Source organism: Streptomyces sp. NPDC002176 (genome assembly GCF_044903645.1).
Classification (GTDB): domain Bacteria; phylum Actinomycetota; class Actinomycetes; order Streptomycetales; family Streptomycetaceae; genus Streptomyces.
On record NZ_JBJDQW010000005.1, the window covers coordinates 1 to 224804 of the forward strand.

General features: G+C 71.6%; 214 protein-coding genes, 2 tRNA genes, 1 pseudogene and 1 riboswitch (1 of these 218 running past the window's edge). Of the genes and pseudogenes, 86 read left to right on the top strand and 131 right to left on the bottom strand.

Annotated features, from left to right (window positions below; translation table 11 throughout):
- Positions 1 to 338: 338 nt before the first annotated feature.
- The 6 genes from proC to ACI2LY_RS22815 all read right to left on the bottom strand — a co-directional run bounded on the left by proC (position 339) and on the right by ACI2LY_RS22815 (position 4634).
- A complete protein-coding gene (proC, locus tag ACI2LY_RS22790; RefSeq protein WP_404708786.1) occupies positions 339 to 1151 on the bottom strand; it encodes a pyrroline-5-carboxylate reductase in 813 nt (270 codons plus the stop codon).
- A 63-nt stretch (positions 1152 to 1214) separates the two neighbouring features.
- A complete protein-coding gene (locus tag ACI2LY_RS22795; protein ID WP_404708787.1) occupies positions 1215 to 1988 on the bottom strand; it encodes an ABC transporter permease in 774 nt (257 codons plus the stop codon).
- The gene (locus ACI2LY_RS22800; RefSeq protein WP_404708788.1) at positions 1985 to 2773 is read right to left on the bottom strand and encodes an ABC transporter ATP-binding protein; all 789 of its coding nucleotides are present in this window, start codon (positions 2771 to 2773) and stop codon (positions 1985 to 1987) included. The genes ACI2LY_RS22795 and ACI2LY_RS22800 overlap by 4 nt, the downstream gene beginning before the upstream one ends.
- 115 nt (positions 2774 to 2888) lie before the next feature.
- Complete coding sequence (locus ACI2LY_RS22805) at positions 2889 to 3695, bottom strand: class I SAM-dependent methyltransferase (protein ID WP_404708789.1); 807 nt, start codon at positions 3693 to 3695, stop codon at positions 2889 to 2891.
- A gap of 81 nt (positions 3696 to 3776) precedes the next feature.
- On the bottom strand, positions 3777 to 4289 hold the full coding sequence (locus ACI2LY_RS22810; protein ID WP_404708790.1) for an EamA/RhaT family transporter: 513 nt from the start codon (positions 4287 to 4289) through the stop codon (positions 3777 to 3779).
- A gap of 45 nt (positions 4290 to 4334) precedes the next feature.
- Complete coding sequence (locus ACI2LY_RS22815; protein ID WP_404708791.1) at positions 4335 to 4634, bottom strand: SH3 domain-containing protein; 300 nt, start codon at positions 4632 to 4634, stop codon at positions 4335 to 4337.
- A gap of 205 nt (positions 4635 to 4839) precedes the next feature.
- Between ACI2LY_RS22815 and ACI2LY_RS22820 the strand changes: the two genes are divergently transcribed.
- Entirely contained in the window at positions 4840 to 6969 is a 2130-nt protein-coding gene (locus tag ACI2LY_RS22820; protein ID WP_404708792.1) for a PQQ-binding-like beta-propeller repeat protein, read from the top strand.
- 37 nt (positions 6970 to 7006) lie between these two features.
- On the opposite strand, the gene ilvD is transcribed toward ACI2LY_RS22820, so the two are convergent.
- From ilvD to ACI2LY_RS22840, 4 genes are all read right to left on the bottom strand, one after another.
- Positions 7007 to 8860: a dihydroxy-acid dehydratase gene (gene ilvD, locus ACI2LY_RS22825; protein WP_404708793.1), complete on the bottom strand. Its 1854-nt coding sequence runs from the start codon at positions 8858 to 8860 to the stop codon at positions 7007 to 7009.
- Between the two features lie 142 nt (positions 8861 to 9002).
- Positions 9003 to 9608: a TetR family transcriptional regulator gene (locus tag ACI2LY_RS22830; RefSeq protein WP_404708794.1), complete on the bottom strand. Its 606-nt coding sequence runs from the start codon at positions 9606 to 9608 to the stop codon at positions 9003 to 9005.
- The gene (locus ACI2LY_RS22835; protein ID WP_404708795.1) at positions 9605 to 10417 is read right to left on the bottom strand and encodes a sugar phosphate isomerase/epimerase family protein; all 813 of its coding nucleotides are present in this window, start codon (positions 10415 to 10417) and stop codon (positions 9605 to 9607) included. Before ACI2LY_RS22835 ends, ACI2LY_RS22830 begins: the two co-directional genes overlap by 4 nt.
- Before the next feature lie 92 nt (positions 10418 to 10509).
- Positions 10510 to 11442 (bottom strand): Ppx/GppA family phosphatase, encoded by a 933-nt coding sequence (locus ACI2LY_RS22840; RefSeq protein WP_404708796.1) that lies wholly within the window; start codon positions 11440 to 11442, stop codon positions 10510 to 10512.
- Between the two features lie 71 nt (positions 11443 to 11513).
- Here ACI2LY_RS22840 and ACI2LY_RS22845 point away from each other — a divergent pair, with 71 nt between their 5' ends.
- Positions 11514 to 12344: a hypothetical protein gene (locus tag ACI2LY_RS22845; RefSeq protein WP_393912979.1), complete on the top strand. Its 831-nt coding sequence runs from the start codon at positions 11514 to 11516 to the stop codon at positions 12342 to 12344.
- Here ACI2LY_RS22845 and ACI2LY_RS22850 read toward each other — a convergent pair.
- Positions 12341 to 14044: a hypothetical protein gene (locus ACI2LY_RS22850; RefSeq protein ID WP_404708797.1), complete on the bottom strand. Its 1704-nt coding sequence runs from the start codon at positions 14042 to 14044 to the stop codon at positions 12341 to 12343. The two genes, ACI2LY_RS22845 and ACI2LY_RS22850, sit on opposite strands and share 4 nt — an antisense overlap.
- Positions 14045 to 14285: 241 nt before the next feature.
- Between ACI2LY_RS22850 and radA the strand changes: the two genes are divergently transcribed.
- Both radA and disA read left to right on the top strand, forming a co-directional pair.
- Positions 14286 to 15695 carry a DNA repair protein RadA gene (radA, locus tag ACI2LY_RS22855; RefSeq protein WP_404708798.1) on the top strand — a complete coding sequence of 470 codons (1410 nt, stop codon included), beginning with the start codon at positions 14286 to 14288 and terminating at the stop codon, positions 15693 to 15695.
- An 80-nt stretch (positions 15696 to 15775) separates the two neighbouring features.
- Entirely contained in the window at positions 15776 to 16900 is a 1125-nt protein-coding gene (gene disA / locus ACI2LY_RS22860) for a DNA integrity scanning diadenylate cyclase DisA (protein ID WP_389004412.1), read from the top strand.
- 78 nt (positions 16901 to 16978) lie between these two features.
- On the opposite strand, the gene ACI2LY_RS22865 is transcribed toward disA, so the two are convergent.
- A complete protein-coding gene (locus ACI2LY_RS22865; protein WP_404708799.1) occupies positions 16979 to 17827 on the bottom strand; it encodes a hypothetical protein in 849 nt (282 codons plus the stop codon).
- Between the two features lie 181 nt (positions 17828 to 18008).
- Here ACI2LY_RS22865 and ACI2LY_RS22870 point away from each other — a divergent pair, with 181 nt between their 5' ends.
- From ACI2LY_RS22870 to cseC, 5 genes are all read left to right on the top strand, one after another.
- Positions 18009 to 18884, top strand: coding sequence for an A/G-specific adenine glycosylase (locus ACI2LY_RS22870; protein WP_389004408.1), 876 nt, complete (start codon positions 18009 to 18011; stop codon positions 18882 to 18884).
- A 270-nt stretch (positions 18885 to 19154) separates the two neighbouring features.
- A complete protein-coding gene (locus tag ACI2LY_RS22875; protein ID WP_393593793.1) occupies positions 19155 to 19694 on the top strand; it encodes a SigE family RNA polymerase sigma factor in 540 nt (179 codons plus the stop codon).
- A 35-nt stretch (positions 19695 to 19729) separates the two neighbouring features.
- Entirely contained in the window at positions 19730 to 20335 is a 606-nt protein-coding gene (locus ACI2LY_RS22880; RefSeq protein WP_404708800.1) for a hypothetical protein, read from the top strand.
- Positions 20336 to 20371: 36 nt separating this feature from the next.
- Positions 20372 to 21076 (top strand): two-component system response regulator CseB, encoded by a 705-nt coding sequence (cseB, locus tag ACI2LY_RS22885; RefSeq protein ID WP_404708801.1) that lies wholly within the window; start codon positions 20372 to 20374, stop codon positions 21074 to 21076.
- A gap of 3 nt (positions 21077 to 21079) precedes the next feature.
- Entirely contained in the window at positions 21080 to 22411 is a 1332-nt protein-coding gene (cseC, locus tag ACI2LY_RS22890) for a two-component system sensor histidine kinase CseC (protein WP_404708802.1), read from the top strand.
- A 50-nt stretch (positions 22412 to 22461) separates the two neighbouring features.
- Here cseC and ACI2LY_RS22895 read toward each other — a convergent pair whose 3' ends face one another.
- Positions 22462 to 24054 carry an MDR family MFS transporter gene (locus ACI2LY_RS22895; RefSeq protein ID WP_404708803.1) on the bottom strand — a complete coding sequence of 531 codons (1593 nt, stop codon included), beginning with the start codon at positions 24052 to 24054 and terminating at the stop codon, positions 22462 to 22464.
- Positions 24055 to 24176: 122 nt separating this feature from the next.
- On the opposite strand from ACI2LY_RS22895, the gene ACI2LY_RS22900 reads away from it, so the two are divergent.
- Positions 24177 to 24776, top strand: a complete 600-nt coding sequence (locus ACI2LY_RS22900) for a TetR/AcrR family transcriptional regulator (protein WP_404708804.1) — start codon at positions 24177 to 24179, stop codon at positions 24774 to 24776.
- 69 nt (positions 24777 to 24845) lie between these two features.
- Here ACI2LY_RS22900 and ACI2LY_RS22905 read toward each other — a convergent pair whose 3' ends face one another.
- A complete protein-coding gene (locus ACI2LY_RS22905) occupies positions 24846 to 25391 on the bottom strand; it encodes a M23 family metallopeptidase (RefSeq protein ID WP_389004395.1) in 546 nt (181 codons plus the stop codon).
- A 381-nt stretch (positions 25392 to 25772) separates the two neighbouring features.
- Between ACI2LY_RS22905 and ACI2LY_RS22910 the strand changes: the two genes are divergently transcribed.
- The 3 genes from ACI2LY_RS22910 to ACI2LY_RS22920 all read left to right on the top strand — a co-directional run bounded on the left by ACI2LY_RS22910 (position 25773) and on the right by ACI2LY_RS22920 (position 28462).
- Positions 25773 to 26360, top strand: coding sequence for an HAD family acid phosphatase (locus tag ACI2LY_RS22910; RefSeq protein WP_404708805.1), 588 nt, complete (start codon positions 25773 to 25775; stop codon positions 26358 to 26360).
- A 114-nt stretch (positions 26361 to 26474) separates the two neighbouring features.
- Positions 26475 to 27128 carry an ArsR/SmtB family transcription factor gene (locus ACI2LY_RS22915; RefSeq protein WP_404709173.1) on the top strand — a complete coding sequence of 218 codons (654 nt, stop codon included), beginning with the start codon at positions 26475 to 26477 and terminating at the stop codon, positions 27126 to 27128.
- Positions 27125 to 28462: an MFS transporter gene (locus ACI2LY_RS22920; RefSeq protein ID WP_404708806.1), complete on the top strand. Its 1338-nt coding sequence runs from the start codon at positions 27125 to 27127 to the stop codon at positions 28460 to 28462. Before ACI2LY_RS22915 ends, ACI2LY_RS22920 begins: the two co-directional genes overlap by 4 nt.
- Before the next feature lie 70 nt (positions 28463 to 28532).
- Here the strand turns inward: ACI2LY_RS22920 and ACI2LY_RS22925 are convergent, their stop codons facing one another.
- Positions 28533 to 31058, bottom strand: coding sequence for an ATP-dependent Clp protease ATP-binding subunit (locus ACI2LY_RS22925; protein ID WP_404708807.1), 2526 nt, complete (start codon positions 31056 to 31058; stop codon positions 28533 to 28535).
- Positions 31059 to 31488: 430 nt separating this feature from the next.
- Between ACI2LY_RS22925 and ACI2LY_RS22930 the strand changes: the two genes are divergently transcribed.
- The gene (locus ACI2LY_RS22930; protein ID WP_404708808.1) at positions 31489 to 32181 is read left to right on the top strand and encodes an SCO3374 family protein; all 693 of its coding nucleotides are present in this window, start codon (positions 31489 to 31491) and stop codon (positions 32179 to 32181) included.
- Here the strand turns inward: ACI2LY_RS22930 and ACI2LY_RS22935 are convergent.
- The 10 genes from ACI2LY_RS22935 to ACI2LY_RS22980 all read right to left on the bottom strand — a co-directional run bounded on the left by ACI2LY_RS22935 (position 32160) and on the right by ACI2LY_RS22980 (position 40308).
- On the bottom strand, positions 32160 to 32495 hold the full coding sequence (locus ACI2LY_RS22935) for an Lsr2 family protein (RefSeq protein ID WP_130338348.1): 336 nt from the start codon (positions 32493 to 32495) through the stop codon (positions 32160 to 32162). The two genes, ACI2LY_RS22930 and ACI2LY_RS22935, sit on opposite strands and share 22 nt — an antisense overlap.
- 203 nt (positions 32496 to 32698) lie before the next feature.
- A complete protein-coding gene (locus ACI2LY_RS22940) occupies positions 32699 to 33241 on the bottom strand; it encodes an amino-acid N-acetyltransferase (RefSeq protein WP_404708809.1) in 543 nt (180 codons plus the stop codon).
- A gap of 9 nt (positions 33242 to 33250) precedes the next feature.
- Positions 33251 to 33646 (bottom strand): BlaI/MecI/CopY family transcriptional regulator, encoded by a 396-nt coding sequence (locus ACI2LY_RS22945; protein WP_389004380.1) that lies wholly within the window; start codon positions 33644 to 33646, stop codon positions 33251 to 33253.
- Between the two features lie 67 nt (positions 33647 to 33713).
- Positions 33714 to 33890 carry a hypothetical protein gene (locus ACI2LY_RS22950; protein WP_389004378.1) on the bottom strand — a complete coding sequence of 59 codons (177 nt, stop codon included), beginning with the start codon at positions 33888 to 33890 and terminating at the stop codon, positions 33714 to 33716.
- Between the two features lie 78 nt (positions 33891 to 33968).
- Complete coding sequence (locus tag ACI2LY_RS22955) at positions 33969 to 34628, bottom strand: hypothetical protein (RefSeq protein ID WP_404709174.1); 660 nt, start codon at positions 34626 to 34628, stop codon at positions 33969 to 33971.
- A gap of 139 nt (positions 34629 to 34767) precedes the next feature.
- A complete protein-coding gene (locus ACI2LY_RS22960) occupies positions 34768 to 35565 on the bottom strand; it encodes a type III pantothenate kinase (protein ID WP_404708810.1) in 798 nt (265 codons plus the stop codon).
- 5 nt (positions 35566 to 35570) lie between these two features.
- Positions 35571 to 36551: a carboxylating nicotinate-nucleotide diphosphorylase gene (gene nadC / locus ACI2LY_RS22965; protein WP_404708811.1), complete on the bottom strand. Its 981-nt coding sequence runs from the start codon at positions 36549 to 36551 to the stop codon at positions 35571 to 35573.
- 48 nt (positions 36552 to 36599) lie between these two features.
- Complete coding sequence (locus ACI2LY_RS22970) at positions 36600 to 38321, bottom strand: L-aspartate oxidase (protein WP_404708812.1); 1722 nt, start codon at positions 38319 to 38321, stop codon at positions 36600 to 36602.
- Positions 38318 to 39319 (bottom strand): pantoate--beta-alanine ligase, encoded by a 1002-nt coding sequence (gene panC, locus ACI2LY_RS22975; protein WP_404708813.1) that lies wholly within the window; start codon positions 39317 to 39319, stop codon positions 38318 to 38320. The genes ACI2LY_RS22970 and panC overlap by 4 nt, the downstream gene beginning before the upstream one ends.
- On the bottom strand, positions 39316 to 40308 hold the full coding sequence (locus ACI2LY_RS22980; protein ID WP_404708814.1) for a Rossmann-like and DUF2520 domain-containing protein: 993 nt from the start codon (positions 40306 to 40308) through the stop codon (positions 39316 to 39318). The genes panC and ACI2LY_RS22980 overlap by 4 nt, the downstream gene beginning before the upstream one ends.
- Before the next feature lie 169 nt (positions 40309 to 40477).
- Between ACI2LY_RS22980 and ACI2LY_RS22985 the strand changes: the two genes are divergently transcribed.
- Both ACI2LY_RS22985 and ACI2LY_RS22990 read left to right on the top strand, forming a co-directional pair.
- Positions 40478 to 41632, top strand: a complete 1155-nt coding sequence (locus ACI2LY_RS22985; RefSeq protein ID WP_404708815.1) for a threonine aldolase family protein — start codon at positions 40478 to 40480, stop codon at positions 41630 to 41632.
- An 84-nt stretch (positions 41633 to 41716) separates the two neighbouring features.
- On the top strand, positions 41717 to 42820 hold the full coding sequence (locus tag ACI2LY_RS22990) for a DUF5937 family protein (protein WP_404708816.1): 1104 nt from the start codon (positions 41717 to 41719) through the stop codon (positions 42818 to 42820).
- Between the two features lie 3 nt (positions 42821 to 42823).
- Here ACI2LY_RS22990 and ACI2LY_RS22995 read toward each other — a convergent pair whose 3' ends face one another.
- Together ACI2LY_RS22995 and ACI2LY_RS23000 are read right to left on the bottom strand one after the other, a co-directional pair.
- Positions 42824 to 43495 (bottom strand): response regulator, encoded by a 672-nt coding sequence (locus ACI2LY_RS22995; RefSeq protein WP_389004362.1) that lies wholly within the window; start codon positions 43493 to 43495, stop codon positions 42824 to 42826.
- Between the two features lie 59 nt (positions 43496 to 43554).
- Positions 43555 to 44760 carry a sensor histidine kinase gene (locus ACI2LY_RS23000; protein ID WP_389004360.1) on the bottom strand — a complete coding sequence of 402 codons (1206 nt, stop codon included), beginning with the start codon at positions 44758 to 44760 and terminating at the stop codon, positions 43555 to 43557.
- Positions 44761 to 44902: 142 nt separating this feature from the next.
- Between ACI2LY_RS23000 and ACI2LY_RS23005 the strand changes: the two genes are divergently transcribed.
- On the top strand, positions 44903 to 45898 hold the full coding sequence (locus ACI2LY_RS23005; RefSeq protein ID WP_404708817.1) for an SAM-dependent methyltransferase: 996 nt from the start codon (positions 44903 to 44905) through the stop codon (positions 45896 to 45898).
- 7 nt (positions 45899 to 45905) lie between these two features.
- Here the strand turns inward: ACI2LY_RS23005 and ACI2LY_RS23010 are convergent, their stop codons facing one another.
- From ACI2LY_RS23010 to ACI2LY_RS23020, 3 genes are all read right to left on the bottom strand, one after another.
- The gene (locus ACI2LY_RS23010; protein WP_404708818.1) at positions 45906 to 47054 is read right to left on the bottom strand and encodes an NADH-quinone oxidoreductase subunit D; all 1149 of its coding nucleotides are present in this window, start codon (positions 47052 to 47054) and stop codon (positions 45906 to 45908) included.
- Between the two features lie 52 nt (positions 47055 to 47106).
- Complete coding sequence (locus ACI2LY_RS23015) at positions 47107 to 48456, bottom strand: hypothetical protein (protein ID WP_404708819.1); 1350 nt, start codon at positions 48454 to 48456, stop codon at positions 47107 to 47109.
- 95 nt (positions 48457 to 48551) lie between these two features.
- Positions 48552 to 49682: an alpha/beta hydrolase gene (locus ACI2LY_RS23020; RefSeq protein ID WP_404708820.1), complete on the bottom strand. Its 1131-nt coding sequence runs from the start codon at positions 49680 to 49682 to the stop codon at positions 48552 to 48554.
- Positions 49683 to 49903: 221 nt separating this feature from the next.
- Here ACI2LY_RS23020 and ACI2LY_RS23025 point away from each other — a divergent pair, with 221 nt between their 5' ends.
- The 6 genes from ACI2LY_RS23025 to ACI2LY_RS23050 all read left to right on the top strand — a co-directional run bounded on the left by ACI2LY_RS23025 (position 49904) and on the right by ACI2LY_RS23050 (position 55060).
- Complete coding sequence (locus ACI2LY_RS23025) at positions 49904 to 51718, top strand: phosphatidylglycerol lysyltransferase domain-containing protein (RefSeq protein WP_404708821.1); 1815 nt, start codon at positions 49904 to 49906, stop codon at positions 51716 to 51718.
- Between the two features lie 138 nt (positions 51719 to 51856).
- Entirely contained in the window at positions 51857 to 52750 is an 894-nt protein-coding gene (gene folP, locus ACI2LY_RS23030; protein WP_404708822.1) for a dihydropteroate synthase, read from the top strand.
- A complete protein-coding gene (locus ACI2LY_RS23035) occupies positions 52747 to 53286 on the top strand; it encodes a nuclear transport factor 2 family protein (RefSeq protein ID WP_393913007.1) in 540 nt (179 codons plus the stop codon). The genes folP and ACI2LY_RS23035 overlap by 4 nt, the downstream gene beginning before the upstream one ends.
- Before the next feature lie 260 nt (positions 53287 to 53546).
- Positions 53547 to 53906: a dihydroneopterin aldolase gene (folB, locus tag ACI2LY_RS23040; RefSeq protein WP_030811277.1), complete on the top strand. Its 360-nt coding sequence runs from the start codon at positions 53547 to 53549 to the stop codon at positions 53904 to 53906.
- Entirely contained in the window at positions 53903 to 54514 is a 612-nt protein-coding gene (folK, locus tag ACI2LY_RS23045; RefSeq protein WP_393593845.1) for a 2-amino-4-hydroxy-6-hydroxymethyldihydropteridine diphosphokinase, read from the top strand. The genes folB and folK overlap by 4 nt, the downstream gene beginning before the upstream one ends.
- Positions 54515 to 54571: 57 nt before the next feature.
- Positions 54572 to 55060: a DUF3180 domain-containing protein gene (locus ACI2LY_RS23050; RefSeq protein ID WP_389004342.1), complete on the top strand. Its 489-nt coding sequence runs from the start codon at positions 54572 to 54574 to the stop codon at positions 55058 to 55060.
- A 27-nt stretch (positions 55061 to 55087) separates the two neighbouring features.
- On the opposite strand, the gene folE is transcribed toward ACI2LY_RS23050, so the two are convergent.
- The 6 genes from folE to dacB all read right to left on the bottom strand — a co-directional run bounded on the left by folE (position 55088) and on the right by dacB (position 63060).
- Positions 55088 to 55693: a GTP cyclohydrolase I FolE gene (gene folE, locus ACI2LY_RS23055; protein WP_389004340.1), complete on the bottom strand. Its 606-nt coding sequence runs from the start codon at positions 55691 to 55693 to the stop codon at positions 55088 to 55090.
- A gap of 111 nt (positions 55694 to 55804) precedes the next feature.
- Complete coding sequence (gene ftsH / locus ACI2LY_RS23060) at positions 55805 to 57844, bottom strand: ATP-dependent zinc metalloprotease FtsH (protein ID WP_404708823.1); 2040 nt, start codon at positions 57842 to 57844, stop codon at positions 55805 to 55807.
- A gap of 194 nt (positions 57845 to 58038) precedes the next feature.
- A complete protein-coding gene (gene hpt, locus ACI2LY_RS23065; protein ID WP_030811294.1) occupies positions 58039 to 58599 on the bottom strand; it encodes a hypoxanthine phosphoribosyltransferase in 561 nt (186 codons plus the stop codon).
- 86 nt (positions 58600 to 58685) lie between these two features.
- Positions 58686 to 59783, bottom strand: coding sequence for a tRNA lysidine(34) synthetase TilS (tilS, locus tag ACI2LY_RS23070; RefSeq protein WP_389004336.1), 1098 nt, complete (start codon positions 59781 to 59783; stop codon positions 58686 to 58688).
- Between the two features lie 202 nt (positions 59784 to 59985).
- Positions 59986 to 61122, bottom strand: a complete 1137-nt coding sequence (locus ACI2LY_RS23075) for a zinc-dependent metalloprotease (protein WP_404708824.1) — start codon at positions 61120 to 61122, stop codon at positions 59986 to 59988.
- A 327-nt stretch (positions 61123 to 61449) separates the two neighbouring features.
- The gene (gene dacB / locus ACI2LY_RS23080; RefSeq protein ID WP_404708825.1) at positions 61450 to 63060 is read right to left on the bottom strand and encodes a D-alanyl-D-alanine carboxypeptidase/D-alanyl-D-alanine-endopeptidase; all 1611 of its coding nucleotides are present in this window, start codon (positions 63058 to 63060) and stop codon (positions 61450 to 61452) included.
- Between the two features lie 64 nt (positions 63061 to 63124).
- On the opposite strand from dacB, the gene ACI2LY_RS23085 reads away from it, so the two are divergent.
- Together ACI2LY_RS23085 and ACI2LY_RS23090 are read left to right on the top strand one after the other, a co-directional pair.
- Positions 63125 to 63616, top strand: a complete 492-nt coding sequence (locus tag ACI2LY_RS23085) for an inorganic diphosphatase (RefSeq protein ID WP_031182757.1) — start codon at positions 63125 to 63127, stop codon at positions 63614 to 63616.
- A 117-nt stretch (positions 63617 to 63733) separates the two neighbouring features.
- On the top strand, positions 63734 to 65395 hold the full coding sequence (locus tag ACI2LY_RS23090) for a threonine/serine exporter ThrE family protein (RefSeq protein WP_404708826.1): 1662 nt from the start codon (positions 63734 to 63736) through the stop codon (positions 65393 to 65395).
- Positions 65396 to 65416: 21 nt separating this feature from the next.
- On the opposite strand, the gene ACI2LY_RS23095 is transcribed toward ACI2LY_RS23090, so the two are convergent.
- Complete coding sequence (locus ACI2LY_RS23095) at positions 65417 to 66442, bottom strand: DedA family protein (protein ID WP_404708827.1); 1026 nt, start codon at positions 66440 to 66442, stop codon at positions 65417 to 65419.
- Between the two features lie 150 nt (positions 66443 to 66592).
- Here ACI2LY_RS23095 and ACI2LY_RS23100 point away from each other — a divergent pair, with 150 nt between their 5' ends.
- Complete coding sequence (locus ACI2LY_RS23100; protein ID WP_355190106.1) at positions 66593 to 66958, top strand: YbjQ family protein; 366 nt, start codon at positions 66593 to 66595, stop codon at positions 66956 to 66958.
- 18 nt (positions 66959 to 66976) lie between these two features.
- Here ACI2LY_RS23100 and ACI2LY_RS23105 read toward each other — a convergent pair whose 3' ends face one another.
- The gene (locus ACI2LY_RS23105; RefSeq protein WP_404708828.1) at positions 66977 to 67738 is read right to left on the bottom strand and encodes a MerR family transcriptional regulator; all 762 of its coding nucleotides are present in this window, start codon (positions 67736 to 67738) and stop codon (positions 66977 to 66979) included.
- A gap of 121 nt (positions 67739 to 67859) precedes the next feature.
- Between ACI2LY_RS23105 and ACI2LY_RS23110 the strand changes: the two genes are divergently transcribed.
- Complete coding sequence (locus ACI2LY_RS23110) at positions 67860 to 69146, top strand: ion channel protein (protein ID WP_404708829.1); 1287 nt, start codon at positions 67860 to 67862, stop codon at positions 69144 to 69146.
- Positions 69147 to 69171: 25 nt separating this feature from the next.
- Positions 69172 to 70575, top strand: a complete 1404-nt coding sequence (locus ACI2LY_RS23115; protein WP_404708830.1) for a glutamate decarboxylase — start codon at positions 69172 to 69174, stop codon at positions 70573 to 70575.
- 5 nt (positions 70576 to 70580) lie between these two features.
- Here ACI2LY_RS23115 and ACI2LY_RS23120 read toward each other — a convergent pair whose 3' ends face one another.
- The 3 genes from ACI2LY_RS23120 to ACI2LY_RS23130 form a co-directional block, all read right to left on the bottom strand.
- The gene (locus ACI2LY_RS23120; protein ID WP_389004318.1) at positions 70581 to 71132 is read right to left on the bottom strand and encodes a DinB family protein; all 552 of its coding nucleotides are present in this window, start codon (positions 71130 to 71132) and stop codon (positions 70581 to 70583) included.
- A gap of 137 nt (positions 71133 to 71269) precedes the next feature.
- Positions 71270 to 72730 carry an aldehyde dehydrogenase family protein gene (locus tag ACI2LY_RS23125; RefSeq protein ID WP_404708831.1) on the bottom strand — a complete coding sequence of 487 codons (1461 nt, stop codon included), beginning with the start codon at positions 72728 to 72730 and terminating at the stop codon, positions 71270 to 71272.
- Between the two features lie 114 nt (positions 72731 to 72844).
- Entirely contained in the window at positions 72845 to 73669 is an 825-nt protein-coding gene (locus ACI2LY_RS23130; RefSeq protein WP_404709175.1) for a helix-turn-helix domain-containing protein, read from the bottom strand.
- 354 nt (positions 73670 to 74023) lie between these two features.
- Between ACI2LY_RS23130 and ACI2LY_RS23135 the strand changes: the two genes are divergently transcribed.
- Complete coding sequence (locus tag ACI2LY_RS23135; protein WP_401450312.1) at positions 74024 to 74503, top strand: ATP-binding protein; 480 nt, start codon at positions 74024 to 74026, stop codon at positions 74501 to 74503.
- 70 nt (positions 74504 to 74573) lie between these two features.
- On the opposite strand, the gene ACI2LY_RS23140 is transcribed toward ACI2LY_RS23135, so the two are convergent.
- A complete protein-coding gene (locus tag ACI2LY_RS23140; RefSeq protein ID WP_203617983.1) occupies positions 74574 to 74792 on the bottom strand; it encodes a DUF397 domain-containing protein in 219 nt (72 codons plus the stop codon).
- Between the two features lie 557 nt (positions 74793 to 75349).
- Here ACI2LY_RS23140 and ACI2LY_RS23145 point away from each other — a divergent pair.
- Together ACI2LY_RS23145 and ACI2LY_RS23150 are read left to right on the top strand one after the other, a co-directional pair.
- Positions 75350 to 75820, top strand: coding sequence for a hypothetical protein (locus tag ACI2LY_RS23145; protein WP_404709176.1), 471 nt, complete (start codon positions 75350 to 75352; stop codon positions 75818 to 75820).
- A 129-nt stretch (positions 75821 to 75949) separates the two neighbouring features.
- Positions 75950 to 76477: a DUF4232 domain-containing protein gene (locus ACI2LY_RS23150; RefSeq protein WP_404708832.1), complete on the top strand. Its 528-nt coding sequence runs from the start codon at positions 75950 to 75952 to the stop codon at positions 76475 to 76477.
- Positions 76478 to 76584: 107 nt separating this feature from the next.
- Here ACI2LY_RS23150 and ACI2LY_RS23155 read toward each other — a convergent pair whose 3' ends face one another.
- Positions 76585 to 77694, bottom strand: a complete 1110-nt coding sequence (locus ACI2LY_RS23155) for a DUF2786 domain-containing protein (protein WP_404708833.1) — start codon at positions 77692 to 77694, stop codon at positions 76585 to 76587.
- A gap of 146 nt (positions 77695 to 77840) precedes the next feature.
- Here ACI2LY_RS23155 and ACI2LY_RS23160 point away from each other — a divergent pair, with 146 nt between their 5' ends.
- The 4 genes from ACI2LY_RS23160 (at position 77841) to ACI2LY_RS23175 (ending at position 82588) form a co-directional block, all read left to right on the top strand.
- A complete protein-coding gene (locus ACI2LY_RS23160) occupies positions 77841 to 78620 on the top strand; it encodes a Clp protease N-terminal domain-containing protein (RefSeq protein ID WP_404708834.1) in 780 nt (259 codons plus the stop codon).
- Positions 78621 to 78680: 60 nt separating this feature from the next.
- Positions 78681 to 80342 (top strand): bifunctional 3'-5' exonuclease/DNA polymerase, encoded by a 1662-nt coding sequence (locus ACI2LY_RS23165; protein ID WP_404708835.1) that lies wholly within the window; start codon positions 78681 to 78683, stop codon positions 80340 to 80342.
- A gap of 30 nt (positions 80343 to 80372) precedes the next feature.
- Positions 80373 to 80436: riboswitch (guanidine-III (ykkC-III) riboswitch) on the top strand.
- A 10-nt stretch (positions 80437 to 80446) separates the two neighbouring features.
- Complete coding sequence (locus ACI2LY_RS23170; RefSeq protein WP_404708836.1) at positions 80447 to 80761, top strand: DMT family transporter; 315 nt, start codon at positions 80447 to 80449, stop codon at positions 80759 to 80761.
- A gap of 150 nt (positions 80762 to 80911) precedes the next feature.
- Positions 80912 to 82588: a PA14 domain-containing protein gene (locus ACI2LY_RS23175; RefSeq protein ID WP_404708837.1), complete on the top strand. Its 1677-nt coding sequence runs from the start codon at positions 80912 to 80914 to the stop codon at positions 82586 to 82588.
- A 57-nt stretch (positions 82589 to 82645) separates the two neighbouring features.
- Here the strand turns inward: ACI2LY_RS23175 and ACI2LY_RS23180 are convergent, their stop codons facing one another.
- The 13 genes from ACI2LY_RS23180 to bldG form a co-directional block, all read right to left on the bottom strand.
- Positions 82646 to 82954, bottom strand: a complete 309-nt coding sequence (locus tag ACI2LY_RS23180) for an Imm50 family immunity protein (RefSeq protein WP_404708838.1) — start codon at positions 82952 to 82954, stop codon at positions 82646 to 82648.
- Positions 82944 to 83225 carry a hypothetical protein gene (locus tag ACI2LY_RS23185; RefSeq protein WP_404708839.1) on the bottom strand — a complete coding sequence of 94 codons (282 nt, stop codon included), beginning with the start codon at positions 83223 to 83225 and terminating at the stop codon, positions 82944 to 82946. Before ACI2LY_RS23185 ends, ACI2LY_RS23180 begins: the two co-directional genes overlap by 11 nt.
- Before the next feature lie 89 nt (positions 83226 to 83314).
- Positions 83315 to 83388: transfer RNA gene (locus tag ACI2LY_RS23190), tRNA-Thr, on the bottom strand.
- 102 nt (positions 83389 to 83490) lie between these two features.
- Positions 83491 to 85125 (bottom strand): alpha/beta hydrolase, encoded by a 1635-nt coding sequence (locus ACI2LY_RS23195; RefSeq protein ID WP_404708840.1) that lies wholly within the window; start codon positions 85123 to 85125, stop codon positions 83491 to 83493.
- 66 nt (positions 85126 to 85191) lie between these two features.
- Positions 85192 to 86397: a DNA polymerase III subunit delta' gene (locus tag ACI2LY_RS23200; RefSeq protein WP_404708841.1), complete on the bottom strand. Its 1206-nt coding sequence runs from the start codon at positions 86395 to 86397 to the stop codon at positions 85192 to 85194.
- Positions 86398 to 86536: 139 nt separating this feature from the next.
- Positions 86537 to 89656, bottom strand: a complete 3120-nt coding sequence (gene tmk, locus ACI2LY_RS23205) for a dTMP kinase (RefSeq protein ID WP_404708842.1) — start codon at positions 89654 to 89656, stop codon at positions 86537 to 86539.
- Between the two features lie 177 nt (positions 89657 to 89833).
- A complete protein-coding gene (gene topA / locus ACI2LY_RS23210) occupies positions 89834 to 92677 on the bottom strand; it encodes a type I DNA topoisomerase (RefSeq protein ID WP_404708843.1) in 2844 nt (947 codons plus the stop codon).
- 257 nt (positions 92678 to 92934) lie between these two features.
- Entirely contained in the window at positions 92935 to 93132 is a 198-nt protein-coding gene (locus tag ACI2LY_RS23215) for a hypothetical protein (RefSeq protein ID WP_404708844.1), read from the bottom strand.
- A 267-nt stretch (positions 93133 to 93399) separates the two neighbouring features.
- Positions 93400 to 94920, bottom strand: a complete 1521-nt coding sequence (locus ACI2LY_RS23220; RefSeq protein WP_404708845.1) for a methyltransferase — start codon at positions 94918 to 94920, stop codon at positions 93400 to 93402.
- An 85-nt stretch (positions 94921 to 95005) separates the two neighbouring features.
- Entirely contained in the window at positions 95006 to 95614 is a 609-nt protein-coding gene (locus tag ACI2LY_RS23225) for a small secreted protein (protein WP_404708846.1), read from the bottom strand.
- A 199-nt stretch (positions 95615 to 95813) separates the two neighbouring features.
- The gene (locus ACI2LY_RS23230) at positions 95814 to 98225 is read right to left on the bottom strand and encodes a sodium-translocating pyrophosphatase (protein WP_404708847.1); all 2412 of its coding nucleotides are present in this window, start codon (positions 98223 to 98225) and stop codon (positions 95814 to 95816) included.
- Between the two features lie 335 nt (positions 98226 to 98560).
- Positions 98561 to 98998 carry an ATP-binding protein gene (locus tag ACI2LY_RS23235; protein ID WP_389004283.1) on the bottom strand — a complete coding sequence of 146 codons (438 nt, stop codon included), beginning with the start codon at positions 98996 to 98998 and terminating at the stop codon, positions 98561 to 98563.
- A gap of 162 nt (positions 98999 to 99160) precedes the next feature.
- Complete coding sequence (gene bldG / locus ACI2LY_RS23240; protein WP_010986038.1) at positions 99161 to 99502, bottom strand: anti-sigma factor antagonist BldG; 342 nt, start codon at positions 99500 to 99502, stop codon at positions 99161 to 99163.
- Between the two features lie 82 nt (positions 99503 to 99584).
- Between bldG and ACI2LY_RS23245 the strand changes: the two genes are divergently transcribed.
- Positions 99585 to 102080, top strand: coding sequence for a DEAD/DEAH box helicase (locus ACI2LY_RS23245; RefSeq protein WP_404708848.1), 2496 nt, complete (start codon positions 99585 to 99587; stop codon positions 102078 to 102080).
- Between the two features lie 44 nt (positions 102081 to 102124).
- On the opposite strand, the gene ACI2LY_RS23250 is transcribed toward ACI2LY_RS23245, so the two are convergent.
- Genes ACI2LY_RS23250 through ssd form a run of 7 tightly spaced genes read right to left on the bottom strand, consistent with a single transcriptional unit; the run spans position 102125 to position 107048 of the window.
- Positions 102125 to 102487 carry an Rv3654c family TadE-like protein gene (locus ACI2LY_RS23250; RefSeq protein ID WP_404708849.1) on the bottom strand — a complete coding sequence of 121 codons (363 nt, stop codon included), beginning with the start codon at positions 102485 to 102487 and terminating at the stop codon, positions 102125 to 102127.
- Positions 102468 to 102857 carry a TadE family type IV pilus minor pilin gene (locus ACI2LY_RS23255; protein WP_404708850.1) on the bottom strand — a complete coding sequence of 130 codons (390 nt, stop codon included), beginning with the start codon at positions 102855 to 102857 and terminating at the stop codon, positions 102468 to 102470. The genes ACI2LY_RS23250 and ACI2LY_RS23255 overlap by 20 nt, the downstream gene beginning before the upstream one ends.
- Positions 102844 to 103044, bottom strand: coding sequence for a DUF4244 domain-containing protein (locus ACI2LY_RS23260; RefSeq protein WP_404708851.1), 201 nt, complete (start codon positions 103042 to 103044; stop codon positions 102844 to 102846). The genes ACI2LY_RS23255 and ACI2LY_RS23260 overlap by 14 nt, the downstream gene beginning before the upstream one ends.
- 57 nt (positions 103045 to 103101) lie before the next feature.
- Positions 103102 to 103884, bottom strand: a complete 783-nt coding sequence (locus tag ACI2LY_RS23265) for a type II secretion system F family protein (protein ID WP_404708852.1) — start codon at positions 103882 to 103884, stop codon at positions 103102 to 103104.
- Positions 103881 to 104756, bottom strand: coding sequence for a type II secretion system F family protein (locus tag ACI2LY_RS23270; protein WP_404708853.1), 876 nt, complete (start codon positions 104754 to 104756; stop codon positions 103881 to 103883). The genes ACI2LY_RS23265 and ACI2LY_RS23270 overlap by 4 nt, the downstream gene beginning before the upstream one ends.
- Complete coding sequence (locus tag ACI2LY_RS23275; protein ID WP_404708854.1) at positions 104749 to 105945, bottom strand: TadA family conjugal transfer-associated ATPase; 1197 nt, start codon at positions 105943 to 105945, stop codon at positions 104749 to 104751. Before ACI2LY_RS23275 ends, ACI2LY_RS23270 begins: the two co-directional genes overlap by 8 nt.
- Positions 105942 to 107048: a septum site-determining protein Ssd gene (gene ssd / locus ACI2LY_RS23280; protein WP_404708855.1), complete on the bottom strand. Its 1107-nt coding sequence runs from the start codon at positions 107046 to 107048 to the stop codon at positions 105942 to 105944. The genes ACI2LY_RS23275 and ssd overlap by 4 nt, the downstream gene beginning before the upstream one ends.
- A 578-nt stretch (positions 107049 to 107626) precedes the next feature.
- On the opposite strand from ssd, the gene ACI2LY_RS23285 reads away from it, so the two are divergent.
- The gene (locus tag ACI2LY_RS23285) at positions 107627 to 108457 is read left to right on the top strand and encodes an HAD family hydrolase (RefSeq protein WP_404708856.1); all 831 of its coding nucleotides are present in this window, start codon (positions 107627 to 107629) and stop codon (positions 108455 to 108457) included.
- A 381-nt stretch (positions 108458 to 108838) separates the two neighbouring features.
- Here ACI2LY_RS23285 and ACI2LY_RS23290 read toward each other — a convergent pair whose 3' ends face one another.
- On the bottom strand, positions 108839 to 109663 hold the full coding sequence (locus ACI2LY_RS23290; protein WP_404708857.1) for an oxidoreductase: 825 nt from the start codon (positions 109661 to 109663) through the stop codon (positions 108839 to 108841).
- Positions 109664 to 109792: 129 nt separating this feature from the next.
- Between ACI2LY_RS23290 and ACI2LY_RS23295 the strand changes: the two genes are divergently transcribed.
- A complete protein-coding gene (locus ACI2LY_RS23295) occupies positions 109793 to 110773 on the top strand; it encodes an ATP-binding protein (RefSeq protein ID WP_404708858.1) in 981 nt (326 codons plus the stop codon).
- A 3-nt stretch (positions 110774 to 110776) separates the two neighbouring features.
- Here the strand turns inward: ACI2LY_RS23295 and ACI2LY_RS23300 are convergent, their stop codons facing one another.
- Positions 110777 to 112042, bottom strand: a complete 1266-nt coding sequence (locus ACI2LY_RS23300; protein WP_404708859.1) for a hypothetical protein — start codon at positions 112040 to 112042, stop codon at positions 110777 to 110779.
- 348 nt (positions 112043 to 112390) lie between these two features.
- Here ACI2LY_RS23300 and ACI2LY_RS23305 point away from each other — a divergent pair, with 348 nt between their 5' ends.
- The 6 genes from ACI2LY_RS23305 to ACI2LY_RS23330 all read left to right on the top strand — a co-directional run bounded on the left by ACI2LY_RS23305 (position 112391) and on the right by ACI2LY_RS23330 (position 120225).
- Entirely contained in the window at positions 112391 to 114748 is a 2358-nt protein-coding gene (locus ACI2LY_RS23305; protein WP_404708860.1) for a bifunctional SulP family inorganic anion transporter/carbonic anhydrase, read from the top strand.
- 127 nt (positions 114749 to 114875) lie between these two features.
- On the top strand, positions 114876 to 116831 hold the full coding sequence (gene acs / locus ACI2LY_RS23310; RefSeq protein WP_404708861.1) for an acetate--CoA ligase: 1956 nt from the start codon (positions 114876 to 114878) through the stop codon (positions 116829 to 116831).
- Between the two features lie 163 nt (positions 116832 to 116994).
- Positions 116995 to 118437 carry a Na+/H+ antiporter NhaA gene (gene nhaA / locus ACI2LY_RS23315; protein ID WP_404708862.1) on the top strand — a complete coding sequence of 481 codons (1443 nt, stop codon included), beginning with the start codon at positions 116995 to 116997 and terminating at the stop codon, positions 118435 to 118437.
- A gap of 54 nt (positions 118438 to 118491) precedes the next feature.
- A complete protein-coding gene (locus ACI2LY_RS23320) occupies positions 118492 to 118971 on the top strand; it encodes a phage holin family protein (RefSeq protein WP_404708863.1) in 480 nt (159 codons plus the stop codon).
- The gene (locus tag ACI2LY_RS23325; RefSeq protein ID WP_404708864.1) at positions 118968 to 119903 is read left to right on the top strand and encodes an alpha/beta fold hydrolase; all 936 of its coding nucleotides are present in this window, start codon (positions 118968 to 118970) and stop codon (positions 119901 to 119903) included. Before ACI2LY_RS23320 ends, ACI2LY_RS23325 begins: the two co-directional genes overlap by 4 nt.
- A 139-nt stretch (positions 119904 to 120042) precedes the next feature.
- Entirely contained in the window at positions 120043 to 120225 is a 183-nt protein-coding gene (locus ACI2LY_RS23330) for a hypothetical protein (RefSeq protein WP_078858501.1), read from the top strand.
- Positions 120226 to 120250: 25 nt separating this feature from the next.
- Here ACI2LY_RS23330 and ACI2LY_RS23335 read toward each other — a convergent pair whose 3' ends face one another.
- Genes ACI2LY_RS23335 through nth form a run of 3 tightly spaced genes read right to left on the bottom strand, consistent with a single transcriptional unit; the run spans position 120251 to position 123090 of the window.
- Positions 120251 to 121450: a MarP family serine protease gene (locus ACI2LY_RS23335; protein ID WP_404708865.1), complete on the bottom strand. Its 1200-nt coding sequence runs from the start codon at positions 121448 to 121450 to the stop codon at positions 120251 to 120253.
- Between the two features lie 57 nt (positions 121451 to 121507).
- Positions 121508 to 122203, bottom strand: a complete 696-nt coding sequence (locus tag ACI2LY_RS23340) for an NUDIX hydrolase (protein WP_404708866.1) — start codon at positions 122201 to 122203, stop codon at positions 121508 to 121510.
- A 50-nt stretch (positions 122204 to 122253) separates the two neighbouring features.
- Positions 122254 to 123090 carry an endonuclease III gene (gene nth, locus ACI2LY_RS23345; RefSeq protein ID WP_404709177.1) on the bottom strand — a complete coding sequence of 279 codons (837 nt, stop codon included), beginning with the start codon at positions 123088 to 123090 and terminating at the stop codon, positions 122254 to 122256.
- Between the two features lie 320 nt (positions 123091 to 123410).
- Here nth and ACI2LY_RS23350 point away from each other — a divergent pair, with 320 nt between their 5' ends.
- Positions 123411 to 124085 (top strand): Crp/Fnr family transcriptional regulator, encoded by a 675-nt coding sequence (locus tag ACI2LY_RS23350; RefSeq protein ID WP_030811441.1) that lies wholly within the window; start codon positions 123411 to 123413, stop codon positions 124083 to 124085.
- Between the two features lie 53 nt (positions 124086 to 124138).
- Complete coding sequence (locus tag ACI2LY_RS23355; RefSeq protein ID WP_404708867.1) at positions 124139 to 124954, top strand: nucleotidyltransferase; 816 nt, start codon at positions 124139 to 124141, stop codon at positions 124952 to 124954.
- On the opposite strand, the gene ACI2LY_RS23360 is transcribed toward ACI2LY_RS23355, so the two are convergent.
- The 4 genes from ACI2LY_RS23360 to ACI2LY_RS23375 form a co-directional block, all read right to left on the bottom strand.
- Positions 124951 to 125781: an MBL fold metallo-hydrolase gene (locus ACI2LY_RS23360; protein WP_404708868.1), complete on the bottom strand. Its 831-nt coding sequence runs from the start codon at positions 125779 to 125781 to the stop codon at positions 124951 to 124953. The genes ACI2LY_RS23355 and ACI2LY_RS23360 overlap by 4 nt on opposite strands.
- Positions 125778 to 126668 carry an NUDIX hydrolase gene (locus tag ACI2LY_RS23365; protein WP_404708869.1) on the bottom strand — a complete coding sequence of 297 codons (891 nt, stop codon included), beginning with the start codon at positions 126666 to 126668 and terminating at the stop codon, positions 125778 to 125780. The genes ACI2LY_RS23360 and ACI2LY_RS23365 overlap by 4 nt, the downstream gene beginning before the upstream one ends.
- Before the next feature lie 62 nt (positions 126669 to 126730).
- Complete coding sequence (locus tag ACI2LY_RS23370) at positions 126731 to 127195, bottom strand: RidA family protein (RefSeq protein ID WP_389004238.1); 465 nt, start codon at positions 127193 to 127195, stop codon at positions 126731 to 126733.
- Positions 127192 to 127350, bottom strand: coding sequence for a DUF4177 domain-containing protein (locus tag ACI2LY_RS23375; protein WP_018547934.1), 159 nt, complete (start codon positions 127348 to 127350; stop codon positions 127192 to 127194). Before ACI2LY_RS23375 ends, ACI2LY_RS23370 begins: the two co-directional genes overlap by 4 nt.
- Positions 127351 to 127421: 71 nt before the next feature.
- Here ACI2LY_RS23375 and ACI2LY_RS23380 point away from each other — a divergent pair, with 71 nt between their 5' ends.
- Both ACI2LY_RS23380 and ACI2LY_RS23385 read left to right on the top strand, forming a co-directional pair.
- A complete protein-coding gene (locus ACI2LY_RS23380) occupies positions 127422 to 128399 on the top strand; it encodes an ArsA family ATPase (protein WP_404708870.1) in 978 nt (325 codons plus the stop codon).
- Positions 128396 to 129745, top strand: a complete 1350-nt coding sequence (locus tag ACI2LY_RS23385) for an ArsA family ATPase (RefSeq protein WP_404708871.1) — start codon at positions 128396 to 128398, stop codon at positions 129743 to 129745. Before ACI2LY_RS23380 ends, ACI2LY_RS23385 begins: the two co-directional genes overlap by 4 nt.
- A gap of 171 nt (positions 129746 to 129916) precedes the next feature.
- Here the strand turns inward: ACI2LY_RS23385 and wblA are convergent, their stop codons facing one another.
- Complete coding sequence (gene wblA / locus ACI2LY_RS23390) at positions 129917 to 130255, bottom strand: transcriptional regulator WblA (protein ID WP_030811461.1); 339 nt, start codon at positions 130253 to 130255, stop codon at positions 129917 to 129919.
- 547 nt (positions 130256 to 130802) lie between these two features.
- Between wblA and ACI2LY_RS23395 the strand changes: the two genes are divergently transcribed.
- Entirely contained in the window at positions 130803 to 133091 is a 2289-nt protein-coding gene (locus ACI2LY_RS23395; RefSeq protein WP_404708872.1) for a transglycosylase domain-containing protein, read from the top strand.
- A 67-nt stretch (positions 133092 to 133158) separates the two neighbouring features.
- Here the strand turns inward: ACI2LY_RS23395 and ACI2LY_RS23400 are convergent, their stop codons facing one another.
- Positions 133159 to 133626: a GatB/YqeY domain-containing protein gene (locus ACI2LY_RS23400; RefSeq protein WP_389004230.1), complete on the bottom strand. Its 468-nt coding sequence runs from the start codon at positions 133624 to 133626 to the stop codon at positions 133159 to 133161.
- Positions 133627 to 133748: 122 nt separating this feature from the next.
- On the opposite strand from ACI2LY_RS23400, the gene ACI2LY_RS23405 reads away from it, so the two are divergent.
- The 3 genes from ACI2LY_RS23405 to ACI2LY_RS23415 all read left to right on the top strand — a co-directional run bounded on the left by ACI2LY_RS23405 (position 133749) and on the right by ACI2LY_RS23415 (position 135630).
- Positions 133749 to 134675, top strand: coding sequence for a metallophosphoesterase (locus ACI2LY_RS23405; RefSeq protein WP_404708873.1), 927 nt, complete (start codon positions 133749 to 133751; stop codon positions 134673 to 134675).
- A gap of 55 nt (positions 134676 to 134730) precedes the next feature.
- Positions 134731 to 135492 carry a Pr6Pr family membrane protein gene (locus ACI2LY_RS23410; protein WP_404708874.1) on the top strand — a complete coding sequence of 254 codons (762 nt, stop codon included), beginning with the start codon at positions 134731 to 134733 and terminating at the stop codon, positions 135490 to 135492.
- Between the two features lie 64 nt (positions 135493 to 135556).
- Positions 135557 to 135630: transfer RNA gene (locus ACI2LY_RS23415), tRNA-Pro, on the top strand.
- Positions 135631 to 136540: 910 nt separating this feature from the next.
- Here the strand turns inward: ACI2LY_RS23415 and ACI2LY_RS23420 are convergent.
- Positions 136541 to 137197: an Eco29kI family restriction endonuclease gene (locus tag ACI2LY_RS23420; RefSeq protein WP_404708875.1), complete on the bottom strand. Its 657-nt coding sequence runs from the start codon at positions 137195 to 137197 to the stop codon at positions 136541 to 136543.
- A gap of 73 nt (positions 137198 to 137270) precedes the next feature.
- Positions 137271 to 138110: a GIY-YIG nuclease family protein gene (locus ACI2LY_RS23425; protein ID WP_404708876.1), complete on the bottom strand. Its 840-nt coding sequence runs from the start codon at positions 138108 to 138110 to the stop codon at positions 137271 to 137273.
- A gap of 118 nt (positions 138111 to 138228) precedes the next feature.
- On the opposite strand from ACI2LY_RS23425, the gene ACI2LY_RS23430 reads away from it, so the two are divergent.
- The 9 genes from ACI2LY_RS23430 (at position 138229) to ACI2LY_RS23470 (ending at position 149019) form a co-directional block, all read left to right on the top strand.
- Positions 138229 to 139581: a DNA cytosine methyltransferase gene (locus ACI2LY_RS23430; RefSeq protein ID WP_404708877.1), complete on the top strand. Its 1353-nt coding sequence runs from the start codon at positions 138229 to 138231 to the stop codon at positions 139579 to 139581.
- 4 nt (positions 139582 to 139585) lie between these two features.
- Complete coding sequence (locus ACI2LY_RS23435) at positions 139586 to 140383, top strand: very short patch repair endonuclease (RefSeq protein WP_404708878.1); 798 nt, start codon at positions 139586 to 139588, stop codon at positions 140381 to 140383.
- A 610-nt stretch (positions 140384 to 140993) separates the two neighbouring features.
- On the top strand, positions 140994 to 143348 hold the full coding sequence (locus ACI2LY_RS23440) for an ATP-binding protein (RefSeq protein ID WP_404708879.1): 2355 nt from the start codon (positions 140994 to 140996) through the stop codon (positions 143346 to 143348).
- Positions 143345 to 145009 carry a DEAD/DEAH box helicase family protein gene (locus ACI2LY_RS23445; protein WP_404708880.1) on the top strand — a complete coding sequence of 555 codons (1665 nt, stop codon included), beginning with the start codon at positions 143345 to 143347 and terminating at the stop codon, positions 145007 to 145009. The genes ACI2LY_RS23440 and ACI2LY_RS23445 overlap by 4 nt, the downstream gene beginning before the upstream one ends.
- A complete protein-coding gene (locus tag ACI2LY_RS23450) occupies positions 145006 to 145605 on the top strand; it encodes a hypothetical protein (protein ID WP_404708881.1) in 600 nt (199 codons plus the stop codon). Before ACI2LY_RS23445 ends, ACI2LY_RS23450 begins: the two co-directional genes overlap by 4 nt.
- A gap of 28 nt (positions 145606 to 145633) precedes the next feature.
- The gene (locus tag ACI2LY_RS23455; RefSeq protein WP_404708882.1) at positions 145634 to 146971 is read left to right on the top strand and encodes a sigma factor-like helix-turn-helix DNA-binding protein; all 1338 of its coding nucleotides are present in this window, start codon (positions 145634 to 145636) and stop codon (positions 146969 to 146971) included.
- Positions 146972 to 147188: 217 nt separating this feature from the next.
- Entirely contained in the window at positions 147189 to 147746 is a 558-nt protein-coding gene (locus ACI2LY_RS23460; protein ID WP_404708883.1) for a hypothetical protein, read from the top strand.
- Complete coding sequence (locus tag ACI2LY_RS23465) at positions 147743 to 148423, top strand: hypothetical protein (protein ID WP_404708884.1); 681 nt, start codon at positions 147743 to 147745, stop codon at positions 148421 to 148423. The genes ACI2LY_RS23460 and ACI2LY_RS23465 overlap by 4 nt, the downstream gene beginning before the upstream one ends.
- Positions 148424 to 148872: 449 nt before the next feature.
- Positions 148873 to 149019, top strand: coding sequence for a hypothetical protein (locus tag ACI2LY_RS23470; RefSeq protein WP_404708885.1), 147 nt, complete (start codon positions 148873 to 148875; stop codon positions 149017 to 149019).
- 33 nt (positions 149020 to 149052) lie between these two features.
- On the opposite strand, the gene ACI2LY_RS23475 is transcribed toward ACI2LY_RS23470, so the two are convergent.
- The 16 genes from ACI2LY_RS23475 to ACI2LY_RS23550 form a co-directional block, all read right to left on the bottom strand.
- A complete protein-coding gene (locus ACI2LY_RS23475; RefSeq protein ID WP_404708886.1) occupies positions 149053 to 150336 on the bottom strand; it encodes a hypothetical protein in 1284 nt (427 codons plus the stop codon).
- A gap of 235 nt (positions 150337 to 150571) precedes the next feature.
- Positions 150572 to 151750: a cytochrome P450 gene (locus tag ACI2LY_RS23480; protein ID WP_404708887.1), complete on the bottom strand. Its 1179-nt coding sequence runs from the start codon at positions 151748 to 151750 to the stop codon at positions 150572 to 150574.
- Positions 151747 to 152955, bottom strand: coding sequence for an MAB_1171c family putative transporter (locus ACI2LY_RS23485; protein WP_404708888.1), 1209 nt, complete (start codon positions 152953 to 152955; stop codon positions 151747 to 151749). The genes ACI2LY_RS23480 and ACI2LY_RS23485 overlap by 4 nt, the downstream gene beginning before the upstream one ends.
- Positions 152952 to 153479: a regulator component gene (locus ACI2LY_RS23490; protein ID WP_393913080.1), complete on the bottom strand. Its 528-nt coding sequence runs from the start codon at positions 153477 to 153479 to the stop codon at positions 152952 to 152954. Before ACI2LY_RS23490 ends, ACI2LY_RS23485 begins: the two co-directional genes overlap by 4 nt.
- A gap of 413 nt (positions 153480 to 153892) precedes the next feature.
- Positions 153893 to 154348 (bottom strand): Secondary metabolite protein, encoded by a 456-nt coding sequence (locus tag ACI2LY_RS23495; RefSeq protein ID WP_404708889.1) that lies wholly within the window; start codon positions 154346 to 154348, stop codon positions 153893 to 153895.
- Positions 154349 to 154924: 576 nt separating this feature from the next.
- Positions 154925 to 155272, bottom strand: coding sequence for a hypothetical protein (locus ACI2LY_RS23500; protein ID WP_404708890.1), 348 nt, complete (start codon positions 155270 to 155272; stop codon positions 154925 to 154927).
- Between the two features lie 8 nt (positions 155273 to 155280).
- Entirely contained in the window at positions 155281 to 155712 is a 432-nt protein-coding gene (locus ACI2LY_RS23505) for an Imm50 family immunity protein (protein WP_404708891.1), read from the bottom strand.
- The gene (locus ACI2LY_RS23510) at positions 155712 to 156365 is read right to left on the bottom strand and encodes a hypothetical protein (protein WP_404708892.1); all 654 of its coding nucleotides are present in this window, start codon (positions 156363 to 156365) and stop codon (positions 155712 to 155714) included. The genes ACI2LY_RS23505 and ACI2LY_RS23510 overlap by 1 nt, the downstream gene beginning before the upstream one ends.
- Positions 156362 to 156790: an SseB family protein gene (locus ACI2LY_RS23515; protein WP_404708893.1), complete on the bottom strand. Its 429-nt coding sequence runs from the start codon at positions 156788 to 156790 to the stop codon at positions 156362 to 156364. Before ACI2LY_RS23515 ends, ACI2LY_RS23510 begins: the two co-directional genes overlap by 4 nt.
- A gap of 67 nt (positions 156791 to 156857) precedes the next feature.
- Positions 156858 to 160073: an FG-GAP repeat domain-containing protein gene (locus tag ACI2LY_RS23520; RefSeq protein ID WP_404708894.1), complete on the bottom strand. Its 3216-nt coding sequence runs from the start codon at positions 160071 to 160073 to the stop codon at positions 156858 to 156860.
- A gap of 174 nt (positions 160074 to 160247) precedes the next feature.
- On the bottom strand, positions 160248 to 160622 hold the full coding sequence (gene crcB, locus ACI2LY_RS23525; protein WP_404708895.1) for a fluoride efflux transporter CrcB: 375 nt from the start codon (positions 160620 to 160622) through the stop codon (positions 160248 to 160250).
- On the bottom strand, positions 160619 to 161035 hold the full coding sequence (locus tag ACI2LY_RS23530) for a DUF190 domain-containing protein (protein WP_404708896.1): 417 nt from the start codon (positions 161033 to 161035) through the stop codon (positions 160619 to 160621). The genes crcB and ACI2LY_RS23530 overlap by 4 nt, the downstream gene beginning before the upstream one ends.
- Positions 161032 to 161517, bottom strand: coding sequence for a fluoride efflux transporter FluC (locus tag ACI2LY_RS23535; protein ID WP_404708897.1), 486 nt, complete (start codon positions 161515 to 161517; stop codon positions 161032 to 161034). Before ACI2LY_RS23535 ends, ACI2LY_RS23530 begins: the two co-directional genes overlap by 4 nt.
- Before the next feature lie 185 nt (positions 161518 to 161702).
- Entirely contained in the window at positions 161703 to 162458 is a 756-nt protein-coding gene (locus tag ACI2LY_RS23540) for a TIGR03943 family putative permease subunit (protein WP_404708898.1), read from the bottom strand.
- Positions 162455 to 163492 (bottom strand): permease, encoded by a 1038-nt coding sequence (locus tag ACI2LY_RS23545; protein WP_401450598.1) that lies wholly within the window; start codon positions 163490 to 163492, stop codon positions 162455 to 162457. The genes ACI2LY_RS23540 and ACI2LY_RS23545 overlap by 4 nt, the downstream gene beginning before the upstream one ends.
- A gap of 88 nt (positions 163493 to 163580) precedes the next feature.
- Entirely contained in the window at positions 163581 to 164054 is a 474-nt protein-coding gene (locus ACI2LY_RS23550) for a carboxymuconolactone decarboxylase family protein (protein WP_404708899.1), read from the bottom strand.
- Between the two features lie 268 nt (positions 164055 to 164322).
- Between ACI2LY_RS23550 and ACI2LY_RS23555 the strand changes: the two genes are divergently transcribed.
- Positions 164323 to 165246, top strand: a complete 924-nt coding sequence (locus ACI2LY_RS23555) for a hypothetical protein (protein ID WP_404708900.1) — start codon at positions 164323 to 164325, stop codon at positions 165244 to 165246.
- 52 nt (positions 165247 to 165298) lie between these two features.
- On the opposite strand, the gene ACI2LY_RS23560 is transcribed toward ACI2LY_RS23555, so the two are convergent.
- Complete coding sequence (locus ACI2LY_RS23560; protein WP_404708901.1) at positions 165299 to 166219, bottom strand: aldo/keto reductase; 921 nt, start codon at positions 166217 to 166219, stop codon at positions 165299 to 165301.
- Between the two features lie 69 nt (positions 166220 to 166288).
- On the opposite strand from ACI2LY_RS23560, the gene ACI2LY_RS23565 reads away from it, so the two are divergent.
- Complete coding sequence (locus ACI2LY_RS23565) at positions 166289 to 167320, top strand: winged helix-turn-helix domain-containing protein (protein WP_404708902.1); 1032 nt, start codon at positions 166289 to 166291, stop codon at positions 167318 to 167320.
- On the opposite strand, the gene ACI2LY_RS23570 is transcribed toward ACI2LY_RS23565, so the two are convergent.
- Complete coding sequence (locus ACI2LY_RS23570) at positions 167280 to 167972, bottom strand: TIGR03943 family putative permease subunit (RefSeq protein ID WP_404708903.1); 693 nt, start codon at positions 167970 to 167972, stop codon at positions 167280 to 167282. The two genes, ACI2LY_RS23565 and ACI2LY_RS23570, sit on opposite strands and share 41 nt — an antisense overlap.
- Complete coding sequence (locus ACI2LY_RS23575) at positions 167969 to 169207, bottom strand: permease (protein ID WP_404709178.1); 1239 nt, start codon at positions 169205 to 169207, stop codon at positions 167969 to 167971. The genes ACI2LY_RS23570 and ACI2LY_RS23575 overlap by 4 nt, the downstream gene beginning before the upstream one ends.
- A gap of 166 nt (positions 169208 to 169373) precedes the next feature.
- Here ACI2LY_RS23575 and ACI2LY_RS23580 point away from each other — a divergent pair, with 166 nt between their 5' ends.
- Positions 169374 to 171161, top strand: a complete 1788-nt coding sequence (locus tag ACI2LY_RS23580; protein WP_404709179.1) for an NAD-binding protein — start codon at positions 169374 to 169376, stop codon at positions 171159 to 171161.
- 43 nt (positions 171162 to 171204) lie between these two features.
- Here ACI2LY_RS23580 and ACI2LY_RS23585 read toward each other — a convergent pair whose 3' ends face one another.
- Positions 171205 to 173013, bottom strand: coding sequence for a prolyl oligopeptidase family serine peptidase (locus tag ACI2LY_RS23585; RefSeq protein WP_404708904.1), 1809 nt, complete (start codon positions 173011 to 173013; stop codon positions 171205 to 171207).
- A 27-nt stretch (positions 173014 to 173040) separates the two neighbouring features.
- Complete coding sequence (locus tag ACI2LY_RS23590) at positions 173041 to 174000, bottom strand: hypothetical protein (protein ID WP_404708905.1); 960 nt, start codon at positions 173998 to 174000, stop codon at positions 173041 to 173043.
- A 79-nt stretch (positions 174001 to 174079) separates the two neighbouring features.
- Here ACI2LY_RS23590 and ACI2LY_RS23595 point away from each other — a divergent pair, with 79 nt between their 5' ends.
- Positions 174080 to 174706: a TetR/AcrR family transcriptional regulator gene (locus ACI2LY_RS23595; protein WP_404708906.1), complete on the top strand. Its 627-nt coding sequence runs from the start codon at positions 174080 to 174082 to the stop codon at positions 174704 to 174706.
- A 51-nt stretch (positions 174707 to 174757) separates the two neighbouring features.
- Positions 174758 to 175561 (top strand): SURF1 family protein, encoded by an 804-nt coding sequence (locus tag ACI2LY_RS23600; RefSeq protein WP_404708907.1) that lies wholly within the window; start codon positions 174758 to 174760, stop codon positions 175559 to 175561.
- Between the two features lie 20 nt (positions 175562 to 175581).
- Here the strand turns inward: ACI2LY_RS23600 and ACI2LY_RS23605 are convergent, their stop codons facing one another.
- The 7 genes from ACI2LY_RS23605 to ACI2LY_RS23635 all read right to left on the bottom strand — a co-directional run bounded on the left by ACI2LY_RS23605 (position 175582) and on the right by ACI2LY_RS23635 (position 182074).
- On the bottom strand, positions 175582 to 176838 hold the full coding sequence (locus ACI2LY_RS23605; RefSeq protein ID WP_404708908.1) for a hypothetical protein: 1257 nt from the start codon (positions 176836 to 176838) through the stop codon (positions 175582 to 175584).
- A 68-nt stretch (positions 176839 to 176906) separates the two neighbouring features.
- A complete protein-coding gene (locus ACI2LY_RS23610) occupies positions 176907 to 177611 on the bottom strand; it encodes a SigE family RNA polymerase sigma factor (RefSeq protein WP_404708909.1) in 705 nt (234 codons plus the stop codon).
- 325 nt (positions 177612 to 177936) lie between these two features.
- On the bottom strand, positions 177937 to 178995 hold the full coding sequence (locus ACI2LY_RS23615; RefSeq protein WP_404708910.1) for an aspartate-semialdehyde dehydrogenase: 1059 nt from the start codon (positions 178993 to 178995) through the stop codon (positions 177937 to 177939).
- A complete protein-coding gene (locus ACI2LY_RS23620; RefSeq protein WP_361665151.1) occupies positions 178995 to 180272 on the bottom strand; it encodes an aspartate kinase in 1278 nt (425 codons plus the stop codon). Before ACI2LY_RS23620 ends, ACI2LY_RS23615 begins: the two co-directional genes overlap by 1 nt.
- A 156-nt stretch (positions 180273 to 180428) precedes the next feature.
- A complete protein-coding gene (locus tag ACI2LY_RS23625; RefSeq protein WP_404708911.1) occupies positions 180429 to 181088 on the bottom strand; it encodes a DUF5063 domain-containing protein in 660 nt (219 codons plus the stop codon).
- Positions 181081 to 181680 (bottom strand): recombination mediator RecR, encoded by a 600-nt coding sequence (recR, locus tag ACI2LY_RS23630; protein WP_389004105.1) that lies wholly within the window; start codon positions 181678 to 181680, stop codon positions 181081 to 181083. Before recR ends, ACI2LY_RS23625 begins: the two co-directional genes overlap by 8 nt.
- Positions 181681 to 181732: 52 nt before the next feature.
- A complete protein-coding gene (locus tag ACI2LY_RS23635; RefSeq protein WP_164187785.1) occupies positions 181733 to 182074 on the bottom strand; it encodes a YbaB/EbfC family nucleoid-associated protein in 342 nt (113 codons plus the stop codon).
- Positions 182075 to 182880: 806 nt separating this feature from the next.
- On the opposite strand from ACI2LY_RS23635, the gene ACI2LY_RS23640 reads away from it, so the two are divergent.
- Entirely contained in the window at positions 182881 to 183570 is a 690-nt protein-coding gene (locus ACI2LY_RS23640; protein WP_404708912.1) for an SLATT domain-containing protein, read from the top strand.
- Between the two features lie 466 nt (positions 183571 to 184036).
- Here ACI2LY_RS23640 and ACI2LY_RS23645 read toward each other — a convergent pair whose 3' ends face one another.
- Positions 184037 to 184480, bottom strand: a complete 444-nt coding sequence (locus tag ACI2LY_RS23645; protein WP_404708913.1) for a GNAT family N-acetyltransferase — start codon at positions 184478 to 184480, stop codon at positions 184037 to 184039.
- 51 nt (positions 184481 to 184531) lie between these two features.
- Positions 184532 to 184855, bottom strand: a complete 324-nt coding sequence (locus ACI2LY_RS23650) for a hypothetical protein (RefSeq protein WP_404708914.1) — start codon at positions 184853 to 184855, stop codon at positions 184532 to 184534.
- 720 nt (positions 184856 to 185575) lie between these two features.
- On the opposite strand from ACI2LY_RS23650, the gene ACI2LY_RS23655 reads away from it, so the two are divergent.
- Positions 185576 to 186973 carry an aspartate aminotransferase family protein gene (locus ACI2LY_RS23655; protein WP_404708915.1) on the top strand — a complete coding sequence of 466 codons (1398 nt, stop codon included), beginning with the start codon at positions 185576 to 185578 and terminating at the stop codon, positions 186971 to 186973.
- Here the strand turns inward: ACI2LY_RS23655 and ACI2LY_RS23660 are convergent.
- On the bottom strand, positions 186926 to 188479 hold the full coding sequence (locus ACI2LY_RS23660; protein WP_404709180.1) for an FAD-dependent monooxygenase: 1554 nt from the start codon (positions 188477 to 188479) through the stop codon (positions 186926 to 186928). The two genes, ACI2LY_RS23655 and ACI2LY_RS23660, sit on opposite strands and share 48 nt — an antisense overlap.
- Before the next feature lie 44 nt (positions 188480 to 188523).
- On the opposite strand from ACI2LY_RS23660, the gene ACI2LY_RS23665 reads away from it, so the two are divergent.
- Both ACI2LY_RS23665 and ACI2LY_RS23670 read left to right on the top strand, forming a co-directional pair.
- A complete protein-coding gene (locus tag ACI2LY_RS23665; protein WP_404708916.1) occupies positions 188524 to 189231 on the top strand; it encodes a TetR/AcrR family transcriptional regulator in 708 nt (235 codons plus the stop codon).
- A gap of 152 nt (positions 189232 to 189383) precedes the next feature.
- Positions 189384 to 190082 (top strand): GntR family transcriptional regulator, encoded by a 699-nt coding sequence (locus ACI2LY_RS23670; protein ID WP_404708917.1) that lies wholly within the window; start codon positions 189384 to 189386, stop codon positions 190080 to 190082.
- A 310-nt stretch (positions 190083 to 190392) separates the two neighbouring features.
- On the opposite strand, the gene ACI2LY_RS23675 is transcribed toward ACI2LY_RS23670, so the two are convergent.
- Complete coding sequence (locus tag ACI2LY_RS23675) at positions 190393 to 190836, bottom strand: hypothetical protein (RefSeq protein WP_404708918.1); 444 nt, start codon at positions 190834 to 190836, stop codon at positions 190393 to 190395.
- A gap of 329 nt (positions 190837 to 191165) precedes the next feature.
- Here ACI2LY_RS23675 and ACI2LY_RS23680 point away from each other — a divergent pair, with 329 nt between their 5' ends.
- Positions 191166 to 191357 carry a hypothetical protein gene (locus ACI2LY_RS23680; protein ID WP_404708919.1) on the top strand — a complete coding sequence of 64 codons (192 nt, stop codon included), beginning with the start codon at positions 191166 to 191168 and terminating at the stop codon, positions 191355 to 191357.
- Between the two features lie 9 nt (positions 191358 to 191366).
- Here the strand turns inward: ACI2LY_RS23680 and ACI2LY_RS23685 are convergent, their stop codons facing one another.
- Positions 191367 to 191771, bottom strand: coding sequence for a hypothetical protein (locus tag ACI2LY_RS23685; RefSeq protein ID WP_404709181.1), 405 nt, complete (start codon positions 191769 to 191771; stop codon positions 191367 to 191369).
- Positions 191772 to 191874: 103 nt separating this feature from the next.
- Between ACI2LY_RS23685 and ACI2LY_RS23690 the strand changes: the two are divergent.
- Positions 191875 to 191997, top strand: a pseudogene (locus tag ACI2LY_RS23690) (LysR family transcriptional regulator); the annotation flags it as partial.
- Positions 191998 to 192033: 36 nt separating this feature from the next.
- Here ACI2LY_RS23690 and ACI2LY_RS23695 read toward each other — a convergent pair.
- A complete protein-coding gene (locus ACI2LY_RS23695; RefSeq protein ID WP_404708920.1) occupies positions 192034 to 192657 on the bottom strand; it encodes a hypothetical protein in 624 nt (207 codons plus the stop codon).
- A gap of 193 nt (positions 192658 to 192850) precedes the next feature.
- On the opposite strand from ACI2LY_RS23695, the gene ACI2LY_RS23700 reads away from it, so the two are divergent.
- On the top strand, positions 192851 to 193036 hold the full coding sequence (locus ACI2LY_RS23700) for a hypothetical protein (protein WP_404708921.1): 186 nt from the start codon (positions 192851 to 192853) through the stop codon (positions 193034 to 193036).
- A 93-nt stretch (positions 193037 to 193129) separates the two neighbouring features.
- Here ACI2LY_RS23700 and ACI2LY_RS23705 read toward each other — a convergent pair whose 3' ends face one another.
- Entirely contained in the window at positions 193130 to 193621 is a 492-nt protein-coding gene (locus ACI2LY_RS23705; RefSeq protein ID WP_404708922.1) for a hypothetical protein, read from the bottom strand.
- Positions 193622 to 194318: 697 nt separating this feature from the next.
- Between ACI2LY_RS23705 and ACI2LY_RS23710 the strand changes: the two genes are divergently transcribed.
- Entirely contained in the window at positions 194319 to 195221 is a 903-nt protein-coding gene (locus ACI2LY_RS23710; protein WP_404708923.1) for a LysR family transcriptional regulator, read from the top strand.
- A 12-nt stretch (positions 195222 to 195233) separates the two neighbouring features.
- Here ACI2LY_RS23710 and ACI2LY_RS23715 read toward each other — a convergent pair whose 3' ends face one another.
- Positions 195234 to 196004, bottom strand: a complete 771-nt coding sequence (locus ACI2LY_RS23715; RefSeq protein WP_404708924.1) for an oxidoreductase — start codon at positions 196002 to 196004, stop codon at positions 195234 to 195236.
- A gap of 201 nt (positions 196005 to 196205) precedes the next feature.
- On the opposite strand from ACI2LY_RS23715, the gene ACI2LY_RS23720 reads away from it, so the two are divergent.
- Positions 196206 to 196856 carry a hypothetical protein gene (locus tag ACI2LY_RS23720; RefSeq protein WP_404708925.1) on the top strand — a complete coding sequence of 217 codons (651 nt, stop codon included), beginning with the start codon at positions 196206 to 196208 and terminating at the stop codon, positions 196854 to 196856.
- On the opposite strand, the gene ACI2LY_RS23725 is transcribed toward ACI2LY_RS23720, so the two are convergent.
- Complete coding sequence (locus tag ACI2LY_RS23725; protein WP_404708926.1) at positions 196849 to 197277, bottom strand: hypothetical protein; 429 nt, start codon at positions 197275 to 197277, stop codon at positions 196849 to 196851. The genes ACI2LY_RS23720 and ACI2LY_RS23725 overlap by 8 nt on opposite strands.
- 115 nt (positions 197278 to 197392) lie before the next feature.
- Between ACI2LY_RS23725 and ACI2LY_RS23730 the strand changes: the two genes are divergently transcribed.
- Both ACI2LY_RS23730 and ACI2LY_RS23735 read left to right on the top strand, forming a co-directional pair.
- A complete protein-coding gene (locus tag ACI2LY_RS23730) occupies positions 197393 to 198241 on the top strand; it encodes a Scr1 family TA system antitoxin-like transcriptional regulator (protein WP_404708927.1) in 849 nt (282 codons plus the stop codon).
- Entirely contained in the window at positions 198238 to 198480 is a 243-nt protein-coding gene (locus ACI2LY_RS23735) for a DUF397 domain-containing protein (protein WP_404708928.1), read from the top strand. The genes ACI2LY_RS23730 and ACI2LY_RS23735 overlap by 4 nt, the downstream gene beginning before the upstream one ends.
- Here the strand turns inward: ACI2LY_RS23735 and ACI2LY_RS23740 are convergent.
- Positions 198458 to 198649 (bottom strand): hypothetical protein, encoded by a 192-nt coding sequence (locus tag ACI2LY_RS23740; RefSeq protein ID WP_404708929.1) that lies wholly within the window; start codon positions 198647 to 198649, stop codon positions 198458 to 198460. The two genes, ACI2LY_RS23735 and ACI2LY_RS23740, sit on opposite strands and share 23 nt — an antisense overlap.
- Before the next feature lie 123 nt (positions 198650 to 198772).
- Between ACI2LY_RS23740 and ACI2LY_RS23745 the strand changes: the two genes are divergently transcribed.
- Entirely contained in the window at positions 198773 to 200629 is a 1857-nt protein-coding gene (locus ACI2LY_RS23745; RefSeq protein WP_404708930.1) for an OmpL47-type beta-barrel domain-containing protein, read from the top strand.
- Between the two features lie 70 nt (positions 200630 to 200699).
- Here the strand turns inward: ACI2LY_RS23745 and ACI2LY_RS23750 are convergent, their stop codons facing one another.
- Positions 200700 to 201983: an adenylosuccinate synthase gene (locus ACI2LY_RS23750; RefSeq protein WP_389004072.1), complete on the bottom strand. Its 1284-nt coding sequence runs from the start codon at positions 201981 to 201983 to the stop codon at positions 200700 to 200702.
- A gap of 196 nt (positions 201984 to 202179) precedes the next feature.
- Between ACI2LY_RS23750 and ACI2LY_RS23755 the strand changes: the two genes are divergently transcribed.
- Positions 202180 to 202968, top strand: a complete 789-nt coding sequence (locus ACI2LY_RS23755; protein WP_404708931.1) for a diacylglycerol kinase — start codon at positions 202180 to 202182, stop codon at positions 202966 to 202968.
- Here ACI2LY_RS23755 and ACI2LY_RS23760 read toward each other — a convergent pair.
- Positions 202965 to 203465 carry a GbsR/MarR family transcriptional regulator gene (locus ACI2LY_RS23760; protein WP_404708932.1) on the bottom strand — a complete coding sequence of 167 codons (501 nt, stop codon included), beginning with the start codon at positions 203463 to 203465 and terminating at the stop codon, positions 202965 to 202967. The genes ACI2LY_RS23755 and ACI2LY_RS23760 overlap by 4 nt on opposite strands.
- Positions 203466 to 203538: 73 nt before the next feature.
- Here ACI2LY_RS23760 and ACI2LY_RS23765 point away from each other — a divergent pair, with 73 nt between their 5' ends.
- From ACI2LY_RS23765 to ACI2LY_RS23780, 4 genes are all read left to right on the top strand, one after another.
- A complete protein-coding gene (locus ACI2LY_RS23765; RefSeq protein ID WP_404708933.1) occupies positions 203539 to 204432 on the top strand; it encodes an ATP-binding cassette domain-containing protein in 894 nt (297 codons plus the stop codon).
- A complete protein-coding gene (locus ACI2LY_RS23770; RefSeq protein WP_404708934.1) occupies positions 204432 to 205988 on the top strand; it encodes an ABC transporter permease in 1557 nt (518 codons plus the stop codon). The genes ACI2LY_RS23765 and ACI2LY_RS23770 overlap by 1 nt, the downstream gene beginning before the upstream one ends.
- 109 nt (positions 205989 to 206097) lie before the next feature.
- Positions 206098 to 206799: a DUF4097 family beta strand repeat-containing protein gene (locus ACI2LY_RS23775; protein ID WP_404708935.1), complete on the top strand. Its 702-nt coding sequence runs from the start codon at positions 206098 to 206100 to the stop codon at positions 206797 to 206799.
- Positions 206800 to 206876: 77 nt separating this feature from the next.
- Positions 206877 to 207392, top strand: coding sequence for a GNAT family N-acetyltransferase (locus tag ACI2LY_RS23780; protein ID WP_404708936.1), 516 nt, complete (start codon positions 206877 to 206879; stop codon positions 207390 to 207392).
- 43 nt (positions 207393 to 207435) lie between these two features.
- Here the strand turns inward: ACI2LY_RS23780 and ACI2LY_RS23785 are convergent, their stop codons facing one another.
- Positions 207436 to 208644 (bottom strand): cytochrome P450, encoded by a 1209-nt coding sequence (locus ACI2LY_RS23785; protein WP_404708937.1) that lies wholly within the window; start codon positions 208642 to 208644, stop codon positions 207436 to 207438.
- A 110-nt stretch (positions 208645 to 208754) separates the two neighbouring features.
- Here ACI2LY_RS23785 and ACI2LY_RS23790 point away from each other — a divergent pair, with 110 nt between their 5' ends.
- Positions 208755 to 208982 (top strand): hypothetical protein, encoded by a 228-nt coding sequence (locus ACI2LY_RS23790; protein ID WP_404708938.1) that lies wholly within the window; start codon positions 208755 to 208757, stop codon positions 208980 to 208982.
- On the opposite strand, the gene ACI2LY_RS23795 is transcribed toward ACI2LY_RS23790, so the two are convergent.
- The 3 genes from ACI2LY_RS23795 to ACI2LY_RS23805 form a co-directional block, all read right to left on the bottom strand.
- Positions 208979 to 209872 carry an alpha/beta hydrolase gene (locus ACI2LY_RS23795; protein WP_404708939.1) on the bottom strand — a complete coding sequence of 298 codons (894 nt, stop codon included), beginning with the start codon at positions 209870 to 209872 and terminating at the stop codon, positions 208979 to 208981. The genes ACI2LY_RS23790 and ACI2LY_RS23795 overlap by 4 nt on opposite strands.
- 184 nt (positions 209873 to 210056) lie before the next feature.
- Positions 210057 to 211250, bottom strand: a complete 1194-nt coding sequence (gene kynU / locus ACI2LY_RS23800) for a kynureninase (protein WP_404708940.1) — start codon at positions 211248 to 211250, stop codon at positions 210057 to 210059.
- On the bottom strand, positions 211243 to 212103 hold the full coding sequence (locus ACI2LY_RS23805; RefSeq protein ID WP_389004048.1) for a tryptophan 2,3-dioxygenase family protein: 861 nt from the start codon (positions 212101 to 212103) through the stop codon (positions 211243 to 211245). The genes kynU and ACI2LY_RS23805 overlap by 8 nt, the downstream gene beginning before the upstream one ends.
- A gap of 176 nt (positions 212104 to 212279) precedes the next feature.
- Here ACI2LY_RS23805 and ACI2LY_RS23810 point away from each other — a divergent pair, with 176 nt between their 5' ends.
- The gene (locus tag ACI2LY_RS23810; RefSeq protein ID WP_404708941.1) at positions 212280 to 212699 is read left to right on the top strand and encodes a DUF3151 domain-containing protein; all 420 of its coding nucleotides are present in this window, start codon (positions 212280 to 212282) and stop codon (positions 212697 to 212699) included.
- Here the strand turns inward: ACI2LY_RS23810 and ACI2LY_RS23815 are convergent.
- From ACI2LY_RS23815 to ACI2LY_RS23845, 7 genes are all read right to left on the bottom strand, one after another.
- A complete protein-coding gene (locus ACI2LY_RS23815; RefSeq protein ID WP_404708942.1) occupies positions 212689 to 214164 on the bottom strand; it encodes an MFS transporter in 1476 nt (491 codons plus the stop codon). The genes ACI2LY_RS23810 and ACI2LY_RS23815 overlap by 11 nt on opposite strands.
- Positions 214165 to 214250: 86 nt before the next feature.
- Positions 214251 to 215273 carry a class II fructose-bisphosphate aldolase gene (fbaA, locus tag ACI2LY_RS23820; RefSeq protein ID WP_389004043.1) on the bottom strand — a complete coding sequence of 341 codons (1023 nt, stop codon included), beginning with the start codon at positions 215271 to 215273 and terminating at the stop codon, positions 214251 to 214253.
- Positions 215274 to 215423: 150 nt separating this feature from the next.
- Positions 215424 to 215975, bottom strand: a complete 552-nt coding sequence (pyrE, locus tag ACI2LY_RS23825; RefSeq protein ID WP_393913138.1) for an orotate phosphoribosyltransferase — start codon at positions 215973 to 215975, stop codon at positions 215424 to 215426.
- 10 nt (positions 215976 to 215985) lie between these two features.
- Positions 215986 to 216774 carry an aldose 1-epimerase gene (locus tag ACI2LY_RS23830; protein ID WP_404708943.1) on the bottom strand — a complete coding sequence of 263 codons (789 nt, stop codon included), beginning with the start codon at positions 216772 to 216774 and terminating at the stop codon, positions 215986 to 215988.
- A 66-nt stretch (positions 216775 to 216840) separates the two neighbouring features.
- Positions 216841 to 217611, bottom strand: coding sequence for an SRPBCC domain-containing protein (locus ACI2LY_RS23835; RefSeq protein WP_404708944.1), 771 nt, complete (start codon positions 217609 to 217611; stop codon positions 216841 to 216843).
- 69 nt (positions 217612 to 217680) lie between these two features.
- Entirely contained in the window at positions 217681 to 219318 is a 1638-nt protein-coding gene (locus tag ACI2LY_RS23840) for a polyamine aminopropyltransferase (protein WP_404708945.1), read from the bottom strand.
- An 80-nt stretch (positions 219319 to 219398) separates the two neighbouring features.
- Positions 219399 to 219926, bottom strand: a complete 528-nt coding sequence (locus ACI2LY_RS23845) for a DUF2617 family protein (RefSeq protein WP_389004035.1) — start codon at positions 219924 to 219926, stop codon at positions 219399 to 219401.
- Positions 219927 to 220868: 942 nt separating this feature from the next.
- Between ACI2LY_RS23845 and ACI2LY_RS23850 the strand changes: the two genes are divergently transcribed.
- Positions 220869 to 222056, top strand: a complete 1188-nt coding sequence (locus ACI2LY_RS23850) for a pyridoxal phosphate-dependent aminotransferase (protein ID WP_404708946.1) — start codon at positions 220869 to 220871, stop codon at positions 222054 to 222056.
- Positions 222057 to 222132: 76 nt separating this feature from the next.
- Here ACI2LY_RS23850 and ACI2LY_RS23855 read toward each other — a convergent pair whose 3' ends face one another.
- From ACI2LY_RS23855 to clpB, 4 genes are all read right to left on the bottom strand, one after another.
- On the bottom strand, positions 222133 to 222663 hold the full coding sequence (locus ACI2LY_RS23855; RefSeq protein ID WP_389004029.1) for a YbjN domain-containing protein: 531 nt from the start codon (positions 222661 to 222663) through the stop codon (positions 222133 to 222135).
- 135 nt (positions 222664 to 222798) lie between these two features.
- Positions 222799 to 223389 (bottom strand): RloB family protein, encoded by a 591-nt coding sequence (locus ACI2LY_RS23860; protein WP_404708947.1) that lies wholly within the window; start codon positions 223387 to 223389, stop codon positions 222799 to 222801.
- Positions 223367 to 224671, bottom strand: a complete 1305-nt coding sequence (locus tag ACI2LY_RS23865; RefSeq protein ID WP_404708948.1) for an ATP/GTP-binding protein — start codon at positions 224669 to 224671, stop codon at positions 223367 to 223369. The genes ACI2LY_RS23860 and ACI2LY_RS23865 overlap by 23 nt, the downstream gene beginning before the upstream one ends.
- 132 nt (positions 224672 to 224803) lie before the next feature.
- Position 224804, bottom strand: a 1-nt sliver of a protein-coding gene (clpB, locus tag ACI2LY_RS23870; protein WP_404708949.1) for an ATP-dependent chaperone ClpB. It continues 2597 nt past the right edge of the window; a 1-nt sliver of its 2598-nt coding sequence is all that appears in the window; its start codon lies off the right edge, out of view; only part of the stop codon is in view: it crosses the right edge, with 1 base visible at position 224804.

Consider the following 224804-nt stretch of genomic DNA (forward strand, 5'->3'; position numbering starts at 1 on the left):
TCCCTTTCCGGCGGTTCCGACTCTATCAGATCCTTTCGGCGTCTGATTCCCAGTCAGAGGGGGTTGTCTTCCCGGCCCGCTGGGCCGTTCCGACGAGTGAGACTTTAGCGGATTCCCGGCCCCCGAGCTAATCGGGGGCCGCGTTCTTTCGAACACGGATTCCTCATTTCGCAAATGCGCACCAGAGCATGCGACAGCGGAGTGTCGATGAGTAGATGGTCTTGCGAGATGGCTGTCCGGGGACCGACCGGAGTCGGCGCTCACGTCGGACAACTCGGAGAACACTACGCAGCTGGCGAGGGGGTGTCAACCCCCTCCAGCGAAGATCTTGAGCGGGGTCAGTCCTTCTTGCCGGAGGCCAGCTCACGGCTGCGGTCGCGGGCCGCTTCCAGTGCCGCGATGAGGGCGGCCCGTACCCCGTGGTTCTCCAGCTCGCGGATGGCGTTGATGGTCGTACCGGCGGGCGAGGTGACGTTCTCGCGGAGCTTGACCGGGTGCTCGCCGCTGTCGCGGAGCATCGTGGCGGCGCCGATCGCGGACTGGACGATCAGCTCGTGGGCCTTGTCGCGGGGGAGGCCGAGCAGGATGCCCGCGTCCGTCATCGCCTCGACCAGGTAGAAGAAGTACGCCGGGCCCGATCCGGAGAGCGCGGTGCAGGCGTCCTGCTGGCCCTCGGGCACGCGGAGGGTCTGGCCCACGGCGCCGAAGATCTCCTCGGCGGTGGCGACGTGCTCCTCCGTCGCGTGGCTACCCGGCGAGATGACGGACATGGCCTCGTCGACCAGGGCCGGTGTGTTCGTCATGACGCGGACGACCGGGGTGCCCTCGGCGAGACGCTCCTCGAAGAACGAGGTGGGGATGCCCGCGGCGCCGCTGATGATCAGGCGGTCGGCGGGGACGTGCGGGGCGAGTTCGTCGAGCAGGGCGCCCATGTCCTGCGGCTTGACCGTGAGGATCAGGGTGTCCGCGGCCTTGGCGGCCTCGGTGTTGCTGACCGGAGTGACTCCGTGCCGGGCGCGGAGCTCCTCGGCGCGTTCCGGGCGGCGGGCGGTGACCATGAGGTCGGCGGGCGCCCAGCCGCCCCGGATCATTCCGCTGAGCAGGGCTTCGCCGATCTTGCCGGTGCCGAGGACTGCGACTTTCTGGCTCATGCGGTTCATCCTCGCACCGGCGATACGGCGGGTGGGGGGATTGTCCGGTGGGCGGACGCGGCTTCAGTCGGTGCGGCGGCGCAGGGTGGCCGCGCCGAGGGCGAGCACCAGGAGCGCGCATCCGGCGACGACCAGTACGTCCCTGACGAAGGCCGAGGTCAGGTCGGTGTGGTGGAGGACCTCGTTCATGCCGTCGACGGCGTAGGACATGGGCAGTACGTCGGAAACGGCCTCCAATAGCGGGTGCATGTCCGCGCGGGGCGTGAAGAGGCCGCACAGGAGGAACTGGGGGAAGATCACCGCCGGCATGAACTGGACCGCCTGGAACTCCGACGCGGCGAAGGCCGAGACGAAGAGGCCGAGAGCGGTGCCGAGCAGGGCGTCCAGGAGGGCGACCAGCAGGAGCAGCCAGGGTGAGCCGGTGACGTCCAGGCCGAGGAGCCAGACGGCGAGGCCGGTGGCGAGGGCGGACTGGACGACGGCCACGGTGCCGAAGGCGAGCGCGTATCCGGCGATGAGGTCGGCCTTGCCCAGGGGCATGGCGAGGAGGCGTTCGAGGGTGCCGGAGGTGCGTTCGCGCAGGGTGGCGATGGAGGTCACCAGGAACATCGTGATCAGCGGGAAGATGCCGAGCAGGGAGGCGCCGATGTCGTCGAAGGTGCGCGGGCTGGCGTCGAAGACGTAGCGCAGCAGGACGAGCATCAGGCAGGGGACGAGGAGCATCAGGGCGATGGTCCTCGGGTCGTGGCGGAGCTGGCGCAGGACGCGGGCCGCGGTGGCGGTGGTGCGGGCGGTGCTGAACGCGGCGGTGGGGGCGGCCGGGGTCGTCGTGCTCATCGGGTCGGCTCCTTGGTGCGGTCGTCCGCTTCGTCGACGAGGCGCAGGAAGGCGGCCTCCACGGTGTCGGTGGCGGTGCGGGTGCGCAGGTTCTCGGGGGTGTCGTCGGCGAGGACGCGTCCTTCGCGCATGAGGAGGAGGCGGTGGCAGCGCTCGGCCTCGTCCATGACGTGGGAGGAGACGAGGAGGGTGGTGCCGCGCTCGGCGAGGTCGTGGAAGAGGTTCCACAGGTCGCGGCGGAGGACGGGGTCGAGGCCGACGGTCGGTTCGTCCAGGACGAGCAGGTCGGGGGTGCCGAGGAGGGCGACGGCGAGGGAGACGCGGCTGCGCTGTCCGCCGGAGAGGTTGCCCGCGAGGGCGTCGGCGTGGGTGGTGAGGTCGACGTCGGCAATGGCGCGGGTGACGTGTTCGCGGCGGCGGTCGGCGGCGGCGCGGCCCGGGTCGAGGATCGCGGCGAAGTAGTCGAGGTTCTGCTCGACGGTGAGGTCGTCGTAGACCGAGGGGGCCTGGGTGACGTAGCCGATGCGGCTGCGCAGGGTGGGGTGACCGGCGGGGCTGCCGAGGACTTCGAGGGTGCCGGTGACCTTGGCCTGGGTGCCGGTGATGGAGCGGATCAGGGTGGATTTGCCGCAGCCGGAGGGGCCGAGCAGGCCGGTGACGCGGCCTCGGGGGACGGTGAAGCGGAGGTCGTTCAGGACGGTGCGGGTGCCGCGTACGACGGTGAGGCCGGCGGCGCGGACGGCGTCGGGTGCCGTCGGCTGGGGTGGCTCGGGCACATTATTCATCACGTGATGAATAATGTGCCCGAGCCGGAGTGCCGTCAAGGGGTGCCGTCAACGGGCCGTGTCAGGGTCGGGCCGTTTCGGCTCAGGGGCGGGTCAGGGTCGGCTCCGGGGCTGGTCAGGGGCGGGTCGGGGGTTCCGGGGTGGTGGCGACGAGCAGAACCACTTCGTACGTCTCCTCGACCAGGCCGTCGGGGAAGACCTTGATCAGGTGGGCTCGCTCGGCGTCGAAGAAGTCGGTCCGGGCGGGCTCGGGGGCGAGGAGGAAAGCGGAATGACTGCCGATGTTGGCCAGATGGGTGTCGAGCGGCACGCGGCGGCTCCAGCGCACCGAACGGCGGGTGAAGTGGAGCCGGTCGCTGGGATCAGCGGCGGCGGCGTGGTAGGCGGCCTCGCGCTTCTCGGTGTGCACGGGCAGGCCGAGGAAGCGGGCGATGCGCGCGGCGGCCGCGGCGATCCAGTCGACGTCCGTGGCCTCGGTGTTCCACCACAGCGCGAGCGCGCCGCCGGGCCGCAGCACGCGCAGCGCCTCCGGCACCGAGCGGGCCGGGTCGGTCCAGTGCCACGCCTGGGCGTAGGTGACGAGGTCGGCGTGGGCGTCGGCCACGGGAAGGGCGTCGCCGCTGCCCTGGACCAGCGCGAGGTGCGGGTTCCTGCGGCGGAACTCGGCGGCCATGCCCGCGCCGGGCTCGACGGCGAGCACCTCGGCGCCCCGCTCGTGCAGCAGCGCGCTGGCGATACCGGTGCCCGCACCCACGTCCACGGCCCGGGTACCGGCGAGTGGGCGCCCGGCGAGTTCCTCGATGGTGTCGAAGAGTGCGGGCGGATAGGAGGGGCGGTTCTCGGCGTACTGGGCCGCGGCCGCGTTGAAGGAGTGGGCGCGGGCGCTGGTGGTCGGCTCGGTGGGAGCCTCGGGTGCGGTCATGCCGACCATGCTGCGCGGCAGGGGGCAGTTGGGGACAGGGGTTTCGTGCCGGAGCCCTCGGTATCGCCGTCGCGGTCGGCCTCAGCGCTTCTTGCGAGCCGCCTTCGCGGGGTTGCCCGTGCGCCGGGAGTGGGTGCGCTCGTACTCCGCGCGGGCGGTGTCGTACTCGGTGCGGTGCAGCTTCTCGCCCGGCGCCTCCGTCAGGGAGCGGGCGGACCAGGCGAGCAGGGTGCCGACGAAGCCGATGGCGAGCAGGCCGCGCAGGCGGGCCTGGCGCTCGGGATCGGGGCGGCGGCCGAAGTTGTCCCAGGTGTTGCGGAAGGCGAGCGCGCTGCACACCGCGAACATCGCGATGACCAGGACGGTCACGTAGGAACCGGTACCGGCGATCTGGAGGCCCTGGTAGGCGAGGCGCAGGATCAGGCAGGAGATGGCGGCCGCGGCGAGGGCGCCGATGGCGACGGCCGCGCGGCGGGCCGCGTAGCCGCCGGTGCGGTCCACCCAGGACGTGCCGAAGAAGCGGAGGGGTTCGGGGCGGGGGCCGCCGCCCGTGGAGCCCGCCGGGATCGCGTTGGTGCCGGTCTCGTCGCTCACGCGTCGATTATGGCTCCGGCGGCCGACGGGCTCCGGGCCGGGGCGTCAGGCGCAGCGGACGGCGATGTAGCCGTCGCTGCCGGTGTGCACATAGGCGTCCGAGACGAACTCGTCGGCGCCGATGTTGTCCCAGATCTTCGAGGTGCCGTACGGGCCGGTCACGGTGGTGCCGGGCGTCTGGCAGTAGATGGTGACGCTGGAGCCCGCGGGCAGCACGCGGATGATGCCGTAGCCGGTGCCGGGGCCGCTGCGGACGTTCAGGGCGGCGCCTGGCGCAATCGGGAAGCGGGGCGCGGCGGCGGCCGTGGGCTCGGCCAAGGTCGTGAGCGCGTGGTCGTCGGACATGAGATACCTCCCCCGTGACACCCCGTGACCGCCACGGGGTGGTGACACCGCTCGTCGGGCATCGCGGACGGGTGCCGGACGGGCGGGCGGGCCACGGCTGCGCGTGACTCGCAGGCGGAGGTTAGCAAGCCGCCTCGGTGTCGTACGGGCAATCGAATAGGCTCCCCTGCGTCGCGCGCGCGGCCGAAGAGCACGGGGGTGGTCCATGGCGCCACGGCACAGCACCGGAGCCGGCGCGGAAGCGGAACTTCCGGAGTACGCGGGTCACTACCGGCTGGAGTCGCGGCTCGGTTCCGGCGGGATGGGTGTGGTGCATCTGGCCCGCAGCGCCTCCGGGATGCGGGTGGCGGTGAAGGTGGTGCACGCGGAGTTCGCGCGGGACCCCGAGTTCAGGGGGCGGTTCCGGCAGGAGGTGGCGGCCGCGCGGCGGGTGAGCGGTGCGTTCACCGCGCCGGTGGTGGACGCGGACCCGGAGGCGGACCGGCCGTGGATGGCGACGCTGTTCATCCCCGGTCCGACCTTGTCCCAGGAGGTGAAGCGGAACGGGCCGATGGAGCCCGCGCAGGTAAGGCGGCTGATGGCGGGGCTCGCCGAGGCGCTCAGGGACATCCACCGGGTCGGTGTGGTGCACCGGGATCTCAAGCCGGGGAACGTGCTGCTGGCCGACGACGGGCCGAAGGTGATCGACTTCGGGATCTCCCGGCCGAAGGACAGCGAACTGCGCACCGAGACAGGGAAGTTGATCGGCACTCCACCGTTCATGGCGCCGGAGCAGTTCCGGCGGCCCCGGGAGGTGGGTCCGGCGGCGGACGTGTTCGCGCTCGGGTCGGTGATCGTGCACGCGGCGACCGGGCGGGGGCCGTTCGACTCGGACAGCCCCTATGTCGTGGCGTACCAGGTGGTGCACGACGAGCCGGAGTTGGCCGGGGTGCCGGAGAGTCTCACGCCGCTGGTGCGGCGGTGTCTGGCCAAGGAGCCCGAGGACCGGCCGACGCCGGACGAGCTGATGCTGGCGCTGCGTTCGGTCGCGGCGTCGTACGACACGCAGGCGTTCATACCGGCGCAGCGGGAGGGCGTGGCGGACGGGGGTGCGGCGGACGGGGGCGAGGCTTCCGTGGCGGAGGGCCCGGTCGTCGTGGCGCCGGTGCGGCGTCGGTGGCGTGGACGGCGGGCGGTGCTGGCGGCGACGGCGTCGGTGCTGGCCGTGGGCGGGGTGGTGGCCGCGGTGCAGTGGGCCGGGTCCGGTCCGGGGCAGGATGCTCGACCGCAGGCGGCTCCGGCGGTGACGGCGGCCGGGTTCGGCGGGTGGCGGTCGAAGCCGGTGGCCGGGGTGGCCGGTGCTCCCCGGTGCGTGCTCGGCGCGGGCAGGCTGCTGTGCGCCGCGAACGGGGCGGTGTTCGCGCTGGACCCGGTGGAGGGTTCCGTGGTGTGGCGGCGGGCGTTCGCGGGGGCTCGGTGGAGCCAACCGCCCACGCTGGCAGGCGGGTTGCTGCGGCTGCGGGATCAGAGTGGTCGGTTGACGGCCCTCGATCCGGGCACGGGGCGGACGCGCGGGGAGCGGGAGCTGCCCGGGGACACCGGGACGCGGTACGCGGGGGACACGCTGCTGACGACGCGTGCGGACGGGGTGGTCACGGGTGCGGACAGCGACTCGGGGCGGGAGAGGTGGCGGTTGCCGTTGCCGGACCGGGTCCGGCCGCGCGTCGATGTCTTCGGGGCCGGGTCCGGGTACGCCGGGTACGCGACGGTGACGTCGGTGGACACGCGGAGTACGAGGGTCACGGCGTTCGATCCCGGTTCGGGGGCGGCGCGATGGAGCGAGCGGATGTCCGGGGTGCTCGAACCGGTGGGCGCGGAGGGCGGGTTCGTGTATTTCCTCGAGACCGATCCGGAGTACGGGTACACCACGGCGGTGGTGCGGTACGCGGTGAAGTCGGGCGGGACGCGCCGGGTTCCGCTGCCGAGTCCGGGTCCGGACGTACGGGCCACCGTGCGGGACGGCGTGGTGTATCTGTTCGCGGCCAATGGTGGTCTGGACGCGGTGGCCCCGGCCGCGGGCAAGCCGTTGTGGCACCTGGAGACGACGGTGAGCCAGGGCTCGGCCCCGGTGACGGACGGGCGGCGGGTGTACTTCACGGCCGCCGACGGCCGTCTGCTGGCGGTGGACGCCCGCCGGGGCACCCTCGCGGGCCAGACCCGCCCCCGGCTCGGCGCGCGGACGGACCGGCTGGCCACGGGCCTGCCCGCGCCGGTGCTCGCGCTGGGCCATGTGTACGCGGGGGCGCCGGACGGTTCGGTGTTCGCGGTGGACGCGGGTGATCCGGCGGCCTGGTGAGCGGTGCGCTCATCGGCCGCCGGAAGGCCCTGAGGCGTCAGCCCAGGAGGGTCACGTCGCGGACGGCGCCCTTGTCGGCGCTGGTGGCCATGGCCGCGTAGGCGCGCAGGGCGGTGGAGACCTTGCGGGTGCGGTTGGCGGGGGCGTAGACGCCGTTCAGTGCGTTGTCGCGGCGGGCGAGTTCGGCGTCGTCCACCAGGAGTTCGATGGTGCGGTTCGGGATGTCGATGCGGATGCGGTCGCCGTCCTGGACCAGGGCGATGGTGCCGCCGGAGGCTGCTTCCGGGGAGGCGTGGCCGATGGAGAGGCCGGAGGTGCCGCCGGAGAAGCGGCCGTCGGTGATCAGGGCGCAGGTCTTCCCGAGGCCGCGGCCCTTGAGGTACGAGGTCGGGTAGAGCATCTCCTGCATGCCGGGGCCGCCCTTGGGGCCCTCGTAGCGGATGACGACCACGTCGCCGTCCTTGACCTCCTGGGTCAGGATGCGCTGGACGGCCTCCTCCTGGGACTCGCAGACCACGGCCGGGCCCTCGAAGGTCCACACCGACTCGTCGACGCCCGCGGTCTTCACCACGCAGCCGTCGACGGCGAGGTTGCCCTTGAGGACGGCGAGGCCGCCGTCCTTGGAGTAGGCGTGCTCGGCGGAGCGGATGCAGCCGCCCTCGGCGTCGTCGTCGAGGGAGGCCCAGCGCTCGGACTGGGAGAAGGCTTCGGCGGAGCGGACGCAGCCGGGGGCCGCGTGCCACAGCTCGACGGCCTCGGCGGACGGGGAACCGCCGCGCACGTCCCAGGTCTTGAGCCAGTCGGCCAGGGACGGGCTGTGGACGGACGTCACGTCCTCGTTGAGGAGCCCGGCGCGGTGCAGTTCGCCGAGGAGGGCGGGGATGCCGCCGGCGCGGTGCACGTCCTCCATGTAGTAGGTACGGTCCTTCGCCACGTTGGGCGCGACCTTGGCCAGGCAGGGGACGCGGCGGGAGACGGCGTCGATCTCGGGCAGGCCGAACGGGACGCCCGCCTCCTGGGCGGCGGCCAACAGGTGCAGGATCGTGTTGGTGGAGCCGCCCATGGCGATGTCCAGCGCCATGGCGTTCTCGAAAGCCGCGAAGGAGGCGACGGAGCGGGGCAGGACGGTGTCGTCGTCCTGCTCGTAGTAGCGGCGGGTGATGTCCATGACCGTGCGGGCCGCGTTCTCGTACAGGGCGCGGCGGGCGGTGTGGGTGGCGAGGACGGAGCCGTTGCCGGGGAGGGAGAGGCCCATGGCCTCGGTCAGGCAGTTCATCGAGTTGGCGGTGAACATGCCGGAACAGCTGCCGCAGGTGGGGCAGGCGTTCTCCTCGATGCGGAGGATGTCCTCGTCGGAGATCTTGTCGTTGACGGCGTCGGAGATCGCGTCGACCAGGTCCAGCGTGCGCACGGTGCCGTCGACCAGGGTGGCGCGGCCGGACTCCATGGGCCCGCCGGAGACGAAGACGGTCGGGATGTTCAGGCGCAGCGCGGCCATCAGCATGCCCGGCGTGATCTTGTCGCAGTTGGAGATGCAGACCAGGGCGTCGGCGCAGTGGGCCTCGACCATGTACTCCACGGAGTCCGCGATCAGGTCGCGGGAGGGCAGGGAGTAGAGCATGCCGCCGTGGCCCATGGCGATGCCGTCGTCCACGGCGATGGTGTTGAACTCGCGCGGGATGCCGCCCGCCTCCCGGATCGCCTCGCTGACGATGCGGCCGACCGGCTGGAGGTGGGTGTGGCCGGGGACGAACTCGGTGAAGGAGTTGGCGACCGCGATGACGGGCTTGCGGCCGATGTCCGCGCCGGGTACACCCGAGGCGCGCATAAGGGCGCGGGCGCCCGCCATGTTGCGGCCGTGGGTGACTGTGCGGGACCTCAGCTCGGGCATCGTCGCTCGCTCCTTCTGAGAAGACGGGGTCAGACAGGCTTCTGACTGTTGCCGAGCGTACGCCGGTCATCCACGGGGCGGGACGAACTGTCCGGAATGCGGGACGACCGTCTTGCGGCGGCGCACCCGGGGAGCCGGAAATTCACTCCCCCGTGAGGTGTCCCTGCACCACCGGTGCCAGCCGGGCCACGATCCGCTCCAGGTCGGCCGAGGCCAGCGGCTCCACCTTGATCACGTAGCGCAGCATGGCGGTGCCGACCAGCTGCGCGGCGGCCAGCTCGACGCGCAGCTCGGCGTCCGGCACGTCGAGGCGCCCGGCGATGCGGCGCAGCAGCTGGGCGGCGATCAGACGGCGGAAGACGGCGGCGGCGGTGTCGTTGTTGACGGCGGAGCGGACGATGGCGAGCAGCGGGGTGCGGGTGGCGGGGTTCTCCCACACGCCCAGCACGAACCGGGTCAGCCGCTCCCCCACGGTGTCCAGCGGGCCCTCGGCGATCGCGTCCGGCGCGGCGAGGGCGGGTGCGAAGGCGACCGAGACGGCGGCCTCGAAGACCTGTTCCTTGGTGCCGAAGTAGTGGTGGACGAGGGCGGAGTCGACCCCGGCGGCCTTGGCGATGCCGCGTACGGAGGTCTTCTCGTAGCCGCGTTCGGAGAACTCCTCGCGGGCGGCGCCGAGGATGCGGTCGCGGGTGTCGGCGGACTCGGCGCGCGGGGGCCGTCCCCGGCGCCGGGGGGTGGGCTCGGTCACGGCCGGGGCACCCCGGCGCCCGCCGCGAGGTGGTGGCGGGTGAAGGCGAGGGCCTCGGCGAGGTCGGCCTCGCGTTCGGCGCTGGACATGGCCCGCCGGGTGTTGACCTCGATGACGACATGGCCGTCGAAGTCGCTGCGGGTGAGGCGGTCCAGCAGTTCGGCGCAGGGCTGGGTGCCGCGGCCGGGAACGAGGTGCTCGTCCTTGGCGGAGCCGCGGCCGTCGGCGAGGTGGACGTGGCCGAGCCGGTCGCCCATCCGGTCGATCATGCCGAGGGCGTCGGTGCGGGCGGTCGCGGTGTGGCTGAGGTCGATCGTGAAGTGCCGGTAGTCGTCCTTGGTGACGTCCCACTCGGGGGCGTAGGCGAGCATCTCGCGGTCGCGGTAGCGCCAGGGGTACATGTTCTCGACGGCGAACCGGACGTCGGTCTCGTCGGCCATGCGCCAGATGCCGTCGACGAACTCGCGGGCGTACTGCCGCTGCCAGCGAAAGGGCGGGTGGACGACGACGGTGGAGGCGCCCAGCTTCTCGGCGGCCGACTGGGCGCGGCGCAGCTTGGTCCAGGGGTCGGTGGACCAGACCCGCTGGGTGATCAGCAGGCAGGGCGCGTGCACGGCGAGGATGGGCACGCCGTGGTGGTCGGAGAGGCGGCGCAGGGCCTCGATGTCCTGGCTGACGGGGTCGGTCCACACCATGACCTCGACGCCGTCGTAGCCGAGGCGCGCGGCGATCTCGAAGGCCGTCGCCGTCGACTCCGGGTAGACCGAGGCCGTCGACAGGGCGACCTTTACGTCCCTTGGTTCAGCCACGGAGACACCTTACGGGGTGGGGTGCGGGGGACGAGGGGTGTCTCCGGGCCGGTGTGAGCTTCGCCATCGCAGGGGCCGTCGCAGGGGCGCCCTCACTCCGATCCCATGTGGTCCAGGCGCCGCAGGATGACGCCCTCGCGCAGCGCCCACGGGCAGATCTCCAGGCTCTCCACGCCGAACAGGTCCATCGCGCCCTCGGCGACCAGCGCCCCGGCGAGGATCTGCCCGGCCCGGCCCTCGGAGACGCCGGGGAGTTCGGCGCGCTGCGCCGCGGTCATCGCGGCGAGCCGGGGCACCCATGCCTCCAGCGATTCACGTTTCAGCTCGCGTTGCACGTAAAGACCGTCGGCGTCCCGCGCGGCGCCCGCGATCCGGGCCAGCTGTTTGAAGGTCTTGGAGGTGGCGACGACGTGGTCGGGCGCGCCGAAGCGGCTGAACTCGCCGACGGTGCGGGCGATCTCCGCGCGCGCGTGGCGGCGCAGCGCGCGTACCTCCTCGGCGTCCGGCGGGTCCTGGCGCAGCCAGCCCGCGGTGAGGCGGCCCGCGCCGAGCGGTAGGGAGGCGGCCGCGTCCGGTTCCTCGTCGATGCCGTAGGCGATCTCCAGCGAGCCGCCGCCGATGTCCAGGACGAGCAGCTTGCCCGCGGACCAGCCGAACCAGCGGCGGACGGCGAGGAAGGTGAGCCGGGCCTCCTCGGCGCCGCTGAGCACCTGGAGGCGGACGCCGGTCTCGTCGGCCACGCGCGCGAGGACGTCGTCGGCGTTGCGGGCCTCGCGCACGGCGGAGGTGGCGAACGGCAGCAGGTCCTCGACGCCCTTGTCCTCGGCGGCCTGGAGCGCGTCCCGTACGACGGCGACGAGGCTTTCGATGCCCTCGTCGCCGATCGCGCCGCTGCCGTCGAGGAGTTGGGCCAGCCGCAGGTCGGCCTTGTGGGAGTGGGCGGGCAGCGGGCGGGCGCCGGGGTGGGCGTCCACCACCAGCAGATGCACCGTGTTCGAGCCCACGTCGAGGACACCGAGTCTCATGGACGAAACGCTACTGCCAGAACCCCTGTCCGCGGTGCCCGGACGGCCCGGTCGCGACTTACCCTGGACGGGTGCCAAAGACGAAAAAGGCTAAGGCCGCCAAGCCTGACAAGCCGACCAAGTCGCGCAAAGCCGACAAGGCCCTCAAGGACGACGAGAAGGGCCTCGATTTCGCGCGCGCGTGGGTGGAGTTCCCCGACCCCGCCGACGACGAGCAGATCTTCCGCTGCGACCTGACCTGGCTGACCTCCCGCTGGACCTGCATCTTCGGCCAGGGCTGCCAGGGCATCCAGGCGGGGCGCGCGGCCGACGGCTGCTGCACGCTGGGCGCGCACTTCTCCGACGAGGACGACGAGAAGCGGGTCGCGGAGCACGTGGCCCGGCTCACCCCGGACATCTGGCAGCACCACGACGAGGGGCTGGAGGGCGGCTGGGTCTCCGAGGACGAGGAGGGCTCGCGGCAGACGCGTCCCTTCGAGGGCTCGTGCATCTTCCAGAACCGGCCCGGCTTCGAGGGCGGCGCGGGCTGCTCGCTGCACATCCTGGCGCTCAAGGAGGGCCGGGAGCCGCTGGAGACCAAGCCAGACGTGTGCTGGCAGCTGCCGATCCGGCGGACCTACGACTGGATCGACCGCCCGGACGACACGCGCGTGCTCCAGGTGTCCATCGGCGAGTACGACCGCCGCGGCTGGGGTCCGGGCGGGCACGACCTGCACTGGTGGTGCACCTCGGCCACCTCGGCGCACGGCGCGGGCGACCCGGTCTACGTCTCCTACCGGGCCGAGCTGACCGAGCTGATGGGCAAGGCGGGCTACGACCGCCTGGTCGAGCTATGCGAGCAGCGGCTGGCGTCCCAGCTGCCGCTGGTCGCCCCGCACCCGGCGGACCCGAGCCGGGACTAGCTGTCGGTAGGACTCGGGGTGTCCTCGTCGCCGGGCGGCGGGGACGACTCCGGCGGGTCGGACGAGGGCGGGTCGGACGGCTCGGACGGGTCGGGGTCCGGGCTCGGGGAGGCGCTGGACGGCGGCGGTGAGTGGCTGGGCGGTGTGGAAGAAGGCGACGCGGGCGGCGTCGTCGGGTCCGGGGCACTGGGCTGCGGGTGGGAGGGCTCGGGGACCGGTCCGTACCCGTCGATGGTGACGACGGAGCCCGCCGGGGCGATGGCCACGCGGGCCCGCCAGCGGCCCGAGGGCTCGCGCAGATGGTCGACGTACACCTTGACCGTCACCGTGTCGCCGGGGTCGAGGGTGCCTGCGGACCGGCTGAGGTAGAGCCAGGGCGCGGAGGTGGTGGCGGACCAGCGCACCGGGGCGTCGCCGGAGGCCCTGAGGGTGATCAGCGTGGTGTCGCCGTGGTGTGCGGCGGTGACCGCGAGCTGTGCGGCGCCCTTCTCCCCGGCGCCGCCCACGCTGACGACCTCCACCGAGACGTCCGGCTTGCCGTCCTCGGAGTGGCGGATGCCGGGCCGCACGTCGGCGTTGCCCGCGTTCTGGTAGCCGCCCGCCGGGTCGCCGCCGAGCGCGCCGGGGCCGTCCGCCTCGCGGGCGGTGGCGGGGCTGTCGTCCCCGCCGATCGCGGGCGCGCCCCGGTAGGCGGCCCACAGGGCGAGCACCGGGGCGGCGACGACGGTGGCGACGACGGTCGTGGTGACGGCACGCGCGCGGAGCTTGTCGCGGCGGGCCGCGCGGTCCTTGGGGTCCATCGGGAAGCCGCGCCGGTTGAACCGCGGCACGGCGGCGGACCGGGCGCGCGGCTGGTGCGCGAGCGCGGTGTGCAGGGCGGTGCGGGGCGCCGGGAGGACGGGCAGCTCGGCGGGGGTGACCGCGGCGCCGGGCCAGCGGCCGGGGACCGCGCGCTCGGCGGTACGGCGGCAGCGCGGGCAGTCGTCGACATGCCGGACCAGCTCGCGGCGCAGGGCCGCGCTCAGCATCAGCTGGCTGTCGCCGGTGAGGTGGGCCACGCTCGGGCAGCCCCCGGTCTCCACCACGGCGAGCGCGGCGCGGGTGCGTTCGACCTCGCAGGCGGCGGAGGCCAGCAGTTCGCGGGCGGCGGCGGGCTCCAGGCCGAGTACGGCGGCGACCTCGGGGGCGGCCAGCTTGTGCCGGACGGCCAGTTCCAGCGCCTCGCGCTGCTCGGGGGTGGTCCCGGCCGCCTCCGGCCAGGCCAGCAGGGCGAGTTCGCGGCGGCGCAGCTCCCGCACCTCGGCAGGCGGCGCGGATTCGGGCGCCGGGGTGCCGGGGGCGGAGCGGCCCGCGGCGTGGGTGGCCTGGCGGGTGCGGCGGGCCTGGGCGAGGCCGCGCAGACAGGCCCAGCGGGCCAGGGCGTACAGCCAGGCGCGGCGGTCGCCGGGGGTCTGCGGGTCGCGGCGGCCGCGCCGTTCGGCGATGACGAGGACCTCGCCCAGGGCGGCGGTGGCCGCGTCGTGGTCGCAGAGCACCGACAGGCAGTAGGTGAACAGGCCGTCCAGATACGCCTCGTGGCGCGTCGACGCCCGCTGGGCGATGTTCCGCGCCGCGGATCGGTCGCGCGCCTCCCGGTGCGCCCGTTGCGCCCGGTGTGCGCCGGTGGTGCGGGTCGTGGTGTCCGGAGTGCTGCTCATCACCCGTGCGACCGTAGGCGTCGGTGGAGTGCCCCTTCTTGCACCTTGAGCACTTTTAATCCGTACGGGTGAAACGATCCCTCATAAGGGGACACCGGCCTCCGGGAAGCGGGCGCGAACCCAGTGGACGGCATCCGGAACCGGCGCCTCCCCGTGCGCCCCGATACTCCGGCGTGCGCCCCCGAGCGCGCGCCGTCCGGGCGGTCCGGCGGGCGTTGTCAGTGGCGGGGGCTACGGTTTCCGCATGGCCACCCGTACCAAGTCCGCCAAGGAGCGTCCGTCCTACCGCTGCACCGAGTGCGGCTGGCAGGCGGCCAAGTGGCTCGGCCGCTGCCCCGAGTGCCAGGCGTGGGGCACGGTCGAGGAGTACGGCACGCCCGCGGTCCGTACGACCGCGCCGGGCCGCGTCACCAGCTCCGCCCTGCCCATCGGCCAGGTCGACGTCCGCCGGGCCACCGCCCGCGGCACCGGCGTCCCGGAGCTGGACCGGGTGCTCGGCGGCGGACTCGTACCCGGCGCCGTGGTGCTGCTCGCGGGCGAGCCGGGCGTCGGCAAGTCCACGCTGCTCCTCGACGTGGCGGCGAAGTCGGCGAGCGAGGAGCACCCCACGCTCTATGTGACCGGCGAGGAGTCGGCGAGCCAGGTCCGGCTGCGCGCCGACCGCATCGGCGCCCTCGACGAGCACCTCTATCTCGCCGCCGAGACCGATCTGGCCGCCGTCCTCGGCCACTTGGACGCGGTCAAGCCCTCCCTGCTGATCCTGGACTCGGTGCAGACGGTCGCCTCCCCCGAGATCGACGGCGCCCCCGGCGGCATGGCCCAGGTCCGCGAGGTGGCCGGTGCCCTGATCCGCGCCTCCAAGGAGCGCGGCATGGCCACCCTGCTGGTCGGCCATGTCACCAAGGACGGCGCCATCGCGGGCCCCCGCCTGCTGGAGCACCTGGTCGACGTCGTCCTGCACTTCGAGGGCGACCGGCACGCCCGGCTGCGCCTGGTCCGCGGCATGAAGAACCGGTACGGGGCGACGGACGAGGTCGGCTGCTTCGAGCTGCACGACGAGGGCATCACCGGCCTCGCCGACCCCAGCGGCCTCTTCCTCACCCGGCGCGCCGAGCCGGTGCCCGGCACCTGTCTGACCGTGACCCTGGAGGGGCGCCGCCCGCTGGTGGCCGAGGTGCAGGCGCTCACCGTGGACTCCCAGATCCCCTCGCCCCGCCGCACCACCTCGGGCCTGGAGACCTCCCGGGTCTCGATGATGCTGGCGGTGCTGGAGCAGCGCGGCCGGATCAGCGCGCTCGGCAAGCGGGACATCTACTCCGCGACCGTGGGCGGGGTGAAGCTGTCGGAGCCCGCGGCCGACCTGGCCATCGCGCTGGCGCTCGCCTCGGCGGCCAGCGACACCCCGCTGCCGAACAACCTGGTCGCCATCGGTGAGGTGGGTCTCGCGGGCGAGGTCAGACGCGTCACAGGCGTGCAGCGCAGGCTCGCGGAGGCGGCCCGGCTGGGCTTCACGCACGCGCTCGTACCGAGTGATCCGGGCAAGGTCCCGGCCGGGATGAAGGTCGTGGAGGTCGCCGACATGGGCGACGCGCTGCGGGTGCTGCCCCGCTCCCGTCGCCGAGAGGCCCCGCGGGAGACGGAGGACCGCCGGTAGACTTTGCGCAGGTCTCGCCCGTCCGTGCGAAACGCGTGCCGTGACGGAAGCGCGTCAGAACCTGCGACCGGAGGAGTGCAGTGGCAGCCAACGACCGGGCAGCAGCTCCCGGAAAGTCCGGTGGGAGTGCCGGTACCGATGGCCTGATGCGCGCCTCGCTGAGCGCCGTGGCTCCGGGCACACCCCTGCGCGACGGTCTGGAGCGGGTCCTGCGCGGCAACACCGGCGGCCTGATCCTGCTCGGCTGGGACAAGACGGTCGAGGCGATGTGCACCGGCGGTTTCGTGCTGGACGTGGAGTTCACCGCGACCCGGCTGCGCGAGCTGTGCAAGCTCGACGGCGGCATCGTGCTCTCCTCGGACCTCTCGAAGATCCTGCGCGCCGGTGTCCAGCTGGTCCCGGACCCCACGATCCCCACCGAGGAGACCGGCACCCGGCACCGCACCGCCGACCGCGTCTCCAAGCAGGTCGGCTTCCCCGTGGTCTCGGTGTCCCAGTCGATGCGGCTGATCGCGCTGTACGTCGACGGTCAGCGCCGGGTCCTGGAGGACTCGGCGGCGATCCTGTCCCGCGCGAACCAGGCGCTGGCCACGCTGGAGCGGTACAAGCTCCGCCTGGACGAGGTCGCGGGCACGCTGTCGGCGCTGGAGATCGAGGACCTGGTGACGGTCCGGGACGTCTCCGCGGTCGCGCAGCGCCTGGAGATGGTCCGGCGTATCGCCACCGAGATCGCGGAGTACGTGGTCGAGCTGGGCACGGACGGGCGGCTGCTGGCGCTTCAGCTGGAGGAGCTGATCGCGGGGGTCGAGCCCGATCGTGAGCTGGTCGTCCGGGATTACGTGCCCGAGCCGACGGCGAAGCGGTCGCGGACCGTGGAGGAGGCGTTGTTCGAGCTGGACGCGCTGAGCCATGCGGAGTTGCTCGAACTGGGCACGGTGGCGCGGGGGATGGGGTACACCGCGTCTCCCGAGTCGCTGGACTCGGCGGTTTCGCCCCGCGGGTTCCGGTTGCTGGCGAAGGTTCCTCGGCTGCCGGGGGCGATCATCGATCGGCTGGTGGAGCACTTCGGTGGGCTGCAGAAGTTGCTCGCTGCCAGTGTGGATGATCTGCAGGCTGTTGACGGGGTGGGGGAGGCTCGGGCTCGTAGTGTGCGGGAGGGGCTCTCGCGGCTTGCCGAGTCTTCCATTTTGGAGCGATACGTTTAGTTTTCGGGTGCGGGCCGGTTGTGGCTGGTCGCGCAGTTCCCCGCGCCCCTAAAGGCACACAGCTCGCCGCTGATCAGCTCAATCCGCCGACAGGACGAAGGACGTCTGGGTCTCCGTGAAGCCCGGGGCCTTTGCTTCCAGGAGGTAGGTGCCCGGCTTGGCCTTGCCCGCGGGTGGGGTGGCGCACTCGGGGGCGCTCGGGTGGCGGTCCCACTTCACCGGGTAGGTGATGCTCTCGTCGGCCGGGACCCGGAAGACCAGGCTCTTGGCGCCCTTGGGGCAGTCGTCCGAGGCCCAGTACGGGTCGTCGCCGTCGGCCGGGGTGATCGCCAGAACCGCGTGCTCGGGGCCGAGGTCGACCTTGCAGTCACCGGACGAGCCGTTGCGCACGACGAGTTCGAAGGTGGGGGTCTCGTCGGGCGAGTAGGAGTTGCGCTTGCTGCGCAGGCTCACCGTGACCTTGCCGGGGACGCAGACGGGGAGCGGGGAGGACGCGGCCAGCGCGTCACCCGCGCCGACACTGCCGCCACCCGCGCCCGAAGCCGAGCCCGAACCGCCCGTGCCCGAGCCGGAGTCACCGCCGGAACCGCCGTCGCCGGAGCCGTCCGAGCCGGAGCCGTCACCGGACCCGTCGCCCGAACCACCGTCTCCCGCACCGCCGTCGCCGGAGCCGCCACTGCCCGACTCGTCGCGCCCGCCGGGGTGTTGGCTGATCGCGGGGCCGGACGCGGAGGGGCCCGGTGTGATCGTGGACGCGGGATTCTTGCCGTCGGGACCGTTGGCGCCGTTCTTGCCGCCCCCGCCCCCCGACACGACGATCCAGGTGACCACGAGCGCCAACAGGGCGATCACGGACACGATGACGACCCTCCGTCGCCAGTAGATGGAGGAGGGAAGCGGCCCGACCGGATTGCGCAGAGATCCCACGCGGGAACTCTACGAGAGATCATGCCCACGACTCGCGTCCCCCGCCGCCCTCGCACCAACTTTTCCGGATCATCATCCCGGTAACTTCCCTCGCACACCGGCACCTTGTGCCCAGCGCGACGCTCCGTGCGCGGGCGGTGACCCCTCCGGTGCGCGCCAGGCGTGGCAGGATCGGAAGGCCATGACTGAGAAGCTTCACGCCCCAGTGATCGACTGGTTCGACGCCCACGCCCGCGACCTCCCCTGGCGCCGCCCGGAGGCGGGGCCATGGGGCGTGATGGTCAGTGAGTTCATGCTCCAGCAGACCCCGGTCAGCCGGGTGCTGCCCGTCTACGAACAGTGGCTCGCCCGCTGGCCGCGCCCGGCCGACCTGGCGAAGGAGCCGCCGGGCGAGGCGGTGCGCGCCTGGGGCCGACTCGGCTACCCGCGCCGCGCGCTGCGGCTGCACGGCGCCGCCGTCGCCATAACGGAGCGGCACGGCGGTGACGTACCCACCGACCACGCCCAGCTGCTGGCGCTGCCCGGCATCGGGGAGTACACGGCCGCCGCCGTGGCCTCCTTCGCCTACGGGCAGCGGCATCCGGTGCTGGACACCAATGTGCGCCGGGTCTTCGCGCGGGCGGTGACCGGGGTGCGCTATCCGCCGAACGCCACCACGGCCGCCGAGCGCAGGCTGGCCCGCGAGCTGCTGCCCGCCGAGGACGGCACGGCCGCGCGCTGGGCGGCGGCGTCCATGGAGCTGGGCGCGCTGGTGTGCACGGCGAAGAACGAGGAGTGCCACCGCTGCCCGATCGCCGCGCAGTGCGCCTGGCGGCTCGCGGGCAAGCCGGAGCACGAGGGTCCGCCCCGGCGCGGTCAGACGTACGCGGGCACCGACCGCCAGGTGCGCGGGAAGCTGCTCGCGGTGTTGCGGGACGCCCATGTGCCGGTGCCGCAGCAGGCGCTGGACCGGGTGTGGCACGAGCCGGTGCAGCGGGCCCGCGCGCTGGACGGGCTCGTCACGGACGGTCTGGTGGAGCCGCTGCCGGGCGGCCTGTACCGGCTGCCGCTGAGCTGACACACAGCGAGGTCACAGCGCACGGGCCGACCGTCACGGCCCGGTGCGGTCAACAAAGCATCCCGTACCAGGACATGGCGGGCGCATTCCGTACCCCGTACCCACCGCTGTTACACAACCGACGGACAGCCGAGGGCCGGCCGCTGGCTGCTTCGGACAGCTCCGTGACAACCGCTCCGTAACTTCGTCCCGTGCCCGGCGGACCACCGGGCCGGTGGAAGCGGGCCCCCGGCGTGAGCCGGGCTACGGGGAGACGGAAGGCGGTCGGACATGGCGCAGGGCGAGGTGCTCGAGTTCGAGGAGTACGTACGGACCCGGCAGGACGCGCTGCTGCGCAGTGCCCGTCGGCTGGTGCCGGACCCGGTGGACGCGCAGGACCTGCTCCAGACCGCGCTGGCCCGGACGTACGGGCGCTGGGAGGGCATCGCCGACAAGCGGCTGGCCGACGCCTATCTGCGCCGCGTCATGATCAACACCCGTACGGAGTGGTGGCGGGCGCGCAAGCTGGAGGAAGTGCCGACCGAGCAGCTCCCGGAGGGCCCGGTGTCGGACTCCACCGAGCAGTACGCCGACCGGGCCCTGCTGATGGACATCCTCAAGGTGCTCGCTCCCAAGCAGCGAAGTGTCGTGGTGCTGCGACACTGGGAGCAGATGTCCACGGAAGAGACGGCCGCGGCCCTCGGCATGTCCGCGGGCACGGTCAAGAGCACGCTGCACCGGGCGCTCGCCCGGCTCCGCGAGGAGCTGGAGTCCCGCGATCTGGAGGCACGCGCGCTGGAGCGTGAGGAGCGGGAGCGTTGCGCGGCCTGAACGGGGGGCCCAGACGTGTCCGAGGCACCGGAGCGGTGATCACGGCGGTGGCCGGGATCGCCGCCGTCGGCCTTTCCGCGACCGCCTGCGGCGCCGGTGGCACCGGTGCGCGGGACGAGGGCCCGGCGCACGCCTCCGCCGTGGCCGGAGCGGCGCCCGCCTCCCCCGCGCCCAGCCCGGCGGCCGGGTACCACCGCGTCGACGCGGTGAGCCTGCTGAAGCGGGACCCGGCGGTGTCGGCCGCCGTCAAGCACGAGCTGAAGCCGTGCGGCAGCGGCGACGACTACCCGGTGGACGTCTCCTACGGCGATCTGACCGACTCGGACCGCTCCGACGTCGTGGTCAACGTGCTGACCTGCGCCGACGCGGTGGGCATCGGCGCGTATGTGTACCGCGAGACGGACGGCTCGTACCGGAACGTGTTCAAGGCCGAGGAGTCGCCGGTCTACGCGGAGATCGACCAGGGCGCGCTGACCGTGACCAAGCAGGTGTACAGCAAGGGGGACCCCATCTCCAGCCCGTCCGGCGAGGACGTGATCCCGTACAAGTGGAAGGCGGGCCGGTTCACGCCCGGCAAGCCCGTGCACACGGACTACAGCGGAGCGGTGGGCCACGAGCCGTCCCCCGTGCCGGGCGACTGACGCGGCGCCGCGACCACGAGGACGGAGAGCACCCGGATGCCAGAGCACACGCACGTCCTGTTCGTCGAGGACGACGACGTCATCCGCGAGGCCACCCAGCTCGCCCTGGAGCGGGACGGCTTCGCGGTCACCGCCATGCCCGACGGACTGTCGGGGCTCGCGGCGTTCCGCGCCGACCGGCCGGACATCGCGCTGCTGGACGTGATGGTGCCGGGTCTGGACGGGGTCAGCCTGTGCCGTCGTATCCGGGACGAGTCGACGGTGCCGGTGATCATGCTGTCGGCGCGGGCGGACTCCATCGACGTGGTGCTGGGCCTGGAGGCGGGCGCCGACGACTATGTGACCAAGCCGTTCGACGGGGCGGTGCTGGTCGCCCGTATCCGGGCGGTGCTGCGCCGCTTCGGGCACGCCGGGCACCCGACCGGTGCCGGGGCGGACGGCCCGGCGGACACCGACGGGGTGCTGACCTTCGGCGAGCTGGAGGTGGACACCGACGGCATGGAGGTGCGGCGGGCCGGGGAGACGGTGGCGCTCACCCCGACCGAGATGCGGCTGCTGCTGGAGTTCTCCGGCGCGCCTGGCACCGTGCTCTCCCGCGACAAGCTGCTGGAGCGGGTCTGGGACTACGGCTGGGGCGGGGACACCCGCGTGGTCGACGTCCATGTGCAGCGGCTGCGGCAGAAGATCGGCCAGGACCGGATCGAGACGGTCCGCGGTTTCGGCTACAAGCTGCGGGGCTGAGTCATGCCAAGCGTTTTCGGGCGTCCGGTGCGGCGGGTGGCGGGCGTGGGCCTGCGCACCGGTCTGCGGTGGAAGCTGAGCGCGGCCATCGCGCTGGTCGCGGGTCTTGTGGCGCTCGCGCTGAGCCTGGTCGTGCACAACGCGGCCCGGGTCTCGATGCTGGACAACGCCCGTGACCTGGCCAACCAGCGGGTCCAGCTCGCCCAGCGCAACTACGAGCTGGCCGGGCGGCCCAACTTCCCCAGCATCAAGATCGACGACCCCACGATGCCGGCCGAGCTGCGGCACAAGGTGGAGGAGGGGCGCCGGGCCAGTTACGTCAGTGACACGGGCAGCGGTGAGCCGGACATCTGGGCCGCGGTGCCGGTCAAGAACGGCCATGTGCTGTCCCTCCACGGCGCCTTCCCGGACAAGTCCGCGGATGTGCTGGCCGACCTCGACCAGGCGCTGCTCATCGGCTCCATCGCGGTGGTGCTCGGCGGCAGCGCGCTCGGGGTGGTGATCGGCGGCCAGCTGTCCCGGCGGCTGCGCAAGGCCGCGGTGGCCGCGAACCGGCTGGCGACCGGCGAGACCGACGTACGGGTGCGGGAGGCCATCGGCGGAGTCGTACGGGACGAGGCCGACGACCTCGCCCGCGCGGTGGACGCGATGGCGGACGCGCTGCGCCAGCGGCTGGAGGCGGAGCGGCGGGTCACCGCGGACATCGCGCACGAGCTGCGCACCCCGGTGACGGGGCTGCTCACGGCCGCCGAGCTGCTGCCGCCCGGCCGCCCCACCGAGCTGGTCCTCGACCGGGCCAAGGCCATGCGCACGCTGGTCGAGGACGTGCTGGAGGTGGCCCGGCTGGACGGCGCCTCCGAGCGGGCCGAGCTGCAGGACATCATGCTGGGCGAGTTCGTGGCCCGGCGGGTGGCGGCGAAGGACCCGGACATCACGGTACGGGTGGTGCACGAGTCGGAGGTCACCACCGACCCGCGCAGGCTGGAGCGGGTGCTGCTGAACCTGCTGACCAACGCCGCCCGGCACGGCGAGCCGCCCATCGAGGTGACCGTCGAGGGCCGGGTGATCCGGATACGCGACCACGGCCCGGGCTTCCCCGAGGAACTCCTCGCGGAGGGCCCGCTGCGCTTCCGTACCGGCAGCGAGGACCGCGCGGGCCAGGGCCACGGCCTCGGTCTCACCATCGCCGCCGGACAGGCCCGCGTGCTCGGCGCCCGCCTCACCTTCCGCAACATCCGCCCGCTCGGCGAGGGCGCGGTGGCGGTCCTCTGGCTCCCGGAACACGCCCCCACGGCGACGGGCAGCTACACGGTGCCGCCGACCTTGCGGAGCTGAACGCGCGAAGGCCCCCCGACCGTCGGTCGGGGGGCCTCTTCCGTGCGGGGTCAGACCGCTTCGATCACCGGCGCCGGGATGGCGTCCGTGGGCTCGGTGGACGGCTTCTGGGGGCCGCCGCGCAGCGGGACCTCCTTGACGAAGACGGCCGCGACGAGGACCGCGACGGCGATGGCGGAGCCGAGCAGGAACGCGGAGTGCGTTCCCGCGGACACCGCGTGCTGGTACGCCTCCCGCGCCGCGACGGGCAGCTTGGCGAGGCTGGCCGCGTCGAGCTGGGCGGACTTCTCGGTGACGCCCTTGCCCAGCGCACCGGCCCGCTCGGTCATCACGTCCTGCACCCGGTTGTTGAACAGGGCGCCCATGACGGCCACACCGAACGACGAGCCGAGGGTGCGGAACAGGGTGGCGGAGGAGGACGCGACGCCCATGTCCTTCATCTCCACGCTGTTCTGCGCGACCAGCATGGTGACCTGCATCAGGCAGCCCATGCCCGCGCCGACCACGGCCATGTAGATCCCGGAGGTCAGCCGGGTGGTCTCGGTGTCCATCGTGGACATCAGGTACAGCCCGATGATCATCAGCACGCCGCCGACCACGGGGAAGACCTTGTAGCGGCCGCTGTTCGTGGTGACCCGGCCCGCGACCATCGAGGTCACCAGCATCGCGCCGAGCATCGGCAGGAGCAGCAGCCCGGAGTTGGTGGCGGAGGCGCCCTGCACGGCCTGCTGGTACAGCGGCAGGAAGAGCGTCGCGCCGAACATCACGAAGCCGGTGACGAAGCCGATGAGGGACATCAGGGTGAAGTTGCGGCTCTGGAAGATGTGCAGCGGCAGCACCGGCTCGGCGGCCTTGGTCTGCCAGAACACGAACCCGACCAGCGAGACCACGCCGAGGGCGGTCAGCTCCATGATCCGCGCGGAGGTCCAGGCGTACTCGGTGCCACCCCAGGTGGTGACCAGCACGATCGCGGTGATGCCGACGGTCAGCAGGACCACGCCGAGGTAGTCGATGCCCGCCTTGGACCGCTTCTTCGGCAGGTGCAGCACGGCCGAGACCAGCGCCAGCGCGACCGCGCCGAGCGGCAGGTTGATGTAGAAGGTCCAGCGCCAGCCCCAGTTGTCGGTGATGGTGCCACCGACCAGCGGGCCGCCGATCATCGCCAGCGCCATGACGCCGGCCATCATGCCCTGGTACTTGCCGCGCTCACGCGGCGGGATCAGGTCGCCGATGATCGCCATGACGCCGACCATCAGACCACCGGCGCCCAGGCCCTGGACGGCCCGGAACGCGATCAGCTCGCCCATCCCCTGGGCCATGCCGCTGAGCGCGGAGCCGATCAGGAAGATCACGATCGAGCCGAGGAAGGCGCCCTTGCGCCCGTACATGTCACCGATCTTGCCCCAGACCGGGGTCGAGGCCGCGGTGGCGAGGGTGTACCCCGTCACGACCCAGGACAGGTGCTCGAGCCCGCCCAGATCGCCCACGATGGTGGGCATCGCGGTGCCCACGATCATGTTGTCCAGCATCGCCAGCATCATGGCGATCATGAGCGCGAGCAGAACCACTCGTACGCTCTTCGGCTGCTTCTCCGGCTGCTCGGTCTCCGCCTGGCCCGCTGCGGCCTGCTGCGTGTCCGCCATCTCTCCCACTCCCCCTGGCGACTGCTACTTACTTGCCGCCCGGCTAGTTCACTATGCTGGAAGGTAGCCTGCCACTAGCCGGGCGTCAAGTAAGTTTCCGCGGGAGCAGGGGGAGTACGAGGATGGGCGACACCATGGACGGCACCAAGCAGCAGCGTCGCGGGAACACCCGCCAGCGCATCCAGGACGTCGCGCTCGAACTCTTCGCGGAACAGGGCTACGAGAAGACCTCGCTGCGCGAGATCGCCGAGCACCTCGACGTCACCAAGGCGGCTCTCTACTACCACTTCAAGACGAAGGAGGAGATCATCGTCAGCCTCTTCGAGGATCTGACGCAGCCGATCGAGGAGCTGATCGAGTGGGGCCGCAGCCAGCCGCACACCCTTCAGACCAAGCAGGAGATCGTACGGCGCTACAGCGCGGCGCTGGCCGGGGCGCAGCCGCTCTTCCGGTTCATGCAGGAGAACCAGGCGACGGTGCGGGAACTGCGCATCGGGGACACGTTCAAGGAACGGATGAAGGGCCTCCGGGAGATCATCATCGACCCCGATGCCGAGATGGTGGACCAGGTCCGCTCCATCAGCGCGCTCTTCACCCTGCACGCCGGGATGTTTCTGCTGGTGGACCTGGAAGGCGACCCCGAGAAGAAGCGCGAAGCGGTTCTCGAAGTCGCCGTGGATCTGGTGACGCAGGCGCACGAGGGCGCCCGCGGCAGGAAGTAGTCCGGACATCCGTGGTCCGGACTACCGTCGGTGGCCACCGAGGGCCGGGGGTGGGCGGTCGCCCGGGGCTCAGACGTGGACGCCGTGGGCCTTCAGGAAGACGACCGGGTTGACGGCCGAGCCGTAGTTCGGCGTCTTGCGGATCTCGAAGTGCAGGTGCGGGCCGGTGGAGTTACCGGTGCTGCCCGACTTGGCTATGTGCTGGCCGGTCTTGACGACCTGGCCGATCTTGACGTCCACACGGGACAGGTGGGCGTACTGCGAGTACAGACCGTTGCCGTGCTTGATGACGATGGCGTTGCCGTACGCGGGGCCGTCACCGGCGCCGTTCGGGCCGGCCTTGACGACGGTGCCGCCGTGGGCCGCGAGGACCTCGGTGCCGGTGGGCACCGCGAAGTCCTGACCGCTGTGCTTGTGGGCCCAGTGGCTGCCGCCCTGGTCGAAGCTGGCGGAGAGGGTGTACTTCTTCACCGGGTCGACCCAGGAGGTCGCGGAGGCGGAGGCGGCGCTGGCAACCCCGCCACCCAGCACGGCCGCGCCACCGACAGCGGCGGCCAGGACGGCCACGCGAGTGCGGAGCGCGGACGTACGGACAGACGTGGAACGCTTGAACATCGATACCTCGTGAACTCGGAGACAGAGAGCCACCCGGCGTACGGATGTTTCACCGTGTGCCGGGCGGGACTCCACATTGGTAACCCCTCACCCCATCCGGGTTCAAAGGGCCCATCTACGGCACGAGGTAGTAGAAGTATCTGAAATCGGTCATCTCTTGACAGACCAGGCACCCCGGAGCCACCAGGCGGTACGGCCTGCCGGTATCACTCTGGGTTTCGATGTTTACGTCCAGGTTTGACCTGGTTCGAGATGCCACTATCCCGGCTAGTACCGGACATTTCGCCTGTGCGGCATGTCACCGGCGGGGGAGATCGCGGGCCCCATAAATGTGACGCCCGCCTCTAGCAACCTACCGTCCGGTAACCCTACGGTTCCGGCATGACCAGACGCTTATGGGCGCGCCGGACCGCCGCCGTCGCCGTCTCCACCGCCGCACTCACCGCGCTCGCCGCCCCCGCCCAGGCCGCCCCCACGGCCGCCGCCGTCGACTACGCCACCTGGCAGCGGGACTGCGGGCGGGTGATGGACGAGGCACTCCCCTACCTCCAGAGCCGCGTCGCCTCGGGCGGGAAGCAGGCCATCGTCCTGGACGTGGACAACACCACCCTGGAGACGGACTTCGGCTTCCAGTACCCCCAGCCCGCCAACCGCCCCGTCCTGAGGGTCGCCCAGTACGCCCAGGACCACGGCGTGGCCCTCTTCTTCGTCACGGCCCGCCCGGGCATCCTGCACTGGCCCACGTCCTACAACCTGGAACACGACGGCTACCGCGTCACCGACCTGCGCGTACGCGGTCTCACCGATCTCTTCAAGGACGTCGCCGCCTACAAGACCGCCCAGCGCGCCGACATCGAACGCCGGGGCTACGACATCATCGCCAACATCGGCAACAGCACCTCCGACCTGACCGGCGGCCACGCGGAGAAGACCTTCAAACTCCCGGACTACGACGGGCAGTTGTCCTGAGCATCGGCCGGGCGCACCGGGGCGCCTGATCCCGGCAATCCGCCAAGACTTCTTTGCGAAGAACCCTTTGCGAAGGAGTCTTGGCGGTCTAGTCTCCGCAGGGTGACCGACGCGATGAAGCGGCCCGAGGGCCTGCCCACTGACGTGAACTCGGCCGTGCTGGACGCCAAGGGGCTGCGGGCCATGGCGCATCCGGTGCGGGTCCGGCTGGTAGGACTGCTGCGGAAGTACGGCCCCTCGACGGCCACCCGCCTCGCGGAGCGGCTCGGGGTGAACTCCGGGACGGCCAGCTATCACCTGCGCCAGCTCGGCGACGCCGGGTTCGTCGAGGAGGACGCGGAGCGCGGCAACGCCCGTGAACGCTGGTGGCGTTCGGTCCATCAGATGACCGAGCTGAACGACCGGGAACTGGCCGACCGTGAGCCCGAGGCCACGCTCGCCTACCTGCAGTCCGTCTCCGCCGCCTACACCCTGCGCGTCCAGCAGACGCTGAACGAGCTGCAGACGATGCCCCCTGTCTGGCGGGACAACTTCGACCTGAGCGACTGGGCGTTGCGCCTCACCCCCGAGGAAGCCGCCACGCTGCGCGAGGAGTTGAGGGCTGTCATCGCCCGCTACCGGCGAGACACGCCCGAGGCGGCGGCGAGTGCGCCGGAGGGAGCCGAGCGGGTCGGCCTCGTCACGCACCTCCTGCCCGAACTGGACTCGCCCGCAACACCGGACGACCGCGCCGATCCTGAGGTCGTGACAGCTACGGAGACGTCATGACCGAGGCGTCCCCGAGCACCGGCACCGGCCTCGGCAAGCGGTCCTTACGGCCGCTGGCCGGGGTGCTGACCGCCATGGCGGTCTCCCTGACCGGCACGCGGGTCTCCGCGGTGGCGCTGCCCTGGTTCATCCTGGTCACGACCGGCAGTGCCACCCGGACCGGGCTGGTCGCCTTCTGCGAGATGGCCCCCTACGTCGCGGTCAAGGCGTTCACCGGACCACTGGTGGACCAGGCGGGACCGCGCACCGTCTCCTGGACCACGGACCTCGTCAGCGCCGTCGCCGCCGCCGCCATCCCCCTCTTCCATGCCCTGCACCTGCTGTCCTTCCCGCTGCTGCTGGCACTGGTCGCGGTGATCGGCGCCGCCCGTGGACCCGGCGACCTGGCCAAGGAAGTCATGGTCCCGGAGGCGGCCGAGCGCGGCGGAGTGCCGCTGGAGCGGGCGGTCGGCCTGTCCGGGGTGATCGAGCGGCTCGCCGCCACGGTCGGCCCCGCCGTCGGCGGTTCGCTGGTGGCCCTGCTCGACCCCCTCACCTGCGTCGCGGTCAACGCGGGCTGCTTCGCCCTGGGCTCGCTGGTCATCGCGGTGGCGTTCCCCCGCCGGGTGGCACGGCCGGCCGAGGCCGCCGCGCGCCGGGCCGGAGAGTCCGGAGCGGGCTACTGGCAGCGCTTCGGCGAGGGCTTCACCTTTCTGCGCACGGAGCCGCTGCTGCTCACCGCCATCGTCATGGTGGCCGTCACCAACCTGCTCGACGCCGCGTTCAACACGGTCCTGAGGCCCGTCTGGGCCAGGGAATCGGGTCACGGACCGGCCGCGCTCGGTCTCACCGGCAGTGTGACCGGAGCGGCGGCGGTCGTCGGAAGCCTGATCGCCGCGGTCCTCGCTCACCGGCTGCGGCGCAGGGCGGTGGTCCTGATCGGCTTCCTGCTGGCGGGAGCGCCCAGGTTCCTGATCCTCGCCGTCGATGTCCGGCTCGGCGTGGTGCTGGCCGTCATGGCCGTCAGCGGCTTCGGCGCGGGCTTCCTCAACCCCGTACTGGGCGCGGTCCTGGTGGAACGGGTCCCCCGCCGGATGCTGGGCCGGGTCAACGCGCTCGGTGACTCGCTGGCCTGGGCGGGCATCCCGCTCGGTGGGCTGGTCGCCGGGGCGGCGGTGGCCTCCGCCGGACTCGTACCGGTCCTGCTCGCCTGCGGGACCGCTTACTTCCTCACCACGAATCTGGCGGGGCTACGGCCGGAGTGGCGCGAGATGGACCGCACGCGCGGCCGGAACATGCTCGAGAAAGACCTCGGGGAAAACGCTCCTCGAAAGAACTCGGACGTCGTGCCCTGAAAACCCGAAAAGGGGGCCGGTGCTCGAAAGCACCGGCCCCCTTTTCCGGACCTACGCGAACCCCGGAGGGCTACGCGTCCTTGCTCAGGTTAGGACCCGCTCCGCCCGCCGCCTGCTCGATCGGCGGGGCGTCCGGGAGGGCGGCCTTCTCTTCGCCTCGGAAGGTGAAGGTCTGGTTCTCGCCCTCGCCCTCGGTGTCCACGACCACGATGTGGCCGGGGCGCAGCTCGCCGAAGAGGATCTTCTCCGAGAGGGTGTCCTCGACCTCGCGCTGGATCGTGCGACGCAGCGGACGCGCGCCCAGCACCGGGTCGTAGCCCTTCTTGGAGAGCAGCTCCTTGGCGGACTGGGAGAGCTCGATGCCCATGTCCCGGTCCTTCAGGCGCTCGTCCACCTTGCCGATCATCAGGTCGACGATCCGGAGGATGTCGGCCTGGGTCAGCTGCGGGAAGACGACCACGTCGTCGACGCGGTTGAGGAACTCGGGGCGGAAGTGCTGCTTCAGCTCGTCCGACACCTTGTTCTTCATGCGCTCGTAGTTGGTCTTCGAGTCGCCGGAGGCGGCGAAGCCCAGGTTGAAGCCCTTGGAGATGTCCCGCGTGCCGAGGTTGGTCGTCATGATGATGACCGTGTTCTTGAAGTCCACGACCCGGCCCTGGGAGTCGGTCAGGCGACCGTCCTCCAGGATCTGCAGCAGCGAGTTGAAGATGTCCGGGTGGGCCTTCTCGACCTCGTCGAAGAGGACGACGGAGAACGGCTTGCGGCGCACCTTCTCGGTGAGCTGGCCACCCTCTTCGTAGCCCACGTAACCGGGGGGCGAACCGAAGAGCCGGGAGACCGTGTGCTTCTCGCTGAACTCCGACATGTCGAGGGAGATCAGCGCGTCCTCGTCACCGAAGAGGAACTCGGCGAGCGCCTTGGACAGCTCGGTCTTACCGACACCGGACGGACCGGCGAAGATGAACGAGCCACCGGGACGCTTCGGGTCCTTCAGACCGGCGCGGGTACGGCGGATCGCCTTGGACAGCGCCTTGACGGCGTCGACCTGGCCGATGACCCGCTTGTGCAGCTCCTCCTCCATGCGGAGCAGGCGGCTGGACTCCTCCTCGGTCAGCTTGAAGACCGGGATGCCCGTGGCGGTGGCGAGGACCTCGGCGATCAGCTCGCCGTCGACCTCGGCGACGACGTCCATGTCGCCGGCCTTCCACTCCTTCTCCCGCTTGGCCTTGGCGGCCAGGAGCTGCTTCTCCTTGTCGCGCAGGGAGGCGGCCTTCTCGAAGTCCTGCGAGTCGATCGCGGACTCCTTGTCCCGGCGGACACCGGCGATCTTCTCGTCGAACTCGCGGAGGTCCGGCGGCGCGGTCATCCGGCGGATGCGCATCCGGGAACCGGCCTCGTCGATCAGGTCGATCGCCTTGTCCGGCAGGAAGCGGTCCGAGATGTACCGGTCGGCCAGGGTGGCGGCCTGGACCAGCGCCTCGTCGGTGATGGAGACGCGGTGGTGCGCCTCGTACCGGTCGCGCAGGCCCTTGAGGATCTCGATCGTGTGCGGCAGCGACGGCTCCGCGACCTGGATGGGCTGGAAGCGGCGCTCGAGAGCCGCGTCCTTCTCCAGGTGCTTGCGGTACTCGTCCAGCGTGGTGGCACCGATGGTCTGGAGCTCACCGCGGGCCAGCATCGGCTTGAGGATGGAGGCGGCGTCGATCGCGCCCTCGGCGGCGCCCGCACCGACCAGCGTGTGCAGCTCGTCGATGAACAGGATGATGTCGCCGCGGGTGCGGATCTCCTTGAGGACCTTCTTCAGGCGCTCCTCGAAGTCACCGCGGTAGCGGGAGCCGGCGACCAGGGCACCGAGGTCCAGGGTGTAGAGGTGCTTGTCCTTGAGGGTCTCGGGCACCTCGCCCTTGACGATGGCCTGGGCGAGGCCCTCGACGACGGCGGTCTTGCCGACGCCGGGCTCACCGATCAGCACCGGGTTGTTCTTCGTACGGCGGGACAGCACCTGCATGACCCGCTCGATCTCCTTCTCGCGCCCGATGACCGGGTCGAGCTTGGTTTCACGAGCGGCCTGGGTGAGGTTCCGGCCGAACTGGTCCAGGACGAGGGAGGTCGAGGGGGTGCCCTCGGCCGGGCCGCCTGCGGTGGCCGTCTCCTTGCCCTGGTAGCCGGAGAGCAGCTGGATGACCTGCTGCCGCACCCGGTTGAGATCCGCTCCCAGCTTGACCAGGACCTGGGCGGCGACGCCCTCGCCCTCACGGATCAGGCCGAGCAGGATGTGCTCGGTGCCGATGTAGTTGTGGCCGAGCTGAAGGGCCTCGCGGAGCGAGAGCTCCAGGACCTTCTTGGCACGGGGGGTGAAGGGGATGTGGCCGGACGGGGCCTGCTGGCCCTGACCGATGATCTCCTCCACCTGCTGACGGACCGCCTCAAGCGAAATGCCGAGGCTCTCCAGGGCCTTAGCGGCGACACCTTCACCCTCGTGGATGAGACCCAGGAGGATGTGCTCGGTGCCGATGTAGTTGTGGTTGAGCATCCGGGCTTCTTCCTGAGCCAGGACGACAACCCGCCGCGCGCGGTCGGTGAACCTCTCGAACATCGTTAATCGCTCCTCAGAGCGGTCAGGCAGTGGGGGGAACTTCCCCTCCCTGTCCTTCCGCAGCTTAGTCCCGCAAGCGGGGACCGCTCATTCCAACTGCCGACACCGTCGATGGCCTCCTGACCCCGAACGCCGACATCTGCTCCAACTCGATGGTGCGAGACGATGTTCCCGCAGGCCAGGCAGTTACCCCACTCACCGTTCCGCCGATGGCGAACGTGAGACGGCCTTTCCTGCGTGTCGCCCCCTCCCACTAGGCATGTCTTACCCGCGGGGACCGGCGGTCCATGCCGCGCGCACCGGTTCCCTCCGCTATGGGCGAACAACCTCGCGACTCCCCGTGCGCCCATGCGCTCCCCCTCGCCGCACACAGCGCGACCGTCCGGACGCTCAGCGTAACTCCGGGAGGGCTTCGGCGGTTGCACCTGGCATGGCTGGCTCAATTCCCCCGGCGTCCACCCCGGTGTCATCCCCGGCGCCATCCCCGGCGCCATCTCCCGCGTCACCGGCGCTCCCCTTCCCGCGCCCGAGGCGTCCGTCCGGCCCGGCCCCCGAAGCGGCGGCCCGGCACTGGTACGAACGCGTGCTGGGCTGGGCGACGGCGCCCGGGGCGCCGCTGCGGCTGGTGACGGGGGTGCGTTTCGACGTGCTGGACGTCCCGGCCGAGGCGGGGGCGGCGGCGCTGCGGCATCTGGCGCCGGATTCCCCGGTGGCCCTCATGGGCGGCCGGATGCGGCTGCTGGTGGCCGCGGGCAGCGCGGAGGAGCTGCCGGGGCTGCTCGACTGGCTGGAGTGGGGGGCGCTGGCGCTGGATCTGCGCGCGCTGGGCGCCGGGGGCGTGACGGAGGCGCCGGAGCCGCCCGTGCGGGGGGTGGGCGCGGCGGTGCCGAGGCCGGACGCCGGGGCCTTGCAGGGGGCCGCCGTATGGCTGCGGCCCCCCGAGCCGGGGCGCGATGTGGAGGCTGCGCTGCCCGCGCTGCCGTCCTTCGAGGGCGTGGAAGGCGCCCCCGATCTGGTGCGGCTGGTGGACACCGTGGCAGCGCGGTGCCATCGGGTCCGGCTGCGGCGGGTGGGCGCCGAGCCGCCCGTGCGGGGGCGTGATCAGCCGTTGGCCTTCTCGTAAGCCTCGCGGATGGACGCGGGAACGCGGCCGCGGTCGTTCACGTCGTAGCCGTTCTCCTTGGCCCAGGCGCGGATGGCCGCGGTGTCCTGGTTGCCACCGGAAGCGGCGCGGGCCTTGCCGCGGCCACCGGAGGAACGGCCACCGGTACGACGGCCGCCCTTCACATACGCGTCGAGAAGGCCCCGCAGCTTGTCCGCATTGGCGGTCGTGAGGTCGATCTCGTACGTCTTGCCGTCCAACGCGAACGTCACGGTCTCGTCAGCCTCGCCGCCGTCGAGGTCGTCGACAAGAAGGACCTGAACCTTCTGTGCCACGGGATTTCCTTTCATCGAAAACGTGAGGACGGGGAGGTCCGCGGCGTACGCCGTTTAGCCGCCCCTGTTATATGCAGTGCAGCAGTACGCCGGAAAGCAAACCGCTTTTGCCGGAAAAACACAAACCCTCAGGGAGAGACCGCGTACCCTCTCCCGTCCGGAAACGTGCGCGTTTCGGACATAGGGAACCGGGGCATTGGCGATCACAGATGCAGAAGCATCCGGCTGTTGCCCAAGGTGTTGGGTTTCACTCGTTCGAGACCGAGGAACTCCGCGACACCCTCGTCATAGGAGCGCAAGAGCTCCGCGTACACATCGGGGTCAACGGGCGTCTCGCCGATCTCCACGAAGCCGTGCTTGGTGAAGAAGTCGACTTCGAAGGTCAGACAGAAAACGCGGCTAACACCGAGCAGGCGTGCGGTCTCCAGCAACTTCCCGAGCAGCCGGTGCCCCACCCCGGCGCCCTTGAGGGCGGGGTTCACCGCGAGGGTGCGGACTTCCGCGAGGTCTTCCCACATGACGTGCAAGGCGCCGCAGCCGACGACCTCGGCGTTGTCGGCGTTGTCGGCGCGTTCCGCGACCCAGAACTCCTGGATGTCCTCGTAAAGGGTGACCGTGGCTTTGTCGAGCAGGATGCGGTCACGCGAGTAGGCGTCGAGGAGTCGACGGAGAGCGGGAACATCGCTGGTCCGGGCACGCCGGACGGTGATGGCATTCGCGGAGACTTCGGGGCTCTTCGCTGACATGAGCGGACGCTATCGCCCGCCGGTGTCCTCCGCCGAGCCGGGGTTCTCACGCGTTTGCGGCCCTTGGACGATACGGATGGCGTCGCTGAGGGCCTGGCGCTGTTCCTCGCTCATCATCCCGAAGAAGGCGACGAGAGCGGCGGCCGGGTTGTCGCTCTGCGACCAGGCGTCGTTCATGAGCGCGGCCGCGTAGGCGGCTCTGGTGGAGACGGCCTCATATCGATAGGCGCGCCCTTCCGCCTCACGGCGGACCCAGCCCTTCTGATGGAGATTGTCCAAAACCGTCATGACGGTGGTGTACGCGATGGAGCGATCCTGCTGGATGTCTTCCAGGACTTCCCGGACGGTCACCGGGCGGTTCCACTTCCACACCCGTGACATGACGGCGTCTTCGAGATCTCCCAAGGGGCGAGGCACAAAACAAATATTAGTGGGAGATCCGGTCAAATCGGCGCCGACGTGCGGGGGTCGCTCAGACGTCGCCGGGGACGGCCGGGCGGGCGCTCTCGGCACGGGCGAGGGCGGCGTCGACGGCCGCGTCCTCCTTGCCCTTGGCCGCCCCGCCCTGGGTCTTCACGATCACCCTGACGACACCGATGAAGAAGGCGGCCATGACGAAGGGGGGCACCAGCGCGGAGACGTAGTCCATGGCTCCAGAGTAGCCACGCGGGGCGGCCGGGCCGGGACGGGGTGGGCGGTTCGGCCCATCCCGTCCCATAGGGCCAGGTCAGCCCGCGACGAGATGGTGGGCGTGTTCCTGACCGGCGGGCGGCGACTGCGGTTTGCGGCGCGGGAAGACCTCGCCGGGGGTGGGGACGGGGCGCTTGGGGGCGGCCGGTTCGGCGGGGCGCTCGCCGGGGCGCGGGGCCGGGGGCCGGGAGGGCTCCTCGGCGGGCTTCTGAGCGGCTTCCCCGGACTCGTCGGCCCCGGTGGGCCGGGGCACCTCCGCGCCGCCCGGGAGGGCCAGCAGACGGGCGCGGGAGGGCGGTGCGGCGGGGGCGGGGACGGTGGGCGCGCCCGTCGCGAAGCGGGCACGGACCCGCTGCTCGACGAGGTCCTGGCAGTGGGCCAGCAGCGCGGCCGCCAGCGGGTTGCCGCGCAGCGCGCGCAGGGCCGCGAGGTCGTCCGGGACGGGCCGGTGCCCGGCGCCGAGCGCCTCCTGGAGCAGGGCGAGGTAACCGGCCGCGGTGCCGGGCAGGGCGGCGCGGTAGCGGTCCAGGTCGGCCAGGAGGAAGGCGCGCAGGCGAGCCGCTTCGTCCAGTGCCTCGTCGACCGAGTCGGCGAGGCGGAAGCAGTCCTGCACGTCCTCGGCCGAGGCCGTGCCGGGGTGGAGGGCGAGGGCGAGGGCGCGGCGGAGCACACGCAGCTCCTCCGCGCCGAACGCCATGCCGCCGCGAGTTCCGTATGGCGTGGGCATGCGGCGACGCTACCGCTAATCGGACAAAAGTTACGGAATGGGGCGCCGTGTAACGCGTGTCGGACCCAGGGTTCCCCCGCCCGGCCCTGGGCCCCCACCCGTACGCCCGCTACCTGCGTGGCACGTTGCGCTCGTAGACCAGGCGCAGGCCGATCAGGGTCAGCCAGGGCTGGTGCTCGTCGATCACCGAGGACTCGCCCAGCACCATCGGCGCCAGACCGCCGGTGGCGATCACGGTGACGTCGTCGGGGTCGTCGGCCAGCTCGCGCGCCATCCGGCCGACCACCCCGTCGACCTGTCCGGCGAACCCGTAGACGATGCCGGACTGCATGGCCTCGACGGTGTTCTTGCCGATCACGTTCCGGGGGCGGGCCACCTCGATCTTGCGGAGCTGCGCGGCCTTGACGCCGAGCGCCTCCACCGAGATCTCGATGCCGGGCGCGATGACCCCGCCGACGTACTCCCCGCGCGCGGAGACGGCGTCGAAGGTGGTCGCGGTGCCGAAGTCGACGACGATCGCCGGGCCGCCGTACAGCTCGTTGGCGGCGACCGCGTTGATGATGCGGTCGGCGCCGACCTCCTTGGGGTTGTCGAACTGGACCGGCACCCCGGTCTTGACGCCGGGCTCGACCAGCACCGCGGGCACGTCGCCGTAGTAGCGGCGGGTGACCTCGCGCAGCTCGTGCAGCACCGAGGGCACCGTGGCGCAGATGGCGATGCCGTGGATGCCGTCGCCCAGTTCGTCGCCGAGCAGCGGGTGCTTGCCCATCAGGCCCTGGAGCAGCACCGCCAGCTCGTCGGCCGTGCGGCGCGGGTCGGTGGACACGCGCCAGTGCTCGACGATGTCCTCGCCGTCGAAGAGGCCGAGGACGGTGTGGGTGTTGCCGACGTCGATCGTGAGCAGCATCCGCCTCACTCCGCCGGGCGCAGGTCCAGGCCGATGTCGAGCACCGGCGAGGAGTGGGTGAGGGCGCCGACGGCCAGGAAGTCCACGCCGGTGTCGGCGTAGGCGCGGGCGTTCTCCAGGGTGAGCCGCCCGGACGCCTCCAGCTCGGCGCGGCCCGCGACGACGGCGACGGCCTCGGCGCACTCGCCGGGGGTGAAGTTGTCCAGCAGGATCAGGTCGGCGCCCGCGTCCACGGCCTCGCGCAGCTGGTGCAGGGTGTCGACCTCCACCTCGACCGGCAGGTCCGGGAAGGTCTCCCGTACGGCCTTGAACGCCTGGGCCACGCCACCGGCGGCGAGCACGTGGTTGTCCTTGACCAGGGCGGCGTCGGACAGCGACATGCGGTGGTTGACGCCGCCGCCGCAGCGCACCGCGTACTTCTCCAGGGAGCGCAGGCCGGGGGTGGTCTTGCGGGTGTCGCGCACGCGCGTGCGGCTGCCCTCCAGGATGTCGGCCCACGCGCGCGTGGCGGACGCGATGCCGGACATGCGGCCCAGGATGTTCAGCGCGCTGCGCTCGGCGGTGAGCAGGTCGCGGGTGCGGGTGGTGACCGACAGCAGGCGCTGTCCGGCCTCGATCAGGTCGCCGTCGTCGACGTGCCGCTCGACCTCGAACTCGTCCTCGCAGACCACGGAGAGCACGGCCTCGGCGATCCGGAGGCCCGCCACCACGCCTGCCTCGCGGGCGACGAAGTCGGCGGTGGCCACCGCGTCCTCGGGGATGGTCGCCACGGTGGTCACGTCGACGCCGCCGGCCAGGTCCTCCTGGACGGTGACGTTGGCGATGTCCTCGACCTCGACGGGGTCGAGCCCGGCCTCGGCCAGCAGCGCGGCCAGCGCGGGGTCGAGCCCGCACTCCAGCTGCTCTTCGCCCTCCTCGTCCGCGCCACAGGCGCAGCCGTCGCCGCAGCCGCCGGTCGGGGCGAGGGGAAGGTCGTCGGTGCTCACGTTCGTCACTGCTCCTGGGGACGCGGGTTCACCCGGTGGACAGAGGTGTCACCGGGTAGGGGGGAAGTCTGCGCTCTCGGTGGTGCGTACGGCCAGCGAACGGTCCGCGCGAAGGGTCACCACCAGGTGGCGGCGCCAGTGGGCGTCGTCGCGGTCGGCGTGGTCCTCGCGCCAGTGGCAGCCGCGGGTCTCCTCGCGCAGCGCCGCGGCGGCGACCAGGACGCGGGCCACGTCCAGGAGGTTGGTGGCCTCCCAGGTGTCGACGCCGGGCTCGGCGGTCTTGCCCTCGCCGTCCAGGGCGTCGCTGGCCCGGTCGTGCAGCTCCGCGAGGCGCCGGGCGGCGCGCTCCAGGGAGGCGGCCGAGCGCAGGACGCCCGCGCCCTCGGTCATGATCCGCTGCACGGCGAGCTTGTCCTCGGGGGCCAGCAGGGGGTGCGCGGGCGTGCCGGGGTGCGGGACGGGCGCGGGCACGGGCACGCGCGTGTGCGGGCCGTTCGCGGTGTGCCCGGCCTGCTCTGCCTGCTCTGCCGCGATGTCGGCGGCGAGGCGCTCGGCGTAGACGAGCCCTTCGAGCAGGGAGTTGGAGGCGAGCCGGTTGGCGCCGTGCACGCCGGTGCAGGCGACCTCGCCGCACGCGTACAGGCCGGGAACGGTCGTACGGCCGCGGTCGTCGGTGCGGACGCCGCCGGAGGCGTAGTGGGCGGCCGGGGCGACCGGGATGGGCTGGGTGACCGGGTCGATGCCGTGGGCGCGGCAGGCGGCGAGGATGGTCGGGAAGCGGTGCTCCCACATGTGGGCGCCGAAGTGCCGGGCGTCGAGATACATGTGTTCGGCGCCCATCTCCTGCATGCGCCGTGTGATGCCCTTGGCGACGATGTCGCGCGGGGCCAGCTCGGCCAGCTCGTGCTGCCCGAGCATGAAGCGGGTGCCGTCGTCGTCGACCAGGTGGGCGCCCTCGCCGCGTACCGCCTCCGAGACCAACGGCTGCTGGCCCTCGGCGTCGGGGCCGAGGAAGAGCACGGTCGGGTGGAACTGCACGAACTCCAGGTCGCTGACCTCGGCGCCCGCGCGCAGCGCCAGTGCCACGCCGTCGCCGGTGGAGACCGAGGGGTTGGTGGTCGCGGAGAACACCTGGCCCATGCCGCCGGTGGCGAGCACCACGGCGGGCGCGTGCACGGCGCCCACGCCGTCGTGCTGGCCCTCGCCCATGACGTGCAGGGTGACTCCGGCGGTGCGGCCCTCGGCGTCGGTGAGCAGGTCCAGGACGAGCGCGTTCTCGATGGTGCGCAGGCCCCGCGCGCGGACGGCGTCGACCAGCGCGCGGGAGATCTCCGCGCCGGTGGCGTCGCCGCCCGCGTGGGCGATGCGGCGCCGGTGGTGGCCGCCCTCGCGGGTGAGCTGGATGGAGCCCGCGTCGTCGGTGTCGAACCGGGCGCCGGTGTCGATCAGCCGCCGTACGGCGTCGGGGCCCTCGGAGACCAGGAGGCGTACGGCGTTCTCGTCGCACAGGCCCGCGCCCGCGACCAGGGTGTCGTCCCGGTGCTGCTCGGGGGTGTCGCCGTCGCCCAGGGCGGCCGCGATGCCGCCCTGCGCCCAGCGGGTGGAGCCGTCGTCGAGGCGGGCCTTGGTGACGACGACCGTCGTCAGCCCGGCCGCCTCGCAGCGCAGGGCGGCGGTCAGGCCGGCCACGCCGGAGCCGACGACCACCACGTCGGCCGGGATGGACCAGCCGGGGGCGGGCGCGTGCAGTCGTATGCCGGTGCTGGTCACAAGGCGGCTCCAGGGCTGCCGAAGGTGAGCGGGATGTTGTCGATCAGCCGGGTCGAGCCGACCCGCGCGGCGATGGCGAGGACCGCCTCGCCGGTGAAGTCGTCGGGGATCTCGGTGAAGTCGGCCGGGTCGACCAGGGCGAGGTAGTCCAGGTCGAGCGGCGGGTCGAAGCGGGCGGCCTCGTCCAGGGCCTGGCGGGCGGCCGCGCGGACGGCCGCCGGGCCGCCGGGCGCGGCCGTGGCCACGGCGTGCGCGTCGGCCGCCGCCCGCGACTCGCCTATGGCGCTCAGCGCCTCGGCGCGCGCGTGCGTGGACGGCACCTCCAGGGCCCGCGCGCGCAGCGCCTCCTGGGCCGCGTGCCGGTCCCGGCCCGCGAACAGGGCGCGGGACAGTGTGAGGGCGGTGGCGCGCTCCGCGGGGGCGAGGTAGCGGTTGCGGCTGGACAGGGCGAGACCGTCCTCCTCGCGGACGGTGGGCACGCCGACGATGTCCACGCCGAAGTTGAGGTCCCGCACCATGCGCCGGATGAGCGCGAGCTGCTGGGCGTCCTTCTGCCCGTACAGCGCCACGTCGGGCCGGGTGAGGTGGAGCAGCTTGGCGACGACGGTGAGCATGCCGTCGAAGTGGCCGGGGCGGGTGGCGCCCTCCAAGCGGCCGCCCATGGGGCCCGCGGTGATCCGCACCTGGGGCTCGCCGCCGGGGTAGACCTCGTCCACGGCCGGGGCGAACACCGCGTCGGCGCCCGCGCGTCCGGCCAGCGCGAGGTCGGCGTCCAGGGTGCGCGGGTAGCGGTCGAGGTCCTCGCCCGCGCCGAACTGGAGCGGGTTGACGAAGACGGTGACGACGACCTCGCCGTCCGGCCCGGCGATCTCGCGGGCGGCGCGGATCAGCGTGGCGTGGCCCTCGTGCAGGGCGCCCATGGTCATCACGACGGCACGGCGGCCGTGGCGCACGCGTGCGTGCAGCTCGTCGGCGGTGCTCAGCAGGGCGGTGCTCATCGGTCGTTCCCCTCGGGGCCGTTCTCTTCGTCGTCCCCGGGTCCGTCGGCGTCGGTGCCGGTGGCGGTCTCCTGGTCGGCGAGCACGCCGAGCAGGTCCTCGGCCAGCTCGGCCTTGAGCAGGCCGTGCGCGAGGGCGCGGTCGGCGGTCGCGCGGGCCATCGCCACGTACCCGGCGACGGTCTGCGGGGAGTGCGCGCGCAGCTCGGCGATGTGCGCGGCGACGGTGCCCGCGTCCCCGCGCGAGACGGGGCCGGTGAGGGCGGCGTCGCCGGAGCGCAGGGCGTTGTCCAGGGCGGCGCCGAGCAGCGGGCCGAGCATCCGGTCGGGCGCGCCGACCCCGGCCGTGCGCAGCAGCTCCATGGACTGGGCGACCAGGGTGATCAGGTGGTTGGAGCCGAGGGCGAGGGCCGCGTGGTAGAGCGGGCGGTTCTCCTCGCTGATCCACTCCGGCTCGCCGCCCATCTCGATGACCAGGGCCTCCGCCGCGAGCCGCAGCTCCTCGGGCGCGGTGACGCCGAAGGAGCAGCCCGCCAGGCGCTGGACATCCACGGGGCTGCCGGTGAAGGTCATCGCCGGGTGCAGCGCGAGCGGCAGCGCGCCCGCGCGCAGGGCGGGTTCGAGCACCGAGACGCCGTACCGGCCGGAGGTGTGCACGAGGAGCTGGCCGGGGCGGACGGCGCCGGTCTCGGCGAGGCCGGTGACCAGGCCCGGCAGGGCGTCGTCGGGGACGGTGAGCAGCACCAGGTCGGCGCGCCGGAGCACCTCGGCCGGGGGCACCAGCGGCACCCCGGGCAGCGTCTTCTCGGCGCGCCTGCGGGAGGCGTCGGAGACACCGGAGACGGCCACCGGGCGGTGCCCGGCGAGCTGCAGGGACGCGGCCAGGGCGGGGCCCACGCGTCCGGCGCCGACGACGCCGACGGTGAGCCGCGCGGGGCGGTCCTGGGTGCCTGTGCTGTCTGTGCCTTCAGGGGGGTGGACTGTACTCACGCGACCGTGGCCTTCCCGTTCCAGTCCGCTCTGGGTACCGGACGATTTCTCGTCATGTTAACGCTATCCGGCGCCACCGCCCCGGTTGTCCACAGGCTGTGGGCCGTCGCACCGGGCCCGCGCGGAAACCGGATGCCCGCGTGGAGCCGGGCGCGGCATGATCCCCCGCATGAGCGACACGACCGAGGACGGACAGCGGCGGCCTTCGATACGGGAGCGGCGCCGGGCCGCCGTCCGGGACGCGCCGCGCGTGCTCGCGCGCGGGGGCCGGCACGGCACCCTCCGCGAGCGCCTCACGGAGCTGACGGAGGCGGCGCCCGAGGTGTACGACCTGGACGAGCCGACCGACTTCTACGGCGACGGGGTGGTGGGCGCCCTGGAGGAGCGGGTCGCCTCACTGCTCGGCACCGAGGCAGCCGTGTTCTTCCCGACCGGCACGATGGCCCAGCAGGTCGCCTTGCGCTGCTGGGCCGCCCGGACCGGGAACCCGGCGGTGGCCCTGCACGCCCTGTCCCACCCCGAGCTGCACGAACGCCATGCGTTCAGCCAGGTCAGCGGGTTGCGCCCGGTCACCGTGAGCCATGACGCCCGCCCGGTGACGGCCGCCGACGTACACGGCCTGGACGAGCCCTTCGGCGCCCTCATGCTCGAACTCCCGCTGCGCGACGCCGGGTTCCTGCTGCCGTCCTGGGAGGAGCTGACCGGGACGGTCGAGGCCGCGCGGGACCGCGAGGCGGTGGTGCACTTCGACGGCGCCCGCCTCTGGGAGGCCACCGAGCACCTAGGCCGCCCCCTGGACGAGATCGCGGCCCTGGCTGACAGCGTCTACGTGTCGTTCTACAAGTCCCTCGGCGGCCTCGGCGGCGCCGCGCTGGCCTGCCCCGCGAGCCTCGCCGAGGAGGCGCGCGCCTGGCGGCACCGGTACGGCGGCATGGTCTTCCAGCAGTTCCCGACCGCGCTGTCCGCGCTCGTCGGCCTGGACCGGGAGCTGCCGAGGCTGCCCGCATACGTGCGGCACGCGCGCGTGGTCGCCGCCGCGCTGCGCGAGGGGTTCGCCGCGGCGGGGCTGCCCTGGGCGCGGGTGCACCCCGAGGTGCCGCACACCCACGACTTCCAGGTCTGGCTGCCGTTCGAGCCCGAGGTGCTGGCCGAGGCGGCCGTACGCCAGGCCGAGGAGACCGGCACGCTGCTGTTCGCGGACGCCTGGACCGCCCACGGCCCCGGCCTCGCCGTCACGGAGACCGGGGTACGCGCCGCGGGACTTGAGTGGACGGCGCGCGACGTACGGGACGCGGCCGTGGACTTCGCGGGACGGCTGGGCTGAGTCACAGCTCGAGGGGGCTCCCGCCAATTGACGACAGCCGTCAATCCGGGGGGCGTTGTCGGTGGTGGGGGGCACCATGGGCACATGAGCGTGACCATCGACATCAAGGGGCTCCCGGCGGAGCGCATCTCCGTGGTGCCCTCACCGCTGGCCGAGCTGGGGATGGCCCTGCACGCGCTCAGCGAGCCCGGCCACCACCCGGAGCTCCAGGGCTGGGTGACCGCCGTGTCCAGCCGCCTGGACCCGTGCCTGGCCGACCGGCTCTGCGAGGCGGACTTCCTGTGGCGTACGACGTTCTCGGACGTGTTCGCCCCGTTCGCCGGACTCCCCGGGCGGCGCGGGCTGCCGGGCGGGACGCTCGCCGAGGAACTCGACCTGCTCGACAAGCTGACGGACACCCAGTTCGTCGACGCGGCGCTGGAGTTCACCTGCCACGCGCAGTACACCCAGCAGAGCGCGGGCCCGCTGGGGGACCCGGAGCTGCGCCGCCGCGCCCTGGACCTGGCCGCCGCGCGGGGTCCCGTCCAGGAGCGGTTCGCGCGGCGGCTGCTGGCGGACCCGCCCGCGGTCCGCGCCTGGTTCCGGCAGCTGGTGCTCGACTGCGACGAGGCGTTCTTCGCCGACACCTGGGCCCGGCTTCAGCCCCAACTGGCCGCCGACGCCCGGCACAAGACCGAGCTGCTGCGCCGCAAGGGCCCCGCCGAGGCGCTCTCCTCGCTCTCCGGCGCGGTGTCGCTGGACGAGGAGGCCGCGCTCATCACCATCGACAAACTCCTGGTGGGCCGCGGCTCCACCGGCGACGGCGGCCTGGTCCTGGTACCGACCAGCCTCGGCTGGCCGCATGTGATGGTGCTCCACCGGTACGGCTGGCAGCCCGCGATCACCTACCCCGCCCAGGCCACCCGCCCCAAGGCGCCGACCGTCGAGCAGCTCACCCGCCGCATGGAGGCCCTCGCCCACCCCACGCGGCTGCGCCTGTGCCGCCATCTGGCCCGCGCCCCGCACAGCACCAGCGAACTCGCCGACGCGCACGGCATGTCGGCGCCGGAGATATCCCGGCACCTGGCCGTGCTGAAGAAGGCGGGCCTGATCACCAGCAGTCGGCACGGCCGGTACGTCCAGCACCAGCTGGACCTGGCCGCCGTGTCCCGGCTGGGCAGCGACTTCATCGAAGGGGTGCTGCGCTGAACCTCAGGGGTGGCCGCCCGCCCGGACGAGACCGGTCTCGTAGGCGAGGACGACCACCTGGACGCGGTCGCGCAGGCCCAGCTTGGTGAGGATGCGGCCCACATGGGTCTTCACCGTGGCCTCGGAGAGGACCAGCCGGGCGGCGATCTCGCCGTTGGACAGCCCCTGGGCGACCAGGATCATGACCTCGCGCTCGCGCTCGGTGAGCCGGGTCAGCTCCGCGTGCCGGGGCTCCTCGACGGCCGAGGGCAGCATCGGGGCGAACCGGTCGAGCAGGCGGCGCGTGGTGGAGGGGGCCACGACCGCGTCCCCGCTGTGCACCGCGCGGATCGCGGTGAGCAGCTCGCCGGGCGGCACGTCCTTGAGCATGAAGCCGGAGGCGCCCGCCTTCAGCCCGGAGAACGCGTACTCGTCCAGGTCGAACGTGGTCAGGATGAGCACCTTCGGCGGCTCGGGCTCGGAGCAGATGCGCCGGGTCGTCTCCACCCCGTCCAGCTTGGGCATGCGCACGTCCATCAGGACCACGTCGACCGGGGTGGTGCGCAGCACCTGGAGCGCCTCCACCCCGTCGCCCGCCTCCGCGACGACCTCCATGTCCGGCTGGGCGGCGAGCACCATCCGGAAACCGGTGCGCAGCAGCACCTGATCGTCGACGAGCATCACGCGGATCGCCATCGGGGTCCTGTCTTTCTGGGGGAAAGTTGTCTTTCTGGGGGGCGCGTTCGTGACAGGTGTCAGTGCGCCGGTTTCAGCGGCAGCAGCGCGCTGATGCGGAAGCCGCCGCCGGGACGCGGTCCGGCGTCCAGGGTGCCGCCGACCATGCCGATCCGCTCCCGCATGCCGATCAGGCCGTGTCCCTGGCCGTCCGCGCCGCCCTCCTCGTACAGCTCGTGCGGGGCGCCCTTGCCGTCGTCCTCGACCAGCAGGCCGAGCCCGTCGTCGAAGTACACCAGCCGCACGCTCGCGCCCGCCTCGGGCCCGCCGTGCTTGCGGGTGTTGGTGAGCGCCTCCTGCACGATCCGGTACGCGGTCAGCTCCACCCCGCTGGGCAGCGGGCGCGGGGTGCCCTCGACCTTGAAGTCCACCGGCAGCCCGGCGTCACGGCACTGCTCGATCAGGTCGTCGATCTGCTCCACGTCGGGCTGCGGGACGTACTCCCCGCTCTCCTGGTGCTCGCCGGTGCGCAGCACGCCCAGCAGGCGGCGCATCTCGGCCAGCGCCTGGCGGCCGGTGGAGGAGATCGTCTCCAGGGCCTGGCGGGCCTGGTCGGGGGCCGCGTCCAGGACGTAGGCGGCGCCGTCTGCCTGCACCACCATCACCGAGACGTTGTGCGCGACCACGTCGTGCAGTTCGCGGGCGATCCGGGCGCGTTCGGCGGCGACGGCGACCTTGGCCTGCGCCTCGCGCTCCTTCTCCAGCCGGGCAGCCCGCTCCTCCAGCTGGGCGAAGTAGGCGCGGCGGGTGCGCATCGAGTCGCCGAGCACCCAGGCCAGCGCGAAGGGCACCGTCTGGAACACCGCGAGCGCGAGCTGCCCGAGCCCGCTGACCTGCTCGTTCGGCCAGCGCAGCTGCGCCAGCGAGGCCGCGACCAGGCTGGTGGCGAGCGCCAGCCGGGAGGCCCACAGGGCGCCGTTCGCGGCGACCGTGTAGACGATCACCAGCATGGTGAAGTCGGCGACGAGCGGCTCGACGTCCAGGATGAGCTGCGCCAGCCCGGTGGCCAGCACCGCGACCAGCATCAGCTCCGGCAGGCGGCGGCGCAGGGCCAGGATCACGCACAGCACGGTGGAGATCGTCCAGGCCGCCGCGAAGGAGCCGTGGTGGTGCGGGGCGCCGTCCATGTTCACCACGCTCACGCCGGAGAGCCCGAGCAGGACGACGGCCCAGAAGCAGTCGACCCACGTCGGGTGGCGGCGGAGGAAGTCATAGAGACGCTGCACGTCATCAGCGTAGGGAAACCCGGTGCGCGCGGGGGTCAGCCGAGGGGGCGATCCGTGCCCGGCACACGTACGCCGCAAGGTGGATGCCCCGGTCCTCTGTACGCCTAGGCCGACCCGGTGCGCGTACGCCTAGGCTGACCCGGTGCGGGAGAGAGCAGAGCGCGGCTGGCGGGAAGCGACCGAGCGGGCGCTGTACGGGCCCGGCGGCTTCTACCGGCGGCCCGAGGGCCCCGCCGGGCACTTCCGCACCTCCGTGCACGCCTCGCCGCTGTTCGCCGCCGCCGTGGCCCGGCTGCTGTGCCGGGTGGACGGGGCGCTGGGGCGGCCCGAGGTGCTGGACTTCGTCGATCTGGGCGCGGGGCGCGGGGAGTTGGTCCAGGGGCTGCTGGCCGCGCTGCCCGCCGGGGTGGGGGCGCGCACGCGGGCGTACGCCGTGGAGCTCGCGGACCGGCCCGAGGGGCTTGACGAGCGGATCGAGTGGCGGACCGAGGTGCCCGAGGGGGTCACCGGGCTGCTGTTCGCCAACGAGTGGCTGGACAACGTGCCCGTGGACGTCGCCGAGACGGACCGCGCGGGCGTGCCCCGGCTGGTGCTGGTCGCGCCGGACGGCACCGAGCGGCTCGGGGAGCCGGTCACGGGCGCGGAGGCGGACTGGCTGGCCCAGTGGTGGCCGCTGGCCCCCGAGGAGGGGCTGCGGGCGGAGATCGGGCTGCCGCGGGACCGGGCCTGGGCGGCTGCCGTCGGCCGGGTCGAGCGGGGTCTCGCGGTGGCCGTGGACTACACGCACACCCTCGGCACCCGCCCGCCCTTCGGGACGCTCACCGGGTTCCGGGCGGGCCGGGAGACGGCCCCGGTGCCCGACGGGACGTGCGACATCACCGCGCATGTCGCCCTGGACGCCTGCGCGGCGGCCGGAAGCACCCGCGGCACCCCCCGCCTGCTCACCCAGCGCGAGGCCCTGCGCGCGCTGGACCTTACCGGCGCACGCCCCCCGCTCACGCTCGCCACCACGGACCCCGCCGCCTACGTACGCGCCCTCGCGGGCGCCGGAGCCGCCGCCGAACTCACCGCTCCGGGCGGCCTAGGCGACTTCGGCTGGCTCCTCCAGCCGGTCGGCCTGCCCGAGCCACCGTTGTGACCGGCGACTACTTGTCGATGTCGCCCACCACGAAGAACAGCGACCCCAGGATCGCCACCATGTCGGACACCAGCGTCCCCGGCAGCAGCTCGTTCAGCACCTGGATGTTGTTGTAGGACGCGGACCGCAGCTTCAGCCGGTACGGGGTCTTCTCGCCCTTGCTGACCAGGTAGTAGCCATTGATGCCGAGCGGGTTCTCGGTCCAGGCGTAGGTGTGTCCCTCGGGCGCCTTCAGCACCTTCGGCAGCCGCTGGTTGACCGGGCCGGGCGGCAGCTCCGCGAGCCGGTCCAGACAGGCGTCCGCGAGGTCGAGCGCGTTGTGGGTCTGCTCCAGCAGCACCTCGAAGCGGGCCAGGCAGTCGCCCTCGGTCCGGGTGACGACCTTCAGGGTGTCCTGGAGGTCCCCGTAGGCGAGGTACGGCTCGTCGCGGCGCAGGTCGAAGTCGACGCCGGAGGCGCGCGCGATGGGCCCGCTCACGCCGTACGCGTGCACGGCCTCCGGGCTGAGCGCCCCCACGCCCCGCGTGCGCCCCCGGAAGATCTCGTTGCCGAGGACCAGGTCGTCGAAGACGTCCATGCGGGAGCGGACGGCGGCCACCGCGTCCCGCGCGCGGCCGGTCCAGCCGTCGGTGAGGTCCTCCTTGAGGCCGCCGACCCGGTTGAACATGTAGTGCATGCGCCCGCCGGAGACCTCCTCCATCACGTTCTGGAGCACCTCGCGCTCCCGGAACGCGTAGAAGACCGGGGTGATCCCGCCCAGCTCCAGCGGGTAGGAGCCGAGGAACATCAGGTGGTTGAGCACTCGGTTCAGCTCGGCGAGCAGGGTGCGGGTCCACACCGCGCGCTCGGGGACCTCCATGCCGAGCATCCGCTCGACGGCGATGACCACGCCCAGTTCGTTGGAGAACGCCGACAGCCAGTCGTGGCGGTTGGCCAGCATGATGATCTGCCGGTAGTCACGGGCCTCGAACAGCTTCTCCGCGCCCCGGTGCATGTAGCCGATCACCGGCTCGGCGCGCTGGATGCGCTCGCCGTCGAGCACCAGCCGCAGCCGGAGCACGCCGTGGGTGGACGGGTGCTGGGGGCCGATGTTGAGCACCATGTCGGTGCTCTCGGCCGCGCCGCCGATCCCGACCGTGGTCTCCGTCGCAGTCATGCGTCCCAGTCTCCCCTACGCCCGTGGCGACCGGGGAAACCGGCGGCGTGGGTCAGTAGGCCGCGCTGCGCAGCCGCTCCACGTCGATGTGCTCGGTCTCGTCGTGCGCGGTGAGGTCGATGACCTGGCCGACGTCGTACACACCCGCGGGCTTGTAGCCGGACTCGGCGTCCGCCTTGTGCAGCGCGATGGCCTCCTGCCCGACCACGTCGGCCAGGTCCTCGTTGCGCACGTCCATCTCCTCCGACGGGTCCTTCTGCGTCCCGAAGAAGTCGAACCCGCCCTCGACCAGCGGGCGCCGGGCGGGCGCGGCCGGTACGACGGCGACGGCGGTCGGCACGGTGAAGTGCCCGGCGGGGCGCTGCCCGGCGGACTGGGCGGGCACGATCGCCGTCCCGGTGGTCTCCGGGTCCGGGGTGTGCGCCTGCGCCTCCTGCGGGGCCGTCTCGTCCGGGGTGGTGTGCGCCTCGGTCACTTCCCCTTCGGCGTCCACGGGTCCCAGGCCCTCGGCGTCCGCCTCGGGTCGCGCAGCGGGCTCAGTGGACCCGGCGGGCGCGGCGGAGTCGAGGGAGTCGCCGGGACGGATGGAGTCGGTGGAGTCGGTGGGACCGGTGGTGTCGTCGGCCTCGGGGCCCTCGCTGTCCGGGGCTCCTTTGGCAACGGCCTCCGCCTCGGTCTCCGCAGCGTCGGTCTCCGCAGCTTCGGTCTCTGCGGTCCCAGCCGCCTCGACCGTCCCGCTCGCGCCGGTCTCCGGCTCGTCGGCCTCCGGTTCCCCGGTCGCCCCCGCCAGCCGGGCCAGCGCGGTCGCGGCCTTCCGGAACAGCTCCGCCTGCCCGGCCGGGACGGCCGCCGCGGGCTCCGCCACCGGAGTCCCGACGATCTCCTCGGCGAGGGCCGTGTCCTCCGCGCTCGGCGCGGGCGGCAGCGCGGGGGTGCCGGATTCCGGGGCCGCCTCGATCTCCAGCAGCCGCCGCCCCTCCAGGGCGGTGGCGCGCTCGGTCTCCGCGGTGGCGTACCGGCGCAGCAGGGCGGCGTGTTCGTTGCGCAGCCCGGCCAGTTCGGCGCGCTTGGCCCGCAGCCGCCCCTCCAGCTTGGCGCGCAGCTCGCGCGACTCCTCCAGGTCGGTCTCCAGTTCGGCGACCCGTTCGTCGTACCGCCACTCGTCGCTGGCCCGCGCGCGCGTCAGCTCGGCGACCTGCTTGCCCGCCTGCGTGTCCCACTGGCGCATCACGGCCGCGCCGCCGACCGCGGTGAGCGCGGCGAGGGCGGCGAGGGCGCGCAGCACACCGAGGTCGGAGAACACCCAGGAGGTCAGCGCGCAGATGACGGCGACACCGGCGATCGCGGAGGGAGGCAACAGCCGGTGCAGAGGCGGGGAATGGCGGTGGCGTCCACGTGGCATGGCCAGAAACTTACCGCGCGTAGGCGCCTCATGGACCCCCGAGGCGCAAAAACCCGGCCATGCCAAGGGCTTCACGGGGTTTCAGCACCCCGCGCTCAACGGTCGCTGAGCTGCCCGCTGAGCCACTGGAGGGCGGGCGGGATCTCGCGCCGCCAGGTGTTGAAGTTGTGGCCGCCGCTGTCGAGGATGATGGAGGAGATCCTGGTCCGGCCGGTGGCGCGCACCTCCTTCACGAACTTGAGGGTGTCCCGGTAGTTCTGCTCGCCGACCCTGCTGCTGGTGACGAGCAGCGAGGTGTCGGGCGCCGGTTCGTGCGCGAGCAGCCAGTGCAGATCGGCGTGATCACGCAGGTTGCGGTCACCGTGGAAGAGGTCGCCCGTGGTGGGGTCGATGGGCGCGGTGTAGTACGCCGACAGCCCGGCGCCCGCCGCGTAGACGCCGGGGTGGCGCATGGCGAGCTTCAGGGCGCAGTAGCCGCCGGTGGAGTCGCCGATGATGCCCCAGCTTCCGGGGCGGGCTCCGGCCCGGTAGTGCGCGAGGACGGCCTCGGGGAGGTCCTTGGCGAAGAAGGTCTCCGTCTGCGGGCCCCGGGGGATGTCCACGCACTCGGTGTCGCGCGGGGGCGCCACGGTGGGCCGCATCATCACCAGGATCATCGGCTGCGCCCGCCCGTCCTTGGCCAGGCCCCGCGCGACGGCCGGGTACTTGAGCTTGGTGACGAGGGCCTGCGCGGTGCCGGGGTAGCCGGTCAGCACCACCGAGACGGGGAACGTACGGGTGCGGAACCGGGGCTGGAAGTACTCCGGCGGCAGATAGACGTAGGCCGGGGTGGCGATGCGGGAGACCCGGCCGACGATGTCGACCTTCTGGACCTGGCCCACCATCGAGGACCGCGAACCACCATCGCCCGGCGGGGACTTGATGTCGACCACCCGGAGCGGGCCGCCCGCGCCGGTGGTGACGGCCGACTGGTCGACGAGGACACCCTGTTCGGTCTCCCGGCCGAGCAGGTCGTCCCAGCCCGCGTAGAAACCGAAGGTCTGGTTGGCGGCCACCCCCAGGGAGCAGATGAGCGCCAACTGGGTGGCGAGCAGCAGGCCCACCCGGCCGCCCAGCGCACGCCAGCCGCGCCGGGCCAGCCGCGGCCACAGCCACAGCGTGACCCCGAACAGCACCACGGCGACCGCCACCGCCAGCACCAGAAGTGAGTTGCTCGTGAGACCCATGACTGTCCCTGCCTGCGCTTTCCGCCTCGGGCACCGTGTCGCGGCACGGATTTGCCCCAGGCTTTCCTTGACCTTTGACCCGACTTTCCGGAGCGGGAGGAACCTGTCTCCCCAAGACACCGTCCTAGAGGGCGCAATGTCACCGGATGCCCGATCGGCACCGGGTATCAAGGTCTCTCGCAGAACTACGGGATGCGATGTCTGTCAGGATAGATGGGGAATTGTCAGGCGGGGTTCCGCGGGCTTCGAACCGGGCGCGGCGCATACTGCGCGGCCCGCGTCCCGAGGCCGTCCCCACCCTGATGGGCCGGGCGTGCGCTCTCGTCGGCCTGCTCGACATCGGCGCGGGGGTGTTCCCGCGTTTCCGTCACAGCCGTATGCACGCCCTCGCCGAGGCCCTTCCCGGCTCCTTCGGGCCGTTCGCGGCCGCCCTCTCGCTCAGCGCGGGCGTGCTGCTGCTCCTGCTCGCACACGGGCTGAAACGTCGCAAGCGCCGCGCCTGGCGGGCCGCCGTCGCCCTGCTGCCCGCGGGCGCGGTCGCCGAGTTCGTGTACCGGCACTCGCTGCTGGGGGTGCTCATCTCGGTCGCGCTCCTGGTGCCGCTGCTGCGCCACCGCGCCGAGTTCGGCGCGCTGCCCGACCCGCGCAGCCGCTGGCGGGCCCTGGCCAACTTCGTCCTCATGAGCGCCGGTTCCCTCGTCCTCGGACTGGTCATCGTCAGCGTCCACCCCGAGCGGACCCTCGGCGACCCGAGCCTGGCCGATCGGCTGACCCATGTCGTCTACGGCCTGTTCGGCTTCGAGGGGCCCGTCGACTACCAGGGCAGCACCTCCTGGACGGTCGCCTTCTCGCTCGGCGCCCTCGGCTGGCTCACCGCCGTCACCACCAGCTACCTCGCGTTCCGGCCCGAACACCCCGCCGCCCGCCTCACCGAGGAGGACGAGGCGCGGCTGCGCGCCCTGCTGGACCGGCACGGCCGCCGCGACTCCCTCGGCCACTTCGCGCTGCGCCGGGACAAGGCCGTCGTCTTCTCCCCCAGCGGCAAGGCCGCCGTCACCTACCGCGTCGTCTCCGGCGTGATGCTCGCCAGCGGCGACCCCATCGGCGACGTGGAGGCATGGCCCGGCGCCATCGAGCGCTTCATGGACGAGGCCAAGGCCCACTCCTGGACCCCCGCCGTCATGGGCTGCTCGGAGACCGGCGGCGAGGTGTGGACCCGGGAGACCGGCCTGGACGCCCTGGAGCTGGGCGACGAGGCGGTGGTCGACGTGGCGGATTTCTCCCTCGCCGGACGCGCGATGCGCAATGTGCGCCAGATGGTCAAGCGCATCGAGCGGGCCGGCTACGAGACCCGCGTCCGGCGCGTCCGTGACCTCTCCGGCGCCGAGCTGGAGCGCGTCCAGCGGGCCGCCGAGGACTGGCGCGGCACCGACAACGAACGCGGCTTCTCCATGGCACTCGGCCGCATCGGCGACCCCGCCGACGGCGACTGCCTGATCGCCACCGCCCACAAGCAGGACGACACCCCGGGCCCCTACGGCGACCTGAAGGCGGTCCTGCACTTCGTGCCCTGGGGCGAGGACGGCGCCTCGCTCGACCTGATGCGCCGCGACCGGCTGGCCGACCCCGGCATGAACGAACTCCTCATCGTCGCCGCCCTCCAGGCCGCACCCAAGTTCGGCATCACCCGGGTCTCGCTCAACTTCGCCATGTTCCGCTCCGCCCTCGCGCGCGGCGAGAAGATCGGCGCCGGGCCGGTGCTGCGGGCCTGGCGGGGGCTGCTGGTGTTCCTCTCCCGCTGGTTCCAGATCGAGTCGCTGTACAAGTTCAACGCCAAGTTCCAGCCCCGCTGGGAACCCCGCTTCGTGGTCTACCGGAACTCCTCCGACCTGCCCCGCATCGGCTTCGCCGCCATGCAGGCGGAGGGCTTCGTCGACCTCGCGCTGCCCCTGCCGCGCTTCCTGCGGCGCCGCCGGAACGCCGCCGCCCGGCCCTGCGCGCACGGCTCCCACGAGCACGGCGTACGGGCGGCCTGACCCGGCCGGACCAATCCCGCGCAGCTCGCGCGGACCGGCCCGCAGGCCCCGGACCGCCTTGCCGAGGCGGTCCGGAAGGGGCCCTTCCGTCCGGACCCGGGCACATTCGGCGTGCCGCTCGGGGCCTACGCTGAACGTATGAAGAACCTCAGCGGGCGCGGCGAAGTGGCGGGTCTTCCGACGTGGGACCGCTGTGCGGTCATGGGCGTCGTCAACGTCACCCCCGACTCCTTCTCCGACGGCGGCCGCTGGTTCGACACCACGTCGGCCGTCAAGCACGGGCTCGACCTCGCGGCCGAGGGCGCCGATCTGGTCGACGTCGGCGGCGAGTCCACCCGGCCCGGCGCCTCCCGCGTCGACGAGGCCGAGGAACTGCGCCGCGTGGTCCCCGTCGTGCGCGGACTCGCGGCCGAGGGCGTCACCGTCTCCGTGGACACCATGCGCGCCCGCGTCGCCGAGGAGGCCCTCGCGGCGGGCGCCGTCCTGGTCAACGACGTCAGCGGCGGCCTCGCCGACCCCGGCATGCTGCCCGTGGTCGCCGCCACCGGCGCCCCCTTCGTGGTGATGCACTGGCGCGGCCTCCTGGAGGGCGGCAACGTCCGGGGCGTCTACGAGGACGTCGTCACCGAGGTCTGCGACGAGCTGCACGCGCGCGTGGAAGCCGTCCTCGCGGCGGGCGTCGCCCCGGACCGCGTCGTCATCGACCCCGGCCTCGGCTTCTCCAAGGAGGCGGAGCACGACCTCGCGCTCCTCGCCCACCTCGACCGGCTGCGCGCCCTCGGCCACCCGCTCCTGGTCGCCGCCTCCCGCAAACGCTTCCTCGGCCACGTCCTGGCCGGCCCCGAGGGCGCCGCCCCGCCCGCCCGCGAACGCGACGCCGCCACCGCCGCCGTCTCCGCCCTGGCCGCCCGGGCGGGCGCCTGGGCCGTCCGCGTCCACGAGGTCCGCGCCACGGCGGACGCGGTACGCGTGGCCCGCGCGATAGAGGGCGCCCGCACCGATACCCCGTCCCTCACGGGGGACGCCCGGTGAGCGCCGCGGACGTCGATGTCGAAGAGGTGTCGGCCGCGAACACCTCCTACTACGAGGCGATGGAGCGCGGCGACTTCGAGGAAGTGGCCGGGCTCTGGCTCGCCCCCGCCGACCTGGGCGTCGACGAGGAGTACCACGACCCCGCCGACACCGGGGTCGTCTCCTGCGTCCACCCCGGCTGGCCGGTGCTCACCGGGCGCGGCGAGGTGCTGAGGTCGTACGCGCTGATCATGGCGAACACCGACTACATCCAGTTCTTCCTCACTGACGTGCATGTTTCCGTCACCGGAAACACCGCGCTGGTGAGCTGCACCGAGAACATCCTCAGCGGCGGGCCCGCGCCCGAGGAGGGCGAGGAGCTGGGGCCGCTGGTCGGGCAGCTCGTCGTCGCCACCAATGTGTTCCGGCGCACCTCCGAGGGCTGGAAGCTGTGGTCCCACCACGCCTCCCCGGTCCTCGCCACGGCCGACGAGGACGAGGAGGACGACGAGGGCGGCGACCAGGGCGTCGGCCCCGACGACGGCACGCTCGCCTGACCCAGGGCCCCGGCCGAAAGAAGCCCGACGCCCCCGGGACGTGGTTGGAATCACCTTCGCCGGGGTAAGTGCGGCTACCAGTCGACGGCACGACCGGTTCCCCCTGGGCAAACACCCGGTGAACCCTCCCGGTACCGGTGCCGGGCCACACCCCCGTGGCCCGGCCGTGTCCGTGCGCGCAGGTAGATTCGTCCAGGGCCGGTGGGCCGCCCGAGTGCGGCAGCGACCGGCCGTTCCCGACGATTGCAGGAGTGATTCGCGTGGATCGTGTCGCGCTGCGGGGCCTGAAGGCCCGCGGGCACCACGGGGTGTTCCCCAAGGAACGCGAGGAGGGCCAGACCTTCATCGTGGATCTCGTCCTGGGCCTGGACACCCGCCCCGCCGCCGCGGACGACGACCTCACGAAGACCGTGCACTACGGCATCGTGGCCGAGGAGGCGGTGGCCGTGGTCGAGGGCGAGCCGGTCAACCTCATCGAGACCCTCGCCGAGCGGATCGCCCAGACCTGCCTGAAGCACGAGGGGGTCCAGGAGATCGAGGTGTGCGTCCACAAGCCGGACGCCCCGATCACCGTCCCCTTCGACGACGTGACCGTCACGATCCTCCGGAGCCGAGCATGACCCGCCCCTTCACCAAGGGTCACAGCGACCCGACCGTCCAGCCGGTACCCGCGTCCGTCGTCCAGCAGGTCGACGACGCCGACTCCACCCTGCACAACCCCCAGCGGGCCGTGCTCTCCCTCGGCTCCAACCTCGGCAACCGCCTGGAGACCCTCCAGGGCGCCGTGGACGCGCTGGAGGACACACCGGGCGTCCGCGTCAAGGCCGTCTCCCCGGTGTACGAGACCGCGCCGTGGGGCGTCGACCCCGGCAGCCAGCCCTCCTACCTCAACGCGGTCGTGGTCCTGAAGACCACCCTGCCCCCGTCCTCCCTGCTGGAGCGGGCGCACGCCGTAGAGGAGGCGTTCCACCGGGTCCGCGACGAGCAGTGGGGCCCGCGCACCCTGGACGTCGACATCGTCTCCTACGCCGACGTCACCTCCGAGGACCCCCGGCTCACCCTCCCCCACCCGCGCGCCCACCAGCGGGCCTTCGTCCTCGCCCCCTGGCACGACGTGGACCCCGCCGCCGAGCTGCCCGGCCAGGGCGCGGTGGCCCAGCTGCTGTCGGCCGTCACCCGCGAGGGGGTCGCGCCCCGCGCGGATCTGGAACTCCGACTGCCCGAGTAGTCGTTAAGGTCGACACGACCACGGCCCGCACGGGTCCGGGGGAGCTGAAGGGACACCGTGAAACAGCTGCGCATCAGGGTGCTGGCGGGCGTGTTCGTCGTCGCCGCAGTCCTGTCCTGGGCGGGCGCCCGCCTGTGGAACTCGTTCGGGACCCTGCCCGGCGTACCGGTGGCCGCGCCCATCGTGCTCGCCCTGATCGCCGTGGTCCTGTTCGCCACCGCGCTCTCGCTGCGCGGCCGCTTCAAGGCCCAGCGCGAGCGCCGCTCCGACGCCAAGGGCGTCGACCCGATGATGGCCGCCCGCGCGGTCGTCTTCGGCCACGCCAGCGCCCTGGTCGCCGCCCTGGTCAGCGGCGTCTACGGCGGCACGGGCGTCCTCCTGCTGGAGCTCCTCGACATCCCCGCCCGCCGCGACCAGGCCATCTACGCCGGTTTCGCGGTCCTGGCCGGCTTCGCCGTCATAGCGGCCGCCATCCTCCTCGAACGCGTCTGCCGCCTCCCCGAGGACGACGACACCCCACCCACCGGCACGGAACCGGCGGCCTAAGGGCCGCCGGGCCCCTGGGGGGTGCGGTCAGCGCGCCATGATGAGGCTCATCGCCTCGTTGCGGGTCGTCGCGTCCCGCAGCTGACCGCGCACCGCCGAGGTGATCGTCTTCGCGCCCGGCTTGCGGATGCCGCGCATGGACATGCACATGTGCTCGCACTCGATGACGACGATCACGCCGCGCGGCTCGAGTATCTCCATCAGCGAGTCCGCGATCTGCGTGGTCAGCCGCTCCTGCACCTGCGGGCGGCGCGCGTACACGTCCACCAGCCGGGCGAGCTTCGACAGTCCGGTGATCTTCCCCGTGACCGAGGGGATGTAACCCACGTGCGCCACGCCCCGGAACGGGACCAGATGATGTTCGCAGGTGCTATATACCTCGATGTCCTTCACCAGGACCATCTCGTCGTGACCGAGGTCGAACGTCGTCGTCAGCACGTCCTCCGCCCGCTGCCGGAGCCCCGCGAAGATCTCCCGGTAGGCCCGTGCCACCCGTGCCGGGGTTTCCAGGAGGCCCTCGCGGTCGGGGTCCTCGCCGACGGCTATGAGGAGCTCTCGGACGGCGTTCTCGGCGCGTTTCTCGTCGAACTCGCCGATGGTGCCGTCTCCGGCCAGCGTCACGGGGTCGGTCATGTGGTGCCTCGTTCCTGTGCGTCCAGCGCGCGGACATGGTGAAATGCCGCGCCCCCCAGGCTAGAACCCGGGGGGCGCGGCATGCATTCCGGCCAGGTGGCCGCGGGAGCGTCAGCTCTCGGGACGGTCCTCGGGGGTCTGCTCCGGGACCGGGCCGTGCTCGGTCGTCGTGGACTTGACCGTGCTGATCGCGGGCGTCACGCCGTTGGCCCCGTTGGTCAGTGCCAGCTCCTTGGGGGAGAGCACCGGCGGGCGGGTGGACGGCGTACGGCGCGAGGAGCCGGTCCAGGCCGGACGCGGCGGGCGCTTGTGGATCGACGAGAAGATCTCGGCGATCTCCTCCTTGCCCAGGGTCTCCTTCTCCAGGAGGGCCAGGACCAGGTTGTCGAGCACGTCACGGTTCTCGACCAGGATCTCCCACGCCTCGTTGTGCGCGGTCTCGATGAGCTTCTTGACCTCTTCGTCGACCAGCCCGGCGACCTCTTCCGAGTAGTCGCGCTGGTGGCCCATCTCACGGCCGAGGAAGGGCTCGCTGTTGTCGCCGCCGAACTTGATGGCGCCGAGCCGCTCGGTCATGCCGTACTGGGTGACCATCGCGCGGGCCACGCTGGTGGCCTTCTCGATGTCGTTGGCGGCGCCGGTGGTCGGGTCGTGGAAGACCAGTTCCTCGGCGGCGCGTCCGCCCAGCATGTAGGCGAGCTGGTCGAGCATCTCGTTGCGCGTGGTCGAGTACTTGTCCTCGTCCGGGAGCACCATCGTGTAGCCCAGGGCGCGGCCCCGCGACAGGATGGTGATCTTGTGGACGGGGTCGGAGTTCGGCGAGGCCGCCGCGACCAGGGCGTGTCCGCCCTCGTGGTACGCGGTGATCTTCTTCTCCTTGTCCGACATGATCCGGGTCCGCTTCTGCGGGCCCGCGACCACACGGTCGATCGCCTCGTCCAGCGCCTTGTTGTCGATCAGCTTCTGGTCACCGCGGGCGGTGAGCAGCGCGGCCTCGTTGAGCACGTTGGCCAGGTCGGCGCCGGTCATGCCGGGGGTCCGGCGGGCGACGGCGGCCAGGTCGACGTCGGGCGCGACCGGCTTGCCCTTCTGGTGGACCTTGAGGATCTCCAGGCGGCCCTGGAGGTCCGGCGGGTCGACCGCGATCTGCCGGTCGAAACGACCGGGACGCAGCAGGGCCGGGTCGAGGATGTCGGGCCGGTTCGTGGCGGCGATCAGGATGACGCCGCCCTTCACGTCGAAGCCGTCCATCTCGACCAGCAGCTGGTTCAGCGTCTGCTCGCGCTCGTCGTGACCGCCGCCGAGCCCGGCACCACGGTGCCGGCCGACCGCGTCGATCTCGTCGACGAAGACGATCGCCGGGGCGTTCGCCTTGGCCTGCTCGAACAGGTCACGGACCCGGGAGGCACCGACACCGACGAACATCTCGACGAAGTCGGAACCGGAGATCGAGTAGAAGGGCACCCCGGCCTCGCCCGCGACGGCGCGCGCCAGCAGGGTCTTGCCGGTACCCGGGCGGCCGTACAGCAGCACACCCTTGGGGATCTTGGCGCCGACGGCCTGGAACTTGGCCGGCTCCTGGAGGAACTCCTTGATCTCGTGGAGCTCCTCGACGGCCTCTTCGCAGCCCGCGACGTCGGAGAAGGTGGTCTTCGGCGTGTCCTTGGTGATGAGCTTCGCCTTGGACTTGCCGAAGTTCATGACCCGCGAACCACCGCCCTGCATCTGATTCATCAGGAACAGGAACACGACCACGATCAGGACGAAGGGCAGCAGCGAGAGCAGCACGCCGACGAACGGGCTCTGCTTCGCCGGAGAGACGGTGTATCCCTCGGTGATCTGCTTGTCCTGGAACTTGGTCTGCAGGGTCTGGGCGAGTGCCACACCCTGGTCGCCGATGTAGCTCGCCTGGATCTTCGAGCTGTCCTTGACCTTGACGCCGTCCTTGAGCGTGACCTTGATGGTCTGCTCGTCACCGGTGGTGAGCTTGGCCGACTTGATCTTGTTGTCGTTGATCGCCGCCACGACCTGGCCGGTGTCCACCGTCTTGTAGCCGCCGGAATTGCCGACGACCTGCATCAACACGACCACGGCAAGGACGGCCAGCACGATCCACATGACCGGCCCACGGAAGTATCGCTTCACGTCCATCCATACGGAGCGGTGACGCCCCGTCCCTCCTGCCACAGTGAGTTTGATAAGACAGTTCTTCTGACGGTACCCCAGCCTCGACGTCCGCAGCCGCACTCGGCGGTCCGGACGGACCACGGCCCGTCTTCCAATGCTCCAACGTCGCGGAGCCCGCCGGGGTTCCCGATCTTCCCCGGCGGTATGGCCCGCTCGGGTCAGCCGCCGTAGACGTGGGGCGCGAGCGTACCGACGAACGGGAGGTTGCGGTACTTCTCGGCGTAGTCGAGGCCGTAGCCGACGACGAACTCGTTCGGGATGTCGAAGCCGACCCACTCCACGTCGATGGAGACCTTGGCGGCGTCCGGCTTGCGCAGCAGCGTGCACACCTTCAGGGAGGCGGGTTCACGCGAGCCGAGGTTGTTGATCAGCCAGGACAGGGTCAGCCCGGAGTCGATGATGTCCTCGACGATCAGGACGTGCCGGCCCTTGATGTCGGTGTCGAGGTCCTTGAGGATGCGGACGACACCGGAGGACTGGGTGCCCGCGCCGTAGGAGGACACGGCCATCCAGTCCATCGTGACGGGGGTGGACAGCGCGCGCGCCAGGTCCGCCATCACCATGACGGCGCCCTTGAGGACACCGACGATCAGCAGGTCCTTGCCCGCGTACTCCGCGTCGATCTTCGCGGCCAGCTCGGCCAGCTTCGCGTCGATCTCTTCCTTGGTGATGAGCACCCGCTGGAGGTCGGCACCCATGTCTTTCGCGTCCACCCGCATCACTTTCGGTCGTCCCGCACTTATGGCCGCGCCGGCGGCCACCGGCAGGCCCGGCCCTTCGGAGTCGGGCTCCGGGGGTCGGGATTTCAGCCTTGCCGAATCACCAGTCTGCCACCCTGCCGCCGGGCGCCGACCTTGCCCGGCAGATTGATGGCTCCCTGGCCGCGCCAGGCGGTGATCAGGCGGTCCATCTCCTCGATGTGCCGGGCGAAGAGCGAACCGGCTGGGGCACCGGCCTCGATGGCGGCCCGGCGCAGCACGCGGCGGCGGACGGCGGGGGGCAGCGCGTAGAGCTTGGCGCACTCCAGCTCGCCCTCCGCGTCGCGTACGGAGGACTCGGCCTGGCCCGCCCAGGCGTCCAGGGCGTCGGCGTCGTCGCGGGAGAGCTGGGCGGTGCGGGCGAGCGCCTCCACGACGCCCTTGCCGAGCGCCTTCTCCAGCGCGGGCAGGCCCTCGTGGCGCAGCCGGGACCGGGTGTAGGCGGGGTCGGTGTTGTGCGGGTCGTCCCAGACGGGCAGGGACTGGACCAGGCATGCCTTGCGGGCGGTCTGCCGGTCCAGCTGGAGGAACGGGCGCCGGTAGCGGCCGTCGGCCCCCGAGACCGCGGCCATGCCGGACAGGGAGCGGATGCCGGAGCCGCGGGCGAGGCCGAGCAGGACGGTCTCGGCCTGGTCGTCGCGGGTGTGGCCGAGCAGGACGGCGGCGGCGCCGTGGCGTTCGGCGGCGGCGTCCAGGGCGGCGTACCGGGCGTCGCGGGCGGCCGCCTCGGGGCCGCCGTCGCGGCCCACGGTGACGGCGACGGACTCGACGGGGGCGAGGCCGAGTTCGCGCATCCTCAAGGCGACCTCGTCGGCGCGCAGGGCGGAGCCGGGCTGGAGGCCGTGGTCGACGGTGACGCCGCCCGCGCGCAGGCCGAGGCGGGGGGCCTCGAAGGCGAGGGCGGAGGCGAGCGCCATGGAGTCGGCGCCGCCGGAGCAGGCGACGAGCACGAGCGGGGCGGTGGCGGGGGCGGGGCCCCGGTGGCGCTGCGCGGTGCCCGGGCCGCCCGGGCCGGTGGTGCGGCGGGCGACGGCCACGGAGCCGTGGCCGGTGGTGCCGTGCTCGGCGGCCTGGCCGGTGGCGATGTCGTGGAGGACGCGGCGGACCGCCAGGCGTATCGCCGCGACCGCGGGATGGGGACCCATGTCCGGTTCCCTTCATGAAGTTTCGGGGGACGAGCCCGAAGTCCGGTCACTCAGAGTGCGTCGATGGTGACAGAAGCGGGCCCTTCCCCGAGCATTGCACGCCTACGCATGGCTGACGGTCCCTCGGACGGGTGATTGAGGGGGCGTTCGTCTGCCGTGCGCCGGATGTGTGACACGGTGTCCCGCTCGGTCAGGGCTCGGGTCAGGGCTCCGTCGTGCGGTGCACGCGCGCGACCCAGCCGGCCGGGTCGGAGATCTCGGCCTTGGTGGGCAGCGTGTTGGGCGAGGTCCACACCCGGTTGAAGCCGTCCATGCCGACCTCGCCGACGACCGCGCGGACGAAGCGCTCGCCGTCGCGGTACTGGCGCAGCTTGGCGTCGAGCCCGAGGAGCTTGCGCAGCGCGAGGTCGAGGCGGGAGGCGCCCTTGGCGCGGCGCTGCTGGAACTTCTCGCGGATCTCGGCGACGCTCGGCACGACCTCGGGGCCGACGCCGTCCATGACGAAGTCGGCGTGGCCCTCCAGCAGGGACATGACGGCGGTGAGGCGGCCGAGGATCTCCCGCTGGGCCGGGGTCTGCACCAGCTCCACCAGCGAGCGTCCGCCGTCCTCCTGCTCCCCCTCGGGGCGGCCCCCAGCGAGCGACTGGGCGGCGTCGCGGATGCGTTCGAGGAACGTCATCGGGTCGACGTCGGTCTCCGCGAGGAACGCCTGGATCTCGCCCTCCAGGTGGTCGCGGAGCCAGGGCACGGCGGTGAACTGGGTGCGGTGGGTCTCCTCGTGCAGGCACACCCAGAGTCGGAAGTCGTGGGGGTCGACGTCGAGTTCGCGCTCGACGTGGACGATGTTCGGCGCGACGAGCAGCAGCCTGCCGCCGCCGGGGGTGGTCCCTGACGGGAGGTCGGGGGCGGCCGGGGCGAAGGTCTCGTACTGGCCGAGGACGCGGGAGGACAGGAACGACAGCAGCATGCCGAGTTCGACGCCGGTCACCTTGCCGCCGACGGCGCCGAGGACGGCGTTGCCCGCTCCGGGGCCGCGCCGCTCCTGCATCTTGTCGAGCAGGGGCTTGAGCAGTTCGCGGAAGCCCGCGACGTTGGCCCGCACCCAGCCGGGCCGGTCGACGACCAGTACCGGGGTGTCGTGGACGTCCCCGGTGCCCATGCGGGTGAAGCTCCGGACGTGTTCCTCGGAGACCTTGGCGTGTCGGCGCAGTTCCGCGACGACCGCCCTGGCCTCGTCCCTGCTGATCTCCGGCCCCGGCCGCACGAGCCGCGTCGCGGTCGCCACCGCGAGGTTCCAGTCGACCATCCCCTGAGAAGCGGTGCCACCGAAGCTCGTCATGCGTCAACGGTACGTGAGCCCCCGCCCTCCGGGGAGTCCGTCGGGCGGGCCGGAGGAGACGCCTGCGGCGGCGGGCTTCCGGCGGACACGGACGCCGGTGTCCGCGGGACGAACCCGCGCCCGCACCGCGCGGCGTGCCCGACCGCCCCGGCCCGGCAGGCCGACAGGCACCGGCGGCGCCGCGGCCCGGGCGCCGGGGCGCCTGGTGTCCGCCGGGCTCCACGGCCCGCCGCCCCTGGCAGTTCCCGCGCGGACCCCCACTCCGTCGGCAGCACCCGGGCGCGGGTCGGGGTGCCGCCCGGCCGGGTCCCGTCGAACCGCCGGAGGCTAGCCGCAGCCGCAGCCGGCCAGGGTCGTGGCCGTGCGGTCCAGGGCCGACTGGGCCGACTGGGGGTCGGTGGTGCCGGAGGTGAGGATGGCGAAGGAGAGCAGGCGGCCGTCCTTGGTGACGACCGTCCCGGCCAGGGAGTTGACGCCGGTCAGGGTGCCGGTCTTGGCGCGGACGACCCCGGCGGCGCCGCCGTCGGCGTAGCGCTCGGCGAGGGTGCCGGTGAACCCGCCGACGGGCAGGCCGGTGAGGACCGGGCGCAGGCCGGGCCGGGCGGGGTCGGCGGCGGTGGCGAGCAGGGAGGTCAGGAGGTCGGCGGTGAGCCGGTCGTTCCGGTCCAAGCCGCTGCCGTCGTGGAAGGAGGCGCCGCGCATCGGCAGCCCGAGCTTGGTCAGCCGGGCGGCGACGGCCTTGGCGCCGCCCGCGAAGCTGCCGGGCTGCCCGGAGGCGAGGGCGGTCTGCCGGGCCAGTGCCTCGGCGATGTCGTTGTCGCTGTTGGTGAGCATCCGCTCGACCACGTCGGACAGCGGGGGCGAGGAGACGGTGGCGAGGGTCGTCGCGCGGGAGGTGGCCTTGGAGGGGCCGGGCGGGGTGGCGGTGACGCCCGCCTCCTTCAGCAGGCCCGCGAAGGTGCGGGCGGCCTCGGCGGCCGGGTCGGCCACGCGGGTCACCGGCCCGCTGCCGGAGCCGTCGGTGCGGCCCTCGTCGGCGGTGAGGGGGGTGACCTCGGCGAGGTTGTCGTTGACGCCGATCGGGTGCCGGGAAGGGCCGGAGTACAGGGTCGTGTCGTAGGACAGCGTGACCTTCTCGACGCCGCGCTTCTTCAGCGCGGCGGCGGTGCCGGTGGCCAGGGTGCGCAGGCTGGCCCAGCCGCCGCTCGCCTTGTGGGCGGTGAGGGTGGGGTCGCCGCCGCCGACCAGGACGAGTTCGCCGGTGTCGGGGTCGAGCGCGGTGCGGGTGGTGAGGCGGTGGTCGGGGCCGAGCGCGGACAGCGCGGCCACGGCGGTGGCGATCTTGGTGGTGGAGGCGGGGGTGAACGCCTGGCCCGGGTGGGCGCCGTACAGGCGGGTGCCGGTGGCCACGTCCACGACGGCCGCGGCCTGGCCGTCGCCGAGGGCGGGGTCGGCCAGCAGGGGGCCCAGGACGCCCGCGATGCCGCTCGGCGGGACCTTGCCGGACGTGGCGGGCTCCGCGGCCGCGCCGAGCGCGCGCAGCACGGGCGGAGCGCTGGGGACGGTGTCGGGACCGCCCGCCCGGACGCCGCCGCCGTCGTGATCTGTGCCACGTGCGAGCGTGAGGGCGACCGCGCGGTCCCGCTCCGCCGTACGCTGACCCGCGCCGTCGAAGGGACCGGCGACGGCCACGGCGCCGACGGCCAGCGCCACTCCGGCGGTGGCCGCCGAGGCGGTGAACCACCCGGTCCGAGAGGGCCTGGGGCCGGACCGGCCGGGTCCGGGAAGCGGGGCGGACGTCAACCGCGCGAGACGCGGTTTCACGACGGACGCCGCGTGCGCCAGACTCGGTCGTAGGGCGTCCGCGAGCCGCTTCACACGCGGTCTCGTGGACCGCAAAGGTCCCAGCTCCGGCACGACCACCAGCCCCTTTCGCATCCACACTCCTGCGTGAGGGACACTTAACCACCAGAACTGTGCGCTGATCATGGAGGAGTCACCGGTGGAGTTCGACGTCACGATCGAGATCCCGAAGGGTTCGCGGAACAAGTACGAGGTGGACCACGAGACCGGTCGGATCCGCCTGGACCGTCGCCTCTTCACCTCGACCGCCTACCCGACCGACTACGGATTCGTCGAGAACACGCTCGGCGAGGACGGCGACCCGCTGGACGCCCTCGTCATCCTGGACGAGCCGACCTTCCCGGGCTGCCTGATCAAGTGCCGCGCGATCGGCATGTTCCGGATGACGGACGAGGCGGGCGGCGACGACAAGCTGCTGTGCGTCCCGGCCACCGACCCCCGGGTGGAGCACCTGCGCGACATCCACCACGTGTCGGAGTTCGACCGCCTGGAGATCCAGCACTTCTTCGAGGTCTACAAGGACCTGGAGCCCGGCAAGTCGGTCGAGGGCGCCAACTGGGTGGGCCGCCAGGAGGCCGAGGCGGAGATCGAGCGCTCGTACAAGCGCCTGGAGGAGCAGGGCGGTCACTGACCTGCCCTTCCTCGGCGAGCGGGCCGTGTCACCCCGGTGGGGGTGGTGCGGCCCGCTCGTGGTTTCACGCGCATACTGAGGCGTAATCGGAAGGTGCCATTCAGGGAGCGGTGCGAGGTGTCGGAGGCGGAGGACCGCAAGCCCCGGTCGGACGAGGCGCGGGCCTCGTACGACCCGGAGATCACGTCCGAGTTCGCCATTCCGGAGGGACTCGCGGTCGCCAGGACGGGCGGCGAGTCGGAGACGACGTCCGAGTTCTCGCTGCCCAGGGGGCTGGAGGGGGCGGCGCAGGCGGAGGCCGAGCCGGAGGGCTCGGCGTTCAACATGCCGCACACGTACAGCGTCAAGGACGCCCCGGCCGCGTTCACCCCCGCGACGGGCGTCCCGATGATCACGCTGATCACGGACGCGCCCTGGCAGGACCGGATGCGCACGATGCTGCGCATGCCGGTGGCCGAGCGTCCGGCGCTGGAGCCGGTGGTGCGCTCCGAGGACGAGGGCCCCGCGGTCCCGCGTGTGCTCGACCTGACCCTGCGTATCGGCGAGTTGCTGCTCGCGGGCGGTGAGGGCGCGGAGGACGTGGAGGCCGCGATGTTCGCGGTGTGCCGGTCCTACGGGCTGGACCGCTGCGAGCCGACGGTGACCTTCACGCTGCTGTCGATCACCCATCAGCCCTCCCTGGTGGAGGACCCGGTGACGGCGTCCCGGACGGTCCGCAGGCGCGGCACCGACTACACCCGGCTGGCGGCCGTCTTCCGGCTGGTGGACGACCTCACGGACGCCGAGGCGCATGTCTCCCTGGAGGAGGCGTACGGCCGACTGGCGGAGATGCGCCGTAACCGGCACCCCTACCCCGGCTGGGCGCTGACCCTGGCGAGCGGGCTGCTGGCGGGTGCGGCCTCGGTGCTGGTCGGCGGTGACGTGATCGTGTTCATCGCGGCGGCGCTGGGCGCGATGCTGGGCGACCGGCTGGCGTGGCTGTGCGCGGGGCGCGGGCTGCCGGAGTTCTACCAGTTCACGGTGGCGGCGATGCCGCCCGCCGCGATCGGGGTGGCGTTCTCGCTGGCGCACGTCGACGTGAAGGCGTCCGCGGTGATCACCGGTGGACTGTTCGCGCTGCTGCCGGGAAGAGCCCTGGTGGCGGGCGTGCAGGACGGTCTGACGGGCTTCTACATCACCGCCGCGGCCCGGCTGCTGGAGGTCATGTACTTCTTCGTCGGCATCGTCATCGGCGTGCTGACGATCCTGTACTTCGGGGTGCAGATCGGCGGCCAGCTGAACCCGGACGCGCTGATGAACATCCAGTCCCGGCCGGTGCTGCAGATCCTGGCGTCCATGGTGCTGTCGCTGACCTTCGCGGTGCTGCTCCAGCAGGAGCGCTCCACCGTGCTGTGGGTGACGCTCAACGGCGGTGTCGCCTGGTCGGTGTACGGCGCGCTGCACTACACCGCGAACATCTCGCCGGTGGCGTCCACGGCGGTGGCGGCCGGTCTGGTGGGCCTGTTCGGGCAGTTGCTGTCGCGGTACCAGTTCGCGTCCGCGCTGCCCTTCACCACGGCCGCGATCGGCCCGCTGCTGCCCGGTTCGGCCACGTACTTCGGTCTGCTGTCCATCGCGCAGAGCGAGGTGGACAAGGGGCTGGTGTCGCTGGCCAAGGCCGTGTCGCTGGCCATGGCCATCGCCATCGGGGTGAACCTGGGTGCCGAGATCTCCCGGCTCACCCTGCGGATCGGCTCCGCGGGCAAGCGCCGGGCGGCCAAGCGGACCAGGGGCTTCTAAGGGGCCTCTAGGGGTCCCGCCCTACTGGGGGCGGTGGCCGCCCTGGTCGTACCCGTAGGGGTAGGGCTGCTGGGGGTGGGGCGGCTGCTGGTGCTGCTGCGGCTGCTGGGGGTGGCCGTAGCCGTCGTACTGCGGCTGCTGCTGGGGCTGCTGCCCGTAGTACGGGTCCTGCTGGGGCTGCTGGCCGTAGCCGCCCTGGCCCTGGCCGGGGTAGCCCTGGCCGCCCTGGGCCTGGTTGCCGTAGCCCTGCTGCCAGTGCTGCTGCTGGGGCTGGTGCGGGGCGGCCTGCTGCTCGTACGGGCGGCCGTACGGGTCCTCGTGGGGCTGGTCGGGCTCGATGCGGCGGAGCTGGGTGGTGGAGTCGTCCATGGCCGGGGCCTGCGGGTGCTCGTACCCGGACTGCTCGGGGGCCTCCCGCTGCGCGCGCTTGTTCTTGCCGCGGGCCCGCAGGAACTCGATGGCGATCGGGACCACCGAGATCAGGACGATGAGGATGAGCATCGCCTCGATGTTGTCCTTGACGACGCCGATGTTGCCGAGCCAGGAGCCGAGGAGCGTCACCCCGGCGCCCCACAGCACACCGCCGATGACGTTGAAGGTCAGGAACGAGCGGTACCGCATCCCGCTGACGCCCGCGATGATCGGCGTGAAGGTGCGCACGATGGGCACGAAGCGGGCCAGCACCAGCGACTTGGGGCCGTACTTCTCGAAGAACTCGTGCGCCTTGACGACGTTCTCCTGCTTGAACAGGCGCGAGTCGGGCCGGTTGAACAGGGACGGGCCGACCTTCTTGCCGAACATGTAGCCCGCCTGGTCGCCCAGGATCGCGGCGACGCAGATCAGCGCGATGGCGCCCCACAGCGGGAAGTCCAGCGTGCCGGAGGTGATCAGCAGACCGGCGGTGAACAGCAGCGAGTCGCCCGGCAGGAAGAAGCCGATGAGCAGGCCGGACTCGGCGAAGACGATGAGCAGCAGACCCCAGATGCTGTATGTCTGCAGCAGGTAGTTGGGGTCGAGCCAGCTCGGGCCGAGGGCGAGTGTCATCACGGGTCCGGGCTCCTGAGGGGGGAAGAGGGCGGCGACGGCGGCTGCGATGCGTGCGTGGCCGCCCAAAGCTATCAACGCTTCGTGGTCGGCCCAGGTTCCACCGGCCGTCCCAGAATGCACTGTGCGACGACCGGCGCAAAGCTGTGCGTCATGGGACTCGAAGACTACGGCGGCGGCCAGGGGCCCGAGCCGGACGTACTGGTGGTGACCGCGAACGACGTGCCCGGACGCCGGGTGGAGCGGGTGCTCGGCGAGGTCTTCGGCCTCACCGTGCGCTCGCGCCACCTCGGCAGCCAGATCGGCGCCGGACTGAAATCGATGATCGGCGGCGAGCTGAAGGGCCTGACCAAGACCCTGGTCCAGACCCGCAACCAGGCCATGGAGCGCCTGGTCGAGCAGGCCCGCGCCCGGGGCGCCAACGCGGTGCTGGCCTTCCGCTTCGACGTCACCGAGGCGGCCGACCTGGGCACCGAGGTGTGCGCCTACGGGACGGCGGTGGTCCTGGCCCGGGAGTGAGCCAGGACCGGTGCGTGTCTACGCCTCGTGCCGGTCGGCGTTGGCGGCGATGGCCTCGCGCAGATGCTCGGCGAGGCCGTCGCGCGTCGAGTCGTAGAACGCCTTGAAGCGCTCGTCGGCGACGTACATGTCACCCAGACAGCGGTGCATGGCGGGCGGGCAGTCGTAGAACCAGCGGCTGATGTGCAGCCGGTGCTCCTCGGCCAGGTCCAACGCGGCCTGGCCGGTGGGCGCCTCACCGGCGGCCATCAGGGCCGTGTAGCGGCCGGTCCAGTCGTCCACCTCGGCCTGGAGCCGCTTCCAGTCCTCCTTGGTGTAGCGGGCGGCGCGGCGCTGCGACTCGGCATAGGACGCGGTGCCGCCCCAGCGCTGCTCCGCCTCCTCGGCGTACTGCCCGGGGTCCTTGTCCCCGAAGACCTCGAAGCGTTCCTCGGGGGTGAGGTCGATGCCCATCCTGCGTGCCTCCATGGCGTGTTCGACGGCCTCGGCCATCTGCCGCAGCCTCTCGATCCGGGCGGTCAGCAGTTCGTGCTGTCGGCGCAGGTGCGCGCGCGGGTCCGCCGTCGGGTCGTCCAGCAGGACGGCCACCTCGTCCAGCGGAAGGCCCAGTTCCCGGAAGAAGAGGACCCGCTGGAGCCGGTCGAGGTCGGCGTCGGTGTAGCGCCGGTGACCCGCGTGGGTGCGCTCGCCGGGCACCAGCAGCCCGATCTCGTCCCAGTGGTGCAGCGTGCGCACCGTGATCCCGGCGAAACCCGCGACCTGCCCTACGGACCAGCCCACTTCCCGCTCCCTGTCGTCGCCGTGACCGCCCGGACACCACGCTGCCGCCTCACGCCACGTGAGGTGCAAGCCGGATTCCGTTCAGGATGTTGTGTCTGTTGTGTCCGCTTATGGTGATCGCGTGGCCCAGGACACCGCGCGGCAGCCGCCTCCGACCGCTCCCACGGCCCCGGCACGTGCGCTGCTGCCGCTGATCCTGCCCTCCGTGACGGTGGGGATCGCCGCCAGCCTCGTCTTCGTCGGGGTGAGCACGGCGGCCGAGAAGCTCCAGCACGTGCTGTGGGGGCCGCTGCCGGACGCGCTGGGGGTGGGCCGGTACTCGGTGCTGTGGATGTTCGTGATGCTCTTCGCCACCGGTGTCGCGGTCGGCCTGGTGGTGTGGAAGGTCCCCGGTCACGCCGGGCCCGACCCGGCCACCCTCGGCCTGGACGCGCCGGTGTTGCCGCCGGTGGTGCTGCCGGGGCTGGTGCTCGCGGTGGGGCTGATGCTGGCGGGCGGGCCGAGCCTCGGCCCGGAGAACCCGATCATCGCGGTCAACGTCGGCCTGGCCATGTGGCTCGGGCAGAAGCTGGTGCCCAGGGCGCCGGACTCGCTGTGGCCGGTGCTGGCGGAGGCGGCCACCATCGGGGCGCTGTTCGGCACGCCGGTAGCGGCGGCGCTGGTGATCTCCGAGGCGCTGGCCGGGCGCCCGCTGCGCGGACGGCTCTGGGACAACCTCTTCGCCCCGCTGACCGCCGCCGCGTGCGGTGCCATCACCACCACGCTGGTCGCCCGCCCCACCTTCGACCTGGGCCTGCCGCCCTTCGGCCATCCCAGCTGGGGCGACGTGGTGGCGGGGCTGGTGATCGCCTCGGCCTCCGCGCTGCTCGGCATGTGCGCGGTCTACGTCTTCCCCTACGTGCACGCCGCCTTCCGTCGGCTGCGGCACCCGATGCTGATGCTGCCCGCGGGCGGTCTGGTGCTGGGCGCGCTGGCGGCCGCGGGCGGGCATCTGACGCTGTTCAAGGGGCTCACCGAGGTCGGGGAGCTGGCGCGGGACCCCGACGGCTGGTCGGCGGGCCAGTTCGCGGTGATGGCGGTGGTGAAGCTGGCGGCGCTGGTGGTGGCGGCCTCCTGCGGATTCCGGGGCGGCCGGATCTTCCCGGCCGTGTTCATCGGGGCCGCGCTGGGCCTGTGCGCGCACGCGCTGGTCCCGGCCGCGCAGCCCGCAGTCGCGGTGGCCACCGGGGTGCTGGGCATGCTGCTGGCGATCACCCGGCAGGGCTGGGTCTCCCTGTTCACGGCCGCCGCCCTGGTCGCCTCGCCCGGCGTGCTCGCCCTGCTGTGCATCGCCTCGCTGCCCGCGTGGCTGCTGGTGACCGGGCGGCCGCAGATGCAGTTGCGCGCGGACGGTACCCCGCTCCGCTGAACTCTCCCTGATGGAGGCATGGTCCATGGCGCTGCACCGAGGTTCCAGGAAGCACACAGAACGTCACATATCCGTCAATCCGTTCTTCGGGGACGCCGACCCCGTCAGCGGGATGACCGAGGCCCCGCCCACCCACCGGATGCCGGAGCAGCCACTGGCCCCGGCGACGGCGTACCAGGTGGTGCACGACGAACTCATGCTGGACGGCAACGCCCGGCTGAACCTGGCCACCTTCGTCACCACCTGGATGGAGCCGCAGGCCGGGGTGCTGATGGCGGAGTGCCTGGACAAGAACATGATCGACAAGGACGAGTACCCGCGCACCGCCGAGCTGGAGCGGCGCTGCGTGGCGATCCTCGCCGACCTGTGGAACGCCCCCGACCCCTCGGCCGTGGTCGGCTGCTCCACCACCGGCTCCAGCGAGGCGTGCATGCTCGCCGGGATGGCGCTCAAGCGCCGCTGGTCCAAGCGGAACGCCGACCGGTATCCGGGGGCCCGCCCGAACCTGGTGATGGGCGTCAACGTCCAGGTCTGCTGGGACAAGTTCTGCGACTTCTGGGAGGTCGAGCCCCGGCTCGTCCCCATGGAGGGCGACCGCTTCCACCTCGATCCGCGCGCCGCGGCCGAGCTGTGCGACGAGAACACCATCGGGGTCGTCGGCATCCTCGGCTCCACCTTCGACGGCTCCTACGAGCCCATCGCCGAGCTGTGCGCCGAACTGGACGCCCTGGAGGCGCGTACCGGCCTCGACATCCCCGTCCACGTGGACGGCGCCTCGGGCGCGATGGTCGCCCCCTTCCTGGACGAGGACCTCGTCTGGGACTTCCGCCTCCCGCGCGTGGCCTCGATCAACACCTCCGGCCACAAGTACGGCCTGGTCTACCCGGGTGTCGGCTGGGCGCTGTGGCGGGACACCGAGGCGCTCCCCGAGGAGCTGGTGTTCCGGGTGAACTACCTGGGCGGCGACATGCCCACCTTCGCGCTGAACTTCTCCCGCCCCGGCGCCCAGGTCGCGGCCCAGTACTACACGTTCCTGCGCCTGGGCCGCGAGGGCTACCGCGCGGTGCAGCGCTCCACCCGGAACGTGGCGACCTACCTCGCGGACAAGGTCGAGGCGCTCGGCGACTTCCGCCTGCTGACCCGCGGCGACCAGCTCCCGGTGTTCGCCTTCACCACCGCCGACCACGTCACCGCGTACGACGTGTTCGACGTCTCCCGGCGGCTGCGCGAGTACGGCTGGCTGGTGCCCGCGTACACCTTCCCGCCGGACCGTCAGGATCTCTCCGTGCTGCGGGTGGTGTGCCGCAACGGGTTCTCCCACGACCTGGCCGACCTGTTCCTCGCCGACCTCACCCGGGCCCTGACCGGCCTGCGCCGCCAGCAGGCGCCGACCGGGGACAAGGAGGCGGCCACGGGGTTCCACCACTGAAGCGTCTAGGACGCGGACCGCTGCTGCTCCTCCAGCGCGACCAGCTCGAACGCCGTCTTCCCGTCCAGGGACTCGCGGATGATGTCGGCGTGTCCGGCGTGCCGGGCCGTCTCGCGGATCAGGTGCAGACAGAGCCAGCGCAGCGAGACCGCGCCGTCCGGCGGGAACCAGGGGGCCGAGGGCAGCGGGAAGGTGTCGTCCAGGCTGGGCGCGGAGCGGATCAGCTTCTCCGTCTCCGCGGCCAGCTCCGCCCAGTACGCGAGCTGCCCGGCGACCGTCTCGTCGTCGGTGAGCTGGAAGCACTCCTGCCAGTTCGACTCGTCCCGGTGCACCGCCGGGGGCTCCTGCCGGGCGCGGGCCTGCCACGCCTGCTCGACCTCGGCGACGTGCTTCAGCAGACCGCCCAGGGACAGTTCGCTCGCGCTCGGCCGGGTGCGCGCCTGCTCCTCCGTCACGCCCAGCAGGGCCCGGCGGATGCCGCCGCGCTGCTCTTCCAGAAAGGCCAGCAGTGCCCCGCGCTCGTCGCCCGGCGCCTCGGCTCCCACATGAGTGACCATGACCGTCCGCCTCTTCCTCGGGTCCCGCCGGGGCCGTCCGCCCCGACACCGACGAAGCTACGGGCCATCGAGGTCAGATCCTGTCCTCAATGGCCCGTGACGGCGGAGTTTCTCGCGGCGCGCTTTCTCGCGGCCGCTCAGAACGGGAAGCCGCTGCGCCCGTGCTGCACCGAGATCCACTTGGTGGTGGTGAAGGCTTCGACGGTCGTCTCGCCGTTCAGCCGGCCGAGGCCGGAGTGCTTCTCCCCGCCGAAGGGGACGATCGGCTCGTCGTGCACGGTGCCGTCGTTCACATGGAACATGCCGGTGTCGATCCGCTGCGCGAAGGCCACCCCGCGCTCGATGTCACCGGTGTGGACGGCGCCGCTGAGGCCGTACGGGGTGTCGTTGACGAGGCGGACCGCTTCCTCCTCGCCGTCGAACGGGACGAGGAAGACGACCGGCCCGAAGACCTCCTGCCGCAGCAGCTCCGACCCCTCCGGCACGTCGGTGAGCACGCTGGGCGCGACCAGGTTGCCCTCGACCGGGCCGCGCACCAGGGCCGTCGCCCCCTCCGCGAGCGCCTGCTCGACCACTGCGGAAAGGGCGTTCGCCTGCGTGGAGTTGATGACCGGACCGATGACCGTGGCCGGGTCGCGCGGGTCGCCGACCGGCAGTGAGCGGACCTTGGCGACGAACTTCTCGGTGAACTCCGCCGCGACGGAACGATCCACCAGCACCCGGTTGGCGGCCATGCAGACCTGCCCCTGATGCACGAACCGGCTGAAGACGGCCGCGTCGACCGCGTAGTCGAGGTCCGCGTCGTCCAGCACCACCAGGGCGCTGTTGCCGCCGAGTTCGAGCACCGCGCGCTTGAAGTGGGCCGCGCACACGGTGGCGACATGGCGGCCGGTGCCGTCGGAGCCGGTGAAGGAGATGACGCGGGGCACCGGGTGCTCGAGGAAGGCGTCCCCGATCTCGGCGATGTCGGTGACGACCACGTTGAGCAGCCCGCCGGGCAGGCCCGCGTCCTCGAAGAGCTTGGCGATCAGGGTGCCGCCCGCGATCGGGGTGTTCTGGTGCGGCTTGAGCACCACGCCGTTGCCGAGCGCGAGCGCGGGGGCGACCGACTTCAGCGACAGCAGGAAGGGGAAGTTGAAGGGGCTGATCACGCCCACCACGCCGACCGGGACCCGGTAGAGGCGGTTCTCCTTGCCGTCCAGCGGGGAGGGCAGGATGCGGCCCTCGGGGGCCAGCGCCAGATGGACCGACTCGCGCAGGAACTCCTTGGCGAGGTGGATCTCGAAGCCCGCCTTCACCCGGGTGCCGCCCAGCTCCGCGACGATCAGCTCGGCGATCTCCTCCTCGCGCTCCTGCAGCAGGGCGAGCGCCCGCTCGAAGACCGCGCGACGCGCGTAGGGGCTGATGCGCGCCCATTCCTTCTGGACGCGCTCGGCGGCCCGGTACGCCTGGTCGACCTCGTCGACGGAGGCCACGGTGATCGAGGCCAGCTTCTCGTCGTCGTACGGGTTGAAGTCGATGACGTCCCAGGAGCCGGTGCCCGGCCGCCATTCGCCGTCGATGTACTGCTGGGCGAGGTCGCTGAAAAAGGCCGCCATGTGATCCCTCAATCGTGAGCGTACGGCTGAGTCACGCCAGGTGCTGATCACAGGCCATCGTACTGGTGCGCTACGGAGAGCGAGGAGCGCGCGAGCCCTCAACTCCCTTGCGCGTTACACCCGTTCGGCGAGGGTCGCGATGAGTGCGCGGCTCTCCTCGGGGCCCGGACTGTCCTGCTGGAGCTCCTTGAGGGCGTGCTCGTACTGGGCGACGTCCTCGCGCTTGTCTAGGTAGAGCGCGCTGGTGAGCTGCTCCAGGTAGACCACGTCGGAGAGGTCCGACTCGGGGAAGCTGAGCAGGGTGAAGGCACCGCTCTCCCCAGAGTGTCCGCCGAAGGCGAAGGGCATGACCTGAAGCCGTACGTTGGGCCGCTCGGAGACCTCGATCAGGTGCCTGAGCTGCCCGCGCATGACCTCGCGGTCGCCGTACGGGCGGTGCAGGGCGGCCTCGTCGAGCACGATGTGGAACTCGGGCGCGTGGTCGCCGAGCAGATGCTTCTGCCGCTCCAGGCGCAGCGCCACCCGGCGCTCGACGTCCTCCGCACTGGCGCCGCGCATACCGCGCCGGACGACCGCGCGGGCGTAGTCCTCGGTCTGGAGCAGTCCGTGCACGAACTGCACCTCGTAGACCCTGATGAGGTGCGCGGCACCCTCCAGGCCCACATAGGTGGGGAACCAGCTCGGCAGCACGTCGGAGTAACTGTGCCACCAGCCCGCCACGTTGGCCTCCCGCGCGAGGGAGAGCAGCGCCTCGCGCTCCGCCTCGTCGTCGATGCCGTAGAGCGTCAACAGGTCCTCGACGTCCCTGGTCTTGAAGCTCACCCGGCCCAGTTCCATCCGGCTGATCTTCGATTCGGAGGCGCGGATCGAGTAACCCGCCGCCTCGCGCGTGATCCCCCGAGCCTCACGCAGCCGCCTGAGTTGCGAGCCGAGCAGCATCCGCCGCACCACCGATCCGGGCTCTCCCGCGCTCACGTTCGTCAGCCTCCCCAACCATCCGCAAGTGCCTGAGTCTGCCACTAAAACACTTCAAGCAGTACTCGTACGGTTACGGAAACGGAAAGAGCTGAACCGTTTCTGCCCGCCATAGGTCACGACCACTGGCGGTGATGAGCACCCCGATGGCGGAAAAAATGGCCAAGAAGCGGTACGCGCAGGGCGATTTCGGCCGCGTGCACGTGCATCTGCCCTTGCATCTGCTGTGCGCATCCGAAACCATGGTGCCGCGCCACCGCTGCCTCGCAACGACCGCGAATCCCGGGAGTGCCTCGCATGGGGACGAATGGATCGACCATGCTCAAGCCGTTACGGCAGGGCCTTCCGCCGCTGGACCCCACGGCCGTGTCCGAAGCCGCCTCCTGCGCCCTGCCCGCCCGTTACGAGGCGGTCCGCGAGGCCCGGCACTTCACCCGCTCCACCCTCGGCCACTGGGACGTCGGCGACCGCTTCGACGACGTCGCCCTCGTCGTCTCCGAACTCGTCACCAACGCCCTGCGCCACGCGCTGCCCGCCGAACTCCCGTCCGGCGCCCCGCGGTCGGCGCCCGTCCGGCTGCATCTGCTTCGCTGGACCGGCCGGTTGGTGTGCGCGGTGCGCGACCCGAGCGACGAGACGCCCGTGCCGCGCGAGACGGAGGACGACTTCTCCGCCGAGTCGGGCCGGGGGCTGCTGCTGGTGGAGTCCTTCGCGGACGGCTGGGGCTGGCACCCCGTCGAGGGCGAGGCGGGCGGCAAGCTGGTCTGGGCGCTGTTCCGGCTGGGCGGTACCGCCTGAACGGCCGGAACTCCGTTGCTGCTCACCGCTTTTGACATCGTTGCCGGGGCGGCTGCCGCCGGTGGCGGGGTCAGCCGGCGATGAGGTGGTCGAACTCGCCGTCCTTGATACCGAGGAGCATCGCCTCGATCTCCGCGCGGGTGTAGACGAGGGCGGGCCCGTCCGGGAAGCGCGAGTTGCGCACCGCGACCTCGCCGCCGGGCAGCCGCGCGAACTCCACGCAGGAACCCTGGGAGTTGCTGTGGCGGCTCTTCTGCCAGGCCACGCCGTCGAGCTGCGTGGCAGTCATGCCGTTGTACACGTCGTACCCCCCGTACACGCCGTCAACGTAGCGGTCCACAGGTCGCTCCCCGCTGTGCACTGTCTGATGTGGCCATGGATGCTCTGGTCGATGTCGCACTGATCGATGCCGCACTGATCGATGCCGCACTGATCGATGCCGCACTGGTCGACGTCATGCTGGTCGATCGACCCGGATCATAACCTTGTTCATGTGCAGATGAATGGGCAGATGCACGTGCACGGCGGGTGTTCCCGCGGTTACAGCTTTGACGTCCGCTTTACCCGAGCCTCGGGGCAGGTGATGTCGACGCGTCTGCCCAGAAGCGGCTTTCGGCATGCGCGAGCGGGGACCGCGCCCGCGCTTCCGCGCCAGGTCGTCCGGATCGGAACACCCACGCCCCGGGCGTAGACGCGCCCTTGGTGCCTGCCGTTCCCCGGTGTCCCGGAATCGGTGGGGTAACGGCTGGTAACTTGCTGCGGACCTCCGGCTCTGGGGGGCCTCGCGCTCGGTCGGCGGGGCGACCGGCTACTGGTTGGGAGCTTGACGTGACGACGGCTACGGCGATGGTGCGGGCCGCTGCGGCGGCGGGGCTGGTGGGCGCGCTCGCGCTGACCGCGACGGCGTGCGGCGGGGACGGCTCACCGGACGACTCCCCCACCACGAGCAGCGCGGCCCCGGCCCCGTCCGGCCCTGACGGCTCCGGTGGCGCCGACGCCTCCGACGGGCTCCAGGGCAGCTGGGTCACCACCGGCGGCGGCAAGATCGTCGCCCTGGTGATCACCGGGAAGCAGGCCGGGCTGTTCGTGACCGGCGGCACGGTGTGCAGCGGTACGGCGGCCGAGCAGGCGGGCAAGGGCGTGATCCGGCTGAACTGCCAGGGCGGCGACGACAGCCGGTCCGAGGGCACGGTCGACTCGGTCGACGCCAAGGCGCTGAAGGTGACCTGGAAGGGGAGCACCGGGTCGGAGTCGTACACCAGGGCCGAGGGCGGCAAGCTGCCCACCGGGCTGCCGACGAGTCTCCAGCCGTCATAGGGCCGTCGAGGGTTCGTCGGTTCCCCGGTTTCTCCGCCTGAAGTGGTGAATCGGCGGGGGTGCGTGCTCGGCCTCCGCGCGAAGGCGCCATGATGCGGGGAGACGTCACGACCTCGATGGGACCAGTACATGCGCCGTGTCATTCCGCTCACCCTCACCGCTCTCGCGGCCGCCCTCGCCCTGACCGCCTGTGGCGGCGGCGACGATGGCGGCGCGGACGGCGCCAAGAGCAAGGACGGATCGGGCTGCGCGACCGGCGCGGTCGCCCTGGAGGTCGGTTCCGCGAGCGTCGCGCCCGCCGCCGGGGACAGCGGCGAGGTGCCGGTCAGCATCACCAACCAGAGCGCCCCCTGCACCCTGGACCACTTCCCCGGCGTCACCCTGCACCAGGGCGACCGGTCGGTGAAGCTGGCGGTGAGCGAGGGCGCGCAGGCGCAGACCCTGAAGCTGGCCAAGGGCGCCTCGGCGACCTTCACCGTCTCCTACGTGCGCGGCACGGACGGCGACGCCAAGGCCCTCAAGGCGAGCACCATGGAGGTCACGCTGCCGGGCGGCGGGGACGCGAAGACCTTCCCGTGGAAGTTCGGCCCGGTCGCGGGCAAGGGCGCGGACGGCCTGGACGCGTCGGTGAGCGCGTTCCAGCAGGTGGGCGACTAGGGGTCCGCCCGGGGGGGCCTCGCAGCTGGAGGCCGGTTTCGGGGCGGCGCGCCGTCGTCCGCGAAGCGCTCGGAGCGAATCCGGCGTGCCCGTCGGCGGTGCCGTCCTCACGGCAGCCGTCGGCGGGACCTGACCTGGGCCTCGTCCGCCGCCTTCGCTCCCTCCGTCCACCCGGCCTCGTCGTTGATGCCGCGCAGCCGGGTGGTGGTCGTCCGCGGGAACATGCTGTCCAGGCGGTCGGTCACCGCCGTTTCGCGGGTGACCAGCACCGGCAGCAGATCCTGGCTGACCTGGCTCTCGGCGGCGGCCGCGAGCCGGTCGCCGACGCGGTGGGCGTAGGCGGCGAGGAACGACTGCCGGAAGGTCTTGGTCCGCTTGCGGCCCCCGGCCCGCTGCGCCGCCTCGGCCTTGGCCATCGCGTGCGTGGCCTGCACGAGCAGCGAGGTGTACAGCAGCTCGACCGCCTCCAGGTCCGCCTCGAAGCCGACGACCGTGGAGAAGGCGTACGGCTCGTTCCACACCGCGCGGCAGTGGTTGGCGCGGGAGACCGCGTCCAGCAGCACGGCCTTGGCCTGCTCGTACGGCGGCTCGACGCCTATCCGGCAGGCGCCGGGCGCGTCCGGCGCCGGGGCGGAGGCGGCGAGCAGCGCCTCGTCGACACTGTGCCGGGCCATCAGCTCCTGCGCCTTGGCGGTGAGCGCCTCGGCCTCCTCCGGATACCCGGTGCCCTCGGCCTTGGCGAGCAGGGCGCGGATACGGCCGAGCGTCCGGGAGGTGCCCGGTCCGGCGGGGCGGCGAGGTTCCTCCAGCGGCTCCAGCGTGGGCAGCCGCAGCAGCAGCCGGTACAGCTCCAGGACGGTGGTGGCGTACGAGAAGCGGTCGGTGGGGCGGGCGTCCGGCTGGTCGGCGACGGCGTCGAGCTGGGCGGTCCAACGGGGGCCGCGCGGCCGGTCCTTCGCCGCCTGGGCGCGGATCAGCGCGGCGGCGAGGCCGAGGTGGGCGTCCTCCAACTCCCGGCGCACCAACCGCACCACGTCGGCGGGCTGCCACCCGCGCTGCCAGGCGGCCGCCATGAACTCCTCGCCGCGCCGGGTGAGTTCGGCGTCGGCTCCGGTGTCGGCGGCGAGCAAGGACGCGCCGGTGTCGAGTCCCGAGTCGGTGTCGTCGTAAAGAGCGGCCGCGAAGGCGCGTTCGACGGTGCTGGCAGTGCTGGTCACGTGGTCGATCGTGCCATGTTCCGCCGACAGGCCGCCGAAGTTGTCCACAGGGTGTGGACAACAGCGCCTGGGTGCGGACCCGGGCCCCCGAAAAGGAGTGTCAACCATCGGTTGACAGTGCCAAGGTGTCAACCTACGGTTGTCACATGGCGACCAACCCGAAAGTCACGGCATCCGTACGCCTCGACGACCTCATCGAGGCCATCAAGAACGCCCACTCCCAGCCCCTCGAACAGCTCCAGGACGCGGTGATCGCCGCGGACCACCTGGGGGACGTGGCGGACCATCTGATCGGGCACTTCGTGGACCAGGCCCGTCGCTCGGGCGCGTCCTGGACCGACATCGGCAAGAGCATGGGCGTGACCCGGCAGGCGGCGCAGAAGCGGTTCGTCTCCAAGGAGTCGGCCGATCTCGACCCCAACCAGGGCTTCAGCCGCTACACCCCCCGCGCCCGCAACGTCGTCATGGCCGCGCACAACGCCGCGGTGACCGCCCGCAACGCGGAAGGCCGCCCCGAGCACCTGGTCATCGGCCTGCTGGTGGAGCCGGAGGGCCTCGCGGTGAAGGCGATGGAGGCGCAGGGCGTCGAGGCCGACGCCGTACACCGGGCCGCGACCGCCGCGCTCCCCCCGGCCACCGAATCCACCCCCGACCTGGTCCCCTACGGTCCCGAGGCCAAGAAGGCCCTGGAACTCACCTTCCGCGAGGCCCTCCGGCTCGGCCACAACTACATCGGCACCGAGCACATCCTGCTGGCCCTGCTGGAGCAGGAGAACGGCGAGGGCGTCCTCACCGGCCTCGGTGTCACCAAGGAGGGCACCGAGGAGTACGTGAACCGGGTGCTGGCACTGCTCCTGGAGCAGAAGCAGGCAGCGGACTCCGCCCAGCAGGCGGCCACCCACCCGGACGACGCGCAGGACAGCTGAGTCGCGCGGCGAAAGCACAGGTCAGACGCATTGTCAGACCCCCCTGCCACACTCACACGCATGACCGACCGGTGGGCGCTCGCACCGGCCGAGGACGGTGGCGTGGACGTCGCCCCCCTCGGCCGGGACGGGCTGCCCGCGGGTCCGGTCCGGCGCGAGAGCGATCTCGCCCAGGCGGTGCGGAGCCGCCCGGAGACTGGACGCTGGGTGTGGCGGTCGACCTCCGAGGTCTACCCGCGCCTGCTCGCCACGGGGGTGCGAGTGGAGCGGTGCTACGACATCGAGGACGCCGAGACCCTGCTCCTGGGCCACGAGGGGCGGTACGGCGAACCACGCTCGGCCGCCGCCGCCCTGGCCCGCCTCCGGGGCGGCCCCGTACCGCCCGACCCGCCGCAGCGCGCGGCCGAACCGGGCGCCCAGTCCTCGCTGTTCGAGCCGTCCGGCACCCGGATGCCACTGACCGGCCTCCTCGAGGTCTACGCCGAGCAGCAGCGAAGACACGAGCGGACCGCCCACCCCGACCGGATGCACCTGCTGACCAGCGCGGAGTCGGCGGGCATGCTGGTGGCCGCCGAGATGAACCGCGCGGGCCTGCCCTGGCGCGCAGACGTGCACCGCGCCCTGCTCACCGACCTCCTGGGCGAGCGGTACGCGGGCGGCGGCGAACCGCGCCGCCTGGCCGAGCTGGCCGACGAGGTGTCCACGGCCTTCGGCCACCGGGTCCGCCCGGACCTCCCGGCCGAGGTGATCAGGGCCTTCGCGCGGGCCGGGATCAAGGTCGGCTCCACCCGCCGCTGGGAGATCCAGTCCCTCGACCACCCGGCCGTGGCCCCGCTGCTGGAGTACAAGCGGCTGTACCGGATCTGGGTGGCGCACGGCTGGTCCTGGCTGCGGGACTGGGTGCGCGAGGGCCGGTTCCGTCCCGAGTTCCTCGCGGGCGGCACGGTCACCGGGCGCTGGGTCACCAACGGCGGGGGCGCGCTGCAGATACCCAAGGTGATCCGGCGCGCGGTCGTGGCCGACCCCGGCTGGCGGCTGGTGGTGGCCGACGCGGCGCAGATGGAGCCCCGGGTGCTGGCGGCGATCTCCCGCGACCCCGGCCTGATGGAGGTCGCGGCGCGCGAGAGCGACCTCTACCAGTCCGTGTCCGACCGCGCCTTCTCCGGCGACCGCGACCAGGCCAAGCTGGCCGTCCTCGGCGCGATCTACGGCCAGACCTCGGGCGACGGCCTGAAGAACCTGGCCGCGCTGCGCCGCCGCTACCCGAAGGCCGTGGCCTACGTGGACGAGGCGGCCCGTGCGGGCGAGGAGGGCCGCCTGGTCCGCACCTGGCTGGGCCGCACCTGCCCGCCGGTGGCCGGGGCGGACGTCGCGGAGGAGGCGGGCATCCCGCTCGGCGTGGAGGAGATGTCCGGCGGGGGAACGCCGGGCGACCGCGGCCGGGGCCGTTTCGCCCGTAACTTCGTCGTCCAGGGCAGCGCGGCCGACTGGACCCTGCTGCTCCTGGCGGCCCTGCGCCGCGCCTGCGCGGACCTCGCCGCCGAGCTGGTCTTCTTCCAGCACGACGAGGTCATCGTGCACTGCCCCGCCGAGGAGGCCGAGCAGGTCGCCGCGGCCATCCGGGAAGCCTCCGCCCTGGCGGCCCGCCTCACCTTCGGCGACACCCCGGTCCGCTTCCCGTTCAGCACGGCCGTGGTGGAGTGCTACGCCGACGCGAAATGAGCGGACGCGTCCCGTGTGCGACCATGGCTGACAGAGCTCGATCGCGGCTCCTGGACGAGTGCGCCGTACCCAGCCCACGACAAGACGGCGCGTGGGAGTTCTCCATGGGATGGATCGCGCTCGTACTGTCCGGAATGCTGGAAGCGGTGTGGGCGACAGCCCTCGGCAAGTCGGAAGGCTTCAGCCGCCCGCTCCCGTCCGTGATCTTCGTACTCGGCCTGCTGCTCAGCATGACGGGCCTGGCCTTCGCCCTCCGCACGGTCCCGGTCAGCACCGGGTACGCGGTCTGGGTCGGCATCGGCGCGGCCCTCACGGCGGCCTACGCGATGCTCTTCGACGGCGAACCGGCCAGCACGGTCAAGATCCTGCTGCTGCTCGGCATCATCGCGTGCGTGGCGGGGCTGAAGCTGGCGCACTGAGCCGGTGCCCCGCGCGGCCGGACGGCGACCGGAAAGCCATGGCTCGTCCAGGGCAACCCTGCCCCCGCCTCACCAGTCACACGAACATCACTTGTCCGTGTTTCCGCAGGTCCGGAAAGGGCCCCACTTCCTGTGATGACTCGTACCCGTATGGCAGCCACGACGCTGACGGCCGCGCTCGCCACGGCGGGCGGTCTGCTGACCGCCACCCCGGCTTCCGCCGTCACCTGTGCCTCGCCGTCCTGGACCGCGCAGTACTACGCGAACACCTCGTTTAAGGGCACGCCCAAGCTGACCGCCTGCGACTCGGCGATATCCGAGAACTACGGCTACGGCGACCCGGCCGGTGTCACCCTGCCGAAGGACAACTTCTCCGTCCGCTGGTCCGTGACCCGTGACTTCGGCTCCGGCGGCCCGTTCCGGCTCGCCGCGGCCACGCAGGACGGGATGCGCGTCTACGTCGACGGCGTGCGGCGGATCGACCTGTGGCGGAACGTTTCCTCGACCGCCCGCAAGACCGTCGACCTGACACTCCCCGCGGGCAGGCACACGCTCCGCGTGGACTACGTCGCGTGGACCGGCTACGCCTCCGCCGCCTTCACGTACACCCCGCGCACCGACGCCAGGACGGACACGGTCAAGCCCCTGGCTCCGACCGGGCTCACCGCCGTGTACGACCGCGGGACGGCGAAGGCCACGCTGCGCTGGACCCGGAACAAGGAGATGGACCTCGCCGGGTACCGCGTGTACCGGCGGCCGAGCGGCGCGAGCTGGGCCAAGGTCAGCGGCACCGCGCCGCTCACCTCGCCGTCCTTCGTGGACGCGCCGCCCGTGACCGGCCAGACCTTGTTCTACGAACTCCGCGCCGTCGACAAGGCCGGCCACGAGTCCACCGGCAGCGCGGACGTGTCCGCCACCACGGTGGACCGCACCGCTCCCGCGCCGCCGACCAACCTGACGGCCACGGACGGGCAGCGCGGCGTCGTCCTGACCTGGCAACCGGTCCCGGACGCGGCCAAGTACACCGTCTACCGCCGACAGCAGACCGAGCCGGGCTCCCCGGAGGCCCCGATGACCCAGGTCGCCACGGTGTCCTCGACCTCCTGGACCGACACGACCGCCGCCGAGCGCACGGGCTACACGTACTACGTCTCCGCCGTCGACGCGGCGGGCAACACCTCCACGACGCGCGCGACGGTCTCCACCACGCGCGACGACTACGCCCCCGCACCGGCCACCGCCGTGACGGCCGTGTTCGAGCCGCGTAATGGCATCGTGGTGCGGTGGGCCCGGTCGGCCAGCGACGACGTCGCACGCCACGACCTCTACCGCAACGGTTACCTCCTCCGGGCCGATGTGTGGGGAACCACCTACACCGACGTGACGGTCGATCACGGCTCCACGTACACCTACACGGTGGTCGCCGTGGACAAGGGCGGCAACCGCTCCCCCGCCTCCGCGCCCGCTTCCGCCACCACGGACGGCGATCTCGTCGCCCCGGCACCCGTCACCGGCCTGACAGCAACGCCCCGCGAGGACGGCGTCCTCCTGGAGTGGACGCCGAACACCGAGTCCGACCTGAAGCGGTACGAGGTCTTCAAGGCCGAGAAGTACGACGACGGCGACGGCGGCCACGTCTGGATCGGCCACCGCGTCGAATACCTCGACCCGGACACCACCTCGTTCCTCCACACCAGCGCGGCGGACGGCGAGGACGTCATGTATGCCGTGATCGCCGTCGACGACTGGGAGAACCAGCTCAGCCCGACCGACGAGACCATCCACTGGACCGAGGTCACCGAACTCGGCACCCCGAACGAGGACTGACGCCCGCGCCCGCGCAGCCGACGCCGGTAGCGGTCCGTCGGCTGCGTGGGATGCTGCTCAACTGCTCGACGACGCCAGAAAATCACGTGTTCTCGACAGCGTGACGTCGGCGGGCTCCCAAGCGTCCAGCTCTAGATCCTCCACAGCGAGGAACTGGAGCTGCCCCTGCACCGTGTCGACGTCCGCGGCCGCCCATTCCTCCGGCAGCGGCAAGGGCGGAGCGGGCAGGTCCAGCCGCAGCGTCACGGTGGGGCCGTGCCAGTCGAGGTGGACGGACCGGAGTCTGACGGAGCGCAGGTCCAGGGGGGCCGGGCCGTAGAGCGGGGCGAGAACCTCGTTGTATCGAGGGGATAGCTCAGCGGTCATTGTCATTCCAGAACGGTTCGCCCACCCGAACTCTGATCTGCCGCTTCTCTTCGTCGTGGAACGCCACTTCGACCGAGACTCTTGCTCCGACCTCAAGCAGGTCGAGCGCCGGTGGATCGGGGTTGTACGAGGCAATGTCCAGGAATCCGATCACTTCGGGAGAACCGTCCAGCTCGATGAACACTCCGAACGGCCGCCGAATGCGGACCACCCCGTGAGTCTTACTGCCGACCGGATGCCGGAGCTTTGCTTCTTCCCATTCGTCTTCCACAGCTACCTGTGCCTCACTCTGGGGTAGTGGTTCAGGTTGCACGAAACAAGAAACCCCAGGTCACGGATTCGTGACCTGGGGTTTGCCTGAGCCGCTTTCGGGATTCGAACCCGAGACCTACGCATTACGAGTGCGTTGCTCTGGCCATCTGAGCTAAAGCGGCGTGTTGGACGCACCGGGGTGCGGGCGGCAACGTCGGTAAGTCTACACAGGTGCGAGGGATGGTTCGTACCGGCCCCGGTGGGCGGGGCCGGTGCGAGGGGGGTCAGGTGCAGCGTTTGCCCTGGGCGGGCGGGGTGCCGCGGAGGAGGTAGGTGTTGATCGCGGAGTCGACGCAGGTGCTGCCGCGGCCGTAGGCGGTGTGGCCGTCGCCCTCGTAGGTGAGGAGGCGGCCGGAGGAGAGCTGGCGGGCGAGGGACTGGGCCCAGCGGTAGGGGGTCGCCGGGTCGCGGGTGGTGCCGACGACCACGATGGGCGCCGCGCCCTTCGCCTCGATACGGTGCGGCTCGCCCGTGGCCCTCACCGGCCAGTACGTGCAGTTCAGGGAGGCCCAGGCCAGGCTGGGGCCGAACACCGGGGACGCCTTCTCGAACTCCGGCACCGCCTTCTCCACCTGCTCCGGGCCGTCGAAGGCGGGCGGGAGGTCGAGGCAGTTCACGGCCGCGTTGGCCATCATCAGGTTGCTGTAGTGGCCGCGGGCGTCGCGTTCGTAGTAGCTGTCGGAGAGCGACAGCAGGCCCGCGCCGTCGTTCTCGTCCACCGCCGAGTTCAGCGCCTCGCGGAGCCGTTCCCAGGTGCTCTCGTCGTACATGGCCGCGATCACCCCGGTGGTCGCCAGCGACTCGGTCAGGAGGCGGCCGTCCGCGTCACCGGCCGGGATGGGGTGGGCGTCGAGCGCGCGGAAGAACTTCTCCAGGCGGTCGCCGACCTGCGTGGGCGTCGCGTCCTTGCCGTCCAGGGGGCAGTCGGCCTGCTTGACGCAGTCCGCCGAGAACGCCCGGAAGGCCGTCTCGAAGCCCGTCGTCTGGTCCAGGTTGAGCTGCCGGGCGTCCAGCGAGGGGTCCATCGCGCCGTCCAGCACCAGGCGGCCGGTGCGGCGCGGGAACAGCCCGGCGTACGTCGCGCCGAGGAACGTGCCGTACGAGGCGCCCACGTAGTTCAGCTTCTTGTCGCCCAGCAGTTCGCGCAGGACGTCCATGTCGCGGGCCGCCTCGACGGTGGAGACGTGCCGCAGCAGCCGCGCGGAGTGCTTCCCGCAGCCCTCGGCGAACTTCCGGTCGGCGGCGACCAGCGCGTCCTTCTCCTTGGCGTCGTCCGGGGTCATGTCCGTCTGGGAGAACGTGTCCATCTGGCGGCCGTCGAGGCACTCCACGGGCTCGCTGCGGGCCACCCCGCGCGGGTCCACGGCGACCATGTCGTAGCGGGCGCGGACCTCGGCGGGGTAGCCGAGCGCCGCGTAGCTCTGGAGGTAGCCGATCGCGGAGCCGCCCGGTCCGCCCGGGTTCACCAGCAGCGAGCCGAGCGGCTTGCCCTTGCCGGTGGCCTTCTTGCGGGAGACGGCCAGCTTGATGTCGCCGGACGCGGGCTTGTCGTAGTCGAGCGGCACCTTCATCGTCGCGCACTCGAAACCGGCGGCGCCGCACCCCCGCCAGCTCAGCTTCTGCGTGTAGTACGGCGACAGCGCCGCCGGGGTCGACATCGGCAGCGCGGCCAGCGCCGCCCTCACCGTGCCGTCCGCGCCCGTACCGCCCGCGCCGCAGCCGGAGACGAGCAGCGCGGACGCCGCGAGCAGGGCCGCCGCCGTCCGGGCCGTGGCGCGGGAGGCGGCCATCGGCCGGGACGGACGGCACGCCAGCGGCGGCCGGGCGGGCGGGGGCGACGGGGAGGGCCTGGTGTCCATCAGGCGAGCGTAACGCTGTGCGACGCTCCGTGTGCTCTGCGTCCAGGTTGTGGCGTCACCGGGCGCTCACCCCGCGCGCAGGGCCATCGTCATCGCCTCCACCGCCAGCAGCGGGGCCACATTGCGGTCGAGGGCGTCGCGGCAGGCGGCGATCGCCTCGATACGGCGCAGGGTGGACTCCGGGGAGCCCGCGCGGGCGACGCGCTGGAGGGAGTCCTCGGCGTCCTCGTTGGCGATGGCCAGCCGGGAGCCGAGCTGGAGGGCGAGGACATCGCGGTAGAAGCCGGTGAGGTCGCCCAGGGCCACGTCGAGGCTGTCGCGCTGGGTGCGGGTGCGGCGCCGCTTCTGCATGTCCTCCAGGTCCTTGATCACGCCCGCCGTGCCGCGCGGCAGCCGTCCGCCCTGGGCCGCGCCGAGCGCCGCCTTCAGCTCGTCGGTCTCCTTGCCGTCCATCTCCTCGGCCAGCTGCTTGGCGTCCTCGGCGGCGGCGTCCACCAGCTCCTGGGCGGCCTTGAGGCAGGCGCCGACCTCGTCCAGCCGCAGCGGCAGCTTCAGTACCGAGGCGCGGCGACGGCGGGCCTCGGGGTCGGTGGCCAGGCGCCGGGCCCGGTCGACGTGCCCCTGGGTGGCGCGGGCGGCGGCCGCGGCCACGTCGGGCTCGACACCGTCACGGCGCACCAGCATGTCGGCGACGGCCGCGACGGGCGGGGTACGCAGGTTCAGATGGCGGCAGCGGGAGCGGATCGTCGGCAGCACGTCCTCGATGGAGGGCGCGCAGAGCAGCCAGACCGTGCGCGGGGCGGGCTCCTCGACGGCCTTGAGGACGGCGTTGGCCGACTTCTCGTTCAGCCGCTCGGCGTCCTCGACCAGGATGATCTGCCAGCGGCCGTTCGCCGGGCTGGTGAACGACTTGCGGACCGTGTCCCGCATGTCCTTGACCAGGATCTCCGCGCCCACAGCCGCGACCGAGGAGACGTCCGCGTGGGTGCCGAGCAGCGCGGTGTGGCAGCCGTCGCAGAAGCCGCAGCCCGGGGTGCCGCCGAGGGCGCGGTCGGGGCTCACGCACTGCAGGGCGGCGGCGAAGGCGCGCGCCGCCTGGTTCCGGCCCGCGCCGGGCGGGCCGGTGAACAGCCAGGCGTGGGTCATCTTCGACGCCTCCGGCGGCGGCCCGCCCGCCGCGGCGGCCGTGACGAGCGCGTCGGCGTCCCGCGCGGCCGCCTCCAGCGCCGCGCCCACCTTCTCCTGCCCGACGAGGTCGTCCCAGACGCTCATGGGTCACGCCGCCCTTTCCGTCACTTCGTGTTCCGTCGTCCATTGTGCGGGGGACCACCGACAGCGCCCGCACGGCGAAGGGCGGCGCCCTCCGCCGCGCCGAAGCGCCCGGTGGACACCGCCCCCTGGTTCCGCCTGGTCAGCTACGCCGACCCCGGCCGCGTCGGCCGCGGTCCTCGCGCTCGTCGGACCGGCCGTCCTCGTCCTCGTCGTAGGACCCGAGGAGTTCGTCCGCGAGCGACGGCAGGTCGTCCAGCGGGGTCTCCTCGGCCCAGTCGGGGCGCGGGCGCCGGGGCTTGCCGTCGGCGCCGAGCTGCGGGATCTCGCGGGTGCGGTCCTCCGCGTCGTGGGCGTCGGCGGGCCGCTCGTCGCGGAAGTACCCGGCCGGAGCCCGGTCGGCGGGCGCGTCGTCGCGGACGGGCGGCAGCACGGCCGTCTCGTCGGCGCCCCGGTCGGAGAACTTCGGCAGCAGCGCCGTCTCGTCCGCCGCACCCTTGGGGGCGGGCGGCTGCGGCAGCTCAGCCGTCACCTCGGACTCGGAGCCGCCGTCGCGCACCGGGCGCAGCACGGCCGTGTCGTCGCTCGCGCGGGGCGCCGGGGCGTCCGGGACGGCGCGCTCGCGCTCGGACGGCTTGCGGGCCGCGGTGTCGGCCGCCGTCGCGGCCTCGGCCGCGCGCCTGCGGGCCTCCTCGGCGCGCAACAGGGCGTCCTCGGCCTTGCGCTGCTTCTCCAGGCGCAGGGCCTCGGCCTCGGCGCGCTGCCGGGCCTCCTCCTCGGCCTCCTTGCGGCGCCGCTCGTCCTCGGCCTTGCGGCGGGCCTCCTCCTCGGCGCGGGCCTTCTCCTCCGCGAGGAGACGCTGACGCTCCTCCTCGGCACGGCGGTGCGCCTCCTCGGCGCGACGGCGGGCCTCTTCCTCCTGCCGCTCGGCCTCGCGGCGCTGCGCCTCCTCCAGCTCGCGGCGCTTGCGCTCCTCCTCCTCGGCGCGCAGGCGGGCCAACTGCTCCTCGCGCTCGCGTGCCACCCGCTCTTCCTCGGCCTTGCGGGCGGCCTCCGCCTCGGCCTTGCGGCGGGCCTCCTCCTCGGCCTGCTTCCGCGCCTCCTCCTGGGCCTTGATCTCGGCCTCGGAGAGCGGCAGCACGGTGTCGAGCCGGTGCCGGATCACGGAGGTGACGCCCTCGGGCTCCTGGCCCGCGTCCACGACGAGATAGCGGCCGGGGTCGGCGGCGGCGAGGGTGAGGAAACCGGCCCGCACGCGCGCGTGGAACTCGGCGGGCTCGGACTCCAGCCGGTCCGGCGCCTCGGTGAACCGCTCCCGCGCGACCTCCGGCGGCACGTCCAGCAGGACGGTCAGATGCGGGACGAGTCCGCCGGTGGCCCAGCGGTTGATGCGGGCGATCTCGGTCGGCGACAGATCGCGGCCCGCGCCCTGGTAGGCGACGGAGGAGTCGATGTACCGGTCCGAGATGACGACCGCGCCGCGCTCCAGGGCGGGGCGTACGACGGTGTCGACGTGCTCCGCGCGGTCGGCGGCATACAGCAGCGCCTCCGCGCGGTGCGACAGGCCCGCCTCGGACACGTCCAGCAGGATCGAGCGGAGCCGCTTGCCCACGGGGGTGGCGCCCGGCTCGCGGGTCAGGACCACCTCGTGGCCCTTGGCGCGGATCCACTCGGCGAGGGCGTCGGCCTGGGTGGACTTGCCCGCGCCGTCACCGCCCTCCAGGGAGATGAAGAAACCGTTCGCCGCGGGGGCGGTCACCGGGTCGTCGCCGCCGAGCAGGGCGTCCTTGATGTCCTGGCGCAGCGGGATGCCGGAGCGGTCGTCGACCTTGGCGAGGACGAGCACGGCCACCGGCAGCAGCAGCGCGCCGACCAGCATCAGGGTGAAGGAGGCACCGCCGTGCGCGAAGACGAAGCGGCCGCTCTCCAGCCGGTGGCGGCCGATGAGCCCGGCGACGACCGGGGCGATCAGGGCGCCGAGCGCCATGAAGACCCGGACGACGGCGTGCAGGTGCTCGGTGATCCGGCCGCGGCGGGAGTCCTCGGTCTCCTGGTCGAGCAGGGCGTGCCCGGTGTTGGCGGAGATGCCCGCGCCGACACCGGCCAGGGTGAGGATCAGCAGGACGGTGGTGACGTCCGGGACGAGACCGGCGGCCAGCAGGGCGATGCCGGTGAGGGCGATGGCCAGGGCGAGCAGCCTGCGCCGGGACAGCGAGGGCAGCAGCGCGGGCGCGGTACGGATGCCGACGCCGACACCACCGGTCAGGCCCAGCACCAGCAGGCCGTAGAGCACCGGGCCGCCGCCCAGGTCGGAGGCGTGCAGCACGCACACCGCGACGGCGGCGGAGATGGCTCCGGCCACGGCGGCGCAGGCGATGACCAACAGCAGTACGGCGCCCGTGCGGCCCTTGTCGACACCGGTGCCGGTGCGCGGGCGGCGCAGGCCCTCCAGCGGGGACCGCGGGCGCGGGGTGCGGGTGCCGGGCAGCTTCAGGGCGGTCAGCACGGACACGGACGCGGCGAACAGACCGGCCGCGACGTATGCCGCGAGGGCGGCGTGGTGCTGGTCGAACCAGGCGATGCCGGTGCCCAGCAGGTTGTTGAACAGGGAGGCGGTGACCAGGACGGCGGCGGCCAGCGGGAGCGCCACGAAGCCGGTGCGCAGCGACAGGCGGCGCAGCGCGTCCAGGTGGTCGGGCAACGGCCGCACCGACGCGCCCTCGGGGGGCGGGGTGGGCAGCAGCGCGGGGGCCGCGCTCTCCCGGCACACCGTCCACAGCCGCTCGGCCACGCCGGTGACGAAGGCGGTGGCCAGCAGGACGGTCAGGGCGTCGCCCGGCAGCCAGTCGATCCACAGCGGCGCCACGATCAGCAGCGCGGCCCGCAGGCCGTCGGCGCCGACCATGGTCCAGCGCCGGTCGAGCGGGCCGTCCTGGGCGGTGAGCGTGGTCAGCGGGCCGAGCAGGACGGCGCCGAAGAGCACGGTGGCCAGCACCCGGGCACCGAAGACCGTCGCCACCGCGAACGCCGCGCCCCGGTACCCGCCACCGAAGGAGCCGTCGGCGACGGCGGCCTGGAGGACGAGCACCACCAGCACGAGCAGCGCGAGGGCGTCACCGACACCGCTCACGAGCTGCGCGCTCCAGAGGCGGCGCAGGTCGGGTCGGCGCAGCAGTGAACGGACGGCTCGCTCGCGGGAATCCGCGACGAGGGCGTCGTCCGGTGCTGGGTGGGGGGCCGTTGGCTGCTCGGCTCGCGTCATGCGTTCAGCCTATCCGCAGCCACCCACCCCCATGCCCCCCTCGTCCCTACCCCTTCCCTGACCCTCACTCCTTGATCCCTTAAGGGGCGCACGCCGGAGCGCGAACACCCCGGCACCGAGAGCGGTACCGGGGTGTTCGCGCACGCGGAAGCGAGCGGCGGAAGCGAGTGAGGAGGGTCAGTCCTCCGAGCCGGAGCCCGTCGCCTTGGCCGCCGTGGTCGTCTTCGCGGTCGTCTTCGCGGTCGTCTTCTTCGCCGTGGTCTTCTTCGCGGCCGTCGTCGTCTTCTTGGCCGCCGTCTTCTTGGCGGCGGTCTTCTTCGCCGGGGCCGCCTTCTTCGCGGTGGCCTTCTTCGCCGTCTTCTTGGCGGGCCCCTTCGCCCGCTTCTCGGCGAGCAGCTCGAAGCCGCGCTCCGGGGTGATCTCCTCCACACTGTCGCCGGAGCGCAGGGTGGCGTTGGTCTCCCCGTCGGTGACGTACGGACCGAAGCGGCCGTCCTTGACCACGACCGGCTTGGCGGAGACCGGGTCCTCGCCCAGCTCCTTCAGCGGGGGCTTGGCCGCGGCCCGGCCACGCTGCTTGGGCTGGGCGTAGATCGCCAGCGCCTCTTCCAGCGTGATCGTGAAGAGCTGCTCCTCCGCCGTGAGCGAGCGGGAGTCCGTGCCCTTCTTCAGGTACGGGCCGTAGCGGCCGTTCTGCGCGGTGATCTCCACGCCCTCGGCGTCGGTGCCGACCACGCGGGGCAGCGACATCAGCTTCAGGGCGTCCTCGAGCGTGACCGTGTCGAGCGCCATGGACTTGAAGAGCGAGGCCGTGCGCGGCTTGACCGCGTTCTTGCCGGTCTTGGGGGTGCCCTCGGGGAGCACCTCGGTGACGTAGGGGCCGTAGCGGCCGTCCTTGGCGATGATCTGGCGGCCGGTGACCGGGTCGGGGCCCAGCTCGAAGTCGCCGCTGGGCTTGGCCAGCAGTTCCTCGGCCAGCTCGACCGTCAGCTCGTCCGGCGCCAGGTCCTCGGGGACGTCGGCGCGCTGGTGCTGCTCGGTGTCCTTCTCGCCCCGCTCGATGTACGGGCCGTAGCGGCCGACGCGCAGCACGATGCCGTCGCCGACCGGGAAGGAGGAGACCTCGCGGGCGTCGATCGCGCCCAGGTCGGTGACCAGTTCCTTCAGACCGCCGAGGTGGTCGCCGTCGCCGTTGCCCGCGTCGGCCGCGGCACCGGAGTGCGAGCCCTCGCCGAAGTAGAAGCGCTTGAGCCACGGCACGGACTGGGCCTCGCCGCGCGCGATGCGGTCGAGGTCGTCCTCCATGCGGGCGGTGAAGTCGTAGTCGACGAGCCGGCCGAAGTGCTTCTCCAACAGGTTGACCACGGCGAAGGACAGGAAGGACGGCACCAGGGCCGTGCCCTTCTTGAAGACGTAGCCGCGGTCCAGGATCGTGCCGATGATCGACGCGTACGTCGACGGACGGCCGATCTCGCGCTCCTCCAGCTCCTTGACCAGCGACGCCTCGGTGTAGCGGGCCGGGGCCTTGGTTGCGTGGCCGTCGACCGTGATCTCGTCGGCGGCCAGCGGGTCGCCCTCGGAGACCTGGGGCAGCCGACGCTCGCGGTCGTCCAGCTCGGCGTTCGGGTCGTCGGCGCCCTCGACGTACGCCTTCAGGAAGCCGTGGAAGGTGATCGTCTTGCCGGAGGCGCTGAACTCGACGTCGCGGCCGTCGGCGGAGGTGCCGCCGATCTTGACGGTCACGCTGTTGCCGGTCGCGTCCTTCATCTGGGAGGCGACGGTCCGCTTCCAGATCAGCTCGTACAGCCGGAACTGGTCGCCGGTCAGGCCGGTCTCGGCGGGGGTGCGGAAGCGGTCGCCGGAGGGGCGGATCGCCTCGTGCGCCTCCTGCGCGTTCTTGACCTTGCCCGCGTAGGAGCGCGGCTGCGGCGGGAGGTAGTCGGCGCCGTACAGCTGCGTGACCTGGGCGCGGGCGGCGCCGATGGCCGTCTCGCTCAGGGTCGTGGAGTCCGTACGCATGTACGTGATGTAGCCGTTCTCGTACAGCTTCTGGGCGACCTGCATGGTCGCCTTCGCGCCGAAGCCGAGCTTGCGGCTGGCCTCCTGCTGGAGGGTCGTCGTACGGAACGGGGCGTACGGCGAGCGGCGGTACGGCTTGGACTCCACCGAGCGCACGGAGAACCGGGTGGTCTCCAGGGCGGCGGCGAGCGCGCGGGCGTTCGCCTCGTCGAGGTGGAGGGTGTTCGCGCTCTTGAGCTGGCCCAGCGAGTCGAAGTCGCGGCCCTGGGCGACACGCCGGCCGTCGACGGTCTGGAGGCGGGCGACCAGCACGGACGCGTCCGAGGAGTCGCCCGGGCGGCCGGTGGCGAAGGTGCCGGTCAGGTCCCAGTACTCGGCGGAGCGGAAGGCGATGCGCTCGCGCTCACGCTCGACGATGAGCCGGGTGGCGACGGACTGCACACGGCCCGCCGACAGCTTCGGCATGACCTTCTTCCACAGGACCGGCGAGACCTCGTAGCCGTAGAGGCGGTCGAGGATGCGGCGGGTCTCCTGGGCGTCGACCAGCTTCTTGTTCAGCTCGCGCGGGTTGGCGACGGCCTCGCGGATCGCGTCCTTGGTGATCTCGTGGAAGACCATCCGCTTGACGGGGATCTTCGGCTTGAGGACCTCCTGGAGGTGCCAGGCGATGGCCTCGCCCTCGCGGTCCTCATCGGTGGCGAGGAAGAGCTCGTCGGAGTCCTTCATCAGGTCCCGGAGCTTCTTTACCTGCGCCTTCTTGTCCGCGTTGATGACATAGATCGGCGCGAAGTCGTGTTCCACGTCCACACCGAGGCGGCGGACCTCACCGGTGTACTTCTCCGGCACCTCCGCGGCGCCGCTGGGAAGGTCCCGGATGTGCCCGACGCTCGCCTCGACTACGTATCCGGGGCCGAGGTAGCCCTTGATCGTCTTCGCCTTGGCAGGCGACTCGACGATGACGAGTCGGCGGCCGCCCTGTGCGGTCTCGCTGGTCGGGGACAACTTCGCTCTTCTCTCCGGTCGGCGCTGGGAATCCTCCCCAGGCGCTCGTCCCTGGGGTCGCGGCGTGGTGGCTGGTGTGACGCTGCGGAGTGTGACGGTACATCCCGCCCCCGTGTCAAACGGGAAAAGCCCACAACGGCCACTCGAACGGTAACCCGACTACCGCCATTCCTGCCGCCCGGAGTACCCGCCGAGCGCTCACCCCATGCCCGGAGCCCTCCGCTCCGGCCGCCGACGCGCCGACCCGGCCGACGCCCTCAGGGACGCGTCAGGCAGTACGCGGCCAGCCCCAGCGAGACGACGGCGGCGGCCCCCGCGATCACCGCCGATGCGACCCGGTTCACACCCACGGCGACCGGTTCGGCGCGGCGCACCCGCACCCCGGTCCACACCATCAGAGCCCCTCCGAACAGCGCGAACACCGCTCCCGCGAACACCGCCGGCACGCTTTCCATGATCCGTCCGCCCCTCCCGCGCCCGCGGCGCGGCCCGCTCCGATCCAGCGCGGGGAGGCTGCCACGCCAGGAGAACGGCGGGGCGACGACGGAATGAACGGACGGGGCCGGGCTCTGTCGGCGCGGGGGTGGCACACGTCGCTTTTCGGCCTTTTCGCCGTTCCGCCCCGTGCCCCCGGCATACGACGATGATCCGGCGCACGTCCACCGGCCCGGTTACGCCGGGTACGACAGTCGGATCAGCCGCCGTACCCCGCGCCCGGCGGCTCAGCCCACCGGTTCCAGGAAGCCCTGCTCCACCAGCAGCCGGATCTGCGCGGGCGTGCGGTCGCGCAGCACCACGGGGTCCTCGCCGACCAGCTGGGCGATGGCGTCCAGGATGACGCCCGCGCTGAGCGAGCCGTCGCACACGCCCGCGAAGCCCGCGCCGATGGTGTCCACCTTCGTCGCCCGGCGCATGCCCCGGTGCTGACGGAGCACCACATGCTCGGGGTCCTCGGCGCCGGGCAGGCCGACCTGCTCCTGGACGACCTCGTCGGCGAGCCTGAAGTGGCCCTCCAGCAGGGCCGCGTCGTCGTGCGCACGGAGGTGGTCGACGCGCGCGAAGTGGTCCCGGATGGTGTCGCCGAGGGGCTGCTCGACCGGGTGCGGCCACTCCTCCACGGTGACGGAGGGCTCGGCCGCGCCGGTGCGGCGCAGGGTGATCCAGCCGAAGCCGACCGCCTTCACCTTGCGCGCCTCGAACTCGTCCAGCCACGCGTCGTACCGCGACTGGTACTCCGCCCGGTCCTCGCGGTGGTCCCCGGCGTCCCTGAGCCACAGCTCGGCGTACTGCGTGACGTCCTGCACCTCGCGCTGCACGATCCACGCGTCGCACCCGCGCGGCACCCAGGAGCGCACCCGGTCCTGCCAGTCCTCCCCCTCCACGTGCTGCCAGTTGGCGAGGAACTGCGCGAACCCGCCCTCGTTCAGCTTCTCCCCCGCCTGCTGGACGAGCGAGCGGCACAGATCGTCGCCGCTCATCCCGCCGTCGCGGTAGGTGAGCCGGGCGCCGGGCGAGATGACGAAGGGCGGGTTGGACACCACCAGGTCGAACGTCTCGTCGTCCCGGACCGGTTCGAACAGCGAGCCCTCGCACAGGGTCGCGGCGGGTGCGCCGGAGAGGGCGAGGGTGAGCGCGGTGATGTGCAGGGCGCGCGGATTGAGGTCGGTGGCGGTGACCCTGGTCGCGTGCTGGGCGGCGTGCAGCGCCTGGATGCCGGAGCCGGTACCCAGGTCGAGCGCGGCGCCGACGGGGGTGCGCACGGTGATACCGGCGAGCGTGGTGGAGGCGCCGCCGACACCGAGGACCACGCCCTCGTCCCGGCTGCCGATGCCGCCCGCCCCGCCGACCGCGCAGCCGAGGTCGGACACGATGAACCAGTCCTCGCCGTCGGGCCCGCCGTAGGGGCGCACGTCGACGGTGGCGGCCAGCTCGTCGCCGCCCACGGTCGTGAGCCACCCGGCCTCCACCGCGTCCTCGACGGGCAGTACGTCCGTCAGGCGGGCGCGGGGCACCGGCTGCTGGAGCAGGAACAGCCGCACCAGGGCCTCCAGCGGCGTGTCGCCGCGGGTCGCGCGCAGGGCGGGCACGGTCTCGCTGCGGGCGAGCGCCGCGTACGCGGGCGCGCCGAGCAGCTCGAGCAGGCCGTCCGCGGTGAAGGAGGCCGACAGCAGGGCGTCGCGCAGGCGGGCGGCCGCCTCGGGCCGGTCGGTGGCGGGCAGGGGGGCGGAGCCGGAGTCAGTCACGCACCCATTGTGGCCCGCCGCGCCGTCCCGGGTCCGCCGCCGCCGACCGTCCGTACGGGCGGCGTCGGCCTCCGCGCGGGCGGCGTCAGCTCTTGGCGGCGGGTGCCGAGGCGGAGACCTTGCAGCTCTGCTGCTCGGCGATCGCCTCCTTGACGTCGCCCTGTTCCAGCCGCTTCAGCGCCTCGGTGCCGCTGTTGCTCTGGCGGCCGATCTCCTTGGTCTGGTCGGCGACCTCGTGCAGGCCCTTGGCGAACTTGCCCTGGTCCTTGGTGTCGAGCCCGTCGACCTTCTTCTTGAGGTTGGCGTAGGACGTGGCCAGGCCGTTGAGGTTCGTGACCGCGTCCTGCTGCCGCTTGGCCCCGCCGTCGACCCCGGGGGGAGCGCCCGCGCTGTTGATGGCGGTGGCGATGGCCTTGTAGCCGTCGGACATGTCCTGGAACGCCTGCGCGTACGTCTGCTTGGCCGCCTGGGGCTGGAGGTCGCTGTCACTGGCGATCTTGGCGATACCGGCGTTGGCCGCCTTGATCTTGGTGTACTGCGCGGGCACCGCGTCGCACACCTTCTTCGCCCAGACACCCAGCTTGGGGTCGGGGCCGCCGCCGTCGCTGCCGCATCCCGTCAGCGCCGTTATCAGTACCGCGCCGCCGGACAGGGCGGCCGCGAGCTTCTTGTTCACCGGATCGGTCCCTTCCATGGCTATCGGCCACCGGAATCTACACGGCGGAACGAGACCATCCACACGACCGGTGCCCTATAAGCAGACTTTTGCGGTGCTTCGCACCATGCGAGAGAAGGCTCACGGCCGACGGGACCGTGCCGGGTGTCCCCACACACGCGGGCGGGCGGCGGCGCGTCAGCACGCGCCGTCCGCCCGCCCGTCGGCAAAGCCCCGCTTACGGAACCACCGCCGGAGGGGTGGAGTTGGACACCTCACCGACGTCCTCGTCCCCCTCTTCCCCCACCGCGATCCCGCGCCGCTTGGACACGTACACCGCGACCACGATCACCAGCAGGGCGAACACCGCGACCAGCACGCGGACGAGCATGCTGCTGTGGTCGCCGTAGGAGAACTTGATCACGGCGGGCGCGATCAGCAGCGCGACCAGGTTCATCACCTTCAGCAGCGGGTTGATCGCGGGGCCCGCGGTGTCCTTGAAGGGGTCGCCGACCGTGTCGCCGATCACGGTGGCCGCGTGGGCGTCGCTGCCCTTACCGCCGTGGTGGCCGTCCTCGACCAGTTTCTTGGCGTTGTCCCAGGCGCCGCCGGAGTTGGCCAGGAACACCGCCATCAGCGTGCCCGCGCCGATCGCACCGGCGAGGAAGGCACCGAGGGCGCCGACGCCGAGGGTGAACCCGATGAAGATCGGCGCCATCACGGCGAGCAGTCCAGGGGTGGCCAGCTCGCGCAGGGCGTCCCGGGTGCAGATGTCGACGACCCGGCCGTACTCGGGCTTCTCGGTGTAGTCCATGATCCCCGGCCGCTCGCGGAACTGGCGCCGCACCTCGAACACCACCGAACCGGCCGACCGCGACACCGCGTTGATGGCGAGCCCGGAGAAGAGGAACACGACGGCCGCGCCCGCGATGAGACCGACCAGGTTGTTGGGCTGGGAGATGTCCATCGACAGGGTCAGCGGCGAGCCCGGCCCGCTGAGCCGCTCCCCCACGTCCGCGACGCCGGTGGTGATCGCGTCCCGGTACGAGCCGAAGAGCGCCGCGGCCGCGAGCACGGCGGTGGCGATGGCGATGCCCTTGGTGATGGCCTTGGTGGTGTTGCCGACCGCGTCCAGGTCGGTGAGCACCTGGGCGCCCGCGCCCCGCACGTCCGAGGACATCTCGGCGATGCCCTGCGCGTTGTCGGAGACGGGGCCGAAGGTGTCCATGGCGACGATCACACCGACCGTGGTGAGCAGCCCGGTCCCGGCGAGCGCCACCGCGAACAGTGCCAGCATGATCGAGGTGCCGCCGAGCAGGAACGCCCCGTACACGCCGAGGCCGATCAGCAGCGCGGTGTAGACGGCCGACTCCAGGCCCAGCGAGATGCCGGAGAGGACGACGGTGGCGGGGCCGGTGAGCGAGGTCCGCCCGACGTCGCGGACCGGGCGGCGGCTCGTCTCGGTGAAGTAGCCGGTCAGCTGCTGGATGACGGCGGCGAGCAGGATGCCGATGGCCACGGCGACCAGCGCCAGCACCCGCGGGTCGCCGTCCTTGCCGCGGATCGCCGCGTCGGTCACACCGGCCAGCTCGGAGTAGCGGCCGGGCAGATAGAGGTAGACGGCGATGGCGACCAGCACGAGGGAGATCACCGCGGAGACGAAGAAGCCCCGGTTGATGGCGCTCATCCCGCTGCGGTCGGCGCGGCGCGGGGCGACCGCGAAGATGCCGATCATCGCGGTGAGCACGCCGATGGCCGGCACCAGCAGCGGGAACGCGAGCCCGGCGTCGCCGAAGGCGGTCTTGCCGAGGATCAGCGCGGCCACCAGGGTGACGGCGTACGACTCGAAGAGGTCGGCCGCCATGCCCGCGCAGTCGCCGACGTTGTCGCCCACGTTGTCCGCGATGGTCGCCGCGTTGCGCGGGTCGTCCTCCGGGATGCCCTGCTCGACCTTGCCGACCAGGTCGGCCCCGACGTCGGCGGCCTTGGTGAAGATGCCGCCGCCCACGCGCATGAACATGGCGATCAGCGCGGCGCCCAGGCCGAAGCCCTCCAGCACCTTGGGCGCGTCGGCCGCGTAGACCAGCACCACGCAGGAGGCGCCGAGCAGTCCGAGGCCCACGGTGAACATGCCGACGACGCCGCCCGTGCGAAATGCGATCTTCATCGCCTTGTGCGAGACGACGGTGAGATCCTTTTCGGGTTCTCCGTCACCGGGAGTCGCCTCCCGCGCGGCGGCGGCGACGCGCACATTGCTGCGTACGGCGAGCCACATGCCGATATAGCCGGTGGCCGCCGAGAACACCGCGCCGATCAGGAAGAACAGCGAGCGTCCGGCCCGCTGGTTCCAGTCGTCCGCGGGAAGCAGCAGAAGCAGGAAGAACACGAGGACCGCGAATACGCCGAGGGTGCGCAACTGCCGGGCCAGATAAGCCTTGGCGCCTTCCTGGACCGCCTCCGCGATCTCCCGCATGCGTTCGGTGCCCTCGCCCGCCGACAGCACCTGGCGCACCAGGACGCCCGCGACCACCAGCGCGGCCAGGGCGACCGCCGCGATCACGGCGACCAGGACGCGGTTGCCGTCGGTCAGGACCACGGCCGCGAGGGATGCGGGATGACCCGCCTGACCAGGGATGGATAGCCCCGCCATTCGTCCTCCTTGACGCTTGGGCTGAGCTCAAGATGTGGACGGACTTGTAGCTACTCGATCGTGATCCCGACCGGGCACGGTAAACAGAATTGCCCGCCACTTACCCTTTAGCAAACGATCGGGGGGAGGACCAGAGCACGGAACCCGGACGGAGTAATACCCCTGAGGCATTTACGGTCGCGGGTTCGCCGCGCGACCTGCGGGGGTTTCCGGTCGTGAATTCCCGCACGGATTCCGGGCCCTGGGCGACTCGGCCGGAAGTGGCCGGAACAGCGCGAGGGGCCCTGCGGAACAGGGCCCCTCGTCAGGCATGGGTTGCGCGCGCGGCGCGCGGTTCAGATCAGTACGGCGGGCGGCGGGACGGTCGGCCAGGACATGCGGATCAGCCCGCCGTTCTCGCCGGTGGTGACCTCGACGTCGTCCACGAGGCCGCTGATGACCGCGAGGCCCATCTCGTCCTCCTCGGCCTCCACGTCCGCGTCGGCGGCCGCGCCCCCGGCCACCCGCTCGGCGGGGACGGCGTGCGGGGCTTCGTCGCCGACCTCGATGGAGAACAGCTTCTCCTCCTCGATCAGCGCCACCTTCACCGGCGCGGTGATGCCGACGCTCTGGTGGAGCCCGACCGCGCGGGAACACGCCTCTCCGACGGCGAGGCGGACCTCGTCGAGTACGGCCTCGTCCACTCCGGCCCTGCGCGCCACCGCGGCCGCCACCAGACGGGCGGTCCGGACGTGCTCGGGCAGCGCGCTGAAGCGGAGTTCGACGGTGGCCATGCATCCCCCTCGCGTACTACGGGTGTGCGGTGCGGGGCCGGGGCCGCCGAAAGACCGCACGCCCACGATGAAACTTGTGCGCCCCGGACCGCTACGGACCCGAGGCGGGGCCCACCGGCGCCCGGACCGCACAGACGGCCCGGACCCGGCGAACGACCCTGATCAGTCGGTGGCCGCCACCGCTTCCTCGACCGAGGTGTGGATCGGGAACACCTTGGTGAGGCCGGTGATACGGAAAATCTTCAGAATGCGCTCCTGGTTGCAGACCAGGCGGAGCGAACCCTCATGGGCACGCACCCGCTTCAGGCCGCCGACCAGCACGCCGAGCCCGGTGGAGTCGAGGAAGTCCACGCCCTCCATGTCGACGACGAGGTGGAAATTGCCGTCGTTCACCAGCTCGACCAACTGCTCGCGCAGCTTGGGCGCGGTGTACACATCGATTTCGCCACCGACCTCGACGACCGTACGATCGCCGACGGTACGGGTCGACAGGGACAGGTCCACGAATCCTCCAGCACCTTGCTATCGAGCGGTCATCCCTCGGGACATCCCGGCTTACGGCCCTTGGAACACTTCGCCAGCCGCGATGGCATTCAATCACTTACCGGCAGGTGTTCACGACGCCTTGGCTCCATTGTCCGTCAAGCCGGTGACACACTCGGTGCCGATGGCCAAGAATCACCGACCCGATCACCCCCAGCCGGACCCGGCGTCCCGCCCGTCTCCGGAGACGGTTCTGCACCGGCTCGCCTCCGGTCCGAGCAGGTCCGCGCGCATCACTCATACGGAGCACTTGCCCCCGCGTGCGGGCCGCCATGCCGTCTGGCCGGACCGGATTCGCGCCGAAGTGATCGCGGCGGTCCAGGAACGCGGGATCGAGCATCCCTGGGCCCACCAGGCGATCGCCGCCGAGCACGCCCTGGACGGCGACTCGGTGGTCGTCGCCACCGGCACCGCCTCCGGCAAGTCCCTGGCCTATCTGATGCCGGTGCTGTCCGCCCTGCTGGACGGCTCCGAGGCACCGAACGGGCGTGGCGCCACCGCCCTGTACCTCTCCCCCACCAAGGCCCTGGCCGCCGACCAGTGCCGGGCGGTGCGGGAACTCGCCGCGCCGCTGGGCAACGCGGTGCGCCCCGCGGTCTACGACGGCGACACCCCGTTCGAGGAACGCGAGTGGGTCCGGCAGTACGCCAACTACGTGCTGACCAACCCGGACATGCTGCACCGGGGCATCCTGCCCTCCCACCCCCGCTGGGCCTCCTTCCTGAAGTCGCTCAAGTACGTCGTCATCGACGAGTGCCACACCTACCGCGGCGTGTTCGGCTCGCATGTCGCCCAGGTGCTGCGCAGGCTGCGCAGACTGTGCGCCCGCTACGGCGCGTCGCCCGTCTTCCTGCTGGCCTCCGCCACGGCCGCCGAGCCCTCCGTGGCCGCCCGGCGGCTGACCGGGCTGCCGGTGGTCGAGGTCGCCGACGACGCCTCTCCGCGCGGGGAACTCGTCTTCGCCCTCTGGGAGCCCCCGCTCACCGAACTGCACGGTGAGAAGGGTGCCCCGGTGCGCCGCACCGCCACCGCCGAGACCGCCGACCTGCTGACCGACCTCACCGTGCAGGGCGTGCGCTCGGTCGCCTTCGTCCGCTCCCGGCGCGGGGCAGAGCTGATCTCGGTCATCGCGCAGGAACGGCTCGCCGAGGTCGACCGCTCGCTGGTCCGGCGGGTCGCCGCCTATCGCGGCGGCTACCTCCCCGAGGAACGCCGCGCCCTGGAACGCGCCCTGCACTCCGGCGAACTCCTCGGCCTCGCCGCCACGACCGCCCTGGAGCTGGGCGTGGACATCTCCGGCCTGGACGCGGTGGTGATCGCCGGGTATCCGGGCACCCGCGCCTCCCTGTGGCAGCAGGCGGGCCGCGCCGGACGCTCCGGGCAGGGCGCGCTGGCGGTCCTGGTGGCCCGCGACGACCCGCTGGACACGTATCTCGTCCACCACCCGGAGGCCCTGTTCGACCGCCCGGTGGAGTCCACGGTCCTCGACCCGGACAACCCCTACGTCCTCGCCCCGCACCTGTGCGCCGCCGCCGCCGAGATCCCGCTGACCGAGGCCGACCTCGACCTCTTCGGCCCGGTCAGCGCCGATGTGCTGGCCCAGCTGGAGGCCGCGAAGCTGCTGCGCCGCCGTACCCGGGCCTGGCACTGGACGCGCCGGGAGCGCGCCGCCGACCTGACCGACATCCGGGGCACCGGCGGGCCTCCGGTGCAGATCGTGGAGGAGGGCACCGGGCGCCTGCTCGGCACGGTCGACGCGGAGGCCGCGCACTCCGCCGTCCACGAGGGCGCGGTCCACCTCCACCAGGGCCGCACCTACCTGGTGCGCTCGCTCGACCTGAAGGACTCCGTCGCCCTGGTCGAACGGGCCGACCCGCCGTATTCGACCGCCGCCCGCGACACCACGTCCATCGCCGTCCTGGAGACGGACACCGAGATCCCGTGGGGCTCCGGCCGCCTGTGCCTCGGCTCGGTCGAGGTCACCAACCAAGTGGTCTCCTTCCTGCGCAGACGCCTGATCACCGGTGAGGTGATGGGCGAGACGAAACTCGATCTCCCGCCGCGTACGCTCCGTACCCGCGCGGTGTGGTGGACGGTCACCGAGGACCAGCTCGACGAGGCCCGGATCAACCCGGAGATCCTCGGCGGCGCCCTGCACGCCGCCGAACACGCCTCGATCGGCATGCTGCCCCTCTTCGCCACCTGCGACCGCTGGGACATCGGCGGGGTCTCGGTACCGCTGCACCCCGACACGCTGCTCCCCACGGTCTTCGTCTACGACGGCCACCCCGGCGGGGCGGGCTTCGCCGAGCGCGCCTTCCACACCGCCCGCGCCTGGCTGACGGCCACCCGCGAGGCCATCGCCGCCTGCGAGTGCGAGGCCGGCTGCCCCTCCTGCGTCCAGTCCCCCAAGTGCGGCAACGGCAACGAGCCCCTGCACAAGCGGGGAGCGGTGCGGCTTCTTACGACGCTGTTGCGGGGGGCGCCGGAGGAGGCGGGGGCGGTTCCGGATGCGGGGGCGGTGGAGGAGCCTGGCTAGGAGCCGTGCTAGGCACCGGGCTAGGGGCCACGCTATGAGGCGGGCTAGGGGGCAGGCCCAGGCGGCGCGGAGGCCGGTGGTCCCGCTCTGGCCCTCACCTCCGCCGCGAACGGCCCGTCTCCCGAGCCCGCGCTCACGTCCGAGATCTCGCCGACGAGCGCACACCGCAGCAGCCTCGCGCCCTGGGCCGACGCCACCCGGCGCCCCGCGGCGCAGGCGGCCTCCGCGCCCTCGGCCCAGTGATCCGCCGCCGCGAGCGCCGCCAGATCGGCAGCGCCCGCCGCCCGGTGCCGGACGACGACGGCGTGTCCCAGAGCGAGCACCGCGCCGAACACCACACACAGCAGCGAGATGGCCCCGAGACTCCAGACGGTGGCGGACCCCCGATCACTGTTCCGGCACCTCATGGCCCTCCTCCCCCGCTCCCACCGCCTCCTCGGCGGCGGCCACGGCCTCCTCCCGTACCTCGAACGGCAGCCCGGTCAGCACCGGGGGCCTCGCCACCACCGTGACGCGCACCCGCTCGCCCTCGCGGACGACGCCGACCGTCGCCCCGCTCGGTGCCGCCTCACGGGCCAGCCGGACCACCTCGTCGGGCGGGTCCTGGCGGGCGGCGGCCCGCGCCCCGGCACGGGCGGCGTCCACGCACTGGATCTGGGCGGCCACGGCGAGCAGCCCCCAGACCAGCGCCATGGTGAACGCCACCAGCACCGACAGCACCACGGCCGCCTCCGCCGTCACGAACCCCCGGTCCGCGCCCCGTTCACATCCGCGCACTGAGCGCTCGTTTCACGATGCCCTGGAGTTCCGCCTTGACCTGGCCGCTGGTCACGACCTCGTAGAGCAGCAACGCGAACCCGACCGCCGCGATGATCCCCATCGCGTACTCGGAGGTCACCATTCCGGCGTCCTTGCGGCAGCGTTCCCGCAGCAGCACCCACGCCTTGCCCGCTTTCTCACGCATCTCAAGTCCCTTTCTGTCCAGCTTGGTTGTCACGTTCGTCCACATCGGTCCGCTCCGTCAGTGGCCGCCTCCTCCCAGCGCGCCGCCCGCGAGGCCGATCACCACGGGCAGGACGCCGACCGCGATGAAGGCGGGGAGGAAGCAGAGTCCGACCGGTGCGGAGATCAGCACGGCCGCCCGGCGGGCCCGGACCGTGGCCGCCCGTATCGACTCCGCCCGCGCGTCCGAGGCGAGCCGGGCCACCGGGTCCGCCGCGGGGAGCCCGGAACGGTCGGCCCGCTCCAGCAGCCGGGCCAGCGCCCCGGCACCGGGCAGCGCCGCCAACCGGGCCCAGGCGTCCGCCGGTTCACCACCGAGCCGGGCCTCGGCCGCGCCCCGCGCCAGCGCCTCACCGACCGGGCCGCCGAGCGCCTCCCCCACCGCTTGGGCGGCGACGACGGGACTCGCACCGGACTCGATGCAGGCTGCCAGCAGCTCGGCGGCTAGCGGGAGTTGACGATCCACCGCAGCCGTGTCGATCGCTGGTGCCGACGGCGCCACCCGGCGCTGCTGCCACCGCCACAGCCCCACGGCGGCCACGATCCCCACCAGCGCCCCGACGGCCCCGCCGACCACCGCCCACACCCCGCATCCCACCCCGGCCACCGACAGCCACCGCCTGGCCATGGCCGGGACCGCGAGGGAGCGGCCGGTCCCGGGTGGCTCCATGGCCAGCAGCCCCGCCACCCGCTTCCGTGCCAGGCGCCGCTGCCGAGCCAGCTCCAGCCACCGGGCCACCGAGCCGAGGGCAACGGCCACCGCCAGGGCCACCCCCAGGCTGTGGACGACAGTGCCGCTCATGCCGCCTCAGCTCCCCGCACGATCCGGGCCGCCCACCACACCCCGGCGCCCTCGAACAGCGCCCCCGCCACCAGACACCCCAGCCCTGCCCCCGTGTGCAGGAGCACCCGCAGCGGGTCCGCGCCCATGGCCGCGCCGAGGAGCAGCCCGAGCAGGGGCAGTACCGCCAGCAGCAGGGCCGTGGCGCGGGCGCCGGACAACTGGGCGCGTAGATCGGCACGTTGGTCCCGCTCCGCGCGCAGGGCACCGTCCAGGCGACCGAGACCCGCGGCCAGTCCCGCGCCCTGGTCCACCGCCACCCGCCAGCAGGCGGCCAGCCCCAGCAGCCCCTCGGCGCCCGGTTGCCGGGCCGCCACGGCGAGCGCCCCCGGCACATCACCGCCGAACCGGGCCGCGGCGATCACGGCCGCCTGCGCCTCGCCCAGACCCCCGGAGTCCCGTTCCGCTCGCAGCAGTGCCTCGCCCGGTTGCTGCCCGGCACGGACCTCACCGGCGAGCACCCCGCACAGGGCGATCACCGCGTCCGCCCGGCGTTCTTTCACCAGCCGGGCCCGCCGGGCCTTCGTCACCCGGCGCAGCACCGGCACCCCGGCGGCCCCCGCGACCACCGGGATGACCGAGGCCCCGGCCGCCGCCAGCACCAGCCCCGCCGCCAACGACCACCACTCGGCGCCCACCCGGCCGTGCAGCCGCCGCAGTTCACCGAGGAGCCGTTCCCAGGGCGTCGGCCCGGTGTCCACCACTCCGTCGGCCGCGAACAGCAGCCTCGTCCGCCTGACCCCCTGGTGCCGTGCGTTCAGCAGCCAGGCCACGCCCCCGGCGCAGGCCAGCCCCGCGCCCGTCACCGTCTCTCCCATGCCGACGTCAGCCATCGCTCCCCCTCTCGCTTCCCGCCCCGTCGAGCAGTGCCCGCAGCCGCTCCCAGCCGCGCTCCGGCACGAAGGCCCGCTCGCCCCAGCGCAGGGCCGGTACCGTCCGCACCAGCCCCGAGGTGTCCCGCTCCAGCACATGGATCTCCGCGATCCGGCGCCGCCCGGCGCGGTCCCGCGCCAGGTGGATCACCACCGACAGCGCCGCCGCCAACTGGCTGTGCAGCGCGGCCCGGTCGAGCCCGGCCGCCGTCCCCAGCGCCTCCAGCCGGGCCGGTACGTCGGCGGCCGCGTTGGCGTGCACGGTGCCGCAGCCGCCCTCGTGGCCGGTGTTGAGCGCGGCCAGCAGATGCACCACCTCGGGGCCGCGCACCTCCCCGACGACCAGCCGGTCGGGCCGCATCCGCAACGCCTGCCGAACCAGGTCCTCCAGCGTGACCAGCCCGGCGCCCTCCTGGTTGGCGGGCCGCGTCTCCAGCCGGACGACATGCGGGTGGTCCGGGCGCAGCTCGGCCGAGTCCTCGGCCAGCACGATCCGTTCCCCAGGACCGACCAGCCCGAGCAGCGCGCTCAGCAACGTCGTCTTGCCGCTGCCGGTGCCGCCGCTGATGAGAAAAGACAGCCGGGCCCCCACCAGCGCCCGCAGCAGCCCCTCACCGCCAGGCGGGAGCGTGCCCGCGTGGGCCAGCTCGCCGAGGGTGAACGCGCGGGGCCGGACCACGCGCAGGGACAGGCAGGTGCAGCCGACCGCCACCGGGGGCAGCACCGCGTGCAGCCGGGTCCCGTCGGGGAGGCGGGCGTCCGCCCAGGGCCGCGCGTCGTCCAGGCGGCGTCCGGCGACGGCGGCCAGCCGCTGCGCGAGCCGTCGGACCGCCGGGGCGTCGGGGAAGGTGATCCGGGTCAGCTCCAGGCCGCCGCCCCGGTCCACCCAGACCCGGTCCGGCGCGGTGACCAGCACGTCGGTGACGCTCGGGTCGGCCAGCAGTGGTTCCAGCGGGCCGGAGCCGACGAGTTCGGAGCGCAGGTGTTCCGCCGCGCCGAGCACCTCGGCGTCGCCCAGCACCCGGCCCTGTTCGCGCAGGGCCTGCGCGACGCGCGCGGGGGTGGGTTCGGCGCCGCTCTCGGCGAGCCTGCGCCGGACGCCGTCGAGGAGGGCCGCGCCGTCGGCCCGGTCGAGTCCGGGAAGCGTCATCGGGGGCCTCCCGACTCGGGCAGCGCCTGCTCCCAGAAGGCGGTGCAGAACCGGGACAGCGGGCCGCGTCCGGCCGCGCCGGGCGGTCTGGCCGTGCCGCGGGGCCGCAGCAGCGCGGGCTCGACGGGCACGGTGCCGATCAGCGGCAGCCCGAGCAGCCGGGCCACCTCGTCCTCGTCGAGACCCGGCGCGTACGGCCCTCTGACCGCGACCCGCAGGTCCCGCACGACCATGCCCACGGCGGACGCGACCCGGCCGGCGGCCGCCAGGGCGCGCAGCTCCGCCGGTACGACGAGCACCGCCATGTCCAGCTGGGCGAGGGCCTCCGCGACGCCGTCGTCGAGGCGGCGCGGGAGGTCGACGACCACCGTGCCGCCGCGCCGTCGGGCGGCGGCGAGCACCGCGCGGACGGCCTGGGGCGGTACGGCCACGCAGTCGCCCCGGTCCCAGCTGAGCACACGCAGCGCGTGCAGCTCGGGCAGCGACTCCTCCAGGGCGCCGCCGCCGACCCGGCCGCGCGAGGCGGCGAAGGCGGGCCAGCGCAGTCCTTCCGCGGTCTCGCCGCCGAGGAGCACGTCGAGTCCGCCGCCCAGTGGGTCGGCGTCCACCAGCAGGGTGCGCAGGCCCTGGTGGGCGGAGGTGACGGCGAGGGCGCAGGCGAGGGTGGAGGCTCCGGCGCCGCCCCGGCCGCCGATGACGCCGACCGTGAGGGCGGGGCGGCCGACGCCCTCGGCCACGTCGGCGATGCGGTCGATGAGCCACTGCTCGCCGTCGGGCAGCATCAGCACATGGTCGGCACCGATCTCGACCGCGCGTTTCCATACGTCCGGGTCGTCCTGGTCACGGCCGACCAGCACCACTCCGCGCCGCCGGGCGGCGCCGCGCACCCGGCGGGCGGCGTCGTCGCCGACCAGGACGAGGGGCGCGCCGTCCCATCCCCCGCCGTGGTCCGGGACGCCGTGGTGGACCTCCGGCGTGGCGCCCGCCGCCGCGCACAGGCGCAGCAGATCGTCGAGGATCGCCGCGTCCTCGGTGACGATGAGCGGCCGTCCCGGTCGTCCGGCCGTGGCCGGTGGTGGATCGTGCGCGACGGTTCCGGTCATGGTGTTCCCCCTTCACTGCGTCTTCCGCGCCGCCCTCTCGGCCACGCGATTCCCGAAGATGTGGAGAACCCGTAACGGCCTCCATTTGAACGGCCGACAGGAACCGGCCAAACACGCTCGGCAATGCGATCCGGCCATGAACGGACCCGGATCAGGAGCGCTGGAATCACGATGCGGCGATCCGCGAAATCGTGTGGATCTTGGTCAAAATCTGTGGACGGCGGAGCGCCTGTGAATAACTTCGTCACCCATACCGGTGACGCCCGTACTGACTGTGTACGAGTTCCCGAGCGCACTCTGATGATTACCGTACGTAATCAATCGTGGGCATGACGAAAGGGCGGCCGCAGCCGCCCGGTACCGGTCTCAGACCGGCTGAAGGAGAGGGAAAACGCGTCCGGACATGCGACGACCCCCGCCGGGGGGGAGAGCGGGGGTCGTCCCCACGGCCGACTCGGGGGGGGAGGAGTCGGACCGGGGTTAGCACGGTCGCGAACGATCCGTGACTTCCATGGTGTACCCGAAGGGCCTCTCAGGCAAACCCACACGCCAGACCTTACGCCGAATGGTGGGCGCCTATGCTCAGGGATGTGGAAAACCACTCCTTGCCCCGCGCAGCGGCCTTCTTCGACCTGGACAAGACGGTCATTGCGAAGTCCAGCACACTCACCTTCAGCAAGTCCTTCTACCAAGGCGGTCTGATCAACCGCAGAGCGGCCTTGCGCACCGCATATGCCCAGTTCGTCTTCCTGGTCGGCGGTATGGACCATGACCAGATGGAGCGCATGCGGGAGTACCTCTCCGCGCTCTGCAAGGGCTGGAACGTGCGGCAGGTCAGAGAGATCGTGGCCGAGACCCTGCACGACCTGATCGACCCGATCATCTACGACGAGGCCGCCTCCCTGATCGAGGAGCACCACACCGCGGGCCGTGACGTCGTGATCGTGTCCACGTCGGGCGCCGAGGTGGTGGTGCCGATCGGCGAGCTGCTCGGCGCGGACCGCGTCGTGGCCACCCGCCTGGTGGTCGGCGAGGACGGCTGCTTCACCGGCGAGGTGGAGTACTACGCCTACGGCCCCACCAAGGCCGAGGCGATCCGGGAGCTGGCCGCCTCCGAGGGATACGACCTCGACCGGAGCTACGCCTACAGCGACTCGGCCACCGATCTGCCGATGCTCCAGGCCGTCGGCCACCCGCACGCGGTGAACCCCGACCGCGCGCTGCGCCGGGAGGCCGTCTCCCGTGGCTGGCAGGTCCTGGAGTTCCGCAAGCCGGTCCGACTGAAGCAGCGTCTGCCCGCCCTGTCCGCGCCCAGCCCGGCGGTCGTCGCGGTGGCGGCGCTGGGCGCGGCGGCCGCGACCGCCGGCCTCGTCTGGTACGCCAGCAAGCGCCGGGGCACGAGCGCCTGACCAGTTCGCCCCCGCCCGATCAGCCCGCCGCCCGATTCACCCCTGTTTGAAGGCAAAAGTAAAGAAGTGTGGGCAGGGGTTCCGCTTGCTCCGCGCTTGCAGTACAAAGGAATCAACGGCCTGCGGGACCAAGGACATCCGAGAGGATTCCCTCCTACTACGCATGCGGCCCCGAAGACCTTGCATGGACACAGGGCACCCACGCGACGTCGGACCGTCGATTACGGGCCTGCTTCACCAGGGCCGGGCAAAGAACCCGACCTGATGAGCAACATAAGAGGACGCTTGGTAACCAGGTGGACATGCCAGCGGCGGTACGAGAACTCGTACCGCCGCAACCCTGTTCGGGCCCCCTTTCGAGGGGGCCTTTCGTATGACCGGTCAGGCCGCTCCGCGCTGGAGCGCCTCGCACACCGCCGTCGACTCGCGCGCCCCCAGCTCGACCGCCCGGCCGCAGTGGGCGATCCAGGCCGCCATGCCCGCGGGGGAGCCGGAGACATAGCCGTCGAGCGCGGCGAGGTAGGAGGCGCGGCCCAGGTCCGCGTGGCCCACCTCGGCCGGACAGACCGACTTCGGGTCCAGACCGCTGCCGATCAGGACGATCCGCTCGGCCGCGCGCGCCACCAGCCCGTTGTGGGAGGTGAAGGGGCGCAGCGCGAGGAGTTCGCCGTGCACCACGGCGGCCGTCACCAGCGCGGGCGCGGAGGACCCGGCGATGACCAGTTCCGCGAGGCCGTCCAGGCGCCCGGCGACCTCCGGGGCGTCCGGCAGGGGCAGCTCGATGAGGGGTTCGTCGGCGAGTTCGCCCGCGCGGCGCGGGCGGCCGACCTCGTCGCCGTCGCTCGCGGCGGCCACCATGTGCAGCCGGGCCAGCACCCGCAGCGGGGACTGCCGCCAGATGGACAGCAGCTGCCCGGCCTCGGCGGTGAGCCGGAGGGCGGCGCCCATGACCTGCGCCTCGGCGCCGGTGCTGAAGTCGGTGCGTCGCCGCACCTCCTCCAGGGCCCAGTCGGCGCCGGACAGCGCCGCCGAGCCGCGGGCGCCGCGCAGGGCCGCCTCGGAGGTGATCGCGTTGCTGCGACGGCGCATGATCCGGTGCCCGTAGACCCGGTCCACGGCCTTGCGCACGGATTCCACGGAGTCGGCCACGCCGGGCAGTGAGCCCAGGGCCGCAAGGGGATCTGCGGTCGCTCCTGTCGTACTCATGAGGTCGACCCTACGCGCCCGCCCCACGGGGTGACCGGCACCCCTTCTTCGGCCCTCACACCCCTCGAAGGAGTGACCTTCTCCCGCTTCCTGGCACACACAGCTACTCGATCACTACGCTTCGTGAACATGAAAATTGCTTTCGTCGGGAAGGGCGGCAGCGGCAAGACCACGCTCTCTTCCCTCTTCATCCGCCATCTCGCGGCCGCCGGAGCCCCGGTGGTCGCCATCGACGCCGACATCAACCAGCACCTCGGACCCGCCCTCGGGCTCGACGAGGCCGAGGCGGCGGCGCTGCCCGCCATGGGCGACCGGCTGCCGCTGATCAAGGACCATCTGCGCGGCTCCAACCCGCGGATCGCCTCGGCCGAGACGATGATCAAGACCACGCCGCCCGGCGCGGGTTCGCGGCTGGTCCGGATCGGCGAGCCCGACGCGATCCACGACGCCTGCGCGCGTCCGGTGGAACTCGACGGCGGCACCGTCCGCCTGATGGTCACCGGCCCCTTCACCGACGCCGATCTGGGGGTCGCCTGCTACCACTCCAAGACCGGCGCGGTGGAGCTGTTCCTGAACCACCTCGTCGACGGCCCCGGCGAGTACGTGGTGGTCGACATGACCGCGGGCTCCGACTCCTTCGCCTCCGGCATGTTCACCCGCTTCGACATGACGTTCCTCGTCGCCGAGCCGACCCGCAAGGGAGTCTCCGTCTACCGCCAGTACAAGGAGTACGCCCGCGACTTCGGTGTCACGCTGAAGGTCGTCGGCAACAAGGTCCAGGGACCGGACGACATCGAGTTCCTGCGCGCGGAGGTCGGGGACGACCTGCTGGTGACGGTCGGGCACTCGGACTGGGTGCGGGCCATGGAGAAGGGCCGCCCGCCGCGCTTCGGCCTCCTGGAGGACGGCAACGTCCGCGCGCTGGAGACGCTCCGGGCCGCCGCCGACGCGACGTACGGGCTGCGCGACTGGGAGCGGTACACCCGTCAGATGGTCCACTTCCACCTGCGCAACGCCCAGTCGTGGGGCAACGAGCGCACCGGGACCGACCTGGCGGCGCAGGTCGACCCCGGTTTCGTGCTCGGCGAGAGCGTGGCGACCCCCGCCTGACTCCTACTGCTTGGCGGCCGGCGCTCCGGGGACACCCTTCGGCGCCGGGGCCGGGCGGCCGGAGAGCAGGGACGCCCAGCCCCGCTTGGGCGTCTCGCCCACCTCGAGGGTGCGCAGCTTGGCCAGGGTCTGCGGGTCCTGTGCGTCCAGCCAGTCGGTCAGCTCGTGGAACGAGACACAGCGGACGTCGGGCTTGTTGCACACCTTCTTGACGACGTCCTCGATGGCGCGCATGTAGGTGCCGCCGTTCCAGGATTCGAAGTGGTTGCCGATGATCAGGGGAGCGCGGTTGCCGTCGTAGGCGCGGTCGAAGCCCTTGAGGAGGCCGTCGCGCATCTCGTCGCCCCACAGGGCGAACTTGTCGGGGTCGCCCTGGGTCCGGGTGCCGGACTGGTTGACCATGAAGTTGTAGTCCATGGTCAGCTGCTCGAAGGTGTGGCCGGGGAAGGGGACCAGCTGCATGGACAGGTCCCAGAGCCCCTCCTTCTTCTTCGGCCAGACCTGGTTGTTGACGCCGCTGGAGTCGTAGCGGAAGCCCATCTGGCTCGCCGCCTTGACGAAGTTCTTCTGCCCTTCCAGGCAGGGGGTGCGGGCGCCGATGAGTTCCTTGTCGTAGTCGAAGGGCAGCGGCGAGGATTTCTTCAGACCCGAATTGGTCTTCCAGGTCTTCACGAACTCCTTGGCCTGGCTGATCTCGCTCTTCCACTCGGCCACCGACCACTGGCCGACGCCGCCCTCGGGGCCGCAGAAGTGGCCATTGAAGTGGGTGCCGATCTCGTTGCCCTCGAGCCAGGCCAGGCGCGCCTGCTTGGCGGTGTCGGAAATGCCCTGCTCGTCGTTGAAGCCGATGTCGGAGCGGCCCGGCGAGTGCTGCGGCGGCTTGTAGAGGTCCCGCTTCTCCTCCGGCAGCATGTACACACCGCTGAGGAAGAAGGTCATGTTCGCGCGGTTGTCCTTGGCGACCTTGCGGAAGTGCGAGAACAGCTTCTGGCTGTCCTCACCCGCGCCGTCCCAGGAGAACACCACGAACTGCGGCGGCTTCTGACCGGGCTTCAGCTTCTCGGGCCGGGGCAGGTGCGGCTGGGCACCGGTGTACGCGGTGGACCCGTCGCCGATCAGCCGGACGACGCTCTTGGGGGCCGGGGCGCCTTTCTGCGGGCCGGGCGCGCCCTCCCTCGCCCCGTCGGAGCCGGTGGCGCAACCGGCGAGGGAGGCGGCACCGGCAGCGGCGACCATGGCACAGACGGCGATCCTCTGGGTGGCGGCCATGTTCCGCCCACCTTCTTCCTTCTCTCGGGCGAACTCTCAGGCGAACGCCGATGAGGGCGTTTTCTGGCGATGCGCCGGATTCCTCCCGGCGGCGCCGTCAAAGTCGCATGAGGTGGAGAAGGAACTAGTACGACAAGCCGACGAAATGCCCACTTCACCCGGCCGAGTGCACATGTGTGCCATTTGCTTCGAAAAGATATGCCCTCCCTTTACTCTGGATTACGGTTCGTTTACCGAGCGTTGAATCATCCCGCCGCTGCACGCCGTGACCCACGGCCGCGACCGAACCCCCCGCCCCGGGCGGGACCCCACAGACCGCGACCGCGCTGCCCCGGAGGAGACGGGAACATGTCAGCCTGCGCACCACCCCGCACCGAGCACTCCCCGCCCCACGCCACCCCACCGCCCCGGCGCCGCCGTTTCCGCGTCGAGAGCGCCGACATCTCGGCGGCCATCGCCGTCTTCCTCATCGCCCTGCCGCTCTCCCTGGGCATCGCCCTCGCCACCGGCGCCCCGCTCCAGGCGGGGCTGGTCGCCGCGGCGGTCGGCGGGATCGTCGCCGGACGGATCGGCGGCTGCCCGTTGCAGGTCAGCGGGCCCGCCGCCGGTCTGACCGTGGTCACCGCCGACCTCATCCACCAGTACGGCTGGCGGGCGACCTGCGGCATCACCGTCCTCGCCGGACTCGCCCAGCTCGGTCTCGGCTGCCTCAAGGTGGCGCGCGGCGCGCTGGCCGTCAGCCCGGCGGTCGTGCACGGCATGCTCGCGGGCATCGGTGTCACCATCGCCGTCGCCCAGCTGCACATCGTGCTCGGCGGCAGTCCGGACAGCTCCGTCCTCGCCAACCTGCGGTCGCTCCCCGCCCAGCTGGCCCGTCTCGACCCGGCGGCCCTGGTGATGAGCGCGCTGACCCTGACCCTGCTGCTGGCCTGGCCCCGCATCCCGGACCCCGTGGGCAGCCTGCTGCGCAAGGTCCCCGCCGCGCTGGTCGCCGTCATCGGGGCCACCGTGACGGCGGCGCTCGCCGGGCTCACCCTGCCCCGCGTCGATCTCCCCTCCTGGCGCAGCCACGCGCTGGCCGGACTGCCCGAGGGGCCGACGCTCGGCATCGTCGCCGCCGTGCTCACCACCACGCTGGTGTGCAGCGTGCAGTCGCTGCTGGGCGCGGTGGCCGTGGACAAGCTGGCCGCCGGACGGACCGGCCCGGCCCGCGTCGGGCGCTCCGACCTCGACCGCGAACTGCTCGGCCAGGGCGCGGCGAACATCGTCTCCGGCGCGCTCGGCGGACTGCCGGTCGCCGGAGTGGCGGTCCGGAGCACGGCGAACGTGAACTCAGGCGCCGTGAGCCGGAACTCCACGATGCTGCACGGCGCTCTCGTGGTGATCGCCGCCCTGCTGATGGTTCCGCTCCTGGAGCAGATCCCGCTCGCCTCGCTCGCCGCCCTGGTGATGGCCGTCGGCATCCAGATGGTGTCCCTGAACCACATCCGCACGGTGACCCGCCACCGCGAGGTGCCGGTGTACGCCGCGACCACCCTCGGCGTGGTGTGCCTCGGTGTCCTGGAGGGCGTCCTCCTCGGCATCGCCGTGGCCGTCGCCCTCGCCCTGCACCGCCTCACCCACACCCGCGTCACGCACGAGGAGAAGGAGGGAGTCCATCACCTCCTTGTACGCGGCCAGTTGACGTTCCTCGCCGTGCCCCGGCTCAGCAGAGCTCTGCACCGCGTGCCGCACGGCACCCGTGCCGTGGTGGAGCTGGACGGTTCGTTCATGGACCACGCGGCGTACGAGTCGCTGCAGGACTGGCAGAACTCTCACACCGCGCGGGGCGGTACCGCCGAGCTGAAGGACCGCCGTACCGGAGTGCGGAGCGCGGGCACCCCGTCCTCCACCGTCTGCCGGTGCAGGCCCTGGACACCGTGGCGGAATCACCGGTGCGACATGCCTACGGCGACCATGAGCAAAGGTGCCACCGACAGCACAGGCGTCTCACGCCCCGACACCCGCGAACTCGCCCGGGGCATCAGCTCGTTCCAGCGGAACACCGCCCCGCTGGTGCGGGAGGAGCTGGCCCGGCTGGCCAGAGAGGGGCAGCGGCCCTCGCAGCTCTTCCTCACCTGCGCCGACTCCCGGCTCGTCACCTCGATGATCACCGCCAGTGGTCCGGGCGACCTGTTCGTGGTGCGCAACGTCGGCAACCTGGTGCCGCCGCCCGGCCAGGAGCACGCCGACGACTCGGTGGCCGCCGCCATCGAGTACGCGGTGGACGTGCTCGGGGTCAGGTCGATCACCGTGTGCGGCCACTCCGGGTGCGGGGCGATGCAGGCCCTGCTGGCCGCCGAGCCCGGCGCCGCCGCGACCCCGCTGCGCCGGTGGCTGCGGTACGGGGAGCCGAGCCTGGCGCGGATGGCGGGCGAGCACCCGGAGCCGCCCCGGCTGGCCGCGCGCCCGGTGGCCGACGCGGTCGAGGAGCTGTCCCTGACCAACGTGGTGCAGCAGTTGGCGCATCTGCGGGCGCACGAGTCGGTCGCGCGCGCCCTCGCGGCCGGATCGCTGGAGCTGCACGGCATGTACTTCCACGTCGGCGAGGCGCGGGCGTACCTGCTCGGGGATGAGAGGGACGAGAGGGACGGGGGAAACACAGAGGTGTTCCACGAGGTGCGGGAGGACGTGCGAGAGGGGGCGGAAGTGGGCAGTTCGCTCTGAGCGGCCACCCGCGCGGTGAACCGCAGAAAGGTCTAAACCAATTCTGCGGTCCACCCTTGTCATCAGCTCCGACGTCTGATGAGGTGTGGCCCGGGACACAACGGACACCCTGGGAAAGGGAGATGTCGTGAGCAACGAGAGCCTGGCCAACCTTCTTCGGGAGGAGCGACGCTTCGCGCCGCCGGCCGACCTGGCCGCGAACGCCAACGTCACGGCCGAGGCGTACGAACAGGCCGCGGCGGACCGGCTCGGCTTCTGGGCCGAGCAGGCCCGCAGGCTGAGCTGGGCCAAGGAGCCGACGAAGACGCTGGACTGGTCGAACCCGCCGTTCGCCAAGTGGTTCGAGGACGGCGAGCTGAACGTCGCCTACAACTGCGTGGACCGGCATGTGGAGGCCGGAAACGGCGACCGGGTCGCCATCCACTTCGAGGGCGAGCCGGGCGACAGCCGCTCCCTCACCTACGCCGAGCTGAAGGACGAGGTCTCCAAGGCGGCCAACGCGCTGCTGGAGCTGGGTGTCCGCAAGGGCGACCGGATCGCCATCTACATGCCGATGATCCCCGAGACCGCGATCGCCATGCTGGCCTCGGCCCGCATCGGCGCCGCGCACTCGGTGGTCTTCGGCGGCTTCTCGGCGGACGCGCTGGCCACCCGCATCAAGGACGCGGACGCCAAGGTCGTCATCACCGCCGACGGCGGCTACCGCCGCGGCCAGCCGTCCGCGCTCAAGCCCGCCGTGGACGACGCGGTCGCCAAGGCCGGCATCGTCGAGCATGTGCTGGTGGTCCGCCGTACCGGGCAGGACGTGGCGTTCGACGCCGAGCGGGACGTGTGGTGGGACGAGCTGGTCGGGCGCCAGTCGGCCGAGCACACCCCGGAGGCGTTCGACGCGGAGCACCCGCTGTTCATCCTCTACACCTCCGGCACCACGGGTAAGCCGAAGGGCATCCTGCACACCTCGGGCGGCTACCTCACCCAGACGGCCTACACCCACTCGGCCGTGTTCGACCTCAAGCCGGAGACGGACGTCTACTGGTGCACGGCCGACGTCGGCTGGGTCACCGGGCACTCCTACATCGTCTACGGCCCGCTGGCCAACGGCGCGACGCAGGTGATGTACGAGGGCACCCCGGACACCCCGCACCAGGGCCGGTTCTGGGAGATCGTCGAGAAGTACCGGGTCTCGATCCTGTACACCGCGCCGACGGCGATCCGCACGTTCATGAAGTGGGGCGACGACATCCCCGCGCAGTTCGACCTGACCTCGCTCCGGGTGCTCGGTTCGGTGGGCGAGCCGATCAACCCCGAGGCGTGGGTCTGGTACCGCAAGAACATCGGCGCCGACCGCACCCCGGTCGTGGACACCTGGTGGCAGACCGAGACCGGCGCGATGATGATCTCGCCGCTGCCGGGCGTCACCGAGACCAAGCCCGGTTCCGCGCAGCGCCCGCTGCCCGGCATCAGCGCCACCGTCGTCGACGACGAGGCGAACGAGGTGCCCAACGGGGGCGGCGGCTACCTGGTCCTCACCGAGCCGTGGCCGTCGATGCTCCGCACCATCTGGGGTGACGACCAGCGCTTCCTGGACACCTACTGGTCCCGCTTCGAGGGCAAGTACTTCGCCGGTGACGGCGCGAAGAAGGACGACGACGGGGACATCTGGCTGCTCGGCCGGGTGGACGACGTGATGCTGGTGTCGGGCCACAACATCTCGACCACGGAGGTGGAGTCGGCGCTGGTGTCGCACCCGGCCGTCGCCGAGGCAGCCGTCGTGGGCGCCGCCGACGAGACGACCGGGCAGGCCATCGTCGCGTTCGTCATCCTGCGCGGCTCGGCCGCCGAGGACGAGAAGCTGGTGGCCGAACTGCGCGACCACGTCGGCGCCACCCTCGGCCCGATCGCCAAGCCCAAGCGCGTACTGCCGGTCGCGGAGCTGCCCAAGACCCGCTCCGGCAAGATCATGCGACGGCTGCTGCGGGACGTCGCGGAGAACCGTCAGCTCGGGGACGTCACCACGCTGACCGACTCCACGGTCATGGAGCTCATCCAGTCCAAGCTGCCGTCCTCCTCCAGCGAGGACTGAGCGAGGACTGAGCAAGGCGGACAGCGGGTGCCCCGGCGAACGCGCCGGGGCACCCGATCTTAGGTAAAGTAAACAAAGTGCGGCAGTGGTCCGTGCCTCGAGGTGCGCCGGGAAGTCTGGTCGGCAAGCGTTCTGTCATGCCCACCAGCCGGAGGTTTCCACCGTGGCCGCGCCCCGCACCCCCAAGGTCGCCCGCAAGGCACTCGACCGGCTGTCGCTGCCCGAGCGGACCGCCGTCGCGGACGCGCTGCGCACCGAGACCGTGGGCGGTGTCCTCCTGCTCGCCGCCGCCGTCGCGGCGCTGATCTGGGCCAACATCCCCGCGCTGAGCCACGCCTACGCGTCCGTCAGCCACTTCCGGCTCGGCCCCGCGGCCCTCGGCCTGGACCTCTCCGTCGCCCACTGGGCGGCCGACGGCCTGCTCGCGGTGTTCTTCTTCGTCGCCGGGGTCGAGCTGAAGCGCGAGCTGGTCGCCGGGGACCTGCGCGACCCCAGGGCGGCCGTGCTGCCCGTGGTGGCCGCGCTGTGCGGGATGGCCGTACCCGCGCTGGTGTACACGCTCACCAACCTCACCGGCGGCGGTTCCCTGACCGGCTGGGCGGTGCCCACCGCCACCGACATCGCCTTCGCGCTCGCCGTCCTCGCGGTCATCGGCACCTCGCTGCCCAGCGCGCTGCGCGCCTTCCTGCTGACCCTCGCCGTGGTCGACGACCTCTTCGCCATCCTGATCATCGCGGTGTTCTTCACCGGCCGGATCGACTTCGCCGCGCTCGGCGGGGCCGTCGCCGCGCTGGCGCTGTTCTGGCTGCTGCTGCGCAAGGGGGTGCGGGGCTGGTACGTGTACGTGCCGCTGGCGCTGGTGATCTGGGCGCTGATGTACAACAGCGGCGTGCACGCGACCGTCGCCGGTGTGGCGATGGGCCTGATGCTCCGCTGCGTCACCCGTGAGGGTGAGGAGCGGTCGCCCGGTGAACGGCTGGAGCATCTGGTGCGGCCCCTGTCGGCCGGGCTCGCGGTGCCGCTGTTCGCCCTGTTCAGCGCGGGTGTGCCGGTGTCCGGCGGGGCCCTGGCCCAGGTGTTCACGCGGCCGGAGACGCTCGGCGTGGTGCTCGGCCTGGTCGTCGGCAAGACGGTCGGAGTCTTCGGCGGGACCTGGCTGACCGTGCGCTTCACCCGTGCCTCGCTGGGCGAGGGGCTGGCCTGGGCCGACGTCTTCGCGGTCGCCACGCTGGCCGGGATCGGCTTCACCGTCTCCCTGCTCATCGGCGAGCTGGCCTTCACCGGCGACACCGCGCTCACCGAGGAGGTGAAGGCGTCCGTCCTCGTCGGATCGCTGATCGCGGCCATCTGTGCGACCGTGCTGCTGAGGGTGCGCAACGCCAAGTACCGGCGGTTGTGCGAGGACGAGGACCGCGACGAGGACCTGGACGGCATCCCCGACGTCTACGAGCAGGACGACCCGGCGTACCACCTGCGCATGGCCGGGATCCATGAGGGGAAGGCCGCCGAGCACCGGCGTATCGCCGCCGAGCTGTCCGGCGACGCGCGCCACGCGCGTGCCGAAGTGCCGGGCGGGGCAGGCGAGGAGAACGGTCGTCCGGCATGATCTGACGAGACGGTACAAAACAAGACGGCACACAGAGCAGAGGGAGAGAACGCGATGAGCGCACCCGACGGCAGGCCGGTCGGCGCCGAACACAGCATCGGCCAGCTGGTCGCCTCGGCGACGACCGAGATGTCGGCGCTGGTGCACGACGAGATCGCGCTGGCCAAGGCGCAGCTGAAGCGGGACGTGAAGCGTGGCGCGGCGAGCGGCGGGGCCTTCTCGGTCGCGGGCGCGGTGCTGGTGTTCTCGCTGCCGATGCTCAGCTTCGCACTGGCGTACGGCATCCGGACCTGGAGCCACTGGAACCTCGCGGTGTGCTTCCTGCTGTCCTTCGCCGCCAATGTGCTGGTCGCCGGTCTGCTCGCCCTGATCGGTGTGGTGTTCGCCAAGAAGGCCAAGAAGAGCAAGGGCCCGCAGAAGGTGGCCGCGTCCATGAAGCAGTCGGCGGGCGTGCTCCAGAAGGCCAAGCCGCACCCGCGCGAGCTGCCTCCGGCGGACCGTGCGCGCAAGGCTGTGGCACGCTCGTCCTCATGACGGAACCCGCCGCCGCCCCAGCCGTACGCCTCGACCTGCCCTCCGGGGAGCAGGTGACGCACCGGGACGTCGCCGCCAACGGCGCGCGTTTCCACATCGCCGAACTGGGCGACGGCCCCCTGGTGCTGCTGCTGCACGGCTTCCCGCAGTTCTGGTGGACCTGGCGGTACCAGCTGTCCGCGCTGGCGGGCGCGGGCTACCGGGCCGTCGCCATGGATCTGCGGGGCGTCGGCGGCAGCGACCGCACCCCGCGCGGGTACGACCCGGCGAACCTGGCGCTGGACGTCACCGGGGTGATCCGCTCGCTCGGCGAGCCGGACGCCGCGCTGGTCGGCCACGACCTGGGCGGTTACCTGGCGTGGACGGCGGCGGCGATGCGCCCCAAGCTGGTGCGGCGGCTCGCGGTGGCGTCGATGCCGCACCCGAGGCGCTGGCGCGCGGCGATGCTGCGGGACGCCCGGCAGACGGCGGCCAGCTCCTACATCTGGGGTTTCCAGCGGCCGTGGATTCCCGAGCGGCAGCTCACCGCCGACGACGGCGCGCTGGTGGGCGAGCTGATCCGGAACTGGTCCGGGCCCCGGCTGCCGGAGGACGCGGACGTGGCGGCGTACCAGCGGGCGATGTGCGTGCCGTCTACGGCGCACTGCTCGATCGAGCCGTACCGCTGGCTGGTGCGGTCGCTGGCCCGGCCGGACGGCATCCAGTTCAACCGGCGGATGAAGCGGCCGGTCCGGGTGCCCACCCTGCATCTGCACGGCTCGCTGGACCCGGTCACCCGTACCCGGAGCGCGGCCGGTTCGGGCGAGTACGTGGAGGCGCCCTACCGCTGGCGGCTGTTCGACGGGCTCGGGCACTTCCCGCACGAGGAGGACCCGGTGGCGTTCTCCTCCGAGCTGATCAGCTGGCTGAAGGACCCCGAACCCGACCGGTGACCGTTCGGGCGCGCCGGGTGTCCGTTTTCCTGACCGTTTCCGATCACTTGTCCCCGGAACTGCCACATGCCTGACGCATAGGCCGATCGGGGGGCTCGGGCGCGGTTACTGACCTTGGGGCGGGGGCACACGTCGGGGTATGGGCTGGACGCACGACTACGGTGACGCACCCCGCGAACGACGCTCGGCCTCCGGGCCGGATTCGCCGCAACCAGGAACGCCGCAACTCGCGGAGGCGGACCCGAGGGTGGGGATTCCGCGTATCCTGCGCCGCCGGGCCCGCTGGGTCTCCGTACGCCTGCGTCACACCGCGCGTACCTGAACCCGCGTCACCTCGCCGCGTCCCCTCACAGGGCGCAGTTGTCGGTGCCCACCTGGCTGTTCGCCGTCCGACCTTGCGCGATGTCCTGACGGATCTCGTCGGCGGTGAGGGCGTAGCCGGTCTGGGCGTCGTCCAGCGACTTGGCGAACACCACGCCGTACACCTTGCCCTGAGGGGTCAGCAGCGGGCCGCCGGAGTTGCCCTGGCGGACGGTGGTGAAGAGTGAGTACACGTCACGGCCGACCGTGCCCCGGTGGTAGATGTCCGGGCCGTTGGCCGTGATGCGCCCGCGCACCCGCGCCGCGCGCACGTCGTACGCGCCGTTCTCCGGGAAGCCGGCCACGATCGCGCCGTCCCCGCTCTCGGCGTCCTCGGCGGCGAACCGCAGTACGGGCGCCTTCAGATCGGGCACGTCCAGGACGGCGATGTCGCGCCGCCAGTCGTAGAGGACGACGGTGGCGTCGTACTTGCGGCCCTCGCCGCCTATCTGGACGGTGGGTTCGTCCACGCCCCCGACGACGTGCGCGTTGGTCATCACGCGCCGCTCGCCGAAGACGAAGCCGGTGCCCTCCAGCACCTTGCCGCAACTGCGGGCGGTGCCGGTGACCTTGACGATGGAGCGCTGGGCCCGGGTGGCCACCGCGCCGCCCGCCAGGGCCGGGTCGGGCGGCTGGACCTCGCGGATCTGCTCGTCGGAGAACGGGCTGAAGACCTGCGGGAAGCCGTTCTGCGCGAGGACCGAGGTGAAGTCCTTGAACCAGGTGTTGGACTGCGCGGGCAGCACCTGGTCCATGCCGACCAGCACCTTGGAGCCGCGGACCTCCCGGCCGAGCGTCGGCAGCGTGGTCTGGGCGAGCGCGGAGCCGATCAGCCAGGCGACCAGCAGCATGGCGACGACGTTGACCAGGGCGCCGCCGGTGGCGTCCAGCGCGCGCGCCGGTGACCAGGTGATGTAGCGGCGCAGCTTGTTGCCCAGATGGGTGGTGAGGGCCTGCCCGACGGAGGCGATGACGATGACGACGATGACCGCGACGACGGCGGCCGCAGTGCTGACCTCGGCGCCGTCGGTCACGGCGTCCCAGGCCAGGGGCAGCGTGTAGACGGCGAGCAGGCCGCCGCCGAGGAAGCCGATCACCGACAGGATGCCGACGACGAAGCCCTGGCGGTAGCCCACGACCGCGAACCACACGGCGGCCAGCAGCAACAGGATGTCCAGCACGTTCAACGCTTCAGGCCCCGCCCATCGACTTTCTCCGCGGTAAGGAACACGCACGACACCCTGTCACGACCAGCGGTCGAGCGGGACCTGCCGGGATCGGTCCCAGGGGCGCTCCCAGCCCGCGTAGTGCAGCAGCCGGTCGATCACCCCGGCCGTGAACCCCCACACCAGGGCCGATTCGACCAGGAATGCCGGACCCCGGTAGCCGCTGGGGTGCACGGTGGTCGCGCGGTTGGCGGGGTCCGTGAGATCCGCCACGGGGACGGTGAAGACCCGGGCGGTCTCGGCCGGGTCGACGACACCGACCGGGCTGGGCTCACGCCACCAGCCGAGGACGGGGGTGACCACGAACTCGCTGACCGGGATGTAGAGGGCGGGCAGCACACCGAAGAGCTGGACCCCGGCCGGGTCGAGCCCGGTCTCCTCCTCCGCCTCGCGCAGCGCCGCCCGCAGCGGGCCGTCGGTCTTGGGGTCGCCGTCCACCGCGTCGAGGGCGCCGCCGGGGAAGGAGGGCTGGCCCGCGTGGGAGCGCAGCGAGCCGGAGCGCTCCATCAGCAGCAGCTCGGGGCCGCGCTCGCCCTCGCCGAACAGGATCAGCACCGCCGACTGGCGGCCGCCGCCGTCCTCGGGCGGCAGGAAGCGGCTGAGCTGGAGCGGCTGGACCGTCTCGGCAGCCCGCGCCACCGGCTCCAGCCACCCTGGCAGCCCCTCCTTGCGCAGCGCCACCGGGCTCTCGTGCGTGTCACGCGTGTACGTCATGCCACCCCCTGCTGCCGTGTCCAACGCCCGCGTGCCCCGGGATCGTTCCGTCATCCGGCCCCCAGCGGCGGGGCCGCGATGCCACCCGCGTCCAGATAGGACTGGGGCGGGTTGAGCCGCTGGCCGGGGAAGCCGCCCTTCTCGTACTTCAGGAGCTTGCGGGCCTTCTCCGGGTCGGTCTCGCCCTCGCCGTAGGACGGGCAGAGCGGGGCGATCGGGCAGGCGCCGCAGGCGGGCTTGCGGGCGTGGCAGATGCGGCGGCCGTGCCAGATGACGTGGTGGGAGAGGTCGGTCCAGTCCTTCTTGGGGAACAGCGCCCCGACCGCGGCCTCGATCTTGTCGGGCTCGGTCTCCTCGGTCCACTTCCAGCGCCGCACCAGCCGCTGGAAGTGGGTGTCCACGGTGATGCCGGGCCTGCCGAAGGCGTTGCCGAGGACCACGAAGGCGGTCTTGCGGCCGACGCCGGGCAGCTTGACCAGGTCCTCCAGCTTGCCGGGGACCTCACCGCCGAAGTCCTCCACGAGCGCCTTGGACAGCCCTATGACCGAGCGCGTCTTGGCCCGGAAGAAGCCGCAGGGTCGCAGGATCTCCTCCACCTCGGCGGGGTCGGCCGCGGCGAGGTCCTCCGGGGTGGGGTACTTGGCGAACAGCGCCGGGGTGGTCTGGTTGACGCGCAGGTCGGTGGTCTGGGCCGACAGGACCGTGGCGACCACGAGCTGGAAGGGGTTCTCGAAGTCCAGCTCGGGGTGGGCGTACGGATAGATCTCGGCGAGTTCGCGGTTGATCCGGCGGGCGCGGCGGACCAGGGCGGTGCGCGATTCACCGGTCGTCTCGCCGGTCTTCTCACCGGTCTTCCGAGCGGCCGTCTTCGCGGAGTCCTTTTTTATGGATTTCACCTTTTTGCCACTTCCATCGGAATCCTGTTCGCCCACGGCGGAATCACGTCGTGCAACCACCCGCCCGGCCCCCTCGGACTGTGCTCTCACCGGCGATTTGGACACCCGGCCAGCCTAGAGCCCGGCACTGACATCCGCTCCGGACCTGGAAGATCGGCCCCCGATTGGACCCCTGCCGCTTACCCCGGGACACCTGTGCGGCATCCTTGTGACAGATCACACTGTTTGGACCGTCCGGTAAAACGGGGAACACGGTCCCCTGGCACGCTGGGGAGGAACATCCCCTGAGCAGCTCGACAAGGAGAGAACTCGTGGACGACGTTCTGCGGCGCAACCCGCTCTTCGCGGCTCTTGACGACGAGCAGTCCGCGGAGCTGCGCGCCTCCATGAGCGAGGTGACCCTCGCCCGTGGCGACTCCCTCTTCCACGAGGGCGACCCCGGCGACCGGCTGTACGTCGTCACCGAGGGCAAGGTCAAGCTGCACCGCACCTCCCCCGACGGGCGGGAGAACATGCTGGCCGTCGTCGGTCCCAGCGAGCTGATCGGTGAGCTGTCGCTCTTCGACCCCGGCCCGCGTACGGCGACCGCGACCGCGCTGACCGAGGTCAAGCTGCTCGGCCTCGGCCACGGCGACCTCCAGCCCTGGCTGAACGTCCGCCCCGAGGTCGCCGGCGCCCTGCTGCGGGCCGTCGCCCGTCGGCTGCGCAAGACCAACGACGCCATGTCCGACCTGGTCTTCTCCGATGTGCCCGGCCGTGTCGCCCGCGCCCTGCTGGACCTCTCCCGCCGCTTCGGCGTGCAGTCCGAGGAGGGCATCCACGTGGTGCACGACCTCACCCAGGAGGAGCTGGCCCAGCTGGTCGGCGCCTCCCGCGAGACGGTCAACAAGGCGCTCGCCGACTTCGCCCAGCGCGGCTGGCTCCGCCTGGAGGCCCGCGCGGTGATCCTGCTGGACGTGGAGCGCCTGGCGAAGCGGTCGCGCTGACGCCTGCCGGTAATTGACCTGCACCGCCGCCTCCGGCGGTGCACAGTGTCCGCATGTCCGGACCGCCCGCCCCCCACGGCCTCGACGCCGAGGGGTTCATCGCCCGTGAAGGCTCCCTCGCGCGCGTGCGGGACGCGTTCCGTCCCGTCGTGGCCGCCGCGCGGGACGGGCTCGCTCAGACGTTCGGGGCGCGGCTGCACAGCGGCTACCTCTACGGGTCGATCCCGCGCGGCACCGCGCGCGTGGGCCGCAGCGACCTGGACCTCCTGGTCGCGCTGCGCGACGAGCCCACCGACGCCGACCGCACCGCCCTGGCGGCCCTCGGCACGGCCCTGGACCGGGAGTTCCCCGAGATCGACGGCGTGGGCCCGCTCCTGTACAGCGAGGCCCGGCTGCTGAGCGAGGCCGAGCGGTACGACATAGGCTGGTTCCTGGCCTGCCTGTGCACCCCGCTGCTCGGGGACGACCTCGCCGGGCACCTGCCTCGCTACCGGCCTACTCCGCTGCTCGCCCGCGAGACCAACGGCGACCTGGCCCGGCTGCTCCCGCGCTGGCGCGAGCGGATCGCGGGCACCGCCGACACCGAGGAGGCCCGGCGTCCGCTGGTCCGGTTCATGTCCCGGCACCTGGTGCGCACCGGCTTCACCCTGGTCATGCCCCGCTGGAACGGCTGGACGAGCGACCTGGCCGAGATGGCGGAGGTCTTCGGCGCCTACCACCCCCGCCGCGCCGCCCAGATGCGCGTCGCGGCCCGCTACGGCCACGAGCCCGTCGGGAATGCCGCGATCCTGCGCGGCTACGTGGACGACCTGGGCCCGTGGCTGGCCGGGGAGTACGCGCGCGTGCACGGCACCAAGAGCGCCTCCTAGATCAGCCCGTGCTCGCCCAGATAGTCCAGCTGGGCCCGTACCGAGAGTTCGGCCGCGGGCCAGAGGGAGCGGTCGACGTCGGCGTATACGTGGGCGACGACGGCCTCGGCCGTGCGGTGGCCGTTCTCGACGGCTGTCTCGACCTGGGCGAGGCGGTGGGCGCGGTGGGCGAGGTAGAACTCGACGGCGCCCTGGGCGTCCTCCAGGACCGGGCCGTGGCCCGGCAGGACGGTGTGCACGCCGTCGTCCACGGTCAGCGAGCGCAGTCGGCGCAGGGAGGCCAGGTACTCGCCGAGGCGGCCGTCGGGGTGGGCGACCAGGGTCGTGCCGCGCCCGAGGATGGTGTCGCCGGTGAGCACCGCGCGGTCGGCCGGGAGATGGAAGCTGAGGGAGTCGGCGGTGTGGCCGGGGGTGGGGACGACCCGCAGCTCCAGACCGCCGACCGTGATCACGTCACCGGCGCCCAGTCCCTCGTCCCCCAGCCGCAGCGCCGGGTCGAGCGCGCGCACGCGCGTGCCGGTGACCTCCGCGAACAGGGCGGCGCCCTCGGCGTGGTCGGCGTGGCCGTGGGTGAGCAGGGTGAGCGCTATCCGCTTGCCCGCCTTCTCGGCGATGTCGACGACCTCACGGAGGTGGCCGTCGTCCAGCGGGCCGGGGTCGATGACCACGGCCAGGTCGGAGTCGGGTTCGGCGACGATCCAGGTGTTGGTGCCGTCCAGGGTCATGGGAGAGGCGTTGGGCGCGAGCACGTTGACCGCGCGCGCGGTCGCCCGGCCCGTGCGGACCACGTCGCGGGGCTGGCCGGGCAGGGCCGCGGCGTCCGTCATGCCGTGCCTCCCAGGGGTCCCGGAGCGGCCGGGACGTGCTTGGTGAACTCCTCGTGCCCCGGCCAGCTCAGCTCCACCCGGCCGTCGAGCAGCCGGGCCCGGGCGAGCACCGGGGTGAGATCGCGCTCCGGCGCCGCCGCGAGGGCGTCTGCGGCCGTGCCGTAGGGCAGCAGCTGGCGCAGGGTGGCGATGGTGGGCGGCATCATCAGCAGCTCGCCCTGGTCGTACCCGGCGGCGGCCTCGGCGGGCCGCGTCCACACCGTGCGGTCGGCCTCGGTGGACAGGTCGCGGGTGTGCTGGCCCTCGGGCAGGGCGGCGACGAAGAACCAGGTGTCGTAGCGCCGGGACTCGAACTCGGGGGTGATCCAGCGGGTCCACGCCCCGAGCAGGTCGGAGCGCAGCACCAGCCCCCTGCGGTCCAGGAACTCCGCGAAGGACAGCTCATGCGCGACCAGGGCGGCACGGTCGGCCTCCCAGTCGTCGCCGCTGGTGTCGCCGACGACCGAGTCCGGGCCGGTCCCGGCGAGCAGGACACCGGCCTCCTCGTAGGTCTCGCGCACGGCGGCGCAGACGATCGCCTGGGCGCCCAGTTCGTCGCCCGCCTCCATGCCCAGCCGGTCGGCCCACCACGCGCGCGTGGGGCCCGCCCAGCGGACGTGGTGGTCGTCGTCGCGCGGGTCGACACCGCCGCCCGGATACGCGTACGCGCCTCCGGCGAAGGCCATGGAGGCGCGTCTGCGCAGCATGTGGACGGCCGGGCCGGCCGGGGTGTCCTTGAGCAGCAGCACGGTCGCCGCCCGCTTCGGGGCGACGGGAGTGAGCGTGCCGTCCGCGAGGGCGCGGATGCGGTCGGGCCACTCCGGGGGGTACCACTGACCGTTCGCCATGGGCGGAGGCTATCCCGAACAGGGCAGATGTTCGAGAGCTACCGGACCCACGGCCGGACGGGCTACGGGACCAGCTCGACCAGGATCTCGACCTCGACCGGCGCGTCCAGCGGGAGCACCGCGACACCCACCGCGCTGCGGGCGTGCACGCCCTTGTCGCCGAGGACCTCGCCGAGCAGCTCGCTGGCGCCGTTCAGGACACCCGGCTGGCCGGTGAAGTCGGCGGCGGACGCCACGAAGCCGGTGACCTTCACGACGCGGGCGATCCGGTCCAGGTCGCCGGTGACGGACTTGACGGCGGCCAGCGCGTTCAGCGCGCAGATCCGGGCCAGGTCCTTGGCCTCCTCGGCGGTGACCTCGGCACCGACCTTGCCGGTGACCGGAAGCTGTCCGTCCACCATCGGGAGCTGGCCCGCGGTGTACACGTACGCCCCGGACCGCACGGCGGGCTGGTAGGCGGCCAGGGGCGGCACGACCTCCGGCAGCGTCAGGCCGAGGTCGGCGAGCCGGGCCTCGACCGCGCTCACGCCTGCTTCTCGCGCTTCAGGTAGGCGACGAGCTGCTCGGGGTTGGGGCCCGGCACGACCTGGACGAGCTCCCAGCCGTCCTCGCCCCAGTTGTCCAGGATCTGCTTCGTGGCGTGGACGAGCAGCGGCACAGTTGAGTATTCCCACTTGGTCATGGGCCGACTGTAGTCGCTGTTATCCACAGCCTCCCGCGTGAGTGTCGCCCGGACTGGTTAGGCTCGAAGACGTGAGCAGGCTCCAGGTCGTCAGCGGCAAGGGCGGGACCGGAAAGACGACGGTCGCCGCCGCTCTAGCGCTGGCCCTCGCCAGTGAAGGGAAGCGGACGCTTCTCATCGAGGTCGAGGGTCGGCAAGGCATCGCTCAGCTCTTCGAGACCGAGGCGTTGCCCTACGAGGAGCGGAAGATCGCCACCGCTCCTGGCGGAGGGGAGGTGTATGCCCTCGCCATCGATGCCGAACAGGCCCTTCTGGACTATCTCCAGATGTTCTACAAACTCGGCGGCGCGGGCCGGGCGCTGAGAAAGATCGGCGCCATAGACTTCGCCACCACCATCGCGCCGGGACTGCGGGACGTCCTGCTGACCGGCAAGGCGTGCGAGGCGGTGCGCCGCAAGGACAAGAAGGGCGCGTTCCTCTACGACCACGTCGTGATGGACGCACCCCCCACCGGCCGCATCACCCGCTTCCTCAACGTCAACGACGAGATGGCCGGCCTCGCCAAGATCGGCCCGATACACAATCAGGCGCAGGCCGTGATGCGGGTGCTGAAGTCCCCGGAGACGGCCGTGCACCTCGTCACCCTGCTGGAGGAGATGCCGGTCCAGGAGACCGCCGACGGCATCGCCGAACTGCGCGCGGCGGGGCTGCCGGTGGGCCGCGTCATCGTGAACATGGTCCGCCCCGAGCTACTGGACGCGGCCGAGCTGGACCTGGCCGGGACCGTGCCGCACACCGCCGTCGCCCGCGCGCTGTCCTCCGCGGGCCTGGGCGGGGCGCGGCGCGGCGGGCACGCCGAGCGGCTGGTCGACCCGCTGCTGACGCAGGCCGCCGAGTACGCCGAGCGGCACGCGCTGGAGCAGGAGCAGCGCGCGGTCCTCGACGAGCTGGGCCTGCGGGTGGACGAGCTGCCGCTGCTCGCCGAGGACATGGACCTGGCGGGCCTCAACGAACTGGCCACCGAGTTGCGGAAGCAGGGGTTGTCATGAGTCCGGACCCGCAGACCGCCGCCGACCCGGACGCGCGCTCCGGCCTGTCCCCGGCACCGACGCTGCATGTGGACGCGCTGCTGGACGACCCGGGGACCCGGATCGTGGTGTGCTGCGGCTCCGGCGGCGTCGGCAAGACGACCACGGCCGCCGCGCTCGCCCTCCGGGCCGCCGAGCGGGGCCGCAAGGTGGTCGTCCTCACCATCGACCCGGCCAAGCGGCTGGCCCAGTCGATGGGCATCGACTCCCTCGACAATGTGCCGCGCCGGGTCAAGGGCACCGAGGACCGCCGTACGGAGGCCCTGGGCGAGGGCGCCGAGCTCGGCGAACTGCACGCCATGATGCTGGACATGAAGCGCACCTTCGACGAGGTCGTGGAGGCGCACGCGGACCCCGACCGGGCGGCCCAGATCCTGGCGAACCCCTTCTACCAGACGGTCTCCGGCGGCTTCGCGGGCACGCAGGAGTACATGGCGATGGAGAAGCTCGGCCAGCTGCGGGCCAAGGACGAGTGGGACCTCATCGTCGTCGACACCCCGCCCTCCCGTAACGCGCTGGACTTCCTGGACGCGCCGAAGCGGCTCGGGTCGTTCCTGGACGGCAAGCTGATCCGGCTGCTGACCGCCCCGGCGAAACTGGGCGGCCGCGCGGGGATGGCGTTCCTGAACGTCGGGATGTCGATGATGACCGGCACCCTGGGCAAGATCCTGGGCGGTCAGCTCCTCAAGGACGCGCAGACGTTCGTCTCCGCGATGGACACCACCTTCGGCGGCTTCCGTACCCGCGCGGACGCCACCTTCAAGCTGCTGCAGGCGCCCGGTACGGCGTTCCTGGTGGTGGCGGTGCCGGAGCGGGACGCGCTGCGCGAGGCGGCGTACTTCGTGGAGCGGCTGGCCGCGGAGAAGATGCCGCTGGTCGGCCTGGTGCTCAACCGCGTGCACGGCAGCGGCGCCACCCGGCTGTCCGCCGAGCGGGCGCTCACCGCCGCGGAAAATCTTGCCGGGCCCGGCATTGTGGATCAGGGGGACGGGAAGGCTGACGTTCGTAACTCCCCTGAAACGGACGGAAGTTCAGATTCCGCCGCCACCTCACCGCTTGCCGGGGACGGCTCCCCCACGCCGGACCCGGACGGCCCCGTGGACGAACTGACCGCGGGCCTGCTGCGGCTGCACGCCGAGCGCATGCGGCTGCTCGCGCGCGAACAGCGCACGCGGGACCGTTTCATCAGCGGCCACCCCGAGGTGGCCATCGTGGAAGTGCCCGCGCTCCCCGGCGATGTGCACGACCTCACGGGCCTGCGCGACATCGGCGACCGCCTGGCGGCGGGGCACACGGAACTGTCGTAGCGGTCCTGGGCGCTCACGGGCATACGGCGCGGGCGTGCGGGCGCGCACCGGCGTGCGGCAGCACGGGCGGGCGCGTGCGGCGCCCGGCTCCGCCGCGGCAGCGCGGTGCCGCGGACGTACCCGGCTCGCGTCGGACCCCGGTGCCCCCGGTCTATGCCGGAGGCGAAGCCCTCAGCTGACGGCCGCGTAGTTCTCGTACACCTCGTCGTCGTCGAGGGGCACGATGCCGGTGCCGCGCTCGTACTCCGAGCGGGCGGTCTCCAGCAGCCGCCGCCAGGAGCTCACGGTGGGCCGTCGGCGCAGCAGCGCCCGGCGCTCGCGCTCCGTCATGCCTCCCCACACGCCGAACTCGACGCGGTTGTCCAGCGCGTCGGCCAGGCACTCCGTGCGCACCGGGCAACCGGTGCACACCGCCTTGGCCCTGTTCTGCGCTGCTCCCTGCACGAACAGTTCATCCGGATCGGTAGTGCGGCAGGCGGCCTGCGCACTCCAGTCGGTAACCCAGCCCATACCGGCGCCGTCCTCTCCCGAATCGAGGCTCCCCCACGGCGGCAGCGGCATATTCACCGCCGCCAGTTGAGGACGTTACGGAAGGCGCGGACAGCGCAACACCCCCTTCGGGCCCAATCTTGAATGGCCCGAACGGACTATGGGTAAGCGGCAGATCACCCGGAGGAGTGAGCTGGCGACATGCGTGATCATCCCGGCAAAGCGGGACGGTTGTGGTGCGGCACATGGGGCGCCGGGTGACACACGAGGCGGATTCGGACACGTCCCCACCGGGAGGGCCGGAGCACTCCGGAACGATTCGGGGTCGCCGGACGTATTGCTACCTGGCCCCGCCGCTGTGACAGTTGAGAGCAGCTTAGGCCAATGCCTGTGCGTGTGTCCGGCGAATGACAACCTGAGCCCCCGCTTTGCCACGCCGTGACGTCGTCACGTCGCCACGCTCTCATGCCGTCGCACCACCCGACCGGACGTCACGATCCTGCACCCGAACCGCCCGAGGGCCCGTCGCTCCCCCGGAACGCTTATCACCACGGCTTAGGCTGCTCCCATGCCAAAGAAGCGCTCGGGCGGTGGTCTGTCGGCCACGCAGCAGGCCGCCAAGTTCCTCGGTGTCAGCGTGCTCGCGGGGGCGGTGACGGCGGGCATCGCTCTGCCGGCCGCCGGGGCGCTGGGCCTCGCCGCGAAGGGCTCGGTGCAGGGCTTCGACGAGATCCCGGCCAACCTCAAGAGCCCCCAGCTCAGCCAGCGCACGACCATACTGGACAGCCGGGGCAACCAGATGGCCACCGTCTACTCCCGTGACCGCACGGTGGTGGAGCTGAAGGACATCTCGCCCTACATGCAGAAGTCCATCGTCGCCATCGAGGACTCGCGCTTCTACCAGCACGGCGCGATCGACCTCAAGGGTGTGCTGCGCGCGCTGAACAAGAACGCGCAGAGCGGGGGCGTCGCCCAGGGCGCGTCCACCCTCACCCAGCAGCTGGTGAAGAACTACTTCATCGAGGAGGCCGGGGACGACCCGACCAAGGTCGCCCAGGCCACCCAGCAGACCCTCGGCCGCAAGGTCCGCGAGCTGAAGTACGCGATCCAGATCGAGGAGAAGCTCGGCAAGAAGAAGATCCTGGAGAACTACCTCAACATCACCTTCTTCGGCGAGCAGGCGTACGGCGTCGAGGCCGCGGCCCAGCGCTACTTCTCCAAGCCCGCCAAAGACCTGAACCTCCAGGAGTCCGCCCTGCTGGCGGGCATCGTGCAGTCCCCGAGCCGCTACGACCCGGTGAACGACGAGGCCGAGGCCACCAAGCGGCGCAACACCGTGCTCCAGCGCATGGCCGAGCTGGGCGACATCTCCCAGGCCGAGGCCGACCGCGCGGGCCAGGAGCCGCTGGGCCTGCGCGTCAGCCGCCCCAAGAACGGCTGCATCACGGCGACCCGCGACTCCGCCTTCTTCTGCAAGTACGTCGAGAACGTCTTCCTCACCGACCCGGTGTTCGGCAAGACCCGCGAGGAGCGCGCCAAGCTCTGGAACAAGGGCGGCCTGACGATCCGTACGACGCTGGACCCGACGGCGCAGAAGTCGGTGCAGGACTCGCTGAAGGACCACGTCTACAAGTCCGACTCGGTGGCGGCGGCCTCGACCCTGGTGCAGCCGGGCACCGGCAAGGTGCTGGCGATGGGCCAGTCGAAGCCGTTCGGCTACGGCAAGGACGAGACCGAGTACAACTTCTCGGTCGACCGGGACCTGGGCGGCTCCAACTTCGGCTTCCCGACGGGTTCGACGTTCAAGCCGTTCGTGGCCGCGGCCGCGATCGAGGGCGGCAAGCCGCCGACGCAGGCGTACTCGGCGCCGTACAAGATGAATTATCCGAGCCCCGTCCAGCGCTGCGGTGCCACGCCCTACCGCAACACCGAGAAGGAGACGGTGGAGAACGAGAACGAGTCCGAGAAGGGCCCGTACCGCATGAAGGAGGCGATGGCCAAGTCGGTCAACACCTACTTCGTGCAGCTCATCTCCGACATCGGGCTGTGCCCGGTGGTCAAGATGGCCGACAAGATGCACGTGGTGCAGGGCGACGGCACCAAGCTGCCGCAGGAGCCGTCCATCGCGCTCGGCGCCAAGGGCCTGTCCCCGCTGACCATGGCCAACGCGTACGCCACCTTCGCGGCGCGCGGCATGTACTGCTCGCCGGTCGCCATCGAGTCGATCACCGAGAAGGCCGGTGACGAGGAGAAGTCGCTCCCCGTGCCGAAGTCGACGTGCTCGCGGGCGATGAGCGAGAAGACGGCGGACACGGTCAACACCCTGCTCCGGGACGTGATCGACTCCGGTACCGGCCAGGAGGCGGGCCTGAACGACCGGGACAGCGCGGGCAAGACGGGTACGACGGACGGGCGGAAGAACGCCTGGTTCGTCGGCTACACCCCCAACATGTCCGGCGCGGTCTGGGTCGGCAGCGCCCGGCAGGACGTGAAGATGAGCGGCATCACCATCGGCGGCACGTACCACGACCAGGTCTTCGGTGGTGGCGTACCGGGCCCGATCTGGCGGGACGCGATGTCCGGCGCCCTCGCGGGCAAGGACGCGCCCGACTTCAACACGATCGACATCCCCGACGAGCAGGACAAGGGCGACGGCGGGGACAACGGCCGTGGTGACGGCAATGGCGGCCGCCAGGGCACGCCGGGCGGCGGCCTGATCGGCGGCCTCTTCGGCGGCCTGACCGGCGGGAACGGCGGCAACAACGGCGGCCGTCCAGGAGCCGGTCAGCCGAAGCCGACGAAGCCGAAGCCGGGGAACCTGGTGCAGGGGAACACGAACGGCGGACGCCGGAACTGAGTTCTTGGGTACGACAGTGGGGCCGCACCTTTCGAAAAGGTGCGGCCCCACTGTCATGCACGTGGCCTCAGCCCTGGAGCTGCTGCTTCACGATCGCGGCGACCCGGCCGCCGTCGGCCTGACCGGCCACCTTGGGGTTCACGATCTTCATGACGGCGCCCATGGCACGCGGACCCTCGGCCCCGCCCGCCTTCGCCTCCTCGACGGCCTGGGCCACGATCGTGGTCAGCTCGTCGTCGGAGAGCTGCTTGGGCAGGTAGGTGGCGAGCAGCTCGCCCTCCGCCTTCTCCCGCTCGGCCTGCTCGGGACGGCCACCCTGGGCGAACGCGTCCGCGGCCTCGCGGCGCTTCTTCGCCTCCTTGGTGATCACCTTGAGGACCTCGTCGTCGGACAGCTCGCGCTTCTCCTTGCCCGCGACCTCCTCCTTGGTGATCGCGGAGAGGGTCAGCCGGAGCGTCGCGGAGCGCAGCTCGTCGCGCTCGCGGATCGCGGCGTTGAGGTCGTCGTGGAGCTTCGCCTTGAGCGTGGTGGTCATGGACCGATTGTCGCAGGTGCGTACGGCCGAACGCCCCCTGATTAAACGCCCCCTGATTAAAGGGGCTTGATTGAGGGGGCGCCCGCTCTTGAGGCTTCGGCGGGGTCTGACACGATGGGCGTATGCGCGCGCGATACGGAGTACCTCTGGGGATCATGGCGGCCGGGGCCGCCGGTGTGGCGTACGCGGCGGGCTTCGAGGTCCGCTCCTTCCGCCTCCGACGAGTGACCGTGCCGGTCCTCCCGCCGGGCATGCGCCCGCTGCGGATGCTGCAGGTCTCCGACATCCACATGGTCGGCGGGCAGCGCAAGAAGCAGCGCTGGCTCCAGTCGCTGGCCGGGCTGCGGCCCGACTTCGTGATCAACACCGGTGACAACCTCTCGGACCCTGAGGGTGTCCCCGAGACGCTGGACGCGCTGGGCCCGCTGATGGAGTTCCCGGGCGCGTACGTCTTCGGCTCCAACGACTACTACGGCCCCAAGCTCCGCAACCCCGCGCGGTACCTGCTGGAGAAGGCGAGCGGGAAGCACGGCCTGAACGGCAACGCGCCCGCGGTCGGTGTGATCCACAACCCCTGGGAGGACCTCAGGGACGGCTTCGACACCGCGGGCTGGCTGAACCTGACCAACCAGCGGGGCGTGCTGAAGGTCGAGGGCGTCTCCATCGAGCTGACCGGCCTGGACGACCCGCACATCAAGCGCGACCGTTACGCCCGTGTGGCGGGCGGCCCCTCCGGAACGTCCGACTTCTCGATGGGCGTCGTCCACGCCCCCTACCTGCGCACCCTGGACGCCTTCACGGCGGACGGCTACCCGCTGGTCCTCGCCGGGCACACCCATGGCGGCCAGCTGTGCATCCCCTTCTACGGCGCGCTGGTCACCAACTGCGACCTGGACGCGGACCGGGTGAAGGGGCTGTCCACCCACACGGCGGAGGGCAACACCTCCTACCTGCACGTCTCCGCGGGCTGCGGCACGAACCGCTACACCCCGGTCCGCTTCGCCTGCCCGCCGGAGGCGACGCTGCTGACGCTGGTGGAGCGGGTGTAACCCGTCCGGAGTGGCCTGAATGGCCGCATTTCGCCCTCCTGCCTAGCGTGAGGGCATGACCGCACCGATACCGCCCGTGCCCAGGGAGATCCCGGATCTGCCCGCGATCCCCTGGGAGAGCACGCCCGTACTGAAGCCGTCCTTCGTGCCGGTGACGGCGGTGGTGGCCCCGGTCCGACGCCCCCTGGTGGCCACGTACCGCCTGCTGACCGCGCTGCTGGCGGGGGCGGGGGTGGCCCTGGAGGTCTACCTCGCCGGCCCGGCCCGCGCGCTGAGCTACTTCAGCGTGCAGAGCACGGTGCTGCTGGCGGTGGTCATGCTGGTGTCGGCCTCCCGCTCCTGGCGCCCGCGCCGGGCCCTGCCCGCGGCCCTGACGGGCGCGGTCCTGCTGTACGCGGTGATCAGCGCGCTGGTGTACCACCTGCTGCTGGCCCACACGACGCCGCCGTTCACCATGACCGGCGCGACGGCACCCCCGGTGCGGTGGCACGCCCAGTGGGCCGCGCTCCAGGTACTGCACACGGTGATCCCCCTGGCGGCGGTACTGGACTGGCTCCTGCTGACCCCGGCGTCCCGGATGCACCTGCGCCAGGCGGCGGCATGGCTGCTGTTCCCCCTGACCTACCTGATCTTCACACTGACCCGGGCGATCTTCGCCCCGACCCACCCCCTCTACCCCTTCCTGGACGTCACGGCCCACGGCTACCGCCACACCCTGGCCAACGCGCTCCTCCTCGGCCTGGCGATCTACGCCCTCGCCCTGCTCCTGGTCGCCCTCGACCACACCCGCCCCACCCCGGTCCGCCGCCGCGTCTAACCGGATTTCGCCTCAGGCCCCCGGTGGGCTAAAGTAAACGACGTCGCAGCGACAGCAGCGACATCGGGGTGTAGCGCAGCTTGGCAGCGCGCTTCGTTCGGGACGAAGAGGTCGTGGGTTCAAATCCCGCCACCCCGACAGCTGTAACACCTGGAAGGGCCTGACTCTCAGAGAGAGTCAGGCCCTTCCAGCGTCTTCGATGATCGTTCGGGAGAAGGCCGGGAGGACGATCTTGATCGTGGCCCTCCCTGCCGGGAGACCCGGCCCTAGCAGCCCCGCTCGCTGCTGGTCACCTCCGCTCGTACACCAGCGAATCCGAAGGTGGGGCTGGCGGGGCTTCCATGCTCAGACCGCCTCTGTGGACCTCGCCGTTACGATCGGCCCGTGCCCAAGAGGTTGTCCGCTGCCGAGCGCCTCGGCCTGTTCATCGCGTGGGAAGAGATACGCGCCTGGTGCCGACGCCCCCTGTACTTCAGCGCGTTCGAGGTCGAGCACGTGCTACCCAAGCATCTCGTTTGCCAAAAATTGCCAGAGAGCGGGGCTCGCTACTCGAACTACATGGCTTGCTGGAGACTTCGATCTCCTCGGATTTGGCAATCTCGTCCCGAGCTGCGGCCCCTGCAATCGAGATAAGAGAACCCGTCCCCCTGTCCATGCTCCCGCCGTCACGCTGCTGCTCGACGAAGCCCGCGAGCGCGCGCCTGGCATTCAGTCCGAGGCCGTAGGCATGGTGACACAGAACCAACTCATAAAAGCGCTGGCCGTGGTACGCAAAACCGCCGAGCAGTCGTGGCCTGACACCACGACGCTAGCCGCGCTCCGGACCGCCGGTGAAGAGATCATCAGCGCGGTGCGGGCGGTCACCGAGCACACAGTGACGAAGATCCATCCCGTTCTGGGCTTTCGCGTATCCGAGAGTAGTACCGCGTTCGATCCGCAGTGGTCGCAGATCCAGCTCCAATGCGTACCGATCGCGCCGCCCGTACCGGCGCCGGTATCCGGGGCTGCCGCAGGAGTGACACGGTCACCCATTCATGCGGCAGCCCCCTCAAAGGGTCTCAAGATCCATATAGGTATCTGTTACGGGGTGAGGCCACGGCAGTTCGTCGTAGTCGCTCACCTGCCGCGCTATGTGGGCCTTGGCCTCCACGACCAGCTTCTCAACGTCATGGACGACGCCACCGTGAGTACGCCGGCGCCCATCATGCACGGTGTCCCACTTGCTCTTCTTGCTCTGACGAGTCGTCGCCCCCTGCTCCTTACTGCCGAAGCCCTTCAGCTTGCTGTTCCAGATCGGCGTGTATCCAACGCGCAACGCGTTCTCACCCAAGTCGGCATGCACATCAGGCAACAGGAGGGCCCGAAACCGGAACTCGGCGATCGGCAGGCCCCCTTCCATGATCGACAGGCGATGTTGCCTGAGCCTGCTATGGAGGGGATATCGCTCCCGAACCCTCTCCCCAGTGGCGGTGTTACTGGAAAGGGCCTGCCCCGCGTAGACGGGGATTTGAAGGCTTGCGAGCGGGAGATACAGGGCTACGGTCGCACCGCGGTAGTACAGGGCATAGAGTCCGGATCCCTCGAACCTCGGGATCTCGTCCGTCATAGAGACCAGGGGTTGCCGCTCGAAGGTCTCACAGATGGTGGTCGCGATCTGCGCGGTCGACAGAGGGTCGAACGACGCGGGGGTGTACTCGGCGGTCATGGCTTCCTGATCGGTGATCCAGCGTCGGCGGGGAGGTTCCGCCGGGCGGGCTATGTTCGTCTGCGCTTTCTGGTCACTCGTCTGGTTCAAAGAGATCATCCTGGGTGATCTCCTCGGGCGATGCCTCGGGCTCAGTCTCGACCACTCTGCCAGACCGGTAGTACCGCCAGGCGCTCTTGTACTCGCCCGGGGAGTCCGCATACATGATCACGTACCCCATGAGGGCAGTGATCTGCCACGTCTCTGGAAGCGCCTCGGATACCAAGTGGAACGCCTCACCGGCGGACAGACCAGCCTGCGGCACGGTCAAGAAGGTCGCCTTCGAGTCCGGCGGCTCGATGTACCGGAAGTTGTACGGCAGTCCGTTCTTGAGTGCCTTGAGAAAGGCGCTCAGCGCGATCCTTCCGGGTGTCAGACCCTCGACGGCACGTTCCAGGTCGATCGGGTAGACGACGTCGAAGTGGTTCTTCTTCAGGATCGTGCTGTCACGCTGACGCCCCGGGTCTTTATTGCCGAATCCGTTGTTGTTCCACGGTATGTCGCCCATTTCTTTGTGATGGCTTATGAGCAGCTGCTCAGGAGCCAGGGCGGAAAAGTCCTCATCGACGTACAGACAGGAGAACGAAACGTGGCGGATGTCGATGTTGCGTCGGCCCGAAAGCTTTCGCAGATGGTTTGCCAGTCGACTAGGCAGAGACTTATCGGCCTTGCCCACGTAGACGAACTTGCCGTGAAGGTATAGCTGGTAGACGCCGGGCCGCTCGTCGAGACTGGCAAGGCGTTGCTCGACGAGCGGGGCGCGACCAAGGCGCGTCAGGGCATGGGCCAGTTGATCGCCAAGAGCCTTGGTGATGCTCAACCGGAAGTCATCGTGGTAGGTGCCACGGCCGTCCGACCTGGCCGCCTGCGTCATTCCCTTGGGCCCCTTCCGCCTCGTTGATCACCACGAACCCTATGGTCTTGCTCACTTATAGGCGACCCGTTCGAGTGAAAACCCACCGCGATCACCAACTCCGCGGTATGGTTTCCTCATGGTTGACCTGCCTGAAGAAACAATGAAGCCGCGAACCAGCGTCGAACTGTTCGCGGGTGGGGGCGGCCTCGCCATGGCGGTTCACCAAGCGGGCTTCCGTCCGCTCCTGTTCAACGAGTTCAACAACCGGGCCTGCGAGACGCTCATCGCGAGCGCGCGGAAGACCCTCGGCGTCGACGGTCTCGAGCGCACCGAGGAGAAGAACCCCAAGCCGCCCCAGCCGGGGCGGCCGGCCCCCCTCTACCCGGGGGACGTGCGCGACCTGGACCTGAGCGCTCTCCAGGGTGAGGTCGACGTCCTCGCCGGAGGCCCTCCGTGCCAGCCGTTCAGCGCCGGCGGGGCCGCCAAGGGCGATGAGGACAAGCGCAACATGTTCCCCGCCATGTTCAAGGCCGTGCGAGAGATGCGCCCGAAGGCGGTTATTTGCGAGAACGTCCGCGGGCTACTGCGGCCGTCATTCGCCGAGTACTTCCAATACATCCAGAACGAGCTGCGCCTTCCGTTCGAGAAGCGCGTTGACGAGGTCAAGTGGCAGGACCACAACGCACACCTGACCCGCATTCTCGACCGACTATCCGACGAAGACAGTGACCCGGATCACTACAAAGTCGTGATGGTGCGAGTCAACGCCGCCAACTACGGAGTCCCGCAGGTGCGTAACCGCGTGGTACTCGTGGCCTTCCGGGCTGACCTCGGCGTGGACGTCGAAGCCTTCGAAAAGTATGTCAAGACGGAGAGGTTCTCGTCGGATGCCTTGTTCCGCTCGATGCGTGACGAGGACGGCCCTTACTGGAGACGCCATTCAGACGTAGAGGACCACGTTCGCGAACGGGTACGAAAGAGCCTCCCGAAGGTGATCAAGGAAGATGACTGCCAGCCGTGGCGGACGTTGCGCGACGCCATCCAGGGCTATGGCACGGACACGAAACTCCCGGCGCTGCCCTCTGTCGATCTTGCCCGACTCCACGAGAAGTTCGACTTCAGCCAGGAGATCGACGTCGTCGGTCACATCGGGTGGCCTGGAGCCCGCATCTATAAGGGTCACACCCCAAACGAACTCGACCGTCCCGCGAAGACCGTCAAGGCTGGCGTTCATGGCGTGCCGGGTGGTGAGTCCGTGATGCTGCTGGACAAGCGGGTACGCGACTCCTCGTCACCGGACGGCTGGACCTACTTGCACCGTTACATGACCGTGCGCGAGACCGCCCGAGTAATGACGTTCCCGGACGAATGGCACGGCTCCGGGCCTCGAGGCGAGCAAATGCGACAGTTGGGCAACGCTGTTCCGGTCGTCCTCGGTGAGTTCTTCGCCAAGGCCGTCGCCGACGCCCTATCCGCAGCGGGACACTAGGGTTATGCCGCAGACAGGGGTCGGGGGGCACTGGAAGGACAGACTGCCCCCAGAGCGCGCGTATAAGCGTCGAGCTGGCGCGGCCGCGCCGGCGGTTGAGCAAGACCGCGCTGCCGGTGGCCGCAATCGACGCAACGTAGACTTGGGCGACGGGCGCCTCGCCCGCGCCTCGATCACGCTCCGCTTGTACCGGAGCACACGGCGCATTCGCGCCTATCTCCGCTGGTCACGGGACGGCAAGACCGAGGAGAGGTATGTCTGCGAGGTCGAGCTCGACTCCCGCAAAGAGAACCTGGCCGACGCTTGGCGACAAGCGCGAGCAAAGGGGCTTCTAGCGGAAGAAACGTTGCCGCCCGAGTCGACGGCGTCATCACTCGAGGTGCGGGCTTCCATGCGCGGAAACCGCAGCAAGAACACCAGGCCGGAGCTGCTCCTCCGCAGCCTGCTCCATCGCCGCGGCATGCGCTACAGGGTCGACAGTCGGCCAATCGCCGACGTCCGGCGAAGAGCCGACCTCGTCTTCCCTGGCGACCGCATCGCTGTATTCGTGGACGGCTGCTTCTGGCATGGCTGCCCGGACCACTACCGGCCTGCCACGAAGAACGCGGATTTCTGGCGGGAGAAGATCAACGGTAACAGGGCAAGGGACACGGAGACCAACGACACGCTGGCCGCGGTTGGCTGGACAGTCATCCGCGTTTGGGAGCACGACGACCTCAACCAGGCGGCGACTCGAATCGAGAACGCCGTCCGGCGAAAGCGCGGCTTGGCGCACATCGTCGCTATAGCGAGCGACCACTGATCAGGTCACTGGCAGCGTCATTCGAACGGCACAAGACGATCCTGTCGCCCCCATCGCTATGAGCCGACGATGTCTCACCGGAGTTAATACCCGCCTCGGCCAAGACGCTCATGGGCAGGGCGGCCGTGCCGTCGACGATGACTTCGGATGGACTTCGAATCACCACTCCAGCCCTGAGCTGACGTTAACACAGGTGACTGCACGTCATTGCCCTTGCCCAGGGCATCAATCGCGGCACCCGAGACAAGAAGACGGTGCCGGAGGCGGCCCCTCCATCGCTGCCGCATAGGCGGGAGACACGGAGATCCTCAAGCCGCGGCGGAACGCGTCGCGAACCTGGTGCGTAAGAAGACCCGCGTCATCGAGGGCGGCCTCTCTCCTCACCATCCGCGGCGGAATCACCCCTGTTCGCGAGGATTCAACCCTTTCATCCCTGCCCCAGTAGCCACATGATTCACCGGGATTCGCAAACTCCGGCCGGATTGTCAGTGGTCGCCTCTACTCTCGGGATCGAACGCTCGGCTCATCAGGGTCGGGCGGCTTCGCCGTGCCCACGCACGGCCGCGGCCGTCGTAACAGCGTCCCCACCCGTCAGGAGGGTTCCGCCGGAGTGAAGATCACCCCTTCCGCCCGCGTACTCAGCATGCTGGGCGAGATCGATTTCGACGAGTGGCAGTGTGTGGCCGAACTCGTCGACAACCCCTTCGACGACTTCCTCGACGTCCTGCGCTCGGGGGTGGAGTGGCCTGACGGCTTCACGGTCAGCGTGACCCTGCCGTCTTCCCCGAAGGGGGTCCTGGAAGTCCGCGACACCGGGCGCGGTATGTCGTACAAGCGGCTGGCGCGCGCGGTGAGGGCCGGTTGGTCCGGGAACGACATGCACGACAAGCTCGGCCTGTTCGGCATGGGCTTCAACATCTCGACCGCGCGCCTCGGCAGGCGCACGCGTGTCCTGACCACCCGCGCCGGCGACACGAAGTGGATCGGCGTCGAGATCGACCTCGACCAGATCAAGGACGACTTCGAAGCGAAGGACATCACCGAGCCGAAGGACAACCCGTCCCACCACGGCACGAGGATCATCATCGACCGCCTGCAACCAGCGCGCGCCGAGTGGCTGCGCCGCAACGGCGCCTCGCTCCGCAACACCCTGGGCTCGGTGTACTCGTGGATCCTGACGGAGCATCCCTTCGAGCTCTACGTCGGCGGGGCGCAAGTCAAACCGGTCCGTCACTGCCGCTGGGGCGACGACCGTTACGTGCTCTACAACGGCAAGGAGCGGGTTCCCGCCTACATCCCGATCAACGAGAGACTCCAAGACGGGATCGCCTGCCGGGACTGTGGAGAGTGGCAGATCGGTTCGGGTGAGGTCTGTTCAGTCTGCGGCAGCGACAACCTGGCCGTGCGCGAGCGCCGAATCCACGGCTGGCTCGGCGTCCAGCGCTACCTCGACAAGACCGAGTACGGGATCGACTTCCTACGCAACGGCCGAAAGATTTTGCGCTGGGACAAGCAGCTTTTCACCTGGAACAACCCTGACGGAGTCGCGGGGAACGAAGAGCCCGAGTACCCGGTCGAGCTCGCCCACCAGGGTGGCCGCCTCATCGGCGAGATCCATCTCGACCACGTCCCCGTCATCTACCAGAAGGACGCGTTCGAGTACGGGGACCGTAGCTGGCTCACCGCCGTGGAACTGCTGCGCGGCGTGGCGCCGCTCCAGCCCCAGCGGGCCAGCAAGCTCGGCTACCCGGAGAACGAGAGCCCGTTGGCCCTGCTGTTCAAGGGCTTCCGCCGCAACGACGCGGGCCTGCGCTACCTCGTCCCAGGCGATGGCGGCAAGCCGATCCACTCGGACACTCGGGACTGGGGCCGAAAGTTCCGGGCAGGCGCCGCTGAGTTCCAGACAGACGAGCACTGGTGGCAGGCGGTCCTGCGACACGAGGAGGAGAAGAAGCGGGGCAAGGAGGCCAAGACGGCGGCGAGCGTGCCGACCCTGCCCGACGAGCAGGCCGTCCTGGGTGCCCTCGGCCTTCCCACCGACATCCCCGCCTCCGGCGCCGCCCCGCTCACGACCGGCTCCAAGGCCATCTCCACCTTGCCCGCCCAGACAACTGTGGCGGTCAAGGCGAAAACGGAGACCCGCAGCGAGCGCCTGGCCCGGTACGAAAGCGCGGCGTCTCCGCACGCGTACCTGAGTCGGTCGTTCGGCCACCCCGAGCTCGGCTACGTGAAGGTGCGGACGCTGCTGCTGAAGCCGGACGAGCGGCTCCTCGACGACAAGGGCCTGCGCGTCCCGGTTCTGCTCGACCAGCGATCTGGCAACGAGCTGACCGCCCTCGTCGACCCCGAGCACTCCGCGTTCCAGCGATTCGGAGCGGACTACTCTGACCTCCTCCTGGTCGAACTGGCCGCCGTCCTGAAGGTTCGGGCGCGTTCCGACTGGAGCCCGTCCCAGCTCGTCGCGGCGATCCGCGCCGAGTCCCTGCAGGAAAGCGCGCTCAACGGCACCACCGTCGGCGCCGAGTCCCGCGACCTCCTGGCGGAGATCCGCGAGCGTGTGGCCGAGGTCCTCGATCGCAGCGGTGGCGGCTACGCAACCGCCTACGGTCGCCTCTCTGACGAGGAAAAGATCGCGACCGAGGAGGCGATGATCGCCGCCGGACGTGTCGGCCTCGTGAGCCGTCTCGGCCTGGACTCCGGATTCGTCCACCACGTCCCCGCGCTGGCCCTGGTCCGGCTCGTCGAGGCGATGCCGGCCTCATTCATGGACGGATCCGTCTTCCGTGGCCCGTACTCCGGGGTGTCCTCGCCGTCCGGGAAGGCCCTGAGCCTGGCCCGGGTCACGGGATGCCTCGCGGACGTCGCGACGCTCGGCACCTTCGCTGGGGAGGCCACCGCGCCGCAGCTGCGGCGCGCCCGCCTGAGCATCACCCTTCTGCGCGACGAACTGGCAGGTGAGGAGTGAGTGCCGCGTTCCTGACGGCCACCGAACTGCGTGACGGCGGCCCGGAGGGACTGACCAAGGCGCTCGAACGGACTCTGTGGCACCTGGGTTTCCACGACGTCCGTGTCATAGACGGCGCCCACGACCATGGCGCCGACCTGCTCGCGGTCCGCGACCGCGAGCAGTGGGTGTTCCAGAGCAAGTGGAAAGCGCACGGCACGGCCGATCACGCGGGCGTCGACGACCTCGAACGCGCCCGCACCCACTACCGAGCCGACAAAGCCGTCCTGGTGACCAACACGAACATCACCGCGTCGGCCGAGGCGCGGCGCCAGGCGCTGGCGGGGATCGGCGTCGACATCGCCCTGTGGCACGGAGCCACCCTGGACGCGATCGGCCAGAGGATGCCTGACCACGTACCCGCCCGCTACGCCCTGCGGCCGTACCAGCAGCAGGCCGTGGCCGCGATCGAGCGGGACCTCGACACCGAAGGGACAGCTCTGCTGGTGTTGGCGACGGGGCTGGGTAAGACGGTCGTCGGCGGCGAGGTCATCGGCGATCTCCTCGCCTCGCGTCCTGACGCGCGCGTCCTGGTCGTCGCGCACATGCGCGACCTGGTCGGCCAGCTGGAGAAGGCGCTGTGGCGGCACCTCCCGAAGAGCGTTCCCACCCGCCTCCTCACCGGTGAGAGCAAACCCCGGGCCCTCGACGGCGTCGTCGTCGCGACCGTCGAGTCGGCACTGTCCGCCGTACGCGTGGGGTACGAACCCGACCTCATCATGATCGACGAGACTCATCACGTGGCCGAGACCGGCAGGTTTGCGGAACTCCTCGATCTGTGTGGGACTGCGGGACGATTCGGAGTCACCGCCACCCCTTGGCGCGGCGACAAGTTCGACATCACCGCCCGCTTCGGCCACCCAAGTTTCAAGATGGGCATCGCCGAAGGCATGGCGGCGGGCTACCTGTCAGCCGTCGATTACAAGCTGTATGCGGACGGTGTCGACTGGGACGCTGTCCAGGACATCAGCCGTCACGGCTACTCCATCAAGGATCTGAACCGGCGCCTGTTCCTCCCTCAGCGGGACGAGGAGATCGTCGAGCACCTGCGGACGGTCTGGCGGGAGACCGCCGAGCCCCGCGCCATCGTCTTTTGTCAGACCATTGAACACGCCGAGCACATGGCGGACCTCCTCGCCGTCGCGGACCCGGCTTGGGCCAACACCTCCCATTTGCACAGCAATCTGTCGAAGCGTCACCGCGATGTCCTGCTAAACGAGTTCCGTCTCGGCCGCGTCCCGGTGATCACCTGCGTTGACGTGTTCAACGAAGGCGTCGACGTGCCCGACGTAAATCTGATCGCCTTCCTGCGCGTCACCCACAGCCGACGGATCTTCGTGCAACAGCTCGGCCGGGGGCTGCGCCTGAGCCCCGGCAAAAAGGCTCTGAAGGTCCTCGACTTCGTGACCGACATCCGTCGCGCCGCAGCGGTGCTGAACCTGCGCCGGACGTTGGAGGCCGAGGAGACCGAGCACCTGGAACTCCCGCATGTCTCCCGGATCGAGTTCCAGGACGAAACGGTCGGCTCTCTGATGGATATGTGGATCCAGGACGCCGCCGACCTCGAAACCGCGGCGGACGAAGTCCGTCTCCAGTTCCCCCTGCCGAAAGGAATCCTGTGACCGACTACAAGATCCCGCCCACCGTCGAGAAGGCCGTGGTCACGCGGATCTACTGCCAGGCCGACGAGGCCCGGTGGCCGCACCTCCAGGACGTGGATCGCACCCGCCTCTATCGGGAGTGGACGGAGGATCCGGAGATTGGCGGCCGCCTTCTCGACTTCGTGGGGCAGCAAGCGAACATCCGTCCCTGGCTCAAGGACTGCCCTATGAAGGAGTACGAGCGGGCGCGGCGAGGAGAGGGCAAGTACGCCAAGTACGTGTCGCGGCCGGCCGCGACACTCGAGCAAATGGTCGCGGCGATCCTTGGCCCCGGCTGGGAAGTCATTCCGGGGACCACCCAGCAGAAGCCGATGCGCGCGCGAATCCGCGAGGTCGGGGTGGAGGACGAGGAGCGGCACTTCGTGGCCGGCACGGCGGCGAACCTCAAGCACCTCGTGTGGCCGGCCATCCTCGATCGGTCCACCGGGGAGACCTGGCCCTGGATGATCTGCGTCGTCGATCCGTTCCGCGCCCCCGTGTCGCCCGAGAAAAAGGAGGAGCACCGGCGCATGGCCGAGTTCCTCGGTGTGCGGGTCGTCTATTTCAACGAGATGTAGGGGGAAGCCGATGGGGGATGAGCGGCCGATGAGCGATTGGTTGGTCAGGGCGTGGGAGACGGGGATCTTCGACGAGCGTGAGCAGGCCGTCGTCGCGGGCCGGGCCGAAGGACGGACACTGGACGAGGTCGGGAGAGTACTCGGGCTGACCGGCGAGCGTGTGCGTCAGATCCAGAACCGAGCGCGGAAGCGGCTCGCGGACATGGCGGACATCGTCCAGGAAGGCTGGCGGGAGACGGCCCTCGCCGCAGGAGCGGGCCCGGGCACCTCACGAGAAGCCTTTGCCGCCGCGCTGGGGGTCGTCGACCATGTGGCACTTGAGGAGCTGCTGACTGCGGCGGGTCTGGAGGCGCCACAGACGTGGGCAGGGCTCCTGCGTGGGTGGTGGAGTGCCGCCCCCGGCACTCTGGACGGCGCCCTGCGCCGTCTTGTCGACACCGCTCCCTTCCGGGGCGACGACCTCAGCCGGGCTGCCTCCGAAGCCGGACTACCCGCAGGTCTCCCCCTGGCCCGGCTCCTTAGCCACCCCGAGTCACGGCTCGCCCTGAGCCTCGACGGGCACTGGGTCCGCCGCAGGGCGCGGGGTCGCGATGCCGCGTACCTGTGGCTGCTGGAGGCCGGGCGCCCTTGCCAGCCCGACGAGCTGCTCGCCCCCATGGCCTCGACGACCCCCGCAGCGGTGCGGGAAGCGCTGCGCCGTGACGACCGGTTCCGGCAGATCCGCCCCGAGGGCACCTGGGCTTTGACCGAGTGGACACACCTACACGCTTCTCCGTACTCCACGGCGGTGGAGGCGATGACCGCGGTTGTCAACGAGATGGGCCCCCTCTCCCGCGCACAGCTCTTCGCCCGGGTGACGGAGCTGCACCCTGTCACCCCATGGCGTCTGACGCAGTGCCTGATCAGCGACCAGCTGGGCGAGACTCCCGACGGCCTCATCGACCTCGTCTCCCGCGGCGCCCGTCCCATTGAGGAGGACGAACCGTCTCAGCCTGACTCAATGGCTATCGAGGGTGACGTCCTAGGGGCGCGGATCCGCGTCACCCGAGACCTCCTGCGCGGCAGCGGTATCAACGTGAACACTTGGCTGACCTGGCGACTCGGGCTCCGCCAGGCTCCCACGAGCCGCTCGTTCATGACGGCCGGGGAGCATCCCCCCCTCATCGTCCGCCGCCGCACAAGCAGCGCCCAGCTGTCCAGCCTCCGACTCCACGCGCTCGAACTCGAGGTCGTACACGGCTGCGTACTCGCCATCCTCCTCCGTCTCGACAACAACACCGCTCGCGTTGGTCACGGCTGCGCACCGGAGGCCTGCCCGGCGCGGCGGACACGGACTGCGGCACCGCCGACGGCGGTGAACTCCTGACGCGGCCTCGGGAAGTCCCGGCTCAGCCTGATGGTCACCGGCCCGGCACCGGTACCGACCTGATGCCGCCGTCTCCTCCAAACACTGCCGCCGTTCCAAAAGCTCTCCTGCTCGGGAGGGATACCCCGGCGCCCCCTCGGTGCATCGAGCGCAAGGCACCAGACGCACCACAGACCGATCAGCTACCTCTAATTGAGACTCCCGATACGAGGGGAATATGAACCGACTCGAACTGCGCAACGCGGAGCAGCAGCTCCGCGAATCACTGCAAGACACCTCCCTGAGTTGGGTGCTCGACGATGTCGACGCGGCAATCGCCGCAGGAGTGCCTGAAGAGAAGATCCTCCGCCGACGCCAGCAGCGCCGCGGCGATGATTCCCCTGCCACGAGTCCGGCTGCGGCTGCGGCTCGATACGAAGTCGTGGACCGCATGCTTGGCCTCGGCGAGTACGAGTCACACCGCAAGGGAGGGACGCTGGTCATCGCCACACGAGCCATGACAGACGAGGAGCGTGTCCAGCTCCTCCTGGATGCGGTTAGGCGCGTGCTCGTCGACCTGCCTGAAATGGAACAGGAGGTGCTGAAGACACTTCGAACCGAGCCCGAGGGCGACGCCGGCAGCCGGAGCATGGCTGAGGCGGTCGTGTTCGAGCCAGACGAAAACGCTCGATCGCGTCGTAGCCGAACGGAGTTCCGGGGAGATCGGATGTCGGCTGAGCAACGTATGCGCGTCAGCCAACTGCTGGCCGACGTGGCGAGGGGGGTTGTCAGTTGAGCACGGTCGATCAATTGGTCAACGAGATCAAGAGCCTTCTCGCTACGGGGGCGGTGTCGTACGACTCTGCTTCGAAGCCGTCCGACGTCTACGAGGGCTTCATCTTCTCCCTGATCGTCGCCACAGCGAGTCGGCACGGTGCCACTGTCACCTACGAAGACATCTACGGGGCGAAGGCGCGCAACCTTGTCTTCCGGACGGGGCCCGGGCAGCTGTACAGCAACAGCCAGCCCTTCACCCACGCCGTGATCGAGTTCGACGGAGCTCCCGCCCTCGAAGTCCACCTCGGCGTCTACGTGACCGGCTCATCGGGCGTCCTGCACGAGTGCGACGTGCTGGTGCTGCCGGCCGAGGAAGCCGCCCTGAGCCGGGCACAGGGCATCGCACCACGAGGCAGTCAGAGCGTCCTCATCGTCGAGTGCAAGTACTACGTTTCCAACCTCGGTATCGGCCTCGCGCGGAACTTCGAGGGATTGCGCGCCGACATCCGTACCCAGGACGAACTCTTCATCGCCAACACCAGGTCATCGAGCATCGTGCGGTACCTCGATGCCCGCAAGAGAGGCTTCGAGCCGGATGTCGTGCCCAATTCGCCGCAGGCAGGCTATCTACAGGCGGAGATCAGGAAGACCTTCAAGAGCTACCTGAGCAAGCACGCACCCTCAACAGTGATCTGAGCCGGTCGGTCGAGCGTCGCACGCCAACGATTTCGCGCGAGCCGAGACGTTGGGACAGACGGACTCAGCTGCCATCAGCTGGGGACCAACCCCCACCCCAGGCCCTTCCGAGATCGCCCGACGCCGCCCCATCCCAAAATCCTGACCAGGGAAAACAGCAAGGCCGACCAACCGGAGATGGACCGGCCGCAGGCGGCCGACAGCGCGGACAAATTCTGGACGGGACATTGGTGGCCATCAAACATCCCGTTCAGCGGACGTACACGTATTCCATGTCGGCCGACTGCTATATGGGCCGGGATCGTGCCGTCATGACGGTCATCTCGACCGAACGGGGAGCGCTTTTCTCGGCGTGCTGGAACGCTACTGGAAGGGAATGGGCTGCATGCTCGTCGCCACGAGCCAGAATGGGATGGCGGCCAACTTCGAGACACATGACGGAGTCCATCTTGAGCGTCACCACGCCGTGGGTGGAGAAGTCCGATGTCGCTCCGCCAACCAACAAGCCGAACGCGCATGACCACTCAAAAAAGGAACTGTCGGCGCCGAATGTGAAGTCGGCGTTCTGGTCGAGCGATGAGCCCCTGACGAGTTGAGGCACTCGTCAGGGGCTCTGCTCGGGCTTGGGGTCAGGCGTGGTTGGACGGCTTGCGGCGGCGGGTGGTCATGAAGGCTGCTGCGCCGAGTGTCAGGGCGGTGGCGCTTGCCAGGGTGAGGGGGAGTGTTGTGGAGGCGCCGGTCGAGGCGAGGGCGCCGGTGGGGGTGGAGGTCGGGGTGGGGGTGATTGTCGGGGTGGACGTGCCGCCCTGGGGGGCGGGGGTGTTGGCCGGGGTGGGGCGGGGGTCGTCGGTCTTGCCGGGGGTGCCGGGCTTGGCGTCGTCGACCTTGCCGGGGGTGCTGCCCGCGGGGAGGACTTCGAGGTCGTAGCGCTTCATCGGGCCCAGGACGCACGGGTTGTAGGCGTCGGAGGCGTCGCCCGCGAGGAGGGCGAGACCGGCGGTCTTGCGGGCCGAGGGGTCGATCGTCAGGCGCATCTTGACGTCCTGGTGGCCGCGCGGCGGCAGGCTCTCGATCCGGCCGATGTGCTCGGGCTGGTCGGCGCTCAGGGTCCGCCAGGCGGTGCCGTCGGCCCACTCCGTCTTCAGCAGGTTCTTCGCACCGGCGCCCTCGCCCGTCGCGTGGAGGAACACCAGCGGGTCCACGTCCAGGGTGCGCTCGGTGCCGTTGGTCACGCGCAGGGTGAAGCCGACGGTGCTCCCCGCGACGAGCTTGGAGGGGAGCCCCTCCGCGAGGGCGGTCAGGCCGTTCTCCCTGACGCACTCCTTGGCGGCGGCGAGCGCGGTGTCGGCGGTCTCCAGGTCCTTGGCGGTCCGTCGGACCGCCTCCGTCAGCTGACCGTACTTACGGCTCGCGGCGACCCTGGCGTCGTCCACCGCGGTGTCGGCCTTCTCCAGTTCGGCGTCGGCCGTCTGCTGGTTCTTGACCGCCGTCGCCAGGTCGGCCTCGGCGGCCGTCAGGGTCTGCTGGGCCGCGGCCTTCTCGGCGTCGCCCTCGGCCGCTTCCAGCTCGGCCTTGGCCTTGGTGACGCGCTCGTCGGCCGCGTTCTTGGCGGAGGCCGCCGCCTTCGCCGCCTTCTCCGCGGCTATCTCGGCCGCCTTGAGCGGGTGCTCGGGGGAGTCCAGGGCCTTCAGGGTCGCCTCGACCTCCTTGCGGCCCTCCGCCGCGGCGGCGACGGCCGCCGTGTGCGCCTTCGCCGCGGCCGCCGCGGTTGCCTGCAGTTCCTCGTACGTCGGCTGGTTCCGCGTCTGCGCCGGGACCGTGCCCGCGGCCAGTGCCGGGGCGGCGGTGCACAGGGCGACGGGTGCGGCCACCGTGCAGACGAGGGCTACGGCAAGGGAATGGCGAAGCTTCACAGAAGGACCCCCTGAGAGAGAAGCGGAGAAACGACCGCCGAAAGAGCATCGGCAACGAAAAAGGCCGGTGCACTGAATCTCGATCAGGTTATAGGCCCGGTAAAGGGAGCATTGGCTTCCTTTTACGGCTGTCCGGTCCGCTGGGGCGGGCGCCGCGGAGCGAACCGGACGGACACGGACGGTTGTTCACAACACCCGCACTTTTTCTATGACCCATCTCACCCGCGCCGTCCCCTCACACCCGCAGGGGCAACGACACCAGCCCCCGCATCAGGCGAGTGTGCCGCCACGTCAGCGACTCCGCCGGGACCGCCAGGCGGGCGTCGGGGTGGCGGGACAACAGGGCGCCGAGGGCGAGTTCGGCCTCGGCTCGGGCCAACGGGGCGCCCAGGCAGCGGTGGATGCCGTGGCCGAAGGCGAGGTGGCCCGTGGCGGTGCGGTCGAGGTCGAGACGGTTCGGGGCGGGGAAGCGCGCGGGGTCCCGGTTCGCGGCGCCGGGCGCGATGAGCACGGGGACGCCCGCCGGGATCACGGTCCCGCCGAGGGGCAACTCCTCCGTGCTGTAGCGGAACGTGGCGATCCCGACCGGCGAATCGAAGCGCAGCAACTCGTCCAGCGCGGTCGGCAGCAACTCCGGCTCCTTCCGCAACCGGGCCCAGGAATCGGGGTGTTGGAGCAGGGCCAGCGCGGCGTTGCCGATGAAGTTGGTGGTGGTCTCGTGGCCGGCCACGAGCAGCAGCGCGGCGATCGAGACCAGCTCGTGCTCCGTCAGCCGGTCCTGGTCGTCGCGTACGGCGATGAGGTCGTCGAGCAGGCTCTCGCCGGGCGACTCCCGCTTGGCGGCGACCAGTTCGGTCATATAGCCACCGATGGCGTGCGAGGCCGCGTCGATCCGCTCGGGCTCTCCGGCGGCGAACAGCTCGCCCGACCAGGTCCGTACCCGCGCCCGGTCGGCCTCGGGCACCCCCAGCATCTCGCAGATGACGGTGACCGGGAGGGGGACCGCGAGGCTCTTCACGAGGTCCACCGTGCCGTGCTCCGGCCAGGCGTCGAGGAGTTCGTCGACCAGAGCGGCGATGTACGGGCGCAGCCGCGCCACCGCCCCGGTGGTGAACGCCTTCGTCACCAGCGACCGCAGGCGTCCGTGCTGCGGGGGGTCGGTGGCGAGCATGTTCCGGGCCACGGCCGGATGGAGGTCGCGCCGGGAGGGCCGTCCGGCGAAGAACCGCGCGGTGTCCTTCGAGAGCCGGGGATCGGCGAACGCCTGCCGGGCCTCGGCGTACCCGGTGACCAGGTAGCTGTACTGCCCCGAGGAGCCGGTGGCCACCCTCCGTACCGGCGACGAGTCCCGCAGCGCGGCGTAGGTCGGGTACGGGTCGGCGAAGAAGCGCGGGTCGCGCAGCGGGTCGGTCATGCCCGTACTCCCGTCGCGCCGGTGGCCGTGGCCGCGATGTCGTCGCGTGCGTAGGCGCGGGCGACCAGGAGCAGCCACTCCGTCTCGGCGCGCAGGTCGCCCTCCCGGGCGGAGGCTCCGGGGGTCGGCGGTGCGACGTTCCTCATCGGCTCGTTCCCTTCCTTCTTCGCTCGTACGGCGGCTCGCAGGACCGCGGCCTCCACGATCGCCTCCCCTTCCGGGGTGCCGCCCAGGCCCTGTCCGGCGACGGCTCGTTCGGCGCTCTCCATGACGCCTGGGGAGCGGTGGGGGCGGAGGGCGAGGACGGCGTCGTTGATCTCGATCACGCGGCGGTGGAGGAAGAAGTCGGAGTCGGCCGCGTGCTCCTGGTCGTCGAACTCGGCCGGGGTCAGGACGACTTCCGGTGCCGCGCCGGTGACGTCCTCCCACAGCGGGCCGAGCGCGGCATGCGACCGCGTCTCCCACCGCCGCCGCAGGAACTGGCTGACGGGCCAGACGACCGCGGGGAGGGTGAGGCCCAGGGTGATGAGGAGAACGGCCAGGGCGGGCGCCGTCACGCTGAACACACAGCGAACGGGAGCCACGGGCGTCGAGCAGCGGACGCCCTGCGGGAGCAGCCCCAGTCCCAGCCCGACCGAGATCAGACCGAACACCTTGTACGCGGCGTACAGCAGGGCGAAGACGCATCCGGCCGCCGTGACGCGCAGTCCGACGCGCTGGCTGCTGCGCCGTGAGCGGTGGGACTGCCTCCAGGTCTGCAGGCAGAAGTCCTTCGCGGTGACGCCCAGGTAGGTGATGTAGATCAGCACGTAGAGCGCGTACAGCTGGGGCGAACGGTCGTTCAGCTGCTCGGCGGTGAACAGTGCCGTCATGCCGACGACGGAGATCCCGAGGAACAGCACACGGAGGCGGATGCTGCGCCGGGCCTCCTCGGGCTCCAGGTTGAGCTGGAGCATGAAGGCGAGGACCGCGGTCGCGGCGGCCACCGTGAACGAGTTGCTGAGCAGTCGGCCCACGTGCGGGACGAGGCTCTCGGCGGCGCCCTCCACGAGCGGCGTGTAGGAGGCGAAGGCGAGGGCGAAGGAGACCAGCAGGGCGATCATGGCCCACGTACCGGTCGGTCTGGGCCCGCCCCGGCCGCGCAGCCAATAGCCCGCGGCGACGAGCAGCACGATGGCCACGCCCGAGAACAGTACGTTGATCATGGGTGCCGACGGCCCTTCCTGACGGGTTTGGCGAACAGGGCCTCCCAGCGCTCGGCGCCCTTCGCGGGCTCGCTGGGGGGAAGTACGCGTCCGCGGTAGATGTGCTGCCGGATGACGGTGGCCATCATCTCGGCCTCGCGCTCGTCGTCCGTGGAGTAGCTCGTGCGCCCGTTCATCCGCCGGACGAGGGTGGGGTTGAAGCCGATGGCGTGGAACGCGTCGGCGTCCAGCTCCAGACTGCCGGGGTGGTCGCAGATGATGTGGCTGACCTCGTGCGCGAGGATGTGGTTCTGGTGCAGGGCGGACGTTCCCTCCTCGTAGAACAGGAGGTCGGCGTCGGGGGTCTCCAGGCGGATGCCGCACGGTGCGTCGATCGCGCCGAGCGTGCGCAGGGGGCGGAGGATGATCGGCCGACCGCGCTCGGCCGCCACGGCGTCACAGAGATCCCGGGTGCTGAAGCGATGGGGGAGCCGCAGGGCCGCCACACGCTCCTCGCACGCGGTGCGGAGCCGCTCGAGGTCCATGGTCGGTCCTGACGTCGCTCGGGCGCGGGTCGGGCGCACTGTGAACGCGACCCCCGGATGGCCGGATGGCGATCCGGAAGCCCCCGCGCCGGATCGATCGAAAGCTTAAACGAATACTCCGGTCCGCCCCGGGGAAACGCCTCGATCCGGCGGAGCAGAACTAGGGCCTTTCTTCCGGATCAGGCCGGCTCGGGCCGACGGTGCCTTCGGGCCGACCCGAGCGGGGTCTGGTGCGTACAGCTGCAAGGCGGAGGAGGGAGTCGACGCGGAGCGGTGGGGGTGCCCCCTGCTCGAGCGGAGCCGAGAGCTCGGGGGAGAGTGACGACAACGCGGCTGGGGGTCCCCCCTGCTCGCAGAGCTTGGGGGAGTGCGTGCCAGGGCCCGCGACCCCGGCAAGATCCGGAAGACAGGCCCTAGTCGTCCAGATCGAGGCCGTTCGTCAGGGTCTCGCCCGGGAGGCCCTCCAGGACCCGGGCCTGCTCGATCACCGCCGCGACCATCTGGAGGGTCTCGGCGCTCAGGCCGTTGGCGCGCAGGGCGACGGAACGGACGTCACGGTCGCGCATGGCGGCGAGGACGGCGATCTCCGCCCTGGTGCGGTGGGCGGCCTCCTCGTCGACGAAGTACCCGGCGGGCACACCGAAGAAGTCGGCGAGGGCCTTGATGGTGTGCCTCGTCGGGTTCTTCTTGGCACCGGTGCGCAACTGCTGGATCGCGCTAGCCGTGAGCCCCTTGCCCTGGTCTCCCGACGCCTCCTGGATGCCCTCGGCGACCTCGGCGTACGTGTAGGGGCCGCGATTGTCCGGGTGGACCTGCTTGAACAGGTAGTCCAGCAACTCCGCGAAGCTGCGCGGCTCGTCCTCAGTCACGTCCGGCACGTCCTTGTCCTGTCCGTCCTCGCGTCCACTCTGGTGTGTGGGCCGCGGGGAACACCCCGGTGTGCACACCACTGTAGTTGACGGTCACCCGCAACCAGGGTGTACGTTCTCGGAGAGTTGCTCGCACCAGAGTGTTGTCTCGCTGGTCAGAGCTTCTCCGTCGGCCTGGGGTGCGACCGAACCACCGGGCTAGGGGGCCGGGTTCCACGGGGGTGGACCCGGCCCTCCGAGCTGATGCCACAACTCGGCTACCGAGGTACGGAGTTCCGCGGGCGACAAGTCACCGGGTTCGGCGAGATGCGGCTCGACTTCATAGTCCTCCAGGAGCATGAAGACGCGGCCGAAAAGTTCTTCCAGTGGGCCCCGGATGCGTTCACCGTTCACCTGCGCGGTTCGGCGGGTCTGCCACCAGGTGCGGGCGAAGGTGGGGGCTGGGAGGGTGCCGTCGGTGAACTCTTGCAGCAGGTGCAGGTGTTGGGCTGTGGCGGTGTTCGGGGGGACGTCTTCGGGGTGGGACCAGGTGCGGTGGGCGGAGGCTGGGAAGAGTGGACCCATAAATTCCTCGCTTCACTGGAAGAGGAGCCGGTCCCGCACTGAAATGCGAGGGGCGATGTCAATTTCCATGACGCCCGCACACTCGCCCACGGAGAAGTCGATCCGCGCAGCGACGGCCGAGGGGGTGGACGTGAAAGCGAGCCGTGTGGCGCCCTCTCGGTAGACATCCAGCAGTACATCGCCCGCGGCGCTCAACCAGCGCACCTTGACCGATCGGCTGACGGCTTCGTAAGAGAGCACGAGGACGCCGTTGCCGGATTGCCAGGTCAGCACTCGTGCCCCGCTTTCCTGGATCTCCGGCCATTCACCGACGGTGTCGAAAACTTCTTCGTCGCCGGGAGCCAGGAACCCACCGGCCACAGGTGGCCTCATCCGCACTCCTCTCCCCCGTCCGCATACGCCGAAATACTCGACAGATAGGCACTCTGAGCAACGGCCTCCACCCGCATGACCGGAGACGCGACCACCAAAGTGACTCCATCTCCTTCCGAGAGGGCGATGTCGGCCGTCACTTCTGTACCGAGCCCCTCGATGACGAGCGAGTGAATTCCACCGAACTCGATTTCGAGCTGAACCGTATTGAAATGCTGTGCGACCCATTTTCTGGGCGCGTTGTCCGGAAATACCGGAAGGTCAAAACGCAAGGCGAGGGTGGGACCGTCCTCCCGCAGGCTGACCTCCCGGATGCGCACATGGGAGAGCGGCGGCGGATCGCCTCCGTAGACGGCGGTGATGCCTTGCGGGTTGTGGATCAGGGAAGTCCAGGAGACGACGTCACCACCGTTCCCCCCAGCCCCCATCAGCCCTCATCGCCCTGCTGCTCGGCCGCCTTCGCGCGGGCCTCTGGGGACGGGCCGAAGGTGTTGTCGAGGAACTGGTCGTACTCCCCGTCGGACACGCCCGCCGCGCGGCGCGCGTACTCCGGGGTGACGGGGACCGTGCCGACCACGTTCGAGGTCATCGCGTCCCGGCCCGCGTCCTTCCAGCCCTGCTTGCTGTTCTCCCACGCCTGCTCGAAGGACTCCTGCGAATAGTCCACCGTGCGGCCGGACTTGGCGATGTCACCCCAGCCCATCTTCTGCACGTCCTCCTCGGAGGCGTACGGGTTGCCCACCGCCGAGTTCGCCACGACCTTCACGCTGCCCTTGAGGTACTGCTCGGTCTCGTAGTACGTGCCCGCCGACAGGTTCGTCTTCTGCGCGAACGCGTTGCCCTCCGCGACCAGCGCGCGTACGCCCCACTCCCAGCGCTCGCAGAACGTCTTCAGGTCAGCCGTCAGGCCCTCGTGGCCCAACTCCAGCCCCGACAAGGCGATCCCGGAGAAGCCGCGGCCCGCGCCCGCCTGGCCGACCATGCCCAGCTCGCCCAGTTCACCCAGCGCCTCCGTCAGGCCCTTGGCGATCTCCTCCAGGCCCTGCGCCTGGAGATCCATCCCGCCCTCACCACTGCTCATACCGCACCGCCGTCGTCCAGATCCACCGCCGCGCCGTCCGGCACGATCCCCGCCACCGGCGGGAACACCATCCCGTCCGAACCATCCGCACAGTCCAGTGCCACCCCGCACGGGACGCCCGCAGCGGGCACCGCCACGTCCAACAGTCGTGCGCCCAGGATGCGTTGATACGTCCATTCACGCGCCGACTCCCCGCGCGCGGTGGCGTACCGGGCGAGCGCCTGCTCGTCGGAGAAGGCCAGGATGAAACGGATGCCGTTGAAGTCGGCCGTCAGCAGCGCCTGTTCACCGCCCAGCGGCACGAGAACCGGAGTACGGCGGAACTCACCGAGCAGCTCGGCGAACTCCTTTCTGCGAGCCGCCACTTCCGCCACCTGGGCGGGCGTGGTGCCCGAATCCGCTATCCGGTCCCCGTTCTCAGACATGGCGCCATCATCACGACTACGACGAGAGCGGACAAGTACCGGCCCCCGGAGGGGGCGTTCCTGGCCGTCAGGACAGCGTCTTGTAGACGCCCCAGCCGCTGCCGATCTTCACACGTCCGCCGAAGCCGCCCTTGCCGTTGCCAGCCCAGCGGTACAGGTTGCCCGCGGTGTCGCGGGCGACGAGGTCGTTGCGCCCGTCCTGGGTCAGGTCGCCCACACCGACCAGCGCGTCGTACGTGCGGAAGCCAGAGGTGAGCTTCACTCGTCCCCCGAAGCCGCCCCTTCCGTTTCCGTACCAGCGGTAGAGGTTGCCGGCCTTGTCCCGGCCCAGGAGGTCGCCGGTCTTGTCGCCGTTGAGGTCACCCACTCCCACCAGCGCCGTGTAGCCGGACAGTCCGGTACCGACGCGCACCCGGGACTTGAACGTTCCCTTACCGGTACCGGCGTGGAACCACAGGGCTCCGGACCGGTCACGGGTCAACAGGTCGGGGCGGCCGTCACGGTTGAGATCCCCGGCCGACGTCAGCAGGTCGTACGTGTTCCAGCCCTTGCCGAGGAGGGTGGACTTGTTGCTTTCCCGGGCGAAGCACACCTGCCCGAAGCCCCAGTACGCCCGCAGCTCGCCCGCGGAGTTCCGGACCAGCATGTCCGCGTACCCGTCGCCGTTGATGTCGCCGACCGGCACCAGGGTGGAGGAGGTCGGCCAGTCAGCGGTGTAGCTGCGGTTGTAGAAGTGCCCCTGGGGATGCCCCTCCCATGAGTCGGTCCGGCCGTCCTTGCGGACCGCCACCATGTCGGGGAAGCCGTCGCAGTCGTAGACATGGGTCGGGAGGGCGCCGCACAGCACCTGGAGGAGGCCGCTTCCCACCTTCACCGGCGCGGTCCCGCCGCCGACGCGAGCGGTCAACTGGTAGGTGTAGGTGCCGCTCGGGGGGAGAGCGCCGTTCGGCTCCCGGCCGTTCCACGAGGCGTCGACGGCAGAGTTGCCTCGTACGGCTCCGCCCCTCAGCGTGGCCACCCTGCGCTCGGTCGCCTTGTGGACGATGTCCACCTGCCAGGAGTCCACGGGGCGGCTCAGCTCGAACGAGGCCGTCCAGGTCGAGTAGTACGACGAGGTCGTCCTCGGCGCGGCGTTCTCGTTGCTGTATTCCTCGCCCACGACCGGGGCGGAGTCCGGCACGCCGTCCGCCGCCACGTGCACGCGGCCGTCGGCGTCCGCGTAGGCGACGTGACCGCTGTACTTGTCCACCGTCCAGGTGATCCTGCGGTCGTCCGCGAGCGAGCCGGCGGGGAGAGCGGCGAAGGAGCGCTCCGCGAGCGGGCTGCCGGTGTGGAAGTCGGTCAGCTCGAGCTCGCCCGCCGCACGGTCGTGCCGGATCACGTAGCCGTCCCCGAGCATGGCGGAGCCCGACGGCACGGCGAACCCACGATTGTTCGTCAGGTCGTACACCCCGGCCTGCTTGTCGGCACCGCAGGACCAGTACAGCCATCGCGCGGTCGCCTGCAGCTCGGTGGGCACGCAGGCGGCGCCGGTCCGCACGGTGCGCACGGGCTTGCCGGGCACGGTGGCGTCCGAGGTCAGCCGCTCTGCCGTCAGCGTTCCGGGGGATGCGGGGGCCGCGCTCCACAGGGTGGAGTACCAGAGCGCCGCGGCCTGCACCGGGCGGCTGCGGATCACCCGGCCGTAGCCCGGGTCGATCAGGTACTGGGTCTTCGGGGAACCGCCGTCCACCACCACGTACGAGGGAGAGGCGTCCCGGACCTCTCCGCCGCTGCCGGGCAACTCCACCCGCACGTCCGAGGTGTAGGGGTCCACCCGGGTCTCCAGGTACGTCTGCCCGCCCGCCTCGGAGAGGAAGGAGACCCCGTACCAGTTGCCCTCCACCATCCGTACGCAGTCCTCACCCGTCGCGCAGCGCACGGTGTACGAGGGCATGCCCACGGGCAAGGGCTCGGCCGCTCCCGCGACCGGGACCGGCCCGGTGCCGATGTCCTGCTGACGGATGGAGACCGTGCCCTCGGTACTGTCCACCCGGCCGAGGGTGCCCCGGTACAGGCTCAGCCCCAGGAGCTTGGCGGACACCGGGGGCAGCGGCTGGGCCACCTCGTGTGCCGGTGTCCCCTCGGGGCGCGCGGTGAAGCGGTGCACCGCCCAGTCGCCGCTACCAGTACCGCCGACGAACAGGGCGCTTCCGTCCGCCGCCTGGGGCGGAGAGTCCGATACGGGCGCGAGGTGGTCGAGCACGGTGGTCGGCTCCGTGCCGTCGAGCGGCCGGGCGGTCAGCCGTCGGCCGAGCGCGGTGCCCGAGGTGGTGTCCGGGGACGAGGTCAGGAGGGTGTCGCCGAGCAGCGCCACGGGGAACGCGTCGTCGGGGAGCGGAAGCTCCGCCGGACCGGAGGAGAAGTCCCCTCGCGGCAGCCAGCGCAGGCCGGAGTGGCCGTGGCCCCACCAGGCGATCCGGTCGGCGCTCAGCAGGATGTCGAGTCCCTCGCCACTCATCGCCTCGGGGAGCGGGGTGATCACGGCCGTCGCGGGGTCCAGCAGGCCGTAGCGGTACGCGCCGTCCCGTCGGAAGGAGATCACCGCGCCGCGGTCGTCCGTGGCCTGCTGCCGCAGGGGGAGGCTGTTCAGCTTGGCACCCTCGGGCAGGCCGGTGATCTGCAGCGGGTGCGCGGCGGAGGCTCCCGGGTCCATCGGGTCCAGGAGCACCCCGGCGGAGCTGGTGGTGCTGGTCGCGGACTCCAGTGCCAGCACCTTGCCGCCGACGGTCCCCCGGAAGGTGTGGTGCGCCGGGAGCTGTACGTCCCGCCGCTCACCGGTGTGCGGATCGAGCAGGGTGTACCAGGCGGCGCCCCGGGCCGGGCTCGGTGAGATGGCGAGCAGGTCGCCACCGGCGCCGACGGGACGTACGAGCGCGTTGGCGGGCAGGGTCTGCAGGCCGGGCACCTGCGTCGAGGTGCCGCTCGCGAAGTCGGTCCAGGTGTAGCCGTCCCTGCCTTCCTGCCGGTGCAGAAAGCCGGTGCCGGTCGCCGCCAGCGGGGTGTCCGCACGAGGGGTGGCCCGGTCGGCGCGCGGGATCACGACCTCCGGGGACGGATTCGCCGCGGTCGCCACCTGGGCGGCCTGCGCGGGCGCCGCGGCCGTGGCGAGCGGGACCGCTGTTCCCGCGACCGCCAGGATCGTGGCGGCCGCACCGGCCGCGAGACCCCCGCCCCCGGTGCGTCGGCCACGTCGGCCGCGTCCAGGCTGTGCTTCAGTCGACGTCCGGGTCAATGCCCCCACGCCCCCCTTGTTGATGCGATTATGTGCCGCCGTGCGGCGCCCCCGTTCGTGGCCGGACACCCCCGCGCCGGTCCACGGTGGCTGCGGTGGATCTCGTCAGCCACGTGCGGCTAGACGTTAATGGATCAACGAGCCCTGGTCAGCGGTGGAAAGATCACGATCAGACAATCTGCCTCAAGCCCAGATCGCCTCGGCGAACGCCGTCCCCACGAACGCCGCGCCCAGGCCCGCCACCACGCTCGCCACCACGTTGGCCGCGGCCAGGAACCTGGCTCCGTCCTCCGTGAGGCGGAGGGTCTCGTAGGAGAAGGTGGAGTAGGTGGTGAGGGCGCCGCAGAGGCCGGTGCCGATGAGGAGTTGGACGTGGGAGGAGGCGGCGCCCGCCGTCACCGCGCCGGTGAGCAGGCCCAGGATGAAGCAGCCGAGGACGTTGACGGTGAAGGTGCCCCACGGGAAGACGGCGTCGTGGCGTTTCTGCACGGCCCGGTCGGTGAGGTAGCGCAGCGGGGCTCCGGCCGCGCCGCCGATGATCACCAGCAGCCAGTTCACGCCTTCTTCTCCTTGCCCGAGTGACCCGAGTGACCCGAGCGGCCCGGGTGGCGCCGCGAGTGACGGCCCGAGTGGCTGCCCGCGTAGCGGATGACCTGGCAGTCGTCCAGGATCACCAGCCCCGACTCCACCAGCTCGTCCAGTTCCGGCAGGAACGCCCGTACGCGCTCCCCGGTGTCGACGATCACGATCGCCACCGGCAGTTCCTCGTTCAGGGAGAGCAGCCGGGCGGTGTGGATCAGGGAGGACGCGCCGAAGCCCTCGATGCCCCGGAACACGCTGGCGCCCGCGAGACCGGCCGCGTGCGCGCGGTGCACGATCTCGCTGTAGAGCGGCTTGTGGTGGTAGGTGTCGTGCTCGCCGATGAAGACCGTCACCCTCAGGGCGTCGCCGGTCAGCCGTGTCGTGGTCATCGCTGCCTCCAGGCCAGGACGCGACGCGTGAGCGCGACCGCGAGTCCGACCGAGCCGAGGGCCGCGAAGAGGGTCGCGGCCAGGTACGCGAGGGCGGTGCGCGCCTCACCGGCGTCCACCAGCCGTTCGATCTCGACGGCGTACGTGGAGAACGTGGTGAAGCCCCCCAGCACCCCCGTACCGAAGAACGGCCGGACCAGCCGGTGCGCCGTCCACACCTCGCTGATCAGCACCATGAAGACGCCGATGACCGCGCACCCGGTCACGTTGACCAGCAGGGTGGTCCAGGGGAAGCCGGGGTTCTGGATCGGCCACAGGAGCGCCGCCGCGTACCGGGCCGTCGCGCCGATCGCGCCGCCGAGCGCGACCACGGCCACGACCGGGCCCTGCCCCCGCCAGGCTTCCTGCCACTGAGCGGGAGAGCGCAGGTCGATGTCGGGGTCGACGGGTTCGTTCGTCGTCATGGGTCGTGGTGCCGTCATGGGCGTACGTCTCCTACTCGCCGGGGCCCGCGCACGCGGGCGCACTCCATCGCAAGTAGGGACTGTTGGCGGCGTCGATGCCGCGGTTCGGGTACGGCGAGCCCCACCGCCGCGCCGCGCGGTGAGGCGCGGCCGGTCATCAGGGTATCGCGGGGGCGGGGTGGGGTGCAGCGCGGCCGGTGCGGCTACGAGGGGGTGAGGGGGAGGTCGTCGGTGTAGGCGTTGACCGGCTGGGCCATGGGGTGGGTGTCGTGGACGTCGAGTGCGGCCTCGGCGGTCCTGGTACCGAGGTGGCCCGCCGGATGCCAGGTTCCGGTGACCGCCAGCCAGGTATCGGCGGGCGGGGCGTCGGTTCCGTACACGCGGACCTTGACGGTCTGGGAGTCGGCGGCGCAGCAGGTGAAGATGATCCGGGTCAAGTACCAGCCGCCGCCGGACCCGGCCGGGGTGACGAACCCGGTGAGCTGGACCTGTCTGCCCTTGATCGCCAGCGTGGGGTCCTGCTGGACGCGCTGGGTGAAGCCGGTGAGGGTCAGGGGGAGTGGGGAGGTCGCGGTGGGGAGAGCGGGGAAGCGTTCCTTCGGGGTGGTGGCGACCGGTTTCCCGTTGGAGTGGGCCGCCGTGTACGCGCCGAGGGCGGGTGGGGCGTAGAGGAGGAGGCTCAGGGCGGGGAGGGCGAGGAGCCAGGCGACCTTGGGGGCGGTGGAGTGGTCGTGGCCGTGGGAGTGGGCGTGGTCGTGGTGTTCGTGGGATTCCGGGCCGCGCCGCAGGTCGAGGCAGGCGTTCACCGTGGCGAGGAGCAGCAGGACGACGCCGGAGGCGATCAGGACGGGGCGCAGGCCCTCCTTGACGTAGCGCAGGTAGAGGTCGGTGAAGAGGGCCGTGTGCAGCAGGCCGGCGCCGATGAGGGCGAGCAGGGCGGTCTGGGCGAGGCGTCTCACAGCAGCGCGCCTCCGATCAGGGCGCTGGCGGTGACGGCGACGACCGTGGTCGCGGCGGAGAACCGTACGGCGAAGGCGCGGCCGAACGTGCCCGCCTGAAGGGCGATCAGCTTCAGGTCCACCATGGGGCCGACCACCATGAAAGCGAGCCGGGCTGTGGGGGAGAAGCCTGTGAGTGACGCCGCCACAAAGGCGTCCGCTTCCGAGCAGACGGCGAGCAGGACCGCGAGTCCGGCGAGGAACAGTACGGAGAGCCAGGGCGAGCCGGAGAAGGTGTCGAGCACGGTACGCGGCACGGCGACGTTGAAGGTGGCCGCGGCCATCGCGCCGAGCACCAGGAAGCCCCCCGCGTGCAGGAAGTCGTGCTGGAAGCCCTGGCGGAACTCGGCCCAGCGGCTGTGCCCGTGCTGGTGCCCGGTGTGCCGTACGGCCGGGCGCAGCCACTTCTCCTTGCCGAAGCAGAGCCACAGCCAGCCCATCACGGCGGCGGTGGCAAGCGAGGCGACCAGCCGGGCCGCGACCATCGCGGGGTTGCCGGGGAAGGCAACGGCCGTGGCGGTGAGCACGATCGGGTTGATCGCGGGCGCGGACAGCAGGAAGGCGAAGGCGGCGGCCGGGGTGACGCCCCGCCGGATCAGGCTGTTGGCGACCGGTACGGACGCGCACTCGCACCCCGGCAGCACCGCGCCCGCCACCCCCGCCACCGGCACGGCGAGCGCGGCCCGCTTGGGCAGCACACGGGTGAACAGGTCGGCCGGGACGAACGCGTTGATCGCGCCGGACAGCACGGTGCCGAGGATCAGGAACGGCAGCGCCTGCACGGTGATCGCCAGGCAGACGGTGCGCCACGCCTGGACGGCGGGCCGGTCGAGCACCCCGGCGCGGGCGAGCAGCAGGACGGTGATCCCGACGGCCGCCGCGGCGGTGAGGGCGAGCAGGGGCCGTACGGGGCTGGGGCGGGCCGGTGGAGCGGTGGGGGTGACGACCGTCGCCGCCCCGTCGACCACTCCCACCAGCTCATCCGTTTTTCCCATTTTCACTCCGGATGTCGGTGTTTGGCCGACGATAAGCGAGCGGCGTGCGCGCCGCGGGGCGCACACGCCGACCCGCGTCCGGATGCCCTCAGGCGAACTGGCCGACCTGGTAGTCACCGGCGGGCATGCGGAGCATCACGTTCATGCGGTTGTAGGCGTTGATCAGGCCGATGAGGAAGACCAGCGCGGCGAGCTGGTCCTCGTCGTAGTGCTTCGCCGCGTCCGCCCACGCCTCGTCGGTGACGGCGCCCGGGGTGTCGGCGAGGCGGGTGCCCTGCTCGGCCAGTTCGAGGGCGGCGCGCTCGGCGTCGGTGAAGACGGTGGCCTCGCGCCAGGCGGCGACCATGTGCAGCCGCTGCTGGGTCTCTCCCGCGTGCGCGGCCTCCTTGGTGTGCATGTCGAGGCAGAAGGCGCAGCCGTTGATCTGACTGGCGCGGATCTTCACCAGCTCCTGGGTGGCGGCGGGGAGGGTGGAGTCGGAGACCACCTTTCCGGCGGCGCCGATGTGCTTGACGACCTTGGCGGCGGCGGGGATGGCGAAGGGGTTGAGGCGGGCGTCCATGGCTGCGCTCCTGGGGCTGGTTCCGTCGGATTCCGTTGGATTCACGGTTACGACGGGTGGGGCGGCGCTGGTGTGACATAGGGAGGTGTGGTCTGTGTCACCGGGCCACATGGGTGACGGCCACATGGGTTCCGGCCACATAGGTTCCGGCCACCTGGAATCCGCCGGGAATGCGTGCAGGAGGGCCACATGGGGCGCACACAGTCTTCCGAAAGCCCCGTTACGGTGGCGGCGCTCACCCGCGCCCGTCGACCCAGGAAGACCGCGAATGGACTACTGCTCCGCCTGCCGTCGGCATCTGAACGGCGCCCTGGTCTGCCCCGGTTGCGGCGCCTGCGCCTCCCCGGACCTGGCCCCGATGCCGGTCCGCCCGAGCACGTACGCCGTCCGGCGCCCCGGCGAGGAGGACGCGCCCTCGGCCGCGTCCCGCCACACCAGGTCGGTGCCCCCGCCGACCGCCCCGAGCCCGCACTCGTACCCGCAGCACCCGGCCGAGGTGCCCGCGGGTGCCGGTCGCGCGGCCCGGCGTCGTGAGCAGACCCGCTGGCGGAAGACCCGTCGCCGTGCCGTCCTGGCGACCGCCGTGGCGCTGGTCGGCGGCGGACTGACCTTCGCCGTGCTGAACCACCAGCCGACCGACCGCACCCGGACCACTGCGGCGCAGGGCGAGCGCCCGATGGGCGGTACGGGTCCGGAGGCCACGGCCGGGCTCCCGGTACCGACGCCGTCCCCCACCTACGGCTCGGCCACCCCGAGCGGCGCGCCGCACACAGGTGCCGAGCACACAGGCCCCTCCGTGCACCGCTCCAAGGCCCCCGCCGCACCGGGCACCGCCTCCCCGGAGCCGTCCGAGTCCTCCAAGCGGTCCGGGTCGCCCACGCAGTCCTCCTCCGTACTCCCGCACGCCCGCTCGCTGCTCCCCCTCCCTCACAGCACCGCGCCCGCGCCGGACTCCGCCACCCCTGCCTCCCCCGCCTCCCCCCTGGCCCCGACGGAGCAGTCCCCCACCCCCACGCGGAGCACCCCCACCCCCACCCCCGACACCACGACGGACTCCCCCAGCGCCACCCCGTCCACGTCGGCCCCGGAGCAGCACTCCCCCTCTCCCACCGCATCCCCGGCCCAGTCGGCCTCCCCCTCCACCCAGCCCTCCTCCTCCCACCTCTGCCTGCTGGTCCTCTGCCTCAACTGACAGCCCGACCAGTACACGGACCCAATTCACGGCGCCCCGGTCACACTCACGCTCACGCGGAGGAGCCCAGCCCGGCCAGCTCCTCCGCCGAGAGCCGCAGAGCACCCGCGGCCACATTCTGAGCGAGGTGACCGAGGTCGCCGGTGCCGGGGATGGCCAGGACATGCGGCCCGCGCTGCAGGGTCCACGCCAGCCGGACCTGCGCGGCGCTCACCCCACGGGCGCGGGCGACCGCCTCCACCGCGCCTTCGCCGTCCGCCAAGCCGTCACCCAAGGCATGCACCGGGGCGCCCGCCGTACGCCCGCTGCCCGCGATCGAGTAGAACGGCACGAACGCGATCCCCCGCTCGCCGCAGATCCGCAGCATCTCCTCCTGCTCGGCCGACGCCCCGATGCCGTACATGTTCTGCACGCACACCACCGGCGCGATGGCCTGAGCCTCCGCGAGCTGATGGGGCCGGATGTTGGACAGGCCGAGGTGGCGGACGAGCCCGGTGTCGCGCAGTTCGGCGAGGGCGCCGAAGCGTTCGGCGATCGAATCGGGGCCGACGATGCGCAGGTTGACCACGTCGAGGTGGTCGCGGCCCAGCTGGCGCAGGTTCTCCTCGACCTGGCCGCGCAGTTGCCCGGGGGTGGCGTGGGGCAGCCACTCGCCCGAGGGATCGCGGCCGGGGCCGACCTTGGTGACGATGACGAGGTCGTCCGGGTAGGGCGTGAGGGCGTGGTTGATGAGTTCGTTGGCGGAGCTGAGGGGCGAGAAGTAGAACGCGGCGGTGTCGAGGTGGTTCACGCCCAGCTCGACCGCGCGGCGCAGCACCGCGATCGCCTGGTCCCGGTCGCGCGGGACGGCGTCGGGTATCAGCGCCTCGCCGTGCTGGGGCAGGCGCATCGTGCCGAAGCCGAGCCGGTTGACCGTGCGGTCGCCGAGTTTCCAGGTGCCCGCCGCCGCAGCGGTGATCATCGTTGACGTCATAACGGGATGATCGGCGCACGCTACCCTGATGGGCCATTGATTAAGGCATGCCTGAATCCTGCGGGGGCGATGGTCGTGGCGGAGCTGGCGTTCTCGGCGGACGACCTGGCACAGGTGCGGTTCGCCGTCTCGCCGATGTGGGAAGTCGCCCCCAGCTTCCGGCTGTTGACCTCGGACACCGCGCACCCGGTGCACCGCCCCTGGATCGAGCAGGCGCGCCCCCGCGTGCTGGCCGCCGGACTGGACCGGGGCTGGCTGGCCGAGCTGATCGGCCCCTCCGGCTACGTCCCCGACTTCCTCACCCCGGCCCCCACCGGCCCGGCCCCCGCACCGGAGACCGAGTGGGCCACGATCCTCGCCTCACCCCCCGACCGCGTACGCCAGGACCTCGACCACCTCGCCCGCCACCAGGGCGGCCACCTCGGCCCGCGCCTGTCGAGCCTGCGCGCCGATCCGGCAGCCCGGCTGGCCAAGCTCACGCGGGAGATCGAGACGTACTGGGAACTGGCGCTCGCCCCCTACTGGGGCCGCATCAGGGCCGTACTGGACGCCGACGTCTTCCACCGGGCCCGTACGGTCGCCGAGCACGGCACCGGCCGCCTCTTCAACGACTTGCACAGCAGCATCAGTTGGGACGCCAGCACGCTCAGCCTGGTCCACCGGAAACGGCTCATGCCCCGGCACAGCACAGGCACGGGACTCCTGCTGATCCCCTCCGCCTTCACCGGCCCCGGCCTCCGCACCCAGGTCAGCCCGCCGGACCCACCCCAACTCGCCTATCCGGCACGCGGAACCGGCACCCTGTGGGAGACGCGGCCAACCACCGGCACCCACACCCTGATCCCCGTCCTCGGCCGCTCCCGGACCCTGCTGCTGACCGAGCTGGAGTCCCCCGCCTCCACCACCGAACTCGCCCAGCGCACCGGGCTCTCCCCGGCCGGGGTGTCGCAGAACCTCACCGCGCTGCGCGACGCGGGGCTGGTCAGCGCCCACCGGGCCGGGCGGTCCGTCCTCTACGCCCGTACCGGGGCCGCCGAGTCCCTCCTCGACGCCGCGTCCCTCACTTGTTCCACGTCTCGTCGTAGGGATCAGCCGGGGTAGGCACCGGCCGGGCCGATGTGACCCGCAGATACGGGATCAAGCCGTTGTTGACCGGGTCGCGCGTCACCCGGGACGCGTACACCCCCGTCACCTCCATCCACGCGTCCGGCCGTAGCACCGGCGGGAGTTGGCCCGTCAGGCCGACCTTGACCGGCTGGGCGTCGGCGGCGCAGCAGTTGAGGGCCATGCGAACGAGGTAGGGCGTGCCGTGCGCGTCCAGGGCGAGGAAGCCGGTGACGCGGACGGTGCGGCCGCGCAGGGTGTGGCCGTAGGCGGCGCGGGAGGCGTAGTCGACGACGCTCAGCCGGACGGGGTCCGAGGCGGGCAACGGGTCCAGGCCGTACGGGGGTTGGAGTGCCGTACCGGTGCGGACCGCGCTGTAGGAGCCGAGGGCGGGCGGGGCGATGAGGATGAGGGCGAGGACGGGCAGGACGAGGAGCCACGCCACCTGGGGCTCGGGATGACCCCCACGAGTCCGCTTCCGCTCGTACCAGACCGTGGCCAGGGCGGCCACCACGAGGACCACTCCCGCCGCCAACACCAACGGTCGCAAGCCCGACTTGACGTATCGGAGGTACAGATCGGTCGTCCCGGCGTGCAGCAGTGCCCCGCCGAGCAGGAACATCACGGCGGCCTGCGCCTGGCGGTTCACAGCAGCACCGCCCCGGTGACCAGCGCGCTCGTGACGGCCAGCGCGAAGGTGGCCGGGGCGAAGCGCAGGGCGAAGCCGCGGCCGAAGGTGCCCGCCTGCATGGCGAACAGCTTGAGGTCGATCATCGGACCCACCACCAGGAACACCAGTTTGGCCGTCGGGGAGAAGTCGGTCAGCGAGGCGGCGACGAACGCGTCCGCCTCCGAGCAGATGGACAGCACCACGGCCAGCACGGCGAGCGCGAGGACGGCGAGGAAAGGGTTGCCCGCGGCCGTGCGGAGCCACTCCGCCGGGGCGACCGCCTTCAGGGTGGCGGCGGCCATCGCGCCGATCACCAGGAAGCCGCCCGCGTGCATGGTGTCGTGGCGGACGGAGTTCCAGAAGGTCTCCGCCTTCGTCGCGCCCTCATGGGCGCCGTGCGCGGGCGGGCGCAGCCAGTCGGCGCGGCCGAGCCGCTGCCACAGCCAGCCCATCGCGCAGGCGACCAGCAGGCTGGCGGCGAACCGGGCGACGACCATCTCCGGGTTGTTCGGGAAGGCGACGGCCGTGGCGGTAAGCACGATCGGGTTGATCGCGGGCGCGGACAGCAGGAACGCCAGCGCGGCCGCCGGGGTCACGCCCCGCCGCACCAGCGCGCCCGCCACCGGCACCGACGCGCACTCGCATCCCGGTAGCACCGCGCCCGCGAGCCCCGCGACCGGTACGGCGAGCGCGGGCCTGTTCGGCAGGGCGCGGGCGAAGAAGGCGGGCGGTACGAAGACGGCGATGGCGGCGGAGAGCAGTACCCCGAGGACCAGGAAGGGCAGCGCCTGCACGGTCACGGCGACGAACACCGTGGTCCAGCTCTGCATCACCGGGGTGCCGAGCGCGCCCCGGATCGGCGCCTGGGCGAGGACGGCGAGCAGCAGCACCAGGGTGAGGACGAGGGGGGAACTGAGCCGGGTGCCGGTACCGGTACCGGCACCCGCGCTGGTACCGGTACTGCCGCCGGTACCAGGATCAGTGCCCGTACCAGGCTGGGTACCAGGATCGGAGTTGCCAGTACTAGTACCAGTACCGCCGCCGGTACCAGGATCAGTACCTGCACCAGCCTGGGTACCAGGATCAGTACCTGCACCAGCCTGGGTACCAGGATCGATACCAGTGCCAGGCTGGGTACCAGGATCGATACCAGTACTAGTACCAGCACCAGCACCACCGGACCGTTCACCCGCTGACGGGACGTCTTCGGCAATGGCCACGGGTAGAGACCTCCGGCTGAGTGCGGCTGCCAGGGCGTACGCGGCCGCGGACAGCCCCGTTCAGGTGATCACTGGAACCGCCCGCCTTCTTGGGGCAGTCTTTTCCCTCGTGGCGAACAGCGTTCCGTATCAGGGCGGTTCAGGTGGCGCGGCGGCGCCGATGGTGGTGTGCGGGGACGACGGTCTCGCGCACCGGCTGTCCGCCGAGCTGCGCGGAGTCTACGGCGAGCAGGTCGTCCTCGTCGTGCCGCCGAACGCGCGCACCGCGCGGCGGCCGGTGGTCGGGCGGCCCCGGTCGGCTCCGGCGGCGCTCTTCGACCGGGTGGTGTCGGTGGCGGTCGGCCGAGGGGGTCCAGCGGCGCCCGGCGGCTCCGGGGCCGCAGGCCGACCCCGTGGCGCGGAACGGGTGCTGGAGACCGAGTTCCTGACCGAGCAGGTGCTCGCCGAGGCCGGGGTGGAGCGGGCGGCCGCGCTGGCGCTGGTCTACGAGGACGACGAGACCAACATCCGTGCCGCGCTCACCGCCCGGCGCCTCAACCCGCGCCTGCGGCTCGTACTGCGGCTGTACAACCGCCGGTTGGGCCAGCACATCGAGGAACTCCTCGATCAGGCGGCCGTGTTGGTGGGCGAGGACGACGAGGCGGTCCGGGACGCGACCACCTCCGTGCTGTCCGACGCGGACACCGCCGCGCCCGCGCTCGCGGCGACCGCCGTGGCCGGGACCGGCAAGGTGATCCAGGCGGAGGGGCTGCTGCTGCGGGCGGTGGAACGGGTCGCGCCGCCGCCCGGCGTGCCCGCGCCGCGCGGCCTGTGCACGCTGGCCCTGCTGTCCGCCGACGGCAGCGACGAGGGCCCGGTGCTGCTGCCCGACGACGAGGAGGTACGGCGGGCGGACGGCCGGTCCACCGTGCTGCTGGAACGGTTCTCGGCGACGGAGGGAGCGGCGCCGGGGAGCGGGCTCGGCGTGGGCGGCGTACCGCCCCTCTCCTCCCTGTTCTCCAAGCAGTTGAGGTGGTCGCTGGCCGTCCTCGCGGGCTGTGTGATCGCGCTCGCGGTCGCCCTGTCGATCGTGACCGGCATTCATCCCGTCAAAGCCTTCTACCTGACCCTGCTGGACCTCTTCGCCATCGACGATCCGGCACTGGGCGAGCCGTTGGGGCGCAAGATCCTCCAACTCCTGTCCGGACTGGTCGGGTTGCTGCTGCTTCCGGTGCTGCTGGCCGCCGTGCTGGAGGGGTTGGGCACCTTCCGTACGCAGTCCGCGCTGCGGAAGCCACCGCGCGGGCTCGGCGGTCATGTCGTCCTGCTGGGGCTGGGGAAGATCGGTACGCGGGTGCTGATCCGGCTGCGGGAGCTGCACATCCCGGTGGTGTGCGTGGAGGGCAACCCGGAGGCGCGCGGGCTCGCGGTGGCGCGGCGGCTGCGGGTGCCGGTGGTGATCGGGGACGTCACGCAGGAGGGCGTACTGGAGGCGGCCAAGATCCACCGGGCGCACGCCCTGCTCGCGGTGACCAGCGCGGACACCACCAACCTGGAGGCCGTCCTGTACGCGCGCGGGGTCCGCCCCGACCTGCGCGCGGTGCTGCGCCTGTACGACGACGACTTCGCCACCGCCGTGTACCGCACCCTGCGGGTGGCCCACCCGCTGGCCACGACGCGCAGCCGCAGCGTCTCCTATCTGTCGGCCCCTGCCTTCGCCGGGGCCATGCTGGGGCGCCGGGTGCTGGGCGCGGTCCCGGTGGAGCGGCGGGTGCTGCTGTTCGCCTCCGTGGACGTCGCCGACCGACCCCAGTTGGAGGGCCGGACCCTGGCGGCCGCCTTCGCACCCGGTGTCTGGCGCGCCCTCGCGGTGGAGGGCGAGGCCGACACCCCACCCGACCGCCTCCTCACGAAGGACGACCGGGTGGTGATCGCGGCGACCCGCCGGGGCCTGGCGGAACTCGGCTGAGCCGTCAGCCGCCCTACTGCTCCGAGTCCCACTGCTCCGAGTCCTACTGCTCCGCGCCCCCGAGGTGCCGCCGGGCGAAGTCCATCTCGAGCCGGACCTGCTTGATCCGCTCGTCCACCACGAGCGAGCCGTGGCCCGCGTCGTAGCGGTAGACCTCGTGGGGGGCGCCCCGGTCGTTCAGCCGGGTGACGTAGTTGTCGATCTGGCGGATGGGGCAGCGGGGGTCGTTGACCCCGGCCGAGATGTAGACGGGGGCCTTGACCTCGTCGACGTAGGTCAGCGGGGAGGACGCGGCGAAGCGGTCCGGGACCTCATCCGGGGTGCCGCCCAGGAGGGTGCGGTCCATGGCCTTCAGCGCCTCCATCTCGTCGTGGTACGCGGTGACGTAGTCCGCGACCGGCACCACGGCGATGCCCACCGTCCACGCCTCCGGCTGGGTGCCGATGCCGAGGAGGGTGAGGTAGCCGCCCCAGGAGCCGCCGGTGAGGACGAGGCGCTCGGGGTCGGCGAGGCCGGAGGAGACGGCCCACTCGCGCACCGCGGCCACGTCCTCCAGCTCGATCAGGCCGACCCGGTGCTTGAGGGCGTCGGTCCAGGCGCGCCCGTACCCGGTGGAGCCGCGGTAGTTGACGCGGACCACGGCGTACCCCTGGTCCACCCAGGCCGCCGGGCCCGCCGCGAAGGAGTCGCTGTCGTGCCAGGTGGGGCCGCCGTGCAGGTCGAACACGGTCGGGAGCGGGCCGGTGGCTCCGGCGGGCTTCTGGACGAGGGCGTGGATGCGGCCGCCGGGGCCGTCCACCCACACGTCCTCCACCGCGACCGACGGCGGGCTCTTCAGGCCGGGCGGGTCGAGCACGACGTCACCGCTGGTGGAGCGGACCACCGGCGGCTCGGCGGCGGAGGACCACAGGTACTCCACGCTGCCGTCCGGGCGGGCGGTCGCCCCGGAGACGGTGCCGGGCGGGGTGGGGATACGGTCCAGCTCGCGGGTGGCGAGGTCGTAGCGGAACAGCTCGCTGCGGGCCTCGAAGCCGTGCGCGATCAGCAGGGCGGTGCCGTCCGGGTACCACTCGGCGGCCACGTCGCCGGGCAGGTCCAGCGGGAGGTCCGTCTCCGCGCCGCTCGCCACGTCCCACACCAGGGGCTCCCAGCGGCCCCGGCGCTGGTGGCCGATGAGGAGGCGGGTGTCGCCGTCGACGGGGGCGAAGCCCAGCACCTCCAGGCCCAGTTCCTCGGTGCCGCCGCGGGTGTCGTCCAGGTCGGCGACGGCCGTGCCGTCCGGGCGCAGTACGCGCAGGGCGCTGTGCATGGCGTCGCCGTGCTCGGTGTGCTCGACGGCGATCAGCGTGCCGTCGTGCGAGAGGTCGCCGACGCCCGCGGACTCGCGGTGCCGGTAGATTTCCACCGGCGCCTCACCGGCGCGGGCGAGGTGGATCGTCGTACCGTCCTCGTCGGTGGACCGGCCGACCACGGCCGTCCGGCCGTCCCGGCCGAGGGCGAGCCCGGCCGGGTAGGAGGGCGCGAGGCCCGGTACGGCCGTCTCGTCGGGGCCGCCCCCGAAGGGCTGGCGGCGCCAGACCCCGAACTCGTCCCCGTCCTTGTCGTCGAACCACCAGATCCACGTCCCGTCCGGCGACAGCACGCCGTCCGTCGTGCCGTTCGGCCGGTCCGTCGCCTGCCGCTGCGCCCCGCTCGCGCGGTCCCAGGCGTACAGCTCGTAGGTGCCGGTCGCGTTCGACACGAACAGCGAGCGGTCGGGCGCGTCCTCGGCCCAGTCGGGCAGCGAGACCCGCGGCGCGCGGAACCGCTTCTCCCAGTCGGGCATCTCCACAGCTTCGTCAGCTTTGTCCATGCCCCCTAGGATCACCCGTCCGACGCCCTAGGGGACAGCCCTGAGCTGGGCGATGAGGGTGCGGTAGGTCTCGAACGCGGGTTTGGGGGTGTAGTCGTCGCGGAGCAGTCCGAAGTGGTGGAACAGACCGTCGCCGTGGCTGTCGGCGTCACGCAGGGAGAAGAACGCGTAGGAGTCGACGCGGAGTTCGTCCGCGAGGGCGGCGACCGTGCGGACGACCGTGTCCAGCGTGGCGGCCTGACGGTCCTCGGGGCGGCCGGGGCCGGTGGGCCAGCCGTGCTCGCAGACGCGGAGCGGGACGGTGGCGGGGATTCCGGCCTCGGGCAGGCGGGTGTCGCGGAAGGAGCGCAGTACGGCGGTGACCGCGTCGGCCAGCTTGTCGGGGGGCAGCGGACGGAACACGTCGGGGAAGAAGTCGACGCCGACGTAGTCCAGGCTCGCCAGGAACTCGTCGTCGGCCAGCGCCGCCAGGTCGGACCAGAAGGTGTCGGCGGGGTCGAAGACCGGTACGGCGTTGAAGCCGACCGCGACCGGATGTCCCAGGGCGCGGGCCTCCTCCTTGGCGGCGACGACACCCCGCACGAGGGCGTCCAGGACGCCGGGCACGCTGCCGTCCAGCACCGGCAGCCGCACATTGGGTTCCTCGCAGATCTGGACCGACGCCAGCCGGGGCCCGTACGCGCGGACCGCCTCGCGGACGAACTCCGTCCAGCCGTCCACAGCCCCGGTCGGTTCCCGGAACTGGAGGACGAGGTCGAGCAGGCGCCCCCGCCCGAGGTACTGCTCCGGGTCGGCCGGGGTGGGCGGCGGCGGGGGCACGGTGGCGGCGAAGGACCGGTAGGCGCGGACGGTGAACGTGGGCGCGTCGCCCTGGAGCGCGTCCAGAGCCATGGTGACCCGTTCGGGCCGGTCCGGTGAGACCGGCTGGACGATCCCCTCCTCGTCCCCCAGCAGCCCGCCCGGATAGATGCCGAAGGTCAGTCCCATGGATGGCCACCCCTCATCGACTTGGCGTCACCCCATTTTTGGTGTCGCCACAATTTTGGGGTGACGCTACCATGTGCCCGTGGGGCTACGAGAGACGAAGAAGCGGCAGACCCGTACGGCCATCGCCGACGCGGCGCTCGAACTGTTCCTGGAGCACGGCTTCGACCGGGTCACCGTCGCGGAGGTGGCCCGGCACGCGGGCGTCTCCACCAACACGGTGTTCAACTACTTCCCGGCCAAGGAGGACCTGTTCTTCGACCGCGAGGCGGAGGTGGAGCAGCGCCTGGCCACCCTGGTGCGCGACCGCGCCCCCACCGCCTGCCCGGTCGAGACGGTCCGCGACGACCTGCTGCACGCCCTCGCCCGCGACGAGCCCACCCTCGGCCTGCGCCCCGGCGCCGACCGCTTCTGGCAGGTCGTCCTGGACAGCCCCGCCCTGCGCGCCCGCGAACGCGAGATCGGTGAGCACGCCGAGACCGCCCTCGCCGCCGCCCTCGCGGACCACCCGCCGCTCACGCCGTACGGACCCCCGCTGCCCGGCCTCCTCGCGGGCGCGCTGGCCGGGGCCTACCGGGCGGTGCTGCGCGAGATCCGGGCCGGGGTGCTGTCCGGCGAGGCCCCCGCCCGCGTCCGGGACACCGTCACCCCCGAGGCCGTCCGTGCCTTCGACTCCCTCTGCCGGGGCCTGCACCCCGTACCGGGCTGACACGCCGGGCCCGGCGTGAAGGTGATAAAGGGGGCGCCGTACCTTTGGGGTGTGTACCGGTTTCTGCTGACACCCCGCTGGTGGGGCATCAACGTCTTCGTGCTGCTCGCCATCCCGTTCTGCGTGTTCATGGGGTCCTGGCAGCTCGGCCGGTTCGAGGGGCGGGTGCAGGATCATCGCGCCGCCACCGAACAGGCGGCGGACTCCCGCCATGAGACGGCGGTGCCGCTCGCGCGGATGCTGCCCGTCGACAAGGCCACCTCGGGACGCCGGGTCGTCGTCAGCGGCGAGTACGGCAGGCAGCTCCTGGCCCCCGACCGCGAGCTGGACGGGAAGACCGGCTTCTACGTCGTGACCCTGCTGCGCACCTCCACCGGCGAGTCCCTCCCCGTGGTCCGGGGCTGGCTGCCCGGTACGGCCGACGCGGCGAAGGCGCCCAAGCCCCCGGCCGGGAAGGTCACCGTCACCGGCGCGCTCCAGGCCCCCGAGTCACCGGGCAGCAACGGCGTCCCCGCGACCGGCGGACTGCCCACCGGGCAGACCGGCGCGATCAGCCCGGCCACCCTGGTGAACCTGGTGCCGGACCGGCTGTACGCGGCCTGGGTCACGCTCGACCAAGGCGACGCCGGGATGAAGGCGGTGCCCGCGATCGCGCCCGTCGGGACCGGCCTGGACCTGAAGGCGTTCCAGAACCTGGGCTACACCGGCGAGTGGTTCGTCTTCGCCGGGTTCGTGGTCTTCATGTGGTTCCGGCTGCTGCGCCGCGAGGCCGAGGCCGCGCGCGACGCCGAGCTGGGCCTCGTGACGGACGGTGCCGACGTCCCGGAGGACGCCGGCACACCGAGCACCGTCTGAACCGCTGTCCCGCCGTCCCGCTATCCCTCGGCCTGCATCCCCGAGTAGTACACCGTCCCCGCGCAGGCGCCCGGCACGGTGGCCGAGGCGGCCGGGCCGCCCGCCGCCGCGCTGTACGTGACCTGCACGCTGCCGTCCGCCGGGCCGTCGGCCGTGAGCAGCTGCGGGGCCGCGCCGACCGTGCCGCCGGTGTCCGTGGCGGCGGTCGTGCCGGGGTCCTGGGTGGGCGAGGGGTCGGGCGAGGGGCCCTCGGTGGGCGTGCCGCCGCCGGTGGTGGTGCCGCCGCCTGGCACCGGACACGTCTCGGAGGGCACGAAGGCGAACTTCTCCGTGTACGCGCCGCCCGGCTGGAGCACCAGCGCGGACACCGTCAGCGCCGGGTCGGGCAGCCCGCTCGCCGAGTCGCCGGACGTATGGGCGGCGACGCTCAGCTTGGCCTGGTCGGCCGCGCCGAGAGCGGCCGCGCCGACCTGGCCCGTACCGGCGATGGTGCAGGGGGTGCCGGAGACGTTGGCGACGCGGAAGCTGCCGTACACCGCGCCCCCCGCGTCCGGGCCGCCCGCGCTGCCGGTGACGCCCAGCTGGGCCGGGGTGCAGACGGCGGTGCCGGAGGCGAGGCTCGCCGAGGGGTCCACGGCGCCGGGCGCACCGGACTCGCCGCCGCCCTTCTTGCCTGGCTCGTCCTTCTCGCCGCTGTCCTTGCCGGTGTCCGGGGTGCCGCCCGTGGTGCCGCGGGTGTCGCCGGTGGCACCGTCGGACGTCCTGCCCTTGCCCTCGGTGCCCTGTGTCAGCTCGGACTGTCCGGCCATCGCGGTGTTGGGGTCGGTGCCGCCCGCGTTGGAGACATGGACCAGGGCGGGGATCGCCGTGCCGAGCAGCAGGGCGGCCGCCGCCATCCCGACCGCCGCGTGCCGCTTACGGGCCCGCCGCGCGGGAACGGCCCGCCGCAGATGCTCCAGCGAGCCGGTACGGGGCTCCATGTCGTCGACGGCGGAGTGCAGCAGCCGTCGCAGCGCCTGCTCGTCCGTCCCGAGACCGTCGTCCAGTCCGTCGGCCTCGATCCCCCGGCCGCCTCGCTCACCGCCGGACGGTGCGCCGCTGAGCGCCAGCAGCCGGTCGAAGCCGTCGAGATCGAGCTTGCGGGTCTCGTCCGGGGCGATCGGCTCGTCCGAGGCGTCCTCGGCGTCGGCCTCGCGGGCCTCGTTCTCGTTCTCGTTCTGCTCGCCCCGCTCCTCGTCGAGACGGGCGGGGTCTTCCCTGTGGGGGCCGTCGTTCACAGTTTCGTTCCCAGCGTGCGTCGGCTTGTCGTGTCGGTCGGCCCCCGTGGCTGACTCGGCGTGCTCGCTCATGTGGTGGCTCCCATGGACACCCGCAGCGCGGCGATGCCCCGTGAGCCGTACGCCTTCACCGAGCCGAGGGAGAGGCCCAGCGTCTCGGCGACCTGGGCCTCCGTCATGTCCGCGAAGTAGCGCAGCACCAGCACCTCCCGCTGGCGGCGCTGGAGCCCCTTCATCGCCTTGATGAGCGAGTCCCGCTCCAGCAGGTCGTACGCCCCCTCCTCCGCGCTCGCCATGTCCGGCATCGGCTTGGAGAGCAGCTTCAGGCCGATGATGCGGCGGCGCAGCGCGGACCGGGAGAGGTTGACGACCGTCTGGCGCAGGTAGGCCAGGGTCTTGTCCTTGTCCCGGACGCGTTTGCGCGCTGAGTGAACGCGGATGAACGCCTCCTGCACGACATCCTCGCAAGAAGCGGTGTCGTCCAGGAGCAGTGCCGCGAGACCGAGCAGCGAGCGGTAGTGCGCCCGGTAGGTCTCGGTGAGATGGTCGACGGTCGTCCCGGCGGCCGCGTCACCCGCGGTGTCGTCGATGCCGTCGCGCTGGCCGGGTATGCGGGTGGAGCGCGCCGCGGGCATCGGCGCGATCACCGGCATGCCGCCGGGCACACGCGGACGACGGACCGCACGGGGCGGCCGGAGCGCCGCCGCGCCACGGACTGCTGGGGGTACGCCCGGCTCGAAGAGAGCCGGTGCGAGTTCGAGTACCTCTGCCACGCCAGTTGGACCCACGTACCCCCCGCAGGGTTGTACGTGCCGGGCGTCACAGTGCTGCCGACCGACAGTTCCTCAAGTGCCGCCATGCGTCCCGCTCTTCCCCTACGCCTAGTTGAAAGGGCGTCACCACGCCCCACCGCGACGCCCCGCGCCCGGAATCCGTGTCCCGCCGCACCAGGGTGAGGGCAAAGACGCGCCCCGTACTCGCGCGGTTGCGGAGGACCGGGAGGGAAATCCTCTGTCGTGATCAGTGTTGGTTACAAGTGGTTTGGACCATGGTTCCGGCCACATTCCCCAGCGGACCCCCATGAACACCACAGGATTCTCACGCCATTTCGGCGGCCAACAGCTCGGCGATCTGGGCGGTGTTGAGCGCGGCGCCCTTGCGCAGGTTGTCGCCGCAGACGAAGAGTTCGAGCGCCGTCGGGTCGTCCAGCGCCCGGCGCACCCGGCCCACCCAGGTGGGGTCGGTGCCCACGACGTCGGCCGGGGTGGGGTACTCCCCGGCGGCCGGGTCGTCGCAGAGGACGACTCCGGGGGCGGTGGCGAGGATCTCGCGGGCGCCGTCCACGGTGACCTCGCCCTGGAAGCGGGCGTGGACGGTGAGGGAGTGGGTGGTGACGACCGGGACCCGTACGCAGGTCACGGCGACCGGCAGGGCGGGCAGGCCGAGGATCTTGCGGGTCTCGTCGCGGACCTTCATCTCCTCCGAGGACCAGCCGTCCTCGCGCAGCGATCCGGCCCAGGGCACCACGTTGAGCGCGACGGGCTCCGGGAACGGCCCGGTCAGCTCGCCGACCGCGCGGCGTACGTCACCGGGCGCGCTGCCCAGGTCGGTGCCCGCGACCAGGGACAGCTGGGCGCGCAGCGTCTCGATCCCGGCCCGCCCGGCCCCGCTGACCGCCTGGTACGAGGAGACGACCAGCTCGCGCAGCCCGAACTCGGCGTGCAGCGCGCCGAGCGCGACGATCATCGACAGGGTCGTGCAGTTGGGGTTGGCGACGATCCCGCGCGGCCGGGTCCGCACCATGTGCGGGTTGACCTCGGGGACGACGAGCGGCACCTCGGGGTCCATCCGGAAGGCGCCGGAGTTGTCGACGACGACCGCGCCGCGCGCGGCGGCGACGGGCGCCCACCGGGCGGCTACCTCGTCGGGTACGTCGAACATGGCGACGTCGACGCCGTCGAAGACGTCCTCGGTGAGGGCGGCGACCTCGACCTCCTCGCCGCGCACGGCCAGCTTGCGGCCGGCCGAGCGCGGGGAGGCGACCAGGCGGATCTCGCCCCAGATGTCCGCCCGTTGGGACAGGATCTGGAGCATCACCGCTCCTACGGCTCCGGTCGCCCCCACGACCGCCAGTGTCGGGCGACCGGTGCGTGCCATCAGCGGCCCGTGCCTCCGTAGACGACGGCCTCGTCGGTGTCGGAGTCGAGCCCGAAGGCGGTGTGCACGGCGCGGACGGCCTCGGGGACCTCGTCGGCGCGGGTGACGACCGAGATACGGATCTCGGAGGTCGAGATCAGCTCGATGTTGACGCCCGCGTCGCTGAGCGCCTCGAAGAAGGCGGCCGTGACGCCCGGGTTGGTCTTCATCCCGGCGCCGACCAGGGAGATCTTGCCGATCTGGTCGTCGTAGCGCAGGGAGTCGAAGCCGATGCCCGCGCGGTTGCGCTCCAGGGCGTCGATGGCCTTGCGGCCCTCGGTCTTCGGCAGGGTGAAGGAGATGTCGGTCAGGCCCGTGGAGGCCGCCGACACGTTCTGCACGACCATGTCGAGGTTGATCTGCGCGTCGGCGATGGTCCGGAAGATGGCCGCGGCCTCGCCCGGCTTGTCCGGCACGCCGACGACGGTGATCTTGGCCTCGGAGGTGTCGTGTGCGACACCGGAGATGATGGCCTGCTCCACCTGCTGTTCCCCTTGCTCGATCGGCTCGCTGCTGACCCACGTGCCGCGCAGCCCGCTGAACGAGGAGCGCACGTGGATCGGGATGTTGTACCGGCGGGCGTACTCCACGCAGCGGTGGAGCAGCACCTTGGAGCCGGACGCGGCCAGCTCCAGCATGTCCTCGAAGGAGATCCAGTCGATCTTCCGGGCCTTCTTCACCACGCGCGGGTCGGCGGTGAACACGCCGTCCACGTCGGTGTAGATCTCGCAGACCTCGGCGTCGAGCGCGGCGGCGAGCGCGACGGCGGTGGTGTCGGAGCCGCCGCGGCCCAGCGTGGTGATGTCCTTCTTGTCCTGGCTCACACCCTGGAAACCGGCGACGATGGCGATGTTGCCCTCGTCCAGCGCGGTGCGGATGCGGCCGGGCGTGACGTCGATGATGCGGGCTTTGTTGTGGACCGAGTCGGTGATGACACCTGCCTGGCTGCCCGTGAACGACTGGGCCTCGTGGCCCAGCTTTTTGATCGCCATCGCCAGCAGGGCCATGGAGATACGCTCTCCGGCGGTCAGCAGCATGTCGAATTCACGTCCGGCAGGCATCGGAGAAACCTGCTCGGCGAGATCGATCAGCTCGTCCGTCGTGTCGCCCATCGCGGAGACCACGACAACCACCTGGTTGCCGTTCTTCTTGGCTTCCACGATCCGCTTGGCGACGCGCTTGATGCCCTCGGCATCGGCTACGGAGGAGCCTCCGTACTTCTGCACGACAAGGCCCACGTGCGCTCCTCGCTCGGTTCGTTTGTGTCGGCTCAGTCTATCGAGCGTCCGAAATCCACCATCGCGCTCCCGCATGGTGAGACGTCGTCCGCCCGGTCCCGAACCTGCCCAGCGGTACGCGGGCCACGCGGAAAGTGCCCCGCGTCACAGGAGTCCCTAGTGCACCTGACGGATGCCGAGGGGCGTGCCGATCTCCTCGGCCATGACCCGCCCGGCCTCCACCTCCAGCGCCTCGTCGCCCAGGTCCTGGTCGGTGTCGAGGCCGTCCAGCTCCTCCAGGGGCTGGTTGAGGCGGACGTGGATCAGCACGGACTGCAGGGCGCGCAGCACGGCGGAGGCGGTGGGGCCCCAGTTGGAGAAGTAGGAGAACTGCCACCACCACATGGCCTCGGCGGTGCGGCCCGCGCGGTAGTGGACCATGCCGTGCCTGAGGTCGGTGATGACGTCCGCGAGGTCGTCGGAGATCCGGGCGGCGACCGGCGCGGTGCGGGGCGCGTACGGGTCGAAGACCTCGGAGTAGACGTCGACCGGGTCCAGCAGCCGGGCCAGGTTCTCGCGCAGGCCGTCCGCGTCGATCTCGGGGCCGGGGTCGGGCTCGTAGCGCTCGTCGGGGACGAAGTCCTCGTGGGCGCCGAGGCGGCCGCCTGCCAGCAGCAGCTGGGAGACCTCCAGCAGCAGGAAGGGCACGGTGGAACCGGGCTCGTCGCCCTTGGCGACCTCGGTGACGGCGACCAGGAAGCTCTCCACCTGGTCGGCGATCTGGACCGCGAAGTCGTCCGGGTTCTGCGACGTGGCGTGCAGCGTGGCGTCAGACATCTAGGAGTCGTCTCCCCTCGAAGGCGCGGCCGAGGGTGACCTCGTCCGCGTATTCCAGGTCCCCGCCTACCGGGAGGCCGCTGGCCAGGCGGGTGACCTTCAGACCCATGGGCTTGATCATGCGGGCGAGGTACGTCGCCGTGGCCTCGCCTTCGAGATTGGGATCGGTGGCGAGGATCAGCTCCGTGACGGCGCCGTCGGCGAGCCGGGCCAGGAGTTCCCTGATCCGCAGGTCGTCCGGGCCGACGCCCTCGATGGGGCTGATCGCGCCGCCCAGGACGTGGTACTTGCCCCGGAACTCACGGGTGCGCTCGATGGCCACGACGTCCTTGGGCTCCTCGACCACGCAGATGACCGAGGGGTCCCGGCGCGGGTCGCGGCAGATGTTGCACAGCTCTTCCTGCGCCACGTTGCCGCAGGCCGCGCAGAAGCGGACCTTGGCCTTGACCTCCAGCAGGGCGTGCGCGAGCCGTTTGACGTCGGTCGGCTCGGCCTGGAGGACGTGGAAGGCGATCCGCTGCGCGCTCTTGGGACCGACGCCGGGGAGCCGCCCCAGCTCGTCGATGAGGTCCTGGACCACGCCTTCGTACAACGGACTGCCTTTCCTTCAAGACCTTGCGGTACGTACGGTAGTTGCCCCGGCGTCAGAAAGGCAGACCGGGGATGCCGCCGCCGCCGAGTCCCTCGGCCAGCGGGCCGAGCTTCTGCTGCTGGAGGGCCTGCGCGTTCTCGTTCGCCGCCTGTACGGCCGCGACGACGAGGTCCGCGAGGGTCTCGGTGTCCTCGGGGTCGACGGCCTTCGGGTCGATCTTCAGCGCGCGCAGGTCGCCGGAGCCGGTCACGGTCGCCTTGACCAGCCCGCCGCCCGCCTGGCCCTCGACCTCCGTGTTCGCCAGCTCCTCCTGGGCCTGCTGCAGGTCCTGCTGCATCTTCTGGGCCTGCTGGAGCAACTGCTGCATGTTGGGCTGGCCGCCACCGGGAATCACGGGGTATCTCCTGTCTGCCTGCTGTCTGTCTGCAGTCTGTCTGCGCCGCTTCTGTGCTCGGCACGAGCCTACGTGGTCCGGGCGGCCCTCGCCCTGCCACTCTTTCGGGTGAGATCGCCTCCGGCCCCCTACCTGATCACACCCCTCTTCCGGGCGTACCACCCCGCGAACTCGGCTCCCCGCCACCCATTGAGCGGTAGGAAGGACACTTCGCGCCGCCACGGGGCGTGACGGCCGCGCGATCGGTGTTCATGTTCAGTAGGGAGTGCCGGGTGGGTCAGCCGGAGCAGCAACCCGACGATTCCGCATCCGCTCAGGGGGCTCGGCGGGAGGGTCCTGGCGGGGACGGGTCGCGGCAGGGCGGCGGCCGGGGCGGGGACGGGGCGTGGCCGGGCGGCCCGGGTGCGGACGGCTCGCGGCGGGGTGGGTCGGGAGCGGACGGCTCGTCGCAGGGTGGCCGGGCGGCCGACGGGGCATGGCCGGGCGCCCCCGGTACGGACGGCTCGCGGCGGGGCGGCCCGGGAGCGGACGGGGCGTGGCCGGGCGGCCCGAGAGCGGACGGGGCGTGGCCGGGCGGCTCGGGCGCGGACGGCCCGCGGCGGGGCGGCTCAGGAGGCGACGGGGCATGGCCGGGTGGCTCGGGAGGCGACGGGGCGTGGGCGGGCGGTCCCGGCTCGGACGGGTCCCGGCGGGACGGCCCGGCCACGGACGAGACCGGGCGCCGGCCAGGAGACCGGTACGCCAAGGGTGCGGACGGGGCGGTCGGGGGCACTTCGCGGTGGGGTTTCGGGGGGTTCCGGCGCGGTGTGCGGAACACGGCCGTCCCGCTGGCCGGTGATCTGGCGGGGCAGGTTCTGCCGCTCGGGGACTGGGGGGAGCCCGCGGAACGGCTGGACGAGCTGTACCGCTGGGTGGAACGGGGTGCGCTGCGCACGGCGGACTGGTATCTCGCGGACCGGGTGTGGCGCCGCCGGGCGGCACGGGCCCTGCGGGGCGGTACGGCGGCGGGGGTGGTGGTCGGGGCGGCACTCCCCCTGCTGGACGCGACCGGCGCGGTGTCGGGGTGTGCGCCCTGGGGTTATCTGGCGCTGCTGGCGGGGGCGGCGTGCGCGGGTGTGGACCGGTGCTTCGGGCTGACCTCGGGCTGGATGCGGGACCTGGGCACTGCCCAGGCGGTCCAACGGCGGCTGCAGGCGCTCCAGTTCGACTGGGCGTCGGAGAGCGCGCGTGAGGTGCTGGGTCCTGCGGACGGCACGGCGGGGGAGGCGGCGGAACGGTGCCTGGTCATCCTGCGGCGCTTCTCGGAGGACGTGACGGAGCTGGTCCGTACGGAGACGGGGGACTGGATGCGGGAGTTCCGCGGCGGCCGTCCGCCTCTGACTCCGCCGACCCCTCCATCCCGGCCCGCCGACCCCGCCCCCGTCTCCCGCTACCTCTCCCCGCCCCCGGGCGCCCGCCCCAACATGCCCCGCCAACGCCCACCGGACCCCCGCTAGCGGCTCCGCCGGGGTGCGGACGACCACCCGGCCTCCGGCCGGGTCCGGTGTTCCCACCCGCACCACCCGTACAACTTTCGTCGTCGGGTGCGGGTGGCCCCGGTGGGGCGGATTCGCCATCGGCGGGTGCGGGTCCTGATGGGGCGGCGCCATCGGCGGGTGCAGGTAGCTCCGGCGGGGCGGGATCGACATCGGCGGCCGCGGTGGGGTGGGATCGCCGTCGGCGAGTGCTGGTGGCCCCGACGGGGCCGGTTCGCCATCGGCAGCTGCGGGTGGCCCCGACGGGACGGGATCGCCGTCGGCGGGTACCGGTGACCCAGCGGGACCGGATCGCCGTCGGCGGGTACCGGTGACCTCAGCGGGACCGGATCACCATCGGCGGGTACCGGTGACCCCAGTGGGGCGGGATCGGCGTTGGCGGGTGCGGGGCCTGGCACACCGGGGCGCGTAGGGCGCCCCGGTTTTCTCAGCTCAGGCGTAGGTCTACGAAGGGGATGGTGTCGCCTGGGAGGACGTAGCGGTCGGTCTCGGTGAAGCCGTGGGTTTGGGCGAAGCGGAGGCCGTCCTCGTTGGAGGCGAGGATGACGGTGTCGATGGTGTCGGCGCCCAGGTCGCGGGCACGCGTCAGTGCGCGCTGGTAGAGCTGCTCGCCGAAGCCCTGACGGCGGTGGGCGGGGAGCACTCTGGCGATCACGGTCGCGGTGGACGGGCTGTCGCCGGACGGCGGGCGTACGGTCGTGCAGCCCACCGGCTCGCCGTCGAGGTAGGCGACCTCCAGGCGGTTGCGCCCGGCCCGCTCGCGCACCTCGTCGAGGGAGAGGACCGCGGTCGGGATGATCACGTTGTGGACGTGCCGCCAGTCGGCGAGCGCGCTGTCGTCCACCGGTTCCACGAAGCTGAGCTGAGACATCCCAGCAGGAGACCCGCTGTCCCCAAGGGCCGTCAACCGCAAAAGGGCGGCCTACGATGCCGGGCCGACGCGGCTGTACGTCACGGCTTCCGTACCGGCCGGGCCCGCTCGCCTCAGGTAGCCGTCCGGGAGGAGGGTGAGGGTGGTGGGGGTGTCCGGGGCGCAGGAGGAGAGCGGGGCGCCGGAGGTCACCGTGGTGGCGGTGAGCCGCAGCGTCCCCTCGGTGCCCGGCTTCCGGGCCAGGGCCGCGGCGAACACACAGTGCTGGTCGGCCCCGTCCACGACCAGGGTGAGGACACGCTCGCCGACCCGCCCCTGGTTCAGCGTGAGCCGCTGCGTACCGGCCTCCCACCTGCCGAGGTACCCCTCCGGCACGTCCCCTCCAGCAGAGCCGGGCCCAACGGTCGCCGTGTCCGACACCCCGCCCCCCTGCAACAACGTGTACAGAGTCCCCCCGGCCCCCAGGGCGACAACCAGCGCGACCACGACGAGCAACACCGTCGACCGCCGATCCCGCACCCCCCTCTCCACCCCGCCAACCTCCGGATGCCCACCAACCGGCCACCCCACCCCATCCCCCACAGCAACATGCTCCGGCCCCGCCACACCCAACGACGAGCCATCCACCCCACCGGTCCCACCCGCACCCGCCGACGGCGATCCCGCCCCACCAGGGCCACCCGCACCCGACGACGAAAGCCGCACGGGTGGTGCGGGTGGGAACTCAGACCCGGCCGGAGGCCGGGTGCCCGCCGAACCCCCACCCGCACCCGCCGACGGCGAATCCGCCCCTTCGGGGCCACCCGCACCCGACGACGAAAGCCGCACGGGTGGTGCGGGTGGGAGCCCAGACCCCGCCGGAGGCGACCCCGCTCCGAACACCCAGTCCCAGTCCTCCCCCGGCCCCAACTCCCGCATCTCACAACCGCCTTCCCCCGAAGCGCGCCAACGGCCCGAGGATAGTGCGGGCATGGAGGACAGCACCGCACCCCGCGAAACCCGCCCCCACTCACGACAACCTGTCGCGCATCCCACCCCCGCCCGCAACAGTCCGCCGATGTCGCGACGCCACCCCCACCCCCTACCCTCACCCGCATGACGCCCCAGCCGAACCCGAACCCGAACCCGAAGCAGACCCCCACCCCCGACCCCGAGACCGGCGCAGCCGTGAAGGCCGCCGACCGGGCGCACGTGTTCCACTCCTGGTCCGCGCAGGACCTGATCGACCCGTTGGCCGTAGCGGGCGCGGAGGGCTCGTACTTCTGGGACTACGACGGCAAGCGGTACCTGGACTTCACCAGCGGCCTGGTGTTCACGAACATCGGCTACCAGCACCCGGAGGTAGTCGCCGCGATCCAGGAGCAGGCGGCGAAGATGACGACGTTCGCCCCGGCCTTCGCCGTGGAGGCGAGGTCGGAGGCGGCCCGCCTCATCGCCGAACGCACCCCCGGCGACCTGGACAAGATCTTCTTCACCAACGCCGGAGCGGACGCGGTAGAGCACGCCACCCGCATGGCCCGCCTGCACACCGGCCGCCCGAAGGTCCTCTCGGCGTACCGGTCGTACCACGGCGGCACCCAGCAGGCGGTGAACCTCACCGGTGACCCCCGCCGCTGGCCGTCGGACAACGGCAGCGCGGGCGTCGTCCACTTCTGGGCGCCCTTCCTGTACCGCTCCCGCTTCTACGCGGAGACGGAGGAGCAGGAGTGCGCCCGCGCGCTGGAGCACCTGGAGACCACGATCGCCTTCGAGGGGCCCGGCACGATCGCGGCCGTCATCCTGGAGACGATCCCCGGTACGGCCGGGATCATGGTCCCCCCGCCGGGCTACCTCGCCGGGGTCCGCGAGATCTGCGACCGTCACGGCATCGTCTTCATCCTGGACGAGGTGATGGCCGGGTTCGGCCGGACCGGCGAGTGGTTCGCGGCGGACCTCTCGGGGGTCGTCCCGGACCTGATGACCTTCGCCAAGGGCGTGAACTCGGGGTACGTCCCCCTAGGGGGTGTCGCGATCTCCGGCGCGATCTCGGAGACCTTCGCGAAGCGCCCGTACCCCGGCGGTCTGACGTACTCCGGGCACCCCCTGGCCTGCGCGGCGGCGGTCGCCACGATCAACGTCATGGCCCGCGAGGGCATCGTGGAGAACGCCAAGCGGCTCGGCGAGACGGTCCTCGGCCCCGCCCTGGCCGGTCTGGCCGAGCGTCACCCCAGCGTGGGCGAGGTGCGCGGTACGGGCATGTTCTGGGCCCTGGAGCTGGTCAAGGACCGCGAGACCCGCGAGCCTCTGGTCCCCTACAACGCCGCCGGTGAGGCCAACGCCCCCATGGCCGCCTTCGCCGCCACCGCGAAGAAGAACGGCATCTGGCCCTTCGTGAACATGAATCGCACCCACGTGGTCCCGCCCTGCAACATCACCGAGCCCGAGCTGAAGGAAGGGCTGGCCGCACTAGACGCCGCGCTGACCACGGCGGACGAGTACACGACGTCCGGCTGAGGGGCTGGGCACGGGGGCGCGGCCCGACCCACCGTCAGGCCGCGCCCCCGCCCAGCGGGCCAGCGCCTCCGCCAGTCCGTCCGCGTCGGCGGTGTCCGTCGCCCACGCGACCACCCCGTCCGGCCGCACCAGCGCCCCCAGCACCCCCGCGCCGTCGTCCCGGACCACCCGCGCCCGGCCCTCGGCGCGCCCGGCGAACACCGCGTCCGGCGTGCGGTCCAGCAGCAGGAACCCGCCGCCGTGCGCGTGGTCCGCGAGGCGGGAGCCGTCGCTCAGCGGTACGTCGGGGAGGTAGCGGCCGGTCCACGGGTGAGCGCCCGGCAGGGGTATCCGCTGGGTGACGCCCGCGATCTGCTTCACCGCGTACGTGGTGCCGTCCCGCGTGGCCAGCAGGTCCGCCAACACCCCCCGTAGCGCCCCCGACTTGGGGTCGCCGCGCAGGACGCCGATCTGGGCCCGCGTCCAGTCCAGCACCCACGCGCCCACCGGACGGCGTTCCGCGTCGTAGGTGTCCAGGAGGGCGTCCCCCGCACGACCGGTCACCACCGCCGCCAGTTTCCAGCCCAGGTTCACCGCGTCCCCCATGCCCAGGTTCAGGCCCTGGCCGCCGAAGGGCGGGTGGACGTGGGCCGCGTCGCCCGCCAGCAGGACGCGGCCGAGCCGGTACGCCGACGCCTGGCGGGTGTTGTCGGTCCAGCGGGTCGGGACCGCGCGCAGAGCCGTCAGCGTGACGTCCGTGCCGGAGACGCGGCGCAGGCTGGACTGGACGTCGGCGAGGGTGACCGGGGCCGTACGGTCGGCGGGACCCCCGTCGAACTCGACGGTGGCGACGCGGCCGGGCTGGGGGCCGTGGCGGTAGACGCCGTGCGGCGACCAGGACCAGCCGTCGGCCAGCTTCTCCGGGTCGGCGATGTCCACGACGGCCTGGTAACCGGTGATCTCGGGGTCCGTGCCGGGGAACGGGATGCCCGCGAGACGGCGTACGGCGCTGTGCCCGCCGTCGCAGCCGACGACCCAACCGGCGCGCAGCGGACCGGAGTCGGTGCCGACGACGACCCCGTTGCCGGTGTCCTCCAGTGAGGTCACCTCCACCCCGCGCCGCACCTGGACCCCGAGCCGTTCGGCGTGCCGGGCGAGCAGCGCCTCCAGGCGTGGCTGGGGGATCATCCGCGCTCCGTCCACAGCCCTGTGGACGGCCAGTTCGGGGTCGGCCCAGTCCACCAGGCCGGGATCGAGGGGCATGCCCGCGAAGTGCCCGGTGAAGCGGGGGCCGAACGGCACCGGGGTCTCCCGCTGGATCTCCTCGAGGGCGGGCAGCAGGCCCCGCCGGTCCAGTGCCTCGGCCGTCGGCACGTTGATCGACTGCGCCTTCATCGCCGGGTCGGGCGAGGTCCGCCGTTCCAGCACCTGGACCGGCACCCCGGCGAGCGCCAGCTCGGCGGCGAGCGTGAGCCCGACCGGCCCGGCGCCGACCACAACCACCTTCACATCTGTATTCACGAACACTGTTCTAAAAACGAACAGCGTTCGTGTCAAGTTATAGTGACCTCGTGAACGCGAGAGAGCGCCGCACGGCACGCCACCAGCCGCCGTCCCCCGAAGCGGCCCGGCCCCGCCGCCGCAAGGACCCGATCACCGTGGACCAGGTGGTCGACACCGCGCTCGGCATCATCGCCACGGAGGGGTACGACGCGCTGACCATGCGCCGCCTGTCCGCCGCCCTGGACACCGGACCCGCCTCGCTCTACGCGCACGTGGTCAACAAGGCCGACCTGGACGAGCTGCTCATCGGCCGCCTGTGCGCGCGGCTCACCCTCCCCGCGCCGGACCCCGCCGCCTGGCGGGAGCAGCTCCGGGCGATCTGCGAGGAGCTGCGGGACCAGTACCTGAAGTACCCCGGCATCTCCCGCGCCGCGCTCGCCATGGCCCCCACCGACCTGGAGACCCTCCGCGTGAGCGAGGGCATGCTCGCGGTCCTGCTCACGGCGGGCATCGCCCCGCTGCGCGCGGCCTGGGCGATCGACGCGCTGCTGCTCTACGTGGCCGCCTACTGCCTGGAGCTCTCCGTCGCGCACCGCAGGGCCGAGCAGGGCGACGCGGTCTGGCCCGCCGACCAGGACGAATTGGTACGCCGGATCGCGGCCCTCCCCGCCGCCTCCTTCCCGCACACCACCCGGCACGCCGTCGAGCTGACCTCGGGCACCGGGCACGACCGGTTCGACTTCACGGTGGGCCTGATGATCGACGGCCTCGCCTAAAGCGACGCACACAGCATCCCCCCACACATAAAGGGCACCGGGGCTGATGCCCGGCAGGGGTGAACGCGTAAGGTGACGTCCTCGTAAGGGGTAGTGGAAATAGGCACGTGCGTACGAGACCGGCCCCATTCGTGTGAGGAGACTCCGGGACGATGCCCGGCTACGGCGCTGTGACGCGCAGTACCTTGCGACAGCAGATCGCCGACGCGCTGCGTGACGAGGTGCTGGCCGGGCGGCTGCTGCCGGGGCGGGCGTTCACCGTGAAGGAGATCGCGGACCTGTACGGGGTGTCCGCGACGCCCGTGCGGGAGGCGCTGGTCGACCTGTCGGCGCAGGCCCTGCTGGAGGCCGACCACCACCGGGGGTTCCGGGTCCCCGAGTACTCCCTCGCGGACTACCGGGGCATGATCGAGGCCCGTTCGCTGGTCACCGAGGGCATGTTCCGGGTCCTCGGCCAGGGGCATTCCGCCTTCGCGACCCCCGACGACCCGGACACCGCCGCCGCGCTGGCGACCGTGCGGCGCCGGGGCGAGGAGGCCCAGCGGGCGAACGCGGCGGGCGACCTCACCGTGCTGATCGGCTACGACCTCCGCTTCTGGCGCGAGCTGAGCGTGCTGTTCGGCAACCCCTACCTCGCGGAGTTCCTCCACCGCCTCCGCGTCCGCTCCTGGGTCTGCGCCGTCCAGCACCTCCGCCGCCTCCCCGAGGTCCGCGGCCGCCTCTGGGCAGGCCACATAGACCTCGTCGACGCCCTCGCCGCCCACGACCCCGAGGGCGCCCGCGCGATCGTCGCCGCCGCCAACGCCCACGCGCTGGAAATGGTCGAGGAACTCGCAGGCGACCGGCCGTAGCGCCCCGCGCCGCATCCGTTCACTGCGAATTCAGCTACCTTCCTGGAACCTTCTCCAGGACCTCGATATTCGACCAGAGACCTTCCAGGCCGAAGCGGTCCAGGAAGTCCTCAAGGATGAGGAAGGGCGGCCCGGCGTGAGGCTCCCCGTCCACCCACACCGTGTCGCACTCGCAACACAGGAGGAAAGTTCCAGCTTGGCCCGGAACGCGCGCGCGCGTTACCCAGCCCTGATCACATCGCGGGCACCAGATCACGTGCGACTCCATCAGAATTCCGGGAATGCGGTTATTATTTCGGTTGCCCCTGGCCTAATCACGATCCTCAGCCTCTGGGATGAAGGACGGCTCGACACCCATCGCGGCGACACCCTCGCGCACGGAACGGTCGAACTGCTTGATCTCCGCCACGAGAACATCCCAGGCGACGGGCGAGGTCCAGAAGTCGGGCGCGTAGGTGGAGCCAATTCGCCAGCCCTCATCAGACCCCACGATGCGGATCAGCCCCGCATCCGCCTGCATCGAGTCGAGTTCGAAGCCCTCCTGGCCGGCGGCCGGGCTCAGGAGCCAGAGCGCCAGGTGGTACGCCAGCTCGGCCACGGGGAAGGCCTCCTCGGACCACACCACCCTCCCCTCCTCCCAGATGGACAGCTCTGCCTCGATGTCGAGGAGAAGCACCGCCAGGGGAGCCTCGTGCGGGGCGAGACCGTGCCGCTGCAGATCCGACAGTCCAAAGTTCCGGCAGACGAACCGCACCGCTCGGCCTCCATGAAATCCGAGGCCCACTACACGTCCAGGCCATCCAAATGCGCATAACCCTACCAAGTCATGCCAGGCGCCACTTCTGCTTCGAATTCACTATCGCTACGCTTCGAGTTGACGAAGCTCAGATTTTCCTCAGATAAAAAGAATCCTCTTCCAGCCCGACGGATCACCCGCGTAGTGTCCGAACTCCGTGATGTTCACGGACAGCGGCGAGTGCTCAAGTACGGGTGCTACGCGACTCTGCACCCGTGGGCCCAGGTAAAGGTCTACGGAAGCGGAAAAACGGCTATTGGCGGCAGTGGCGTCTGAGGGGGAAATAAGTGAAGTCGCTCATCGGGTCAATCATCGCCATCGTCACTCTTTTCCTCCTGATTCTCCTGGCGCTCGGTTCGCAGTTCGGCGAACTTGAGATCACGGTATGGATCGTGGCGCTGGCCGCGTCGCTCTTCTTCGTCGTGCGCCATCACCGGCGCAACAAGAACAAGGAGCCGTCCGGAAACGCCCCGGTGTAGGCCTTTCCGCTACGCGCCCTTCGGAGCCGTGGTCACCTTGGTGAGGACCAGGGACGGTGGTTCGTCCGGGTCGGAGAACTCGAGCGTGCCTCGGTCGCCTGTGTAGAGCTGGAGGCCGCCGATGTTGCCGAGTCCGCCGTCATCGACCGTCAGATAGACGAAGTCTCTGGACGAGCCGCTGTCGACGAACTCCCATCGACCGCTGAAGTCGGCGGGGCCGGAGCGTGAGTCCGCCGACACGTCGGTGGCAGAGAACGTCCCGCCGGACTCGAGGCGGATCTCGCCCCCGGTCGCGCCGTCGCGGTACACGCCTGGCAGCTCGTCGGCGTCGACCGAGCTCGTACACCCCGAGGTGAGCACCGCGGAGGCGGTCAGTGCGGCGACGAGCCACCGTCCGCCTGTCCTCTTGATCATCACGGTCCCAGCGTAAGGGCAGGCCGAGGACCGGCCGGGGAATCCGGAAAGCCAGGTGGGGGGTCCCCCGAGGGGGGCCTGTCGTACGGAGGGATCGGAGTCGATGAGTCTGCGTCAGTTCGAGTACGCCCTTGCCGTTGCCGAGGAGGGGTCGGTTACGGCGGCGGTGGAGCGGCTGCGGGTTGCTCAGCCGTCGATGTCGCAGCAGATCAGGGGGCTGGAGCGGTAGCTCGGGGTGGAGTTGTGGAGACCGCCCCGCCTCTCAGCTGCCGCTCAGCGGAGACGCCCACGCGGGGTCGTGTCGAGATCTCTTCGTGAGGTGGGCCAGCAGGTGCCCCGCCGTGATGGAGGCGGCGTCTTGCGGCGCGCCGACTACGACCAAGGCGGCGATGAGCCTTGCCGTCGCTGCCTCGGGCACGTCCGGGTCGGTGAGGAGCGGAAGCAGCAGCAGGCAGCGAATGGCCGTGTCCTGGACGCCTTCGGCCGCAAAGGACGGGCTGTCGGCGATCCGAATCAGTTCGCGCCATGCCAACCCAGTGCCCGAGAAGTCTCCGTCCCAGCTGGCGATCTGCTCGACGTGGTTTCTGCCTGGACGGGTGAGGAGGTAGTCGGTGCCGTAGTCGCCATCCAGGTTGCGGAAGATCACCACCACTCCGGGGCCATCTTCTGCCGGCACCCTGAACACCGGCCAGCGTTCGGAATCGAAGAGGACCTCGGACAGGGCATCGGCATCGGCGCCGTCCTCACCGAACCACTCCGGAACCGGGCGCTCGGCACATCCACCGTCGCTGCACATCGCCAGAAGGTAGTTCGACCAGAAGCCCGAGCGGGCCAGCAGTGACTCGCCCGCCACCAAAGGACCGACGTCGTATCCCTTGATCAGCACCCCTCAATCCTGTCACCAGCCACCGACACGGTCCGATCCGGGACCAGCAAGGGGACATCGCCCAGTTACGGGACAGCGCTTGGGCCGGAGCGTCCGGGGTGAGGACAGCCCTTGGCTCGACCGGGGGCTTGCCCCATGGTCACGTGATGGCGGCCGCTACAGCGTCGAGGCGCGTCGGGCCCGAAACGGGTCCTTGCGCCGTGAGGTCGACTACCGCGGCGACAAGCCGCAGGGCACCACTCACCGGATCGAGAACGGCGTGCTGATCCTCGGAGGCTGTGGCAACCGCTGCTCGGTCAACTACACCGTCGACGTGCCCGCCGGTGTCCCGGTGAGCGGGGAGGTGTCCACCGGCAGCGTCCGCCTGTCCAAGTCCTGACGCGGTGGTCCGTGAGCTGAGATCCGCTTCCGGGTGATGTCCGGGGCAGGGGCGCTGGCCGCGCCGTCGGCGCCAAGGTCAAGTGGCCGTGTTCTACCCGGGGTTCCGCAGCGTGCTCAGGTCCAGGGTGTCGGCTGCGGTCGGGGGGTGGAGGTTCAGGGGTTGGTTGAAGTTGGTGAAGGTGGTGGTGGTGCGGTTGTGGGGGCCCTGGTGGGCGAGCTTCAGCAGGTACGGCGTGCCCTCGGCCGCGATGTAGAAGGTGTAGGTGCCCGGCTCGCGGGCGAAGGGTGACTGCCCGGGCTTGTCCCGCACCTCGACCGGGATCACCGGGCGGCCGTCCAGCTCGGTCCGGGCGCCCTTCGTGGGGGTGCCGAAGGACTTGAACGGCCAGGTGCACGGCTGCAGGCCGTCCCCGTCCAGCGCCGCGCTGACCGGGCTCTTCAGCCAGGGCTTCTGCCGCATGGCGGGGACCGTGTCGCGGCCCCACAACTCGAAGTACCCGTCGTTGCCGTGGATGTAGTCCGTGCCGCCGATCCGGAGCTGCTGCAGCTCGGCGCCGTTGCGGAAGGTCGCCGGTACGCGCACCCGCTCTTCAGGTCCGTCGTCATGCGGCTGGAGAAGAGCGTGCCGCCCTGGAGCGCGGTCGTCTGCGTGGTGATCGTCACCGACCGCAGCGCCTTCATGGTGCGGACCGCCGAGTCGAGCAGCTGCCCGGCCGTACGCGGGTCCGTGGGCGTGGGCGCGGCCGCGCGCGTGGCCGCCGCCGTACCGGTCCCGGCGCAGCCGGTGGCCGCGCAGCCCAGCAGCAGCACCAGCGCGACGGCGCTCGATCTCATCCGCATGATCCCCCCAAGCGTTCGAGCGGCTCAGGCTAGTGCCGCACCGTGCGCGCGGGTCACCAGGGCACCGCCGAGCGCAGGGCGACTACGCTCCCGGCTCCTTCTCCAGAAGTTCGATGTTCGACCAGAGACCTTCCAGACCGAAGCGAGCCAGGTACTCCGCAAGGATGAGGAAGGGCGGCCCGGCATGCGGATCTCTGTCCACCCACACTGTGTCGCACTCGTCACACAGGAGAAAAACCTCGGACTGGCCAAGAGCGCAGGCGCGCGTCACCCATCCATGCTCACATCGGGGGCACCAAATCACATGCGACTCCATCGGAATTAGGGAACTGCGCATAGTACCTCGGTTGTCCCAGGGGTGCCGGGGCTGACCGGGGAATCCGCGAACGCGGCCGGGAGTTGTCCCGAGGAGGGCTGACCCCACGGAGGGACGGGACGCCATGAGTCTGCGCCAGTTCGAGTACGCCCTTGCTGTTGCTGAGGAGGGGTCCGTTACGGCGGCGGCGGGGCGGTTGGGGGTTGCTCAGCCGTCGATGTCGCAGCAGATCAGGGGGCTGGAGCGGGAGCTGGGGGTGGAGTTGTTCGCGCGGGCTCCGGGTGGGCTGACGCCCACCATCGTCGGGTGGGCCTTTTTGCGGGAGGCGCGGGTCGCCGTGAACGCGGCGCGGCGGGCGACGGCGACCGCGCGGGCCGGGGCCGCCGAGCTGGTCGGGGAGCTGACCGTCGCCGTGCAGATGGGGTTCGGGACACGCCAGCTCCCGGGCGCGCTCGGCGCCCTGCGCCGACGTTTCCCCCGGCTGGAGGTCACCCTCTCCGAGGAACCCAGCTCCGCCGAACTGGACCGGCTGTGCCGCCGGGGCGTACTGGACCTCGCCCTGATGGCGAAGTGCGACCGGACCCCCGCGGACGCGCACCGCCTCGGCGAGGAGCAGTTCGTCGTGGTGCTCCCCACCAGCCATCCCCAACTCAACCAACAGCGCGTCGAGTCGCGCGAGCTGAAGGGCGAGCCCTGGGTCCGGTTCGACCGGGACAGCGCGCTGGACAACGTCCTCGTGGAGGCGCTGCGGGAGACCGACCCGGACCCCGACACCGTCGCCCGCGTCTCCCAGACCGCGACCGCCGTCCGCTGGGCCGCCCAGGGACTCGGCGCCACCCTCGTCCCCGCCTCCGCCGTCCCGGAAAGCCACCAGCACCTCGCGCGCCCGGTGTCCCCGGCCGTGGCCCACCCCGTCATCGCCGTGGTCCGGAACCCGGCGGGCCCGGCCGAGACGGCCCTGCTGGAATTCCTCCGCCAGGAGAAATGGGACCCGAAGAATTCCCCGGCCGCCGTTCCGGCCTCCTGACCGGAATACCATTCAGCCCCGCGGGAATTCCCCGCCGTCGACCACCAAATTGCTCCCGGTCACCCAGCTCGCCTGGTCGGAGACCAGGAACAGCACCGCCCGCGCGATGTCGTCGGGCAGCCCGTCCCGCCCGAGCGGTACGACGGACTCGTCCTGTACCTGCGTCGGGTCCAGCCGGGCCCACTGCTCCCGCACCTTCTCGCCGCCGGGGGTGGTGACCCGGCCCGGCGTGACCGTGTTGACCCGGACCCCGGCCGGGGCCAGCTCGGCGGCCAGGCCCTTGCTGTAGTTCTCCAGCCCCGCCTTCGCGGCCGTGTAGTGCAGGAACGGTGGGAAGGCGACGGGCACCGCGGCCGAGGAGACGTGCACGATCGCCCCGGAACCCCGCTCCCGCATGGCGGGCGCCAGCAGCGAGTTCAGCCGCACCGAGGCCAGCAGGTTGAGGTTCAGCGCGTCCAGCCACACCTCGTCCGGGATGGCGGTGGCGGACTCGTACGGGATCGCGCCGCCCGCGTTGTGGACCAGGATGTCCACCCCGCCGAGCACGTCCACCGCGGCCGCCGCGAGGTCCTCCGCACCCTGCCGACTCCGCACGTCGGCCGCCACGAACCGGACCCCCTCCGGCACCTCGTCCGGCGCCGAGCGGGCGGTGGTCAGCACCTCGGCCCCCGCCTCCCGCAGCCGGGCCACGATGCCCGCCCCGATACCGCGCGTACCCCCGGTGACCAGCGCCCGCTTTCCCTTGAGTTCCGGTGTTCCGGTCACGTTCCCGGTGGTGGCCATTTCCCTGGTCCTCTCCTCGGACAATTCCCGGCCGACTTCTCGGCGGGCCACTTCACCGTAGGACCGGAAAAAGGCGGAATCAAAGACCGAATAGCAGCAGAGGGCATAGGGCTTTCCTATGGCCCGCCGTACGGACTACGCTTCCTGGTCCACCCGCCGCGCGAGGGGAACGCTCGCGCGCGATGACGCGAGGAGTTCTTCTTGGCCTGCGACCTGTGGCTCGTGCCGCTCGTGGATGTGCTGTGCCACACGCCGGACAACCCCTTCGCCGAGGAACTCGCCACCTACAACAGCGCGTTGGCCGCCGCCGGGCTCCCCCCGGTCCCCGTGTACCAGTACATGCCGGGCCTCAACGGCGAGGTCGCCCCCGTGGCCGGATTCGACTACGACGCGCTGCACTTCCTGCGCCGCGCGCACCTCCTCCAGCTCTGCGGCCTCCCCGTCACCCCTGTGGGGGAACTGGGCGGCGATTACGAGCAGTTGCTCGAAATGTTTGAGTCAACCGCCCAGCAGTCCCACCTGGTCTGGCACTACGACCACGCGGGCGCCTACGTCCCCCTGGACTTCCACCAGCCCCTCACCAACGACGAACTCCTCGCCGGTGGCGGCCCCTTGGGCTCCTCGCACGCCCTGCTGCGCGAGCTGGAGCAGGTCGCCCCGGCGATCGGCATCGATCCGGCCAACCCGCCCGCCGCCCCGGTGCCCCCGTCGGCCCCCACCGAGCTGGAGGAGGCCGCCGTCCCCGCGCCCTACGACCCGAGCCCCTTCGCCCGCGAACGGCACGTCTGGCTCGGCCTGCACGCCGCCGCCACCCGTTCCCTCGCCCAGGGCTCGATGATCGTCTTCAGTTGAGCCCCTCCTCGGACGGCCCCTGCTGCCCGTCGAGCAGCGCCGCCCGCAGCAGCAGCGTGTGCACGAACCGGTCCGGCGCGGTCGGCGGGAACCGCCAGCCCAGCGGCCAGGTCTGCCCGTCCAGCGCCGGTACGGGGATGTAGCTCACCCGGTACGGGCCGCTGGTCAGCCGGGTGACCTCGGCGGGCCACGCGTGGTGTGCGGTACTCCCCGGCGCGACCAGGAAGTACACACACCTCCGCCCGCTCCCCGACTCCACCACCGGCCCCGGATCACCCCCGGTCATCCGGGCCATCCGGTCGGCGATCTCCCGCCCCCGGTCCCCGTCCAGCCGCACCGCGTCGAACTGCACCCCGGCCTTGCGGAGTTGGATTCCCATGGCGGGAATCCACTGGATGCCCGCGTGACTTTGCGTATTCATGCAATCAGTTTCGGCAGGCGACGCTACGGTTTCCATGACTCTCCGTCGACCTCACGGAACAGTTGGCGTTCGCGGAGACACGTTGAAGTCCGGTTGAGTTCGGTTGAGTCCGGGGGTGACCGCAATGGCGCGGGCGGAGAACAAGGCGCAAGCGGGGGGTACGGCACGTCTCGTTGCCTCCTTGGCCCGAGCACTGCGAGAGCATCAGGGGTTCACGCAACCCGAGGTGGGGAGGATGACGGGCTACACCGCATCCGCGATCAGCGCGATGGAAACGTGTGCGCAGCCCGCCAGCGACAAGATGCTGCTGGCCTTGGAGCGGGAGATCGGGCTCGGACTGGGCATTTTTGAGGAGTCCCGGACGTTCATCCGTCTGGACAAGTACCCGCCGCAGTTCAAGAACTTCGCTCTGATGGAGGCGGAGGCGGTGACACTATCGTCGTACCAGACCTATGTGATCGACGGCTTGTTTCAGACAGCGGACTACGCGCGTGCGCTGATCGGTGGCGGGTTCCCCAAGCTCCCGGACGCGAAGTTGGACGAGCTGGTTGAGGCTCGTGTCGCTCGACGGGCCCTCTTCGACCGCGATCCAGGAGCCATGATCGAGTTGATCCTCGATGAGACTGCGCTGAGGCGGCCGTTCGGCAGCTGGGAGATCCAACGAGAGCAGTTGCGGTCACTCGCCGAGGACGCCGAGAGGGACAACGTCAGCATCCAAGTAGTCTCGTTGGAGCGGGGGTTGAAGGGGAGCCACGCCGGAGCCCACGGCAACATGGTGCTCGTGGAGACGAAGGAGCATCACCACGTGGTCTACCTGGAGATCGAGGACCAGAGCCTCCTGGTGAGCGAGCCGCCAATTGTTGCCCAGCTTGCCCACCGGTATGCGAAGATCCGGACACAGGCTCTGAGCCCGGAGGACTCCCTGAGCCTTATTCATAAGTTGGCGGGAGACGAACGCACATGACCAGCACGCGGCGATGGTTCAAGTCGAGCTACAGCGACGCCGGGGGCGGACAGTGCGTCGAAACCGCCTACACCTGGCACAAGTCCTCGTACAGCGACAGCCAAGGCGGCCAGTGCGTCGAAGTCGCCTCCTGCCCCGACACCATCCACGTCCGTGACTCCAAGCAGAGCGACGGCCCCCTCCTCGCCGTAACCCCCTCCGCCTGGACCACTTTCCTCACGGACGCGCGACGAGGCTGATCTCCGGCGGCCACAGCACACCCGACCCCATCAACAGGGACGGGCCGAGGTGGAGCGGGCAGACCGGCAACGACGACCGGTCGTGCCGCCGGACCTCGAACACCGCGGGGTCCCCGCACTCGGACACCTCGCCGTAGGGCCCCCCGCACATCTCCCGTTCGCTGCTCATACAAGTGATTGCACCGCGCCGGACGGCGGAACGCCCGTCGGGCGTGGGCGGCGGACGGCCAGCGGAGTGACAGTGCGCCGAGCCGCACCGGGCGGACACTGAGCGTAGCCCTACCGTGCGGCTATGAACACACTGCGTTACCACGGTGCTGCGGTGGGCGGGCGCGGCCCCGCAGCCCGGACACGACCGGCGAGGATCACGGCGCTGGGCGTCGCGGCCCTGGCCGTAGCCCTGCTCACGCTGGCGGCGGCCGGGGCGTCGGCCGCCGCCCAGCGCGCGGGCACGCTGCTGACGGTGAGGTTCACCAACAACAGCGACCGCGACCTGACCCTGGGGCCCAACAGCTACAACGGATGCCCCGCGGCGCTGCCGGAGCGCATCAACGCGGGCGCCACCGCCACCTGGACGCTCGACGCCTGCGGCGACCCCCGCGGCAACGTGGGCACCGTCAGTTTCAACATCTACCGGGAGCCCAGCCGGACCCAGATCAGCTGGGACGCGCCCGTCGTCGGTGACAGCAGCTACACGCAGACGGCCCCGGCCGGGTATGTGATCAGCCGCAGCGGCGGCCAGGGGTTCAACCCGACCGTCGACTTCACCTTCGACTGCAACTCCACGACCTGCGACGGCATCCCCGACAGCTGGAAGCGGAACGGCATCTACATCAACCCGGCCGACGGCAGCGCCCACACCGCGCCCGCGCCGGGTCTGCAGTTCGTCAACCTGCCCGCGATGGGGGCGACCGTCAACAAGCCGGACGTCTTCGTCCAGCTCGACTGGATGGCGAACGACGACCACAGCCACGCGCTCGCCCCCGCGGCCATCAAGCAGGTGGTCGACGCCTTCGCGAACTCGCCCTACTCACGGCACTCGCCGACCACCGGCATCAACCTGCATGTGGACGCCGGGCCTAACAGCGTCATGAACTTCACGACCAACGCGACGTGGGGCACCCTGAGCAAGGCCCGGCGGCTCACCGAGCAGACCAACCTGGGCACCGCGGTCAACGGCCTGTACCAGTGGAACGCCTTCAACACGATCAAGAACGACGTCGGCGGCTTCACCAGCACCGGCCGGGCGCCGATCTTCCACTACGCCATCTCGGCCCACAACCTCCAGGCCGGTACCCCCTCCAGCGGCATCGCCCCCACCCCGGGCAGTGACCTCATCGTCAGCCTGGGCAGCTTCGCCAACCAGGTGGGCACGGTCGCCGAGCAGGCCGGTACGTTCCTGCACGAGCTGGGCCACAACCTCAACCTGGAGCACGGCGGCGACCAGAACGTCAACAACAAGCCGCAGTACTTCAGCGTGATGAACTACCTGTACCAGTTCGGTCTGACGTCCGGGACCAGCACCGGGAACACGGACCTCTCCCGCCAGAACACCTCGCTGAACGAGAACAGCCTGAACGAGCAGTCGTACCCCGCCAGCGGCGCGAACTACGACGTCCGGCACTGGTGCCCGGGCAGCAACGGCGGCTCCTTCGTCAACGTGGCCGCCTCGGACGGCCAGGTCGACTGGAACTGCAACGGCATGATCGAGGAGACGCCGGTCGCCTTCGACGTCAACAACGACGGCCAGCGCACGCTGCTCACCGGCTTCGACGACTGGGCCAACCTGCTGCTGCGCGTCGGCTCCGTCGGCCGCACCACCGCCTCGGGCGATGTGCCGCCGCCGACCCGGGAGGACGAGCTGACGCCGAGCGACGCCGCGCTGAACCTGCCGCTGGACACCACGCCGCCGGTCACCAAGGCCCATGTCTTCCCGCGCCACTCGGACGTGTGCGTCACCCTGACCGCCACGGACCGCGTGTCCGGCGTGGCCCGGACCGAGTACAACCTCGACGGCACCGGGTGGAAGAAGTACAGGTCGGAGATCACGGTGCACGGCAAGGGCAAGCACGTGCTGAAGTTCCGTTCGGTGGACTACGCCCAGAACCACGAGAAGACGAAGTCGGTCACCATCGACATCAAGCGCTGAGCGAAGCGCGCGCAGGGAACGGGAACGGGGCCCGCACCGTGGTGCGGGCCCCGTCGTCATGCCGGGACGTCTAGAGGAACGAGTTGATCTCGATCGTCTCGTCGCGGCCCGGGCCGACACCGATCGCGGAGATCGGCGCGCCGGACATCTCCTCCAGCGCCTTCACGTAGTTCTGCGCGTTCTTCGGCAGGTCGGAGAAGGACTTCGCCTTGGTGATGTCCTCGGACCAGCCGGGCAGCGTCTCGTAGATCGGCTTCGCGTGGTGGAAGTCGCTCTGCGAGTAGGGGAGTTCCTCGACCCGCTTGCCGTCGATCTCGTAGGCGACACAGACCGGGATCTCGTCCCAGCCGGTGAGCACGTCGAGCTTGGTGAGGAAGAAGTCGGTGAGGCCGTTGACGCGGGTGGCGTAACGGGCGATCACCGCGTCGAACCAGCCGCAGCGGCGGTCGCGGCCGGTGGTGACACCGCGCTCGCCACCGATGCGGCGCAGCGCCTCGCCGTCCTCGTCGAACAGCTCGGTCGGGAACGGACCGGCGCCGACACGCGTGGTGTACGCCTTGAGGATGCCGATGACCCGGCTGATCTTCGTCGGGCCGACGCCCGCGCCGGTGCAGGCGCCTCCGGCGGTCGGGTTGGAGGAGGTGACGAAGGGGTACGTGCCGTGGTCGATGTCGAGCAGGGTGCCCTGACCGCCCTCGAACAGCACGACCTTGTCGTCCTCCAGCGCCTGGTTGAGGACCAGGACGGTGTCGGCGACGTAGGGGCGCAGCTTCTCCGCGTAGCCCAGCAGCTCCTCGACCACCTGGTCGGCGGCGATGGCGCGGCGGTTGTACAGCTTGGTGAGGACCTGGTTCTTGACGTCGAGCGCGGCCTCCACCTTCTGCTCGAGGATCGACTCGTCGTACAGGTCCTGGACCCGGATGCCGACGCGGTTGATCTTGTCGGCGTAGGTCGGGCCGATGCCGCGGCCGGTGGTGCCGATCTTCCGCTTGCCGAGGAAGCGCTCCGCCACCTTGTCCATGCTGACGTGGTACGGCGTGATGATGTGCGCGTTACCGCTGAGCAGGAGCTTCGACGTGTCGACGCCGCGCTCCTCCAGGCCGCTCAGCTCGGAGAGCAGGACGGAGGGGTCGACGACGACACCATTGCCGATGACCGGCGTACAGGTGGGCGAGAGGATTCCGGAGGGGAGGAGGTGGAGCGCGTACTTCTGGTCGCCCACGACGACCGTGTGGCCGGCGTTGTTGCCGCCCTGGTAGCGCACTACATAGTCCACGGAGCCACCGAGCAGGTCGGTCGCCTTCCCCTTGCCTTCGTCACCCCACTGAGCACCGAGCAGCACAAGTGCGGGCACGCGCGTACACCCCTTCCGGGCGGGGCATGTCCATGGTCGGGGTGTGGGCGTATGGTTCACCGCCACGTGACACCGCGACCTTCTTTGGCCGCACGACCGTCGGACCGGATGCCCCGGAATAGACGAAGCCCCTGGCGCAATAGCGCAAGGGGCTCTTGCACAAAGATGCTACCCGAGGAAGCGAGGCAGGACCGAGGTGGCGACTTCCGCGACGTCCGATCAGCTCCTTGTGATCATCGATCCGATGGCCCGGCACACGGACGGGGAGTCCGTGCGGATAGCGAAAGACGTGCTCAGCGCGGGTGCGACGGCGAAGGTGTGTCTCCCGGACGGCCCCGAGGAATTCGCCCGCGCGCTCGGCCGACGGGGGTCGCGGCGGCCGGTGGTCGTCGGGGACGATCGAGCACTTGTTCGAGCGGTGGGGTGGCTGCACCGGAACCGTGAGCTGGCCGGATGCGCGCTGTCCGTGGTGCCGGTCGGCTCGGCCGGACTGGCCCGCTCCCTCGGTGTGCCGGGCGGCCCGGTCGCCTCCGCGCGGGCGGTGCTGGACGGGGTCTCCCGTCAGCTGGACCTCCTGGTCGACGACAGCGACGGGGTCGTGCTCGGCTCGCTGGGCATACCGCCCGCCGCCGTCCCCGCCGAGCCGGTCGGCGTCGGCGCCCGCCCCTGGCTGCGCACCCTGGTCCGCACCCTCGCCACCAAGCCCGCCCGGCTCCGGGTGGAGATCGACGGCGTCACGGTCATCGACCTCGACCGCCCGGTGGAGTCCGTCTCGGTCACCCCGGGCACGCGGGGCGTCGCGGAGGTGGAGATCCGCCCCGTCTCCCTCGGCGCCGAGTCCTCCCCCCTCCGCTCCTGCGGCCGCACCGTCACCGTGACCGGCGAGGACTTCCACTACCGAGCCGACGCGGCCACCTCCGGGCCGGTGCGGAGGCGTACCTGGCGGGTGGCTGAGGGGGCTTGGGGGTTGGTGGTTCCGGCTTAGGGGGTGCGCTGCTCGCGGTGGGCGCGCCAGCGTTCCATGATTCCGGCGAGGTCCTTCTCGATGAACTCGAAGAACTCGAGGGTGTCGGTGAGGCGGCGGCCTGCGGGGGTTTCGGGGCCGAGGCTGGTGATGCCCTCGCGGAGGGCTTCCTCCCAGCGCTTGATGATGGCTTCGCGGCTGGTGAGAGCCTCATACCACTGGTCGCTGTGCACGCGGTAGCGCTCGCGGCGGGAGCCGGGTTCGCGCTCGCGGGAGACCAGGTGGACCTGGGAGAGGTAGCGCACCGCGCCGGAGACGGCCGCCGGGCTGATTTGGAGCAGTTCGCCCAGCTCCGCCGAGGTGAGCGTGCCCGTGTCGGAGGCGAGCAGCGCCGCGAAGACCCGCGCGGGCATGCGGGGCATCCCCGCCTCCACCAGCTGCGCCGCGAACCGCTCCACGAACCGCGACACCGACTCCGGATCGCGCCCGTCCCCACTCTCCACGCTCGGCTCCGTCATGCCCTCACCCTAACTCTGATTCATACGCTTCCTTAACTTCACAAATTTCTGAAGCAAGCGTACGTTCAGAATCATGACGAAGGCCATCACGGTCTCGGGGCTCCACAAGTCCTTCGGCCGTACCCACGCCCTTGCCGGTCTCGACCTCGATGTCGAGACCGGCGAGGTGCACGGCTTCCTCGGCCCCAACGGCGCCGGGAAGTCCACCACCATCCGCGTCCTGCTCGGCCTGCTGCGCGCCGACTCGGGCGCCGCGCAGATCCTCGGCCACGACCCGTGGACCGACGCGGTCGAGATCCACCGCCGCATCGCGTACGTCCCCGGCGACGTCACGCTGTGGCGGGGCCTGTCCGGCGGCGAGGTCATCGACCTCTACGGCCGCCTGCGCGGCGGGCTGGACGAGCGGCGCCGCGCCGAACTGACCGCCCGCTTCGAGCTGGACCCCACGAAGAAGGGCCACACCTACTCCAAGGGCAACCGGCAGAAGGTCGCCCTGGTCGCCGCCTTCGCCTCCGACGTGGACCTGCTGATCCTGGACGAACCGACCTCCGGGCTGGACCCGTTGATGGAGGAGGTGTTCCAGCGGTGCGTCCTGGAGGAGCGGGACCGGGGCCGTACCGTCCTGCTCTCCTCGCACATCCTCAGCGAGGTGGAGTCGCTGTGCGACCGGGTCAGCATCGTGCGGCAGGGGCGGACGGTGGAGAGCGGCTCGCTCGCCGAGCTGCGGCATCTGACGCGGACGAGTGTGAGCGCGGAGGTCTCCTCGGCGGTGGCGTGGGAGGGGCTGGCCGGGGTGCATGACCTGGAGGTGCGGGGGTCCCGGGTGCGGCTCCAGGTGGAGACCGCTGAACTCGATGGCCTGCTGCGGGTGTTGAGCACCGCCGGGGTGCGGTCGCTGACGTGCACTCCACCGACGCTGGAGGAGCTGTTCCTGCGGCACTACGAGGCCGAGGAGGTGGCCGTCTGATGGGCGCGCTGGTCGGCACCGGGGTGCTATTCCGCTTCGCACTGCGCCGGGACCGGGTGCTGATCCCGGTGTGGATCGGGGTGAACGCCCTGATGGTGCTGTCGATGCCGGGCACCCTCAGGGGGCTGTACGCCACGGACGCCGAACGCGCCGCCCTGCGTGCGCAGATGGCCGGTAACGCCTCCCTCCGGGCCCTGACAGGGCCCGTACTGGACGATTCCCTGGGGGGCCTGACCGCCTGGCGGGTCGGGGTGTACGCGGGGCTGCTGGCCGCCGTGATGAGCCTGCTGATCGTCATCCGGCACACCCGGGACGAGGAGGAGAGCGGACGCCTGGAGGTCGTCGCGTCGGGCGCGGTGGGTCGGCGGGCCCCGCTGACCTCGGCGCTGCTGGCGTCGTCGGCCGCGAACGGGGTGCTGGCGGCGGTTCTGTTCGCGGGCCTCGCCTCGCTGGGTCTGTCGGGCGCGCTCGCCCTGGGGCTGGCCGTCGGCCTGGTCGGCCTGGTCTTCGCCTCGGCGGCGGCGGTCGCGGCCCAGCTCACCCAGAGCGCGCGGCTGGCCCGCGGTCTGACGTCCGGTCTGCTGGGAGCGGCCTTCGTGCTCCGCGCCGCGGGCGACTCGTCCTCTTCCTGGCTGACCTGGGCCTCACCGCTGGGGTGGCTGGAGAAGGTGCGGGCCTTCGCGGGGGAACGGTGGTGGGTACTGGGGCTGCTGGTGCTCGCGTGCGTGGGCCAGGGTGCGCTGGCGTACGTCCTGGCCGGACGCCGGGACCTCGGCATGAGCTTCCTCCCCACCCGGCCGGGTCCCGCCCGAGGGCGCCTGGGCAGCGCGGGTGCCCTCGCCTGGCGGCTCCAGCGGGGGGCGTTGTCCGGCTGGAGCGTCGGCTTCCTCCTGGCGGGGGTGGTGTACGGCAGCCTGACCGAGGGCGCGGCGGACCTGGTCGCGGGCAACTCGGGTGCGCGGGCGATGCTGGAGCGGATGGGGGGCCGCGCGGGGGTCACGGACACCTTCCTCTCCGCGATGATCGGCATGCTGGGGCTGGTGGCCGCGCTGTACGTGGTGGGGTCGGTGCTCCGCCTCTCCTCCGAGGAGTCCTCCGGCCGCGCCGAACCCTTGCTGGCCTGCGCGGTGAGCCGCCTCCGCTGGGCGGGGGGCCACCTGCTGATCGCCTTCGGCGGGGTGTTTCTCCTGATGCTGCTCGCCGGGCTCGGCTTCTGGGCGGGGTACGGGGCCCGCCCCGGCGCGGTGGTGGGGGCCTGCCTCCTCCAGGTACCGGCCGCGTGGACGCTGGGCGCGGTGACGGTGCTCCTGTACGGGTTCTTCCCTAGGGCGGCCGTGGCGGGGTGGGCCGTGGCGGGGGCGGTGCTGCTCATCGGCTGGATCGGCCCGGCGCTGGACGCCCCCGCGTGGCTGCTGGACCTCTCCCCCTACAGCCACCTGCCCAAGCTGCCTGGGGCGGAGATGGAGTGGGGGCCGGTCGGGGTGCTGCTGGGGGTGGCTGTGCTGCTCACCGGGGCTGGGCTGGCGGGTGTCCGCCGACGGGATCTGGTGGGCTGACCCGGCTTCGTTCGGTTTCTGCCATACCGGGGGCTTGATCAAGCCACCCCCTGCCGTGGTCCACCGGCACCTGCTACCAGTGAGGGGCCGGTGGAACCAAGGGGGAAACATGAACATGAAGCCGAGTCGTACCGGGCCCGGACGCGGGCTGCTGGTGGCCGGGACGGTCATGGCGGGGCTCGCGCTCAGCGGCTGTGCCGTCCAGAACAAGACAGCGACCTCGGAGTACGGGATCGACGCCGAGGTGAGCGCGCTGAGCGTCACGACCAAGGGCGGGAACATCGAGGTCGTACCCGGTGACGGGACCGGCGCCCACGTCACGGAGAAGATCCGGTACGCCGACGACAAGCCCCGCACCGAGCACTCCGTGCGCGACGGCCGCCTCACCCTGACGGCCCCGAGCTGCCACGACTGCGGCATCGACTACACCGTCTCCGTACCGCGCGGCACGACCCTGACCCTGGACACCGAGGGCGGGAACATCACCGTGCGGCAGATCGACGGGGCGATGGCGGCGCGCACGGGCGGCGGAAACGTACGCGTGACCGACACGGCCCCCAAGTCCCTCTCCGCCCGCACGGACGGCGGAAACATCGAGGCGACCCTGACCAAACCCCCGACCACCCTGACCGCGCAGACAGGCGGCGGCAACGTCACGGTCACCCTCCCCCGCACCCCCTACGCCGTCGACGCCTCCACCAGCGGCGGCCGCAGCGACATCTCCGTCCCCACCGACCCGTCCTCCCCCCACCACGTGACCATCCGCACGGGCGGCGGAAACATCGACGTCAACCAGACGCCCTCCTCGTAAGAGTGAAGTTCCCGGCGGCGGCCCCGGCCCGGCAAATGCCTTTGCGGTGCCGCCGTCCACCCGCCGAGACTGGACGGATGCTGATCCGACGCGAAGAGCCCGCCGACGAGCCCGCGGTGCGCGCGGTCACCACCGCCGCGTTCGCGAACCCGGAAACGCCGGACCCCGTGGAGGCAGCTCTCCTCGACCAGTTGCGGACCTGTGGGGCCTGGCTCCCGGCGCTGTCGCTGGTCGCGACCGATGACCAGGGCGAGATCGTCGGGCACGTCGTCTGCACACGCGGCCACGTCGACACCCACCCGGCCCTCGCCCTCGGCCCCCTCAGCGTGCACCCGGCCCACCAACACCGGGGCGTGGGCCAGGCCCTCGTCCACGCCGTACTGGGCGCGGCGGACGCGACCGGCGAACCGTTCGTCGCCCTGCTCGGCGCCCCCGCGTACTACCGCCGCTTCGGCTTCCACCCCAGCACGCACTTCGGCATCACCCCACCCGACCCCGACTGGGGCCCCTACTTCCAGCTCCGCCCCCTGACGGCGTACGCCCGGACCGTACGGGGCACCTTTGCCTACCCCGAACCCTTCAACAACCTCTGAACCGGGGCCAGGGAAACCGGGGACTTCTCCCTCGGACCGGGCCTCAGGCGACCGTCACTTTCAGTTCCTCCAGGCCGCGCATCACGAAGCCCGGTTTTCGGGGTGGGGGTGTTGTCAGGGTCAGGGTGGGGGGCAGGGTGAGGAGGGAGGTCATGGAGGCGGTCAGTTCCAGGCGGGCCAGGGCGGCGCCGATGCAGTAGTGGGTGCCCGCGCTGAAGGAGATGTGGGGGTTGTTCCGGCGGGTGAGGTCCAGGCGCGTCGGGTCGGCGAAGACCGTCTCGTCGTGGTTGGCCGAGCCGAAGAGGAGGGCGAGTTCCGCGCCGCGCGGGGTCGTCGTGCCCGCGAGTTCGATGTCGTCCAGGACCCAGCGTTCGAAGAGCTGGAGCGGGGTGTCGTAGCGGAGCAACTCCTCGACCGCCGTGGGGATGAGGGTGTGGTCCGCGCGGAGGGCGGCGAGTTGGTCGGGGTGCTCGAACAGGGCCAGCCAGCCGTTCGTCGTGGCGTTGACCGTCGCCTCGTGGCCCGCGTTCAGCAGGAGGACCGCCGTGGAGATCATCTCCTGCTCGGTGAGGCGGTCGCCCTCGTCGTGGGCCGCGATCAGGGCCGAGATCAGGTCGTCCCGGGGGGCCGCGCGGCGCGCCGCGATCAGACCCCGTAGGTACTCCGAGAACTCCACCGACGCCCGTACCGCCCGCGCCGCGACCTCCGGGGGCGGGTTCAGCTCGTACATTCCGCAGATGTCCGCCGACCAGGGCCGCAGCGGGCCCCGGTCCGCCTCGGGGATGCCCAGCAGTTCCGCGATCACCGCGACCGGGAGGGGTTCCGCCACGTCCGCGAGGAGGTCGCCGCCGCCCGCCGCGACCAGGTCGGCCACGAGGGAGTCCGCCAGCCCGTGCACGTACCCCCGCAGCCGCTCCACCGTGCGCGGGGTGAACGCCTTCGAGACCAGGCGCCGGATACGGGTGTGGTCCGGCGGCTCCAGGTCGAGCATGCCGTGATCGTTGAGCGTGTGGAACGGCTCGTGCTCGGGAGGCGGAGCCGTACGGCCGAACTCCTCGTGCGTGAAACGGTGTTGGTACGTCCGCCCCAGCCGCCGGTCACGCAGGAGCGCCGCCACGTCGGCGTGGTGCGGCACCAGCCACTGGTCCGTCGGCTCGTACCGGACCACCCGGCCGCGCGCCCGCAGCTCGGCGTACGCCGGGTAGGGGTCGGCGAGGAACTCCGGTGACCAGGGGTCGAAGGTGGTGCCCATGGGGGGACGCTAGTCCGTGCGGGCACCAGCGGGGTAGATGACATGTGTCATCCCCAGGACGTGCCCCCGGGCACTGCCCGCCCGACCCCCCGACTTCCTACACTCGACCCATGTTCAAATCCCGCAAACCCGGACAGGACGACGCCTGGGAAGGCACCGTCACCGACAAGTCACGCGGCATGCTCGACGGCTCGAACATGTACCACTTCGTCGAACTCCGCCTCAGCGACGGCGAGTCCACGAAGGTGCGCATCGGCCGACAGCTCTGGAAGTCCCTGGCCGTCGGCGACCACCTCATCAAGCGGCCCGGCGACGACCCGGTCAAGGCACAACCCTAGAAGGCCAGTTGGGTGATCTCCTCCGCCACCACCGCCGCCGCGTCCGCCGCCGGGTCGATCAGCGGGAAGTGGCCGACGTCCTCCAGCAGCGTGACCCCCACGACCTCGCCCGATCTCGCCGCCGCGTCGGCATACGACTCCGCCACCTCGTAGGGGACATCCCGGTCGGCGCGCCCCTGGACCAGGGTGGTGGCGATGCCGGTGGGGAGGAGCAGCGCGGGGTCCGCGTAGGGGGCACGCTCCGCGAACGAGTGCTGGCCGCCGAGGAGTTGGACCGCCGCCCCGTCGCAGACCTCCAGCTTCGCCGCCATGCCCAGATCCGCGATCGGCGCCAGCGCGACGACCCCGCGCAGCGGCGCCGGACGGTCGGTGCGCCAGGGCGAGTCGGCGGGCAGCACATGCCGGGCCGCCGCCCACAGCGCGAGGTGTCCGCCCGCCGAGTGCCCGGTAAGGACGACGCGCCGGGCGTCCGCGCTCGGCAGCGCCTCACGGGCCAGCTCCGGCAGCGCGTCCAGCGCGGCGGCGACGTCGTCGAAGGTCTCCGGCCAGCGGCCCGCCGGGGGTACGGACGCGGGCTCGTCGCCCGTGTTCTGCGCCGGGATGTCGGGCCCGCCACGCCGGTACTCCACGTTGGCCACGGCGAACCCGCGCCGCGCCAGGAAGTCCGCGAACGGCGTGATGTGCCGCCGGTCGTACCGCGCCCGCCACGCCCCGCCGTGCAGCAGCACGACCAGCGGCGCGGACGCCGCGTCCGTGCGCGGGGCGTAGAAGTCGATCACCTGGTCGGGGTGGTCCCCGTAGGGGGCGCTCGCGTCGGGGTCGATGGGCGGATGAGAGAACGCCGACTCCTCCTCGGCGGCGGCACGGGCTGCGCTAGCGTCCTCCGGCATGCTCCAACCTTCCAGCTGCGTAAGGGTTTTGGCGGACCAGGCCAGGGTGGGGATTCGGCCGTTGGCCGGGACGGTATCAGGCCCGTGACGTGCGCGGACACGGGGATGTCACCCAGGGTGAGGCAAAAGGGGGCTGTGCGGAGTTCGTCCCTCCGCACAGCCCCCCGGCGCACCGTTCCCGCGCCTACGCCAGCACTTCTCCGAGCACCCGCGCCGCCCGCTCCGCGTCCGCGAACCCGACGTACAGCGGGGTGAAGCCGAAGCGGAGCACGTCCGGGTGGCGGAAGTCGCCCACCACACCCCGGTCGATCAGCCGCTTCATCACGTCACCGGCGTCCGCGCAGCGCAGCGCGACCTGGCTGCCCCGCTCCTCGTGCCGCAGCGGCGTCACGCACTCCACCCGGCCGGGCTCGGTGTACGCGGCCACGCAGTCCAGGAAGAAGTCCGTCAGCGTCAGCGACTTCGCCCGCACCGCCTCCACCGAGACCCCGTCCCACACCTCCAGCGCGGCTTCGAGCGCCAGCATGGAGAGGATGTCCGGCGTACCGACCCGCCCGCGCCGCGCGCCCGGCACCGGGGTGTACTCGGGGTTCATCCCGAAGGGTTCGGCGTGCGAGTTCCAGCCCGGCAGGGGGGAGTCGAAACGGTCCTGGAGATCGCTGCGGACATACAGGTACGCGGGCGAACCGGGGCCGCCGTTCAGGTACTTGTAGGTGCAGCCGACCGCCAGGTCCACCCCGTGCGCGTCCAGCCCGACCGGCAGCGCGCCCGCGCTGTGGCACAGGTCCCAGACGACCAGCGCACCGGCGTCGTGCACGGCCGCCGTCAGCGCGGGCAGGTCGTGCAGACGGCCGGTGCGGTAGTCGACGTGGTTCAGCAGGACGGCGGCGGTGCGCGGGCCGAGGGCGGCCGGGATCTCGGCGGGGGTGAGCGGGCGGAGGGTGCAAACTGTCATCCTCGCCACCGAGTTGGCGATGTACCCGTCCGTGGGGAACGTCGTCGCGTCGACCAGGATCTCATCCCGGCCCTCCCCCGCCATGCGGACGGCTGCCACAAGTGCCTTGTACACATTGACACTTGTGGAGTCCCCGACCACGACCTGCCCCGGCCCGGCGCCGATCAGCGGCGCGATCCGGTCCCCGATCCGCTCCGGCGCGGTCCACCAGCCCGACTCGTCCCAGGAACGGATGCGCAACTCGCCCCACTGGCGCGCCAGTACGTCCCGCATCCGGTCGGGGACGTGCGCGGGGAGCGCGCCGAGCGAGTTGCCGTCCAGGTACACGCCGTCGTCGAGCACGAAGCGGTCGCGGAGCCCGGCGAGCACGTCGGCCGCGTCCAACTCCTTCGCGCGCAGCGCCAGTTCCGTACGGTCAGACATGGGACCTCGCCGTCCACAGCTCGGGGAACACGTTCTTACGGGCCCGCTTCTCCAGCCAGGCCACTCCGGCGGAGCCGCCGGTGCCCGCCTTGGCGCCCATCGCGCGCCGGGTCGCCACCAGGTGGTCGTTGCGCCATCGCCACACCAGCTCGGCCACGTCCGTCAGGGCTTCCCCGAGGCGGGCGAGGTCGGTGTCGGGGTCACCGGAGTACACGGCCGTCCAGGCGGCCTCGACCGCGTCGGCGGGCTCGTACCGCTGGGACAGGTCCCGGTTCAGCACCTCGGCCGGGATCGCGTGGCCGCGCCGGGCGAGCAGGCGTACCGCCTCGTCGTAGAGGCTCGGCTCGCACAGCGCCTTCTCCAGCTCGGCGTACGTGCGCGGGGTGCCCCGGTGCGGGACGAGCATCGACGCGGACTTCTCGCCGAGCAGGAACTCCATCCGGCGGTACATCGCCGACTGGAACCCCGAGCCCTCCCCGAGGGCGGAGCGGTACGAGTTGAACTGGGCCGGGGTCAGCTGGGCCAGCGGGCGCCAGGAGGCGTTCAGCGCGTCCAGCTCGCGTACGGAACGCTTCAGCGCGGCGACCGCGGTGGGCACGTCGTCCGAGCGGAGCGCCTTCGCGGCGGTCTCCCACTCGTGCGTGATCACCGTGAACCACAGCTCCATCACCTGGGTCGTGACCAGGAAGACCATCTCTCCGGGGTCGTCGGAGAGGGTGTGCTGGAGGTGGGTGAGCACGTCGGCCCGGACGTAGTCCTCGTACGGCGTCGTACCGGCGAAGTCGAGATGCGGGGTCTCGGGCTCAGCGGCCTCTTCGGCGGCCTGGGAAGGGGGGTGAGCCTGGTGGGACATCGCTGTCTCCTGCGGTGTACTCCGGGTAGCGGTCCGCCCCTGCCGATGCCGGCACGGGGGCCCCGGTCCCCACCCGGAATCCTCCGCAATCCCATGGGATACGGCAAGGCGGGAACGGTGTGGGGCCGATCTCGGCCCACCGGTCCGGGCGCATCCCCTAATGGCAGACTTCAGGCATGACTACGCACAAGAACCTGCTCGGCGGCCCGGACCCGACGCACCTGCCCGAGAATGAAGAGGCGTACCGCCTGCTGGGCGAGGACTCCCAGGCCCCGGCCGAGGTCGTGGCGAAGTACCCCACGTTCTCCCTGGCCTGGGCGATGCTCGCCGACGACGCCTTCGAGGGCGGCCGCGTGGTCGAGTCGTACGCCTACGCCCGCACCGGCTACCACCGCGGCCTCGACGCCCTGCGCCGCGCCGGCTGGAAGGGCCACGGCCCCATCCCCTGGAGCCATGAGGCCAACCGCGGCTTCCTCCGCTGCCTCGCCGCCCTCGCCCGCGCGGCCGACGCGATCAACGAGAAGGAGGAGGCCGACCGCTGCTGGCAGTTCCTGCAGGACAGCAGCGAGGAGGCTTACGCGGAGCTCAAGCGCTAGGAGCCGGTCGGCCAAGCGAACCCTGCTCCAGCGGTGGAGTCGTCAGGCTGCAGTGGGTCCGGCATTCCGGGTGGGAGCAGTCCGGGGTGGGGCGGTGGTGGATCTGGGTGAAGGCGAGGATCGAGCCCAGGACGAGGACCGCCGCGCAGATCGGCATCGCCTTGTCGAAGGAGCTGTTGAAGGCGGCGGGGGCGCGGTACGCGTCCGGGCCCATGCCGGTCAGCAAGGGGAGCGCGGCCACCGCCACCAGGCCCGCCGCCCGCGCCGCCGCGTTGTTGATGCCGCTCGCCAGGCCCGCGCGGGCGGTGTCGACCGAGGCCAGGACCGTCGCCGTCAGGGGGGCCACCAGGGTGACCATGCCGGTGCCCATGACGAGCAACGCGGGCAGGACGTCCGTCAGGTAGTTCGCGTCCGGGCCCACCCGCAGCATCAGCAGCATCGCCGCCGCGCAGAGCAGCGGGCCGATCGTCAGGGGGAGGCGGGGGCCCGTGCGGTCCGCGAGGGCGCCCGAGCGGGAGGAGAACAGGAGCATCAGGATCGTGGGCGGGAGCAGGGCCGTACCCGCCGCCAGCGGGGAGTAGCCCGCCACCACCTGGAGCTGCAGCGCGGTGAGGAAGAAGAAGCCGCCGAACGCCGCGTACACGCACAGCGTGACCAGGTTGACCGCGGTGAACTGCCGCGAGGCGAAGATGTCCGGCGGGAGCATCGGGTTCGGCCGGTGGCGCTCGACGTACACGAAGGCCACCGCCGCCGCCACGCCCGCCACCGCCGTCACCCACACCGCGACGGACGCGGAGCGCGCCTCGATCAGCGCGTACGTCAGCAGCGCCAGCGCCACCGCACCCAGCACCGCCCCGAGCACGTCGAACCGCCCGCGCGCGGGCCCCGCGTCCGACTCCGGTACGTGCCGCAGCGCCACCGGTACGCAGATCAGGGCGAGCGGCACGTTCAGCAGGAACACCCAGCGCCAGCCCGGCCCCTCCACCAGCCAGCCGCCCAGGAACGGGCCGATGGCGGCGCCCACCCCGCCGAACCCCGACCACAGCCCCACCGCGCGGCTGCGGTCGTCGGGGTGGAAGGACGCCTGGATCAGCGCGAGGGACCCCGGCGTGAGCAGCGCCCCGCCCACGCCCTGGAGCGCGCGGGCGATGATCAGCACGTTCGGGTCGGGCGCCAGCCCGCACATCAGCGAGGCCGCCGCGAACCACACCACGCCGATCACGAAGACCTTGCGCCGCCCGTACCGGTCCCCCAGCGAACCGCCCAGCAGGATCAGCCCGGCCAGCGTCACCATGTACGCGTTGACCGTCCACTGGAGCGCGGCGAGGCTCGCGTCGAGGTCGCGGCCGATGCGGGGCAGCGCGACATTGACGACGGTCGAGTCCAGCAGGGCCATGCTGGAGCCGAGCACGGTGGTCAGCAGAATCCAGCGGCCCTTGGGGGACGCCAGCCGGACATCGGGCATGCCCCCAGGTATACCCCGGATAGCCAAAGGGGGCCCGGCCCTGTGGAAAACAGGATGCCGAGCCCCCTGAGGGAGACCACGGAGGGTCACTTCATCTTGTTGCCCGCCGACCGCAGGTTGTTCGCGGCGACGACGACACGCGCCGCCATGCCCGCCTCGGCCAGCTTGCCCCAGGTGCGCGGGTCGTACTGCTTCTTGTCACCGACCTCGCCGTCGACCTTCAGCACACCGTCGTAGTGACGGAACATGTGGTCGGCGACCGGACGGGTGAAGGCGTACTGGGTGTCCGTGTCGATGTTCATCTTCACGACGCCGTTCTCCAGCGCGGTGCGGATCTCCTCCTCGGAGGAACCGGAACCGCCGTGGAAGACGAAGTCGAACGGCGACTGCTTGCCGAACTTCGCGGCCACGCCGTCGTTCAGCTCCTTCAGCAGCTCCGGACGGAGCACCACGTTGCCCGGCTTGTACACGCCGTGCACGTTGCCGAAGGACGCGGCCAGCAGGTAGCGGCCCTTCTCGCCCAGGCCGAGCGCCTCGACGGTACGGATCGCGTCGTCGACCGTGGTGTAGAGGGAGTCGTTGATCTCGTGCGTGACGCCGTCCTCCTCACCACCGGTCGGGGTGATCTCGACCTCGAGGACGATGTTCGCGCGGCGGGCCTGCTCCAGCAGCTCCTGGGCGATCTCCAGGTTGTCCGCGAGGGTCTCGGCGGAGCCGTCCCACATGTGCGACTGGAACAGCGGGTTGCGGCCGGCCTTCACGCGCTCCTCGGACAGCGAGAGCAGCGGACGTACGTAGCCGTCCAGCTTGTCCTTGGGGCAGTGGTCGGTGTGCAGCGCGATGTTGACCGGGTACTTCTCGGCGAGGATGTGCGCGTACTCGGCGAGCGCGACCGCGCCGGTCACCATGTCCTTGCTGTACTGGCCGCCGAGGAACTCCGCGCCGCCGGTCGAGATCTGGACGATGCCGTCGCTCTCCGCCTCGGCGAAGCCGCGCAGCGCCGCGTTCAGGGTCTGGCTCGACGTGACGTTGATGGCCGGGTAGGCGAACTTGCCTGCCTTCGCCCGGTCGAGCATCTCGTTGTAGACCTCGGGAGTTGCGATGGGCATCTGTCCGCTCCTCGTGTTGCGGGTTGGCGTTCTGCGTTATGCGGCCCTGACCTGGACCCTGGGGGCGACGTCAGCGTCGGCCCCATCTTTCCAGACCGGCCCTGCCGGACGGCCTGGCGGCCGGGGAGAAGTCCAGCCCCCGGCGGGCCGTCAGTCCAGCCCCAGTTCATCCTTCGAGAAGGCGAACCGGTACGGAACGCCCGCCCCGGCCTCGATCTTCTCCGCCGCGCCGGTCGCCCGGTCCACGATCGTGGCGACGCCGACGACCTCCGCGCCCGCCTCCCGCACCGCCTCGACCGCCGTCAGCGGCGAGCCGCCGGTGGTGGAGGTGTCCTCGACGACCAGCACCCGGCGGCCCTTGATGTCCGGGCCCTCGACCCGGCGCTGCAGGCCGTGCGCCTTGGCGGCCTTGCGGACCACGAACGCGTCGAGCTTCTGCCCGCGCGCGGCGGCCGCGTGCAGCATGGCGGCGGCCACCGGGTCGGCGCCCATGGTGAGACCGCCGACCGCGTCGAAGTCCAGGTCGGCGGTGAGGTCCAGCAGCACCTGGCCGACCAGCGGGGCGGCCTCGCCGTCCAGGGTGATGCGGCGCAGGTCGACGTAGTAGTCGGCCTCCAGACCCGAGGAGAGGGTCACCTTGCCGTGCACCACGGCCTTGTCCTTGATCTGCTGGAGCAGTTCGCCACGCACGTCCGTCGTCATACCGCCCAGCTTAGAGGCGGCGCCAGGTCCAGGTCGTGGACGCCTCCAGCGGCTCCAGCGGGGTGACCAGGCGTTGCGCGGTGTTGAGCCCGTTGGGCGGGCCGGTCTGCGGCTCCACGCACACGGCGGCGTCCTGCTCGTCGTAGACCACGGCCCACTGCTCGCGGCTGGCCACCTTCAGCTCCAGCTGTCCGGGCCAGGTCAGGGTGACGTCGACGCCGTCGGGCATGCCGAAGCAGTCGTCCCAGGGGCCGGGCTTCGGCTCGATACGGTTGCCGGTGGGCAGGTGGTCCTCGCCGCGCTCCTCCTGCCACGCCGGGTGGAAGTCGATCCGCACGTCCTCGCCGCCCAGGTTCCGGTTGAACCAGGGGTGCCAGCCGATCTGCGCCGGGAACGAATCCTCGTACGTCTCCACGGACATGGTCAGCGTCAGGCTGTCCTCCCCGAGGCTGACGACCTGCGTGATCTTGCCGGAGTGCGGCCAGGGGGCGGTCAGTTCGAACGTCAGCACCGCCTCGTCGGCCGACGTGCGCGCGGTGCGCCAGGCGCCGTCGCGTGCGGTGCCGTGGATGGCGTGCGGCGGGGAGTTCAGCGGCATCTGCCGTACGACTCCGCCGTCCAGGAACTGCCCGTCCCTGATCCGCCCGCACCAGGGGACCATCGGGAAACACCCGAACCGCTCCCCCTGCCGCAGCAGCTCGGTCCCCCCGACCAGCAGCCCGCCGATCCGTCCCCCGTTACCGGGCAGGACCCGTACCTCCGCGTCACCCGCGGCCAACGTGATCTCTCCGTTACTCACCCGACCGACCCTACTGGTCCCTCCGGGGGTGGGGCAGCGTGGTGCCCGGCGGATGCCGTGGAGCAGTCAGTGGCGTTTGCGCAGGGCCCTTGCCACCACGATCGCGGAGGCCACGGCGACGGCGGCCGCCGGGGCGGCCCAGCGGAGGACCGGGTTGGCGGTGATGGTCTGGGGGGCGGGGACGGGGGCGTAGCGGCCGCGCGGCGGGGCGTGGTCGACCTCCTCCGCGCTGCGGCCGATCATCGTCCGGCGGGCGTGGGCGGCCTCGGCGGGGGGCTCGGCGCGGACCTCCAGGCCGTCGGGGACGGTGTCGGGGATGGCGGCTTGCGTCTCCTGGGTCTCCTGCGTCTCGGCGTCGAGGGTGGGCTCGGGGGTGTCGTCGTCCTCAGGGGACTCCCCCGACTCCTCCCGCTGGTCCGCCGCCTCCGCGAGGGTCTCCAGGGTGCGGGACAGCAGGCGGTTGGCGGCTGTCGTCACCGCTTCCTCGGGGAGTTCCGCGAGGCGGCCGTCCGCCTTGGCGGTGCCGCCGACCGTGACCGTCGTGCCGCCCTCGGTGGGGGCGAGGCTCAGGGTGAGGGCGAGGGTGACCGTGCCGGTGCCGCGGGACTCGGTGCCGTCACCGCGCACCGCGTACGTACCGTCGGCCCGCGCGCTCACCGCGAGCGTGCCCCGGTAGGTGACGGAGTGCCCGCCGACCCGCAGCTTCAGCCGCCCTGCGACGGGTTCCGCCCCGGCGTCCTGCTGAAGTCCCGGCACCGCGCGGGCCACCCTCACGGCATCCGCGAGGGCCTCCCTGAGCCGGTCGGCCGGAACCGGAACGAAGACCTGGAACTCCATGTTGGCCGAGCCTACCCAGAAGGGACCGGAATGCACCTGCCCTCGGTCCATACGGGCCTCCCCAGGGATTCAGTACCGGGGATGCGCCAGGGTCGACGGGGGCAGGCCGGGGACGCGGGTGACCCGGGCCGCCGCGACGTCCGTTCTCAGGTCCGACCCGGTCAGGGTGCGGGGCCGGGGCCCGTAGGGGTCGAGCCGGGGAAGGGGGGCCCTCGGGCCGGGTGCCGCCAGCAGGAACCCCCAGTCGTGGGGACGGCCGGAGGTGCCCGCCGAGCGGTCGGGGCCGGTGGCGAACCCCGAGTCGTGGCCCAGGACCCGGTAGGGGGTCGCCGAGAATCCCGCCGCGCGCAGTGTCTCCGCGACCGTCCAGAAGACGCGGGGGCGCGCGGTCACCGGCCCGGCGTGCACGGCGAGGCGTCCGCCGGGGGCGAGGACGCGGCGGGTGAGGCCGTAGAACTCCTGGGAGTACAGCTTGGTGCTCGCCGTGATGCCGGGGTCGGGCAGGTCGGCGAGGACCACGTCGTACCGCCCGGCCGGGGCGCGCCGCAGCCAGCTCAGCGCGTCCGCCGTGGTGAGGTGCACGCGCGGGTCGTCGTACGCGTGCGCGTTGAGGGCGGAGAGGCCGGGGTCGCGGCGGGCGAGCCGGACGAGACCGGCGTCCAGTTCGACCACGTCCACCCGCGCGACCCCCTTGTCCCGCAGCACCTCCCGCGCGGCCAGCCCGTCGCCGCCGCCGAGGATCAGCACCCGCCGGTGCGGGCCGGACAGCGCGGGGTGGACCAGCGCCTCGTGGTAACGCCGCTCGTCGCGGCCGCCGACGCGCAGCCGCCCGTCCAGGAAGAGATCGAGCGGCTTGCCGTCCGTACCCCCGGCGAGGACCACCTCCTGTACGTCCGTCTGCGCGGCCACCCGCACGTCCGGCCCGTACACCGCGCGCCGGGCGGCCGCCTCGAAGTCACCGGCGAGCGCGGCGGCCGAGGCGAGCACGCCGAGCACCGCGAGCCCGGCGACGAGGAGCGTCCAGCGGGCGCGGCGGGTCAGGTCGCGGCGGAACAGCCCGAGGACCAGCGCGCTGCCCGCGACCACGTTCACCGACCCGGTGAGCAGCGCGCCGGTCAACTGCCCCAGGAACGGCAGGAGTACGAAGGGAAACGCCAACCCCCCTACCAGCGCGCCCACATAGTCGGCGGCGAACAGGTCGGCCACCGCGCCGCCCGCGTCCTGGCGCCGGATGCGCTGGATCAGCTCCATCAGCAACGGGACCTCGGCGCCCACCAACAACCCGATGGCCAGGGAGAATCCGACCAGGAGACAGCGCGGTCCGTCCGCCCAAATCCCGCCCCAGCCGCCGGTCCACGCGAACACCGCGTACAGCGCCATCGCACTGCACCCGCCGACCAGCGCGAGCGCGGTCTCGATCGCGCCGAACCCCACCGCGGCGTGCCAGCGCAGCCGTTTCGCGCCGAGCGAGCCGATGCCCATGGCGAACACCATCACCGACAGCACCACGGACGCCTGGGTGACCGAGTCGCCGATCAAGTACGAGGCGAAGGCGACGAGTTCGAGTTCGTACACCAGCCCGCAGGCCGCGCAGACGAAGACGCACGCGAGCACCAGGAACCGCCCGGTACCGGGCTCGACGGGCAGCCGCGCGGGCTCGGCCCAGGGCGGGGCGCCCGAGGACACGGGAGCGTGCGAATCGATCACGCTGCGACGTTACGTCACCGCAGCGGGACGCTTCGTCACCCACACGTGTGGAAACTCCCCGTCAACCTGGCCCTGTTGGTTTACCAGGCACCCTGCCCGGCCGGGACTCTCACCCCGACGCGGGTGCGGGTCGCCACCAACTGCCCGTCCTGCGGGTACGCGTGCCAGGTACGCCAGCGCACCTGGCCCTCGTGCCGCTGGGCGAGCATCGCGGTGAAGGCGTGCGGGCTGCCCGGGAACACCCCGGCCAGTCCGTGCGGATGGTCGGAGACCAGGGCGAGCAACTCCTGGGCGCGGCCCGCGAAGGAGCCCGGCGTGAGCATCTCCACGCGCGCCGCGAACTCGTACTCCCAGTCGCCGACGCGCTTGGCGACGCCGAGGGGGAGCGGGGTGGAGGAGCCGGGGATGCACGCGACCGTCTCCGAACAACTGCCCCGGTCCTCCTCCAGAAGGACCTGGTGGGAGGCGCCGAGCAGCCTCAACTGCATCTTCGCCCCGCTCAGTTCGAGATCGAGGGTGGCCAGGGCCGGGAGCGGTTCGCGGCCGAGGGCCCAGGCGAGGTCGGCGGCGCGGGTGTCGGTGTAGGACGTTTTCAGGGTCGTGAGCATGGATCGGCTCCGCTAACACACGAGGAGAGGGGTGGTCCGGCGCACCTCGGTGACACCGGGCGATTCGGCCAGGTCGGCCCGGCTGGAGAAGCGGTGTCCATCGGACGTCCGAGGGCTTGGGGTGGTGTTTTAGAGGGAATCACGAACACTGGCCGTGCCACAGCGTTTTTACCCAAGTTCGGAGGGTTTCCATCCCTCAGAGGGCTCCACAGCTCAACTGTTCAACTACGGCGTACGCCCAGCGCGGAGCGAGGGGCTCCGCCGGTTCGCGTGCCCGGGGCGCCGCCCCCCCCTGGGCGTTTCCGCCACGCGGGGGCGGTCGTGGGCGGCTGGATATCGCCGCTACGGCCGCCCGCGCGCCTCGGTGCACATCGGTGTGCGTGTGCCTGGACGGCTCAGCTGCCGCCCCCGCAGCCTCCGCCACCTCCGCAGGAGGAGCCGCCCCCGCAGGAGGACCCGCCGCCGCAGGACGAGTGGCCGCCGCCGCAGGAGGAGTGCCCGGAGTGGCCGCCGCCGCTGTCGCCGCCGTGGTGACCCCCGTGGTGCCCGCCGTGGTGCCCTCCGCCGGAGGAGGACCCGGCCTCCCCGCCCCAGACCCACCAGCTGGACCCGCCGTCGTACGCCCCCGTCCCCGTCCCCGAACCCGAGGACCCGGATGACGACGACCCCGACGACCGCGTCCCGCCGCCCCGCGACGAGCGCGCCGTCCCGCCGGAAACCCCCCACCTACGCCGCCGCCGCGACCGCGCCGCGGCCACGACGACCAGGATCACCACGATGAGGATGATGCCGAAGACCATGGCGTCCCCCCTCCTTCCGTTCCCCCGAAGCGGCCCCCCGTGGGCGCCCCGTCCGTCACCGCGCACCGCGCGGTGACCGGGAGATGCCCGCCCACGAAGAACACCAAAGCCGAGTTGAGGAACTCCAGAGCTTGGGCGCAGGATGGCCGCCATGACCTCCAGCGCACGTCCGTACCTCAACCGCAGGCTCGCCGAGTTCGGGACGACCATCTTCGCCGAGATGTCCGCCCTGGCCACGGCCACCGGCGCGATCAACCTGGGCCAGGGCTTCCCCGACACGGACGGCCCCGAGGAGATCAGGGAGGCGGCCGTACGGGCGCTGCGCGACGGCCGCGGCAACCAGTACCCGCCGGGCCCGGGCGTGCCGGAGCTGCGGCACGCCATCGCCGCGCACCAGCGGCGCCGGTACGACCTGGCGTACGACCCCGACACCGAGGTCCTGGTCACGGCGGGCGCCACGGAGGCCATCGCCGCGACCCTGCTCGCGCTGGTGGAGCCGGGGGACGAGGTGGTGGCGCTGGAGCCGTACTACGACTCGTACGCCGCGAGCATCGCCATGGCGGGCGGGCGGCGCGTGCCGGTGACGCTGCGCCCGGCGGAGGGCCGCTTCCGGCTGGACCTGGACGAGCTGCGCGCGGCCGTCACCGACCGGACCCGGCTGCTGCTGATCAACACCCCGCACAACCCGACCGGCACGGTCCTGACCCGCGAGGAGCTGGCCGCGATCGCCGAGCTGGCGGTCGAGCGGGACCTGCTGGTGGTGACGGACGAGGTGTACGAGCACCTGGTCTTCGACGACGCCGAACACCTCCCGCTCGCGAGCTTCCCCGGCATGCGCGAGCGCACGGTGACGATCGGCTCGGCGGGCAAGACGTTCTCCTTCACCGGCTGGAAGGTCGGCTGGGTGACGGCTGCTCCCGCCCTGGTCAGCGCGGTCCGCTCGGCGAAGCAGTACCTCACCTACGTCTCCGCGGGCCCCTTCCAGTACGCCGTCGCGGAGGCCCTGGCGCTGCCCGACTCCTACTTCGACGGCTTCCGCCGCGACATGCTCGCCCGCCGCGACATCCTCGCGTCCGGGCTGGCCGGGGCGGGCTTCGGCGTCTTCCGCCCCGCGGGCACCTACTTCATCACCACCGACATCCGCCCCCTCGGCGAGAAGGACGGCTTCGCCTTCTGCCGCGCCCTCCCCGAACGCGCGGGCGTCGTCGCCATCCCGAACGCCGTCTTCTACGACGACCGGGAGGCGGGCGCCCCGTTCGTACGGTTCGCGTTCTGCAAGAAGCCGGAGCTGCTCCAGGAGGCCACCGACCGCCTGCGCCGCCTCGCCTGATACGACGGACACGACTGAGGGCCGGGGCGCGCGAAACGCGTACCCCGGCCCTCGGCCGTCGTCCGGTCGGCGTGGACTACTCCACGTCCCCGCCCGAGTCCTCCGCGTCGTCGATCTCCTGCTCGAGGCCGAGCTGCTCGGCGAGCCACTTGTCGAACTCGATGGCCGCGCGGACCCAGCTCACCGTGGAGGAGACGAAGTGGTTGAGGTCGACGCCCGTGCCGATCAGCATCTGGGCCTCGCCGATGAGGCGGACCGTGCCGTCGTCGTGGGTGTGGGTGTAGACCTTGGGCCACAGGGTGCGGCGGTTCCAGTCGTCGATGGACTCCAGCAGCCGCGCCTTCTCCTCGATCTGGTGCGGGCGGTCGTAGAAGGTCCGCACCGAGAAGACGCGCTGCTCGTCCTCCCCACGGAACATGAAGTACGTCCGGAACTGCTCCCAGGGCGCCGCGAGGTCGCCCTCCTCGTCCACGACGTACTTCAGCTCCATCTGGTCCAGGAGCTGCTTGACGAGGTCCTGGTCCGGGAGGACGGGGCCCGCCGGTTCCTGCGGCTGCTGCTCGGGCTGGCCCCCGAAGTTCGGAATCGAGGACGGGTCGATGCTCACCGTGGTTTTCCCTTCGTACGGAATTCCGCCATCCTCCCCCAGAGGGGGAGGTCCGTGGCAAGCCCCGACGCGGCCTGTCAGCCACGGGCGGACACGCCTGCGCCGTACGGGGCCCTCAGCGGCGAGTACCCACTCTCAGCGCTCTTCCATCCGCTCCACGAGCTGCCATACACCGGTCGACGGATTCCGGGCGTAGTCCTCACCCGAGGAGTCCAATTTGCGGGCACGCTCCATCGCGTCGCTCCGGCCGTCCCGGTACGCGGCGAAGTCGATGCGCGTCTTGTCGTACTCCGGCACATGCTTGCGCAGGATCGGCAGCAGGGCCTTGTACGTCGCCGCGTGGGCGGTGTGCGCGGCGAAGTGGAGCAGCAGCCACAGCTCGAAGCAGGGGTGGGAGACCGCCACCCGGATGCCCGCACGGTGCGCGGCGGTCACGGCCGCCGACACGTCGGGGTACTGGTCCACGTCGAAGACGCACCAGACCTCGTCGTAGCCGCTGGCGACCAGGCCGCGCTGAGTCTTCGCCCAGGCGACCAACTGCGTCGGTGAGCACGCCTTGCCGCGGACCACCACGGACACGGCAGGGTTGCGAAGATGCTCGCGCAGGCCCTGGAAGTACTGGCGCTCGGTCTCCTTGCTGCCGCAGACGATCAGGAGCGTGCGCGCCGAGCGCCGGACGGGGCCTCGTCGGCGGCCCGAGCCCTCACGCGGAAACGGCCTTGCCACGTGCCCCCCAGTACTGCTTGACCATGTCCTCGAAGGCTCCGTCGGGCAGCAGTGGCACGGCGCCGTAGCTTCCCGCCAGATACCGCCGCTCGAAGTTCTCCCCCTTGCGCGGCTTGAAGTCGCTGAGCGGGTACAGCTCCGAGGCCCCGGTCGCCGCGTCCTTCTCCACGAACCAGATCTGGTCGCGGCGCAGGACCTCTTCGCCGAGCATCGTGCCGAGGAGCGACGCGTCGTGTGTGGTGAACACCAACTGAGCACCCAACGGGTTGAGTTCGGTGCTCTGAAAGAGCTTGACGAGCTTGGCGGTCAGCAAGGGGTGCAGACTGACATCGATTTCGTCGATCCAGAGCTGGGTACCGCGCCCGATCGCGAGCAGCCCCCAGGTGACCAGGGTGAGCCAGGTCTTGGTCCCGGCGGACTCGTCCTCAGCCGTCAGCAGAAACTCCTCGTCCCCGACCCGGTGGACGAACCGGAGCGACTTACTCGCGGACCGACTGATGATGGCCGCTATCTCGTCGCTGATCCCTTTGGTGGTCTCCTTCTTCCACGCGTCTCGGACAGAGCTCCCGAGCCCGGGATCGTCGTCCTGGCTCGGCCGCACGCCATGCACTCCAAGGTCTGCGGCCGCCAGCAGCTCCTCCGCCCGCGCGATACCCAACCCCTCGAAGAACTCGAACACCGCAGCGGTGATGGAACCGGCCGTCGGCAGCGCCTGCCGTGTCCCGTCATCGACGACCGCGACAAACTGCAGGGCTTCCCACACGGCGCCCAGCACCGCGTGTCCGGACTGCGCGCCGGCGGACAGATACAGGCTGTTGGCCCGCATGATCCGCTCGGCGGCAGCCCGCTCGCCGGTGAGCGAGGCTCCGAACGTCACCGCGCTGCCCTTGCGCTCGAAGAGGACGCGCTTGCGGCTCTTCGGGTAGGAGTAGAGCCACTCCTCCTCGATGACCCGGTCACCGGTACTGAAACCGTAGACGTGTCGGACTCCGTCGATCAACAGATCCACCGCATAGCTGGACGGTTCGCGCCTGCCGTCGTGATCCAGGAGGAAGGGACGGCGCTTCACCGGCTCGCCCGGGAGCCATCGGGCCTGCGAATCACGCACGGCATCCATGAAGAACTGGTACGCGTTCATCACCGTCGACTTGCCAGAGGCGTTGGCGCCGTAGATGGCGGCCACGGGGAGCGCGGGGCGGTCGGCGGCATAGGCGGGAACCAGGTTCAGCTCCTGCGGATCGCGCAAGGAGCCGTGATTGGCCACTCTGAAGCTCAAAAGCACGGCGCAACCCCCTTTCCCTTGCTAGTGAACAAGTGAATTTCACATTTGCCGCGCATCAAATGCTAGCTTCCGGCTCTCCGTGCGAAAAGGCCCGCCACCCAAAGGGGTGGCGGGCCTGTCACGTTCCCTCGGT

Coding starts and splice junctions, on each gene's coding strand:
- proC (WP_404708786.1), bottom strand. CDS start 1,151: ATGAGCCAGAAAGTCGCAGTCCTCGGCACCGGCAAGATCGGCGAAGCC.
- ACI2LY_RS22795 (WP_404708787.1), bottom strand. CDS start 1,988: ATGAGCACGACGACCCCGGCCGCCCCCACCGCCGCGTTCAGCACCGCC.
- ACI2LY_RS22800 (WP_404708788.1), bottom strand. CDS start 2,773: ATGAATAATGTGCCCGAGCCACCCCAGCCGACGGCACCCGACGCCGTC.
- ACI2LY_RS22805 (WP_404708789.1), bottom strand. CDS start 3,695: ATGACCGCACCCGAGGCTCCCACCGAGCCGACCACCAGCGCCCGCGCC.
- ACI2LY_RS22815 (WP_404708791.1), bottom strand. CDS start 4,634: ATGTCCGACGACCACGCGCTCACGACCTTGGCCGAGCCCACGGCCGCC.
- ACI2LY_RS22820 (WP_404708792.1), top strand. CDS start 4,840: ATGGCGCCACGGCACAGCACCGGAGCCGGCGCGGAAGCGGAACTTCCG.
- ilvD (WP_404708793.1), bottom strand. CDS start 8,860: ATGCCCGAGCTGAGGTCCCGCACAGTCACCCACGGCCGCAACATGGCG.
- ACI2LY_RS22840 (WP_404708796.1), bottom strand. CDS start 11,442: ATGAGACTCGGTGTCCTCGACGTGGGCTCGAACACGGTGCATCTGCTG.
- radA (WP_404708798.1), top strand. CDS start 14,286: ATGGCCACCCGTACCAAGTCCGCCAAGGAGCGTCCGTCCTACCGCTGC.
- ACI2LY_RS22870 (WP_389004408.1), top strand. CDS start 18,009: ATGACTGAGAAGCTTCACGCCCCAGTGATCGACTGGTTCGACGCCCAC.
- ACI2LY_RS22875 (WP_393593793.1), top strand. CDS start 19,155: ATGGCGCAGGGCGAGGTGCTCGAGTTCGAGGAGTACGTACGGACCCGG.
- cseB (WP_404708801.1), top strand. CDS start 20,372: ATGCCAGAGCACACGCACGTCCTGTTCGTCGAGGACGACGACGTCATC.
- cseC (WP_404708802.1), top strand. CDS start 21,080: ATGCCAAGCGTTTTCGGGCGTCCGGTGCGGCGGGTGGCGGGCGTGGGC.
- ACI2LY_RS22895 (WP_404708803.1), bottom strand. CDS start 24,054: ATGGCGGACACGCAGCAGGCCGCAGCGGGCCAGGCGGAGACCGAGCAG.
- ACI2LY_RS22900 (WP_404708804.1), top strand. CDS start 24,177: ATGGGCGACACCATGGACGGCACCAAGCAGCAGCGTCGCGGGAACACC.
- ACI2LY_RS22905 (WP_389004395.1), bottom strand. CDS start 25,391: ATGTTCAAGCGTTCCACGTCTGTCCGTACGTCCGCGCTCCGCACTCGC.
- ACI2LY_RS22910 (WP_404708805.1), top strand. CDS start 25,773: ATGACCAGACGCTTATGGGCGCGCCGGACCGCCGCCGTCGCCGTCTCC.
- ACI2LY_RS22915 (WP_404709173.1), top strand. CDS start 26,475: ATGAAGCGGCCCGAGGGCCTGCCCACTGACGTGAACTCGGCCGTGCTG.
- ACI2LY_RS22920 (WP_404708806.1), top strand. CDS start 27,125: ATGACCGAGGCGTCCCCGAGCACCGGCACCGGCCTCGGCAAGCGGTCC.
- ACI2LY_RS22925 (WP_404708807.1), bottom strand. CDS start 31,058: ATGTTCGAGAGGTTCACCGACCGCGCGCGGCGGGTTGTCGTCCTGGCT.
- ACI2LY_RS22930 (WP_404708808.1), top strand. CDS start 31,489: ATGGCTGGCTCAATTCCCCCGGCGTCCACCCCGGTGTCATCCCCGGCG.
- ACI2LY_RS22940 (WP_404708809.1), bottom strand. CDS start 33,241: ATGTCAGCGAAGAGCCCCGAAGTCTCCGCGAATGCCATCACCGTCCGG.
- ACI2LY_RS22950 (WP_389004378.1), bottom strand. CDS start 33,890: ATGGACTACGTCTCCGCGCTGGTGCCCCCCTTCGTCATGGCCGCCTTC.
- ACI2LY_RS22955 (WP_404709174.1), bottom strand. CDS start 34,628: ATGGCGTTCGGCGCGGAGGAGCTGCGTGTGCTCCGCCGCGCCCTCGCC.
- ACI2LY_RS22960 (WP_404708810.1), bottom strand. CDS start 35,565: ATGCTGCTCACGATCGACGTCGGCAACACCCACACCGTCCTCGGCCTC.
- panC (WP_404708813.1), bottom strand. CDS start 39,319: ATGAGCACCGCCCTGCTGAGCACCGCCGACGAGCTGCACGCACGCGTG.
- ACI2LY_RS22985 (WP_404708815.1), top strand. CDS start 40,478: ATGAGCGACACGACCGAGGACGGACAGCGGCGGCCTTCGATACGGGAG.
- ACI2LY_RS22990 (WP_404708816.1), top strand. CDS start 41,717: ATGAGCGTGACCATCGACATCAAGGGGCTCCCGGCGGAGCGCATCTCC.
- ACI2LY_RS22995 (WP_389004362.1), bottom strand. CDS start 43,495: ATGGCGATCCGCGTGATGCTCGTCGACGATCAGGTGCTGCTGCGCACC.
- ACI2LY_RS23010 (WP_404708818.1), bottom strand. CDS start 47,054: ATGACTGCGACGGAGACCACGGTCGGGATCGGCGGCGCGGCCGAGAGC.
- ACI2LY_RS23015 (WP_404708819.1), bottom strand. CDS start 48,456: ATGCCACGTGGACGCCACCGCCATTCCCCGCCTCTGCACCGGCTGTTG.
- ACI2LY_RS23020 (WP_404708820.1), bottom strand. CDS start 49,682: ATGGGTCTCACGAGCAACTCACTTCTGGTGCTGGCGGTGGCGGTCGCC.
- folP (WP_404708822.1), top strand. CDS start 51,857: ATGAAGAACCTCAGCGGGCGCGGCGAAGTGGCGGGTCTTCCGACGTGG.
- folK (WP_393593845.1), top strand. CDS start 53,903: ATGACCCGCCCCTTCACCAAGGGTCACAGCGACCCGACCGTCCAGCCG.
- folE (WP_389004340.1), bottom strand. CDS start 55,693: ATGACCGACCCCGTGACGCTGGCCGGAGACGGCACCATCGGCGAGTTC.
- ftsH (WP_404708823.1), bottom strand. CDS start 57,844: ATGGACGTGAAGCGATACTTCCGTGGGCCGGTCATGTGGATCGTGCTG.
- hpt (WP_030811294.1), bottom strand. CDS start 58,599: ATGCGGGTGGACGCGAAAGACATGGGTGCCGACCTCCAGCGGGTGCTC.
- tilS (WP_389004336.1), bottom strand. CDS start 59,783: ATGGGTCCCCATCCCGCGGTCGCGGCGATACGCCTGGCGGTCCGCCGC.
- ACI2LY_RS23075 (WP_404708824.1), bottom strand. CDS start 61,122: ATGACGAGCTTCGGTGGCACCGCTTCTCAGGGGATGGTCGACTGGAAC.
- dacB (WP_404708825.1), bottom strand. CDS start 63,060: ATGCGAAAGGGGCTGGTGGTCGTGCCGGAGCTGGGACCTTTGCGGTCC.
- ACI2LY_RS23100 (WP_355190106.1), top strand. CDS start 66,593: ATGGGACTCGAAGACTACGGCGGCGGCCAGGGGCCCGAGCCGGACGTA.
- ACI2LY_RS23115 (WP_404708830.1), top strand. CDS start 69,172: ATGGCGCTGCACCGAGGTTCCAGGAAGCACACAGAACGTCACATATCC.
- ACI2LY_RS23120 (WP_389004318.1), bottom strand. CDS start 71,132: ATGGTCACTCATGTGGGAGCCGAGGCGCCGGGCGACGAGCGCGGGGCA.
- ACI2LY_RS23125 (WP_404708831.1), bottom strand. CDS start 72,730: ATGGCGGCCTTTTTCAGCGACCTCGCCCAGCAGTACATCGACGGCGAA.
- ACI2LY_RS23130 (WP_404709175.1), bottom strand. CDS start 73,669: ATGCTGCTCGGCTCGCAACTCAGGCGGCTGCGTGAGGCTCGGGGGATC.
- ACI2LY_RS23135 (WP_401450312.1), top strand. CDS start 74,024: ATGCTCAAGCCGTTACGGCAGGGCCTTCCGCCGCTGGACCCCACGGCC.
- ACI2LY_RS23140 (WP_203617983.1), bottom strand. CDS start 74,792: ATGACTGCCACGCAGCTCGACGGCGTGGCCTGGCAGAAGAGCCGCCAC.
- ACI2LY_RS23145 (WP_404709176.1), top strand. CDS start 75,350: ATGGTGCGGGCCGCTGCGGCGGCGGGGCTGGTGGGCGCGCTCGCGCTG.
- ACI2LY_RS23150 (WP_404708832.1), top strand. CDS start 75,950: ATGCGCCGTGTCATTCCGCTCACCCTCACCGCTCTCGCGGCCGCCCTC.
- ACI2LY_RS23160 (WP_404708834.1), top strand. CDS start 77,841: ATGGCGACCAACCCGAAAGTCACGGCATCCGTACGCCTCGACGACCTC.
- ACI2LY_RS23165 (WP_404708835.1), top strand. CDS start 78,681: ATGACCGACCGGTGGGCGCTCGCACCGGCCGAGGACGGTGGCGTGGAC.
- ACI2LY_RS23170 (WP_404708836.1), top strand. CDS start 80,447: ATGGGATGGATCGCGCTCGTACTGTCCGGAATGCTGGAAGCGGTGTGG.
- ACI2LY_RS23175 (WP_404708837.1), top strand. CDS start 80,912: ATGGCAGCCACGACGCTGACGGCCGCGCTCGCCACGGCGGGCGGTCTG.
- ACI2LY_RS23180 (WP_404708838.1), bottom strand. CDS start 82,954: ATGACCGCTGAGCTATCCCCTCGATACAACGAGGTTCTCGCCCCGCTC.
- ACI2LY_RS23195 (WP_404708840.1), bottom strand. CDS start 85,125: ATGGACACCAGGCCCTCCCCGTCGCCCCCGCCCGCCCGGCCGCCGCTG.
- ACI2LY_RS23200 (WP_404708841.1), bottom strand. CDS start 86,397: ATGAGCGTCTGGGACGACCTCGTCGGGCAGGAGAAGGTGGGCGCGGCG.
- tmk (WP_404708842.1), bottom strand. CDS start 89,656: ATGACGCGAGCCGAGCAGCCAACGGCCCCCCACCCAGCACCGGACGAC.
- ACI2LY_RS23215 (WP_404708844.1), bottom strand. CDS start 93,132: ATGGAAAGCGTGCCGGCGGTGTTCGCGGGAGCGGTGTTCGCGCTGTTC.
- ACI2LY_RS23225 (WP_404708846.1), bottom strand. CDS start 95,614: ATGGAAGGGACCGATCCGGTGAACAAGAAGCTCGCGGCCGCCCTGTCC.
- ACI2LY_RS23230 (WP_404708847.1), bottom strand. CDS start 98,225: ATGGCGGGGCTATCCATCCCTGGTCAGGCGGGTCATCCCGCATCCCTC.
- ACI2LY_RS23235 (WP_389004283.1), bottom strand. CDS start 98,998: ATGGCCACCGTCGAACTCCGCTTCAGCGCGCTGCCCGAGCACGTCCGG.
- ACI2LY_RS23245 (WP_404708848.1), top strand. CDS start 99,585: ATGGCATTCAATCACTTACCGGCAGGTGTTCACGACGCCTTGGCTCCA.
- ACI2LY_RS23250 (WP_404708849.1), bottom strand. CDS start 102,487: ATGAGGTGCCGGAACAGTGATCGGGGGTCCGCCACCGTCTGGAGTCTC.
- ACI2LY_RS23260 (WP_404708851.1), bottom strand. CDS start 103,044: ATGCGTGAGAAAGCGGGCAAGGCGTGGGTGCTGCTGCGGGAACGCTGC.
- ACI2LY_RS23265 (WP_404708852.1), bottom strand. CDS start 103,884: ATGAGCGGCACTGTCGTCCACAGCCTGGGGGTGGCCCTGGCGGTGGCC.
- ACI2LY_RS23270 (WP_404708853.1), bottom strand. CDS start 104,756: ATGGCTGACGTCGGCATGGGAGAGACGGTGACGGGCGCGGGGCTGGCC.
- ACI2LY_RS23275 (WP_404708854.1), bottom strand. CDS start 105,945: ATGACGCTTCCCGGACTCGACCGGGCCGACGGCGCGGCCCTCCTCGAC.
- ssd (WP_404708855.1), bottom strand. CDS start 107,048: ATGACCGGAACCGTCGCGCACGATCCACCACCGGCCACGGCCGGACGA.
- ACI2LY_RS23285 (WP_404708856.1), top strand. CDS start 107,627: ATGCTCAGGGATGTGGAAAACCACTCCTTGCCCCGCGCAGCGGCCTTC.
- ACI2LY_RS23290 (WP_404708857.1), bottom strand. CDS start 109,663: ATGAGTACGACAGGAGCGACCGCAGATCCCCTTGCGGCCCTGGGCTCA.
- ACI2LY_RS23295 (WP_404708858.1), top strand. CDS start 109,793: ATGAAAATTGCTTTCGTCGGGAAGGGCGGCAGCGGCAAGACCACGCTC.
- ACI2LY_RS23300 (WP_404708859.1), bottom strand. CDS start 112,042: ATGGCCGCCACCCAGAGGATCGCCGTCTGTGCCATGGTCGCCGCTGCC.
- ACI2LY_RS23305 (WP_404708860.1), top strand. CDS start 112,391: ATGTCAGCCTGCGCACCACCCCGCACCGAGCACTCCCCGCCCCACGCC.
- ACI2LY_RS23320 (WP_404708863.1), top strand. CDS start 118,492: ATGAGCGCACCCGACGGCAGGCCGGTCGGCGCCGAACACAGCATCGGC.
- ACI2LY_RS23325 (WP_404708864.1), top strand. CDS start 118,968: ATGACGGAACCCGCCGCCGCCCCAGCCGTACGCCTCGACCTGCCCTCC.
- ACI2LY_RS23330 (WP_078858501.1), top strand. CDS start 120,043: ATGGGCTGGACGCACGACTACGGTGACGCACCCCGCGAACGACGCTCG.
- ACI2LY_RS23340 (WP_404708866.1), bottom strand. CDS start 122,203: ATGACGTACACGCGTGACACGCACGAGAGCCCGGTGGCGCTGCGCAAG.
- ACI2LY_RS23355 (WP_404708867.1), top strand. CDS start 124,139: ATGTCCGGACCGCCCGCCCCCCACGGCCTCGACGCCGAGGGGTTCATC.
- ACI2LY_RS23360 (WP_404708868.1), bottom strand. CDS start 125,781: ATGACGGACGCCGCGGCCCTGCCCGGCCAGCCCCGCGACGTGGTCCGC.
- ACI2LY_RS23365 (WP_404708869.1), bottom strand. CDS start 126,668: ATGGCGAACGGTCAGTGGTACCCCCCGGAGTGGCCCGACCGCATCCGC.
- ACI2LY_RS23375 (WP_018547934.1), bottom strand. CDS start 127,350: ATGACCAAGTGGGAATACTCAACTGTGCCGCTGCTCGTCCACGCCACG.
- ACI2LY_RS23385 (WP_404708871.1), top strand. CDS start 128,396: ATGAGTCCGGACCCGCAGACCGCCGCCGACCCGGACGCGCGCTCCGGC.
- wblA (WP_030811461.1), bottom strand. CDS start 130,255: ATGGGCTGGGTTACCGACTGGAGTGCGCAGGCCGCCTGCCGCACTACC.
- ACI2LY_RS23395 (WP_404708872.1), top strand. CDS start 130,803: ATGCCAAAGAAGCGCTCGGGCGGTGGTCTGTCGGCCACGCAGCAGGCC.
- ACI2LY_RS23400 (WP_389004230.1), bottom strand. CDS start 133,626: ATGACCACCACGCTCAAGGCGAAGCTCCACGACGACCTCAACGCCGCG.
- ACI2LY_RS23405 (WP_404708873.1), top strand. CDS start 133,749: ATGCGCGCGCGATACGGAGTACCTCTGGGGATCATGGCGGCCGGGGCC.
- ACI2LY_RS23410 (WP_404708874.1), top strand. CDS start 134,731: ATGACCGCACCGATACCGCCCGTGCCCAGGGAGATCCCGGATCTGCCC.
- ACI2LY_RS23420 (WP_404708875.1), bottom strand. CDS start 137,197: ATGACCGCCGAGTACACCCCCGCGTCGTTCGACCCTCTGTCGACCGCG.
- ACI2LY_RS23425 (WP_404708876.1), bottom strand. CDS start 138,110: ATGACGCAGGCGGCCAGGTCGGACGGCCGTGGCACCTACCACGATGAC.
- ACI2LY_RS23430 (WP_404708877.1), top strand. CDS start 138,229: ATGGTTGACCTGCCTGAAGAAACAATGAAGCCGCGAACCAGCGTCGAA.
- ACI2LY_RS23435 (WP_404708878.1), top strand. CDS start 139,586: ATGCCGCAGACAGGGGTCGGGGGGCACTGGAAGGACAGACTGCCCCCA.
- ACI2LY_RS23455 (WP_404708882.1), top strand. CDS start 145,634: ATGAGCGATTGGTTGGTCAGGGCGTGGGAGACGGGGATCTTCGACGAG.
- ACI2LY_RS23460 (WP_404708883.1), top strand. CDS start 147,189: ATGAACCGACTCGAACTGCGCAACGCGGAGCAGCAGCTCCGCGAATCA.
- ACI2LY_RS23480 (WP_404708887.1), bottom strand. CDS start 151,750: ATGACCGACCCGCTGCGCGACCCGCGCTTCTTCGCCGACCCGTACCCG.
- ACI2LY_RS23485 (WP_404708888.1), bottom strand. CDS start 152,955: ATGATCAACGTACTGTTCTCGGGCGTGGCCATCGTGCTGCTCGTCGCC.
- ACI2LY_RS23490 (WP_393913080.1), bottom strand. CDS start 153,479: ATGGACCTCGAGCGGCTCCGCACCGCGTGCGAGGAGCGTGTGGCGGCC.
- ACI2LY_RS23505 (WP_404708891.1), bottom strand. CDS start 155,712: ATGGGGGCTGGGGGGAACGGTGGTGACGTCGTCTCCTGGACTTCCCTG.
- ACI2LY_RS23510 (WP_404708892.1), bottom strand. CDS start 156,365: ATGAGCAGTGGTGAGGGCGGGATGGATCTCCAGGCGCAGGGCCTGGAG.
- ACI2LY_RS23515 (WP_404708893.1), bottom strand. CDS start 156,790: ATGTCTGAGAACGGGGACCGGATAGCGGATTCGGGCACCACGCCCGCC.
- ACI2LY_RS23530 (WP_404708896.1), bottom strand. CDS start 161,035: ATGACCACGACACGGCTGACCGGCGACGCCCTGAGGGTGACGGTCTTC.
- ACI2LY_RS23535 (WP_404708897.1), bottom strand. CDS start 161,517: ATGACGGCACCACGACCCATGACGACGAACGAACCCGTCGACCCCGAC.
- ACI2LY_RS23545 (WP_401450598.1), bottom strand. CDS start 163,492: ATGGGAAAAACGGATGAGCTGGTGGGAGTGGTCGACGGGGCGGCGACG.
- ACI2LY_RS23550 (WP_404708899.1), bottom strand. CDS start 164,054: ATGGACGCCCGCCTCAACCCCTTCGCCATCCCCGCCGCCGCCAAGGTC.
- ACI2LY_RS23555 (WP_404708900.1), top strand. CDS start 164,323: ATGGACTACTGCTCCGCCTGCCGTCGGCATCTGAACGGCGCCCTGGTC.
- ACI2LY_RS23560 (WP_404708901.1), bottom strand. CDS start 166,219: ATGACGTCAACGATGATCACCGCTGCGGCGGCGGGCACCTGGAAACTC.
- ACI2LY_RS23565 (WP_404708902.1), top strand. CDS start 166,289: ATGGTCGTGGCGGAGCTGGCGTTCTCGGCGGACGACCTGGCACAGGTG.
- ACI2LY_RS23580 (WP_404709179.1), top strand. CDS start 169,374: ATGGTGGTGTGCGGGGACGACGGTCTCGCGCACCGGCTGTCCGCCGAG.
- ACI2LY_RS23585 (WP_404708904.1), bottom strand. CDS start 173,013: ATGGACAAAGCTGACGAAGCTGTGGAGATGCCCGACTGGGAGAAGCGG.
- ACI2LY_RS23590 (WP_404708905.1), bottom strand. CDS start 174,000: ATGGGACTGACCTTCGGCATCTATCCGGGCGGGCTGCTGGGGGACGAG.
- ACI2LY_RS23615 (WP_404708910.1), bottom strand. CDS start 178,995: ATGGCACGCACCGGTCGCCCGACACTGGCGGTCGTGGGGGCGACCGGA.
- ACI2LY_RS23625 (WP_404708911.1), bottom strand. CDS start 181,088: ATGTCTGACGCCACGCTGCACGCCACGTCGCAGAACCCGGACGACTTC.
- ACI2LY_RS23645 (WP_404708913.1), bottom strand. CDS start 184,480: ATGTCTCAGCTCAGCTTCGTGGAACCGGTGGACGACAGCGCGCTCGCC.
- ACI2LY_RS23655 (WP_404708915.1), top strand. CDS start 185,576: ATGACGCCCCAGCCGAACCCGAACCCGAACCCGAAGCAGACCCCCACC.
- ACI2LY_RS23670 (WP_404708917.1), top strand. CDS start 189,384: ATGCCCGGCTACGGCGCTGTGACGCGCAGTACCTTGCGACAGCAGATC.
- ACI2LY_RS23685 (WP_404709181.1), bottom strand. CDS start 191,771: ATGATCAAGAGGACAGGCGGACGGTGGCTCGTCGCCGCACTGACCGCC.
- ACI2LY_RS23710 (WP_404708923.1), top strand. CDS start 194,319: ATGAGTCTGCGCCAGTTCGAGTACGCCCTTGCTGTTGCTGAGGAGGGG.
- ACI2LY_RS23715 (WP_404708924.1), bottom strand. CDS start 196,004: ATGGCCACCACCGGGAACGTGACCGGAACACCGGAACTCAAGGGAAAG.
- ACI2LY_RS23725 (WP_404708926.1), bottom strand. CDS start 197,277: ATGAATACGCAAAGTCACGCGGGCATCCAGTGGATTCCCGCCATGGGA.
- ACI2LY_RS23735 (WP_404708928.1), top strand. CDS start 198,238: ATGACCAGCACGCGGCGATGGTTCAAGTCGAGCTACAGCGACGCCGGG.
- ACI2LY_RS23740 (WP_404708929.1), bottom strand. CDS start 198,649: ATGAGCAGCGAACGGGAGATGTGCGGGGGGCCCTACGGCGAGGTGTCC.
- ACI2LY_RS23745 (WP_404708930.1), top strand. CDS start 198,773: ATGAACACACTGCGTTACCACGGTGCTGCGGTGGGCGGGCGCGGCCCC.
- ACI2LY_RS23760 (WP_404708932.1), bottom strand. CDS start 203,465: ATGACGGAGCCGAGCGTGGAGAGTGGGGACGGGCGCGATCCGGAGTCG.
- ACI2LY_RS23765 (WP_404708933.1), top strand. CDS start 203,539: ATGACGAAGGCCATCACGGTCTCGGGGCTCCACAAGTCCTTCGGCCGT.
- ACI2LY_RS23770 (WP_404708934.1), top strand. CDS start 204,432: ATGGGCGCGCTGGTCGGCACCGGGGTGCTATTCCGCTTCGCACTGCGC.
- ACI2LY_RS23775 (WP_404708935.1), top strand. CDS start 206,098: ATGAACATGAAGCCGAGTCGTACCGGGCCCGGACGCGGGCTGCTGGTG.
- ACI2LY_RS23780 (WP_404708936.1), top strand. CDS start 206,877: ATGCTGATCCGACGCGAAGAGCCCGCCGACGAGCCCGCGGTGCGCGCG.
- ACI2LY_RS23785 (WP_404708937.1), bottom strand. CDS start 208,644: ATGGGCACCACCTTCGACCCCTGGTCACCGGAGTTCCTCGCCGACCCC.
- ACI2LY_RS23790 (WP_404708938.1), top strand. CDS start 208,755: ATGTTCAAATCCCGCAAACCCGGACAGGACGACGCCTGGGAAGGCACC.
- ACI2LY_RS23795 (WP_404708939.1), bottom strand. CDS start 209,872: ATGCCGGAGGACGCTAGCGCAGCCCGTGCCGCCGCCGAGGAGGAGTCG.
- kynU (WP_404708940.1), bottom strand. CDS start 211,250: ATGTCTGACCGTACGGAACTGGCGCTGCGCGCGAAGGAGTTGGACGCG.
- ACI2LY_RS23805 (WP_389004048.1), bottom strand. CDS start 212,103: ATGTCCCACCAGGCTCACCCCCCTTCCCAGGCCGCCGAAGAGGCCGCT.
- ACI2LY_RS23810 (WP_404708941.1), top strand. CDS start 212,280: ATGACTACGCACAAGAACCTGCTCGGCGGCCCGGACCCGACGCACCTG.
- ACI2LY_RS23815 (WP_404708942.1), bottom strand. CDS start 214,164: ATGCCCGATGTCCGGCTGGCGTCCCCCAAGGGCCGCTGGATTCTGCTG.
- fbaA (WP_389004043.1), bottom strand. CDS start 215,273: ATGCCCATCGCAACTCCCGAGGTCTACAACGAGATGCTCGACCGGGCG.
- pyrE (WP_393913138.1), bottom strand. CDS start 215,975: ATGACGACGGACGTGCGTGGCGAACTGCTCCAGCAGATCAAGGACAAG.
- ACI2LY_RS23835 (WP_404708944.1), bottom strand. CDS start 217,611: ATGGAGTTCCAGGTCTTCGTTCCGGTTCCGGCCGACCGGCTCAGGGAG.
- ACI2LY_RS23845 (WP_389004035.1), bottom strand. CDS start 219,926: ATGCTCACGACCCTGAAAACGTCCTACACCGACACCCGCGCCGCCGAC.
- ACI2LY_RS23850 (WP_404708946.1), top strand. CDS start 220,869: ATGGCCGCCATGACCTCCAGCGCACGTCCGTACCTCAACCGCAGGCTC.